A 213,014-nucleotide genomic window follows, 5' to 3' on the forward strand; every position below is an offset into this window, starting at 1 on the left:
TGCTCAACAGCGACATGAGCATCGTCGACATCGCCATGGAGGCGGGCTTTTCCAGTCAGTCCTATTTCACCCAGAGCTATCGCCGCCGTTTCGGCTGCACACCGAGCCGCTCGCGGCAGGGGAAGGACGAATGCCGGGCTAAAAATAACTGACGTTTTTTGAAAGCCCGGTAGCGGCTGCATGAGTAGAATCGGCCCAAATTGCAGGCTCTGACGAGCGCGCAATGTAGTGAGGAAGCCAAGGCAGAGAATGGAGCAGGAAGACGATAAGCAGTACTCCCGAGAAGCGGTGTTCGCTGGCAGGCGGGTATCCGTGGTGGGCTCGGACGCCCGCTCGCGGGGTCGGGTGCCGGGTTACGCATCGAGCAGTTTGTATCGTGAGTCCGGAATCATCAGTGCGCGGCAACTGGCGTTGCTGCAGCGGATGCTGCCGCGCCTGCGGCTGGAGCAACTGTTCCGCTGCGAGTGGTTGCAGCAGCGCCTGGCGCGCGGCCTGGCGCTGGGGCGCGAAGAGGTGCGGCAGATTCTCCTCTGCGCGGCGCAGGACGACGACGGCTGGTGCTCCGAACTGGGCGACCGGGTCAACCTCGCCGTGCCGCAGTCGATGATCGACTGGGTCCTGCTGCCGGTCTATGGCTGGTGGGAAAGCCTGCTCGACCAGGCGATCCCCGGCTGGCGCCTGTCGCTGGTGGAGCTGGAGACCCAGTCCCGGCAACTGCGAGTCAAGTCCGAATTCTGGTCCCGCGTGGCCGAGCTGGAGCCGGAGCAGGCCCGCGAGGAACTGGCCAGGGTCGCCAAGTGCCAGGCGCGCACCCAGGAACAGGTGGCCGAACTGGCCGGCAAGCTGGAGACGGCTTCGGCACTGGCGAAGAGCGCCTGGCCGAACTGGCAGCGGGGCATGGCGACGCTGCTCGCCAGCGGCGGGCTGGCCGGCTTCGAGCCGATCCCCGAGGTCCTCGAATGCCTCTGGCAACCTCTCTGCCGGCTGGACGACGACGTCGGCGCGGCGGACGCCGTCCAGGCCTGGCTGCACGAACGCAACCTGTGCCAGGCACAGGATCACTTCTACTGGCAGAGCTGAGCGGCCGGCGAAAGCCGGCCCTACCGAGGAATCATGGATCATCTGTTGAGCGGATTGGCCACTCGCCTGGGCCAAGGGCCCTTTGTTGCCGATCGGACGGGTTCGTACCACCTGCGCATCGACGGACAGAGCGTCCTGTTGCTGCGCCAGGGCGACGACCTGCTGCTGGAAAGCCCGCTGGAGCACGCCCCCCTGGACCCGCAGCGCGACCAGCTGGGGTTGCTGCGGGCGCTGTTGTCGCGGGTCGCCAGTTGGAGCCGGCGCTATCCCCAGGCCATCGTCCTGGACGCGGACGGGCGCCTGCTGTTGCAGGCGCGGCTGGGCCTCGACGGCCTCGATCCCGAGCGACTCGAACGGGCCCTGGCCGCCCAGGTGGGGCTGCTCGAGGCGCTGGCGCCGGAGCTGGAGCCGCTGCCCCGCGGGTTGCCGCCGCAGGCTCCGGTGTGGCGTCCCTGATGCGCCGCCTGCTGATCGGCGGACTGCTGGCGCTGCTGCCTGGCGCGGTCTTGCGCGCGCAGCCGCTGGACTGGCCCAGCCTGCCTTACGACTATGTGGCGCAGGGCGAAAGCCTGCGCGACGTGCTGGCCAACTTCGGCGCCAACTACGATGCCTCGGTGATCGTCAGCGACAAGGTCAACGACCAGGTCAGCGGTCGCTTCGACCTGGAAAGCCCGCAGGCCTTCCTGCAGTTGATGGCCTCCCTCTACAACCTCGGCTGGTACTACGACGGCACCGTGCTGTACGTATTCAAGACCACCGAGATGCAATCGCGGCTGGTGAGGCTGGAGCAGGTCGGCGAGGCCGAGCTGAAGCGCGCGCTGACCGCCGCCGGCATCTGGGAGCCGCGCTTCGGCTGGCGTGCCGACCCTTCCGGGCGGCTGGTGCACGTGTCCGGTCCGGGGCGCTATCTCGAACTGGTCGAGCAGACCGCCCAGGTGCTGGAGCAGCAATACACCCTGCGCAGCGAAAAGACCGGCGACCTCAGCGTGGAGATCTTCCCGCTGCGCTATGCGGTCGCCGAGGACCGCAAGATCGAGTACCGCGACGACGAGATCGAGGCGCCGGGCATCGCCAGCATCCTCTCGCGGGTGCTCAGCGATGCCAACGTGGTTGCGGTGGGCGACGAGCCGGGCAAGCTGCGCCCGGGACCGCAATCGAGCCATGCGGTGGTCCAGGCGGAACCGTCGCTGAACGCGGTGGTGGTGCGCGACCACAAGGACCGGTTGCCCATGTATCGCCGCCTGATCGAAGCCCTCGACCGGCCCTCGGCGCGGATCGAGGTCGGCTTGTCGATCATCGACATCAATGCCGAGAACCTCGCCCAGCTGGGCGTCGACTGGAGCGCCGGGATTCGCCTGGGCAACAACAAGTCGATCCAGATCCGCACCACCGGCCAGGATAGCGAGGAGGGCGGCGGCGCCGGTAACGGGGCGGTCGGCAGCCTGGTGGACAGTCGCGGGCTGGATTTCCTGCTGGCCAAGGTCACCCTGTTGCAGAGCCAGGGGCAGGCGCAGATCGGATCCCGGCCGACCCTGCTGACCCAGGAGAATACCCAGGCGGTGCTCGACCAGAGCGAAACCTACTATGTGCGGGTCACGGGCGAGCGGGTGGCCGAGCTGAAGGCGATCACCTACGGCACCATGCTGAAAATGACGCCGCGAGTGGTAACTCTCGGCGATACGCCGGAGATCAGCCTCAGCCTGCACATCGAGGACGGCAGCCAGAAACCCAACAGCGCCGGCCTGGACAAGATCCCCACGATCAACCGCACGGTGATCGATACCATCGCCCGCGTGGGCCATGGCCAGAGCCTGCTGATCGGCGGCATCTACCGCGACGAACTGAGCCAGAGCCAGCGCAAGGTACCCTGGCTCGGCGACATTCCCTATCTCGGCGCGCTGTTCCGCACTACCGCGGACACCGTGCGCCGCTCGGTGCGGCTGTTCCTCATCGAGCCTCGGCTGATCGACGATGGCGTCGGCCATTACCTGGCGCTGAACAACCGTCGCGACCTGCGCGGCGGCCTGCTTGAAATCGACGAGTTGTCGAACCAGAGCCTGTCGTTGCGCAAGCTGCTCGGTAGCGCCCGCTGCCAGGCGCTGGCGCCGGCCAGGGGCGAACAGGAGCGCTTGCGCCAGGCCGGCCAGGGTTCGTTCCTCACGCCCTGCCGGATGGGTGCGCAGGAGGGCTGGCGGGTGACCGACGGCGCCTGTCCCAAGGACGGCGCCTGGTGCGTCGGCGCGGAGCGCGGGAATTAGCATGGCCTGGAAGATCCGCTTCTACAGCGGGCTGAACCAGGGCGCCGAAGTCTCGCTCGGAGAGGGCCGGGTGGCGCTTGGCAGCGATCCGTTGCAGGCCGACCTGGTGTTGCTCGACGAGGGCATCGCGGCAGTCCACCTGGTGCTCGAGGTCGATGCCCAGGGCGTGCGCCTGCTGGAATGGGCGGAGGGCTGCGAGCCTCGCCAGGACGGCCAGGCGCAAGTCGCCGGAGCGATCCTGCAGGCGCTTGCCGGGCAGACCTGCGGCCCGCTGCGCTGGGCATTCTGCGACCCGCAGCGGAGTTTTCCCGAGCGTTTCCCCGAAGCCGAGGTGCAGACCGCGCCAGTGCGCCGCAAGTCGTCCGCCCGTGCCGGCGGGGCCTGGCTGCTCGGCGTCAGCCTGGCGCTGGCGGTGTGTCTGCTGGGCATGCTCGTCGAACCCTGGTCGGCCCGCCAGCACGGCATGGCCGGCGAGGAGCCCCTGGCGAAGGTGCGCGCCTACCTGCGCGAGCAGGGCATGAGCGAGGTGGATGTGCAGCGCCAGGGCGACAGTCTCCTGCTCGGCGGCTACCTGGAGGACAACGCCCGGCGCCTGGCGCTACAGCGCTACCTCGATGGCAGCGGCGTGGACTACCGACTGGAAGCACGGAGCATGGAAGACATTCGCCAGGGCGTGGATTTCATCCTGCAGAAATTCGGCTATCGGCAGATCCTCAGCAGCAACGCGGACAAGCCTGGCTGGGTCCGGCTCAACGGCGAACTGGCGGAACAGGACGAACGCTGGGCGCGGATCGACGCATTGCTGGAGTCCGAGGTGCCGGGCCTGCTCGGGGTGGAAAACCAGGTCCGGGTGGCCGGCTCGCACCTGCGCCGCCTCGAGCGCCTGCTGGCGGACGCCGGCCTCGACCGGCAACTGAGTTTCCGCGAGCGCGGCGAACGCATCGAGTTGAGCGGCACGCTCGACGAGGTCCAGCTCAGCGCCTTCTACCGCCTGCAGCGCGAGTTCCAGCAGGAATTCGGCAACCGCCCGAGCCTGGAGCTGCTCAGTCGCGGCAAGCGCGCCAGCGGCGACGAACTGGAGTTCACGATTCGCTCGGTGTCGCTGGGGCGGGTGCCCTATGTAGTGCTCGGCGACGGCCAGAAATACCCGGTGGGCGCCTCGACATCCCGCGGTGTGCGAATCCTCGCCATCGAGCCGGAGTCGATCCTGGTGGCCCGCGGCAAGCAGCGTTTCATCATCAATCTCAAAGGGGAGGTGCTCCATGATGACAGCCTTGGAAACGCGACTGTCGGTCGCTGACGGCACGCATGCCGCAGCGCTCCGGCAGCGTCTGCAGGCGGCGCTGGCGGAGTGTCGCCGGGAACTGGCCAGAGGCGCCGGCCCGGAGCGTTTCCAGTTCCTGCAACAGCAGGCCCGGGCCCTCGAAGGCGGTCTCGGCATTCTTTCGCAGCTCACAGAGGACTAAGCATGGCGCAGATATTCAACCCCAACCCGGGGAATACCCTCGATACCGTGGCCAATGCCCTGAAGGAGCAGGCCAACGCAGCGAACAAGGACGTCAACGACGCGATCAAGGCCTTGCAGGGGACCGACAATGCCGACAACCCGGCGCTGCTGGCCGAGCTGCAACACAAGATCAACAAGTGGTCGGTCATCTACAACATCAACTCGACGGTGACCCGTGCGCTGCGCGACCTGATGCAAGGCATCCTGCAGAAGATCTGAACATGGACACTTCACTGATACGCGAATTGGCGGAACTGGCGCTGGCCGGCAGCGGGCAGCACTGCCACGAAGAGGCGCTGTGCATCGCCGAGTGGCTGGAGCGCCTCGGACAGGACGAAGCGGCGCGGCTGATCCGGATTTCCAGCCTGGCCAACCAGGGGCGCTATCAGGAAGCCCTGGCCTTCGCCCATGGCAATCCCTGGCCGGCGCTGGAGCCCTGGTTCGCCTTGTGCGAGTGGCACCTGGGGCTGGGCGCCGCGCTGGACCGCAGGCTGGCCGGGCTGGGCGGCAGCAGCGATCCTGCCCTGGCCGACTTCGCCGCCGGCATGCGCGCCCAGGTGCGGACATGAGCCGCATCGACACGCCGCCGGGATTCGCCGTCTATCCGTCGGCCAGTCCAAAGGCGGCGAACCTCCCGGCTGTCGATCAGGTGCTGGCTTTCGAGCAGGCCCTCGGCGGCGAGCCGCCGGCGGCCGGACGCCGCCTGGCCGGGTTGGAGAACGGCGCTCTCAGCGAGCGCCTGCTGCAGCGCTTTGCCCAGCCGCTGCAAGGGTTGGAGGCGGACCGCCTGGAGCTGAAGGCGATGCTCCGTGCGGAACTGCCGCTGGGGCGCCAGCAGCAAACCTTTCTCCTCCAGTTGCTCGGTGCAGTCGAGCATGCGCCGGGCGGCGAATACCTGGCGCAACTGGCGCGTCGCGAATTGCAGGTGCTGATCCCGCTCAACGGCATGCTCGACAACCTCGTGCGCAACAGCCACAAACTCGACCTGGAGTCATGATGGATATCTCTCGGATGGGCGCCCAGGCGCAGATCACCAGTCTCGAAGAACTCTCCGGCGGCCCGGCCGGCGCGGCCCACGTCGCCGAGTTCGAACGGGCGATGGGCGGTGCCGGCAGCCTGGGCGGCGACCTGCTCAGCGAACTGGGGCAGATCAGGGAGCGTTTCAGCCAGGCCAAGCAGGAGTTGCAGGTGGAGCTGTCGACGCCCGGCGACGATCCCAACAGCCTGATGCAGATGCAGTGGTCGCTGATGCGCATCACCATGCAGGAAGAGCTGATCGCCAAGACCGTCGGGCGCATGAGCCAGAACGTCGAAACCCTGATGAAGACCCAATGAGGCGAACGGTGAAAGATCTGTCGCGCATGGCGCTCCTGGCGCTGGTCCTGGCGTTGGGCGGGTGCAAGGTCGAACTCTATACCGGGATCAGCCAGAAGGAAGGTAACGAGATGCTGGCGCTGTTGCGTTCGGAGGGCGTTTCCGCGGACAAGCAGGCGGACAAGGATGGCACCGTGCGCCTGCTGGTGGAGGAATCGGATATCGCCGAGGCGGTGGAGGTGCTCAAGCGCAAGGGCTATCCGCGGGAGAACTTCTCCACGCTGAAGGATGTGTTTCCCAAGGACGGGCTGATTTCCTCGCCCATCGAAGAGCGCGCGCGGCTCAACTACGCCAAGGCCCAGGAGATTTCCCATACCCTTTCCGAGATCGATGGCGTGCTGGTGGCTCGGGTCCATGTGGTGCTGCCAGAGGAGCGCGACGGACTGGGCAGGAAGTCCTCGCCGGCATCGGCCTCGGTGTTCATCAAGCACGCCGCCGACGTGCAACTGGATGCCTACGTGCCGCAGATCAAGCAACTGGTGAACAACGGCATCGAAGGACTCAGCTACGACCGCATCAGCGTGGTGCTGGTGCCGTCGGCCGGGGTCCGCCAGGTCCCGCTGGCGCCACGCTTCGAGAGTGTCTTCTCGATCCAGGTGGCGGAGCACTCGCGCGGACGCCTGCTCGGTCTGTTCGGCCTGCTGCTGGCGTTGCTGCTGGCGAGCAACCTGGCGCAGTTCTTCTGGCACCGGCAACGGGGCTGAGCGGCGCGATGCCATTGACGGCCTACCAGTTGCGCTTCTGCCCGGCCCGCTACATTCACGAGTCGCACCTGCCCGCGGTATTGCTGCGGTTGCTGCCGGCGCTGCCGGACTGGAGGCGACAGAGCGTTCTCAACGCCTGGCTGCTGGAGCAACTGGAATTGGACTGCGCGTTCCGCATGCCCGCGCAACTGGGCGGGCTGGCCCTTTACCCGCAGGCGGCGCTGGAACGGACCCTGGGCTGGCTCGGCGCGCTGCTGCACGGCCAGGCCTTGCGGCAGGTGCTGGACGGTGCGCGGGTTCGGCGCATCCGCGCGCAGATCGGCGAACAGGGCCAGCGTTTCTGCCTGGAACAGCTCGACCTGCTCATCGGTCGCTGGCCGCCCGGCTGGCAGCGGGCCTTGCCGGAAAACCCGGAAGAAGGCTATTTCCGGCGCTGCGGCCTGGCTTTCTGGCTGGCCGCCTGTAGCGATGCCGACTGCGGTTTCTCGCGGCGCCTGCGCCTGCGCCTGGAGGCCATGCCGGCCCCGGCGGACTGGACCTTCGACGAACAACGGCGATCCCTGGCGCGGACCCTGTGCCTGAAGGTCGCCCGACAAGCGAGCGATGAATGCTTCCATTTGTTGAACTAGACGCCAGTCGCGTACGGCTGGCCCCCGGGCAGGCCCTGTTGCGCGCCCGCGACTACCAGGACTACCTCAGCGCCAACCGCCTGGTGGAAGCGGCACGCGAGCGTGCCGCCGAAATCGAGCGCGAGGCCCACGAGGTTTACCAGGAGCAGAAGCGCCTGGGCTGGGAGGCCGGACTGGAGGAGGCGCGTCTGCGCCAGGCCGGGCTGATCCAGGAAACGCTACTGCGCTGCAATCGCTACTACCGGCAGGTCGATCGCCAGCTTGGCGAGGTGGTGCTGCAGGCGGTGCGCAAGGTGTTGCGCCACTACGACGCTGTCGAGCTGACCCTGGCGGCCACGCGCGAGGCACTGGCATTGGTGAGCAACCAGAAGCAGGTGATCCTGCACGTCCAGCCGGAACAACTGGCCGCGGTGCGCGAGCAGGTCGCCCGGGTGCTCAAGGATTTCCCCGAGGTGGGCTACCTGGAAGTGGTCGGCGATGCCCGGTTGGACCAGGGCGGTTGCATCCTGGAAACCGAGATCGGGATCATCGACGCTTCGCTCGACAGCCAGTTGGCGGCGTTGCAGGCCGCATTGACGGAGGGCGTGGCGCGGAGCGGCGAGGAGGAAGGGGACGCCGGTTGAGGGAACCAGGCGCCGCCCCCGGCCCGGGCGTTGGCTCCGGGCCGAGGGCTGAGGCGCTGCCGTTCGCCCGCGGCGGCGACGCTGGCGGTGCGGTCGGCGCCTTCAGAGCAGGGTGAAGCTGCGGCTTTCGGTTTGCGCCGAATCCAGGCCGACGAAGACCTTGAACTCGCCCGGCTCGGCCGTGTGCCTGAGCTGGCTGTCGTAGAACTTCAGGTCTGCCTCGCCGAGGCGGAAGACGATCTCCCGCGATTCGCCGGGCTCCAGCATCACCTTGCGGAACCCGCGCAGTTCCTTCACCGGACGGCTGAGGCTGGCGACCGGGTCCTGCAGATAAAGCTGGACCACCGTGGCGCCGGCGCGCTTGCCGCTGTTGCTGAGCGTGACCCGCGCTTCCAGGGTGTCGCCACGGGCCAGCCGTTCGCTGGACAGGCGCAGGGGCGAGAGACTGAACTCGGTGTAGCTGAGGCCGTAGCCGAACGGGTAGAGCGGGCCGTTGGCTTCGTCGAAATAGCGCGAGGTGTATTTGCCGGGGTTGTCGTGGTCCATCGGCCGGCCGGTGTTCAGGTGGTTGTAGTAGACCGGTACCTGGCCCACCGAGCGCGGGAAGGACATGGTCAGCTTGCCACTGGGGTTGTGCTCGCCGAACAGCACGTCGGCGATGGCATTGCCGCCTTCGGTGCCACTGAACCAGGTTTCCAGGATCGCGTCGGCGTTTTCCTGCTCCCAGCCCAGCGACAGCGGTCGGCCGTTCATCAGCACCAGCACCAGCGGCTTGCCGGTGGCCTTCAGTGCCTTCAGCAGCCGCCGCTGGCTGGCCGGGATGCGCAGGTCGGTGCGACTGGAGGCCTCGTGGGCCATGCCCTGCGATTCGCCGACCACGGCGACCACCAGGTCGGCGTCGCGCGCGGTGCGCAAGGCCTCCTCGAGCATCGCCTCGGCGGAGCGCGGATCGACCTCGACTTCCGGGTTGTAGCTGTTCAGGTAGTCGAGGATCGCCTGGTCGCCACTGACGTTGGCACCCTTGGCGTAGAGCAGGGTGGCACGCTCGCCGACGGCATTGGCCAGGCCCTGGTAGACGGTTACCGCCTGGCGTGGCACGCCGGCTGCCGACCAACTGCCGATGACGTCGCGCTGGCTCTTGGCCAGCGGGCCGATCACCGCGATCCGCCCCTGCTTCTTCAGCGGCAGCAGGCCGTCGCGGTTCTTCAGCAGGACCAGTCCTTCGCGAGCCACCTCGCGGGCGGCCTGGCGGTGCAGGCGGCTCTCGGCGTTGGTGTCGAACGGCGGGTCGTCCGGCTTGCCCAGGCGCCGGTAGGGATCGGCGAACAGGCCGAGGTCGTACTTCGCCGCCAGCACGTCGCGGCAGGCGCGATCGATGTCGGCCTGGTCGATCTCGCCGTCCGCCAGTAGCTTCGGCAGCCAGGTCGAGTAGAGATCGTCGTTCATGTTCATGTCGACACCGGCCTGGATCGCCAGGCGCGTGGCGTCCCGCTCGTTGCCGGCGAGGCCGTGCTTGATCAGTTCCTTCACCGCGCCATGGTCGCTGATGGTCAGCCCCTTGAAGCCCCACTGCTGGCGCAACAGGTCGGTCAGCAGCCAGCGGTTGGCGGTGGCGGGCACGCCGTTGATGGTGTTCAGCGAGACCATCACCGCGCCGGCGCCGGCGTCCACCGCGGCCTTGTAGGGCGGCAGGTAGTCCTGGAACATGCGCGGCAGGCTCATGTCCACGGTGTTGTAGTCGCGGCCGCCTTCGGCCGCGCCGTACAGGGCGAAGTGCTTGACCGCCGCCATGATGCTGTCCGGGGCGGCCAGGTTGGAGCCCTGGTAGGCACGGACCATCACGCCGGACAGCAGCGAGGTCAGGTAGGTATCTTCGCCGAAGCCTTCCGAGACCCGCCCCCAGCGCGCGTCGCGGGTGATGTCGACCATCGGCGAGAAGCTCATGTCGAGCCCGTCGGCGCTGGCTTCGAGGGCGGAGATCCGCGCGCTGCGGGCGACCACCTCGGGGTCCCAGCTGGCGGCGAGGCCGAGGCTGATGGGGAAGATGGTGCGGTGGCCGTGGGCCACATCGTAGGCATGGAACAGCGGGATCTTCAGGCGGCTATGGCGGACCTGATCCTGCATGGCGCGAATGTCCGGGCGGGTCACGGTATTGAAGATGGCGCCGACCTTGCCGGCGCGGATGTCCGCCATCAGCGCTTCCTTGGGATGGTCGGCGCCGACGCTGACCAGGCGTAGCTGGCCGATCTTTTCCGCGTTGCTCATGCGAGCCATCAGGCTGGCGATGAAACGCTCCTTGTCGGTAGCCGGTGGATTGCCGGATTCGCCCTGGCCAGCCGCCAGTGCCGGGCTCCCGCTCAGCCCGATGAGAAGCCCCAGTACACACAGCCTGTTCATGCATGTTTTCTCGTTATTGGATAGACGCTCGTCGTGGCGGCGTGACATGTCGCGGCATGCCGCCCGGCGGGCGCGACATAAGGTGTTCGCAGCGCGGGCGGAAGTCAACGAGACGGCGATGGGCGAATCTGCCGGTTCTGACAGGTCCCGTGGCGCGCCGCTGGCGGCGCTCAGGCGACGCTGGCGAGCAACTGCTCGGCCGGCATCGGCCTGCCGAGCAGGAAGCCTTGCAGCGAATTGCAGCCGAGGCGGGTCAGGAACTCCTGCTGGGCCTCGGTTTCCACGCCCTCGGCGACGATCTTCAGGTTCAGCGTGCGGCCGAGGGCGACGATCGCCGAGACGATCGCGGCGTCGTCGCTGTCGTGGGCCAGCTCGTTGATGAAGCCACGGTCGATCTTCAGTTCGCTCGCCGGCAGGCGCTTGAGATAGAGCAGGCTGGAGTAGCCGGTGCCGAAGTCGTCGATGGAGATGCCGACGCCCATCGCCGACAACTGCTCGAGGATCACCAGGCTGGCATCGGCATCGCGCATGGCGGTCGATTCGGTCACCTCGAGGATCAGGTGGCTGGGCTCCAGGCTGTGGCGCAGGAGTGCGTTGCGCACCGAGTCGACCAGGCCGGCATGGGCGAACTGCAGGGCCGAAAGGTTCACCGCGATGTTCCAGTCCGCATGTCCGCCGTCCAGCCAGAGGCGCATCTGCCGACAGGCTTCGTCGAGCACCCACTCGCCGATCTGCACGATCAGGCCGGTCTTTTCCGCCAGCGGCAGGAACTGGCCGGGGGTGATCAGCCCGTGTTGCGGATGCTCCCAGCGCAGCAGCGCTTCCACGCCGATCATCGGTCCGTTCGGCGCCAGTACCTTGGGCTGGTAGTGCAAGACCAGTTGCCGGCGCTCCAGGGCCTGGCGCAGGTCATGCAGTAGTTGCAACTGTTCCTGGGCGTTGGCGTTCATCGAACTCTCGAAGAAGCAATAGCCGTTCCGTCCCTGGTCCTTGGCGTGATACATCGCCGCGTCGGCATTGATCATCAGCTCGTGGCGGGTCTGCCCGTCGCCGGGGTAGAGCGCGATGCCGATGCTCGCCGAGATCCGCACCTCATGGCGGGATATCTGGTACGGCTGGCTGATCCGCTTCACCAGCTTCTCGGCCAGGGTCGCGGCGTCGGCGGGCTCTCGGGCCTCGATCAGCAGGACGAACTCGTCGCCGCCGAGGCGGGCGATGGTGTCCTGGGCGCGGACGTTGGCGCGGATACGCTCGGCGACTTCGATCAGCAACAGGTCGCCGAGGTGATGGCCGTAGGCATCGTTGACCGCCTTGAAGCCGTCCAGGTCCATGAACAGCACGGCGAACCGGCGATCGTCGCGGATCGCCTGCTGGATCGCCTGCTCCAGGCGGTCGTCGAGGAGCATGCGGTTGGGCAGCTTGGTCAGGTTGTCGTGCAGGGCCAACTGGATCAGCTCGCGGTTGGCTCGTGCGAGGGAGGTGGCGAGCACCGAGGTACGTGCCTCGAGGCGCGAGTCCAGCACCGAGACGATCAGGGCGATGGCGATCACCGCCAGGGTGATCACGATGACCAGCACCGCCAGCCAGCCGTTGTCGATGCCTCGGCCGGCGGCGCCGCAGAAGCTGCCCAGGGGGAACTGCGCGGCGGCCATCCCGGTGTAGTGCATGCCGACGATGGCGCAGCCCATCACCAGGGCGGCGCCGGCGCGGACCAGGACGATGCGCCGGCTGCCATGGCGCAGGCGGAAGGCGATCCACAGCGCGGCGCCGGAGGCGATCACCGCGATCAGGATGGAGAGGCCGAGCCACAGCGGGTCGTAGACGATCCCCGGCATCATCAGCAGGGCGGCCATCCCGGTGTAGTGCATGGCGGCGATGCCGCTGCCCATCAGCAGGGCGCCCAGCGCCAGGCGTTGCCAGGGGAGTTCCGCCTGGCACACCAGCCAGAGGGCGAAGGCCGAACTGCCGACGGCCAGCAGCAGCGACAGCAGGGTCAGGCCCAGGTCGTAGCCGAGCGGGATCGGCAGGCTGAAGGCGAGCATGCCGACGAAATGCATCGACCAGATGCCGAAGCCCATGGCGAAAGCGCCGCCGATCAGCCAGGAGAGCGCCTCGCGGCCTTTCGCCAGGGTCACCCGGCCGGCCATGTCGAGAGCGGTGTAGGACGCCAGGATGGCCACAATCAGGGAAAAGGCGACAAGAACCTGGTTGTAGCTGCTGATAAGCATGAAAGCGTCCGAACGGGATAGCGGGAGAGAAGTGGTTGATATCAACCTGATATTATTGCACGAGTCGCTTTCGCCAATGCCATCGGGCAGGACCAACGGTCGCCGGCGCAGGCGGAATCTTGCTCAACGGCCGGGCCTTTTGTACAGCGCTTTGTCTGCCGCCGGTCGCCGCCCGCCGGGGCAGGCGGCGGAAAGCTCGGCAGCGCTGGCAGGTTGACGCTACCCTGAAAGAAGCCATGGTCGTCCGATCTTCCTCTGGCTTGATCAAAAAACTCTCATGATCGCCGACGATGGCTTCAGCTGAATGGGGAATCGGTGAACTTTCTGAATGTCTCGACAGGAGGTGCGTCTCATGGAAAAGCCCTTCTCGGATGATGTCAGCGTGAATGTCCTGCGTCGCATGAAAGAAGGCGGCTTCGACTTCGCGCGCATCCATCCCATCGACTTCTTCGCCATCTTTCCCAGTGAGCGGGAGGCTCGCCAGGCAGCGGGCCAGTTTCGCGGCGAATCCCTCAGGGCCCAGGTCGTCGCTCGCGACGATGGCTCCTGGAACCTGCAGGTCAGCAAGGTGATGTATGCCACCCATGCCGCCATCGGTGCCTTCGAACACGACCTGGAGGAAGTCGTGGTGCCGCTGGGTGGCGTGCTGGACGGGTGGGGCGTGACCCAGGAGGTCACTTCGCTGCGTCCGTGACGGCGGCGGGACCCCGGCCGCGATCCCGGGCCGGGGCTCCTGCGTCGGGCTTTCCTTCCTCGAAGGCTTTCCTTCAGACTGGGGAAGGAGGTAAGCCATGAGCGATATTCTGATCCTGACCCATGCCGAGTTCTGTCCGCCAGGCCATCTGGGTGCCGTGCTGGCGGAGCGCGGCCTGGACTTCCGCGTGATCCGCGCCGATCTCGGCGAACTCGCCGGTCTCGACGCCGAACGCCCGCGAGCGGTGGCGATCATGGGTGGGCCGATGAGCGTCAACGACGACCTGCCCTGGTTGCGCGACGAACTGGCGCTGCTGCGTCGCTTCATCGAGCGGCGCATCCCGCTGATCGGCCATTGCCTCGGCGGCCAGTTGCTGGCCCGCGCCCTGGGCGCGACGGTGCGGCAACAGCCCTACACCGAAATGGGCTGGCAGCCCATGCAGCGGGAAAGCCGCGACAGTCCATGGCTGGCCGGGCTGCCGGAGCGCTTCTCGATCTTCCAGTGGCACGGCGATGCCTTCGACCTGCCGCAGGGCGCCGAGCGCCTGCTGTCCAGCCCCTGGTGCGAGAACCAGGGGTTTTCCTGGGGTGGTCACGTACTCGGCCTGCAAGGCCATCCGGAAATGACCGAGGAACTGGTGCGGCGCTGGATCGCCGGCTGGCCGCACCTGCTCGATCCCTCCCAGCCCAGCCAGCAATCCGCCGAGGACATGCTGGCCGGGTTGCCTGCCAGGATTGCCGGGCTGAATCGGGTGGCCGAGGGTTTCTACCGTCATTGGCTGTCGCTGATCGATTGACCTTCCCGGCCGCGGGCGCCCCCCTGGCACTACCGCCGGTCCGCTTTATCGCTCGTTCGAGCGAGGCGGCTGTCTGCATGGACGGGAGGGGAGAAGCCGTCTCCCTTCCGGGTCTGTTCTAGACTTATCGGTCCCACAGGTCGCTTCGCGATCGGCAGGTCGATGCCGGTCCGTGGCCGCGGGGCGCGCATGCCGTCGAACGGGGCGCCCTTCCTCTCCTTGTGGGCAGGATGCACCAGACTGGGGCGAACCCGCCGCGCCGACCCTGCGAATCGCCGACGAGCCGTGATCCGCGCGCTGGCACGGGCTTTGCGAGTTCCCCATCGTTCGTGACGACAAGGAGTCCGGCATGGCACGCATGTTTTACGACGAGATGCACGATGCTGGCGGCGAATGCCGCTCGCATTATCGGGAATTCGCTCGCTGGCTGGCCGACACCCCTGAAGAGCAACTGCTGCAACGCCGGCGCGAAGCCGACCTGCTGTTCCACCGCGCCGGCATCACCTTCACCCTGTACGGCGACGAGCAGGGCACCGAGCGCCTGATCCCCTTCGACACCATCCCGCGCAGCATTCCCGCGGCGGAGTGGGCGCACATCGAGGCCGGCTGCATCCAGCGCGTCCAGGCGCTGAACCTGTTCCTCGCCGACCTCTACCACGAACAGCGCATCCTCAAGGCCGGGGTGATTCCTGCCGAGCAGGTCCTGGCCAACGACCAGTACCAACTGGCGATGCAGGGACTGGACCTGCCGGGCAACGTCTACGCGCACATTGCCGGGGTCGACCTGGTCCGCGACGGCAGCGGCAACTACTACGTGCTGGAGGACAACCTGCGCACGCCCAGCGGTGTTTCCTACATGCTGGAAAACCGCAAGATGATGATGCGCCTGTTCCCCGAGCTGTTCGTCCGCCAGCGCGTGGCGCCGATCGACCACTACCCGGACCTGCTGCTCGACACCCTAAAGCGGGCCAGTGACGTCGAATCGCCGAGCGTGGTGGTATTGACGCCGGGACGTTTCAACAGCGCCTACTTCGAACACGCCTTCCTCGCCCGCGAGATGGGCGTGGAACTGGTCGAAGGCGCCGATCTGTTCGTCCGCGACGAGCGGGTCTACATGCGCACGACGGCCGGACCGCAACCGGTGGACGTGATCTACCGAAGGATCGACGACGCCTTCCTCGACCCGCTGGCGTTCAACCCGGATTCGCTGCTCGGCGTGCCCGGCCTGCTGGCCGCCTACCGGGCCGGCAACCTGGTGCTGGCCAACGCGATCGGTACCGGGGTGGCCGACGACAAGTCGATCTACCCCTACGTGCCGGACATGATCCGCTTCTACCTCGGCGAAGACCCGCTACTGCACAACGTGCCGACCTGGCAATGTCGCAAGCCGAAGGAACTGGCGCACGTCCTGGCGCACCTGCCGGAGCTGGTGGTGAAGGAGACCCAGGGTTCCGGCGGCTACGGCATGCTGGTCGGACCGGCGGCCAGCCGGGAGGAAATCGAGCTGTTCCGCGAGCGCCTGAAGGCTCGCCCGGAGGCCTATATCGCGCAACCGACGCTGTCCCTGTCGACCTGTCCGACCTTCGTCGAGAGCGGCGTCGCGCCGCGCCATATCGACCTGCGGCCGTTCGTCCTGTCGGCGCCGGATCGGGTTCGCCTGGTGCCTGGCGGGCTGACCCGGGTGGCGTTGCGCGAAGGCTCTCTGGTGGTCAACTCGTCCCAGGGCGGCGGCACCAAGGACACCTGGGTGGTGGAGGAATAAGCATGCTCAGCCGGACCGCTTCCGACCTGTACTGGATGTCGCGCTACCTGGAACGCGCGGAGAACCTCGCCCGCATGCTCGACGTCAGCTACTCGCTGTCGCTGTTGCCGCAGGACCGCAACGGCGGCGGCCTGGACGAACTGGCCATGCCGCTGCTGATCACCGGCACCCTCGACGCCTACCTGGAGCGCCACGGCGAACTGGCCGCCGAGCGCCTGCTGAGTTTCTTCGCCCTCGACCCGGACAACCCGGCGAGCATCTACAGCTGCCTGGCCGCAGCGCGCGCCAGTGCCCATGCGGTACGCGGGCGGATCACCCTGGACATGTGGGAGAACATCAACGCCACCTGGCTGGAAATGCGCGGCATCGCCGCCGAGGGCATCCTGCGCTATGGCATCAGTCGTTTCTGCGAATGGGTGAAGGACCGCTCGCACCTGTTCCGCGGCGCGACCTTCGCCACCAGCATGCGCAACGATGCGTTCCGCTTCATCCGTCTCGGAACCTTCATCGAACGCGCCGACAATACCTTGCGCCTGCTCGATGCGCGCTACCAGACCCAGGGCGAAGCGGCGCTCGCCGGGGCGGACGAGGGCACCGCGCGCGGCTACTACCAGTGGAGCGCGCTGCTGCGGGCGCTATCCGCCTTCGAGGGCTACACCGAGCTGTACCGCGCCTCGCCCAACGCGCGCAACATCGCCGAATTGCTGCTGTTGCGCGAGGACGTGCCACGTTCGCTGCTGTCCTGCATCGAGGAACTGAGCGAGATCCTTTCCGGCCTGCCCGGCGTCAACGGCCGGCCGGCGCAGCGCCTGGCCGCCGAGCTGGAGGCGCGGGTGCGCTACACCGGCATCGACGAGGTGCTGGAACAGGGCCTGCATACCTGGATCACCGACTACATCCTGCTGGTTCGCCAGTTGGCCAACGCCATTCACAGCTCCTACCTGGAGGCCGCATGAGACTCTCGATCACCCACGACACCACCTATCGCTACGAAGACCGGGTGCGCGCCAGCATCCAGTACCTGCGCCTGACCCCGCAGGACAGCGAGCGCCAGCACGTGGTCGATTGGCGCCTGGACCTGCCGCGCCCGGCGCGGCCGCTGCGCGATCCGTACGGCAACATCCTGCACGTCCTGACCCTGGACGAACCGCATGAGTCGGTCCTGATCGCCGCCCACGGCCTGGTCGAGATCGACGAGGAGCGCGAGGTGGAGCACGATCGCCAGTCGCCGTTGCCGTTCCTGCGCAGCACCCGCCTGACCGGCGCCGATGCCGAGATGCGCGCCTTCGCCGAACGCGCCATGGGCGGCCGCAAGGACCGCGGCGGCCTGCTCGACCTGATGCATGCGCTGCACGAGCATATCCTCTACCAGCCGGGGGCGACCCGCGTCGACAGCACCGCCATCGAGGCTTTCGGCGCACGCGCCGGGGTCTGCCAGGACCATGCGCATGCCTTCCTCGCCTGCGTCCGCAGCCAGGGCGTGCCGGGGCGCTACGTCTCCGGCTACCTCTACACCGAGGACGATACGCACCTGGCCAGCCATGCCTGGGCCGAGGCCTGGCTCGGCGACGGCTGGTACAGCTTCGACGTGACCAACCGGCTCGGCCGTCCGGAGCGCCATCTCAAGCTGGCCGTCGGCCTCGACTACCTGGATGCCTGCCCGGTGCGCGGCTTGCGCCGTGGCGGCGGTTGCGAGCAGATGCATGCGAGGGTGCTGGTCAGCGCGCCGCTGCTGCAGGTGCAGCAACAGTGACGATCCATTGCGCGCCTGGCGTTATCGGCGATTGCCTTTACGCTTGAGGGGCGGGGACGGACGGAATAAGGAAGATTCGAGATGACCTACTGTGTCGCGATGCACCTGGCCGATGGGTTGGTGTTCGCCTCCGATTCGCGGACCAACGCCGGGATCGACCATATCGCCACCTTCCGCAAGCTGTTCACCTTCGGCACGCCCGGCGAGCGCCTGCTGGTGGTGCAGACGGCCGGCAACCTGGCGACCTCGCAATCGGTGATCAACCTGCTGCAGCAGCGCATCCGCCGGGACGGCGCCAGCCTGCTCAACGTGCCCTCGGTCTACGACGCCACGGCGCTGATCGCCGAGACCACCCGCGAGGTGATGGCCCGCGACGGCGGCAATCTGGCCGGCAATACCGACCTGAGCTGTTCCTTCCTGGTCGGCGGGCAGATCGCCGGCGGACCGCCGGCGCTGTACAGCATCTACCCCCAGGGCAACTTCATCCAGGCCACGCCGGACACGCCTTTCCTGCAACTGGGCGAAAGCAAGTACGGCAAGCCGATCCTCGACCGCAACCTGACTTTCGACACGCCGCTGGAGCAGGCCCTGCGCTGCGCGCTGGTGTCGTTCGACTCGACCATCCGCAGCAACCTCTCGGTGGGCATGCCGCTGGACCTGCTGGTCTACCACCGCGACAGCCTGATCCTGCCGGAGGGCTACCGGGTCACCGAGGACGACGCCTATTTCAGCGCCATCCGCCGCCAGTGGAGCGCCGGCCTGCACGACTTGCTGGAGCGCCTGCCGTCGCCGCCCTCGGCGTACAACATCTGACGCCGCTTCAGCCGGCCGCGCCCGCTTTGCGGCCGGCCATGTGGCGCAGGTAGCCGATCAGCTGGCGCAACTCCTGGTCGTCGATCACCCGTTCCGGGAACGCCGGCATTTTCGCCTGTGGCCATTGCCGCAGCGCCTGCGGGTCGCGGATGTAGCGGGCGAGGAATTGCGGCTGGAAGTACTCGGTGGGGTTGTACGGCAGGTTCAGGTCCGGGCCGAACTGGGCGTCGCCGGCACCGTTGAGACGGTGGCAGGCCAGGCAGTTCTTCTGGAACACGGCGAAGCCGGCGCGCACTTCCGCGCTGGCGTCGGCGGCCGGCAGCAGAGCCGGGAAGCGTTCGGCCAGAGGGGACTGGTAGCGGATGCGGACGACCTGGAAGGGCCATTGCTCCGGACCGATGCGTTTTTCCTCGGGTTTGCTCCAGACCAGATAGAACGGCCCGGCGGACGGCTTGCCGGCGCCCAACGGCGGCCAGGGGCGCTGCGGATCCTCTATCGCCAGCCAGGCTTGCGAGCCCTGTTCGGCGAGCAGCGGGGCGGCCGGCAACTCGGCGGCGAAGCCATCGCTGGCCACGGCCTGCAAATGGTCTTCGGGATGCACGCCTTTCAACAAGGCCGCCAGTGGCACGGCGCGGTAGCGCATGTTCCGGCGGTAGGCGACGTCGGCCGGGATGTCCAGGTCGCGGGCCTGCGGATGCCTGAGCAGTTCTTCGCTGCTCCAGGTCTGCGTGCCCCCCGGCAGTTCCAGGCGGAGCTCGGCGGCCCAGGCGGCAGCCACAGGGAAGAGCAGGGCACCTAGCAACGCCAGGCGCGGGAGAGTGACAGGCATGCGGGTTCCTCGTGCATCCGCCGGTTATGACATGGAGCGAGAGATTGGCACGGAACGGGGGCCTCGCGGTAGCATGCGGGCCATTGCATAGCTGGCTAACCAAGGGGTTCCCGTGCTCGCCGAGTTGTTCGCCGTGATGGCGCCCGTGCTGTTCGGCGCCGGTGTCGGTTACGTCTGGGTCCGTCTCGGACACGCCTATCCGACCGAGTTCGTTTCGCGCATCGTGTTCAATATCGGTTCGCCATGCCTGATCCTCGCCACCCTGGCGCATACCCGGGTGGACCTGCACAGCTTCGGCCGGATGGCCCTGGCCAGCGCGCTGATCTGCGTCTGCATGGCTGCGCTGGGCTGGGCGGCGGCGCGCCTCGGGCGCCAGGAGTGGCAGGTGCTGGTGCCGGCCTACAGCTTCCCGAATGTCGGCAACATGGGCCTGCCGGTGTGCCTGTATGCGTTCGGCGAGGCGGGGATGACCCTGGCGGTGGCGTTCTACCTGATCATGTCGATCGGCAACTTCAGCCTCGGCGTGTTCTGGATGAGCGGCGAGCGCTCCTGGCGCTCGCTGCTGGGCAATCCGATCCTGCTCAGCGTGCTGCTGGCCTTGTTGTTGATGGGGCTCGACCTGCAACTGCCACGCTGGATGGCGAATACCGTCGACCTGATGGCCGGGCTGACCATTCCGCTGATGCTGATCACCCTCGGCGTGTCCCTGGCCAGCATCCGCCCGCGGCAACTGGGCAATGGCTTTTTCTATGGCGGCTTGCGTCTTCTGCTGGGGGCGCTGGTGGGCTGGTCGGTGGCGCTGGCGTTGCAATTGCCGCCGCTGGCGCAGGGGGTGCTGGTGGTGCAGTCGTCGATGCCGGTGGCGGTGTTCAACTATCTCTACGCCTTGCGCGGCAATCGTTCGCCGGATCAGGTCGCCAGCCTGGTGCTGTGTTCGACCCTGCTGTCGTTCGCCTTCATTCCGCTGCTGCTGACCTGGTGGCTGCCTGCGCTGCGCTGACCGCGAGGCGGTGCGCAGCGTGCAGGCAGCAGGTGCCCTAGCGGATCAGACTGTTAAGGTTGGGAAGGATCAGGATGACTGTGGTGGCGAAGACGATGAGGCTCGCTTGCCGCCATCTTTTTGGCTGCTCGTTCAACATGGCCTGTCTGCCTTTCTTGTTGTCGGGTGGCTGCCTGCTCCGCGCTACGGCCCGGCGGAACGGCTTGCCACGCAGTGGCGTACTCTTCGGTCGGCCCGGCATCCCCGGCGTCGACCTCCCTTTCGAACGCTTGCATGAATCAGTCTAAGCCCCGGCCTGCGCGGGCTTAGACCACTTGGATACAAGCTGCTGCGGTCTAGACATATTCCCTCTATATGACAGCGTGGTGACGGCTCTGGCGTGCGTCTCGACCGTTCGTCCGGTGTCCGGGTTTCCGGTCGAAAGATGGCACGGTGCTATCTTCCCGGCGTTGCAGGCTGAGCTGGGCGGTCAATCAGCCTGAGCGGTTCGGTCATTGTCCCGCCGGCGAGCCTGTTTAAGGTAGGCGGAGGCCCGCTCGGCCGGACGAGAACAGGATAAGAGAGACCGCCATGACCGACGCATTCATTTACGACGCCGTGCGTACTCCCCGCGGCAAGGGCAAGAAGGATGGCGCGCTGCACAGCGTCAAGCCGGTGAACCTGATGGCCGGGCTGTTGCGCGCGGTCCAGCGGCGCAACGACCTGGATACCGCCCAGGTCGACGATATCGTGCTCGGCTGCGTGACGCCGGTGGGCGACCAGGGCGCCGATATCGCCAAGACCGCGGCGCTGGTGGCCGACTGGGACGAACAGGTTGCCGGCGTGCAGATCAACCGTTTCTGCGCCTCCGGCCTGGAGGCGGTGAACCTGGGGGCGATGAAGGTACGCTCCGGCTTCGAGGACCTGGTCCTGGTCGGTGGCGTCGAGTCCATGTCACGCGTGCCGATGGGCTCCGACGGCGGCGCCTGGGCACTGGATCCGGAAACCAACCTGCACACCAGCTTCGTCCCGCAAGGGATCGGCGCCGACCTGATCGCCACCCTGGAAGGCTTCAGTCGCGCCGATGTCGATGCCTTCGCCCTGCGCTCCCAGCAGAAGGCCGCCAAGGCCCGCGCCGAAGGGCTGTTCGGCAAGTCGCTGGTGCCGGTCGCCGACCAGAATGGCATCGTCCTGCTCGACCACGATGAGTTCATTCGCGCCGACTCCACCCTGGAAGGGCTCGCCGCGCTCAAACCGAGTTTCGAGATGATGGGGCAGATGGGCTTCGACGCCACCGCGCTGCGCAAGTACAGCCAGGTCGAGCGCATCGAGCACGTGCATACGCCGGGCAACAGCTCGGGGATCGTCGACGGCGCCAGCGCCATGCTCATCGGCTCCGAGGCCAAGGGCCGCGAACTGGGCCTGAAGGCGCGGGCGCGGATCGTCGCTACCGCGGTGACCTCCACCGACCCCACCATCATGCTTACCGGCCCCGCGCCGGCGACCCGCAAGGCCCTGGCCAAGGCCGGCCTGAAGGTGGAAGACATCGACCTGTTCGAAGTCAACGAGGCGTTCGCTTCGGTGGTGATGAAGTTCATGAAGGACATGGGCGTGGCGGAAAGCAAGGTCAACGTCAACGGCGGCGCCATCGCCATGGGCCACCCGCTCGGCGCCACCGGCTGCATCATCCTCGGCACGCTGCTCGACGAACTGGAGCGGCGCAACCTGCGCTACGGCCTGGCCACCCTCTGCGTAGGCGGCGGCATGGGCATCGCCACCATCATCGAGCGCGTGTGAAGGGAGAACCGGAATGACTGACGCTATCCGTTACGAAAAAGGCCAGGACAACGTCGTCGTCCTGACCATGGACATGCCCGGGCAGAGCGCCAACACCATGAATGGTGTCTACCGCGAGGCGATGGCGAAGACCATCGCGCGGCTGGAGGCGGAGAAAGAGGGGATCGCCGGCGTGGTGCTGACCTCGGCGAAGAAGACCTTCTTCGCCGGCGGCGATCTCAACGAGCTGATCAAGGTCACCAAGGCCGACGCCCCGGCCTTCTACCAGGGCATCCTCGAACTCAAGGGCCAACTGCGGCGCCTGGAGACCCTCGGCAAGCCGGTGGTCGCCGCGATCAACGGCGCTGCGCTGGGCGGCGGCTGGGAGATCTGCCTGGCCTGCCACCACCGCATCGCCCTGGACAATCCCGGCGTGCAGCTCGGCCTGCCGGAGGTGACTCTCGGCCTGTTGCCGGGCGGCGGCGGGGTGGTACGTATGGTGCGCCTGCTTGGCCTGGAGAAAGCCCTGCCGTACCTCGCCGAAGGCAAGAAGGTGCGTCCGGCGGAAGCGCTCAAGGCCGGGCTGATCCACGAACTGGCCGACGGCCCCGAGGAAATGCTGGAGAAGGCCCGCGCCTGGATCCTCGCCAACCCGGCGGCGAAGCAGCCCTGGGACAGCGCCGGCTACAAGATTCCCGGCGGTACGCCTGCCAGTCCCAACGTGGCGCAGATGCTGGCCATCGCACCGTCGGTGCTGCGCGACAAGACCAAGGGTTGCTTCCCGGCGCCCGAGAAGATCATGTGCGCGGCGGTGGAGGGCGCCCAGGTCGATTTCGACACCGCGCAACTGATCGAGGCGCGCTATTTCACCGAGCTGACCACCGGCCAGGTGGCGAAGAACATGATCGGCACCTTCTGGTTCCAGCTCAACGAGATCAACGCCGGCAAGTCGCGGCCGCAGGGGTATCCGGTGCGGGCGACGAAAAAGGTCGGCGTGCTCGGCGCCGGGATGATGGGCGCGGGCATCGCCTACGTATCGGCGGCGGCCGGCATCGAGGTGGTGCTCAAGGATGTCTCGCTGGAAGCGGCGGAGAAGGGCAAGGCTTATTCGGCCAGGCTGCTGGACAAGAAGGTTGCGCGCGGGCACCTGTCCGCCGAGAAGCGCGACGTCTTCCTCGCGCGGATCGTGCCGAGCGTCAGCGAAGCCGACTTCGAAGGCTGCGACCTGATCATCGAGGCGGTCTTCGAGGACCGCGCGCTGAAAGGCAAGGTCACCGCCGAGGCCGAGAAACATGCCCTGGCCGATGCGGTGGTGGCGTCCAATACCTCGACCCTGCCGATCACCGGTCTGGCCCAGGCGGTGGCGCGGCCGGAGAAGTTCATCGGCCTGCACTTCTTCAGCCCGGTGGACAAGATGCCGCTGGTGGAGATCATCCGCGGCGAAAAGACCAGCGACGAAACCCTGGCACGCGGTTTCGACTACGTGCTGCAGATCAAGAAAACGCCGATCGTGGTCAACGACAGCCGCGGCTTCTTCACCTCGCGGGTATTCGGCACCTTCACCAACGAAGGCATCGCCATGCTCGGCGAAGGCGTGAGCGCCGCGATGATCGACAACCAGGCGCGCCAGGCCGGTATGCCGGTGGGGCCGCTGGCGATTTCCGACGAAGTCTCGCTGAGCCTGATGACCCACATCCGCAACCAGACCGCCCGCGACCTCGAGGCCGAGGGCAAGGCTCTGCCGACGCACCCCGCGTTCGCCGTGATCGACCTGATGGTCAATGAGTACAAGCGCCCGGGCAAGGCGGCCGGCGCCGGCTTCTACGACTACCCGGCGAACGGCAGGAAACATCTCTGGGCGGAACTCAAGAGCCGCTTCGAGAAGCCCGATGCGCAAATATCCGCCGAGGACGTACGCGACCGCCTGCTGTTCATCCAGGCCATCGAGACCGTGCGTTGCGTGGAGGAGGGGGTATTGCACTCCACCGCCGACGCGAACATCGGCTCGATCTTCGGTATCGGTTTCGCCGCCTGGAGCGGGGGCGCCTTGCAGTTCATCAACCAGTACGGCCTGAAGGACTTCATCGCCCGCGCCCAATACCTGGTCGAACAGTACGGCGAGCGCTTCGAGCCGCCGGCGCTGTTGCTGGAGAAGGCGGCGAAGGGCGAGCTGTTCTGAGTCCTGACGTCGCATGGAGAGCCGGCCTTCGGGCCGGCTTTCTCGTGGTCGCGTACCGCGGCGGATGACGCCACCCCGGTATCCCCTGGTTCTTGCCAGCCAGGCCGCCACGGGTAGGGCGAATAGCGCCATGGGCGCTATCCGCCGATATGCCGAGTTTGGCGGATAACCGCGATGCGGTTATCCGCCCTACGCCGTGCGTCGGTACGGGCCAGCCTCCAGGCTGCCACGGACGCTTCCGCCGATGTGCCTACGCGGGACCTGGGTGTTCCTCGCCGGGGTAGCGCAGCAGGTCGATCACGGCGCTCAACGCCGCCGGGTGGTTGCGGCGGTTCGGATAATAGAGATGGAAACCGGGAAAGGGGGCGCACCAATCCGCCAGGACCCGTTCCAGGCGGCCGGCGGCGAGGTGCTCGGCGACTTCCTCCTCGATGGCGAAGGCAATCCCGACATCGGCCAGCGCCGCCTGTAGCATCAGGCGCGGGTCGTCGAGGACCAGCGGTCCGCTCACGGCCACCGAAAGCGCTTTCGTGCCCTTGCTGAATTGCCATTTGTACAGCTCTCCGGAAGACACCTTGCGCCAGCCGATGCAACGGTGGCCGAGCAATTCCTCCGGGCTACCCGGCCTGCCTTGCCGTCGGAAGTAGGCCGGGGTCGCGACGATGGCCAAGCGCAGGTCCGGGCCGACCCGCACGGCGCGCATGCCGTGCTGGAGGTCTTCGCCGAGGCGGATGCCGGCGTCGAAACCGGCTTCGACGATATTGGCGAAACCCTCGTCCGCCACCACTTCCAGGGTGATGCCGGGATAGTCGCGGGCCAGTTCGCCGAAACGTGGTGCGAGGACGAGACCGATGGCGTTTCGCGGTGCGTTGATTCGTACCAGGCCGTGAGGCGTTTCGCGAAAGCGGTTAAGGCTGTCCAGCGCGGCGGCGATGTCTTCGAACGCCGGGTCCAGGTGTGCCAGCAGGTGCTCGCCGGCCTCGGTCGGCGAGACGTTGCGAGTGGTGCGGTTGAGCAGGCGGATGCCGAGCTGGGTTTCCAGTTCGCGCAGGGTGTGGCTGAGCGTCGGCGGGGTTACGCCGAGGGTGGCGGCGGCGCGGCGGAAACTGCGTTCGCGAGCGATGGCGACGAAGGCGGCGAGACCGGCGAGATCGGGCTTCTTCATTGGATTATTAAAATAACTCGATCAATGAAAGAGATTTTTCCAGGATAGTTAGCTATTCGGCAGCAATATAGCATCGTCGGGAAACCTGGCTCATGAACAGGGTGGGGCCGGGGAAACCGCTCTTTTCAGAGCCTTCCGACGAGGTCGTACGATGCAGCATGTCCGTCTTGGCAACAGCGGCCTGAAAGTCTCCCGACTCTGCCTGGGGTGCATGACCTATGGCGATCCGGCGTGGCGTCCATGGGTGCTGGACGAGGAACGGGCGCGTCCGTTCATTCGCGAGGCGCTGGAAGCCGGGATCGACTTCTTCGACAGTGCCGATATCTATTCCACCGGCGAGAGTGAGCGGATCCTCGGACGCGCGCTCAGGGACTTCGCGCAGCGCGAGGACCTGGTAATCGCCACCAAGGCGTTCTTTCCCATGAGCGACAGGCCCAACGCCTGCGGCTTGTCGCGCAAGCATCTGCTTGCCAGCGTGGATGCCTCGCTGCGGCGGTTGGGTACGGACTACCTGGATCTCTTCGTGATCCATCGCTTCGATCCGGAAACCCCGATCGAGGAAACCTGCGAAACCCTCGACAGCCTGGTGCGTGCCGGCAAGGTCCGTTACCTCGGCGCCTCGTCGATGCCGGCCTGGCGCTTCATGAAGATGCTCGCCTTCCAGCGCCACCACGGCCTGGCGCAATTCATCTCGATGCAGAGCCAGTACAACCTGATCGTTCGCGAGGACGAGGAGGACCTCGTGCCGCTGTGCCGGGAAGAGGGGATCGCGTTGACGCCCTGGTCGCCGCTGGCGCGTGGGCTGCTGGCCGGAGCGCGAAGCGCCGGCACGCTGCGGACCCGGACGGACGAACAGGCCCCGCGCTGGTACGGCGGCAGGGAGGAGGTCGAGTCGACCCTCGGCGCGTTGGAGAAACTCGCCGCTGCCCGCGGGCTTCCACCGGCGCAACTCGCCCTGGCCTGGCTGCTTGGCCGGAACGGTGTCGCCGCGCCGATCGTCGGCCTGTCCAGGCCGCATCACCTCGAGGATGCCCTCGCGGCGCTGACGCTGGACCTCGCCGAAGAGGAGTGCGCCACGCTGGAGGCGCCGCTCACGGTGCGCGCCCGGACCCCGCGCTGGTAGGGCGCACATCGACGGAGAAAGCATGATGAGACGACAGGCTTCCGTGTTGCTGCTGGTATCCATGGTATCGGCGACCGTCTTGCCGGTTTTCGCCCGTGCGCCGGGCGAGCGCGAGCCGTCCTGCGCCGCGACGAGCATCGTCCTGCCAGCGGGGGGCCGGTATCCCAACGGCATCGCCCATGCCGCCGATGGAACGCTGTACGTCGGCCTGGTCACCAGCGGGCGCATCCTGCGCAAGCCTCCCGGGGGCGAGTGGGAAACCTTCTTCGCCGGCAGCCCGGCGATCTTCGCTGCCACCGCGCTGCGGCTGGACGAGCCGCGTGGCCTGCTCTGGGGCAATTCGCCGGACTTCCTACCCGCTGGCCGGCGCCGGCCGCATGGGGTGTTCGCCCTGGATCTCGCGACCGGTGCCGTGCGCCGATATCTGACCCTGCCCGGCGACGGGATGGGCAACGATCTCGCGGTGGCGCCGGACGGAACGGTCTACCTGAGCGAAACCCGGGATGGCAGCCTGATGCGGCTGCGGCCCGGGGAACCGGCGTTCCAGGTGTTGCTGCGCGACAGCCGCCTGGCCGGCCCCGGCGGCCTGGGCGCGGCGGGCATCGTCCGGGTGGACGACGACACCCTGCTGGTCGGCAACTTCGGTAGCGGGGCGATCCATGTCGTCGAAGGGGTCGCCACGCGTCCGCGGCTGCGCGAGATGGAGCTGCCCCGAACGCTGGAGAATCCGGACGGCATGGCGCTGGCTCCGGACGGCTCGCTGATCGTGCTGGAGAACGCCATCCGCAGCGGCGCCGGCAAGGTGCTGCGGATCGCCGAGCCGCTCGCTCCAGGGCGGCGCGGCATCGAAGTGATACGCGAGGGCCTGGAGTCGCCGGTCAACCTGACCGTCACCGGACAGGGTTGCGCCTATGTCAGCGAGTCCCGCATTCGCCACCGCCTGTTGCCGGGGCGCGAGGGCGAGGTGCCGGCGCGTTTCCTGATCCACCGGCTGCCCCTGGACGCGGCCGGGGGCGGTTGATCGGCCGCTCAGGCGTTGGCGAAACGACCCTCCAGATAGGCGATGATCTCGCTGGATTCGTACATCCAGCGCACCTGGCCGTTTTCCTCGATGCGCAGGCACGGCACCTTGACCTTGCCGCCGCCTTCCAGCAAAGCCTGGCGGGCCTGCGGATCGTTCATGGCGTCCTTGAGTTGCATCGGCAGGTTCAGCCGGTGCATGGCGCGGCGTGTCTTCACGCAGAACGGACAGGCGCGGAACTGGTAGAGCGACAGGTTCCGCAGCGCCCGCTCGACCTCGGCCTGGGCCTCGGCGCTGCGCTGCAGCTTGCGGGGGCGGCTGACGAAGTCGGCGAGGATAATCGCCTGACCCAGTCCGTTACGTACTGCCTTGAGCAACATGGCGTGTGCCTCGCGGGAAAACCGCCAGTTTACGTGGCGGTTCCGGGCATGGGGAGTCCTTCCGTCTCCTGTGCAGATTTCTTTACGGCTGGGCGTCTCGGGAATCTTTCTGCCGGCTGCTTGTTTTTTGGCGAATCGTCCGGATATTCCTTTCGAGGCCAGGGCGACGGTTCCCTTGCCCGCGCTCCTGTGTTAATTAAATCAAACGAAAACGACAATAACCCCACTTCTTCAGAGAGTCTTTATGTCGCTCCGCATCTGTATCCTGGAAACCGATATCCTTCGTCCCGAGCTGATCGAGCGCTACGAAGGCTACGGCCGGATGTTCCAGCAACTGTTCGCCAAGCAACCGATCGCCGCCGAATTCGTCATCTACAACGTGGTGGAGGGGCGCTATCCGGCGGACGACGAGCGCTTCGACGCCTACCTGGTGACCGGCAGCAAGGCCGACTCCTTCGGTCCCGACCCGTGGATCCAGACCCTGAAGACCTTCCTCCTGGACCGCTACGAGCGCGGCGACAAGCTCCTCGGCGTGTGTTTCGGCCACCAGTTGCTGGCCCTGCTGCTCGGTGGCAAGGCCGAGCGCGCCAGCCAGGGCTGGGGCATGGGCATCCACCAGTACCAGTTGAACGAACGGGCCGACTGGATGAGCCCGGCGCTGCCGGACCTGACCCTGTTGATCAGCCACCAGGACCAGGTCACCCGGCTGCCGGAAAACGCGCGGGTGATCGCTTCCAGCGACTTCTGTCCCTATGCCGCCTACGCCATCGGCGACCAGGTGCTGTGCTTCCAGGGGCATCCCGAGTTCGTCCACGACTACTCCCGCGAACTGCTCGAACTGCGCCAGCAGCACCTGGGCGAGGAACTCTATCGCAAGGGGGTCGATAGCCTGGCGAGGGATCACCAGGGCACCGTCGTCGCCGAATGGATGATGCGTTTCGTCGCGCGCCAGCCGACCGGCGCCTGAGCCGGCCCCGCGCCATGCGAGCGCCGCCAGCCTCCCGGGGTTGGCGGCGTTTTCGTTTCAGGCCGGGCAGTCGAGGATGAAGCGCTCCGGGATCCAGCGCTGCGGGCGTGCCGGCGGGGTGCCGCTCTGCAGCTTCAGCGCCAGGTTGGCCGCCAGCGCGCGGACCATCGCCTGGTTGCATTCGATGGTGCGCGCCAGTGCGCCTGCCGAGCCTTGGGCGAGGCCGAGTAGCGAGTAGCCATTGGTCAATATCGCCAGGGCGGCGACGATCCAGAATTTCCGTGTTTGCCTTCTCATGCTGTTTCCCGGGAAAGAAGCCGGCGTTCAACCGGCGCGTCGACTGTTCAACCCCGAGAGCAGGCCTGGCAGGGCCTGGCCGATCTGGTTGGAGAAGGTCGTGGCGGTGTCGTTGTCCGGTGTGGCGTTCCTGGCGCTTTCGGCGCCGGCGACGAGGCTCAACACGACCAGCATGAGGATGGCGTACAGACCCAGGGTGGCCAGGGCGGTGTTGCGGGCGTAATGGCGTGGGCTGCGACGTTTCATGGCGGCTTCCGTGATCGATACCTCGGATGGGCATAGGATCGCGGAGAAGAATTCGATTGGATAACGAATTGTCGCGCTATTAACTATCGACAGAAATGATGCTTTGGCCGAACGACCGGTACGGGTTGCGGGGCCCGGGTTCGGGCCCGATGGATCAGGACGAAGTCGGCGCGAGCAGGCGATCGACCACCTGCCGGGCTCGCTCGAAGGAGGGGTAGCCGCTGCGCGCGACCGGCAGCTCGGCGTAGGCCTGGCGATAGGTCTCGGCCTTGGGAATATCGGCGCGCGGCAACAGGAAGGGCTCGGCGTAGATCTTGTAGAGCATTGCGTTGGCCAGCGGGTAGCGTCGCTCGGCGGAACGTTCGAGGAGGCGGGTGATGCGCTCGCAATCGCTGGCCTGGCCGTCGCGGCGAGCGATCAGCACGGCCTGGTAGAAGTCCGCCTCGCCGCTGCGGTCGTCGCGCGCCGCGCGCTCCAGCAGGGCCTGGGCCAGCGGCAGGCGATCGCGGTCGTTGGCGACGATGATCAGTTTCGCCTGCAGCATGTCGTTCTCGTACAGCAGTTTTTCCCTGTCGCTGTCCTGGCGGCAGGTGGCGCAGCTTGCCAACAGCGGGATCAGGCAAAGTGCAATCCATTTCGGCATGGCGGTTGTTTCCTTGTCATGGATGAGACGGCACGAGGCTGGAATCCAATGGAGAGGCGAGGCGCCTCCAAGGTTCCCTCGCATGCAGTCTAGTCGGCCCGTAGCGGATGGGACCGGCCGTCTTTGATACGCATCAACTGGCGCCGGCGGGCAAAGCGTACGGTGAAAGATGCAGGGCGGCGCACGAAGCGCCTGTCCCGAAGCCAAGAAGGAAACGCTCATGATTCGTGAAGTTGAAGGTGACATTCTGCTTTCCGGGGCCCAGGTGATCGCCCACGGCATCGCGCCCCAGGACCATTTCGACAGCGGCTTGGCCCTCGCCTTGCGCGAACGCTGGCCGTCGATGGTTCGCGACTACCGGCATGCCGCCCATGCCAGGGCGCCCGAGCCGGGCGGCATCTGGGTCTGGGCCGGGGTCGACGAGCAGGGCAAGACCCAGTGCATCGTCAACCTGATCACCCAGGGCATGCTGCACAGCGGTCGCAGCGCCAAGCCGGGCAAGGCGAGCCTGGAGGATGTCGGCCATGCCCTGCGCGAGCTGGCCCGCTATGTGCGCAGCGAAGGGGTGAGCAGCCTGGCTCTGCCCTGCGTGGCGACGGGAGTGGGCGGGCTGGACTGGTCCGAGGTCAAGCCGCTGGTGGTTCGCCACCTGGGCGACCTGGAGATCCCGGTGATTCTCTACGAGGTCTATCGCAAGGGCGTGGCGGCCGAGGAAAAGCTGGCCTGAACGAGAAGCCCGGCGTGAGCCGGGCTTTTCAGGGTTGCGGGGAAAAGAAAAACGTTCCTGGCAGGCGGCGTTCAACCCTGCGCATCGGTGTCGCTCGCGGTTGGCGCCGTGGCCTGTTGCTGCTGGGCCTGCTCGATGGCGTGCTGGTTCAGTTGGACCATGCGGTTTTCCATCAGGCTGGATTCGTCGGCGAAGCTGGCTTGCACTGCGAGGGTGGTAGCCATGCCGAGGAGAATGGCGGCGAAGACGTTGCGTTTCATGATGACCTCCGGTTTTCCTTGGGAATGTCACCAGGATAATCCGTAATAATTTTTTAAAAATAGCAGTTAGGGAGAGTTACCTTTGCGTAATAAGTAATTATTGGGCGCAAAAAAGCCCGGTACCAACCGGGCTTTCGCTGGCGCGGGCCTTAGCCCAGGTGCTTCTTGTCCAGCTCGATCGCCTGGTCGAGGGTTTCCAGCAGTGCCTTGCGCACCTTGAGCTTGGTATTGCGATGCGCGGTCATGTTGAGTTTCTTCAACTGCTGGGCCGCTGCACGCGCGCTTTCCTGCAACTGGTCGGCGCTGACCAGGGTGTCGAGGAAGCCGGCATCCACCGCAGCGGCCGGACTGAACATCTCGGCATTGATGACCGAGCGGGTGAACGCCGACTTGCGCAGGCGATCGCGGGCCAGTTCGATGCCGACATGGTGCATGGTCATGCCGATGGCGACTTCGTTCAGGCCGATCTGGAACGGCCCGTCGACGCCGATCCGGTAGTCGGCCGAGAGCAGCAGGAAGGCGCCCTTGGCTACCGCGTGCCCGGGGCAGGCGACGATCACCGGATAGGGATGGGAGAGCAGGCGGCGAGCCAGGGTCGAGCCGGCGGCGACCAGGTTGACGGCATTCTCCGGGCCGGAGGTCATGACCTTCAGGTCGTAGCCACCGGAGAGGATGCCCGGCTGGCCGGTGACGATGACCACGGCCTTGTCCTGCAGGGCCTGGTCGAGAGCCTGGTTGAAGGCGTCGATCACCGCCGGGGAAATGGCGTTCACCTTGCCGTTGTTGAGGGTCAGGGTGGCGATGCCGTCTTCGAACTGGTAGCTGATCAACTCGCTCATGGCAGGATTCCTTTTGGTGGAGTGGCGCAGACCTTACTGATGGGCGTCGTCGGCGTAAAGCGCTTTGGCTGACCCGCGGGTCATGCGCGATTGTGCTTGCGCGGGCCTCCCGAGCAGGGCTCCAGTGACGCCTGCGCGTTCCTGGCAGAAGAAACGGTTGAGTCTGGCCGGGGAAGACAGCAATATGGGCCCTATCGTTAGTCCGGCCTTGCATGCGGTGCAGGTCACCCGTTTCGAGGATGTCCGCCAGGCGCGCTCAGCCGCCGGGACGAGAACGGACGAAGTTATCCGGCGGCCTGCTGAAGGCCGGTACGCGGGGGCATCCTCGCGAGGAACCCTATCAATCAGGCGCGGGTCGGGTTACGAACCCGTTGAGGAGATCCAAAGTGAGCGAGTCCCTGTCCATCCATCATGACGTGGGCGGCCATCAGTTCGAGACGACGGTGGATGGCCATCGTGCCTATCTGGCGTATATGGACCTGGGCAAGCAGACGCTGGACATCTACCGGACCTTCGTACCGGATTCGCTGCGGGGTCGCGGTATCGCCGCCGCGCTGACCGAACACGCCCTGCAGTACGCCGACCGCATGGGCTACAGCGTGATCCCGTCCTGCTCCTACGTGGAGCGTTACATCGAGCGTCGCCAGCGTCAGGCCGATCCGGCCGCCTGAGCAGGTGCGCAATGAAAAACGCCGGGCATCAGCCCGGCGTTTTCGTTTCCGCCTCGCTCAGCCGCGCTGGCGTTTCGGCAGCACGTCCTTGAGCTTGGCGTGCATGCTGCGGATGCTCTTCTCGGTGGTCGCCCAGTCGATGCATGCATCGGTGATGGAGACGCCGTACTGAAGTTGGTCGAGATCCTTCGGAATCGGCTGGCTGCCCCAGCCCAGGTGGCTTTCCACCATCAGGCCGACGATCGAGTTGTTGCCTTCGACGATCTGGTTGCTGACGTTGTCCATCACCAGCGGTTGCAGGGCCGGGTCCTTGTTGGAGTTGGCGTGGCTGCAGTCGACCATGATGTTCAGCGGGATTTTCGCCTTGTTCAGGTCCTGCTCGCAGAGCGCGACGCTGACCGAATCGTAGTTCGGCTTGCCGTTGCCGCCGCGCAACACCACGTGACCATAGCGGTTGCCCTTGGTGGTGACGATGGATACGCCGCCCTGCTGGTTGATGCCGAGGAAGCGATGCGGGCTGGAGACTGACTGCAGGGCATTGATCGCCACGGTCAGGCTGCCATCGGTGCCGTTCTTGAAGCCGACCGCGGAAGACAGGCCGGAGGCCATCTCGCGGTGGGTCTGCGATTCGGTGGTACGGGCGCCGATCGCCGACCAGCTGATCAGGTCCTGCAGGTACTGCGGGGAAATCGGGTCGAGCGCTTCGGTGGCGGTGGGCAAGCCTTTCTCGGCGAGGTCGCGGAGCAGTTGGCGACCGATGTGCAGGCCATCCTGGATCTTGAACGAGTCGTCCAGGTACGGATCGTTGATCAGGCCTTTCCAGCCCACCGTGGTACGCGGCTTCTCGAAGTACACGCGCATCACCAGGAACAGCGTATCCGCCACTTCGGCCGCGAGCGCCTTGAGGCGGTCGGCGTATTCGTGGGCGGCCTTGATGTCGTGGATGGAGCAGGGGCCGATCACCACGAACAGACGGTGGTCCTTGCCATCCAGGATGTCGCGCACCACCTGGCGACCATGGGCCACGGTCTGCAGGGCCTTGTCGGTCAGGGGAATTTCACGCTTGAGCTGCTCCGGCGTGATCAGGGTCTCGTTGGAGGCAACGTTAAGGTCGTCGATCTGTAAATCAGCCATCGTGGTACTCAATCAGGTCACGGGCGCCGGCCGCCGGGAGGCCCCCTGCGAAAGGGCGCAGGCATGAAGTTCGCAAACGGGGAGACGAACCTTAACGTGTCGGGCCGGGCCTAGACAATGGGCGGGACGCGGTTCGCCGGTGTTTTCCCCGCTCTGCGCACGTTTTCTTCGTTGCTCCGGGCCAAGGCTGCCAGCGGAGTTGCAGGTGAGGCCGCCGCGGACGATATTGTGCAGGTGCTGCGGAGGGGCGCGCCTTGCGCGTATCCGCTGGCCGAGGAGGGCGCCAGCGCTATCGCAGGAGCCGAAGCATACGGATGATGGTCGGGCCCCATTTCTTCCTTTCTATCGAGGTCAGCAGCGTGCCGTCCCTGGAACTCACCGATCTGGACGCCGACCGGCAGTTGCTTGCCCTGGAAGGGGTTTCGCTGTTGGTATTCACCAGCGAAGGCTGCGCGTCGTGCCGCTGGGCCCGGCGCCATCTCCCCGCGATGGACCTGCCCATCGAGCGCCTGTGCTGGGTGGACGCCGGCCGCAATGGCGGCCTGGTGGAACGCTACGGCGTCTTTCACCTGCCGGCCCTGTTCATGGTCCGCGACGGCCGCTTCCATGGCGCACTGAACGTTCCGCTGCACCAGGAAGCCTTGCGGGGTGCGGTGCTGGCGGGGTCGACCGCTTTACCTGAGGAGTTGCCCTGATGGATTCAAAGCAGCAACGGATCGGCGTCATCGGTACGGGAGCCATCGGCGGCTTCTATGGATTGATGCTGGCGCATGCCGGTCACGACGTGCATTTTCTCCTGCGCAGCGAGTTCGAGGCGGTCAATCGCGCCGGACTCAGCCTGAATAGTGCGGTGCATGGCTTCCGGCGCCTGGCGCCGGTCCAGGCCTACCATTCGGCGCAGGACATGCCGCCCTGCGACTGGTTGCTGGTGGGCGCCAAGACCACCGGCAATGACGAACTGGCACCCCTGATCCGCGCAGCGGCGGCGCCGGGTGCCAAGGTTCTGCTGCTGCAGAACGGTCTGGGCGTGGAGGAGCGGCTGCGGCCGTTGCTGCCGGAAAGCCTGCATCTGCTGGGCGGCCTCTGCTTCATCTGTGTGCATCGCGGCGAACCGGGCGTGATCGAGCACCAGGCCTACGGCGGAGTGAATCTCGGCTATCATTCCGGACCGGCCGACGAGCGACGCCGGCGCGAGATCGTCGAGGAGGGTGCCGCGCTGTTCCGCGAGTCCGGGCTGGAGTCCACGGCGATGCCCGACCTGGAGCAGGCGCGCTGGCAGAAGCTGGTCTGGAACATCCCCTACAACGGGCTGTCGGTATTGCTGAAGAGCAGCACCGCGCCGCTGATGGCCAACGCGGACAGTCGGTCGCTGATCGAGGCGATCATGGAGGAAGTCATCGGTGCTGCCGGCGCCTGCGGCTTCATCCTGCCTGAGGGCTATGCGGACCAACTGTTGGCGGCGACCGAGCGGATGCCTGACTATCGGCCGAGCATGTACCACGACTTCGCCCATGGGCGGCCACTGGAGCTGGCGGCGATCTATGCCGCGCCCCTGGCCCGCGCTGCTGCTGCGGGCTACCGGATGCCCAGGGTCGAGGCGCTGCACCAGGCGTTGCGCTTCCTCGAAGCGCAACCGCGCTGAAGGGCCGAGCGCGGCGACCAGCCGGCGCCGCGCTCGCAGGGAGAAAAGGGATTTACCCCAACGGGCCGGAAAAAGCCCGAAACAGCAGGGAACGCTAGGAGAATGGATGCTTGCTGCTAATCTGCTAATGAGGCCCGCCGCGCAGGCTGTCGAGGAGGCCGCATGATTCGTTCGATTCTCTATGCCACCGATCTGGGGCTCTATGCTCCCTATGTCCTGCAACACGCCCTGTCGCTGACCCGCGCCTACAACGCCGAGCTCTATGTCGTCCATGTGGTGGAGCCCCTCGGGCTGTTCGCCGAGTCGGTCCTGCAGACCTACCTTGACACCGAGCGTCTCCAGGACCTGCGGGCGCAAGGGCTGGACAACGTCATGGAAAGCATCGAGAAGCGGGTCCTGGAAGGGTTTCGCGATGAACTCGGCGAGTTGCCCCAGGATGCGGCGCTGGTCAAGAGCGTGCGGGTGGTGCAGGGCGACCCGCCGCAGATGATCCTCGATGAGGCGGAAAAGCTGGCCGTGGACCTGATCGTCGCCGGCAGCCATAGCCACGGCACCCAGCTCGACACGCCGCTGGGCCGGACTGCCGCGCGTCTGGTGCAACTGGCGGAGGTACCGGTGTACCTGGTGCCGATGTTGCAGCACCGTAGTCGCGACCTGTAGGCCAGCGGTCGGCTGGTGAAAAAGCGTGCAAAATCAAAAAAAACGTCTAATTTTATTCCTCAAACCATTAATATGGTTATATACCTTCGGTTCTTGATCGCCGGTCGCGACAACCTTTTCGAGGAATCTCCATGAAGCTTCAGCAATTGCGCTATATCTGGGAGGTTGCGCACCACGACCTCAACGTCTCCGCCACGGCGCAGAGCCTCTATACTTCGCAGCCGGGCATCAGCAAGCAGATCCGCCTGCTGGAGGACGAACTGGGCGTCGAGGTGTTCGCTCGCAGCGGCAAGCACCTGACCCGTGTGACGCCGGCGGGGGAGCGGATCATCCATACCGCCGGCGAGATCCTGCGCAAGGTCGAGAGCATCAAGCAGATCGCCCAGGAATTCTCCAACGAGAAGAAGGGCACGCTGTCCATCGCCACTACCCACACCCAGGCGCGCTATGCGCTGCCCAACGTGATCAGCGGCTTCATCAAGCAGTACCCGGACGTCTCCCTGCACATGCACCAGGGCACGCCGATGCAGATCGCCGAAATGGCCGCCGACGGCACCGTCGACTTCGCCATCGCCACCGAGGCGCTGGAGTTGTTCGGCGACCTGATCATGATGCCCTGCTACCGCTGGAATCGCTGCGTCATCGTGCCCCACGGGCATCCGCTGACCAAGCTGCCGAAACTGACCCTGGAAGCCCTGGCCGAGCAGCCGATCGTCACCTACGTGTTCGGCTTCACCGGCCGCTCCAAGCTCGACGAAGCCTTCAGCCAGCGCGGCCTGGTGCCCAAGGTGGTATTCACCGCGGCCGATGCCGACGTGATCAAGACCTACGTGCGGTTGGGCCTGGGGGTCGGCATCGTGGCGCACATGGCGGTCGATCCGAAGCTCGACAACGACCTGGTGATCCTCGACGCCAGCCACCTGTTCGAGTCCAGCGTGACCAAGATCGGCTTCCGCCGCGGCACCTTCCTGCGCGGCTTCATGTGCGACTTCATCGAGAAATTCGCTCCGCACCTGACCCGCGAGCTGCTGGCCAAGGCCGTGCAATGCCACAACAAGGCCGAGCTGGACGAGTTGTTCGACGGCATCGAACTGCCGGTCTACTGATCGCCTCGGCCCATGAAAAAGCCCGGCCTGGTGCCGGGCTTTTTCATGGCTGGCCCTCAGAGCATGTCGAGATTGTCGCGACCGGCCAGCCTGGCCAGCGCTTCGCGATCAGCGTCCGCGGACTGCTCGGCTCGCGGTTCGAGGACTTCATGGAGGAAGCTCATGAACACGGTGTAGACCTGTTCGCGCCCGTCGTCGTGGCGAACCACGAAGAACGGCGCGGTCTCTACGCCATATTGGGCGGCGACCATCCAGCCTGCGCTGTTCGGGTCGCGTTCGTCGGCCACCAGGGTGCGATGGATGCGCGGCAGGTAGCCGCCTTGTTCCAGGCGTTGCCGGACTTCCTTGCACTTGCGGCAGTCCTCGCCGTTGGCGAGGACTTTCTTGACCATGGTGATGCGCATGCTGGGTCTCCGCTCGGGGTTCGACCTGCACTTTACCCCGATTGCATACGCTCTATCGACGGTTTCAGGCCTTGCTGATCAGGTTGCCGGCGTGCAGCCCGCACTCCTTGTGGGTGGCTTCCTCCCACCACCAGCGGCCCTCGCGCTCATGCTGGTTGGGCAGCACCGGACGGGTGCAGGGTTCGCAGCCGATGCTGATATAGCCGCGTTCGTGCAGGCTGTTGTAGGGCAGTTCAAGCATGCGGATATAGCCCCAGACCTCCTCGCTGGTCATGGACGACAGCGGGTTGAATTTGTACAGCGGCTTTTCCGGCGTGGAAAAGGCACCGTCGATTTCCAGCACCGCCACCTGGCTGCGCGTGCCGGGGCTCTGGTCGCGGCGTTGGCCGGTGGCCCAGGCGCGCACGCCGGCGAGCTTGCGCTTGAGCGGTTCGATCTTGCGGATGCCGCAGCACTCGCCGTGGCCGTCCCGGTAGAAGCTGAACAGGCCCTTTTCCTTCACCAGGGGTTCGAGCAGGCGCGGGTCGGGGGAAAGCACGTCGATGGCTATGCCGTAGTGTTCGCGGACCTGGTCGATGAAACGATAGGTTTCCGGGTGCAGGCGACCGGTGTCGAGACTGAACACCTTCACGTTGCGGTTGAGCTTCCAGGCCATGTCTACCAGGACGACGTCCTCGGCGCCGCTGAAGGAGATCCACAGCTCGTCGCCGAAGTGCTCGAAGGCGGCTTTCAGGATGTCCTGGGGGGATTTGTCGGCAAGGCTGGAGGCGAGGGCGGGAAGGTCGAAAGGCTGGCTCATCGGGCTGGGGTCCTGGTGCTGGGCGGCGCTGTTGCGCTCTGTGGCGGGAATGGTAGCAAAGGGCGGCATATGGCCCTAAATAACCATTTACCCCTGTAGACCTTGATTCCAGGAATAAGCCGGCGTTGCCTTGCCCTCGGCGAGGGGCTAGAGTGCCGCGTCCGTCGTCACCCCATCGTTCAGAAAATTTCGAGGAGAGTCCTGTGGAAATTGCCTGTCTTGACCTGGAAGGCGTGCTGGTTCCGGAAATCTGGATCGCGTTCGCGGAAAAAACCGGTATCGACGCCTTGAAGGCGACCACCCGGGACATTCCGGACTACGACGTGCTGATGAAGCAGCGCCTGCGCATCCTCGACGAACATGGCCTGAAGCTGGGCGACATCCAGGAGGTGATCGCCACCCTGAAGCCGCTGAAGGGGGCGGTGGAATTCGTCGACTGGCTGCGCGAGCGCTTCCAGGTGGTGATCCTCTCCGACACCTTCTACGAGTTCTCCCAGCCGCTGATGCGCCAGCTGGGCTTCCCGACCCTGTTGTGCCACAAGCTGGAGATCGACGACAGTGACCGGGTGGTCGGCTATCAATTGCGCCAGAAGGATCCCAAGCGGCAGTCGGTGATCGCCTTCAAGAGCCTCTACTACCGGGTGATCGCCGCCGGTGATTCCTACAACGACACCACCATGCTTTCCGAGGCCCACGCCGGCATCCTGTTCCATGCCCCGGAAAACGTGATCCGCGAGTTTCCCCAGTTCCCCGCGGTGCATACCTACGAAGACCTCAAGCGCGAGTTCCTCAAGGCTTCCAGCCGTTCGCTGAGTCTGTAGCCGCGCCGCCGATGAAAGAGCCCGCGGAACGCGGGCTCTTTTTCTATTCCGGGGACGCTGTCCCGGCCATCCCTTCCAGGGTTTCCAGCAGTACCCGGACCTTGTCCAGGGTTTCCTGGTACTCGTCCTCCCAGTGCGAGTCGGCGACGATGCCGCCGCCGCCCCAGCAACTGACCTGGCCGTTCCTGACCAGCAGGGTACGGATGGCGATCGAGCTGTCCATCTCGCCGCGCACGTCGAGGTAGAACAGGCTGCCGCAGTAGATGCCGCGTCGGCTCGGTTCCAGTTCGTCGATGATCTGCATGGCGCGAATCTTCGGCGCGCCGGTGATCGAGCCGCCGGGGAAGCTGCCTTCCAGCAGGTCGAGGGCGTCCTTGCCCGGCGCCAGTTCGCCGGTGACGCTGCTCACCAGGTGATGCACGTTGGGATAGCTTTCCAGGGCGAACAGCTCCGGTACCCGTACGCTGCCAGGTTGGCAACTGCGTCCGATGTCGTTGCGCAGCAGGTCGACGATCATCAGGTTTTCCGCGCGGTCCTTGGGGCTGGCCAGCAGCGACGCCGCCAGCGCCATGTCCTCCTCGGGGGTCTTGCCGCGCGGGCGGGTGCCCTTGATCGGCCGGGTTTCCACCTTGCCCTTGCCGAGCTTGAGGAAGCGCTCCGGCGACAGGCTGAGGATCGCGCCGTCGGCCAGTCGCAGGTAGCCGGAGAACGGCGTCGGGCAGGCCTCGCGCAGGGCGCGATAGGCCGGCCACGGCGAGCCGCTGCAAGCGGCCTGGAAGCGCTGGCTATAGTTCACCTGGTAGCAGTCGCCTGCCTGGATGTAGTCCTGGATGCGGCGGATCGCCTGCCGATAGTCGGATGCGCTGATGCTCCGTCGGAATTTTCCCAGAAGCTTGAAGTTGCCGGCCGCGCCTTGCGTTTCCTCGCTGAACAGGGCGATCAGGCGCTGGCGTTCGCGCTCGTCCAATCGCGGGTGGAATACCAGTTGGCTGGTGCCAGCCTGGTGGTCGCTGATCAGCGCCCAGGCATACAGGCCGACGGAGGCCAGCGGCAGGCCCAGGTCATCGCGGGCGTGTTCGCCGATGCGCTCGATGCGCCGACCCAGGTCGTAGGATAAATAGCCCAGCAGACCGCCGGCGAAGGGCAGTTCGTACGGCGCTGGCAGCTGCGCGGGGCCCAGGCTTCCGGCCGCTTCGCGTAGGCGGGCGAAGAAGCGGTTGGCCGATTCGTCGGGGAGCGGCGCCAGTTCTGCCAATGGCCAGGCGCTCATAAGGTCATAGCGTCCACGGGTAGCGATGGGGCGACCCGAATCGAGCATCACCGCACCGGGCGCCTCATGGATGATGGCAAAGAGACAGCTTGGGTCGCTATGGTAGGGCAGGGGGTGAACATGACAACTGGGCATGGAAAGTGGGGGTAGTGGGACAGTCAGGAATTCTAGTTCGCCGGAATCGTCGATCCTAGAGCCATTTCTTCAGTTTACGTAAGAAGGGTGATCTGCTAATTATGGAAATATCCCACGGAGATTTGGCTCCGTACCACAATGATAATGACACAGGGATACAGGCCGTGGATGCAGTACAGGATCCAGCAGCCGGCAGCCTTTCGCGCTCCAGAATAGTGCCGCCTCAGGTGCCAGCCGAATATTCTCTTCGCCCCGCGATCCGCAACCTGCTGGATCGCAATCCCCATTCACGCGTTCTGATGTTTTCCGCACCTGCCGGCTTCGGCAAGACCTGCGCGCTCGCCGCCCTGGCCAGGGAGCGCACTGTAGCAGACCAGGCGGTGGCCTGGCTGTCGCTGGCCGAAGAAGACGACGACCCCGCCCGTTTCTGCCGGCAGCTCATCGAGGCGCTGGGCGAAGCCGTGCCGCAGCTTGGCGACGACGCCCAGACCTACCTGCAGAACACCATGCGGGTCCCGGTGGTGGCGGTGATCGAAAGCCTGCTCGGCGATCTCGATCGCTATGCGCGGCCGTTGCTGCTGGTGCTCGACGACCTGCACCTGGTTAGCAACCCGGACATCTTCACCGGCCTCAACCGCCTGGTGCAGTACGCGCCGCCCGGGCTGGTCCTGGCCCTGGGCACGCGTTCGCAGCCGGCGCTGAGCCTGGCTACCTGGCGGGCCAAGGGGCTGTTGCTGGAAATCGGCCTCGAGGAGCTGCGCCTCGGCTTCGAGGAAACCCGCGAATACCTCGAGCGCAGCGGTCTCTATCTGGACGAGCCCTGCCTGAAGGCGCTCTATGGCCAGACCGAAGGCTGGGTGGTGGGCGTGCATCTCGTCAGCCTGTGGCTGCGCCAGCAACCGCAGGTGCAGGAAATGGCCCTGCTCGACGGCGACAAGCAGGCGGTCAGCGCCTATCTGCTGGCGGCGGTCTTCGAACGCTTGCCTGGCGACCTGCAGGAAGCGCTGCTGGCCCTTGGCGTTGCCAGCCAATTGAGCGGCGACCTGGCCAACGCCCTGACCGGGCGCCAGGACGGCCAGGCGCTGCTGGAGCGCCTGGAGTCCATGCAATTGTTCCTCCTGCCGCTGGATCGCGAACGCCAGTGGTATCGCTTCCACCTGCTGTTCGCCGACTTCCTCCGCAACCGCCTGCGCGACTCCGATCCGGACCGTTTCAAGCAACTGCATTTCAACGCCAGCCTGTGGTTCACCAACCACCACATGCCGACGTTCGCCATCGAGCATGCCTGTGCGGCGGAAGACCCGGAGATGATCGCCGCGCTGGTCGACGGATGCGGACTGGAGCTGATCAACCGCGGCCAGCTCAGCCTGATCTACCGTTGGCGCAAGCATGTGCCGGACGAAATCGCCGAGCGCTATCCGATCCTGGTCCTTACCGATGTCTGGTCGCGGGCCAGCGACCTCAGCCTGGGCGAGGCCAACCGGATCATCGACGAACTGCTGGCGCGCTGGGGGGAGAGCCGCGGCGACGGGCCGATGGGCGACCAGTACCTCTCCGCGCTGGCGGTGAAGGCGGTGGTGGCGTTGCAGAAGGACGATCTGGAACTGTGCATCGCCCTGGCTCGCCGGGTCGAAGTCCAGCTCGGGCAGAACGCTGCCTTCCTCGAAGTGGCGGTGTTGATCACTGCCGCGCTGGCCCAGGTGGTCCGTGGCCAGGGCGACCAGGCGCGGCGCCTGCTGGGACTGGCGCAGCAGCGCAATCATTTCCTCGAAGGGCGCTACCTGGACATGCAACTGGCCAACGTCGAGGTGATCCTCGCACTCGAGCAGGGCCAGGTGAAGCAGGCGCAACTGCTCATCGAGCGGCTCCGCCAGCGTGCCCGGCCGCTGTTCGAGAAGTCCAGGAGCGCGCTGGCGCTGCCGACCATCACCGAGGCCCTGACCGCCTACTACAGGATCGAGCTGGACGGGCTGGAAGAGCGCCTGGGCTGGGCGCTCGGGCATGTGGATGTGATCAATCCGATCGATTTCTATGCCCAGGGGCAGATCTGCCTGGCGCGCACCCAGCGCCTGCTGGGACGGCCGAAGGAGGCGCTGGCCAGCCTGGCGGCGATGCAGGCCCTGGCCTCGCGCAATCAGTCGTGGCGCTTCTTCGCCCAGGCCATGGCCGAAGAGATCAACCTGATCCTCCAGGACAGCGGCCCCGACCGCCTGAAGCGCGCCGAGCAGCGGTTGAAGAGCGTGGACTGGAACAAGATGGCGGCACACTACCGCAACATGGCCTTCAACCCGGTCAACTGGTCGCTGGGCGTGAGCCGCGTGCGCCTGTTGCAGGGGCGAGGACATTTCAGCGAGGCGCTGCACGAGATCACTCAGTTGCGCGGCACCTTGCAGCCCGGCTGGCACGGCCTGCAGCGCCTGCGCCTGGATATCCTGGCGGCGCTCAGCTATCAGCGCCTGGGCTACCAGGAACGGGCCAACAGCCTGCTCGGCGAATGCCTGATCAATGCCGAACGGGAAGGGGTGCGCAGCCTCTTCATCGAGGAAGGCGACGGCATTCGCCAGTTGCTCCAGCAACTCGAATCCACCGAGCGCCAGCCGGCGCTACAGACCTTCATTCGCGGCCTGCTCGGCATCTGGCCCGGGCAGGGCGTGCGCAAGCCCCAGGATGCGCTCGAGGAAGGCCTGACGGAGCGCGAGCGCGAAGTGGTCTGCCTGGCCGCACAGGGCCTATCCAACGAAGAAATCGGCCAGCGCCTGTCGCTGGCCCTGGGGACCGTCAAATGGCATCTGCACAACATCTACGAAAAGCTCAAGGTGCGCAATCGCACCCAGGCGATCCGGCGAGCCCGCGAGCTGAGCCTGCTCTGACCATGGGCCATCGCGACGGGGTTCCCGCCAGCACCATCCCGCTGTTGCAGACCAAGCTGTTCCCGCCAGGCGCCGGAGGGTTGCCGCTGCTTCCCCGCCAGGCGCTGATCGACCGCCTGTACGAGGCCCGCGGGCGACGCGCGATGGTGCTCAGCGCGCCGGCCGGCTTCGGCAAGAGCACCATCCTCTGCCAGTTGCGCCTGCGCCTGCTGGAGCAGGGCGCGGCGGTGGCATGGTTGTCCTGCGACGAGACCGACAGCGAACCGCAGCGTCTGATCCAGTACCTGCTGGCGAGCATCCAGCGAGTGGTCCCGGCATTCGGCGGCAATACCGCCAATCTGCTCGGCACCGACGTCGCGGTGCCGCTGGAGGGCATCCTGGATGCCTTCCTCGCCGACCTGCGTCGCCTGGAAGGCCCCTTGTACCTGTTCCTCGACGATTTCCACCGCATCCGCCACGCCGCCTTGCCGCATGGGGTTCGCTACCTGATCGAGAACCTGCCCGATCACGTGCGGGTGGTGGCCTCGACCCGCTTCCGCCCGCGCTTCCTGGTCGACGAACCGACCCTCAAGCCCTGGACCTTCTGCCTGAGCGCGGAAGACCTGCGACTTTCGCGCGAGGAGAGCGATGCGTTTCTCCTCGACCTCAAGGGGCTGGAGCTGGGCGAGCGCGAGCTGAAGCTGCTGTTCAAGCGCACCGAAGGCTGGATCACGGCGTTGCACCTGGCGGCCCTGGCCCTCAGTCGCAATACCGACCGGGAAGGTTTCCTCCGCGGGCTCTCCGGGACCGAACGGAACATCGCCGACTACCTGGCGGAAGACGTGCTGGCCAGCCTGCCCGCCGACCTGCAGCTGTTCCTCGACCAGACCTCGGTGCTCGATGAGTTCAATGCGGAACTGTGCAATGCGCTGACCGGGCGTCGCGACGGCCTGGACATGCTCATGCGCCTGCAGAACGAGCAGTTGTTCGTCATCGCCCTGGACGACCAGCGCGAATGGTTCCGCTACCACCATCTGTTCGCCGAGTTCCTCCAGGGGCGGCTGTCCCGGCATGCCGATCCGACCCCGTTGCTGCATGCGGCGGCGCGCTGGTGCGAGGGGCGCGACCTGGCCGACCGGGCGATCAAGTACGCCCTTCGCGCCCGCGACTACCTGTTCGCCGCCGAGTTGCTGGAGCGCCAGGGCGCGCGCCTGATCGCCGGTAACCGGGTGTACGGCATCCTCGGCATGCTCAACGGCATTCCCGCCGAGGTGATCCGCGAGCATCCGGTGTTCCAGATCTTCTACGCCTGGCAACTGGCGTTCGAGCAACGCTTCGCCGAGGCCGAGGCGTTGATCGAGGAGGTCAGCCACCGCCTCTTGCAGGGGCGCGGCAAGGTCATGCACTTCGGGCTCGGCGAGTTGCTCGCCGCCGCCCAGGTGCTCAAGGCCCTGGTGTTGCTCTACCAGGACAAGCTCGAAGCCTGCCTGAAGGTCGCCCGTCACTGGCTGTCCATGGTCCCGAGCAACCAGCCGGTGTTCCGCGCCAGCCTGCTCTGCGTGCAGGCTTCGGCGCATGCGCTGCTCGGCGACTACGCCGAGGCCGCCGGCGCCATCGGTTCCGCGCGGGAGGACCTGAAAGTCGCCGACAGCGAGTACCTGCAGGTGGTGACCAGCCTGATCGAATCCCTGATCTGCAAGGAGAGTGGTGACCTGGAGCGGGGCAGGGCGATCGCCGAGTCGGCGCGCAACCGGGTCGAGCAGGTATTCGGCCGGCGCAGCCGGGTCGGCGGACCCTTGTCGCTGGCCTATGCCGACCTGCTCTACGAGCAGGACCGGCATGCCGGCGTGCTCGCCGAACTACCGCTGGCGACGGTCTGGCGGGATGTCGCGACGCCGGTGGAACTGCTCAGTCGCGGCCAGTTGGTCATGGCCAAGGCGCGCTTCTTCTCCGGCGCCGCCGAGCAGGGGCTGGCGCAACTCGACGAATGGCTGAGCGGTCTGCTCTCGCCCGGCTACGAGCGTGTCTATGCTCACGCCATGAGCTGCAAGGTGCAGTTCCTGCTGTGGCTGCGCCGTCCGAACGAAGCCGAACGGGTCTGCCTGCAACTGGAGCGGCATCTTGCCGGGCTCTCCGGCGAGCGGCATGCCGACGCACAGACCGCCCTGGTCCTGGCGGAGGCTCGGCTGGCATTGTCCGAGCGTCACGCGGAACGCGCGCAGAGCAAGCTGGAAAGCTGTCTGGCCGGCTACTCTTCCGCTTACCAGAGGGATCGGCGGCTGCGTTTGTCCTTGTTACTTTCTGTGGCGTATTGGCAGAAAGGTAACAGCGAAAAAGCCATCGGCCTGTTCCTCGCCACGCTCGAGGAAGCCTGGAATCTCGGCTACCGCCGGCTGTTCCAGGACGACGCGTTGTGGCTGTTGCCGATGTGGGAAAGCTGGAGGGAAGCGGAACCCAAGCGTGCCGCGGCCTGGCAGGGGCTGGCCGACCTGCTCCGCGAGCAGTGCCGGAAGCTCTCCGTGGACCCGGAAAGTTTCGATGAAAATCAGGATGTTAGCCATCGCGAACGGGAAATCCTGCGGCTGGTGGCGGCGGGCTTGTCGAACCGCGATATCGCGCAGGCGGTGCACCTGTCGGAAGCTACCATCAAGTGGCACCTGCACAACCTGTTCGCCAAGCTGGGTGTGAAGAGCAGAACGCAGGCCGTACTAAAGGGTAAAAGCCTGGGACTGCTGAGCGAGGCGTGAGCGGCAGCCGCCATCGCTCCATCCCTTGGATGGGCTGGCGGCGGAAGGGGTGGCCCAGTAGCTTGGAATCCAGGACGAGAGAGCATGAGGCTCTACCGAATCCATGTCCGGGACACCTAGGGAAGCAGTACCGGACCTGGAGACCGGCGAGATGCCGGTCGATCTGCCGGGGACAGGATGCAAACGGCAGTGCCCTGGGGCAAACCACACCTGAACACTGGAGAAATAACAATGAAAAAGCACCTGTTCCTTGCAACTGCTGTTCTGGCTGCTCCCTTGCTGGCGCATGCCGACCTGAAAGCCATGGACGATGGCGCGCTGTCCGACGTGACCGGCCAGGCAGGCATCAGCATTTCCGGTACTTTCCAGGGCTCCGTCGGGGCCGTGACCTACACCGATACCGACACCAACGGCGGCTCCCTGCGGCTGGAGAACATCAGCCTGCCGGCGCTGACCATCGACGATACCAAGCCGCTGACCATCGACGTCGTCACCACCGATATCGGCGGCAAGTCGACCCAGCAACTGGCCATTGGCCTGCCGGCCATCACCGGCGACGTGACCGTTGGCGCCATCAAGGTGGGCGACACCAGCGCCGCCAGCATCGGCTCGCTGACCGTCTCCGGGCTGAACATGGCCGGTTCCACCATCAAGGTCTGGGGTCACTGATCCAGGAACCGAGTCGAGACGCGAAGACCTCGCCGAGGCATCGGCGGGGTCTTTCTCCGAAAGAGGTACGACGGGGCGATGTTCGAGATTTTGCTGGGAAGTCTGATCGGGCTGTTCGGGTTCACCCAGACGGTCGATACCAAGCCGCAACCGCAGGGCACGGTCAACCTCAGCCAGCCTCTGACCCCCAATGGACCCTACCGCGAATCGGTGCAGCTGGAGCCGATGAGCCAGTTGCAGTTCCGCAACGTCATCCGCCAGGCCTATGACTACAGCTGCGGCTCGGCGGCGCTTACCACGCTGCTGGACTACTACCTCGGGCGCAACCTCGAGGAACGCCAGGTCATGGAAGGGCTGCTGCGCTATGGCGAGGCCGATAAGATCGTGCAGCGCCGCGGTTTCTCGCTGCTCGACATGAAGCGCTACGCCGCTGCGCTGGGCTACAAGAGCGGTGGTTTTCGCGCCGAGTTCAGCGACCTGGACGCTCTCGAGCATCCGGCGCTGGTCCCCATCCACTATGCCGGCTTCAAGCATTTCGTGGTGGTGCGCGATGTCTACAACGATCACGTCTTCGTCGCCGATCCGGCCTTGGGCAACATCAGCTTCACCCGGACGCGCTTCGAGGAAATCTGGGACCAGAACGTCCTGTTCGTGATCTTCCCGAGTGGGCAGGAGCCCCGCAACGCGCTGGCGCTGAACGATCGCGACATGCGCCTGGTGGACGACCGCACCGTCAGCCTGCTGGCGTTCCGCGAGTTTCCGCAGATCAACAAGATCACTGAAAACCAGGTCCGTGAGCTGGGCACTGGTGGCGACGTCATACACCTGCGCACCAAGTAGCAGATACCCAAAAACAAGAACAATCTCTGGGGATAGCGCCATGAGAATCAGGGGGTACACATGCGCGGCGGCGCTGATGCTGTCTATCAGCGGTTTGTCCGTTGCCGAGGAAGCCTCGGTCGACCAGGCCCGTGACGCGCTGGCCAAGAAGAATGACGATGCCGACAGCGCCAAGGCGCTGGAGGAGGTCTTCCAGGCCGCCGAGAAGAGCTACACCTTGCTCAAGAAGGGCGAGCGGACCCTGACCTACGGTTTCGACTACGCGCTGGTGCGCGACCAGCGGCTGACCCTGGTGCCGCTGACCAAGACCAGCGGCGGCACGCAGATCTACGGCCTCGCCGGCCGGCAGAGCCAGTCCCAGCACACCTTCACCAACTCCTTCACCTTCGACTACGGGATCTGGGACAACCTCACCTTCAGTTTCCGCCTGCCGCTGGTAGCCAAGTACGACACCGAGATGGATACCCACGCCTACAGCCTCGGCGACGTTTCCGCGACCTTGCGCTGGCAGCCCTGGGCGGCGGTGCGCGGGCGGCCGGTCACCACGCTGTATACCACCATCGGCCTGCCGACCGGCGACAGTCCCTACAAGACCAACCTGGACAAGGACATCTCCACCGGCAACGGCTACTACAGCCTGGGCTTCGGCGCGAACATGTCCTATGTGATCGACCCGGTGGTCCTCTACGGCTCGCTCGGCTACACCTGGAACCTGCCGGTGGACGACGTGCACCAGACCCTGGCCGACAACTCCCAGCTGGAGAAGGTCTCGCCCGGCAACACGATCAACTTCAACATGGGCATGGCCTACGCGCTGTCCTACGACGTCTCGCTGGCGACCTCGTACCAGATGGCCTACACGCTGAAGAACCGCTACCACACCACTGCCGGTACGTTCGAGTCGTCCGAACAGACCAGTAGCATCATGAACTTCTCGCTCGGCTTGCGGACGTCACCGGACTACATCGTCAACGTCAACGCCGGTTTCGGCCTCACGGAAGACTCGCCGGATGTACTGCTGGGGTTATCCGTACCCCTCGATATCAAAGGGCTGAAGGCCCAGTAACCCGCGAGCGAGGCCTGTTATGAAGATGCGCATTGCGCCGCTCTGGCTGGCGCTGGCAGGGGTGTGCCTGGCCTGGATTCCGCCGGCCGGCGCGCAGATGGCCAACGACCTGACCATCGGCAACCCGAAAGCCATGGCCCTCGGCAACGCCGTGACCGCCGACGAGACCGGCATCGATTCGGTGCACTACAACCCGGCGGCGCTGACCAAGATGAAGGGCCGCCAGGCGACCGTGAAGCTGCTCACCGGGGTAATGGACATCCGCGCCGGCTTCAAGGCGCCGCCGAACTACGGCGAAGGCACCTTCGGCCTGCGCGACGACCCGGTCGCCAACAGCCACAGCCGGACCCTGACCCCGACCATGTACCTGCCCGGCCTCGGCGGCATGACCGACGTGCCGTTGCTGGTGGCGCCGCTGGCCGGGATCTCGATCAACCCGCCGGGCTCCAAGTTCACCTTCGCCACCAACGTCTACACCCCGCAAGCGCTGGGCTACAGCCGCGATTCCGATAGCGATCCGGCGCGCTACCAGGGACGCGAGGTGTCGTTGCAGCGGCTCACCTACTTCTCGCCGACCCTGGCCTACCAGGTCAACGACGAGCTGTCGGTCGGCCTGTCGGTGGGTTTCTCCCACCAGGCAGTAGCGTTGAACGAGGATTTCCGGGCGCCGAACCAGTTGCTCGGGCTGTTGCAGCAGACCAAGGAGATCGGTTGCCTGCCGGGAATGCAGGAGATCCTCGAGGTGTTCTTCAACGTCTGCGGCGGCAACATCGGTCCGTTCCAGAACCTGGCCAATATCGACCTGGACATGCAGCAGTCGCTGTCGCCCAGCTTCAACCTCGGCGTGCTCTGGGAGCCCACCGACTGGTTCGCCTGGGGCGCGACCTATCAGAGCGAGTCGCGGATGAGGCTCAAGGGCAAGTACCGGGTCGACTACGGCCAGGGCTGGCAGGGTTTCTGGACCGGGGTGCACAAGTCGCTCGGCGGTGCGATCCTCGGCCAGATGTTCCCTTACGGGAACGTCGATGAAGAGCATGGCAACGCCACGATGAACATGGTCTATCCGGATGCCTTCTCCACCGGCGTGAAGCTGCGCCCGTTCAAGAAGTGGCAATTCAACTTCGACCTGAAATGGAACGGCTACAGCGACTGGAACGAGTTCAAGATCGAGTTCGACCGCGAGCTTGACCTGCTGCGCATCGCCAAGTACCTCGACTCGAAGGACGCCACCAGCCACAGCATCACCCTCGACCGCGGCTACCGCGATACCTGGAGCTGGGCCATGGGCGTGCAGTACGACGTCAACGACCGTTTGCAGCTGCGCGCCGGCTACGAATACCGGCCTTCGGCGATCCCCAAGGGCCAGGCGGACATCCTGGTGCCGATCGGCGATGCCAATCTCTACGGCCTGGGGCTGGGCTACCAGTGGGACAAGGACACGGTGATCGATGTCGGTTTCAACTACTTCGTCACCAAGCAGAGCGTCAAGGCCGATACCAGCTGCAACCTGAACTGCACCGGGCTCGACAACCTGGTGTACAACCCCTACGCGGGACTGGACGTGGACACCACGGTGAAAGCCTATATTTTCGCCATGACCTACCGTACGACCTTCTGAGGGCTGGAGCATGATGCGCGCATCCATCGTACTTTGCGTCTTCTCCCTGGCGCTGCCGGCATCTTCGCCGGGCTGGGCCTCCGGCGGGCGCTACCTGACCTGGGTGGACGACAATGGCGGGGTGCACAACACCTTCGTCGACGGCCAGTTCGACCGCCAGCAGCGCCAGGCGCGACAGCGCATCGGCCAGAGCGACCAGGCGCGGGTGCTGAACAAGGCGGACAACGCCACGCAGTGGCCGGGGAACAGCAGCGGAGGGGAGAGCAAGCGTCGCTACTACACCTGGATCGATGCCAACGGCAACGTGCAGAACAGCTTCTATGCCGGCGCCCAGGTCGCCGGCCAGCGCGCCGACTACGTCCTGCCCAACGGCGAGCACTCCGCCGAATACATCGACGCCGAGGCCTTCGAGGGCAAGGGTTTCGTTCGCAGCGAGAACGGCAGTCCCTACTACACCTGGGTGGACGAGAAGGGCCGCATGCACAACTCGCAGATCCCGCCCGAGGAGCGCGCGGCGCGCTTCAAGCGGGAGGCCGCGCCTTCGTCGCAGATCGCCTTCACCGAGGGCCGGCAGATCGAGTTCAAGCAGCGTCCGGCGGCGTTGCCCGGCCTGGATGGCGCCGGCCAGCAGAGCGATGCGCTGAAGGCTTTGCTCAAGGGCACCGAGATGACCATCGACGATCTCTACCAGGACCTGCAACGGCGCTGCTGCGAGCAGATCGCCGAGAGCGACTTCACCGAACTGGATGCCGACGAACCGCGCTACGAGGAGTTGAACCGCTTCTCGCCGAGCTTCGACTTTCCCATGGGCAGGAGCTTCTACGCGGCGATCCGGCTGCCGCGCTCCCAGGGGGTCTACGGCCTGCGCATCCGCAGTTTCGCCAATCGCCAGGTGGTCTACCCGTCGCTGCTGTTCCTCGACGAGCACAAGCGGCCGACCCGGCTGGTCAGCGACGCGGTGTACAAGCTGAACCCGGAAACCTGGTATCGCTACGCTTTCATCGAGGGTACGGTGCCGGTGCGGGCCAATCGCGGCGAGCGCTACGTGCTGCTGCTGACCACCGACGAGGACCGCTCGCTGCAAACCCTCGACAACAAGCCGTTCAAGCGTCCGCTACAGGGCCTGGCGGTGAACGAGGCGGGTATGCAGGTGCATGAGCACGCCCGGCAGGGCGGCTTCGAGCTGGCCGTGGTGCGTTGAAATCCGAGACATGAAAAAGCCCGGCCGGAGCCGGGCTTCTTCATATCGGAAGCACGTCAGCCCTGTTGCTGCTGGACGTGGCCGAACAGTTGCTGGGAGAAGCGTACGCGCTCTTCCGCGGACTCTTCGATGCCTTTCGCCTTGAGTTCTTCCAGTCGCGCCTCGACGGCGTGGCAGCGGTGCACCAGGCCGCTGTCGTTGGCGATCTGGATGTTCAGGCCCGGGCGGGCGTTGAGTTCTAGGATCAGCGGGCCTTTCTCCTGGTCGAGAACCATGTCCACGCCGATGTAGCCGAGGCCCGACAACTCGTAGCAACCGGCCGCCAGCTTCATGAAGCCGTCCCAGTTCGGCAGTTGCACACCGTCCACCGCGTTGGTGGTGTCCGGGTGCTTGGCGATCTTGTTGTTCAGCCAGGTGCCGCGCAGGGTGACGCCGGTGGCCAGGTCGACGCCCACGCCGATGGCGCCCTGGTGCAGGTTGGCCTTGCCGCCCGACTGCCGGGTCGGCAGGCGCAGCATGGCCATCACCGGGTAGCCCATCAGCACGATGATGCGGATGTCCGGCACACCTTCGTAGCTGATGCTCTTGAAGATCTGGTCGGGGGTCACCCGGTACTCGATCAGTACGCGGTCGCGATGACCGCCGAGGGAGTAGAGGCCGGAGAGGATGCTCGAGATGTGGTGCTCGATCTCCTCGTGGCTGACGATCTTCCCCGACACGGTCTTGTAGCGGCCCTCGAAGCGGTCGGCGATCACCATGATGCCGTCGCCGCCGGCGCCCTGCGCCGGCTTGATGACGAAATCGTTGTGCTCGCCGATGATCTCGTTGAGCTTGTCGATGCCTTTCTCGGTCTCGATGATGCCGTACATCTCCGGCACGTGGATGCCGGCCTCGAGCGCGCGTTCCTTGGTGATGATCTTGTCGTCCACCACCGGATACAGGTGCCGCTTGTTGTACTTCAGGACGTAATCGGCATTGCGTCGGTTGATGCCCATCACGCCTTTTGTGGTCAGGTCTTTCCAGGTCTTCCAGATCGACATGGTTCAGTCCTTGAGCAGGGCCTTGAAGCGGAACAGCTCGGTCAGGCGGTAGCCGCGGTAGCGGCCCATGGCGAGCATGAAGGCGACCAGGATCAGCAGCACGGCCGGGAAGGTGAAGATGAAGTACACCAGTTCCGGGATGCGCATGAGGATGTGCGCCAGCGATGCCGCGAAAAGGGTGCCGATGGCCACCTTCATCGCATGGCCACCGCCGCGCTCTTCCCAGGTGATCGACAGGCGTTCGATGGTCATGGTCAGGATCACCATCGGGAACAGGGCGATCGACAGGCCGCTCTCGAAGCCGAGCTTGTGGCTGAACAGGCTGATCACCGCGATCATCACCACCACGAAGGTCAGCACCACCGAGAGGCGCGGCAGCATCTGCAGCTTCAGGTGCTCGAGATAGGAGCGCAGCGACAGGCCCAGGGCGGTGATCACGGTGAACAGGGCGATACCCCATTGCAGGCCGGTCTCGCGGAAGGCCAGGGCGATCAGCACCGGGGTGAAGGTGCCGAGGGTCTGCAGGCCGATCAGGTTGCGCAGGATCAGGATCACCAGCACGCCGATCGGGATCATGATCATGATCTGGAAGGTCTGCTGGGTGGACAGCGGCAGGCCGTACAGGGAGTACTCGAGGAAGGCCGCCTCGGTGTTCTCGTCGGACAGCTTGGCCAGGCGGATGGCGTTCATCTCGCTGCTGTTCAGGCTGAAGCTGACCTGGGCCTTCTTGCCGCCGTCGATGGTCATCAGCGGCTCATCGCCAAGCCACCAGATCAGGCGATCGGAGGGCAGGCCCTGTTCGCCGGTGACCACGTTGAAATACAGCCAGTTCTCGCCGTTGAAGCTGCGCAGCCACAGTTCCGGGCTCTGTTGCAGGTCGGCGACCAGGCGGATGGTATGGACCCGCTCCATCGGCACGTGGGCGATGGACAGCAGGGTTTCGACGATATGCGCTTTCTTTTCCAGGCTGGTGTCGCCGGCCATCAGCAGCTTGACGTTGTCGTCGTTGCCGTTGTTGGCGCGCTTGATGGCTTCGCTGACGAAGGTCTCGACGTCGGCCGAGTGCTGGCGAATGGGGGCCAGCAGGGCTTCTGCGGCGATCTTCTCCGGGCCTTCCAGGGGCAGGCTGTCGCGGAAGATCGGGCCTTTCTCCTTGGTCTTCTCGCCGGTGTAGCGCTTGGTCAGCACCAGGCGGTAGTACAGGGTCTGCTTGCCGTTGGCGCGGCGGGCGGACCAGGTCACCTTGCGATTGCCGTCGGCGCGATTGATGCTGACGCCGTAATTGTTGGAGACGAAGCTTTCGTTGAGGCTGACGTAGTCCTGGCTCAACGGCGGAACGAACATCTGCACCTTGACCGGGGTTTTCGGCGTGGCGACGAAGTCGACCTTGGCATCGATGTTCCAGAGGTCATCGGTTTCGGCTTCGGTAACGGGAATACCCTGGACGAAAATCTGATAGGCGGTGATCGCCACACCCAGGGTCAGCAGGATGGCGATCAGGACTTTCAGATGCAGGTTGAGAGAGCGCATGTCGTTTACTCAGCAGGTTTTGCATCAGGTTTGCAGCCGGGTTTCCCGGCCGAGTATTTCAAACTCGGATCGACCAGTGCGTCGAATTTCTTCAAGGCCTCCGAGCCGATCAAAAGCGGGTATTGGAATGCACTTCGGTCGGTCAGGTTCACTTCGATGGTGCGAATCGCCTTGCCCATGCAGACCTGCAGCTCGATCACCGGACGGGCGGTATAGGCCTTGCCCTCGTCGGGGTTGAAGTCGCCGTGGCGGCGCTTGATCTTGCTGATCCGCGCCAGGGGCTTCTCGATCGGGGTGTCGTCGGCGTTGTCGGTGGCCAGGTAGAAGCGCACCCAGGTTTCGCCGTCGCGCTTGAAACGCTTGATGTCGCGGGCGCTGAGGGAGGCGGTCTTGGCGCCGGTGTCGAGCTTGGCGGCCAGCTGGATGTCCGGGTCGTTGATGCGCGCGTATTCGTTCAGGCCGTAGACCGTCTTTTCGGCGGCTACGCTCAGGCCTGGTACGGCGATGAATAGGCAGAGCAGGGGAGCTAAGGGCTTGAGTTTCATAAGTCCTGGTTGGTGTCGCGTTCGGCGGGTCGATCTTGCGATCGCTGTCCAGTCCGTGACGGAAAACCCTGCGTCATCGACCTGCGCTCGGCAGGCCGGGCATGCCGGGCGCCCCGCCAGGCGCATGCGGGCCGCATTCTATCACGCGGTTTTTCGGCAGCGACAGCCGCTTATACCACTTGGTCGGGGTTTTGCCCCTGGGATGAAACGAAATTCCATCCTGGGGCTCGAAGCGTTACCGGAAGCGGGCAAGGGACCTTGGCGGTGCCGAGCCGCTGGCCCCGGAGCGGTTATTTGAAGCGCCGTTCCACGCCTTTTTCGACGAGGATCTTTGCGGAAATCTCCTCCACCGAGAAATGCGTGGAGTTGATGTAGGCGATGTTTTCGCGGCGGAACAGGCTTTCGACCTCGCGTACCTCGAATTCGCACTGGGCGAAGCTGGCGTAGCGACTGTTGGGCTTGCGCTCGTTGCGGATCGCGGTGAGGCGATCGGGGTCGATGGTCAGGCCGAACAGCTTGTGCTTGTACTGCTTGAGGGCGTTCGGCAGTTGCAGGCGCTCCATGTCCTCTTCCGTCAACGGGTAGTTGGCGGCGCGGATGCCATACTGCAGGGCCATGTACAGGCAGGTGGGCGTCTTGCCGCAGCGCGAGACGCCGACCAGGATCAGGTCGGCCTTGTCGTAGTAGTGGGTGCGGGCGCCGTCGTCGTTGTCGAGGGCGAAGTTCACCGCCTCGATGCGATCCATGTAGTGGGAGTTGTGGCCGATGGAGTGGGACTTGCCGACCGAATAGGACGAGTCGGCCGAAAGCTCCTGTTCCAGAGGCGAAAGAAAGGTGGCGAAGATATCGATCATGAAACCGTTGGATTGCGCCAGGACCGCCCGGATGTCGCGGTTCACGATGGTATCGAAGATGATCGGGCGGGCCCCGTCCGACTCGGCAGCATTATTGATTTGCTGTACCATGGCGCGCGCTTTTTCTTCGGTATCGATGTACGGTCTCGTCAGTTTGACGAAGCTGATGTTCTCGAACTGTGCCAGAAGGCTTTGGCCCAGGGTTTCGGCGGTGATACCGGTGCCGTCCGAGATGAAGAATGCGGTTCGTTTCATTTGCACCGAAAGCCTTAAGGTAGGAACGATTCTTGGCTATGATAGGCCGCGCGTTGTCAGAGGCCTTTCTGTCGCAGCATTGTCACTTATTTCTAAGGGCCAGGCCAGAATCCAGCGGAGCTGCTCCTGGCCCCGCTTGAGCTTTTCCAATTCAATAGTGGAGAGATCACCTTGGTAGAGTACGTAGTTTCCCTCGATAAGCTCGGCGTCCATGATGTAGAGCATGTGGGGGGCAAGAACGCATCCCTCGGCGAGATGATCAGCAACCTGGCCGGTGCCGGCGTTTCCGTACCCGGCGGATTTGCCACCACCGCCCAGGCCTACCGTGACTTCCTCGAGCAGAGTGGCCTCAACGACCGTATCCACGCGGCCCTGGACGCCCTGGACGTCGACGACGTCAACGCCCTGGCCAAGACCGGCGCGCAGATCCGCCAGTGGGTGATGGAAGCCGAGTTCCCGGCCCGTCTCGACAGCGAGATCCGCCAGGCCTTCGCCGCCCTGGCCAACGGCAACGACAACCTCGCCGTGGCAGTGCGTTCCTCCGCTACCGCCGAAGACCTTCCGGACGCCTCGTTCGCCGGCCAGCAGGAAACCTTCCTCAATATCCGCGGCGTGGACAATGTGATCCGCGCAGCAAAAGAGGTCTTCGCCTCCCTGTTCAACGACCGCGCCATCGCCTACCGCGTGCACCAGGGCTTCGATCACAAGCTGGTCGCCTTGTCCGCCGGCGTGCAGCGCATGGTCCGCTCGGAAACCGGCACCGCCGGGGTGATGTTCACCCTGGACACCGAATCCGGCTTCCGCGACGTGGTCTTCATCACCGGTGCCTACGGCCTGGGCGAGACCGTGGTTCAGGGCGCGGTGAACCCCGACGAGTTCTACGTCCACAAGCCGACCCTGGAAGCCGGGCGTCCGGCCATCCTGCGCCGCAACCTGGGTAGCAAGGCGATCAAGATGATCTACGGCGACGAAGCCAAGGCCGGTCGCTCGGTCAAGGTAGTGGACGTCGATCGCGCCGATCGCGCCCGCTTCGCCCTGAGCGACGCCGAGGTCACCGAGCTGGCCAAGCAGGCCATGATCATCGAGAAGCACTATGGCCGCCCGATGGACATCGAATGGGCCAAGGACGGTGACGACGGCAAGCTGTACATCGTCCAGGCACGCCCGGAAACCGTGAAGAGCCGCGCCAGCGCCACGGTCATGGAGCGCTACCTGCTGAAAGAGAAGGGGACCGTCCTGGTGGAAGGACGTGCCATCGGCCAGCGCATCGGTGCCGGTCCGGTCAAGGTGATCAACGACGTGTCGGAAATGGACAAGGTCCAACCGGGTGACGTCCTGGTCTCCGACATGACCGACCCGGACTGGGAGCCGGTGATGAAGCGCGCCAGCGCCATCGTCACCAACCGCGGCGGGCGTACCTGCCACGCGGCGATCATCGCTCGCGAACTGGGCATCCCGGCGGTGGTCGGTTGCGGCAACGCCACCCAGATCCTGCAGGATGGGCAGGGGGTGACCGTTTCCTGTGCCGAAGGCGATACCGGCTTCATCTTCGAAGGCGAACTCGGTTTCGATGTGCGCAAGAACTCGGTCGACGCCATGCCCGACCTTCCGTTCAAGATCATGATGAACGTCGGCAATCCCGATCGCGCTTTCGATTTCGCCCAGTTGCCGAACGAAGGCGTGGGCCTGGCCCGCCTCGAATTCATCATCAACCGCATGATCGGCGTGCACCCCAAGGCGTTGCTGAACTTCGCCGGCCTGCCGGCGGACATCAAGGAAAGCGTGGAGAAGCGCATCGCCGGCTATCCCGATCCGGTCGGCTTCTACGTCGAGAAGCTGGTGGAGGGCATCAGCACCCTGGCCGCGGCGTTCTGGCCGAAGAAGGTCATCGTGCGCCTGTCCGACTTCAAGTCCAATGAGTACGCCAACCTGATCGGCGGCAAGCTCTACGAGCCGGAAGAAGAGAATCCGATGCTCGGCTTCCGTGGTGCCTCGCGCTACATCAGCGAGTCGTTCCGCGACTGCTTCGAGCTGGAGTGCCGTGCGCTGAAGAAGGTCCGCAACGAAATGGGCCTGACCAACGTCGAGATCATGGTGCCCTTCGTGCGCACCCTGGGCGAGGCGAGCCAGGTGGTCGAGCTGCTGGCCGGGAACGGCCTGAAGCGCGGCGAGAACGGCCTTAAGGTCATCATGATGTGCGAACTGCCGTCGAACGCCCTGCTGGCCGACGAGTTCCTCGAGTTCTTCGATGGCTTCTCCATCGGTTCCAACGACCTGACCCAGCTGACCCTGGGCCTGGATCGCGATTCCGGCATCGTTGCCCACCTGTTCGACGAGCGCAATCCGGCGGTGAAGAAGCTGCTGGCCAACGCCATCGCTGCCTGCAACAAGGCCGGCAAGTACATCGGCATCTGCGGCCAGGGTCCGTCGGACCACCCGGACCTGGCCCGCTGGCTGATGGAGCAGGGCATCGAGAGCGTCTCGCTGAACCCCGACTCGGTGCTGGATACCTGGTTCTTCCTTGCCGAGGGGCAAGACCAGGCCTGATCGGTCCTCGCTGTATCCGGAAAGGGCGGGTAACACCGCCCTTTTTCGTGCCTCCTGTACAAGACAAGCATGCAAAGCAGTAGTCGCCTCTTTCCTGTCGCCCTGGTCAGCGCCGAGTTGCGCGCCGACCTTACCGAAGACATCTATCGCCTGAAGCCCGGCAACAGCCCCGATGCCAGCGTCGAGCTGGTCGTAACCCGGCTTGGACAGCAGGCCGCCGGCGAGCGGCGCGGACCGCCTGTGATCCTCCTGCACGGGAGTTTTTCCAACCGCCGCTTCTGGTACTCGCCGCGTGCGCTCGGACTAGGTCCTTACCTGGCGCGGGCGGGGTTCGATGTCTGGCTGCCGGAAATGCGCGGCCATGGCCTGTCGATTCGCAACGATGGTTACCGGGACAACCGGGTCGCCGACTACGCGCGCTACGACCTGCCGGCGCTGGCCTCCTTCATCCACGAGCAGTGCGGGCAGCCGGCGCACTGGATTGGCCACTCCCTCGGTGGGGTGGTGCTGGCGGCGGGACTGGGCGGGGGTTACCTGGATCAGGCGCGGATCGCTTCCGTGGCGTTGTTCGGTAGCCAGGTCAGCACCGCGCACTGGCTGTTCAGGTTGCCCATGGCAGGCATCCTCGCGCGCCTGCTGCTGCGCCGCGTCGATGCGCTGTCCGGAAGCCGTTGGCGGCAGGGGCCGGAAGACGAGCCGGTCGGCCTGGCGCTGGAGGTCCTGCGTTGGCATGGGCTGTTCGGCCGCTTCGGCGAGCCGGGCAACGACTGGTGGAAGGGGCTCGCCGCAGTCGACGTACCGCTATTGGCGGTCGCCGGGGCTGGGGACCGGCAGGACCCGTCCTGGGCCTGTCGCAAGTTGTTCGAGCAGTTCGCCTCGTCCGAGCGCGAATACCTGTTGCTCGGACGCGAGGCTGGCTACGCCGAGGACTACGGGCATATCGAGATGCTGATCGGCAAGGCGGCCCAGCTAGAGGTCTGGCCCTTGGTGGAGCGCTGGCTGCGCCAGCGATCGCCGGCGGGCGACGAATCCGCGTGGAGCGAGGCGCTAGACGTATCGGAAGCCGGAATCAGCGGCTAAGATGTGACGCAAATGGCGGCTCCGGTCACGCCGGCGCCGCCGGGGCGGGCGGCCGATGTTCCTCCGGAGCTGCCCGAGCCGATCCCTTCACCCACAGGAGCTTCCCATGCATTACGTCACTCCCGATCTGTGCGATGCCTATCCTGAGCTGGTCCAGGTCGTCGAACCCATGTTCAGCAACTTCGGCGGCCGCGACTCCTTCGGCGGCGAGATCGTCACCATCAAGTGCTTCGAAGACAACTCGTTGGTCAAGGAGCAGGTCGACAAGGACGGCAAGGGCAAGGTCCTGGTCGTCGATGGCGGTGGTTCGCTGCGCCGCGCCCTGCTGGGCGACATGCTGGCCGAGAAAGCGGCGAAGAACGGCTGGGAAGGGATCGTCGTATATGGCTGCATCCGTGACGTCGACGTGATCGCCCAGACCGACCTTGGCGTCCAGGCCCTGGCCAGTCATCCGCTGAAGACCGACAAGCGCGGCATCGGCGATCTGAACGTCGCCGTGACCTTCGGCGGCGTCACCTTCCGCCCCGGCGAGTTCGTGTATGCCGACAACAACGGCATCATCGTTTCTCCGCAGGCCTTGAAGATGCCCGAATAGGGCTTTTTAACAGCCGTTCCGGCCCCGGTGACGCAGGCAGCGTCCCGGGGCTTTTTGCTGGAATGAACCCAGGGTGCGCATACGGGTCTCAGGACTGGCTTTAAGGTTGTGCCGCAAGTCCATGAATTGACTGGTACCGGACTTGTGTTTTTACTGTCGAAATGGTCGTTTTACCAAGGGAAGCGCAATGCAAGCGTACGAGTCGGGTGACGAGCGCGGCCTGATCTATGGCTACGTCCTCAACGGGCGCGGCGGCGGACGCCGTGTCGGACGCAACCAGATAGCGGTGCTCGACCTGCTGCCGGAGGAAAGTCTTTGGCTGCACTGGGACCGCGGCGTACCGGAGGCACAGGCCTGGCTGCGGGATTCCGCGGGGCTCAGCGAGTTCGCCTGCGATCTGCTGCTGGAGGAGGCGACCCGCCCCCGTTTGCTCGATCTCGGGGCCGAAAGCCTGCTGGTGTTCCTCCGTGGAGTGAACCTGAATCCGGGCGCGGAGCCGGAAGACATGGTTTCGCTGCGGGTATTCGCCGACGCGCGCCGGGTGATCTCGCTGCGCCTGCGGCCGCTGAAGGCGGTGGCCGATCTGCTCGAGGACCTGGAGGCGGGGAAAGGGCCGAAGACAGCATCCGAGGTCGTGTACTACCTCGCGCACTACCTGACCGATCGCGTCGACACGCTGATCAGCGGGATAGCCGACCAGCTCGATGCTGTCGAGGAGCTGGTCGAGGCGGACGAGCGTGCCAGTCCCGACCAGCACCAGTTGCGTACCCTGCGCCGCCGGTCGGCGGGGTTGCGGCGCTACCTGGCGCCGCAGCGGGACATCTACTCGCAACTGGCGCGCTACAAGCTGTCCTGGTTCGTCGAGGACGACGCCGATTACTGGAACGAGCTGAACAACCGGCTGACGCGGAATCTCGAAGAACTCGAGTTGATACGGGAGCGCATCAGCGTCCTGCAGGAAGCCGAGTCGCGGCGAATCACCGAACGGATGAACCGCACCATGTATCTCCTTGGTATAATCACCGGCTTTTTCCTGCCGATGAGCTTCGTCACCGGCCTGCTGGGAATCAATGTCGGCGGCATTCCGGGGGCGGATGCACCGCATGGGTTCTGGCTGGCCTGCCTGCTGATCGGCGGGGTCGCCACCTTCCAGTGGTGGGTATTTCGTCGGCTGCGCTGGCTCTGACGTGACCTGGGGTGAGGAGAGGGCGTCACTCCCTCGTACAGACATGAGGTGTGCATGCACGATCCGTTCGAAGAGTCCCTGCGGGACCTGCTCAAGGCTTCGGCTCCCCAGCCGGACGACGACGCGCGTCTGGGACGGGTGCTGAAGACCGCCAATCGCCAGGTTGGCGCCGGTGACCTGTTCAGCCTCATGGGGCACTGGCTGCAGGCGCTGATGATCGGCATCAACAACGGTTCGCCGCATCTGGCGCCGGTTTCCCGTATTTCCGCGAAAAACGCATCTTCTGCTGACAAGGCTGAGTGAACATGCAATTCGATATCTGGACCCAGAGCTTGCTGACCGCGATGAACACCCTGTGGGGCAAGCTGGCAGGCTTCATTCCCAACCTGCTCGGCGCCCTGGTGGTCGTTCTGCTCGGCTTCGTCATCGCCAAGCTGCTCGATGCGCTGCTTTCCAAGCTGCTGGCCAAGCTGGGCCTGGACCGGCTGATGGGTGGCACCGGCCTGACCAAGCTGCTGGCCCGGGTCGGCATCCAGGTTCCGGTCTCGACGCTGGTCGGCAAGATCGTCTACTGGTTCGTGCTGCTCGTCTTCCTCGTATCCGCCGCCGAGTCGCTCGGCCTGCAGCGGGTATCCGCCACGCTGGACGTCCTCGCCCTGTACCTGCCCAAGGTGTTCGGCGCGGCCCTGGTGCTGATCGTCGGCGTGCTCCTGGCGCAACTGGTGAACAGCGTCGTGCGCGGCGCGGCGGACGGCGTCGGCCTCGAATACGCGAACGGCCTGGGGCGGATCGCCCAGTGGCTGGTCATCATCATCAGCATCTCGGTGGCGGTGGGGCAGCTCGAGGTCAAGACCGACCTGCTCAACTACATCATCGCCATCGTCCTGATCACCGTCGGCCTGGCCGCTGCGCTGGCCCTGGGCCTGGGCAGCCGCGAGGTCGCCGGGCAGATCATTGCAGGAATCTACGTCCGCGAGCTGTATCAGGTCGGACAACAGGTGAAAGTGGGTGACGTTGAAGGCACTATTGAAGAGATAGGTACGGTCAAGACCATCCTGCTGACGGAAGAGGGAGAGCTTGTGTCGCTGGCCAACCGTCTACTGCTCGATCAGCGAGTTACCAGCCGCTGATCCGGGAGAGATAATGGACGTGGCTGCTCTGCAGGGCGGCCCGGCTTACGATATGACTGGCCTGATCTCACTTGAATAAGCCTCACCCCCTGTCACAGCGGTATGACCCCCGCCAGCTTTCCGATGAAGAGCTGGTCGAGCGTGCGCACTCGGAGCTGTTCCACGTGACGCGCGCCTATGAAGAATTGATGCGGCGTTACCAGCGCACGCTGTTCAACGTCTGTGCCCGCTACCTGGGCAACGACCGCGACGCGGACGACGTGTGCCAGGAGGTGATGCTGAAAGTTTTGTACGGGTTGAAGAACTTTGAGGGCAAGTCGAAGTTCAAAACATGGCTATATAGCATCACGTACAACGAGTGCATCACGCAGTACCGCAAGGAGCGCCGCAAGCGCCGATTGATGGATGCGCTCAGCCTCGACCCGCTGGAGGAGGCTTCCGAGGAGAAGTCGCCGAAGGTTGAGGAGCGGGGCGGATTGGATCGTTGGCTCGTCCATGTCAATCCGATAGATCGGGAGATTCTGGTTCTTCGCTTCGTCGCGGAACTGGAGTTTCAGGAGATAGCGGATATCATGCACATGGGTCTGAGTGCGACGAAAATGCGCTACAAGCGGGCACTGGACCGCCTGCGCGAAAAGTTTTCAGATGCGACCGAAACATAGTTGGGTAAATATTGTCTCTCTATGCGGGAAGTTCTGATAAACTTGCCACCCAAGTTGTGCGGCTGATTGTTGGACAACTAACTGACCATCAAGATGGGGATTTAACGGATGAAACTGAAGAACACCTTAGGCGTTGTCATCGGCTCGCTGGTTGCCGCTTCGGCAATGAACGCCTTTGCCCAGGGCCAGAACTCGGTAGAGATCGAAGCCTTCGGCAAGCGCTACTTCACCGACAGCGTTCGCAACATGAAGAACGCGGACCTGTACGGCGGCTCGATCGGTTACTTCCTGACCGACGACGTCGAGCTGGCGCTGTCCTACGGTGAGTACCATGACGTTCGTGGCACCTACGAAACCGGCAACAAGAAGGTCCACGGCAACCTGACCTCTCTGGACGCCATCTACCACTTCGGTACCCCGGGCGTAGGTCTGCGTCCGTACGTGTCGGCTGGTCTGGCTCACCAGAACATCACCAACATCAACAGCGACAGCCAAGGCCGTCAGCAGATGACCATGGCCAACATCGGCGCTGGTCTGAAGTACTACTTCACCGAGAACTTCTTCGCCAAGGCCAGCCTCGACGGCCAGTATGGTCTGGAGAAGCGTGACAACGGTCACCAGGGCGAGTGGATGGCTGGCCTGGGCGTCGGCTTCAACTTCGGTGGTTCGAAAGCCGCTCCGGCTCCGGAACCGGTTGCCGACGTTTGCTCCGACTCCGACAACGACGGCGTTTGCGACAACGTCGACAAGTGCCCGGATACCCCGGCCAACGTCACCGTTGACGCCAACGGCTGCCCGGCTGTCGCCGAAGTCGTACGCGTACAGCTGGACGTGAAGTTCGACTTCGACAAGTCCAAGGTCAAAGAGAACAGCTACGCTGACATCAAGAACCTGGCTGACTTCATGAAGCAGTACCCGTCCACTTCCACCACCGTTGAAGGTCACACCGACTCCGTCGGCACCGACGCTTACAACCAGAAGCTGTCCGAGCGTCGTGCCAACGCCGTTCGTGACGTACTGGTCAACGAGTACGGTGTAGAAGGTGGTCGCGTGAACGCTGTTGGTTACGGCGAGTCCCGCCCGGTTGCCGACAACGCCACCGCTGAAGGCCGCGCTATCAACCGTCGCGTTGAAGCCGAAGTAGAAGCTGAAGCCAAGTAATCGGCTGAGCCTCTGAGGAAAAACCCGGCCCAGGCCGGGTTTTTCTTTGCCTGGAAAAAGACCGCTCGTCAGGCGCTCAGGGAAATCGGTTGCGACACGATGTCGCGGGTTACTTCGCCGATCACCAGGATCGCCGGGCTTTTCAAGGCGAAACGTCCGGCGTCCCGCAGTAGCTCGCCGAGGTTGCTGCGGCATTCGCGCTGGTTGCCCAGGGTGGCGTTCTCGATCATCGCCAGCGGCGTATCCTCGGCCATGCCTCCAGCCAGCAGCCCGGCCTGGATCTCCGCGAGTCGGGCGACGCCCATGTAGACCACCAGCGTGGTACCGCTGCGTGCCAGGGCTTCCCAGGCCAGCGGGCTGTCGTCCTGGGTATGCGCGGTCACCAGGGTCACGCCGCGGCTGATGCCGCGGTAGGTCAGCGGTATACCGCAGGCAGTGGCGCCAGCCAGCCCGGCGGTGATGCCGTTCACTATCTCGCTGTCTATCCCGTGCCGGGCCAGCCATTCGGCTTCTTCGCCGGCGCGGCCGAAGATGCATGGATCGCCGCCTTTCAGGCGCACCACGCTGCGTCCCTGGCGGGCATGCCGCAGCATCAGGCGCTGGATGAAGTCCTGCGGTGTGGAGCGGCAGCCGCCGCGTTTGCCGACCCGGACCAGCCGGGCGGACGGACAGTGCTCCAGTATGCTCGGGTTGACCAGATCGTCGACCATCACCACATCCGCGTCCTGCAGGGCGCGAACTGCCTTCAGGGTCAACAGTTCCGGATCGCCGGGACCCGCACCCACCAGCCAGACCTTACCGCTCATCGTCGTTCTCCTCAGGCATTCGCCGCCATGGGCCGGGGGGCCGCCAGCAGTCTCTTGATTTCCGGTACGCAGGAGCCGCAGCCGGTGCCGCAGCCGAACTCGCGCTTCAATCCGTCCAGGTCCAATCCGCGGGCGATGCCGCCGAGCACCGTGTGCTGGCTGACGTTCTGGCAACTGCACAGGGTCTTGCCGCCCGCACCCTGGCTGGGGCGTCCCGGTGCCGCGCCGAGTGGCGCGAGCAGCCAGCGGCGTAGCTCGCTATCGGCCCGGCCGGTAAGCCAGAGTTCTTTCAACCAGTCGCGGGCGAGGGTTTCGCCGGCGAGCCGGACGGCGACGATGCGCCCGTCTTCGAGGCGCACGCGCTTGCCGATGGCGCGCCGTGGGTCGTCGTAGGCGAGGATCGGTCCGTCGAGCAATTCGAGTTGGCGATCTATCCGCTCCAGCAGGTCTGCGCCAGGTGCCTCATGGTGTGCGGCGCTGACCAGCAGGGCGGGGCGCTCGCGTCCGGCGAGACTGAAGCTGGCGTGGTCGAAGACTTCGCACAGCGCACGGAGGGCCTCGAAACGCGCCTGGATATCGGTTTCCACCAGCGCGAACAGGCGCCAGGGCAGTTCGACGGATTCGACCTGAACCCCGGCGTGCTTGAGTTCGGGTTGTTTCGACAGGGGGTCGAACGCCGGCAGGGTCAGGACATTGCAGCCCAGGCCCTTGAGGAAGCGATCGCCCCAGTGCATCGGCAGGAAGGCCTGGCCGGGGCGCACCGAGTCGTCTGCACTCACTGGCAGGATCAGGGCGCCACGCCGGCTCTTCAGGCGCACGAGCTGCCCGTCCCGCAGTTGGCGGCGGCGCAGTTCCTCGGGATGCAGGTGCACCAGGGCCTCCTCTTCATGGCCGAACAGGCGTGCGCAGGTGCCGGTCCGGCTCATGCCGTGCCACTGGTCGCGCAAGCGTCCGGTATTGAGGGTCAGCGGGTAGCGCGCGTCACGTTTTTCCTGGGCGGCGCGGTAGGGTTCGGCGACCAGTTGCGCGCGTCCCGAGGCGGTAGGGAAGCGGCCGTCTGCATAGAGCCGTGCGGTGCCTTGCTCCGCGCCAGTGGGAAATGGCCATTGCTGCGGCCCCAGGCGGTCGAGCAGTGCGTAGCTGAGGCCGGAAAGATCAAGGTCGCGGCCGGCGGTAAGCAGCTTGTATTCGTCGAACAGGCTGCGGCTGTCGGCAAAGGCGAACAGGCCGGGTTTAGCGGGACGCAGGTGCCCTTCCAGGCGGCGCGCGAAGTCGCAGACGATGTTCCAGTCCTGGCGCGCTTCACCGGGGGGCGGAACGGCCCGACGGACATGACTGATCCGCCGTTCCGAATTGGTCACGGAGCCTTCCTTTTCTCCCCAGGATGCGGCTGGAAGCAAAAGGTCGGCGTATTGGCAGGTTTCCGTGCCGGCGAAGGCTTCCTGGACCACCACGAAGGGACAGCGGGCAAGGGCCTCGTGGATCTTGCGCTGGTCCGGCAGCGATTGCGCGGGGTTGGTACAGGCGATCCAGAGCGCCTTGATCCGGCCGTCGTGGACCGCATCGAACAGCTCGATGGCGCTGAGACCGGGGGACGTGGGCAACTGTTCCACACCCCAGTAGTGCGCCACTTCGGCGCGATGGCCGGGATCGGCGGCTTCGCGGTGGCCGGGCAGCAGATTGGCCAGGCTGCCGGTCTCGCGACCGCCCATGGCGTTCGGCTGGCCGGTGAGGGAAAACGGCCCGCATCCGGCGCGGCCGATCTTGCCGGTGGCCAGGTGCAGGTTGATCAGCGCGCTGTTCTTGGCGCTGCCGGCGCTGGACTGGTTGAGCCCCATGCACCAGAGCGAAAGGAAGCGCGGCGAACGGCCGATCCATTCGGCGCAGCGCTGCAGGTCGGCGCGGTCGATGCCGCAGATGTCGGCGACGGCGGCGGGGGTGTAGTCGCGCACCAGTTCCTTCAGGTCGGCGAAACCTTCGGTATGCTCGGCGATGAACGAACGGTCGATCCAGTCCTCCCAGAGCAGGATATGCAGGATGCCGTGGAACAGTGCGACGTCGGTGCCGGGCAGCAGCGCCAGGTGCAGGTCGGCCAGCTCGCAGGTGTCGGTGCACCGCGGGTCGATCACGACGATGCGCATCTCCGGCCGAGCGGCCTTGGCGGCCTCCAGGCGTCGGAACAGGACCGGGTGGGCGAAGGCCATGTTGCTGCCGGCGATCAGCACGCAGTCGGCGCAGTCGAGGTCTTCGTAGCTGCAGGGCGGTGCGTCGGCGCCCAGGCTGCGCTTGTAGCCGACTACCGCCGAGGACATGCACAGACGCGAATTGCTGTCGATGTTGTTGGTGCCGACCAGGGCCCGCGCCAGCTTGTTGAAGGCGTAGTAGTCCTCGGTCAGCAACTGGCCGGATATATAGAAGGCCACGCTGTCCGGCCCGTGTTCGCGAATGGTCTCGGCGAAACGCCCGGCGGCATGTTCCAGGGCACTCTCCCAGTCGCTGCGAGCCCGCGCCAGTTGCTTGCCTAGGCGCAGTTGGGGGTACAGCGCGCGGGCCTGGAGGTCGCCGGTCAGGTGCAGGCTGGCGCCTTTGCTGCAGAGTCTGCCGAAGTTGGCCGGGTGCCGCGGATCGCCTTGCACGCCGAGGATGCGTTCGCCGTCGTGTTCGATCAGGACGCCACAACCCACGCCGCAGTAGCAGCAGGTCGAAGCGGTGGTGCGCAGCGGGGAATCTGTCGACATGCTCGGCTCCTGTTATCGGCGAGAGATCAGGCGCACAGCGCCACGCTGTCCAGGCCGAGCAGCACCCGTCCGTTCTCCACCCGCACCGGGTGGCGATGGGCGCAGCCCTGGTCCGGGGCCACGGCTTCGCCGCTCTCCAGCTCGATCTGCCAGTTGTGCAACGGACAGGCCACTCGCTTGCCGTAGATCAGGCCCTGGGACAGCGGGCCGCCCTTGTGCGGGCAGCGGTCATCGAGGGCGAAGACCTGGTCGTCGGAGGCGCGGAAGATGGCGATGTCGCCTTTCGGGCCGGCGACCACGCGCGAGCCCAGCGGGTTGATTTCATCGAGGGCGCAGATATCCAGCCAGTTCATCGGTTCACTCCGGTAGGGGGAGGGCCGCCGTGGGACGGCCCGGACAAGGGATTCAGACGTTTTCCAGTTGCTTGAGCGGAATCCGTTCGAACTCCTTCTTCAATTGCGGCTGTTCGATGCGCTGCTTCCATGGGTCCTGCTCGAAGGACAGGGCGAATTGCAGGCGGTCGTTGAGCGCCTTGCGGTTTTCCGCGTCCTCGACCACCGCCTTGCGGATGTGCTCCATGCCGACCCGCTGCAGGTAATGCACCGTGCGCTCCAGGTAGAAGGCTTCCTCGCGGTAGAGCTGGAGGAAGGCGCCGTTGTATTCGCGCACTTCTTCGGCGGTCTTGAGCTTGACGAAGAACTCCGCGACCTCGGTCTTGATCCCGCCGTTGCCGCCGATGTACATCTCCCAGCCGGAGTCCACGCCGATGATGCCGACGTCCTTGATCCCGGCCTCGGCGCAGTTGCGCGGGCAGCCGGAGACCGCCAGCTTGACCTTGTGCGGCGACCACATGTTGAACAGGTCGTGTTCCAGATCGATGCCCAGCTGCGTCGAGTTCTGCGTGCCGAAGCGGCAGAATTCGCTGCCGACGCAGGTCTTCACGGTGCGGATGGATTTGCCGTAGGCATGTCCGGAGGGCATGTCGAGGTCTTTCCAGATGGCCGGCAGGTCGTCCTTCTTCACCCCCAGCAGGTCGATGCGCTGGCCGCCGGTGACCTTGACCATCGGCACCTGGTACTTGTCGGCGACGTCGGCGATGCGCCGCAACTCGGCGGCGTTGGTCACGCCGCCCCACATCCGCGGTACCACCGAGTAGGTGCCGTCCTTCTGGATGTTGGCGTGGGCGCGTTCGTTGATCAGGCGCGACTGCGGATCGTCCTTGGCTTCTCCCGGCCAGGTCGAGATCAGGTAGTAGTTCAGGGCCGGGCGGCAGGTGGCACAGCCGTTCGGGGTCTTCCAGTCCATGAAGCGCATGGCGGCGTCGAGACTGGTCAGCCGGTGTTCGCGAATGGCCTTGCGGATCTGCCCGTGGTTGAGGTCGCTGCAGCCGCAGATGGCCTTCTCGCTCTTCGGCTTGACGTCGGCGGCGCCGCCGACGGTGCTGATCAGGATCTGTTCCACCAATCCCGCGCAGGAGCCACAGGAGCTGGCGGCCTTGGTGTGTTTCTTGACTTCGTCGACGCTGAACAGGCCGTGTTCTTGTATGGCCTTGACGATGGTGCCCTTGCAGACGCCGTTGCAGCCGCATACTTCGGCTGTGTCGGGCATGCTCGCGGCGCTGTTCTGGCCCTGGTGGCCGACATCGCCGAGGGCGTTCTCGCCGAACATCAGGTGGTCGCGGATCTGCGCGACGTTGTGGTTCTCGCGGATCTGCCGGAAGTACCAGCCGCCGTCGGCGGTGTCGCCGTAGAGACAGGCGCCGACCAGTACATCGTCCTTGATCACCAGCTTCTTGTAGACGCCGCCGATGGGGTCGGAAAGGGTGATGGTCTCGCTGCCTTCGCCGCCGATGAAGTCGCCGGCGGAGAACAGGTCGATACCGGTCACCTTGAGCTTGGTCGAGGTCACCGAGCCCTGGTAGCGGGCGTAGCCGAGATGAGCCAGGTGGTTGGCGCAGACCTTGGCCTGCTCGAACAGCGGCGCAACCAGGCCGTAGGCGATGCCACGGTGGTTGGCGCATTCGCCGACCGCATAGATGCGTGGGTCGTAGGTCTGCAGGGTGTCGTTGACCAGGATGCCGCGGTTGCAGGGGATGCCCGCGCTTTCGGCCAGCTCGGTATTGGGGCGGATGCCGGCGGCCATTACCACCAGGTCGGCGGGAATCACGTCGCCGTCGTTGAACTGCACGGCACAGACCCGGCCGCTGCCGTTGTCCATCAGTTCCTGGGTCTGGGTGTTCAGGCGGAAGCGGATGCCGCGGGCTTCCAGCGCGCCTTGCAGGAGTTTGCCGGCGGTGCGGTCCAGTTGGCGTTCCAGCAGCCAGTCGGAGAGGTGCACGACGGTCACGTCCATGCCGCGTTGCTTGAGGCCGTTGGCCGCCTCCAGGCCGAGCAGGCCGCCGCCGATCACCACCGCGTGGCTGTGGGTCCGGGCGCAGTCGATCATGGCCTGGGTGTCGGCGATGTCGCGGTAGCCGATCACGCCCTGCAGGCGATTGCCGGGTATCGGTAGGATGAAGGGGACCGAGCCGGTGGCCAGCAGCAGGCGGTCGTACTCGGCCTCGCTGCCGTCCGCGGCGACCACCCTGCGGCGGACCCGGTCGATCTGCACCACCTTGCGGTCGAGGAGGAGCTTGATGCCGTTTTCCGCATACCAGTTGAGGTCGTTGAGGACGATTTCCTCGAAGGTCTGCTCGCCGGCCAGCACCGGGGACAGCAGGATGCGGTTGTAGTTGGGATGGGGCTCGGCGCCGAACACCGTGATGTCGTAGAAGTCCGAGTTGAGCTTGAGCAGTTCTTCCAGGGTACGGACCCCGGCCATGCCGTTGCCGACCATCACCAGCTTGATCTTCTTCATGCGGAGGAGCTCCTGCATAAGGTTGGCGCAAACAAAAAAGGCGTCCCGCTGTTGCCAGCAGGACGCCTTTGTCCAGGTCCCGTTCGGTCGGGAAACGCCGCCTCGTCGTTGAGGCAGGCGCTTTGTTGTCGATTGTCGGGAGAACCCAAGCAGGCGCCGTGCCAACTTGCGCTATTGCCTATCTCCATGGCCTTGCAGGGATAACGCGGGGCCTCACCGCGGTCTTTCTGCTCCGTGCCGGGGCGTATCGCACCGGGCTGGTGCCACTCAGCCCTTCAGCCAGACCAGGAGTAGCGCCAGGTTGGCGGCCAGGGACAGCAGGGCGATGGCGCGCCAGGTCTGCAGCGGTTCGCGCTCCAGCAATGGGCGGGTTGCCGCGGCCGGCAACGCTTCTCCCTGTTGCAGCGAGAGCAGCCATTCCTCGGCGGTCTCGAAGCGCTGTGCGGGGTCGCAGGCGACGGCGCGCAGCAGCAGGTCGTCGATCCAGGCCGGCAGGTCGGGGCGATAGCGGCTGGGCGGGACGGGGCGACCGAAGCGCGGGTGCTGGAAGGCTTCGATCTCGCCATAGGGATAGCGCCCGGTCAGCGCCTGGTAGAGGCAGACGCCGGTGGCGTAGAGATCCTGGCGCACCGAGGGCGAGGTGCCGGAGAAGCACTCCGGCGCCAGGTAGCTGGGCGTACCCGGTAGCAGATGGGGGTCTTCGCGCGACAATCCCGGACACCAGGCCAGACCGAAATCCAGCAGGCGCAGCTCGCCGTCGCGGCCGAGGTGGAGATTTTCCGGCTTGAGGTCGCGGTGCAGCAGGTTGCGTCTATGCAACTGGCCAAGCCCGCGCAGCAGCTGGTTGGCCAGCCCCAGCCACTCCGGCAGCGACAGCGGACCATGGTTGCGCAAGCGCTCGGCGAGAGTCTCTCCGGGGTGCTCGCGCATCAGGTAATACAGATGCTGGCGTTGCGCCAATCCGTGCAGCTCGGGGAAATGCCGGCCCTGGACGCGGCGCAGGAACCATTCCTCGAGCAGCAGGGCCTGGGTTGCCAGCGGATCGTCGGCACGTGCGGCGGGAAGGGTCTTCAGCAGCCAGGGTTGGCCCTGGCCATCCTCGACCCGGTAGAGCAGGGACTGGCGGGATTCGCCGAGCAACTGCCGGACCCGCCAGCCTTCGAAGAGCTGGTCGGGCTTCAGCGGTGGCGGCAGTGGCCAGTGGCCCAGTTGCGCGAGGGCGTCGCCGAGGCTGCCTGCGGGCACGGCTTCCACGCGCACCAGCAGGGCGCTGGCGTTGTCCTGGCTGCCTGCCAGGTGGGCGGCGCGAACCAGAGCCTCGGCGCTGCGCTGCGGCTCTTCGGCGTTGCGCAGGATGCTGCGGATGCCGCTGTCGCCCAGCGTCGCCCAGACGCCGTCGCTGACCAGTAGCCACTGGCTGCCGGGCTCCAGATCGCCTTCCAGATAGTCGACCACCAGATGCTGGTCCAGTCCCAGGGCGCGGGTCAGCACGTGTTGCATGTGCGGCTGTTCCCAGACGTGGTCGCTGGTCTGCCGGAGCAACTCGCCGTCGCGCCACAGGTAGGCCCGGCAATCGCCGACGTGGGCCAGGGTGTAGCGGGTGCCGCGCAGCACCAGGGCGGTGAGGGTGGTGAGCAGCGGCTGGCCGCCGCCGTTGGCCTGTAGCCAGCGGTTCTGCGCCAGCAGCAGGCGGTCCAGGGACTGCACGATGGCCCAGGTTTCCGGAGTCGCATAGTAATCCAGGGCCAGCGCTTGCAGGCTGCTGCGCGCCGCCAGGCCGCCATCGGCGCACTGGCTGACACCGTCGGCGATGGCCAGCAGGTGTCCCTTGCTGGCGGCCAGGGCCGGCGCCGGGGTGACCACCCGCAGCGCGTCCTGGTTTTCCGTGCGAGGCCCGCAGGCGCTGGCCTCGCCGATGCTCAGTCGCAGCCCCACGCTCAGACCCGCGCGGCGGTAACCGCGGCCGAGCCCCAGGTGGTGCGCCAGCGCCGCTTCACCCCGTGGAGGCCGAACCAGGCCAGCACGCCGAGACTGGCGAACAGCCACAGGCCGAGCTGGTAGTCGCCGGTGCTTTGCTTGATCGCGCCAAGGCCGGCAGTCAGGCAGAAGCCGCCGATGCCGCCGGCCATGCCGATCAGCCCGGTCATCACGCCGATTTCCTTGTGGAAGCGCTGCGGTACCAACTGGAACACCGCGCCATTGCCGGCACCGAGACTGAGCATGGCGACCACGAACAGGCCGAGGGCGGCCATCGCGCTGGACAAGTGGAAACCGACCGCGGCGATGCAGATGGCGGCCAGGGTGTACACCATCAGCAGGCTGCGGATGCCGCCGATGCGATCGGCGAGGGCGCCACCGAGCGGGCGCATCAGGCTGCCGGCGAAGACGCAGGCGGCGGTGTAGTAGCCGGCGGTCACCGGGTTCAGGCCGTACTGGTCGTGGAAATAGCCGGGCAGGGTGCTGGCCAGGCCGAGGAAGCCGCCGAAGGTGACGCTGTAGAAGAACATGAACCACCAGCTGTCGCGGTCGCCGAGGGCTTTCAGGTAATCGCCCATGGCCTTGGGCGCCGGCCGCTGCGGGGCGTTGCGCGCGACCATGGCGAACACCAGGAGGGTCAGGACGAGCGGCAGCAGGGCGAAGCCGAACACATTGTTCCAGCCGAACGCGGCGGCCAGGCCGGGGGCGAAGAGGGCGGCGAGCACGGTGCCGGAGTTGCCCGCGCCGGCGATGCCCATGGCCTTGCCCTGGTGTTGCGGCGGGTACCATTGCGATGCGAGCGGCAGGGCCACGGCGAAGGATGCCCCGGCGAAGCCGAGGAACAACCCCAGCAGCAGTGCCTGCGCATAGCTGTTCACGCCCAGCAGCCAGGCGGCTGCCAGGGCGGCGATGACGATGATCTGGGCGAGGATGCCGGCGCTCTTCGGCGACCAGCGATCGGCCAGCAGGCCGAGCAGGAAGCGCAGTACGGCGCCGGCGAGGATCGGCGTGGCGACCATCATCGCGCGCTGTTGGGTGCTCAGTTGCAGGTCGCCGGCAATCTGCACCCCCAGCGGGCCGAGCACGTACCAGACCATGAAGCTCAGGTCGAAATAGAGAAACGCCGCGAACAGGGTCGGCGCATGGCCGGCCTTCCAGAAGCTGTTGTTCATCGAACACCTCGTATCCAGCGGAATCGGGGCGGAACGGCCGCCCGGCGGAAGTTGCATCGCTACAAGGTGAGCGTCCGACAGCGGACCACCCACCCGCCCCGACGCTGGGGCGAAACGACGAAGACGCCACGGGCCTCTGCCGGGAAGGAGAGGCCGCGCGACGTCTTTGTCGGGGATGGGTAACCGCCGTTGGCTACCGTCAGGCAGGACGTAGCAAGCTCTTTGCCAAGTTGTCGAAAGCGCGGCGTAGAGCGGTTGCAGGGACAACCATGGCGTCGGGCGTGCACGCCGCGGTGGCAGGCGTCGGGGGCTTGCACAGGGCTGGGGCGGCGCGTCCGTGCGCCGTCGGCGGTTCAGCGATGGGCGGTGTTCAGGTGGTAGATGGTCACGCGGCTGCCTTCGCCGCTGTCGCCGGCGTTGTCGTTCACGTAGGCGCCGGCCTTGAAATAGAGCAACTGGTCGTTCCAGGCGCTGCCGAGGGTCTGGTAGTAAGCGTCCTCTTCGCCGTCCTGGCTGCGCGCGCGCACCGCCAACTCGCCGCTGGAGGTGACGCGCAGGCTGTAGTTGAAGCGCTCGCCCAGGCGTACCTGCTCGAGGATCGACACGTTGCGGCTATAGGAATCGTCCGGGTGGTTGCGTACCAGCGCCTCGACCCGGCCGAGGCCTTCCTCGGGCTTGTAGTAGTACTGCAGCTTCACCAGAGGTTCGCCGTCGTCGGTCTGTGGCGACTTGCTGTGGATCTGGCCGATGATCACCTTGTTCTTCGAGGGGACCTTCTCGACGCTCATGGTCACCCGCAGTTCGTTGTCGGCCTGCCAGTAGTACCAGTTGTCGAGGCTGCCGTCGGCCTGGGTTTCGCGCAGTTCGGTGCGAGGATAGGTGCTGTCCTCGGTGTGCGAGCCGTCGATGGGCACCCAGAAGACCAGGCCGCCATCGTTGCCTTGCTGGAAGTACCGGCTCTGGTAGCCGTTGTTGAGTTGCTGGGTGGTGATCACCTGCGGGGTGGGTTCGGTGGGAATGGTAAGGTTCCAGGTGCTGAGATCGATCATGCTGAGCATCTCCTGACCGCTGAGTCGGCGGTGCGGTTCGGGCGGACGCCTGCGGCTCCTAGCCCTGGGCGTCCACTGCGGGCCTCCCTGGTCATGCTAGTCGAGGGTGGCGAGGGGGTAGCTCCCAGAACGGATAGGGCCGTTCCGGGCGCACGAGCATAGCCGCGCCGCTCTGCGCCGGGGGCCAGCAGGGTGGCTGGCGATATGATCGCCAGCTGCCCAGCCGGATTCAGCCGCCGAGCATGTCGTGCATGGCGATGATCTGCTCGGCGACCTGGATCAGCTTCTGCTGGCGGCTCATGGCCTGGCGTCGCATCAGCGTGTAGGCTTCCTCCTCGCCGCAATGCTTCATCTTCATCAGCAGGCCCTTGGCCAGCTCGATGCGCTTGCGCTCGGCCAGCTGCGCCTCGCGCGCCTGCAGTTGAGCGCGCAGCGCCTGGTCGCTCTCGAAGCGCGCCATGGCCACGTCGAGGATCGGTTGCAGGCGGCTGGCCTGGATGCCTTCGACGATGTAGGCGCTGACCCCGGACTGGATGGCGCGGCGCATCACTCCCGGATCGTGCTCGTCGGTGAACATCACGATCGGGCGCGGCTGGTCGCGGCTGACCAGGCAGACCTGCTCCATCACGTCGCGGCCGGGAGACTCCGTGTCGATCAGGATCACGTCGGGACGCAGCGCTTCGACGCGAGCCGGCAGGTCGATGGTCAGCCCCGACTCGTCCACCACTTCGAAACCGCTCTCGAGCAGGGCGGCCCTGAGGCGTCCGACTTTCTTCGGCGTGTCGTCGATCAGCAGGATACGCAGCATGGCGGGCGCACCAGGGTCAGAGGTCGATGCCCTGGCCGGTTTCGGCCAGGGCGTGGATCGGGAAGCTGCGGGCGTAGCCGGCGGGGTCGCTGCCGTCCCAGGTGCGCCCGTCGATCAGCGTCGAGCGGCGCATGTCGGCGCCGTCCAGGCGCAGGCCAAGGGCCGTCGCGGCATCGCGGTACAGCGCGGTCTGCTGGACCCTGCGGGCGATGCCCAGGTAGTCCGGGTCTTCGCGCAGCAGGCCCCAGCGGCGGAACTGGGTCATGAACCACATGCCATCCGAGAGCCAGGGCCGGTTGACTTCGCCGTCGGCGTAGAAGCGCAGCGGATGCGGGTCCTGCCAGGCGTTGCCGAGGCCGTCCTGGTAGCGGCCGAAGAAGCGCGGCTGGATCGCGCCGAGCGGAGCGTCGACATAGTCGCGGCCGCTGATCAGTTGCGCGGTGCCCAGGCGGTTCTCGGCGTTCTGTTCGATGAAGCGGCTGGCGTCGAGGACCGCCATGACCAGCGCGCGGGCGGTGTTCGGGTAGGCGTCGACGAAGGCGCGGGTAGTGCCGAGGACCTTTTCCGGGTGGTCCGGCCAGATCGCCTGGCTGGTGGCGATGGTGAAGCCCTGGCCCTGGTCCACGGCCAGGGCGCCCCAGGGTCCGCCGGCGCAGAACCCGTCGATGCGCCCGGCCTGGAGATGGCCGACCATCTGCGCCGGTGGAACCACCACGCTGTGCACGTCGTGCAGCGGATGCAGACCGATGCTCGCCAGCCAGTAGTTCAGCCAGAGCGCGTGGGTACCGGTGGGAAAGGTCTGCGCCAGGGTCAGGCGTGCACCATTCTGGCGCCGATGCCGGAGCAGTGCCTCCGCACTGGTCACGCCAGCCTGCTTCAGCGGTTCGGAAAGATTGATCGCCTGGCCGTTCTGGCACAGTCCCATGAGCACCGCCATCTCGCTTGCCGCGCTGCCGCCGAGGCCGAGCTGGACGCCGTAGACCAGCCCGTACAGGCACTGCGCGGCATCCAGCTCGCCGCTGAGCAGCTTGTCGCGCAAGGTGGCCCAGGACGGTTGGCGCCTGAGATTGAGCGTGAGGCCGTAGGGCTGGGCGAAGCCCTGGGTGGCGGCCACGATCAGCGAGGCCGAATCGGTCAGCGCCATGAAACCGATGTCCAGGGCGCTCTTTTCCGGTGCGTCGGAACCGCCGGCCCAGGCCTGGCTGCGTATCGCTCTGTCTGTCATCACCACCTCGAGTGCGGGAGGGCGGCGCGGGCCGTCCCGTTTTCCAGTGCGCAGGCGCCGTCGTCGGCGCGCTTTTCCATAGCTGCCACAGCAAGCGCTATGCCAGGCGGCGCGGGGGGGTTCGCCGGGCAAGAAAAAGCCCCGCACGGGGCGGGGCTTGTTCGACGCGTCGCTGGATCAGGCCTGGACGACCGGGATCTTGGCGTTCGCAGCCGCTTCGCGGAACTCGGCGATCTGGTCGAAGCTCAGGTAGCGGTAGACGTCGGCAGCCATGCTGTCGATGTCCTTCGCGTAGGCCATGTACTCCTCCACGGTCGGCAGTTTGCCGAGGATCGAGGAGACCGCCGCCAGCTCGGCCGATGCCAGGAACACATCGGTGGCATCGCCCAGACGGTTCGGGAAGTTACGGGTCGAAGTGGAGACCACGGTGGAACCGGTCTGGACGCGAGCCTGGTTGCCCATGCACAGCGAGCAGCCCGGCATTTCCATGCGCGCGCCAGCCTTGCCGTAGATGCCGTAGTAGCCTTCCTCGGTCAGCTGGTGGGCGTCCATCTTGGTCGGCGGAGCCAGCCACAGACGGGTCGGGATGCCGCCCTTGACCTTGTCCAGCAGCTTGCCGGCGGCGCGGAAGTGACCGATGTTGGTCATGCAGGAGCCGATGAACACTTCATCGATCTTGCGGCCCTGTACGCTCGACAGCAGACGCGCGTCGTCCGGATCGTTCGGCGCGCAGAGCACCGGCTCCTTGACGTCGGCCAGGTCGATCTCGATCACCGCGGCGTACTCGGCGTCCTTGTCGGCTTCCAGCAGCTCCGGCTTGGCCAGCCAGGCTTCCATCGCCTGGGCGCGACGCTCCAGGGTGCGCGGGTCGCCGTAGCCTTCGCCGATCATCCAGCGCAGCAGGGTGATGTTGGACTTCAGGTACTCGGCGATCGCCTGTTCCGGCAGCTTGATGGTGCAGCCGGCGGCGGAACGCTCGGCCGAGGCGTCGGACAGCTCGAAGGCCTGCTCCACGGTCAGGTCGTTGAGGCCTTCGATCTCGAGGATGCGGCCGGAGAAGATGTTCTTCTTGCCCTTCTTCTCGACGGTCAGCAGGCCCTGCTGGATCGCGTAGTAAGGGATCGCATGGACCAGGTCACGCAGGGTGATGCCCGGTTGCAGCTTGCCCTTGAAGCGCACCAGCACCGACTCCGGCATGTCCAGCGGCATCACGCCGGTGGCGGCGGCGAAGGCCACCAGGCCGGAGCCGGCCGGGAACGAGATGCCGATCGGGAAGCGGGTGTGCGAGTCGCCGCCGGTACCAACGGTATCGGGCAGCAGCATGCGGTTCAGCCAGCTGTGGATGATGCCGTCGCCCGGACGCAGCGACACGCCGCCACGGGTCATGATGAAGTCGGGCAGGGTGTGGTGGGTCTTGACGTCGATCGGCTTCGGATAGGCCGCGGTGTGGCAGAAGGACTGCATCACCAGGTCGGCGGAGAAGCCGAGGCAGGCGAGGTCCTTCAGTTCGTCGCGGGTCATCGGGCCGGTGGTGTCCTGGGAACCGACGGTGGTCATCTTCGGTTCGCAGTAGGTGCCCGGGCGCACGCCCTGGCCTTCCGGCAGACCGCAGGCGCGGCCGACCATTTTCTGCGCCAGGGTGAAGCCCTTGCCGCTATCGGCCGGTGCTTCCGGCTTGCGGAACAGGTCGGAGGCGCCCAGGCCCAGCTCGGCGCGGGCCTTCTCGGTCAGGCCACGGCCGACGATCAGCGGGATACGGCCGCCGGCGCGGACTTCGTCGAGCAGGACCGGGGTCTTCAGCTCGAAGGTGGTGACCACTTCGCCGCTGTCGTGGCGAACGACCTTGCCTTCATAGGGGTATACGTCGATGACGTCGCCCATGGCCAGGTTGGTGCAGTCGAACTCGATCGGCAGGGCGCCGGCATCTTCCATGGTGTTGTAGAAGATCGGTGCGATCTTGGTGCCGAAGCAGAAGCCGCCGGCACGCTTGTTCGGCACGAACGGAATGTCGTCGCCGAAGAACCACAGCACCGAGTTGGTGGCGGATTTGCGCGAGGAACCGGTGCCGACCACGTCGCCGACGTAGGCGACCGGGAAGCCCTTGGCCTTGACCGCTTCGATCTGCTTCAGCGGACCGACCGAACCCGGCTGGACCGGCTCGATGCCGTCGCGGGCCATCTTCAGCATGGCCAGGGCGTGCAGCGGGATGTCCGGGCGCGACCAGGCGTCGGGGGCCGGGGAGAGGTCGTCGGTGTTGGTTTCGCCGGGGACCTTGAATACGGTGAGAGTCAGCTTTTCCGGGACTTCCGGCTTGGCCTTGAACCACTCGCCATCGGCCCAGGATTGCAGCACGGACTTGGCCGCGGCATTGCCCTTCTTGGCGCGCTCGGCGACGTCGTGGAAGGCGTCGAACATCAGCAGGGTGTGCTTCAGCTGTTCGGCGGCGGTGTTGGCCAGTTCGGCGTCGTCCAGCAGCTCGACCAGGGTGGCGATGTTGTAGCCGCCCTGCATGGTGCCCAGCAGCTCGGCGGCACGTTGCTTGTCGATAAGGGGGGAGGTGGCTTCGCCCTTGACGATGGCGGAAAGGAAACCGGCCTTGACGTAGGCGGCTTCGTCGACGCCCGGCGGTACGCGGTTGGTGATCAGGTCAAGGAGGAATTCTTCTTCGCCGGCCGGCGGGTTCTTCAGCAGCTCGACCAGGCCTGCGGTCTGTTCGGCGTTCAGCGGTTGGGGCACGACACCCTGGGCGGCACGCTCTTCTACGTGTTTGCGGTAGGCTTCAAGCACAGTATTTCCCTCATCAGTGGTCCCGGGGGACACGTATCCAGGAACCGACGCAGATCCGCTCGTCAGGCCCAGGTGGACGGTAATCCACCAACCTACGAGGGCATCGGCAGGTTCCAGACAGAAGCTGTTTTCAAAGTTTTACGCCGGCGGGCTGGGGTGGGGCTGGCGAGACGCTTGAGGGAGGCGCCGTCGCCAGCGTACCTGCCGGAAACTGTGCTCGTGACGCTTTGAAAACAGCTTCTAACGGACATTGGCGCCTAAAAAGGCGGGCCAATGTTACTGGAAACTCGACGCAAAGTTAAGTCGGAAACCCTAGGAACCACGGGGTGAACTTGATTAGACAAAGGGCTAAGATGCCGCTTTGTTTTCGTTGTCCCGGCCATGTCTTCGCAAAGAATCAAAACCCCCTGCGTAGGGCTTTGCTCCACGGTATACGGCGACCTGGTATGCCGTGGCTGCAAGCGTTTCCACCATGAGGTGGTCAACTGGAACCTCTACGACGCCGAGGAAAAGCGGGCTGTCTGGAGTCGCCTTGAGCAGTTGCTGGCCCAGGTGATGGCCGCCAAGCTGGAAGTCTTCGACGCCGCGCGCCTGCGCCTGCAACTGGAGCAGCGGCAGATCCGTTTCGTCCCCGAGCAGTCCCCCTATTGCTGGGCCTACCAGTTGATCGCCCGCGGTTCCCGGCTGATCAACCAGATCGAAGCCTACGGCGTGGCACTGCTGCCGGAATTCCGCGACTGGAGCCTGCCGGACCTGCGCGATGCCATCGACCGGGAATTCTTCCTGCTGTCGGAAGCGCATTACCAGCGCTACATCGCGCCCTCGTTCCTGCAGGCGATCGACAGATAGGCGGTGTCTCCAGCGAAAAAGCCGCCCTTGGGCGGCTTTTTCGTCCGACCAGCGGTCACTCCTTGCTGGCCAGCTCCTCCAGGTGGGCGATGATGTCGTCCGGCTTCAACACCAGCACGTCGCTTTCCAGGGTATCCAGCACCACTTCCGCGGTATTGCCGATCAGCGCGCCGGACAACCCTGTGCGCGCCACGGTGCCGATCACGGTGACCACCGCGTCGAGCTTCTGCGCGGTGCGCGGGATCAGCACGTCGGCCGGACCTTCCTCGATGTGCAATTGTTCGTCGCTGAAACCGTACTCGGCCTGGAAGGTGCGGCAGGCCTCGCGATAGCGGGCCTCGATGGTTTCGCTGAGCTGGAAGGTCGGGTCGGCAGAGGAGAGCATCGGCGAGGGGTGGGCGCTGATCACGTGCAGCGTGGCCTTGGCCAGGCCGGCGATGTCGTAGGCATGGCTGATGATCCCGGCGTGCAGGGAGCGGTGCTCGCCGTCGTTGTTGCCGACGTCGACCGCGGCGAGGATCTTTCCGCCCGTCCAGGGCCGGGCGGTCTTGGTCATCAGTACCGGACAGGGCGCGAAGCGCAGCAGCTTCCAGTCGTCCGGGGTGAGGATGGCCTTTTTCAGCGGGTTGTCGGGAAAGTGCTGCTTGATGATCAGCCCGCAGCCTTCGGCCTGTTGCTCGGCGATGATGGTCTGGTGCAGGGAGTCCTTCCAGGCCTGGTTGGTCGAGACGCTGTAGCCTTCCTCGCGCAGCTCCTGGGCCAGGTCGTTGAGAGCGGCGCTGTGGTCGCGGCGCTTCTCGCAGACCAGCAGGTGCAGGTGCGACTGGGTCACGCCGGCGATCAGTTGTGCCCGTTTCAGGGCGAGACCTTCCAGCTGGTCCGGTTCAATCACCACGAGGATGCTGCGAATGGCTTGCATGATCGTCTCCCTGAGTGCTTGTGGTTATCGCTGAAACAACTCTAGACGCAATCCAGCCGCTGCTCTTGATGCATATCAAACGGGTCGGCCTGCCCGACCGCCGCAGCTTCCGTATAATGCTCCGCCTTTCCTGCCCCGACCAGCGTCATGGCAGGCCCTTTCCAGAATGAGTGACCTGCACCATGTTGCCCGAGATCGACCAATTCCTTGCCTGTTCCACTCCCGCCGCCTGGGTCGAGGCGGCCCTGGAGCGCCAGGACGTCATGCTGCTGGACCACAAGGCCTGCGAGATGAAGGCCGCGGCGACGGCGATGCAACTGATCGGCAAGTACTCCGGCCGCCTGGACCTGGTGAACAAGATGAGCCGCCTGGCGCGCGAGGAGCTGCGCCACTTCGAGCAGGTGCTGGCGATCCTGAAGAAACGCGGTATCCCGGTGGTCAATGTCAGCGCCTCCCGCTACGCCTCGGCGCTGCGCGACCTGGTGCGCAAGCAGGAGCCGCAGCGGCTGACCGATACGCTGGTGGTCGGCGCCTTCATCGAGGCGCGTTCCTGCGAGCGCTTCGCCGCCCTGGTGCCGCACCTGGACGCGGAGCTGGCGAAATTCTACGGCGGTTTGCTGAAGTCCGAGTCGCGGCATTTCCAGGACTACCTGAAGCTGGCCTACCAGTACGGCGACGAGGCCGACGTGGAGCGGACGATCGAGGTGGTGCGGGCCAAGGAGGCCGAGCTGATCAGCAGTCCGGACAACGAATTCCGCTTCCACAGCGGCCTCCCGGTGGACCTGGTGGCCTGAGCCGGAAACAAGAAAGCGCCCCGCGGGGCGCTTTTTTTGCTGCCTGGATCAGTCCTTGACCTTGAGGTCGAGGGCCAGGTCGCGGGCGGCCTTGGTCGCCAGAACGCCCATCAGCTGGCCGATCTCGTCCTGGCGGCTCGCCGCGCCGTTGGCGCCGGCACCCATCATTACGCTGGGGACGGGGGCCTGGGCGGCGGCTTCGGCCCAGACCTTGTTGATCGCGATCAGCGCGTCGAGCTTCGGCTGCAACGCGCCGTCCGCCTTGATCACCGCTTCGCGGGCGTAAGCCTCGGCGTCGGCGGTGATCTTGGTGGCCTGGGCGGTCACCGTGGCCTTGTCGCGCAGCAGTTCGGCGGTCTGCTTCTCGATCTCGGCGCGCTGCTTCTCGCGCTCGGCGTTGATCACCGCCAATTGCTTGTCGGTTTCCGCCTGGGTGGTGCGTTCGATCTGGTCGCGCAGGGTTTCCTGGCGCTTGGCCTCGACTTCCTTCTCGCCGCGGGCGGTGACCAGCAGCTTTTCCTCTTCTTCCTTCAGGCGGTTCTGCCGCGCCACCGCCAGCTCGGCGAGCGCCTGCTGGACCTTGACCATGCGCTGCTTGTACTGCGGGTTGGGATCGACGTTGGTGATCCGCGCTTCCACCACCTCGACGCCGAACTTGCGGAACTGCTGTTGCTTGCGTACCGGGATGCCCTTGGCATCGGTGACCTTCTCGGTGACGAACTGGCTGGCGTTGTTGTCGCCGAACGCTCCCTGCTCGGTGCCGGCCTGGAGGATCGCGGTCTGGTGCGGAATGGCGCCGCGCGGCCCGCGGACTTCCTTGCGCTTGATCAGGTACAGGCCGTCGTTGAGCTGGTTCTCGAACTCGGCGGCGAATTCGCTGCGGGCTCCGGCGTAGTAGTCGTCGGCGCTCATCAGCGAAGCGGTGGCCTGGAGGGTTTCCTTGATCGCCGGCACCAGTGCGGTGCGGATGAAATTGTCCGGGTTGCGGTATTCCTGGGCCATCTTCAGGAACGGCTCGCCGCCGGGCAGGCGAAAGCGCGCGGAAGATTCGACCTTGGCGTCGACGTTGCCGAGGAACACGATCGGGAAAGCCTCGATGGTGGCGCCGAGGCCGTCGTTGTCCGGATTGGTGTCGTTATCGTCCATGACCAGCACGGACTGCACGCTGATGGCCTTCTTCCAGGTGGTGGCGCGACCGAACCACTTGGTCGCGTAGCCGACGTCATCGACGATCTTCTCGTCGCCGAAGATGGTCCTTACGTGGGTCATGAAGCCGGCTTCGTTATAGAAGAACACGCCGTTGAACAGGCCGAAGCCGAGGGCGAGCATGCCGAGGGGGGCGGCGACGAACTTGATCAGGTTTCCCTTCGAGATGATCACGATCATTCCTTGATGCGGGGTGGGGGAGCGCGATCCTGCTGAAAGGTGGCCCGCGACGTCAAGATGGACGGCGGAAAAAATGCGAATCGCATAATGCTTCGCTGAAAGGCCCGCATGGCGGGCCTGGGGTGGGTCAGAGCGGGAAGGGCGCCTGGCGATGGCCGTTGGCGTCGATCTCCAGGGCCCAGCCCTGGCGGTCCCAGTCGCCGAGCACGATGCGCCGGGCGGGCTGGCCGTCGATGTCCAGCGGGTGTTCGGCCGGCCGATGAGTGTGGCCGTGGATCAGGGTACGCACGCCATGCCCGCGCATGACCCGGGGCACTTCTTCGGGTGTGACATCGATGATGTCGACGGCTTTCATGCGGGTCTGCGCGCGGCTTTCCTTGCGCAGCTTGCGTGCCAGCTTGTGCCGGGTGGCCAGCGGCAGGTGGCGCAGTACCCAGAGCGTGAGCGGGTTGCGCAGCCAGCGGCGCAGGCGCATGTAGGCCTCGTCGCGGGTGCACAGGCTGTCCCCGTGCATCAGCAATACCGGCTCGCCGTACAGGTCGATCACGCTCGGGTCGGGCAGCAGCGTGCATCCGGCCTCGCGGCAGAACGCCTTGCCAATGAGGAAGTCGCGATTGCCGTGCATCAGGTAGATGCGCGTACCGCCGTCGGCCACCTGGCGCAGGGACTGGGCGATGGAGCGCTGGAAGGCGTCCATGCCGTCGTCGCCGATCCAGGCTTCGAAGAAGTCGCCGAGGATGTACAGGGCCTCGGCCCGACGGGCGCGCTCATCGAGGAAAGACAGAAACGCCCGGGTGATGTCCGGGCGTTCCGCTTCGAGATGCAGGTCCGAAATGAACAGGACGCTCATCGCTTCATTCTTCGACGATTTCGGCCTTCTCGATGATCACGTCCTCGGCCGGCACGTCCTGGTGGCCGCTGCGCATGGTGGTGGCCACGCCCTTGATCTTGTTGACCACGTCCATGCCCTCGACCACTTCGCCGAAGACGGCATAGCCCCAGCCCTGGGTGGTGGGGGCGGTATGGTTGAGGAAATCGTTGTCGGCGACGTTGATGAAGAACTGCGCGCTGGCCGAATGCGGGTCCATGGTACGAGCCATGGCGATGCTGCCGACCTTGTTGGTCAGGCCGTTGTTGGCTTCGTTCTTGATCGGTGCGCGAGTGGGCTTCTGCTTCATGCCCGGCTCGAAACCGCCGCCCTGGATCATGAAGTTGTTGATCACGCGGTGGAAGACGGTGTTGTCGTAGTGGCCGCTTTTCACGTACTCCTTGAAGTTCGCCGCGGTTTCCGGGGCTTTCTCTTCATCGAGCTTCAGGGTGATGACGCCATGGTTGGTATGCAGCTTGATCATGTGGGTAATCCGCTTTGTCGTGAAAATCGAAGGCCTGTCAGGGGGTTGACAGCTTCGGCTATGATAAGCGCTTTGATTTGCCCGGCCTACCCTGGTCGGGCGAGAGCATGACCAAGGATCCCATGAGCAAGCCAGAGACCACCGCCGCCCCGAACTTCCTGCGCCAGATCGTTCAAGCCGACCTGGATGCCGGCAAGCACGCGAAGATCGTCACCCGTTTCCCCCCGGAGCCCAACGGTTACCTGCACATCGGCCACGCCAAGTCGATCTGCCTGAACTTCGGCCTGGCCCAGGAATTCGCTGGCGATTGCCATCTGCGCTTCGATGACACCAACCCGGCCAAGGAAGACCAGGAGTACATCGATGCCATCGAGGCCGACATCAAGTGGCTGGGCTTCCAGTGGTCCGGCGAGGTCTGCTATGCCTCCAACTATTTCGACCAGTTGCATGCCTGGGCCATCGAGCTGATCAAGGCCGGCAAGGCGTTCGTCTGCGACCTCGGTCCCGAGGAAATGCGCGAATACCGCGGCACCCTCACCGAGCCGGGCCGCAACAGCCCTTACCGTGACCGTTCGGTGGAGGAGAACCTCGACCTGTTCGCCCGCATGAAGGCCGGTGAGTTCCCCGACGGCGCCCGTTCGCTGCGGGCGAAGATCGACATGGGTTCGCCGAACATGAACCTGCGCGATCCGATCCTGTACCGCATCCGCCATGCGCATCACCACCAGACCGGCGACAAGTGGTGCATCTACCCGAGCTACGACTTCACCCACGGTCAGTCGGACGCCATCGAGGGCATCACCCATTCGATCTGCACCCTGGAATTCGAAGACCATCGTCCGCTCTACGAGTGGTTCCTGGCCAACCTGCCGGTACCTGCGCAACCGCGCCAGTACGAATTCTCCCGGCTCAACCTGAACTACACCGTGACCAGCAAGCGCAAGCTCAAGCAATTGGTCGACGAAGGCCATGTCAGCGGCTGGGACGATCCGCGCATGTCGACCCTGTCCGGCTATCGCCGCCGTGGCTACACCCCGGAGTCGATCCGCAACTTCTGCGAGATGATCGGGGTGAACCGTGCCAGCGGCGTGGTCGACATCGGCATGCTCGAGTTCAGCATCCGCGACCACCTGGACGCCACCGCGCCGCGTGCCATGTGCGTGCTGAAACCGCTCAAGGTGGTGATCACCAACTACCCCGAAGGGCAGGTGGAGAACCTCGAGTTGCCGCGTCATCCGAAGGAAGACATGGGAGTGCGCGTACTGCCGTTCGGTCGCGAGCTGTTCATCGATGCCGGTGACTTCGAGGAAGTCCCGCCGGCCGGCTACAAGCGCCTGATCCCCGGTGGCGAGGTGCGTCTGCGCGGCAGCTACGTGATCCGTGCCGACGAAGCGATCAAGGATGCCGACGGCAATATCGTCGAACTGCGCTGCAGCTACGATCCGGACACCCTGGGCAAGAACCCGGAAGGCCGCAAGGTCAAGGGCGTGATCCACTGGGTGCCGGCCGAGGGCAGCGTCGAGTGCGAAGTGCGCCTGTACGATCGGCTGTTCCGCTCGGCCAATCCGGAGAAGGCGGAAGAGGGCGGCAGCTTCCTCGACAACATCAACGCCGACTCCCTGCAGGTACTGGCCGGCTGTCGCGCCGAGCCGTCGCTGGGCCAGGCGAACCCGGAGGATCGCTTCCAGTTCGAGCGCGAAGGCTATTTCGTCGCCGACCTGAAGGACTCCAGGCCGGGCAAGCCGGTGTTCAACCGTACCGTCACCCTGCGTGACTCCTGGGGACAGGGCTGAGGAAAGACCGTGCTGCAGATCTACAACACGCTGAGCAAGACCAAAGAAGTCTTCACGCCGCTGGTCGGCAACCAGGTACGCATGTACGTGTGCGGCATGACCGTGTACGACTACTGCCATCTGGGCCACGGCCGCAGCATGGTGGCGTTCGACGTGATCACCCGCTGGTTGCGCCACCGTGGCTACGACCTGACGTACGTGCGCAACATCACCGATATCGATGACAAGATCATCAATCGCGCCAACGAGAACGGCGAGCCGTTCGATGTGCTGACCGAGCGCATGATCGCGGCGATGCACGAGGACGAGGCCCGGCTGAACATCCTCAAGCCGGACCAGGAGCCACGCGCCACCGATCACATCGCCGGCATGCACGCGATGATCCAGATCCTGATCGACAAGGGCTATGCCTACGCGCCGGGCAACGGTGACGTGTACTACCGGGTCGGCAAGTTCGCTGGCTACGGCAAGTTGTCGCGGCGGCGGGTCGAGGACCTGCGCATCGGTGCGCGGATCGAGCCGGGCGAAGCGAAGGAGGATCCGCTCGATTTCGTGCTCTGGAAGGGCGCCAAGCCTGGCGAACCGAGCTGGTCGTCGCCCTGGGGCGAGGGGCGCCCGGGCTGGCACATCGAATGCTCGGTGATGTCCACCTGCTGCCTGGGCGATTCCTTCGACATCCATGGCGGTGGCAACGACCTGGAGTTCCCTCATCACGAGAACGAGATCGCCCAGAGCGAGGCCGCGACCGGCAAGCCCTACGCCAAGTCCTGGCTGCACTGCGGGATGATCACCATCAACGGCGAGAAGATGTCCAAGTCGCTGGGCAATTTCTTCACCATCCGCGAAGTGCTGGAGAAATATCACCCCGAAGTGGTGCGTTACCTGCTGATCGCCAGCCATTACCGCAGTCCGATCAACTACTCGGAGGAGAACCTGCGCGAGGCCAAGGCGGCCCTGGACCGTTTCTACAACGCGCTCAAGGGGCTGCCCGAGGCGGCGCCGGCGGAAGCGGCGGAGTATGTCGAGCGCTTCGCCGCGGCGATGGACGACGACTTCAATACCGCGGGTGCCTGCTCGGTGCTGTTCGAGCTGGCGCGGGAGGTCAATCGTCTGCGCGAAAGCGACCTGTCGGCGGCGGCCGCGCTGGCCGCGCGCCTGAAGCAGTTGGCTGGCCTGCTGGGGGTGCTGCAACTGGAGCCGGAAGCCTTCCTGCAGGCGGGCGCCGAGGGCAAGGTCGATGCGGCCGAGGTCGAGGCGCTGATCCAGGCGCGCCTGGAGGCGCGGGCGGCGAAGAACTGGGCGGAGTCCGACCGGATTCGCGATCGGCTCACCGCCATGGGCGTCGTGCTGGAGGATGGCAAGGGCGGCACTACCTGGCGCCTGGCCGACTGAACCCGCAGCGATAAATGAAAAGCCCCGCGAACGCGGGGCTTTTCATTACCGGCGACCTCAGTCGTGCAGGTGTTCGGCGGCGTGCAGGGTATTTTCCAGCAGGCAGGCGCGGGTCATCGGCCCGACGCCGCCCGGCACCGGGGTGATCCAGCTGGCGCGTTGCGCTGCCACTTCGTATTCCACGTCGCCGACCAGTCGGCCGTCGGCCTGGCGGTTGATGCCGACGTCGATGACGATGGCGCCTTCCTTGATCCACTCGCCCTTGACCAGTCCCGGCTTGCCGGCAGCGACCACCACCAGGTCGGCACGCGACACATGGTCGGCCAGGTCGCGGGTGAAGCGGTGGGTCACGGTGACGGTGCAGCCACCCAGCAGCAACTCCAGAGCCATGGGCCGGCCGACGATGTTCGAGGCGCCGACCACGACCGCATCCATGCCGTACAGGTCGGCGCCGGTGCTGGCGAGCAGGGTCATGATGCCTTTCGGGGTGCAGGGGCGCAGGAGGGGCATGCGCTGGGCCAGGCGGCCGATGTTGTAGGGATGGAAACCGTCCACGTCCTTGTCCGGGTGGATGCGCTCCAGCAGCAGGGAGGCGTCCAGGTGGGCGGGCAGGGGTAGCTGGACCAGGATGCCGTCGATGGCGGGATCGTCGTTCAGGCGGTCGATCAGGGCCAGCAGGTCGTCCTGGCTGGTTTCGGCGGGAAGATCGTAGGCCTGGGAGAGAAAGCCGACTTCCTCGCAGTCCTTGCGCTTGTGCGCCACATAGACCTGAGAGGCCGGATCGGTGCCGACCAGGATCACCGCCAGGCCGGGAACGCGCAGGCCTTGCTGGCGGCGCTCGGTCACGCGTTGGGCTATCTGCTGGCGAAGGTTGGCGGCGATCGCTTTGCCGTCGATCAGTTGTGCGGTCATGTCGGAAGGGTAACCATCGAATCGGGTGGAAAAAGGACGCGCATTTTCGCATGGACGCCGCCCGGGGCAAAGGAGGCGACCCGCGGATTTGCCGTAACTCCTTTATATAGCTGAATTTTTTTAAAAAACCCGTTGACGGCCTTTCGCCCCCTGTATAACATGCGCCCCGCTTGCCGAGCACAGCCGGACGCAGGGTAAGAGGTAAAGCAAGTCGGTTGCTGACTTTGTGATTGCCAGAGCTTAAAGTTTGCGCTCAGCATTGAATGCAGATGAATAAAGCGCCCGTAGCTCAGCTGGATAGAGCATCCGCCTTCTAAGCGGATGGTCGCAGGTTCGAGTCCTGCCGGGTGCGCCATTCGGCGAATCGGCAAGAAGCAGGCGATGTTTTACCGCAAGTCGTAATATGGTGGGCGTAGCTCAGTTGGTAGAGCACAGGATTGTGGCTCCTGGTGTCGTGGGTTCGATTCCCATCGTCCACCCCATATTCCGAAGCGCCAGGCCCGGGGCCTGGCGTTTTCATTTCCAAGCAGTGTCCCGCGGACGTGGTGGAATTGGTAGACACACTGGATTTAGGTTCCAGCGCCGCAAGGCGTGAGAGTTCGAGTCTCTCCGTCCGCACCACCTTCAGGCTCGGCTTGTCCGGCCGCTGCGGTTGAAGCCGGAACGTCCGGCACGATTCACGATATGGTGGGCGTAGCTCAGTTGGTAGAGCACAGGATTGTGGCTCCTGGTGTCGTGGGTTCGATTCCCATCGTCCACCCCATATTTCGAAGCGCCAGGCCTTGTGCCTGGCGTTTTCGTTTGCGCTTCACGATCTCTTCTCCGCTTGCCTTTCCGGTACCCAATCCGCCCTCATGGGCGCGACGGCAGGTTGAACTTGTTCCGGGTCCGGCGCTCTTAAGCGAGCCTGTCGTTCCTGGCGGGTCCGTATATGCAGTCTGGGTGAAGCGACATGTCGATGAAATGGACCGAGCAGCGCTTGCGCAAGGCTCTCAAGCAGATGGCGAACAATCATGAATCGGCTGCGGTCGAGGTCATGCGCGCCGTCGAGCGGGCGAACGATCCGAAGCTGGCGCAGCGCCTGCTCGAGGTGATCGAGCAGATGCACCAGGATGCCGATGCGCTGCGCTCCATCGACGACGAAATCGCCAGCGGCGTGATCCGTTGCCAATGAGGCCGTAGACGCTCCGCAGTTCAGGACTTCCCGGCGGAAGCCGGCGCATCCGGCCGGTTCGCCAGTTTCGGGCGCAAGGTCGCGCCCTGGGCTGTGTTCCGGCGAACGGTATAAGGTTGGCGGCCGCGGAAGGCGAAGGCGGTGAACATGTTCGTATTCTCTCTCGGTGCGTTTCAGAAACGGTATTCCACCAGGACGCCCAGGCCGATGCTGTCATGCCACTCTTCGGCGACAGCGGCGGAGCAGAGGCTGGCGAGCGTGCCGGCGAGGCACAGGGAGGGGTTTCTCATGGGGACTCCTTCCGTTGCAGCCAGGGACGTGCCTTGGTGTCTTGCTGGGCGAAGCGGTAGCCGAGCGCGTTCAGACCGTCGAAGTCGCGACTGAAGGTGTCTCCCAGGCCCTGGCCGCTGCCGGCCAGGACGGCGTGTGCGCTGTCGATGGGTTGCAGGATGAACTCGCCGGAGCGGGTTCCTCCGGCTTGCCCGCGCACCAGCAGGAAGCCGTCTTCGATCCTGATGCTCAGGCCGTTCAGGTAGCTGTGCCGGCTCGTGCTGGCGACGCGGTAGGTGCCGACGGCTTCGGTCCAGGCCTGGGGCAGGGGTGTCGGCTCGATGCGCTCGCCGAGGTAGGCGGCCTGGCCGTGGCGGCGGGACACCAGGATTCGGCGTTGGCCGTAGCTGACCACGTCCAGTTGCAACTGTCCGGCGCTGTCCACGCCGACGGGCCAGAATCCCAGCAGTCTTTTTCTCATCTGCAGCCAGCCCGAGGTGTCGCGCAACAGTTCCACGCGTTGTTCGCCGAAATCCGCGTACAGGCGACCCCGGCGCTCGTACAGGCGAACCTGGCCTTGGCGGGTTGCGTAGCGACCGTATAGCTGTCGCCGGTCCTCCGAGCTCGGCACCTTCAGTGCGGGGGCGCGCGCGGGGGTGGGCTGTACGGCGGGGCGACGAGCGCCCTGCCTGACCTGCAGCATGAGCGACGCCGCTTGCCGGGCCAGGGAGGCAGTGAGCGACCCGCTGTCATCGGCGTTGCTCATGACAATGGCGGCGAGGCGCTGTTCCGGCAGCAGAATCAGATGGGCGCTGAATCCTGGGGTGGCGCTGGCGTACTCATAGTGACGGATGCCCCCTTCCAGCGGCGCGGAGCCGCACGGGCTCAGGAACCAGGCCAGGCCCACCTGGCAGTCGAAGTCCAGGGCATTGCCGGCGTTCTGCTGGCGGAACATCTCCTCGACGGAGTGTTTCCGGAGAAGCTGGCGCTCCTTGTGGCGCCCGTTGGCGAACAGCATGCGGACGAAGCGGCTGAGGTCGACCGGGCTGCTCCACAGGTCGTTGACCGGGAGGTCGCTGGCGGCGGCGGAGCCGGGGCGACCGCCGCCGCCGTCGCTGTAGCCGTGGGCGCGTTGCGCCTGGGGCAGGGCGTTCCTGGCGAAGCTGGAGCGAGTCATCTGCAAAGGGTCCAGCAGGTGCTCCCGCATGTGCTGCTCGAAGTGCTTTCCGGTGTTGCGCTCGATAGCCGCGCCGACCAGCTCGTAGCCAAGGTTGGAATAGGCGACCTGGGTTCCCGGCGGATTGCTCAGCCAGACGCCGGATACTTTCGCCGGCAGTTGGCCGAGTGAGCTCGGGCGTTCGCCGAACAGGGGCGGCAGGTGTTCGCCAGGAAGGCCGGACTGGTGGCTGAGCAGCCGGCGGAAAGTGATCGCGCGATCCGCCTCGCTCTGGTCGGCATGGAAGCGTGAGCGTACGTAGAACTCGCGCAAGGTGTCCTGGAGCGGGGCGTCGAGAGAGAGTTGGCCGCGTTCGGCCAGTTGCAGGGTCGCGCTGGCGATCAGTAGCTTGGACAGGTCGCCGGCGTGGAATGCGGTGTGCTCGCTGGCGTTGATCCTGTGCTGTCGGTCGGCATAGCCGAAACCGCGGGCCCAGACCAGTTGCTGGTCGTCGACCAATGCCAGGGCCAGGCCGGGCACGTCCTGCCTTTCCATTTCCCGGCGGATGTGGCGTTGCAGATAGTCGATGACCTCGCCGTAGTTGCCCACGGCGGCGCTCGGCGCTGGCGGGGCGGGCGGCAGTCCGTGGCAGCCGCTGGTGCCGAGCAGGCAGCCGAGAAGGGAAAGATGCATTGCACGAAACATGGAACACCTGGCGGAAAGGCGAGGTGTCCCATGCTAGGGCGGGCCTGGCTGGCAGTCCTTACGGCTTTGTCAGCAATCTGTGAAAGATTGTTAAGCCTCCGCTGTCAACGGGGTCGCTCCCAGGTCAGGCGGAAGGAGGCGCCTCCCTGCGGCGTTTCCAGCGCTTCCGCATAGCCGCCGTGCCATTGCGCGACCCGGCGGACGATCGCCAGGCCCAGGCCGAAGCCGCCGGTGCTGCGATCGCGGCTGTCGTCCAGGCGCGAAAAGGGTTCGAAGATCTTCTGCCGGGCGTCCGCCGGTATCCCGGGGCCGTCGTCGTTGACCCGTATCTGACAGCTGTCGCCTTGATCGAGGAGGGCGATTTCGACGCGCGAGTGTGCGTGGCGAATGGCGTTGCGCAGCAGGTTGATCACTGCGCGCGCCATGAAGCGAGGCTCGATGCGGATCTGTTCGACCTGGCAGGCGCTGATCTCGCAGGTGACTCCGGCGGCTTCGGCTTCCAGGGCGACGTCGGCGACGACGCTATCCAGCCAGCTCGCGGCGTCGACGATTTCCCGGTGGCTCCCGACGTTGCCGTGCTCCAGGCGGGCGTAGGTCAGCAGTTCGGAGACCATTTCCTCCAGTTCGCCGAGATCGGCGCGCATGTCCTCTATCAGGTCGTGGCGTACTTCGGCGTCGACCTGCTTGTTCAATTGCTCGAGTTCGAAGGACAGGCGGGAGATCGGCGTGCGCAATTCGTGGGATACCGCGTTGGTCAGTTCACGCTGGTTGCTGATCAGGCTTTCGATGCGGTCGGCCATCTGGTTGAAGTGCTGGGCCAGGGTGCGGATGTCGGAGCGTCGGAAAATGCGCGTGCGCGATGACAGGTCGCCGTCGCCGAAGCGTTGCGCGGCCAGGCGCAGGGTCTCGAGGTCGCGCCAGTGCGGGCGGACCCATACCAGCAGGGCGATGCCGACCAGCACGCCGAGCAGGATGTAGGCCAGCACGGTGAATAGTGGGGTCAGCGAGGGTTCCGGCGGCAGCTTGATGTCGAGCAGTTGCGGGCCCGCGTCGATGCGGCTGATGAATTCCGTGAAGTCCTCGCGTACCACCAGCAGGTTCTTGTCGAGGAGGGCCTGCTCTTCCTGCGTCAGCTTCGCCTGCCTGGCATCCGTCAGGCTCAGCTCGAGCCCGTAGTGGGGACGCCAGTCTTCGAGCTGTCGCTGGCGTCCGGCCTGGTCCAGCGGGGCCAGCTTTTCCACCAGCGAATAGGCCTGGCCGCGAACGGCGTCGCGGTGATAGTTCTCGACGATGCTGTCGTAGAACGCGTCGATGACATGGTCGACCACGAAGATCGCGGCGGCGAACCCCAGGGCCAGCAGCAGGTAGAGGCGCAGGAACAGGCGCAGCATTCAGAGCTCCCAGCCCAGCGGGTTGAACAGGTAGCCCTTGCCCCAGACGGTCTTGATCCGGACCGGTTCGCGCGGATTGTCCTTCAGTTTATTGCGCAGCTTGCTGATGCAGACGTCGACGCTGCGGTTCAGGCCGTCGAAACCGATGCCGCGGATCTGGTTGAGGATCTCGTCGCGGGAAAGTATTTCCCCTGCCTGGCTGGCCAGCAGCCAGAGCAGCTCGAACTCCATCGTGGTCAGTTCGATGCCGAGGCCTTCGAGTTCCGCTTCGCGCCGCCGTCGGTCGATGTTCAGCTTGCCGAATGTCAGGCTTTCCGGGGAGGCGGGAAGGGGCGCGTGCCGACGCATCAGGGCGCGCAGGCGGGCGAGCAGCACCGGTGGCTCGATCGGCTTGATCACGTAGTCGTCGGCGCCGGACTCCAGGCCGAGGATGTGATCGAGATCGTCCTCCTGGGCGGTGAGTATGAGGATCGGCAGGTTCGCGACCCGGCGGATCTCCCGGCACACCTGCAGACCATTCTGTCCGGGGAGCATGAGGTCGAGAACCACCACTTGCGGCTTGAAGTCGAGGAAGGCGGCGAACGCGGCATCACCGCGATGCACCTGGCGCACTTCGAAACCATGCTGGGAAAGGAAACTGGCGATCAGGCGGGCGAGCTTCTGGTCGTCTTCGACGAGCAATACCTTGCTGAGGGTAGGGCAGTCCATAGGGTTTCATCGGTCGGAGCGGAATCGGCTGGCATTATATGCGCCCGCTTCCGGCGAAGCTCCAGCGACTCGTTCGAGATCGGGCTGCGATCGGCGGAAGCGGCCGGAAACACCCCGGGGATCCGCCTGCACCCTGGCGGGGTGACTTCTGCTTTTCCCTCTACTAGAATGCATGCCCTTGATTCTGGGAGCCGGAAGGACCGGCTTACGTCTGTGCAACGAGGAATATCCATGCAAGTTTCTGTTGAAAGCACTTCCGCTCTTGAGCGCCGCATGACCGTTGGTGTGCCTGCCGAGCGTATCGAGACCGAAGTCAACAAGCGTCTGCAGCAGACCGCCCGTCGTGCCAAGATTCCAGGTTTCCGCCCCGGCAAGGTGCCGATGAGTGTCATTCGTCAGCGCTACGAAGCTTCCGCGCGCCAGGAAGCCATGGGCGATCTGATCCAGGAAACCTTCTACGAAGCCGTGGTCGAGCAGAAGCTGAATCCGGCCGGTTCGCCGTCGGTAGAGCCCAAGTCCTTCGAGAAAGGCAAGGACCTGGAATACATCGCAACCTTCGAAGTCTTCCCGGAATTTACCGTTTCCGGCCTGGAAGACATCAAGGTCGAGCGCCTGCAGGCCGAAGTTTCCGATGCTGATGTCGACAACATGCTCGATGTCCTGCGCAAGCAGAACACCCGTTTCGAAATGGTCGAGCGTGCCGCCCAGAACGATGACCAGTTGAACATCGACTTCGTCGGCAAGATCGACGGCGAAGCCTTCGCCGGCGGTTCCGCCAAGGGCACCCTGCTGGTACTGGGCTCCGGTCGCATGATCGCCGGCTTCGAAGAAGGGCTGGTGGGGGCGAAGGCCGGTGAAGAGCGTGTGCTCAACCTGACCTTCCCCGAGGACTACCAGAACCTGGACCTGGCCAACAAGGCTGCCGAGTTCACCGTTACCGTCAATAGCGTAGCCGAGCCCAAGCTGCCGGAACTGAACGAAGAGTTCTTCGCTCTGTTCGGCGTGAAGGAAACCGGTCTCGATGGCTTCCGCGCCGAAGTGCAGAAGAACATGGAGCGCGAGCTGCGCCAGGCGATCAAGTCCAAGGTCAAGAACCAGGTCATGGAAGGTCTGCTGCAGGCCAACCCGATCGAAGTGCCCAAGGCCCTGATCGGCAACGAAGTGAACCGTCTGCGCGTGCAGGCCGTCCAGCAGTTCGGTGGCAACATCAAGCCTGACCAACTGCCGGCCGAGCTGTTCGAAGAGCAGGCCAAGCGCCGTGTGGTGCTGGGCCTGATCGTCGCCGAAGTGGTCAAGCAGCACGAGCTGAAGGCCGACGAAGGTCGCGTTCGCGAAATGATCGAGGAAATGGCCTCGGCCTACCAGGAGCCCGAGCAGGTCGTCGCCTGGTACTTCAAGAACGAGCCCCAGCTGAACGAAGTCCGTTCTGTTGTACTGGAAGAACAAGTCGTAGATACTGTCCTGCAAAAGGCCACTGTGACCGATAAGCAGGTATCCTACGAAGAAGCGGTCAAGCCGGCCGAAGCTCCGCAAGCGGCCTGATTCGTTCCTCTCGTTCGAATCCCACAAGCCAGCCTTAGTGCTGGCTTGTGCGTCTTTGAGGCTTCACTATCTGTTAGGGAGTGATCGCAAGACATGTCTCGCAACTCTTTTATTCCGCACGTTCCCGATATCCAGGCCGCCGGTGGCCTGGTGCCCATGGTGGTGGAGCAGTCCGCCCGCGGCGAGCGCGCCTACGACATCTATTCGCGCCTGCTGAAGGAGCGGATCATCTTCCTGGTCGGCCAGGTCGAGGACTACATGGCCAACCTGGTGGTTGCCCAGTTGCTGTTCCTGGAGGCTGAAAATCCCGAGAAGGACATTCATCTCTACATCAACTCGCCGGGTGGCTCGGTGACTGCCGGGATGTCCATCTACGACACCATGCAGTTCATCAAGCCCAACGTCTCGACCACCTGTATCGGTCAGGCGTGCAGCATGGGTGCCCTGCTGCTTGCGGGCGGTGCCGCCGGCAAGCGCTACTGCCTGCCGCATTCGCGGATGATGATCCACCAGCCGCTGGGCGGTTTCCAGGGCCAGGCCTCGGATATCGAGATCCATGCCAAGGAAATCCTCTTCATCAAGGAGCGTCTGAACCAGATCCTGGCGCACCACACCGGCCAGCCCCTGGACGTCATTGCCCGCGATACCGATCGTGACCGCTTCATGAGCGGTGACGAAGCCGTCAAGTATGGCCTGATCGACAAGGTCATGACCCAGCGCGACCTGGCCGTCTAAGGCTCCGCAATACTGGCGGTCGAGACATTCGGCCGCCTCGTGGGCTTGAAAATGCCCACAATTGCCTTCATCTTGTGTTTGAAGCTACCCATTGGATCGATCGAATGACTGATACCCGCAACGGCGAGGACAACGGCAAGCTGCTGTATTGCTCCTTCTGCGGCAAGAGCCAGCACGAAGTGCGCAAGTTGATTGCCGGCCCCTCGGTCTTTATCTGCGACGAGTGTGTCGACCTGTGCAATGACATCATCCGCGAGGAGGTGCAGGAAGCGCAGGCGGAAAGTAGTGGGCACAAACTTCCGGCGCCGAAAGAGATCCGCACCATCCTCGATCAGTACGTGATCGGGCAGGAGCGGGCCAAGAAGGTTCTGGCGGTAGCGGTATACAACCACTACAAGCGCCTCAACCAGCGTGACAAGAAGGACGATATCGAGCTCGGCAAGAGCAACATTCTGATGATCGGCCCAACCGGCTCGGGCAAGACCCTGCTGGCCGAGACCCTCGCACGTCTGCTGAACGTGCCGTTCACCATCGCCGATGCGACCACGCTGACGGAAGCGGGCTACGTGGGCGAGGATGTCGAGAACATCATCCAGAAACTCTTGCAGAAGTGCGATTACGATGTGGAGAAGGCCCAGATGGGCATCGTCTACATCGACGAGATCGACAAGATTTCCCGGAAATCGGACAACCCCTCCATCACTCGCGACGTTTCCGGCGAGGGTGTGCAGCAGGCCCTGCTGAAGCTCATCGAGGGCACCGTTGCCTCGGTACCGCCGCAGGGCGGTCGCAAGCATCCGCAGCAGGAGTTCCTGCAGGTCGATACGCGCAACATCCTGTTCATCTGCGGCGGCGCTTTCGCCGGTCTGGAGCGGGTCATCCAGAACCGTTCCGCGCGCGGCGGCATCGGTTTCAATGCCGAAGTGCGCAGTCAGGAGATGGGCAAGAAGGTCGGCGAGGCGTTCAAGGAAGTCGAACCGGAAGATCTCGTCAAGTTCGGTCTTATTCCCGAGTTTGTAGGGCGTTTGCCGGTGATCGCGACTCTTGATGAGCTCGACGAGGCTGCGCTCATGCAGATCCTGACCGAGCCGAAGAACGCTCTCACCAAGCAGTACGCCAAGCTGTTCGAAATGGAAGGCGTCGATCTCGAATTCCGTCCGGACGCACTCAAGGCGGTTGCCCGCAAGGCGCTCGAACGCAAGACCGGTGCACGTGGCTTGCGTTCAATTCTCGAAGGTATCCTTCTCGATACCATGTACGAGATTCCCTCCCAGCAGGATGTCAGCAAGGTGGTCATCGATGAGAGTGTCATCGATGGCTCGTCGCAACCCCTGATGATCTACGAGAACAGCGAAAAGCCAGCCAAGGCTGCGCCTGAGGCATGAAAGAGCAGGGGCCTTCGGGCCCCTTTTCTTTTCCGACTGGCACGCTTGTTTTTTCCCGGGCCTAACCCCATCTTAGGCTGAAAGGTCTTCCTATCTGTTTCGTGGCCAAGTGCCGCTGTAGAGCCGACATTATGAAAACACTCGTCGAATTGCCCTTGCTGCCGCTACGTGACGTGGTGGTGTACCCGCACATGGTCATCCCGTTGTTCGTCGGTCGGGAAAAGTCCATCGAGGCCCTGGAGGCAGCGATGACCGGCGACAAGCAAATCCTCCTGCTGGCGCAGAAAAACCCCGCGGACGATGATCCGGGCGAAGATGGCCTGTACCGCATGGGTACGGTCGCTACCGTGCTGCAGTTGCTCAAGCTGCCGGATGGCACCGTCAAGGTGCTGGTCGAAGGCGAGCAGCGCGGCCAGGTCGAGCGCTTCATCGAGGAAGAAGGGCACATTCGTGCCGCGGTCCAGGCCATCGACGACGCCAATGTCGGCGAGCGCGAGGCCGAGGTCTTCACTCGCAGCCTGCTGAGCCAGTTCGAGCAATACGTCCAGTTGGGCAAGAAAGTCCCCGCCGAGGTGCTTTCTTCGCTGAACAGCATCGACGAGCCGAGCAGGCTGGTCGATACCATGGCCGCGCACATGGCGCTGAAGATCGAGCAGAAGCAGGACATCCTGGAGATCACCGACCTGTCGTCGCGGGTTGAGCATGTCCTGGCGCTGCTGGATGCCGAGATCGACCTGCTGCAGGTGGAAAAGCGCATCCGCGGCCGGGTCAAGAAGCAGATGGAGCGCAGCCAGCGCGAGTACTACCTGAATGAGCAGATGAAGGCCATTCAGAAGGAACTCGGCGATATCGACGAAGGGCACAACGAAGTCGAGGAGCTGAAGAAGCGCATCGACGCCGCCGGCCTGACCAAGGAGGCGCACACCAAGGCCACTGCCGAGCTGAACAAGCTCAAGCAGATGTCGCCGATGTCGGCGGAAGCCACCGTGGTGCGTTCCTACATAGACTGGCTGCTGAACGTGCCGTGGAAGGCCGAGAGCAAGGTGCGCCATGATCTCGCCAAGGCGGAAGACATCCTCGATGCCGACCATTATGGCCTGGAAGAGGTCAAGGAGCGCATTCTCGAGTATCTCGCCGTGCAAAAGCGGGTGAAGAAGCTCAAGGGCCCGGTCCTTTGCCTGGTGGGACCGCCCGGCGTGGGCAAGACCTCCCTGGCCGAATCCATCGCTCGCGCCACCAATCGCAAGTTCGTGCGCATGGCGCTCGGCGGCGTGCGTGACGAGGCCGAGATCCGCGGTCACCGTCGTACCTATATCGGCTCCATGCCGGGCCGCCTGATCCAGAAGATGACCAAGGTCGGCGTGCGCAACCCGCTGTTCCTCCTCGACGAAATCGACAAGATGGGCAGCGACATGCGCGGGGATCCCGCCTCGGCGCTGCTCGAGGTGCTCGACCCGGAGCAGAACCACAACTTCAACGATCACTACTTGGAAGTCGACTACGACCTGTCCGACGTGATGTTCCTCTGCACCGCGAACTCGATGAACATCCCGGCGCCCCTGCTGGATCGGATGGAAGTCATCCGCCTGCCGGGCTACACCGAGGACGAGAAGGTCAATATCGCCGCCAAGTACCTGATTCCGAAGCAGGTCCAGGCCAACGGCCTGAAGAAGGGCGAGCTGACCTTCGAGGAAGGCGCCCTGCGCGACATCATTCGCTACTACACCCGCGAAGCCGGGGTGCGCAGCCTCGAGCGGCAGATCGCCAAGGTCTGCCGCAAGGCGGTGAAGGAGCATGCCAAGCTCAAGCGTATCCAGGCGGTGGTGTCCAGCGAGACGCTGGAGAACTACCTCGGCGTGCGCAAGTTCCGTTATGGCCTCGCCGAACAGCAGGACCAGATCGGCCAGGTGACCGGGCTGGCCTGGACCCAGGTCGGCGGCGAGCTGCTTACCATCGAGGCGGCCGTGGTACCCGGCAAGGGCCAGTTGACCAAGACCGGATCGCTGGGCGACGTGATGGCGGAATCGATCACCGCGGCGTTGACCGTGGTGCGCAGCCGCGCCCAGAGCCTAGGAATCGCGGCGGACTTCCACGAGAAGCGTGACATCCATATCCACGTTCCGGAAGGCGCTACGCCGAAGGATGGCCCGAGCGCAGGCATCGGCATGTGCACGGCGCTGGTTTCGGCGATCACGCAGATCCCGGTGCGCGCCGACGTGGCAATGACCGGGGAGATCACCCTGCGTGGGCAGGTGCTGGCGATCGGCGGGCTGAAAGAAAAACTTTTGGCGGCGCACCGCGGCGGGATCAAGACGGTGATCATTCCCGAGGAAAATGTTCGCGACCTGAAGGAAATTCCGGACAATATTAAGAGTGATCTGGTTATTAAACCGGTTAAATGGATTGACGAAGTCCTGCAAATTGCGCTGCAATACGCCCCGGAGCCCTTGCCCGATGCGGCTCCGGAGATGGTTGCAAAGGATGAAAAACGCGAGCCTGATTCCAAGGAGCGAATTAGCACGCATTAGTCGGTAGGTATTCTTGACACTGTTTTTGGGCCCTTGTTATAAAGCGGCACTTGCTGAGTCAGTTGGCCTACCAGCGCAGAATTTCCTTACACCTAACACATAGAAACATACTCAACAGAAATAAGGGGACTTAGAGTGAACAAGTCGGAACTGATCGATGCAATTGCCGCATCTGCTGATATCCCGAAAGCTGTTGCCGGTCGCGCACTGGACGCAGTGATCGAGTCCGTCACTGGCGCCCTGAAGGCTGGTGACTCCGTCGTGCTGGTTGGTTTCGGCACCTTCGCTGTCAAAGAGCGCGCTGCTCGCACCGGTCGCAACCCGCAAACTGGCAAGCCGATCAAGATCGCCGCTGCCAAGATCCCGGGCTTCAAAGCCGGTAAAGCCCTGAAGGATGCTGTCAACTAAGCGTCTTTTTGGACTCGATCTACCCAGGTCGGCCAAGGCTGGCCTGGCTGCGGAGCGGTAGTTCAGTCGGTTAGAATACCGGCCTGTCACGCCGGGGGTCGCGGGTTCGAGTCCCGTCCGCTCCGCCAGTTACGAGAAGGCGCATCCTCGGATGCGCCTTTCTTATATCCGCATCTCTTACCCACGCCGCGCCGCCCAAGACGGCTGGTCGTGGCAGTTTTTGGGGGCTGCATGCTGCAGAACATCAGGGATAATTCCCAGGGCTGGATCGCCAAGACCATCATTGGCGTGATCATCGTTCTCCTGTCGCTGACCGGCTTCGACGCGATCATCCGGGCCACCGACCACTCCAACGTGGCCGCCAAGGTCAACGGCGATGATATCAGTCTCAATGAAGTCCAACAGGCCGTGGACATGCAGCGTCGCCAGCTGCTGCAACGCCTGGGCAAGGATTTCGATCCATCCATGCTGGATGACAAGCTGCTCAAGGAAGCGGCCCTGAAGGGGCTGATCGAGCGTACCCTGCTGCTCCAGGCCGCCAAGGACGACAAGTTCGCCTTCTCCGACCAGGCGCTGGACCAGTTGATCCTGCAAACTCCCGAGTTCCAGGTCGACGGCAAGTTCAACGCGGATCGCTTCGACCAGGTCATCCGCCAGATGAACTACAGCCGCATGCAGTTCCGCCAGATGCTCGGCCAGGAAATGCTCATCGGCCAGCTTCGCGCCGGCCTGGCGGGCACCGGTTTCGTCACCGACAACGAATTGCAGTCCTTCGCTCGCCTCGAGAAGCAGACCCGCGACTTCGCCACCCTGGCGATCAAGGCCGACGCCTCCAAGAGCAGCGTGAGCGACGACGAGGTGAAGGCCTTCTACGAAGGCCACAAGAGCGAGTTCATGACTCCCGAGCAGGTGGTCGTCGAATACGTGGAGCTGAAGAAGTCCTCCTTCTTCGACCAGGTCAAGGTGAAGCAGGAAGACCTCGAGGCGCTGTACCAGAAGGAAATCGCCAACCTTTCCGAGCAGCGCGATGCCGCACACATCCTGATCGAGGTGAACGACAAGGTCGGCGACGAGCAGGCCAAGGCGAAGATCGACGAGATCAAGGCTCGCCTGGCCAAGGGCGAGGATTTCGCCGCGCTGGCCAAGGAGTTCTCCCAGGATATCGGCTCGGCCGCCACCGGCGGCGACCTGGGCTACGCCGGTCGCGGCGTGTACGACCCCGCGTTCGAGGAGGCGCTGTATGCGCTGAAGCAAGGTGAGGTATCCGCCCCGGTGAAGACTCCGTACGGCTACCACCTGATCAAGCTGCTGGGCGTGCAGGCGCCGGAAGTACCGAGCCTGGAAAGCCTCAAGCCGAAGCTCGAGGACGAACTGAAGAAACAGATGGTCGAGCAGCGCTTCGTCGAGGCTACCAAGGACCTGGAAAGCTCCGCCTACGAAGCCGCCGACCTGAGCCAGCCGGCGCAGGAAATGGGCCTGAAGGTCCAGACCAGCCAGCCGTTCGGACGTTCGGGGGGCGACGGCATCGCTGCCAACCGCCAGATCGTGCAGACCGCGTTCAGCGCCGAGGTGCTGGAAGAAGCGGCCAACAGTGGCGCCATCGAGCTGGATCCGGACACCGTGGTGGTGCTGCGGGTCAAGGAACACAACAAGCCGAAGGAGCAACCGCTGGAGCAGGTCGCGGCGAACATCCGCGAGCGCCTGGCCGCCGAAAAGGCCGCCGAGGAGGCGCAGAAGCGTGGCGAGGCCCTGATCGCAGAGCTGCGTGAAGGCCGTACCTCTTCCGCAGCGGGTGAGTCGTGGAAAGTGGTCGAGGCGGCCTCCCGCGGCCAGGAAGGCGTCGATCCGAAACTGCTCCAGGCGGTGTTCCGCATGCAGCGTCCGGAGGCCAAGGACAAACCTTCGTTCTCTGGCGTGACCCTGGCCAATGGCGATTACGTGGTGATCCGCCTGAATGGCGTCAGCGAGCCGGAGGAGGCTATCTCCGACGACGAGAAGGCCATGTACCGCCGCTTCCTGGCTTCGCGCAGCGGACAGGCAGACTTCGCCGCCTTCCGCCGTCAGTTGCAGGACAAGGCGGAAGTCGAGAAATACTGAGACCGAGATGCAGAGAAAAGGCCGCTTACGCGGCCTTTTCTTTATTCCTCCCATGAAAAATGGCCGCTCGAAGCGGCCATTTTTCATGGGCGGGGTGATCAGTCGTCGTCCAGCGGGCCCATGGCGGTAGTGTTGAAGCCGCCATCGACGTAGAGGATCTCGCCACTGATACCGCTGGCCAGGTCTGAACAGAGGAAGGCGCCGGCATTGCCGACTTCCTCGATGGTGACGTTGCGCCGCAGCGGCGTCTGCCGCTCGTTGGCGGCCAGCATCTTGCGGAAACTCTTGATCCCGGAGGCGGCGAGCGTTCGGATCGGCCCGGCGGAAACCGCATTGACCCGGGTGCCTTCCGCGCCCAGGCTGCCGGCCAGGTAGCGGACCCCGGCCTCCAGGCTGGCCTTGGCCATGCCCATTACGTTGTAGTTCGGCATGGTCCGTTCGGCGCCCAGGTAGGAGAGGGTCAGCAGGCTGCCGTTGCGGCCCTTCATCATTTCCCGTCCGGCCTTGGCCAGGGCGATGAAGCTGTAGGCGCTGATGTCGTGGGCGATGCGGAAGCCCTCGCGGGTGGTCACCGCGGTGAAGTCGCCGTCGAGCTGATCGCCTGGAGCGAATCCGACGGAGTGGACGATGATGTCCAGGCCGTCCCAGTGCTTGCCCAGGGCGGCGAACACCGCTTCGATCTGGCTGTCGTCGGCCACGTCACAGGGGAAGCACAGCTCCGGCCGCGAGCCCCAGCCACTGGCGAACTCCTCCACCCGGCCCCTGAGCTTGTCGTTCTGGTAGGTGAAGGCCAGTTCGGCGCCTTCCCGGTGCATGGCGGCGGCGATGCCGGAAGCGATGGAGAGCTTGCTGGCGACTCCGACGATCAGGGCGCGTTTTCCTGTGAGAAATCCCATGGTCCGTTCCTTGTCTGCTACTCAGTTTTCCGCGCTTGCCGGGGCCATGAAGGCAGCCTCCAGCAATTGCTGCGTATAGGGATGTTGCGGCGAGGCGAAAACCGCTTCGGCGCTGCCCTGTTCCACCACCTTGCCATGTCGAACCACCATCAGCTGGTGGCTGAGCGCCTTGACCACCGCTAGGTCGTGGCTGATGAACAGGTAGGTGAGGTTGTACTTGCCCTGCAGTTGCCGCAGCAATTCCACGACCTGGCGCTGCACGGTGCGGTCGAGCGCCGAGGTCGGTTCGTCGAGCAGGATCAGTGCCGGTTTCAGCACCAGTGCCCGGGCGATGGCGATGCGCTGGCGCTGGCCGCCGGAGAATTCGTGGGGGTAACGGTAGCGGGTCTGCGGATCGAGCCCGACCTCCACCAGCGCGTCGATGATCGCCTGCTCCTGTTCGGCCTCGCTGCCGATCCTATGGATGCGCAGGCCTTCGCCGACGATCTCGCCGACACACATGCGTGGGCTGAGGCTGCCATACGGGTCCTGGAACACCACCTGCATCTCGCGGCGCAGCGGGCGCACGTCATGTTGCGCGAGACCGTCCAGCCGGGTGCCTTCGAAGCGGATGCCGCCCTGGCTTTCCAGCAGCCGCAGGATCGCCAGGCCAAGGGTCGACTTGCCCGAGCCGCTTTCGCCAACGATGCCCAGCGTCTGCCCGCGGGGTAGTTCGAAATTGACCCCGTCGACCGCCTTGACGTGGTCCACGGTGCGGCGGAACACGCCTTTGCGGATCGGGAACCAGACCCGCAGGTCGTCCACCGCCAACAGGGTTTCACCGGGCGGGTTGCTTGCCGGCGCACCGCTGGGCTCGGCGTTGAGCAGCTCGCGGGTATAGGGGTGTCGCGGGGCTGCGAAGAGTTCCTGGCAGGAAGCCTGCTCGACGATCCGCCCTTGTTGCATGACGCAGACGCGGTGGGCGATGCGCCGGACCAGGTTGAGGTCGTGGGTGATCAGCAGCAGGGACATGCCCAGGCGTGCCTGCAGGTCCTTGAGCAGATCGAGGATCTTCAACTGGACGGTGACGTCGAGCGCGGTGGTCGGTTCGTCGGCGATCAGCAGTTGCGGCTCGCAGGCCAGGGCCATGGCGATCATCACCCGCTGCCGCTGGCCGCCGGAGAGTTCGTGTGGATAGGCTTTCAGGCGCTTGGCTGGCTCGGGGATGCCGACCAGCTCGAGCAGTTCGAGAATTCTCGCGCTGGCCTTGGCGCCACCCAGGCCCTTGTGCAGGGCGAGGACCTCGGCGAGCTGCTTCTCGATGGTATGCAGCGGATTGAGCGAGGTCATGGGTTCCTGGAAGACCATGGCGATGCGGTTGCCGCGGATCCCGCGCAGGCGCCGTTCCGGGAGCTTGAGCAGATCCTCGCCCTGGTAGTGGATGCTGCCTGCTGGGTGGCTGGCGACGGAGTAGGGCAGCAGGCGCAGGATCGAGTGGGCGGTCACCGACTTGCCCGAGCCGCTTTCGCCGACCAGGGCCAGGGTCTCGCCCTGGCGGATGTCGAAGCTGACGCCTTCGACCACCCGCTGGCGTTGCTCGCCGGAGAGGAATTCGACGGCGAGGTCGCGGATTTCCAGAATGTTCTCGCTCATCTCATTTCCTCGGGTCGAAAGCGTCGCGGGCGGCTTCGCCGATGAACACCAGCAGGCTCAGCATGACCGCCAGCACCACGAAGGCGGAAATGCCCAGCCAGGGCGCCTGGAGGTTGGACTTGCCCTGGGCGACCAGCTCGCCCAGCGACGGCGCGCCGGGCGGCAGGCCGAAGCCGAGGAAGTCCAGGGAGGTGAGGGTGCCGATGGCGCCGGTGAGGATGAACGGCATGAAGGTCAGGGTCGAGATCATCGCGTTCGGCAGGATGTGACGGAACATGATGGCGCTGTTGCGCATGCCGAGGGCCCGGGCGGCGCGGACGTATTCCAGGTTACGCCCGCGGAGGAACTCGGCGCGGACCACGTCCACCAGGCTCATCCAGGAAAACAGCAGCATGATGCCCAGCAGCCACCAGAAGTTCGGCTGGACGAAGCTGGCCAGGATGATCAGCAGGTAGAGCACCGGCAGCCCCGACCAGACTTCCAGGAAACGCTGGCCGAGCAGGTCGACCCAGCCGCCGTAGTAGCCTTGCAGGGCGCCGACGGTGACGCCGATCAGAGAACTGAGCACGGTCAGGGTCAGGGCGAAGAGGATCGACACGCGGAAGCCGTAGATCACCCGGGCGAGCACGTCGCGGGCCTGGTCGTCGGTGCCCAGCCAGTTTTCCGCCGACGGCGGGGCGGGGGCGGGAACCTTCAGCTCGTAGTTGATGGTGTCGTAGCTGTAGGGGATCGGCGGCCAAAGCACCCAGCCGTCCTTCTCGGCGATCAGTTGGCTGATGTAGGGGCTCTTGTAGTTGGCTTCCAGGGGGAATTCGCCGCCGAAGGTGGTTTCCGGGTAGCGTTTGAAGACCGGGAAATACCAGCCGCCGTCGTAATGCACGACCAGCGGTTTGTCGTTGGCGATCAGTTCGGCGCCGAGGCTGCCGACGAACAGGATGAGGAACAGCCAGAGCGACCACCAGCCACGCTTGTTGCTCTTGAAGCGGGCCCAGCGGCGCTGGTTGATGGGAGACAGGCGCATCGGATTACTCCCGGTTCTCGAAGTCGATGCGCGGATCGACCAGGGTGTAGACGATATCGCTGATCAGCTTCATGACCAGCCCGAACAGGGTGAAGATGAACAGCGTGCCGAAGACCACCGGGTAGTCGCGGTTCATCGCCGCTTCGAAGCTGAGCAGGCCGAGGCCGTCGAGGGAGAAGATCACCTCGATCAACAGCGAACCGGTGAAGAAGATCCCCAGCAGCGCAGCCGGCAGGCCGGCAATCACCAGCAGCATGGCGTTGCGGAATACGTGCCCGTAGAGCACGCTGCGTTCGGTCAGGCCCTTGGCGCGGGCGGTGACCACGTATTGCTTGCCGATCTCGTCGAGGAAGCTGTTCTTGGTCAGCAGCGTGATGGTGGCGAAGTTGCCGATCACCAGGGCGGTTACCGGCAAGGCCAGGTGCCAGAAATAGTCGAGTACCTTGCCGCCGAGGCTGAGCTGGTCGAAGTTGTTCGAGGTCAGGCCGCGCAGGGGGAACCAGTCCCAGTAGCTGCCGCCGGCGAACAGCACCACCAGCAGGATGGCGAAGAGGAAGGCGGGAATGGCGTAGCCGACGATGATCGCCGAGCTGGTCCAGATGTCGAAGACGCTGCCATGGCGGACCGCCTTGGCGATCCCCAGCGGGATCGACACCAGGTACATGATCAGCGTGCTCCAGAGTCCGAGCGAGATCGACACCGGCAATTTCTCGATGATCAGGTCGGTGACCTTGGCGTCGCGGAAGAAACTCTGCCCGAAGTCCAGGTGCAGGTAGTTCTTCAGCATGATCATGAAGCGCTCGGGGGCCGACTTGTCGAAGCCGTACATGCGCTCGATCTCTTTCACTAGCTCCGGGTCCAGGCCTTGCGCGCCGCGGTATTGCGAGCCGGCCACGGCGACTTCGCCGCCGCCGCCGGAGATGCGTCCGGTGGCGCCGCCGGAAGCGGCGTCGAAGCCTTCCAGCTTGGCGATCATCTGCTCCACCGGACCGCCGGGAGCGGCCTGGATGATGATGAAGTTGATCAGCAGGATGCCGAACAGGGTAGGGACGATCAGCAGCAGGCGCCGCAGGATATAGGAGAGCATGCGGCGTTACTCCCGTTCCGGCTCGGCGTCTTGCGCGGCTTCGGCTTGCGCCTTGCTCGGCAGCGCCTTGTCGCTGGTTTGCCACCAGGTCATCAGGCCCCAGTCGTAGAGTGGCGTCACCTTCGGCCGGCCGAAACGGTTCCAGTAGGCGACCCGCCAGGTATCGACGTAGTAGTTGGGAACCACGTAGTAGCCCCACGACAGTACGCGGTCGAGGGCGCGGGTATGGTCGATCAGGCTTTGCCGCGAGTCGGACTGGATCAGGCTCTCCACCAGGCTGTCGATGGCCGGGTCCTTGAGGCCGATGAAGTTGCGGCTGCCGGCCTTGTCGGCGCTGCTGGAATGCCAGAACTCTCGCTGTTCGTTGCCTGGCGAGTTGGATTGCGGCCAGGTCGCCGAGGTCATGTCGAAATCCCGCGAGCGCAGGCGGTTGACGAACTGCGAGACGTCGACGCGACGGATCTGCATGTCGATGCCAAGTTCGGCCAGGTTGCGCTTGAACGGCAGGATGACCCGTTCCATGTTGGCCTGGAACAGCATGAATTCGAAGCTCAGTGGTTGGCCGTCGGGACCTACCATGCGGTTGTTCTCGATCCTGTAGCCGGCCTCGGTGAGCAACTGGTAGGCCTTGCGCCGCTGCTCGCGGATCACCCCGCTGCCGTCATTGACCGGATTCTGGAAGACCTGGTCGAAGGCCTCGTCGGGAATCTTGCCGCGCAGCGGTTCGAGGATCTTCAGCTCGGCTTCGCTGGGCAACTGGTGGGCGGCCATCTCCGAGTTCTCGAAATAGCTGTTGGTGCGCTTGTAGGAGCTGAAGAACAGCTGCTTGTTCGACCATTCGAAGTCGAACAGCAGGCTGATCGCCTGGCGTACCCGGCGGTCCTGGAACACCGGGCGGCGGATATTGAAGGCGAAGCCCTGCATCCCCACCGGGTTGTGGTTGTGGATGCTGGCCTTGATGAAGCGCCCGTCGCGCAATGCCGGCGACTCGTAGCCGGTGGCCCAGTCCTTCGCCGAATATTCGAGGTTGACGTCGTACTGGCCGGCCTTGAAGGCTTCCAGGGCGACCGACATGTCGCGATAGGAGTCGATGGTGATGGTGTCGAAGTTATAGAGTCCGCGGGAGACCGGAAGGTCCTTGGCCCACCAGTCCTTGACTCGCTCGTAGCTGATGGAGCGTCCCGGATCGACCTTGGCGATGCGGTAGGGACCGCTGCCTACCGGGATTTCCATGCCGGTCTTGGAAAAGTCGCGGTCGGCCCACCAGTGTTTCGGCAGGATCGCGATCTGCCCGAGGATCAGCGGCAGTTCGCGGTTGCCGGCGTGCTTGAAGTCGAAGCGCACGCGAAGCTTGTCCTCGGCGACCACCTTGTCGACGTCCGCATAGTAGTTGCGGTACATCGGGTCGCCCTTGCTCACCAGCGTCTCGAAGGTGAACACCACGTCTTCGGCGGTGACCGGCGTGCCATCGCTGAAACGGGCCTGGGGGCGCAGGTAGAAGCGCACGTAGCTGTTGTCCGGTGCCTTCTCGATCTTCTCCGCGAGCAGGCCGTATTCGGTGAACGGCTCGTCCTGCGACTGGAAGGCCAGGGTGTCGTAGATCAGGCCCAGCGAAGGGGCCGAGACGCCCTTGCCGATGAACGGGTTGAGGCTGTCGAAGCCGCCGAAGTCGGCCTGGCGGAGGATGCCGCCTTTTGGCGCATCCGGATTCACGTAGTCGAAATGCTTGAAATCGGCGGGATACTTCGGAGGCTCATCGTAGAGCGTCAGTGCATGTTTCGGGGCGGCGAGGAGCGGGCCGCAGCAGCCGAGCAGCAGGGCTGCCAGCAGAGGGGTGAAGCGGGGACGGATCATCGGGACGTCTCCAGGTTTTTCTGCCACCACGCGCGCAGGCCCAGGGTGTAGGGCGGGGTGGCGACGAAGGCGAAGCGGTTGCGGTACGCCAGACGGTGCGAATTGAGGTACCAGTTGGGAATGCTGTAGTACTGCCAGAGCAAGGTCCGGTCCAGGGCGCGCGCGGCGGCGACCTGTTCGTCGCGGCTGTGGGCGCCTAGCAGGCGGTTGAGCATGGCGTCGACCACCGGGTTGGCGATGCCCGCGTAATTCTTGCTGCCCTTGACCTTCACCTGGCTGGAGTGGAAGTACTGCCACTGTTCCAGGCCGGGACTGAGGGTCTGCGGCAGGGTCATGAGGATCATGTCGTAGTCGAACTGGTCCAGGCGCTGCTTGTATTGGGCGCGGTCGACGGTGCGCAGGCGCGCGTCGATGCCGATGCTGGCGAGGTTTTCGCGATAGGGCTGGAGAATACGCTCCAGGCTCGGATTGACCAGCAGGATTTCGAAGCGCAGCGGTTCGCCCTTTTTATTCAGCAGTCGGTCGCCGGACAGCTTCCAGCCGGCATCGGCCAGTAGACCGAGCGCATGCCTGAGGGTTTCACGGGGAATGCCGCGCCCCTCGGTGGTCGGCAGGCTGAACGGCTGTTTGAACAACTGCGCCGGCAATTGCTTGCGGTACGGCGACAGGTACAGCCATTCCTGGCCCTCCGGGACGCCGCTGGCGGCGAATTCGCTGTTCGGGTAGTAGCTGCGCGAGCGCAGGTAGGAATTGCTGAAGAGGGCGCGATTGGTCCATTCGAAGTCGAACATCTCGCCCAGCGCCTGGCGTAGCGCGCGCTCCTTGAACACGGCGCGACGGGTGTTCATGAACAACGCCTGGGTCTGGCTGGGGATCTGGTGCGGGATTTCCGTGCGGATCACATCGCCGCGCAGAACCGCGGGGAAGCGATAGTTGTTCAGCCAGTTCTTCGCCTGGTGCTCGATGTAGAAGTCGAACTCGCCGGCCTTGAAGGCTTCGAAGGCGACGCCGTTGTCCCGGTAGAAGTCCACCACGACCCGGTCGAAATTGTATTTGCCGCGGTTCACCGGCAGTTTTTCGCCCCACCAGCCCTTCACGCGTTCGAACACCAGGCGGCGCCCGGGATCGACCTCGACGATGCGATAGGGACCGCTGCCCAGCGGCGCGGTGAAGGTGGTGGCGCGGAAGTCGCGATCCTTCCAGTAATGCTGCGGCAGCACCGGAAGCTCGCCCAGGCGCAGGATCAGCAGCGGGTTGCCGGAGCGCCGCAGGACGAAACGCACCCGGTGGGGGGTGAGGATATCGACCCGCTTCACCTCCTGCAGGTAGGTGCGGTACATCGGGTGCCCCTGCTTGACCAGGGTGCGATAGGAAAAGGCCACGTCGCTGGCGGTGATCGGCCTGCCGTCGTGGAAGCGCGCTTCCGGCCGCAGGTTGAATACCACCCAGCTGCGGTTTTCCGCGTATTCCACGCTCTTCGCGATCAGGCCATAGCTGGAGGCTGGTTCGTCGCCGGACGGGTCGTACAGGCCGGTGCCCACCATCAATGGTTCGTTCAGCTCGTTGACGCCGTACTGGAGGAAATCGCCGGTGCCGATCGGGCTGGTGCCTTTCAGGGTGTAGGGGTTGAGCGTGTCGAAGCTGCCCGAGGCCATCAGGCGCAAGGTGCCGCCTTTGGGGGCGTCGGGATTGGTCCAGTCGAAGTGCTGGAAATTGGCCGGATACTTGAGCGTGCCGAATTGGGCATAACCATGGCTCTGGGTAATCGCGGCGAAGCTGGGCAGGCTCACGGCCAGGCCGAGGATCAGGAAGGAGAGGCGACGCATCAGGCGTGTGTCCGGGTCCTTGGCTATTTTTGACAACGAATCGTCAGACAACAGTAACACCTTGCCCGCACAGGAAAAAAGAGGGAGCGCGGGCCTGTCCGGCCTAGGGTCCGGGGTTCTGGCCGCGCTTGCGAAAACGCCACGCCGGCAGGAGCGGGCGTGGCGTTTCGGGACGGCCTGCAATGGGCTGTCAGCGGCTCGCGGTGTCCAGGTACAGGGTCAGGGTCTGGCCGGGCTTGAGCGCCTGCTTGCTGCGCGGGTTCCAGCGCTGCAGGTGCTTCATTTCGACATTGAAGCGCTTGGCGATCAGGTACATCGAGTCGCCTTGCTTGACCTTGTAGTAGGTGGCGCTGTCGCGCTTGCCGGCGGCGTTTCCCTTGCGGGCCGCCAGGGCCTGGGTGCCGCCTTGCAGCTTGAGGGTCTGGCCGACCTTCAGGGCGTGCTTGTCCAGGCCGTTCCAGCGCTTCAGGTCGTTGACGTCGACGCCGTTGTTGCGGGCGATCTGCCACAGGCTGTCGCCGTTCTTGACCTTATAGGAGCGGGTCCTGGCCGGGGTGGAAGCCTGTCGGGCGAGTTGCTGGTAGACCGGCTTGACGGCGCCGCCGGCGATCTGCCCGGGGATGCTCAGTTGCTGGCCCTTGCGCAGGTGGTTGCTGGACAGGCGGTTGGCGCTCTTGAGCTCCGCTACGGTGATCCGATAGCGGTTGGCGATGCTGTGCAGGCTGTCGCCGCTACGCACCCGGTATTGCTGCCAGGCGGTGACTTCCTTCGGCTTGAGGGTGTCCAGCGAGGCGGTCAGGAACGCCGCTTTCTCCATCGGCACCAACAGTTGCTGGGGGCCGTCCATGGTCACGCGGCGCTTGTAGGCCGGGTTCAGCTGGTACAGCTCGTCCTCGTCCAGGTTCGCCAGCGCGGCGACGCTGGACAGGTCGATCCCGCGCTTGACCCGGACGGCCTGGAAGTAGGGCTCGTTGTTGATCGGGTTCAGGCTGATGCCGTAGGAATCCGGCGCCATGACGATCTGTGAGAGGGCGAGCAGCTTGGGTACGTAGTCCTGGGTTTCCTGCGGCAGCGGCAGGTTCCAGTAGTCGGTCGGCAGGCCCAGTTTCTCGTTGCGTTCGATGGCGCGGCTGACAGTGCCTTCGCCGGCGTTGTAGGCCGCCAGGGCGAGCATCCAGTCGCCGTTGAACATGTCGTGCAGGCGCTCGAGATAGGTCAGGGCGGCATTGGTCGAGGCGGTGATGTCGCGGCGACCGTCGTAGAAATTGGTCTGGCGCAGGTTGAAATGCTGGCCGGTGGCGGGAATGAACTGCCAGAGGCCGGCGGCGTTGCTGCGCGACAGGGCGAAGGGGTTATAGGCGCTTTCGATGACCGGCAGCAGCGCCAGTTCGAGCGGCATGTTGCGTTCTTCCAGGCGCTCGACCACGTAGTGCATGTAGAGGCTGCCGCGCGCGCTCGATTGTTCGAGGAACGACTGGTTGCTGAGGAACCAGAGGCGCTGGCGTTCGATGCGCGGGTTGGTGCTGATCGCATCCTGGAGCTGGAAACCGTCGCGCATGCGGTCCCAGATGTCGTTGTAGGCGGCGTTCTGGCCGGGCTGGGTATGCAGCCAGGAGGGGTTGAACTGGACGTCGACGGCTCGGGCGCCGGGACGTGCTGCTTTGGCCTGGGCCTCCCCCTTGATCTGGCCGCTGCCCTGGCAGCCGACGAGCGCACCGGCGATGAGCAGGATGGACACCCGAACGGCGCGAGCCAGGGCGTCTAGATCGGGGGTTTTACGTGTCTGTGGCGGCATCGGCTGAGTGCTGTTCCGGGCAAAAATTCAGCCGATTCTAGAAATGACCTCAAGAGTGGTCAAGATTTCGCCAACCTTCAGAACTGGTCCTTCCAGGCCCTCAGGACGGCGAAAACCTCCTCCGGGGTGCGGTTTTGCTGGCCGCTCCGCTGGTCGGCTTTTTTCTTAACAGATTTTTCCGAAACGCGAAGAAATGGATTGGTCGACAATTCCAGCGAGATTTCCGACGGCAGGGTGATGCGGTCCCGTTCGCGCAGCCGGGTCGCTTCCTCGAAGCGTTCCCGCAGCGCTGCGTTGTCGGGCTCCACCGCCAGCGCGAAGCGCAGGTTGCTCAGCGTGTACTCGTGGGTGCAGTAGACCCGGGTGTTGGCCGGCAGCGCGGCCAGTCGCGCCAGGGAATGATGCATCTGCGCCGGGGTGCCTTCGAAGAGACGGCCGCAGCCGGCGGCGAACAGGGTGTCGCCGCAGAACAGCAGCGGCGTCTCCGCCGGGTGGTAGTAGGCGATATGGCCGAGGGTATGGCCGGGCACGTGGAAGATCTCGAAGACCAGGCCGAGCACCTCGACCCGTTCGCCGTCTTCCAGCGCCAGGTCGCGGGCCGGGATCTTCTCGTTGGCCGGGCCGAGAACCCGCGCGCCGGTCAGTTCCTTCAGGGCCGCGACGCCGCCGACGTGGTCGTGATGGTGGTGGGTCACCAGGATATCGCTCAACCGCCAGTCGGGATGGGCGGCCAGCCAGGCTTCCACCGGCTTGGCATCGCCGGGGTCGACCACCGCGCAGCGACGGCTTGTCGCATCTTGCAACAGCCAGATGTAGTTGTCGTTGAAGGCGGACAGGGCGTCGATCTGTATCATGGGTCGATGTCGCTAAGCAGAAGTCATTGGCGCATAGTATTGCTTATTTTCCCGTCGTGCCGGCGTCCGTCGCCGCGAAGGGGAAGACGCTGGAGGTACGCATGAACGAACCGCAAGCCTTCGCCCAGACCGATGCCGAGTGGCTGGCATCGATCAACCGGGCGCGCGACTGGTTCCAGGGCCCGCTGGGCAGCCTGATGCTGGCCGAGGAGCGACGCCTGTTGTGCGACGAGCTGACCCGTTACTTCGGTGGCTACCTGGTGCACTACGGACCGCATGCCGAACTGCCGCCGAGCACCGGGCAGATTCAGCGCGGCGTGCGCCTGGGGCCGCCGCTGCCGGGCGTGGACATCGCCTGCGAAGAGGGCGCCTGGCCGCTCAGCGAACATGCCGCGGACGTGGTCCTGCTGCAACACGGCCTGGATTTCTGCCTGTCGCCTCACCGTCTCCTGCGCGAAGCCGCGCGTACCGTTCGTCCGGGCGGCCACCTGCTGCTGATCGGCATCAACCCATGGAGCCTGTGGGGCATCCGTCATTATTTCGCCGGGGATGCCTTGCGCCAGGCCCGCTGCATTCCTCCGTCGCGGGCCTGCGACTGGCTCAACCTGCTGGGCTTCGCGCTGGAGAAACGGCGCTTCGGGTGCTATCGTCCGCCGCTTGCGTCGGCAGCCTGGCAATCGCGCCTGGCTCGCCTGGAGCGCTGGGGCGACGCCTGGCAGTCTTCGGGCGCCGGCTTCTATCTATTGGTGGCACGCAAGCTGGTCGTGGGGTTGCGCCCGTTGCGCCAGAGCAAGCGCGAACCGCGCGGTCAGCTGGTGCCCATGCCGGTGGCGAAAGTCAGCCGGCGAGATTCCGAAATTTAGGCATGACAGATAAAGAACAGGTAGTGATCTATACCGACGGCGCCTGCAAGGGCAACCCTGGGCGCGGCGGCTGGGGGGCGTTGCTCCTCTACAAGGGCGCCGAGCGAGAGCTTTGGGGCGGCGAGCCGGACACCACCAACAACCGCATGGAACTGATGGCGGCGATCCAGGCGCTGGCGGCACTCAAGCGTTCCTGTCCGATCCGTCTGATCACCGACTCGGAATACGTGATGCGCGGCATCACCGAATGGTTGCCGAACTGGAAGAAGCGCGGCTGGAAGACCGCCAGCAAGCAGCCGGTCAAGAATGCCGACCTCTGGCAGGCCCTGGATGAGCAGGTCGCCCGGCACCAGGTGGAGTGGCAGTGGGTCCGCGGGCATACCGGCGATCCCGGCAACGAGCGGGCCGACCAGTTGGCCAACCGTGGCGTCGCCGAATTGCCGCGCTGAGCGGCCACACCGAAACAAGCGTTCAGCAGCCGCGGCTGCAGCGAAACAGAGAAAGGCTCTATAGATGCGTAGCGTCGTACTGGATACCGAAACCACCGGCATGCCGGTGACCGATGGTCACCGGATCATCGAGATCGGCTGTGTCGAGCTGGAGGGGCGCCGCCTGACCGGTCGCCACTTCCACGTCTACCTGCAACCCGATCGCGAGGTCGACGAAGGGGCGATCGCCGTCCACGGCATCACCAACGAATACCTGAAGGACAAGCCGCGCTTCCGCGAGGTCGCCAACGATTTCTTCGAATTCATCCGCGGCGCCCAGCTGATCATCCACAACGCGGCGTTCGATATCGGCTTCATCAACAACGAGTTCGCCCTGCTGGGCCAGCAGGACCGCTCGGACGTGACCGAGTACTGCTCGGTGCTGGATACCCTGCTGATGGCCCGCGAGCGCCATCCGGGCCAGCGCAACAACCTCGATGCGTTGTGCAAGCGCTACGGCGTGGACAACTCCGGCCGCGACCTGCACGGCGCGTTGCTCGACGCCGAGATCCTCGCCGACGTCTACCTGGCGATGACCGGCGGCCAGACCAGCCTGTCGCTGGCCGGCAGCGGCGCGGAAGGCGACGGCAGCGGCCGGCCGATGGTCAGCCCGATCCGTCGGCTCGATCCGGCGCGGGTCGCCACCCCGGTGCTGCGCGCCAACGCCGAAGAGCTGGCTGCGCATGCGGCGCGGCTGGCGGTGATCGAGAAGTCGGCAGGTGGTCCGTCGCTCTGGGCGCAACTGGAAGCGCCGGTCGGCGAATAGCCTGCCCATGCACCACGGGCGCCGCGTTCAGCGCGTCGCCCGCTCCACCAGCAAGGTGTCGCAGAACTGCTCGAAACGGCGGATCCTGCCGTCCTCCACCGTCCATACGTGTGCCACGCGCGCTTCGAACGACTTGCCGCTGCGACGGTGGGTCGCTGCATATCGACCGACGGCGACCACGCTGTCGCCGCCGTCGATCAGGCGCTCGATCTCGACCCTGAAGCCCTCCCAGTCCCGCTGCAAGGCCTGGAACACACCGGCGCCGATGGCGGCCGCGCCGACATAGGTGCCGGCCAGCGGGAAACCGGCCATTTCCGTCCATTCGGTGCGTTCGTCCATGTCCGCCAGCATTCCGGCGAGGTCCCCACGGCTAGAGGCCGCATAGTGATCGCTGACGATCCGATAAGCGCTGCGCATCGTTGTCGCTCCGTAGCAGGGCAGAGAGGTCCATGCTCCTCGCTGGCGGGAGAGGAGGCAAGCGCGGCGCGCCGACTTGTGTTGCCGCGACCTTTTCTTACAAGGGCAAGCCGCCGGGGGTTACGCGCGTGCCGGCAAGTCTCTACCCTGAGCCGACCGGCGGGGTTCGCCCGCCTGCTGCTCGGGATCAACAATGTATAAAGACCTCAAATTTCCCGTCCTCATCGTCCATCGCGACATCAAGGCCGACACCGTTGCCGGCGAACGCGTGCGGGGCATCGCCCACGAACTGGAGCAGGACGGCTTCAGCATTCTCTCCACCGCCAGCTCCGCCGAGGGGCGCATCGTCGCTTCCACCCACCACGGCCTGGCCTGCATTCTGGTCGCCGCCGAAGGTGCCGGGGAAAACCAGCGCCTGCTGCAGGATGTGGTCGAACTGATCCGCGTGGCCCGCGTGCGGGCGCCGCAATTGCCGATCTTCGCCCTCGGCGAGCAGGTGACCATCGAGAACGCGCCGGCCGAGTCCATGGCCGACCTGCACCAGTTGCGCGGCATCCTCTACCTGTTCGAAGACACCGTGCCGTTCCTCGCCCGCCAGGTCGCCCGGGCGGCGCGCAACTACCTGGCCGGGCTGCTGCCGCCATTCTTCCGTGCGCTGGTCGAGCACACCGCGCAGTCCAACTATTCCTGGCATACGCCGGGCCACGGCGGCGGTGTCGCCTATCGCAAGAGTCCGGTGGGACAGGCGTTCCACCAGTTCTTCGGGGAGAACACGCTGCGTTCCGACCTGTCGGTCTCGGTCCCCGAGCTGGGATCGCTGCTCGACCATACCGGCCCCCTGGCCGAGGCCGAGGACCGTGCCGCGCGCAATTTCGGCGCCGACCATACCTTCTTCGTGATCAATGGCACTTCCACCGCGAACAAGATCGTCTGGCACTCCATGGTCGGTCGCGAAGACCTGGTGCTGGTGGACCGCAACTGCCACAAGTCGATCCTCCACTCGATCATCATGACCGGGGCGATACCGCTCTACCTGACTCCGGAACGCAACGAACTGGGGATCATCGGGCCGATCCCTCTGAGCGAATTCAGCAAGGAGTCGATCGCCGCGAAGATCGCCGCCAGCCCACTGGCGCGCGGCCGCGAGCCGAAGGTGAAGCTGGCGGTGGTGACCAACTCCACCTACGACGGCCTGTGCTACAACGCCGAGCTGATCAAGCAGACCCTCGGCGACAGCGTCGAGGTGTTGCACTTCGACGAGGCTTGGTACGCCTATGCCGCGTTCCACGAGTTCTACGACGGACGCTATGGCATGGGCACCTCGCGCAGCGAGGAGGGACCCCTGGTGTTCGCCACCCACTCCACGCACAAGATGCTCGCCGCCTTCAGCCAGGCCTCGATGATCCACGTGCAGGATGGCGGGACCCGGAAGCTGGACGTGGCGCGCTTCAACGAAGCCTTCATGATGCACATCTCGACCTCGCCGCAGTACGGCATCATCGCTTCGCTGGACGTGGCTTCGGCGATGATGGAAGGGCCCGCCGGGCGTTCGCTGATCCAGGAGACCTTCGACGAGGCCCTCAGCTTCCGCCGGGCCCTGGCCAACGTACGGCAGAACCTGGACCGGAACGACTGGTGGTTCGGCGTCTGGCAGCCGGAGCAGGTGGAGGGCACCGATCAGGTCGGCACCCATGATTGGGTGCTGGAGCCGAGCGCCGACTGGCACGGCTTCGGCGATATCGCCGAAGACTACGTGCTGCTCGATCCGATCAAGGTCACCCTGACCACCCCGGGCTTGAGCGCCGGCGGCAAGCTCAGCGAGCAGGGGATTCCGGCTGCCATCGTCAGCCGCTTCCTCTGGGAGCGCGGGCTGGTGGTGGAGAAAACCGGTCTCTACTCCTTCCTGGTGCTGTTCTCGATGGGCATCACCAAGGGCAAGTGGAGCACCCTGGTCACCGAACTGCTCGAATTCAAGCGCTGTTACGACGCCAACCTGCCGCTGCTCGACGTCTTGCCCTCCGTGGCCCAGGCCGGCGGCAAGCGCTACAACGGAGTGGGCCTGCGCGACCTCAGCGACGCCATGCACGCCAGCTACCGCGACAACGCCACGGCGAAGGCCATGAAGCGCATGTACACGGTGCTGCCGGAGGTCGCGATGCGGCCGTCCGAGGCCTACGACAAGCTGGTGCGCGGCGAGGTCGAGGCGGTACCGATCGCTCGGTTGGAAGGGCGCATCGCGGCCGTCATGCTGGTACCCTATCCGCCGGGTATCCCGCTGATCATGCCGGGTGAGCGCTTCACCGAGGCGACCCGCTCGATCCTCGACTATCTCGAGTTCGCGCGGACCTTCGAGCGCGCCTTCCCTGGTTTCGACTCCGATGTGCATGGCCTGCAGCATCAGGACGGACCGTCCGGGCGCTGCTATACCGTTGAATGCATAAAGGAATGAAGCCGACAGGCTAAGGGGTGTCGATGGCGGGGGGAGAGAAGGCCGGCAAGCGCGGCATGGGGTTCTGGACCTGCAGCGCGCTGGTGATCGGCAACATGGTCGGTTCGGGAGTCTTCCTGCTTCCCTCCAGCCTGGCGGCGTTCGGCGGGCTCAGCCTGTTCGGCTGGCTGGTGTCGAGCACCGGCGCGGTGCTGCTGGCGCTGACCTTCGCCCGCCTGGCGCGGGTCAACCCCGGCGCCGGCGGCCCCTACGCCTATACCCGCGACGGTTTCGGCAGCTTCGCCGGCTACCTGTGCGCCTGGACCTACTGGAAAGCCGCCTGGATCGGCAACGCGGCGATCGCCGTGACCCTGGTCGGCTACCTGCGGGTATTCATCCCGGCGCTGGCGGATCCGCTGCTGATGGTCAGCGTGGCCATCGCCGCGATCTGGCTGTGCACCCTGATCAACCTGCGAGGCATCGGCACCTTCAGCGTGGTGCAGAACCTGCTGACCATCCTCAAGCTGCTGCCGTTGTTGCTGGTCGGTATCCTCGGCTGGTTCCACTTCAATCCCGAGCACCTGGCGATCCCGGCGCGCAGCGAGCTGCCGAACATGGGCTATGCCCAGGCGATCGCCACCACCGCGGCGCTGACCCTGTGGTCGTTCATCGGCCTGGAGTCGGCCACCGTGCCGGCCGACGACGTCGAGGATCCGCGCCGCACCATTCCCCGTGCGACCCTGTTCGGCACGCTGGCCGCGGCGGCCCTCTACATCCTCTCGATCACTGCGGTGCAGGGCCTGATGCCGCCGGAGGTGCTGGCCCGCTCCACCTCGCCGTTCGCCGACGCGGCGCGGATCCTGATGGGCGACTGGGGCTACTACCTGGTGGCTGCCGGGGCGGTCATCGCCTGCCTGGGCGCGCTCAATGGCTGGGTCCTGTTGCAGGGCCAGATCCCGGTGGCTCCGGCGCGCGACGGGCTGTTCCCGGAGTCGCTCGGCCAGCTCAACAAGAACGGCGCGCCGGCCCACGGCCTGCTGGCCTCGGGGCTGCTGGTGACGGCGCTGGTGATGGTCGACGGGCATGGCGACCTGGTCGATGTGTTCAACGTGATCATCCTGCTCGGCACCATGACCGGGGTGGTCCCCTACGCGTTCTGCACCGCCGCGCTGTTGCAACTGCTGGCGGTGCGACCGGACGAGTTCTCGCCGCGTTCACGCCGGCAATTGCTGGTGATCGGCTCGCTGGGCTTCGCCTACTCGCTATGGGCGCTGTATGGCACCGGCCAGCAGGCGATCTTCTGGGGCTTCCTGGTGCTGATGGCCGGTATCCCAATGTACACCTGGCGGCAATGGCGCAACCAGGTCAACGGAGTGCCGACGCTCAAAGCCAATGACTGACCGCCCACCAGCCCAGGCCGCCCATCACCAGGGTGTAGGGTAGCGCCATCCAGACCATGCGGCCGTACGACAGGCGCACCAGCGGGGCGATGGAGGAGGTCAGCAGGAAGAGGAACGCCGCCTGGCCGTTGGGCGTCGCTACGCTGGGCAGGTTGGTGCCGGTATTGATCGCCACCGCCAGGGTATCGAAATGCTCGCGGCTCATGTGGCCGGCATCCAGCGCCTGTTTCACCTCGGTGATGTAGATGGTGGCGACGAATACGTTGTCGCTGATCGCCGAGAGCAGGCCGTTGGCGATGAACAGCATGCCCGGCTGGCGTTCCGCCGGCAGCGCCAGCACCGCCTGGATGATCGGGGTGAACAGGTGCTGCTGGTGGATCACCGCGACCACCGCGAAGAACACCACCAGCAGCGCAGTGAACGGCAGGGCCTCCTGGAAGGCGCGGCCGATCTGGTGTTCGTCGGTGACGCCGGTGAAGGCAGTGATCAGCACGATCACCAACAGGCCGATCAGGCCGACCTCGGCGACATGCAGGGCCAGCCCGACGATCAGTACCAGCGCCGCCAGGGCCTGCACCAGCAGCGCGGCCTTCTGCTGCGCTCCGCGTTTGCGGCTTTCGCTGGCGGCGTACTCGGCGAGCACCTGGCGCACCGCCGCCGGCAACTGGGCGCCATAGCCGAAGCGGCGGCTCTTCTCCAGCAGCACGCAGGTCAGCAGGCCGGCCGCCAGTACCGGCATGGATACCGGCGCGACCTGGCGGAAGAACTCGACGAAATGCCAGCCGGCCTCGTGGCCGATCAGCAGGTTCTGCGGCTCTCCCACCAGGGTGCAGACGCCGCCCAGCGCGGTGCCGACCGCCGCGTGCATGAGCAGGCTGCGGAGGAAGGCGCGGAATTCCTCGAGATGGGCCCGGTGCAGCTCGGGGACCTGGCGGTCGGTGGCGGGATCGTAGTCCTCGCTGGCGCGCTGCCCCGAAGCGACCCGGTGATACACGGCGAAGAATGCCACCGCCACGCTGATCACCACGGCGGTCACGGTGAGGGCGTCGAGGAAGGCCGAGAGGAGGGCGGCCAGCAGGCAGAACAGGAGCGATAGCAGGGTCTTCGAGCGCACGCCGAGCAGCAGGCGGGAAAACAGCAGGAGCAGCAGGTCCTTCATGAAGTAGATGCCGGCGACCATGAACATCAGCAGCAGGAGCACCGGGAAGTTGTGCTGCAATTCCGCATAGAGCGCCTCGGGGGTAGCCAGGCCAAGCAGCAGCGCCTCCAGCACCAACAGGCCACCCGGCTGTAGCGGATAGCATTTCAGCGCCATGGCCAGGGTGAAGATGAACTCGCCGACCAGCACCCAGGCGCTTGTCACCGGCCCGGCCAGCCATAGCAGCAGGGGGTTGAGCAAGAGGAAGGCGAGCACCGTCAGCTTGTACCAGCGCGGCGAATGCCCGAGGAAGTTCTGTGCGAAAGCCTGGCTCAGGGGACTGCTCACGATGGACTCCACGGCAAGGAAAAGACTGAAAATGCCAGCAGGACTTTCGTTGGATCAAGCGTTTAGCGCAATCATCGAAGAGATTGCGGTATCAATGGGCGTGCCGTGCATCACATAGTGCAGCATCGACATTTGGCTCGCCCTTGTTATAGTTGCGGGATTTTCCGCACAACAAAAATCTCTGCGTTCTGACAGCGCAGTTGCTCTGCCGAGGACTATCGCCGTGACCGAGTACAACGCATTCCGTGTGGAGCTGGCAGACAAGATCGCCCACGTCCAGATCAACCGTCCGGACAAGATCAATGCCATGAACCAGGACTTCTGGCGCGAGATCATCGAGATCTTCCGCTGGGTCGACGATACCGACGAAGTGCGGGTGGTCGTGCTGTCCGGGGCGGGCAAGCATTTTTCCTCGGGGATCGACCTGATGCTGCTGGCCCAGGTCGGCAGCCAACTGGGCAAGGACGTCGGCCGCAACGCCGACGCCCTGCGTCGCAAGATTCTCGAGCTGCAGGCCTCGTTCAACGCGGTCGACAACTGCCGCAAGCCGGTGCTCGCGGCGATCCAGGGCTACTGCCTGGGCGGCGCCATCGACCTGGTCTCGGCCTGCGACATGCGCTACTCGACCGCCGACGCGCAGTTCTCGATCAAGGAGATCGACATCGGCATGGCCGCCGACGTCGGCACCCTGCAGCGCCTGCCGCGGATCATCGGCGATGGCATGATGCGCGAGCTGGCCTACACCGGGCGCATGGTCGACGGCGAAGAGGCACGGAGCATCGGCCTGGTCAATCGTACCTACGCGGACCAGGCCGCATTGATGGATGGGGTCTTCGAACTGGCGCGGCAGATCGCCGCGAAGTCGCCGATCGCCATCCGTGGTACCAAGGAAATGATCCGCTATATGCGCGACCACCGGGTCGACGACGGCCTCGAGTACGTCGCTACCTGGAACGCCGCCATGCTCCAGTCCGCCGACCTGCGGGTGGCGATGGCCGCGCATATGGCCAAGCAGAAGCCGGAATTCGCTGATTGATGCCGTTGTATATTCTTGCGCGGGAGGCGCACTAGACCGATGGTCACAGGAGCCACGTCCCTCAGTCTGGTGCGCGACGAGTTGTTCGCCACCATGGAACAGGCCGAACAGGGTCTTGAGCAGTTCATTGCCGAGCGGCAGAACGGCAGCCTGCTGCAGCACGCCGTCGAATGCCTGCAACAGATCCGCGGCACCCTCAACCTGATCGAGCTGGCCGGCGCCGAGCTGCTGGCCCAGGAAGCCCTGCAGCTGGCGACCGACATTCCCACCGGCGTCAGCGAGGAGCGCGACGGCCAGCTGGCAGCCCTGGGCAACGCCCTGTACGTGCTGCGCCGCTACCTGGAGAACGTCGAGGCCAATCGCCAGGAGATCCCCGAGCTGCTCTTGCCGGCGATCAACGAAGTGCGCTGTGCCGCAGGGCAGCCGGCGCTGCCGGAAAGCTTCTTCTTCAGCGCCCGCCTGGATATCCCGCGGCCGCCGAGCACTGCCATCGACCACCTGCCTTCCGAAGCCGAACTGGGCGAGGAAAGCCGGCGGATGCGCCACATGTACCAGATCGGCCTGCTCGGCCTGATCCGCGAACAGAACCTCTATCCCAGCCTCAAGCTGATGGGCCGCGCGCTGGCGCGCCTCGACAGCCTGCACGGCGGGGTGGCCCGTTCGCGGCTGTGCTGGATCGGCGCCGCGGCGATCGAGTCGATCGTCGATGGCCAACTGTTGCCGCGCAAGTCGCGCAAGCAACTGTTCTCGCGCATCGACCGCGAGCTCAAGCAATTGCTGATCGGCCCGGCCTACGAGGCGCCGCGCCATCTGCTCAAGGAACTGCTTTACCTGGTGGCGCTGTCCGACGGCCAGGGCCCGCGTTCGCGCGAGGTCCGCGAACTGCATGGGCTGGCGCCGCTGCCGTTCACCGACCACCTGCTGGAAGAGGAATCGCAGCGCCTGTCCGGCCCCGGCCAGTCGGTGATGCGTTCGCTGTCCACGGCGATCCGCGAGGAACTCGCCGGGGTCAAGGACATGCTCGACCTGATCGAGCGCGGCGTGGCCCAGCCGGATAGCCTGACCAACCTGCATGCGCAACTGGGCAAGCTGAGCAAGACCCTCGGCATGGTCGGCCTGAACTCGGCCGGCACCGCCCTGCAGACCCAGCTACCCACCGTGGCCGCCTGGGCTGCCAGCGGCGTCGCCGATTCGCCGCCGGCGTTGCTGCGCCTGGCCGATGCGGTGCTCTACGTGGAAAGCATGGTCGGCAACCTCGAGCGCGGCGAGCGCCGCATCATCCGGCCGACTCCGGCGGAGCCCGGGCAGGAAGCCGATGCGTTCGCCGTGCACCAGTTGGCCGAGGCGCGCATCGTGGTGATCGAGGAGGCCAAGGCCGGCCTGGCCCTGGCCAAGCGTGCGATCACCGCGTACCTGGAATCCAATGGCGACAAGCTCAACCTGGCCAACGTCCCGGCCAGCCTGCAGGCGGTCCGGGGCGGTCTCTGGTTCCTCGGTCAGGAGCGCGCCGCGCTGCTGGTCGGCGGCTGCGCCGACTACATCCAGCAGCGCATGATCGAGACCGCGCAGATGCCTTCGGAACAGATGCTGGAAACCCTCGCCGACGCCCTGACCAGTCTCGAATACTATCTCGAGGGCGGTGCCGTGCTGCGTCCGCAGGGCCAGCCGGACGTCCTCGACCTGGCCAGCGCCAGCGTCAAGGCGCTCGGACTGCCGGTGGCCGCCTGATGGCCGGCGAGTTCCGCTGGCAGGCAGGTCGGCCGGCTACCGCCCAGGTCGGCGGCTGGGTGCTCGCGCACTGTCAGCAGCGCTTCCTCCAGGACGACAACGGCCTGCTGTTCCCCCGCGAATGGCTGAAGCGCCAGGAACTCCCGCTGCTCGCCGAACATGGGGTCGGCCATTGGCAGGGCGAGCCGGTCTACGTGCTGGAACTGGACGAGCCGATCGAGCTGCCGGGCATGGCCTGGGCGCCGTTGCGGCAGTTCATGCTGCACGGCGATTTCGATCAGTTCTGCATGCTCGGCTATGCCAGCCAGATCGGCATCTGGGCACGTCACAACCGGTTCTGCGGCAATTGCGGCACACGCATGCAGGCGCAGGACCACGAGCGGGTGATGCAGTGTCCGCAGTGCGGGTTGCACCAGTACCCGCGCCTGTCGCCGAGCATGATCGTCCTGGTGACCCGGGGCGACGAGGTGTTGCTGGCGCGTTCGCCGCGCTTCGTGCCGGGGGTCTACAGTACCCTGGCCGGCTTCGTCGAGGCCGGCGAGTCGGTGGAGCAGTGCGTGGTCCGCGAGGTGCGCGAAGAGGTCGGGGTGGAGGTCGCCAATCTCGAATACATCGGCAGCCAGAACTGGCCGTTCCCGCATTCGCTGATGCTCGGTTTCCACGCCGAGTACGTGTCCGGCGAGATCGTCCCGCAGGAAGACGAGATCGAGGACGCCCAGTGGTTCTCCCTCGATGCCTTGCCGCCGCTACCGGCGCAGCGCTCGATCGCCCGGCACCTGATCGACCTGTACCTGGCGCGCCGCTCAGGCGCCGCTGAACCAGTGCTGCCAGGCTAGCCGCGCGGTCAGCGCCAGGACCACCAGGATGAACACCGGGCGAATGAACTTCGCCCCGCCGCCGATGGCGGTGCGCGCGCCGAAATAGGCGCCGACCATCAGCGACGCACCCATGCACAGGCCGAGCAACCAGATCACCTGGCCGGAGGCGACGAACACCGCCAGCGCCACTATGTTGCTGACGAAGTTCATGCTCCGCGCCACACCGCTGGCGCGGACCAGGTCCAGCGGGTACATGAGCAGCGAGCTGACGGTCCAGAACGCTCCGGTGCCCGGTCCCGCCACGCCGTCGTAGAAGCCCAGGGCGAGGCCCTGCGGCCACTGGCGCTTGCGTCCGACCGGCGCATCGGCGTCCAGCGGCGCTTTCGGCGTGCCGCCGAAGAGCATGTAGAGGCCGCAGGTGAATACCACCACCGGGAGCATCCGGTTCAGCCACTCGGCGGGCAGCAGGTGAGCCGCCCAGGCGCCTATGGCGGCGCCGATCGCGGTGGCGAGCAAACCGTTGCGCCACTTCCCGGGATGGAACAGCTTGCGCCGGTAGAAGGTGTAGCTGGCGGTCGCCGCACCGAAGGTCGAGCTCAGCTTGTTGGTACCCAGCGCCAGGTGCGGCGGGACCCCGGCGGTGAGCAGCGCAGGGATGGTCAACAGGCCGCCGCCGCCGGCGATGGCGTCGATGAAGCCGGCGAGAAAGGCCACCACGGCCAGGATGATCAGGGTGCTGGGGTCTATCGCGAGTTCGAAGGGCATGAAAAACCGGACCTGCTTCCAATCGGGAAACGGCCTCGCTGGCCGTCGGGAGGAGGGGTGCGCATAATGCCCGCAATTTCACGCAGAAGGAATCGCTTGCATGCAGTACGACGGTCTGGCCTGGGCATTCGCGTTACTGGCCTTGCTGGCCGCCCTGGTCGCGGGGCGCATCCTCTTCGAACGCACCTGGTTCCTCGGCTGGCTGCGCGGCACCTGCGGCTTGGCCTTCGTCGCCGTGGCGGCGCTGCTGCTGGTGCTCGCCTGGGACCTGCGCAGCTATTCGCTGCTCAAGCCCGAGCAGCCGATGGCCACCCTGAGCTTCCAGGCCGAAGGGCCGCAGCGCTACCGGGTGCTGATCCAGGAGGGCGCCAACGAGCGCAGCGTGGTGCTGGACGGCGAACTCTGGCAACTGGACGCGCGGATTTTCCGCTGGAAGGGGCTGGCCGCGTTGATCGGTCTGGCGCCGGGCTATCGCCTCGACGCGCTCAGCGGCCGCTTCCTGGCCCTCGAGCAGCAGTCCCGGGGCCGCCGCCTGGGCTTGTCGCAGAGTCCGCTGGGGGTCGATCTCTGGCGCTGGCTGCGGGCCGGCGAGCACGACCTGTTCCTGTTCGAGCCGCTGGCGGGGCGGGTGACTTTCCTGCCGATGGCGGACAAGGCGGTGTTCGCGGTGAACTACGGCGTCGCCGGGCTGCTTGCCGAGCCGATGAACCTGGCGGCCGAGGAGGCGCTCAGGGACTGGCGCTAGGCCATGCGAAAAGCCGGGGCGGCGGCGATCGCCTGGGCGGTTTCGCGAAAGCGTTCGATGAGTTCCGACGGCGTGCGGTAGGCCAGCGCCAGCCGATAGGGAATTCGCGCCCGCCGCCCTTGCAGGGGACGAAAGGTGACCCCCGGCGGGCGCAACGGTTGTAGCAGCGAAGGCACTAGCGCGACGCCGATGCCGCCGGCCACCAGCCCGGCGATGGTCTGCATCTGCCGCGCCTCCTGCACCACCTCCGGGACGAAGCTGGCTGCCGCGCAGGCGGCGACGATCAGGTCGTGCATGCCCGGCCCATAGTGCCGTGGAAACAGCAGCCAGGGTTCTCCGGCCAATTGTTCCAGGCGCAGGCGCGCATGGCGTGCCAGCCGATGCCCTTCGGGCAATGCCACGCGCATGTCGCCGTCCACCAGTAGATGTGTGTACAGGCCGGGCTGGCGGTCGACCGGCAGAACGATCAGGCCGGCATCGATGCGGTCTTCGCGCAACGCCTCCAGTTGCCCTGCGGTGGTGTCTTCCTGGAGCTGGAAGTCCAGCGCGCCATGCTGGTGGCGGAACGCCTGGAGTATGCGCGGTAGCAGAATATTGATGGTGCTGTCGACGAACGCCAGGCGCAACGTTCTGCGTCCGCTGGCGGCGCTGCGCGCGGCCGCCAGGGTGCGTTCGGCCTGGGCCAGGGTGCGCCGGGCTTCGTCGAGGAACGCGCGGCCCGCCGGCGTCAGGCGATGGATACGGTTGTCACGCTCCAGCAGGCTGGCGCCGACTTCTTCTTCCAGCCGCCGGATCGCGGTGGTCAGCGGTGGCTGGGCCATGTGCAGGCGCTCAGCGGCGCGGCGGAAGCTCAGCTCCTCGGCAACCGCGACGAACTGGCGGAACTGGCGCAAGTCGGCCATTGCGATATCTCCCGGATATGGTGAGTTAAGAAAGACAGTATTGGATATATCGCGGCGAATCCGTCGAGAATCCATCCGTACGCTCGCTCTGGCCAGACGAGGCGTTCCATCCATTACAGAGGAAGCCCGTCATGCACACTCATTCTCCAATCCCCCGTACCGCCCTGGTCACCGGCGGCTCGTCGGGCATCGGCCTGGCCATCGCCCGGCGCCTTCGGCAACAGGGTTATCGGATCGCCCTGGTGGCCCGTGATTCCCAGCGCCTGCAACGCGCTGCCGCCGAGTTGGGCGGTGTGCCCTGGATGGCCGCCGATCTTTCCCGCCGCGAAGCTGTCGAGGCGGTGGCCGCCTGGGTTGGCGACACCTTCCAGGGGCTCGACGTGCTGGTGAACAACGCCGGGTTCACCCGAAAGATCGCCGCCACCACTCCGCTGGCTGAGGCCGAGCGGGAATGGGATGCGCTGCTGGACGGCAACCTGAAAAGCGCGTTCCTCATGTCGCTGGCGGTGTTGCCGCATTTCGCGGAAGAGGGCGGGCGGATCATCCATATCGGATCGATCGCTGCGCAGACCGGTAGCGGCAGTCCCGGTGCGCTGGGCTATGCGGCAGCCAAGGCCGGCCTACATGGCTTCGGCGTGGCCCTGGCGCGGGAACTCGGTTCGCGCGGGATCACGGTGAACAGCGTGGCGCCGGGTTACATCGCCGACACCCGGTTCTTTCCCGGCGGCCTCGATCCGCAACGGGTCGCCGCCATCGTCGGCGAGACCCCGCTGGGCAGGACCGGCCGGGTCGAGGACATCGCCGCGGCGGTGGCCTGGCTGGCCTCGCCCGAGGCGGGGTTCGTCACCGGAACGGTGGTGTCGGTGAACGGTGGCTGGCGGGTCGGCAACTGAAGTGGAGGCGGCGGGTAACACCTATGGGGGTACTCGTCCGGCTACCCGAGAACGCAGGTGAATAGCCGTGGGGCGCCTGTCCCGCGCTGGTGCGAGGCATTGGCAATCCTGAAATGAAAAGAGGGAGCCCTGGCTCCCTCTTCGCGCGTTCGCCGTTCCGTCAGGAAAGGAAGCCGCCGTCGACGTTCAGCGCCACGCCGGTGGTGTAGCTGGACGCTTCGCTAGCCAGGTAGAGCACGGCGCCTGCCATTTCGCTCGGCTCGGCCACGCGCTTGAGCGGGATGCGCTGCAGGGCGAGGTTGCGGATCGCGTCGTTCTTCACCAGCGCCGAAGCGAACTTGGTGTCGGTCAACCCTGGCAGGAGGGCGTTGCAGCGGATGCCGAACTGCGCGCATTCCTTGGCGAAGACCTTGGTCATGCTGATCACGGCGGCCTTGGTCACCGAGTAGATGCCCTGGAACTCGCCGGGCGATACGCCGTTGATCGAGGCCACGTTGATGATGCTGCCGCCGCCGTGTTCCTTCATCAGCTTGCCGCCCTCGATGGACATGAAGTAGTAGCCGCGGATGTTGACGTCGACGGTCTTCTGGAAGGCGCCGAGGTCGGTTTCCAGTACGTTGCAGAACTGCGGGTTGGTGGCGGCGTTGTTGACCAGGATGTCGAGGCGGCCGAACTGCTCGCGGATCTGTGCGAAGACGTTCTGGATCTGCTCCATCTCGCCGATGTGGCAGGCGATCGCGGTGGCCTTGCCGCCCTCCGCGGTGATCGCGTCGGCGACCGCCTGGCAGCCATCGATCTTGCGGCTCGAGACGATCACGTGGGCGCCTTGCTGGGCCAGCAGCTTGGCTATCGCCTCGCCGATGCCGCGGCTGGCGCCGGAAACGAAGGCGATCTTGCCGTCGAGGTCGAACAGGTGGGTCTTGGACATGGGCTATCCCCTTGTAGTGGTCGGTTACAGGCGGGAGCGCTCGATGGCCTGCAGGCTCATCTGCTCCAGCAGCTTGTTCATCTGCACGAACTGGGCGAAACGCTTGTCCTGGGTCTGCCCGTGGTAGTAGCGGTAGTAGATCTGCTGGACGATGCCGGCAAGACGGAACAGGCCATAGGTGTAGTAGAAGTCCAGGTTGTCGATCGGTGGGATCCCGGCTCGCTCGGCGTAGTAGTCGGCGAACTCCCGGCGGGTCAGCATGCCCGGCAGGTGGCTGGGCTGGCGGCGGGTCAGCTGCACCGGAGCCGGGTCGCCGGCTTCCACCCAGTAGGCGAGGGTATTGCCGAGGTCCATCAGCGGATCGCCGAGGGTGGCCAGTTCCCAGTCCAGCACGCCGATGATCTGCATCGGGTTGTCCGGGTCGAGGATCACGTTGTCGAAGCGGTAGTCGTTGTGCACGATGCCCGGCTTGTGGTGATCGGCCGGCTGCTTGTCCTTGAGCCAGGCCTTGACCGGTTCCCAGAGCGGCGCGTCGGGGGTCAGGGCCTTCTCGTAGCGGTCGGTCCAGCCGGCGATCTGGCGCTGCACGTAGCCGTCCGGGCGGCCCAGGTCGGCCAGTCCGCAGGCGGCGTAGTCGACGTTGTGCAGTTCGACGAACTTGTCGATGAAGCTCTTGCACAGGCTGCGGGTCTGTTGTTCGTCGAGATTCAGCTCTGGCGGCAGTTCGGCGCGCAGGATGATGCCCTTGACCCGTTCCATGACGTAGAACTCGGCGCCGATCACCGACTCGTCGGTGCAGTAGAGGTAGGCTTTCGGGCAGTAGGGGAAGCCTGCGTTCAACTGGTTCAGGATGCGGTATTCGCGGCCCATGTCGTGGGCCGACTTGGCCTTGTGGCCGAATGGCGGGCGACGCAGGACGAACTCCTGGCGCGGATACTCGATCAGGTAGGTCAGGTTGGACGCGCCACCGGGGAACTGGCTGATCTTCGGGGTGCCTTCGAGGCCGGGGATATGGGCTTTCAGGTACGGGTCGATGACGGCGGCGTCGAGTTCTTCGCCGGCGCGGATGCGAGTGGATTGGTCGGTCAGCGACATGGGGTTCCCTTCTCGTGGTGCCACGGCGGAGCCGCGGGAGCCGGTGCGCGCATCAGGCTGCGCAATGATGGTGACCGGCGATAATTGGCTAATCTAATGCCCTGTCCCGGCCCTCACAAGCCGCCGCCGGGCGTTATGGGCAAGCGTGTTGCCGCTCCATCACGGTCCCTGATCGTCGGCCTGGAGGAATGCCGGACGAAAAAAAACCGGAGCCGCGAGGGACTCCGGTTTTCCTTCTGGCATGGCGCCGGAAACGGTCAGACCGGGAACAGTTCGCCCAGCTTCATCGCCAGCATCATGTCGCCTTCGGCGCGCAGCTTGCCGGCCATGAAGGCCTGCATGCCGTCGGTCTCGCCGCTGGTGATGCCCTTCAGGGTTTCGCTGTCCATGATCAGGGTGACGTTGGGGTTCTCGGCGTCGCCCTGTACCACTTCGCAGGTACCGTCCTTGACGACCAGGTAGTGGTTGTCGCCGTCTTCGATGTTGAACTGGAACACCAGATCCAGGCCGGCGGCCGCGCTGGCGTTGAACTTGCTTTTCATGGTGGAGACGATGTCAGCAACGGTGGTCATGGGTTCTATTCCTTTCTTCTAGGGTTTTTTCGGCGACCGGAACGGTCGCGGTAGGCCGGCTCATCGATAGGTGATGAGTTCCGGCGCCTTCAACAGTTCCAGGTGCACGTGACTGTTGAAGGAAGCCAGGGACACTTCCTCGCCGCGGAATTTCAGGCGAGTCAGCGAGGTATTGACGATCTGCCAGTTCAGCTCGAAGGCCTTGAGCGGCGGAACGCCGACGATCAGTTGGAGCAGGGCGGTAATGGTACCGCCGGAGGTGAACACGGCGACCCTGTCCTTGCCGCTGGCCTGCGCCAGCAGACGACGAAGACCGTCATGGACCTTATCGAGGAATTCCTGCCAGCTTTCCAGCCCATCTTTCTCATGGTTGCCGGAAACCCAGCGCGCGATGATGGTGGAGAACAGGCGCTGGAACTCGGCCCGATGCTCGGCCGCATGGCGAAGGATGTGCAAGGCTTCCGGCTGCTCATCGAGCAGGTCCGGCAGGTGCGCGCGGATCACCGCGTCGGCTTCGAATTCGTTGAACGCCGGATCGACTTCCAGCTCCGGCGTGGCCAGCCCGGAGGACTCCAGGCGTTCGAGGGCGGCGCGGGCGGTGTGCTGCTGGCGGCGCAAGCCGCCGCTGAGGACGCGGTCGAAACGGACGCCGAGGTTCCGCAGGTGGTCGCCGAGGATTTCCGCCTGGCGGATGCCGGTCGGCGACAGCACGTCGTAGTCGTCGGCACCGAACGACGCCTGGCCATGTCGAATCAGGTAGATGCTGCCCACGGGCGGACCTCGGCGGGTGAAAGTTCCGCGAGGGTATGAGGATCACCCAGGGCTGTCAACGAAAAAACATACGCTTGTTTGAATGTCATTCGCTGCCTTTATCGGCTGCTCCGGGCGCGCCCTGCAAAGGCTCTCCAGGCAGTGGCATCGCTGGCCGCCCGTCGGTGGCCTGGGTATGCTTGCGCAATCGTGTCGCCCGTAGACGGGTGCGTCAACAGTAGAGAGGGGGTTGTGTGGAGTTCATTGCCGAATATGCGGGCTTTCTGGCCAGGACCGTGACCGTGCTGGCGGCGATCATCGTGGTGCTGGTGGTGATCGTCGCCCTGCGCGGCCGCGGCCGGCGCGGCGCAGGCGGGCACCTCGACGTGCAGAAGCTCAACGATTTCTACAAGGACCTGCGCGAGCGGGTCCGCCACAGCGTCCTCGACAAGGCCAGCCTCAAGGCCTTGCGCAAGGAGGAGAGCAAGGCGGCGAAGCAGGCGAAGAAACATCCTGAACAGAAGTCGCGGGTCTACGTGCTCGATTTCGACGGCGACATCAAGGCCTCGGCTACCGAGCAACTGCGCCACGAAGTGACTGCGGTGCTGAGCATGGCGGGCAAGGACGACGAGGTGGTGCTGCGCCTGGAAAGCGGCGGTGGCATGGTCCATGGCTACGGCCTGGCGGCCTCGCAACTGGCGCGCATCCGCCAGGCCGGCGTGCCGCTGACCGTGTGCGTCGACAAGGTGGCGGCCAGCGGCGGCTACATGATGGCCTGCATCGGCGATCGGATCCTTTCCGCGCCCTTCGCCATCCTCGGCTCGATCGGCGTGGTGGCGCAGTTGCCCAACGTCCACCGGCTGTTGAAGAAGCACGATATTGACTTCGAGGTGCTTACCGCCGGCGAATACAAGCGTACGCTGACGGTATTCGGCGAGAACACCGAGAAGGGCCGGGAAAAGTTCCAGGAGGACCTGGAGGTGACCCACGAACTGTTCAAGAACTTCGTGGCCCACTACCGGCCGCAACTGAACATGGACGAGATCGCCACCGGCGAGGTCTGGCTGGGCCAGGCCGCACTGGGCAAGCTGCTGGTGGACGAACTCAAGACCAGCGACGAGTACCTGGCCGAGCAGGCCAGGGAGCGCGATGTCTACCAGGTGCAATTCGTCGAGCGCAAGAGCCTGCAGGAACGCGTCGGCCTGGCCGCCAGCGTGGTTATCGACCGCGTGCTGGTGACCTGGTGGGGGCGGCTCAACCAGCAGAAGTTCTGGCAATAGGCCGGCACCGACAGGGACGAACACGCTGTCTTCAGGGTTTTCACGAGAGGAGGTCGAAATGGCTGTATTCAAGGCGTTGTGGGTGACGGAAGCGCCCCACGGCGTTTACGAAACGCAGGTGGTCGAGCGCGATACCGGCGACCTGCCGGCGGGCGACGTACTGATCCGCGTGCAGTATTCCTCGCTGAACTACAAGGATGCGCTGTCCGCCAGCGGCAACCGCGGGGTGACCCGCAAGTACCCGCATACCCCCGGCATCGATGCCGCCGGTGTGGTCGCCGAGTCCTCGGTGGCCGAGTTCGCGGCCGGTGACGAGGTGATCGTCACCGGCTACGACCTGGGCATGAACACCGCCGGCGGTTTCGGCCAGTACATCCGCGTGCCCGCGGCCTGGGTGATCAAGCGCCCGCAAGGCCTGAGCCTGCGCGAGGCGATGATCCTCGGCACCGCCGGCCTGACCGCGGCGCTCTGCGTCGAAAAGCTGGAGCGCAGCGGCCTGCGCCCCGACCATGGCTCGGTGCTGGTCACCGGCGCCAGCGGCGGGGTCGGCAGTATCGCCGTGGAACTGCTGGCCAAGCTCGGCTACACCGTGGCGGCCGCCACCGGCAAGCTGGAGCAGGCCGAGTTCCTCAACCGCCTGGGGGCCAAGCAGATCCTCGATCGCGCCACCGTGGCCGATGGCGTCGACAAGCCGTTGCTCAAGGAACAGTGGGCCGGCGCGGTGGACACCGTCGGCGGCGACATCCTCTTCAACGTGGTCAAGTCGTTGCAGTACGGCGGCAGCGTCGCCTGCTGCGGCCTGACCGCCGGCGCCGGCTTCAAGGCCTCGGTGCTGCCGTTCATCCTGCGCGGGGTCAACCTGCTCGGGGTGGACTCGGTGGAGCTGCCGCTGGTGGTCAAGGCATCCATGTGGGACAAGCTGTCGCTGCAATGGAAGCTCGACAACCTCGAAGAGGTGGCGCGCGAGATCGCCCTCGAAGAGCTGCCGGGGGCGATCAACCAGATCCTCGCCGGCAAGCTGGTCGGCCGGGTGCTGGTCAACCTCGGCTGAGGGCGTTGCCGGAGCCCAGCTCCGGCAACAGGTAGCCCGCCCATAGCGATTCGGCGAACTGCGGCCGGAAGAAGCCGAAATGGCCGATGTGGCGGGCGCCGATTTCCTCGGGAGCGATGCGCCAGGCGGTTTTCGGCGCTTCGCGGTAGAAGCCCAGCAGCGACTCGATGCTGCGTCGGGACATCATTTCATCGTCGGTGAACGACAGCGACACGATGGGCGTGCGTACGGCGGAGAAGGCGCGGCGGATGGCCTCGCCATCCGCGAGGGCGTACTGCGGATGCAGGCACCAGCGTCGCCATTGTTCGATCACCCCGCGCGGCAGGTCGCCGACCATGCCCAGGCGGCGCCCGGGAAAATAGCCGAGCAGCGGCGTCAGCAGGGGCGCGACGAGGTACCAGAACAACCAGACCTTGTTGCGCAACCGCGGGCTGTTTTCCTTCCAGTAGCCACTGCCGCTGGCGATGCTGAAGACCCTATCGATACGCTCGCGCCCTTCGACGAAGGGCAGGATCTGGCCGCCCAGGCTATGGCCGATCCAGTACAGGGGCTTGCTCCCGCTCTCGGCGAGCGCGGCGGCGAGCATGGCGCTGCAGTCATGACGGGCCCAGCCCAGCACATCGACCTCGAGACCGCGCAGCGAGCCGTTGCGCGATTGCCCCATGCCCAGGTAGTCGAAGGTGATGGCCAGGTAGCCGCGCTCTGCCAGCCAGGCGGCGAAGGGCGCGTAGAAGCGCTGTTCCACGCCCATCGCCGGGACGATCAGGAGATAGCCGCGCGGCTCCCCGGCAGGCCGGTACCAATGGCTGGCCAGCGGATGGCCGTTGCCGTTATCGATGAGGCGTGGTTGCGGAGGGTTCATGCCGGTCTCCGTGGTCTGCTCATGGCTTCGAGAATAGAGCTGGCCGCCAGGGCGCCTCCAGCCGGCCGAAAGCACGGCCGGGGCGCCTTGGCGGTCAGGCCTGGCTGACGTACATGGTGATCTCGGCGCGGAATACCGGCTTGTCGTCGACATAGGCGACCACCGGCACCACCAGGTTGCCGGTGGCTTGCCAGTCGATCTGGCTGCCGTCGGCCACCGCGCGCACGTCGCCAGTGGCCTTGGCCAGGTACTCGACGGTCATGCCGCGCGGAATCCAGCGATGGCCGGCGGGAATCGAGGCGTCGGTCATGGTCCCGGCGGCCAGTTCGGCGGCATTGCACAGGGCGATGGCATGCACCGTGCCGATATGGTTCAGCACCTCGCGGCGCTTGGGGAAGGTGACTTCGGCATAGCCGGGACGCAGTTCGACGAACTGCGGGGCGATGCTGGCGAAATAGGGTGCGAACTGGCCGATCATGGCGCTGAACTGGGCCGGGCCGACCTGCTGGTACATCTGCATCGTCTGACTCATGGAAAACTCCGGGCGTTTCAGGATTGAAGATGTGTGCGCACCGGGGCAGTATACGAAGGTTAGAAATTTATTCTAGAAAAATATTCTAGTCAGCGTTTCGACGATTAACGACAAGGACCGACATGGGCCGTTCTTCCCGCAAAGACGAGATTCTCCAGGCCGCCCTGGCCTGCTTCAGCGAGCATGGCGTAGACGCCACCACCATCGAGATGATCCGCGACCGTTCCGGAGCGAGCATCGGTAGCCTCTACCACCATTTCGGCAACAAGGAACGCATCCATGGCGAACTGTACCTGGCCGGGATCGGCCAGTACGCGGCGTTGCTCGAAGCCGGCTTCGCCAGGGCGCGCAGCGCCGAGGAAACGGTCAGGTTGCTGGTCACCAGCTACATCGACTGGGTCGTGGCGAATCCCGACTGGGCACGCTTCATCCTGCACAGCCGCGGGCGGGTGGAGGCGGGGGAGCTGGGCGAGCGCCTGCGGGCCGACAACCAGGCGCACTTCGCACGGATCCATGCGGCGCTGGCGGGATATCGGGCCGAGGGCCTGTTCCGCGAGATGCCGGACGACTGCTTTGCTTCGGTGGTGATCGGCCCGGCCCACGACCTTGCCCGCCAGTGGCTGGCCGGGCGAACCCGGGTGGCGTTGGCCGACTGTCGCGAACTGCTGGCGCAGGTGGCCTGGGACAGCGTGCGGGCGGCCTGAGGCGTCCGTGACCTCGGGAGTGAAAAAGCCCCGCGGCTGCGGGGCTTTTCCGTCAGGGCGGGGGTCAGCCGCGGCGGCGGAACAGCGGTAGCGGCTGCTCCACCGAGGTCTGGTAGACCTCGCTGAAGTCGTCCAGGCTGGCCAGGGCGTCTTCCGGGCTGCGGTCGGCACGGATGGCATAGGCGTCGAAGCCGCAGCGGCGCATGAAGAACAACTGGTCGCGCAGCACGTCGCCGATCGCGCGGATCTCGCCCTTGTAGCCGTAGCGCTCGCGCAGCAGGCGCGCGCTGCTGAAGCCGCGGCCATCGGTAAAGGCGGGGAAGTTCACTGCGATCACCTGGAACCTGTCGAGGTCGCCGGCGATGCTTTCCGGCTCCTCGTCCGCGTCCAGCCAGACCCCCAGGCCGCCGTCGCGGCCGCGCAGGGCCGGGCCGTGCTCGAGCCACAGGGCCAGCGGGATGATCACGTCGTCGCTGTTGGGTACGCTTTCCAGGGTCGCGTCCTTGGGCAGCAAGTGCCAGCGGTCGTCGACCACCTGGCGGTCCTTAATGATTCGCTGCATATACGCGCTCCTTGAACGGGTCGATACCGATACGGCGGAAGGTGTCGATGAAGGGTTCTTCCTCGGTCCGGCGTTCCACGTAGACCTGGATGATCTTGTCGATCACGTCGGCCATCTGCTCCTGGGCGAAGGACGGGCCGAGGATCTGCCCGAGGCTGGCGTCGCGCGCCGAGCTGCCGCCGAGGGAGACCTGGTAGAACTCCGCGCCTTTCTTGTCGACCCCGAGGATGCCGATGTGGCCGACATGGTGATGGCCGCAGGCGTTCATGCAACCGGAGATGTTCAGGTCGATGTCGCCGATGTCGAATAGATAGTCGAGATTGTCGAAGCGGCGCTGGATGGCTTCGGCGATCGGGATCGACTTGGCGTTGGCCAGGGAGCAGAAGTCGCCGCCGGGGCAGCAGATGATGTCGGTCAGCAGGCCGACGTTGGGGGTGGCGAAGCCCAGTCCGCGCAGTTCGCCCCAGAGGGCGAAGAGTTCGCCCTGCTCGACGTCGGCGAGAATGATGTTCTGGTTATGGCTGTTGCGCACCTCGCCGAAGCTGTAGCGGTCGGCGAGATCGGCGATGGCCTCCAGCTGTTTGTCGGTGACGTCTCCCGGCGCGGTGCCGGTGGGCTTCAGCGAGAGCGTCACGGCGACGTAGCCGGGCTTCTTGTGGGCGAAGGTGTTGCGTGCGCGCCAGCGGGCGAAGCCGGGGTGCTCCGCGTCGAGCCGGGCTAGGGACTCGTCGAGGTCGTCGAGGGCCTTGTAGGCCGGATCGACGAAATGCGCGGCGACGCGCTGGACTTCCGCCTCGGTGAGGGTGCTCGGTCCGTCCTTGAGGTTGGCCCATTCGGCCTCGACGCGCTCGGCGAAGACTTCCGGGGTCAGCGCCTTGACCAGGATCTTGATCCGCGCCTTGTACTTGTTGTCGCGCCGGCCATAGCGGTTGTAGACGCGCAGGATGGCATCCAGGTAGCCGAGCAGGTGCTGCCAGGGCAGGAATTCATTGATGAAGCTGCCGACGATGGGGGTTCGGCCCAGGCCGCCGCCGACCGAGACGCGGAAGCCGAGCTCGCCGGCCTCGTTCTTCACCGCCTCCAGGCCGATGTCGTGCACTTCGATGGCGGCACGGTCGCTCACCGCGCCGTTCACCGCGATCTTGAACTTGCGCGGCAGGTGGGCGAACTCGGGGTGGAAGGTCGACCATTGGCGGATGATCTCGCACCAGGGGCGCGGGTCCACCAGCTCGTCGCGGGCGACGCCGGCGAACTGGTCGGTGGTGGTGTTGCGGATGCAGTTGCCGCTGGTCTGAATCGCGTGCATCTGCACGGTGGCCAGCTCGGCGAGGATTTCCGGCACGTCTTCCAGCTCCGGCCAGTTGAACTGCACGTTCTGCCGGGTGCTGATGTGGGCGTAGCCCTTGTCGTAGTCGCGGGCGATCTGCGCCAGCTTGCGCAGTTGGCGCGAGGAGAGCAGGCCATAGGGAACGGCGATGCGCAGCATCGGGGCATAGCGCTGGATATAGAGACCGTTCTGCAGGCGCAGCGGGCGGAACTCCTCACCGGTCAATTCACCCGCCAGGTAACGGCGGGTCTGGTCGCGGAACTGCTTGACGCGGTCCTCGACGATCCGTTGGTCGTACTCGTCGTATACGTACATGAATATTCCTGCTGTCAGGCTATGCGGCTTACTGCGTTAACCAGCGCGCACGGCTACGCGCTCCACGCGGAGTGGGCGCACGATACCAGTTCATATTTATGCGTAAAAGTGATGTTTGAGTATATGGTAAGAACCAAAAAGCCTAAGTCGCCAGGCAAGCATAACCGCTTCGCAACGGCGCCTTTCTTGAGCGATGGGCGGCGCTGGTCTTAACTGGAGAGTGCCTTTCGATGTCTTCGTCCCGATACCCACAAGAAACAGGGGGAGTCATGAGCGAGCCGAGCAAAACCCAGGAAAACCGCGACAGCGTGGTCGACGCCCGCGCGGCCTTCGTCCTGATCCTGCTGGTGGTGGCTACCGCGGTGTTCTGGGTCAGCCACCAGTGAAAGCCCGCCTCGGCGGCGCAGAGGTCACAGGCCGCTGAGGCTCAGCACCAGTTTCACGATCCCGGCCAGCAACAGCACGAACACCAGGGTGAAGAGCAGGCCCAGCATGATGAAGTGCACGGGCTTGCCGTGGGTGAAGTCGCGGGCGCGGTTTCGCCCGCTCTGTACGCCGAAGGCGGCAGCCATCACGCTATGCAGCATCTGCCAGAAGGTCGGCGGCTTCTGGTTCGGTTCTTCCGTCTCGATACCCATCGGTGGTCCTCCCTTTTCCATACCTGCCCTGAGAGTCTAGACCCTTGGCGGGAGGAGGGTGGCTTCAGGCCTGGCGGGCGGGGATGCGCCGTTCCACCGTGCCCTGCGTGGCCCTGGCGCGCAGTTGCCCGCAGCCGCCGTCGATGTCCTGGCCGGCCGAGTTGCGCACCTTGGTCAGCACGCCGCGGCTGTGCAGGTAGCGCACCAGCTCGACGATCCGCTCCCCGCTCGGGCGCCGGTAGGCGTCGCCGTCCATGCTGTTGTAGGGGATCAGGTTCATCACCGCGAAGCGGCCCTTGAGCAGGCGCAGGATGCCGTCCATTTCCTCCAGGCTGTCGTTGATCCCTTCGAGCAGGGTCCATTGGTACTGGATCGGATAGTCGACCCGGCGGGCGTAGGCCTCGCCGGCTTCCACCAGTTCTTCCGGGCTCAGCGGCGGCGCCTTGGGCAACAGTTGCCGGCGCAGTTCGGCGCGGGTGCTGTGCAGGGACAGGGCGAGGGCGGGCTTCACCCGTTGCCGGGGCAGGCGCTCGAACACGCGGGGATCGCCGACGGTGGAGAACACCAGGTTCTTGTGGCCGATGCCGCCATCGGTGCCGAGCAGGTCGATGGCTTCGAGGACGTTGTCGAGGTTGTGCGCCGGCTCGCCCATGCCCATGAACACCACTTTCTTCACCGCTCGCCGACGGCGCGCCAGGACCACCTGGGCGACCATCTCCAGGCTGCCGACCTGGCGCAGCAGGCCGCTGCGGCCGGTCATGCAGAACACGCAGCCGACCGCGCAGCCGACCTGGGTCGAGACGCACAGCCCACCGCGCGGCAGCAGCACGCTTTCCACCATCTGCCGGTCGGCCAGTTCCACCAGCAGGCGCGACGAGCCGTCGCTCGCCGGATGCTCGCTGTGCAGGCGGGCGATGCCTTCCAGTTCCGCTGCTACCTGGGGCAGACCATGGCGTACGCCCAGCGGCAGGAAGTCCTCGGCCCGCTGGCGGGCGGTGCAGGCATCGAGGGCGCGGCCCTGCAGCCAGGCGCGGACGATCCTCCCGCAATGCAGGGGCTTGGCGCCGAGATCGGCGAGGCGCTGGTGGAGGTCTTGGCTACGCATGGGGCGCGCATCCTACCATTGCCCGTCATGAGGCGGTATGGCCGGCGCCGACGTGCTATCGTTGCGCTCCGCTCCACCGCAGCAACGGAACCGTTCCATGAAATTCGTCCACCAGCGCGAACACCTCAACGAAGACGACATCGTGGTCATCGAGTGCTCGCAGCAATGCAATATCCGCCTGATGAACGACGCCAATTTCCGCAGTTTCAAGAATGGCGGGCGGCATAGCTACCATGGCGGCGCCTTCGACCGCTTCCCGGCGAAGATCAAGGTGCCCAGCACCGGGTTCTGGAACATCACCATCGATACCGTGACCCGGCGCCCGATCAGCGTGACGCGCAAGCCGAACTTCAAGTGGTCGATCAAGTTCGTGCGCCGTTCCGGTTCGCAGTTCACCTGAGGGCGCGCGTCCCATGAGTGCGAAAATGGACGAGCAGGCGCTTCTGGCGTTGCTCCGCGAGCTGGCCATCGACAGCCAGCGGGTCGAGCATCCCGCGATCGCCTCCATCGAGGAATATTACGCGCAGGGCATCGAATTGCCCGACCAGGGCATCAAGAACCTGTTCCTGCGCAACCGCAAGGGTACTCGCCACTACCTGGTGCTGCTCGACGAGCGCAAGGAGGCCGACCTGCCGGGCATCGCCGAACAGATCGGCGAAAGCCGCCTGTCGTTCGCCTCGGTCGAGCGCCTGCGCGAATACCTCGGCGTTGAACTGGGCTGCGTGACGCCTTTCGCGCTGGTCAACGATCCGCAGCACAGGGTCGAGGTGTTGCTCGACGATGCCATCCGCCAGGACCAGTTGCTCGGTTTCCACCCGTTGGTGAATACCGCCACCGAGTGCATCCGCTACGCAGACCTGCTGGCTTTCCTCGCCCACACGGGGCATGAACCGCGCCTGATCCGGGTGTAGGTCGCAGCTTCGCGCCTGCCGGCGCCAGGCCAGGTCATGCCGGCGCCGGTTTCACTCGAAGAAGTTGTGCCAGCAGTCGCTCAACGGGCCGACCTCGAAGGTCTTGCACCAGAGTTGGGCTTCCAGCCACAGGCGGGCGCTTTCCCGGTCCGCCTCGTCCAGGCTGCCGACCCGCGCCAGGCACAGGTAGCCGCTGATCTCCGCCTGTTCCGGCGAGCCGCCACCGCCGAACACCCAGCCCTGGGCCTCGACGAAGTCGATCAGATGGTCCAGCGCATCGTCGTGGGAGAGGGCGTTGCGGTCGTAGGTCAGTTCGAAGCTGAAGCCGAACTCCTGGAACTCGCCCAGGCGCAGTTTCTTGCGCAGGCGGCGCTTGCGCGGCTTTTCCATCTGCTCGGGAGTGAGGAATTTCATCGTCGCCTTCCTGGTCAGTCATCGTAGCCAAGGTTCGGCGCCAGCCAGCGCTCGCTGACGCTGGCTTCCTGGCCCTTGCGCTGGCTGTAACGTTCCACCTGGTCCTTGTCGATCTTGCCGACCGCGAAGTACTGCGCCTGCGGGTGGGCGAAATACCAACCGCTGACCGCCGCGGCCGGGAACATCGCGTAGTGCTCGGTCAGGCTGACGCCGGACAGGCCCTGCGGATCGAGCAGTTCGAACAGAGTGCCTTTCTCGGTATGGTCGGGGCAGGCCGGGTAGCCCGGTGCCGGGCGGATGCCGACGTATTGCTCCTTGATCAAGGCCTCGTTGTCGAGGTGCTCGTCGCGGGCGTAGCCCCAGTACTCCTTGCGCACCCGCTCGTGCAGCCACTCGGCGCAGGCTTCGGCGAGGCGGTCGGCGAGCGCCTTGACCATGATGCTGTTGTAGTCGTCGCCCTTGGCTTCGTACGCCTTGGCCACTTCCTCGGCGCCGATCCCGGCGGTGGTGATGAAGCCGCCGATGTAGTCGCGCACGCCGCTTTCCTTCGGCGCGACGAAATCGGCCAGCGACAGGTTCGGCTTGCCGTCCGGCTTGATCGTCTGCTGCCGCAGGTGGTGCAGGGTGGCGAGGGTCTCGCCATCGGCGCCGTAGACCTCCAGGTCGTCGTGCTCGACCTGGTTGGCCGGCCAGAAGCCGAACACCGCGCGGGCCTTGATCAGCTTCTCGTCGATCAGCTTCTTCAGCATCGCCTGGGCGTCGTTGAACAACGAGGTGGCGGCCTCGCCGACCACCTCGTCGGTGAGGATGCGCGGGTACTTGCCGGCCAGGTCCCAGGAAATGAAGAACGGCGTCCAGTCGATGTACTCGGCGAGCACCGCGAGGTCGATCTCGTCGAGCACCCTGACGCCGGTGAAGGAAGGCGTCGGCGCCTGGTAGCCGGCCCAGTCGAACGCCGGCTTGTTGGCGATCGCCTGTTCGTAGCTCAGCCGCTCGGTGCGGGCGCTGCGGTTGGCCGTGCGTTCGCGGACCACCGCGTAGTCGGCGCGGGTGCGGGCCACGTAGTCGGCCTTCAGCTCCTTGGACAGCAGGCTGGTGGCCACGCCTACCGCGCGCGAGGCGTCGGTGACGTAGACCACCGCGTCGTTGCTGTACTGCGGATCGATCTTCACCGCGGTATGCGCCTTCGAGGTAGTGGCGCCGCCGATCATCAGCGGCAACTGGAAATTCTGCCGCTGCATTTCCTTGGCGACGTGGACCATCTCGTCCAGCGACGGCGTGATCAGGCCAGACAGGCCGATGATGTCGCATTTCTCGGCGATGGCGGTCTGCAGGATCTTCTCCGCCGGCACCATCACGCCGAGGTCGACCACGTCATAGCCGTTGCAGCCGAGCACCACGCCGACGATGTTCTTGCCGATGTCGTGCACGTCGCCCTTCACCGTGGCCATCAGGATCTTGCCCTTGGCTTCCGGCTTGTCGCCTTTCTCCGCCTCGATGAAGGGAATCAGGTGGGCCACCGCCTGCTTCATCACTCGCGCGGACTTGACCACCTGCGGGAGGAACATCTTGCCGGCGCCGAACAGGTCGCCGACCACGTTCATCCCGGACATCAGCGGACCTTCGATGACCTCGATGGGACGCGCACACTGCTGGCGGCATTCCTCGGTGTCCTCGACGATCCAGGTGGTGATGCCCTTGACCAGCGCATGCTCGAGGCGCTTCTCGACGCTGTAGCTGCGCCATTCCTCGTCCTCGGCCTCCTTGACCGCGCCGCCGCCCTTGTAGTCGTCGGCGATCGCCAGCAGGGCCTCGGTGGCCTCGGGCGTGCGGTTGAGCACCACGTCCTCGACCCGGTCGCGCAGCGCTTTCGGAATCTCGTCGTAGATTTCCAGCTGGCCGGCGTTGACGATGCCCATGGTCAGGCCGTTGCGGATCGCGTAGTAGAGGAACACCGAGTGGATCGCCTCGCGTACCGGGTTGTTGCCGCGGAACGAGAAGGACACGTTGGACACCCCGCCCGAGCTCAGGGCGTAGGGGAGGTTGTCGCGGATGTAGGCGCAGGCGTTGATGAAATCGACCGCGTAGTTGTTGTGTTCCTCGATGCCGGTGGCGATGGCGAAGATGTTCGCATCGAAGATGATGTCTTCCGGTGGGAAGCCGACTTCGTCGACCAGGATGTCGTAGGAGCGCTTGCAGATTTCTTCCTTGCGCGCCTGGGTGTCGGCCTGGCCGTCCTCGTCGAAGGCCATCACCACCACCGCGGCGCCGTAGCGCTTGCACAGGCGGGCATGGTGCTTGAAGGCCTCGACGCCTTCCTTCATCGAGATCGAGTTGACGATGCCCTTGCCCTGGATGCACTTCAGGCCGGCCTCGATCACTTCCCACTTGGAGGAGTCGATCATGATCGGCACGCGCGAGATGTCGGGCTCGGAGGCGATCAGGTTGAGGAAGGTGACCATGGCCGCCTTCGAGTCCAGCATGCCTTCGTCCATGTTGATGTCGATCACCTGGGCGCCGGCTTCCACCTGCTGCTGGGCGACCTCGAGAGCTTCCGCGTAGTTTTCCTCGCGGATCAGCCGGGCGAACTTGGCCGAACCGGTGATGTTGGTGCGCTCGCCGACGTTGACGAACAGCGAGCTGCGGTCGATGGTGAACGGCTCCAGGCCGGACAGGCGACAGGCCCGGGGAATCTCCGGGATGGCCCGCGGCGGGTACTTGGCCACTGCCTTGGCGATCGCCTCGATGTGCGCCGGGGTGGTGCCGCAGCAGCCGCCGACGATATTGAGGAAGCCGGCGGCGGCGAATTCCTCGACCACCACGGCCATTTCCGCCGGCGATTCGTCGTATTCGCCGAAGGCGTTCGGCAGGCCGGCGTTGGGGTGGGCCGAGACATGAGTGTCGGCCTTGGTCGACAGTTCCTCGATGTACGGCCGCAATTCCTTGGCGCCGAGGGCGCAGTTCAGGCCTACCGAGATCGGCCGGGCATGCCGCACCGAGTTCCAGAAGGCCTCGGTGGTCTGGCCCGACAGGGTGCGGCCGGAGGCGTCGGTGATGGTTCCGGAGATCATGATCGGCAGCTCCACGCCGAGTTCCTCGAACACGCCCTGGACGGCGAAGATCGCCGCCTTGGCGTTGAGGGTGTCGAAGATGGTCTCGATCAGGATCAGGTCGGCGCCGCCTTCGATCAGGCCGCGGGTCGCCTCGACGTAGTTCTCCACCAGTTCGTCGAAGGTGACGTTGCGGTAGCCGGGGTTGTTCACGTCCGGGGAAATCGAGCAGGTGCGGCTGGTCGGGCCGAGCACACCGGCGACGAAACGCGGCTTGTCCGGGGTCTCGGCGGTCTTCGCGTCCGCCACCTGGCGGGCCAGGCGCGCCCCTTCGACGTTGAGTTCGTAGGCCAGCGACTGCATGCCGTAGTCGGCCTGGGACACCTGGGTGGCGTTGAAGGTGTTGGTCTCGAGGATGTCGGCGCCGGCGTCGAGGTAGGCCTTCTCGATGGCCTGGATCACGTCCGGGCGGCTCAGCAGCAAGAGGTCGTTGTTGCCTTTCACGTCGCTCGGCCAGTCGGCGAAGCGCTCGCCGCGGTAGTCGGCCTCTTCCAGCTTGTAGCTCTGGATCATGGTGCCCATGCCGCCATCGAGGATCAGGATACGTTCCCTGAGGGCGTGCTGGAGGGCTTGCAGGCGGGCGCTGCGATCGGTGAGCGGGCTGGACATGGATGGACCTGGCGTCAGTGGGCGGAAAGGTGAAAAGCATAACAAAGGCAGGGGCTTTCCGGCCGGGGGTGGTCGGATCATGAATTTCATTCAAGTTGAAGGATGTTCATTCGCGGGCCGGAAAAATCCCTGGCGCCGTTTTGTCGCAGTATACGGGCGGAATGCGGAGGTCGGAGTGCGCAGGCAGGCGGCGAAGGGACGGGCGAGTGGAGTCGGGATGCTCGTGGGGAATCGTGCTGCGAATGAGTCTGGCTCATTCGCAGCACGGCCTGAATCAACTGGCCCTGGGCAGGCTGCAACTGGCCAGGGAGTAGACGTAGTAGTTGAGGCGGTCGCGGTCGGTGCGATTCCACACCTGGCCGACCGACTTCAGGCCCTGGCTCTGGCCGACCGCGCCGGCGATGCTGCCGCACCAGCACATCGGGTACTTCTGCCGATACAGCGGACCGCTGATGACCACCGCGACGTGCCCGTAGGTGCGGCCCTTCAGGCCGGCGATCACCAGGAAGCCCTGGGCCGCCTTCTGCGCGGCCTCGGCGCCGGAGGCGAGCTTGGTCCAGCTCTGCTCCAGGCCGTCGACCATGGCGTTGGCGTTGCCGCGGGGCATCGGTACGCCCAGCTCGGCGGCCACCGACTGGACGAAGCCGGAACAGTTGTCCTTGTTCGGGGTGCCGGCCAGGTAGCTCTTGTCCCAGCTGTTCTTGCAGGCGTTGACGATGCATTGATCGAGACTGTCCATGTATCACCTATGCGTGTCGATAAGGGGCGCTCCGGCCCGGATCATTTCTTTGCGGTCTGGCAGAACGGCGCGAGGGAACGCGTCACGATCTTCGCGCAGCTGTCGACGGATTCGCCCGAGCATTTCTCTCCCAGGCGCAGCCCGTCCTTGTCCACCGCCCAGCGCTGGCCGGAGATGTCCTCGCGGTGCACCACCTTGCAGGTGGCGCTGTCGTAGGACACCAGCTCGGCGCTGGAGCCGCTGAATTCATGCATCAGCACGCGCCGGCCGTCCTGGCTCAGGAACACGCCGCCGCGCGACCAGATGCCGCCGTCCTCTATGCGGCAATCGTTGCCGCTGTCGCGGTCGGCCAGGTAGACCGGCGGTTCGGGAAAGGCATCGGGGTTGTCGTCGTTGGGATCCTCGTTGCTGAACATCACGCGGACGTGCTCGTCCTCGCCGCCGAACATGTTCGGCGAGCCGAACTGGGGCACGATTTCCAGCTGGGTGAAAGTACAGTCCGCCGCCTGGGCCGAAAGGCTCAGGAAGAGAGCGGCGAAGCTGCCGGCGAGCAGTTTCATGGGGCGGGTTCTCCGTTGGGCCGCCAGGGCGGCGAAAGGATGGACCAGGCCGCGCCGGGCGCGAACGGAAGCGCCGCCTGACGACAGCAGGCGGAAAGCGGCGAAGAGGGGACGTGGGGCGCACGCGAACCGGCGCGGATGGGGCGCGGCGAGTCGAAACATATCCCTGTTTCCTCGAAGTCATCGTCCTTGATCGCCAGGGCGGGCCTGGGAGCCCGGCTAGCATACGTGGCGGCCGAAGCCGGTGGAATGCTGGCGAAATGGCGGCTCATATCCGGGGCGCGTTCGCCCGCCGTTGTGAAAGTGCGGCGCAGAGAGGCGGGTTTGCTAGAATCGCCCGTCGCCGAGTGAGGAGTGGTTCATGTTGCCAAGACCGTTGGTTGGGTTGGCCTTCGTTTTGTCGTCTTTTATCCAGTCTGTTTCCGCTGCTGAAATTTCCTATAGCCGTGACGTCCAGCCGATCTTTACCGCCAAGTGCGTCGCCTGCCACGCCTGCTACGATTCGCCCTGCCAGCTCAACCTGAGCAGCGCCGAGGGCGCGCAGCGCGGCGCCAACCAACTGCCGGTCTACGACGGCACGCGGACCAAGGCGCAGGAAACCACCCGCCTGTACCTCGATGCGCACGGTGCCGACGCCTGGCGGCGCAAGGACTTCTGGTCGGTGCTCGAATCGCAGGACGGCCAGGCCGCACTGATGGCGCGGATGCTCGAGCTTGGCCACAGCCAGCCGTTGCAGCCGAATGCGAAGATCCCCGAAGGCCTGGACATTTCGATCAACCGCGCCAACCAGTGCCCGACGCCGGCCAGCATCGATGCGTTCATCCGCAAGAACCCAGGTTCCGGCATGCCTTTCGCGGTGGCCGGGCTGAGCGACGACGAATACGCCACCTTGCAGAAGTGGCTGGCCGCGGGCGCCCCGGTCGACCAGCAGCCGTTGCGGCCGACCGCCGCCGAGGCGCGCCAGGTGGCCAGCTGGGAGCGTTTCCTCAACCAGCCTGGGGCCAAGCAGAGCCTGGTCTCGCGCTGGCTCTACGAGCACCTGTTCCTGGCGCACCTGTATTTCCCGGAGCAGGGCGCGCCCGGCCACTTCTTCCAGCTGGTGCGTTCGCGCACGCCCAGCGGCCAGCCGATCGACCCGATCCCGACCCGGCGTCCCAACGACGATCCGGGCAACAGCTTCTATTACCGCCTCTGGCCGATCCAGGGCGTGATCGTACACAAGACGCACATCACCTATCCGCTGACGGCGAAGAAGCTGGAACGCGTCCAGGAGCTGTTCTTCGGCACCCAGTGGAACACCGACAAGGTTCCCGGCTACGGCGTGCAGAGCCGTGCCAACCCGTTCGCCACCTTCGCCGCGATCCCGCCACGGGCGCGCTACCAGTTCATGCTGGACAACGCCGAATACTTCACCCGTACCTTCATCCGCGGGCCGGTGTGCCGTGGACAGATCGCCACCGACGTGATCCGCGACAACTTCTGGGTGGTATTCCAGGACCCCGAGCAGGACCTGTTCGTCACCGACGCCAACTTCCGCGCGCAGAGCGAGCCGCTGCTGGCCTTGCCGGGGCAGATCGACGAGCTGAAGAACCTGCTCGGCCTGTGGAGCGCCTACCGGGACAAGCGCAACGAGTACGAAGACCTGCGCCAGGACGTCTACGCCGACGCGCCGCCGCCGACCTGGAACACGCTCTGGCACGGCAACGACAACGCCCTGCTGAGCATCTTCCGCCAGTTCGACAGCGCCTCGGTGCGCAAGGGCCTGCTTGGCGAGGTACCGCAGACCCTGTGGCTGATGGACTATCCGCTGTTCGAGCGAACCTACTACGGGCTGGTGGTGAACTTCGATGTCTTCGGCAACGTCTCGCACCAGGCGCAGACGCGGCTGTACTTCGACCTGATCCGCAACGGCGCCGAGCAGAACTTCCTCCGCCTGATGCCGGTCGACGCGCGCCAGCCGTTGCTCGACGACTGGTACCAGAACAGCGGCAAGCTGAAGATGTGGATGGACTACCAGGCCTTCGACGACGACACGCCGAGCGCGCTGGGATTGCCGGAGAAGCAGCCGAAGAAGGCCTTCGCCGAAGAACTGCTGCGTCGCTACGGCGACCTCAATGCGCGTCCCGACCCGATCAACCGCTGCCTGGACGGCAACTGCTATCGACCGGGCATCGACCGCGAACTGCAGGACGCCGAGCAGGCCTTCAGTCGCCTGGTGAGCCGGCCGGCGGCCGGCCTCAAGGTCATCGAGCGCTTCCCCGAGGCGACCATGCTGCGGATACGTACGTCCAGCGGCAAGCGCGAGGTCTATACCGTGCTGCGCAACCGCGCGCACAGCAATGTCGCCTTCATGCTCGGCGAGTCGCTGCGCTACCAGCCGGGCCTGGACACCCTGACGATCTACCCGGGCGTGCTGTCCAGCTACCCGAACTTCATGTTCGATCTGCCGGCGACGGATGCCGAGGCCTTCGTCGGCGCCCTGGAGGCGGCGAAGAGCGGCGAGGACTTCGACAAGGTGGTCGAACGCTGGGGCGTGCGCCGCAGCAATCCGCAGTTCTGGAGCTACTTCCACGATCTCGAGGCGTACATCCGCGAAACCGAGCCGGTCGAGGCGGGCGCACTGGACATGAACCGCTACGAGAACCTCTGAGTCTCGCGACCCGCTCCACAAGGGGCGGGTCGGTTATCGCGAATTATTCCTACTAATTTACTAGGGCTTTATCCGCAAGTACCGATTGGCGTAAACTGTCGGCATATTTGCGAGGAGTTGCCATGAGCGCCATCACCATTACCGAAGCTGCCCAAGCGTATCTGGCCGAGTTGCTGGAGAAGCAGAGCACCCCGGGTATCGGCATTCGTATCTTCATCACCCAGCCGGGTACCCAGTACGCGGAAACCTGCATCGCCTACTGCAAGCCGGGCGAGGAAAAGGTCGAGGACACCGCCATCGCCCTGAAGGACTTCACTGCCTGGATCGATGCGGTCAGCGAGCCCTTCCTCGAAGATGCGGTGGTGGACTACGCCACCGACCGCATGGGCGGCCAGTTGACCATCAAGGCGCCGAACGCCAAGGTGCCGATGGTCAACGAGGACAGCCCGATCACCGAACGCATCAACTACTACCTGCAGACCGAGATCAATCCCGGGCTGGCCAGCCACGGCGGACAGGTGAGCCTGGTCGACGTGGTCGAGGACAACATCGCCGTGTTGCGTTTCGGCGGCGGTTGCCAGGGCTGCGGGATGGTCGACATGACCCTCAAGGATGGCGTCGAGAAGACCCTGATCGAGCGTATTCCCGAACTGAAGGGCGTGCGTGACGTGACCGACCACAGCAACAAGGAGAACGCCTACTACTGAGGCGTTTCCGTAAAGCAGAAGAGGCGACCGCAAGGTCGCCTTTTTCGTTGCCGGCGTTTCAGCGCGACAGCGTCCGCGTTCGTCGTACCGGCCAGAGCAGTGCCAGCGCCACCAGCAGCGCCGGCCAGACCAGCAGGTTCACCGCGTTCCAGCCAAGGCTGGTGATCAGGGCGCCGGAGCCGAACGACATCAGCGCCGCCACCAGGCTGTTGCCTTGCTCCATCAATCCTTGCGCGGCGCCGCGCTCGCTTTCGGCGTGGCCCTCGCCGAGCAGGGTGGTGCCGGCGATGAGCATCAGGTTCCAGCCGCTGCCCAGGGCCAGCGAACTGAGCAGGAAATGCGTGACCGACTGCCCGTCCAGGGCGATGCCGGCACTTGCGGCGAGCAGGAACGCGCCGAGCAGGGCGACGCGACGGTTGCCGATGCGGTCGACCAGCGGTCCGGCGAAGAACGCCGGAAGGAACATTCCCAGCACGTGCCATTGGATGACCCGACTCGACTGTTCCAGCGGCAGGCCGCAGAAGCTCATGGCCAGCGGCGTGGCGTTCATGATCAGGATCATCAACCCGTGTCCGGCCGCGGTGCAGGCGATGGCCGCGCGGACCACCGGCCGCCGCAACAGGCCGCCTATGTCGCGCCAGGCGAGTCGTGCCGGGCGTGGCGCCTGGCCTTCGCGGAGCAGGGCCATCAGCAGCAGGCCGGCGAGGGCCAGCACGGCGATCAGCAGATAGGCGCCGACGAAGGGCTGGGCCAGCGCGTTGCGTGACCACAGCGCCAGGCTCGGCGCCAGCAGCGCGGCGAGTACTCCGCCGGCGAGCACGTAGGCGCTGGCGCGGCCTTTCCGCCCGGCATCCACCGCCTCCAGCGCGGCGAACCGGTAGTACATGGCCGAGGCCTGGTAGACCCCGATGCCCAGCGCGCCGAGACAGAACCAGAGGAAATCGCCAGTCCAGACACCGGCGGCGCAGACCAGGCCGCCGAGCACGCCGCCGCCGGCGCCGAGCATCAGCCCGGGACGTCGGCCGTGGCGCTGCATGAAGTGCGACAACGGCTGCACCGCCAGCAGGTTGCCCAGCACCAGCAGGGCCAGGGGCAGGGTGGCCAGGCTGTTCAACGGCGCCAGCTGGACGCCGACCAGGGCGGTCAGGGTTATGCCGATCAGCGAGCAGGACCAGTACAGGGCCTGGCCGCAGAACAGCAGGAGCAGGGTCGGGTTGCGTAGCAGCATGGCGTCACTCCGGACAACCGCCGGGCCTGACGACGCGTCGGCTGGAGGCGGGGTGACGGGCTAGCGCATCCCGCGGACGCCTTGGCCGGGCCAGCAGTTCGCCGCCGCAGTTCGGGCACTGGCCGCCCAGGCGGACCGTCGCGCAGTCGCGGCAGAAGGTGCACTCGAAGGTGCAGATCAGCGCGTCGCCGCTGTCGCCGGGCAGGTCGCGGTCGCAGCACTCGCAGTTGGGGCGCAGTTCCAGCATGGGAAGGTCCTCGGTGGGAGCGTCAGGCCAGCATGCCGAAGCGTTCGGCGTATTCCTGGGGGCTGACCGAAAGATGCTTGTGGAACGTCCGCCGGAGGTTTTCCGGATGGCCGAAGCCGCACAGCCGGGACACCGTGGCGATCGACGCCTGGGCGTCCTGCAGCAGGGCGCGCGCGGCCTCCAGGCGAACCCGCTCGACGTAGCGACCGGGCGCCACGCCCAGTTCCTGGAGAAATACCCGGGACAGCGTACGCGGGCTCATGCAGGCCTGGTCGGCGAGGGCTTCCAGGGACAGGTCGCCGGCGAGGTTGGCGGGAATCCACTCCAGCAGCGCGGCCAGACGCGGGGTGCGGCTCGGTTCCGGGGTCAGCCAGGCGCTGAACTGGGCCTGGCCGCCAGGACGCTTGAGGAACATCACCAGGCGTCGCGCGACGCTGAGCGCCAGGCTGCGGCCGAGGTCGGCCTCGACCAGCGCCAGGGCCAGGTCGATTCCCGCCGTGACGCCGGCCGAGGTGAAGATGTGGGCGTCGCCGTCGCGGCACCGCGGGTCGTAGGTGTGCAGGCGGTCGCCTTGCACATGGACGCCGGGAAACCCCTGGCGCAGCGTCGCCACGTCGGCCCAGTGGGTGGTCGCCGGGCGCCCGTCGAGAACCCCGGCGGCGGCCAGGATCAGCGCTCCCGAACACACCGAGCCGAGCCGCCGTATGCACGGTTCGGCGGCTTTCAGCCAGGCGAGCAGGTCGGCGTTGCGGGTCTGCGCCTCGACACCGAGGCCGCCGGGCACCAACAGGGTGTCCAGGCTTTCCGGCGGACAGTCGCGCCAGGCGAGGTCGGCGCAGATGCGGATGCCCGCGGAACTGGGCACCGCTTCGCTACGCTCGCCGAGCACCTGTATCCGGTAGAAAGGCGGCAGGCCCTGGCGCTGGCGTTCGACGTTGGCCGAGGCGAATACCTGCAGCGGTCCGGTCACGTCCAGGCTCATCACGTCGGGATAGATCAGGCAGGCAATCAGGCGCGGTTCGGGCATGGCACAACCTCATGGCGATGGCGGCAGTCTGGCGTCCTTCGGGCCTGGCCGCAATGCCAGTCGGCCCACGGATCTTGCCATTCGCTCGCCCGGGGCGTCCCGCTGCGCCGATGGTTGGTATCGCCTCGGCACGCCGCATGCCCTATTGTCTGGTAACGGGTGATGGCTTTTTGACTCATCGCTGCAGAGGCGCCAGGGTATTGTCGTCCAGGCCTGTTTCAGCGTTCGGTCCGAGGTAGGGGAGTCAGCATGCTTGCACGCGACAGCCTGGTACAGGCTGGTCTGCCGGATAATCCGTATGCGCGCCAGTTGCGCAACGGCTTTCGTTGGTTGCGGTTCGAAAAGGAGCTGGAAAACGAGTTTCGCGAGTTTCTCAGCTGGAACTCGCTGATGCAGCGGCGCGCTGCCATCGGGGTGGCGTTCCTGATCTGGGCACTGTTCATCGTGGCCGACTGGATGATGGTGGACATCCGCCTGCACCCCAGCCTGTTCGAGCAACTGCTGGGCGTGCGCCTGGGAATGATCGGCCTACTGCTGGTGGTCTGGCCGGCGGCCTTCCTGCCCAGCCTGCGCAAGGTCGGCGATGCCATCGCGCCCTACTGCCTGCTGCTGATCAACCTGGCGGTGCTGGCCTGCGACGTGCTGTTCGAGTGGCATGGGGTGCCGCGCTTCACCCAACTGGGCGCGACCCTGGGCATCCTCGCGGTGTTCTTCCCGCTCGGCCTGGCGTTCTGGGCCTGCGTGCGCCTGGCGTTGCTGTGCCTGGCCCTGAACCTGGCGGTATTCCTGCTTTTCGGCGGCGAAGAGAACCTGCGTACCAACCTGCTGAATACGCTCTACAACGGCCTGGTGGTCCTGATCTGTTCGTTCGCCCTGTACCTGCAGGACTACGCCCAGCGCGAGCAGTTCCTCGGCCGGCGGCTGCTGGGCATGATGGCCGAACAGGACAGCCTCACCGGCCTGGTCAACCGGCGCTACTACGAGCTGCTCGCCCAGCGGGCCCTGGAGCAGGGCGCCCGCGAAGAAAAGGGAGTGGCGCTGATCCTGGTGGATGTCGACGACTTCAAGGCCTACAACGACCACTACGGGCATCCGGCCGGCGATGCCGCCCTGCGCCAGCTTGGCGTCGTGCTCCGGCAGGGCGCGCGGCGGCCGCTGGATATCGCCGCGCGCCTGGGCGGGGAGGAGTTCGCCGTGTTGCTCTACGACAGCGAGGAGGGCAACACCCTGGCCATCGCCGAGCGCCTGCGGCAGGCGGTGGAGGCGCTGGGCATCGAGCACCTGGGCTCCAGCGCCGGCCCCTGCCTGACCATCAGCCTGGGGGTGGCCTATTCGACCTCCGGCATGGGCCTGGACGCGCTCTATCGCGAGGCCGACCGCGCGCTCTACGAGGCCAAGGATGCAGGGCGCAACGCGGTGCGCGTGGCGTTCCGGCAGCACGACCGCCTCGAATAGAGGAAACGAAAAAGGCGCCCATGGGCGCCTTTCGTCGTATGGAGCGGCTCAGCCTTGGCTGGGCATACTCCAGTCCTGCAGGTTGTAGCCGTTGTGGCTGAGTTCTTCGCGTGCCTGTTGCAGCAGGCCGGCAAGCTGCTCCGGATCGGAGTAGGCGGAGCTCGGAATGCGCGCACGGCCCAGCAGGCGGGTGCCGGTGCGATCGACTACGGACAGGCTCAGGCCGCCGTCACTGCCTAGCTCGGACCAGGCAACGCACTGGTATGGCTGGAAGGCGCGCCCGGTGATCAGCAAAGCCTCGTTGAAACGGAGCGTAGCGTTCATGGGAGTCGGTCTCTCTCGTTCATGTCTGTGTGGAACATGGGTGGCGCTTCCCGGCTCCACCGTGTTCGGTCACGCTAACTGATGCTTTCGAAAGCGAAAAAGTCACGGCGTGGCGCGTTTGTGCAACAGGTTGTCGCTTTTTCGAAGGGTTTTAGCGTGCCGAAGCGGCTAGGCGCGGTGTTTTGTCGCAGAACTCCAGGAGGGCGGCCAGGCCGCCTTGCGCTCGCCGCCCGCGCCTGCACAGCCTAGAATGGCGGCCCACCTGTGGCAGCGGACCGCTTCGCATGGATATCGACCTCGCCCGTACCTTCCTGGAGATCGCCCGCAGCGGTAGCTTCGTCGCTGCCGCGGAACGCCTGCACCTGACCCAGACCGCCGTCACCGCGCGCATCCAGAACCTCGAAGGGCAACTCGGCTGCCGGCTGTTCGTGCGCAACCGCGCGGGCGCGCGCCTGACCGCCGACGGCGAGCACTTCCTCGGCTACGCCAGCCAACTGGTGCAGACCTGGGATGCGGCGCGACGCGACCTGCCGCTGCCGGACGGCTTCCGCAACCTGCTCAACCTCGGCGGCGAGGTCAGCCTGTGCAATCCGCTGCTGCTGAACTGGATGCGGCGCCTGCGCGAGGCGATTCCCGGCCACGCCGTGCGGGTCGAGATCGGCCAGGGTGCCGACCTGCTCAAGCAACTGGAGCAGGGCGCGCTGGACGCCGCGCTGGTCTACCAGCCGGAATACTGGCCGGGGCTGCAGGTCGAGCAGTTGCTGGAGGAAAAGCTGGTGATGGTGCGTTCCGTGCTATCCGCGGAGCCTTATCTGTATGTCGACTGGGGCCCGGATTTCCGCAGCCAGCACGATGCCGCGCTGCCGGACCGGGCCAAGGCCGCGCTGGCCTGCAACCTCGGTCCGCTGGCCCTGCAGTACATCATGCAGAACGGCGGCAGCGGTTATTTCCGTACCCGGGTGGTGAGCAGTTACCTGGATGGCGGCACCCTGCAACGGGTCGAGCAGGCGCCGGAGTTCGCCTACCCGACCTACCTGGTGTACTCCCGCGAGCGCCTGTCGCCGACCCTGCGCCATGCGTTCCAGTTGCTGCGCGAAGTGGTCCGCGAGGACAGCGACTGGTCGCAGCGCTGGGACTACGTGATCTGATCGGCCTGGCCCAGGTGCTGCAGCCAGTTGCGGTAGAGCGCGGCGATCAGGTCGGTCTGGCTGACGATGCCGACCAGGTAGCCGGCCTCGTTGAGCACCGGCAGGCAGTGCAGGCCTTCGTCGGATAGCAGCGAGACCAGTTCGACGGCGTGGGTGTCGGCCTGTACGCAGACCACCGGGGTGGTCATGATCGTCTTCAGCTTGGTCCCGCGCAGGAAGCGCAGGCGCTTGAACGGGCTGCCGTCGGGGCGGAAGTGCTTGAGCAGGTCGCTCTGGGTGACGATGCCGGCCAGCCGCCGATGCTCGTCGAGCACCGGCAGGGCCTTCAGACGGTGTTCCTGCAACTGCTTCCAGGCGTCGTCGATGAAGGTCTCGGTGCTGGCGGTCTGCACGTCGCGGGACATGATCCGTGCCGCGGTCAGCTCGCCCATGCGCCGGCGCAAGGCGTAGCGCTCGGTATGGTGGATCAGTCGCTCGAGGTCGTCGCGGGTGATGTCGACGTATTCGCCGAAGTCTTGCAGCGCCTGGTCCAGGTCCCGGGCGGAGAAGTCCGTTCGCGCGCTCGGCGCCAGGTCGCGGGTGCCATGGAGATTGGCCCGCGGCGGCTGGTAGGGGCGCGGGTAGGGAGAGCGCATCAGGTTGTTGTAGAGCAGCGCGCAGCCGATCAGCACCAGGGTGGAGAGCAGGATCGGCCAGACCACGTCGATGCCGAGTTCGCTTAGGGACGGGTTGAGGGCCACGCTCAGGGCCAGCGCGCAACTCGGCGGATGCAGGCAGCGCAGGGCGAACATCAGCAGCATGCCGAGGGCCATGCCGACCAGGGCCGGGGCCAGATCGTGTCCGAACCAGTAGGCGCTGAGGCCGCCGGCCAGGGCGGCGACCAGGTTGCCGCCGAGCATCGACCAGGGTTGCGCCAGGGGGCTGGAGGCGAGGGCGAACAGTAGTACGGCGGATGCGCCGAGCGGCGCTGCCAGGCGCAGCGCCAGTTCGCTGCCGAACAACGCCTGGCAGGCTAATACCGCGGCGAGCGCGCCGATGCAGGCACCGAGTCCGGCGCGCAGGCAGTCGCGCGGTCGAGCGTTCAGGGTCAGGGGGCGGAAGCCTTTCAGCCAGGTGCGTACGGCGGTGCTGGGGGAGTCGTTCATGGAACTCTTCGAAGCGAAAGAAAGGGGCCGTTGCCGGCCCCGTAAGGCACTTTCGTGCTGGAGGCATCCATCCCTGGATGATGGAGTCGGTTCAGGCGAGGAACGGCGGGCCGGCGGCCTCGCGGGATTCCTTGAGGGGGCGGACCACCTGCCGGCAGATCTTGCCGGTATCCCGGGCGACCCGGCGGGCGGCCTCGGGATCGTCGGCGAACGGCAGCAGGGCGGCCTGTTCGCGTTCCTCGCGGGTACTGCCGGCGAGGCTGAGGGCGAGGCCGAGCGCCAGGGTGGAGAGGCACAGCAGGGACAACAGCATGTTCAGGCCCCCTGGCCGGCCGCCAGGACCGGCTGCCGCTGGTCCTGCGCGCTGCGCAGGGTCCGCCAGGTGTTGTAGGCCATCAGCAGCATGCCGCTGGCGAAGGTGGCGCCGCCGAGCAGGCGCACCACGTAGCCCGGATGGCTGGCCACCAGCGCCTCGACGAACGAGTAGGTGAGCGTGCCGTCCTCGTTGACCGCCCGCCACATCAGGCCCTGGGTGATGCCGTTGACCCACATCGAGGCGATGTACAGCACGGTGCCGATGGTGGCCAGCCAGAAGTGCGCGTTGATCAGGCCGACGCTGTGCATCCGCTCGCGGCCCCAGAGTTTCGGGATCATGTGGTAGAGCGTGCCGATGGAGATCATCGCCACCCAGCCGAGGGCGCCGGCGTGGACATGGCCGATGGTCCAGTCGGTGTAGTGGGACAGCGAGTTGACCGTCTTGATCGCCATCATCGGGCCTTCGAAGGTGGACATGCCGTAGAACGCCAGGGACACCACCAGGAAGCGCAGGATCGGGTCGTCGCGCAACTTATGCCAGGCCCCGGAGAGGGTCATCATGCCGTTGATCATGCCGCCCCAGCTCGGTGCCAGGAGGATCAGCGACATCACCATGCCGAGCGACTGCGCCCAGTCCGGTAGCGCGGTGTAGTGCAGGTGGTGCGGGCCGGCCCAGATGTAGATCGAGATGATCGCCCAGAAATGCACGATGGACAGGCGATAGGAGTAGATCGGTCGCCCAGCCTGCTTGGGCACGAAGTAGTACATCATGCCGAGGAAGCCGACCGAGAGGATGAAGCCGACCACGCTGTGCCCGTACCACCACTGGATCATCGCGTCGGTGGCGCCGGAATAGGCCGAGTAGGACTTGCCCAGGCTCACCGGCAGCAATGCGTGGTTCACCATATGGACCATCGCGGTGACGATGATGAAGGCGCCGTAGAACCAGTTGCCGACGTAGATGTGCTTCACCTTGCGACGGGCGATGGTGCCGAAGAACAGGTAGGCATAGACCACCCAGACGATCGCCATCCACAGCGCCAGCGGCCATTCCATCTCGGCGTATTCCTTGGAGGTGGTATAGCCCAGCGGGTAGCTGACGATCATCCCCACGATCGCCGCCTGCCAGCCCCAGAACACGAAGCGCGCCAGGGCATCGGAGATCAGCCGCACGCCGCTGGTGCGCTGCACCACGTAGAAGGAGGTGGCGAACAACGCGCTGCCGCCGAAGGCGAAGATCACCAGGCTGGTGTGGATCGGGCGGATGCGGCCGAAGCTGGTCCAGGGCAGGTCGAGGTTGAGCGCCGGCCAGACCAGTTGGGCGGCGATGAACACCCCGAGGCCCATGCCGAGGATGCCCCAGACCAGGGTCATCAGGGTGAACTGGCGGACGACGTCGTAGTTGTAGCCGTCCGGATCTTTTCTGCTATCCGTATCGTTCATGGTCGCTGGCACGCCGGGCCCCGGGGTCCGGCCGGCTGGCGAGCAGGCGCGACCCTCGGGTCCTCGTTGGGTTATCGGTATTTTTCTGGGTATCCCGTTGCCGGGTCGATGGAGTGCGGAGGTCGGATCTTCGTCTGGAAGGCTCGGAACAGACGGCTCATGGCACTGGTGGCCATTCTAGGAGGGGAGCTTTATTCGTCTCCAACGAATAATGTTGCTATTACAGTGCAAAATTATTGAATTGAAACGGAGGAGGACTTCCGGGGCAGGGCGCACAACCGCTTCGTGGGATGTGCGCCAGGGCGGCTATCCGCCCTCCGCGATGGCGCTGCCGGCGATGGCAGGCTCAGCCAGTCTTTTTCTTCTTCGGCAGCAGGCGCTTGACCAGCAGCACCCCCGCCAGGACCACCGCGCCGGCGACGATGCCGAACAGGAAGTTCAGCAGGGTCGGGGTGATCGCCGCCAGCAGCGGGCCCAGCGTGGCGATGCCGGCGACGCTCTGCGCGGCCTGTTCGATGGCGTGGTGGACCACCGGGATACCGTGGGTGAGGATGCCGCCGCCGACCATGAACATCGCCGCCATGCCGACCACCGACAGGCCTTTCATCAGGTATGGCGCGGTGCGCAGGATGGCGCCGCCGAGCCCTTGGGCAAAGCCGCTGTCGCGCCTGGACAGGTAGAGGCCGGCGTCGTCCAGCTTGACGATGCCGGCGACCAGGCCGTAGACGCCGATGGTCATCACCAGGGCGATGCCGACCAGCACCAGTACCTGGGTGGTGAAGCTGGACTCGGCGACGGTACCCAGGGTGATGGCGATGATTTCCGCGGAGAGGATGAAGTCGGTACGGATCGCGCCGCCGATCTTCTGCTTTTCCAGGGCGGCCATGTCGACATTGGCCGCCAGCGCTGCCTCGTCGGCGTGCTCGTCGTCATGGGGCAGGTATTTGTGGGCGATCTTCTCGAAGCCTTCGAAGCACAGGTAGGCGCCACCGAGCATCAGCAGCGGGATCACCGCCCAGGGCGCGAAGGCGCTGATCAACAGCGCGGCGGGGACGAGGATCGCCTTGTTCCGCAGCGAGCCCTTGGCTACCGCCCAGACCACCGGCAGTTCGCGGTCGGCGTTGACCCCGGTGACCTGCTGGGCGTTGAGGGCCAGGTCGTCGCCGAGGACACCGGCGGTCTTCTTCGCGGCGACCTTGGTCATCAGCGAGACGTCGTCGAGCACCGCGGCAATATCGTCGAGGAGGGTGAGGAGGCTGGCTCCGGCCATCTTGGGTTTCCTTACTGGGTGGTGGGCACCGCCATCTTGGCGGGGTGTGTATTTGACACCGGATCGCGGCGGCGGAACAGTGCCTCGCGTTGGAGCGCGGGAGCCGCCGCACAGTTCATTGCGCAGGCGTTCGAGCGAGGTTTGCCAGGGCCAGGCGGGCGATGGCCAGCTCGGCTTCGGTCTCCTCGCGGCTGCCGTCCTCGTCGAACCAGGCCGCCGAGAGTCCGGTCCAGGCCAGGATCCATTGCAGCAGGCGGCGGCGCTGCAGGCCGCTGGCGGCGATTACGATCTCCAGCTGGCGCTCGAAACGGCCGGGCGCCTGGGCGGTCTTCGCGTCGGGATTGGTGAACAGGTTGGCGTAGTCGTAGCCGCGCTCGCCGTAGAGCCGCTTGGGGTCGATGACTTGCCAGCCGCGCTCGCCGAAGTCGAGCACATTGCCGTGGTGGATGTCGCCATGCAGCGGGCGCTGTTCGCGAGCGGTCTCCAGCAGGTAGCGGGCGGCATTCGCGCAGTCGACGTAGAGCCCGCCGTAGCGGCGCTCGGCGGCATACAGCGAGTCGAACCAGCGCTCCAGCGGGGTCAGCTCTGGCAACGGATCCGGGCGCGGGGCATGGATGCGTTCGATGGCCTGGCAGAGGATACGCGTAGCCTCGTCGTCGTCGCCGCGCCTGACCATCTCCAGCAGCGAGCGCCCGCCGGTGGCACGCTCCATCAGCAGCGCCTGGTGGTCGTAGGCCAGCACCCTGGCCGCGCCCTGGCCGTCCCACCAGTTGAGCAGTACGTGGCCGAAACGCTCTTCTTCGGCACTGGATATCTTCAGCATCGCCGCTGCGCCGCGATGGCGCACCGGCAGCAGGCGGCTGCTGTGGGTGGCGAAGGGCTCGCCGTCGGGTTGCAACGCCCAGCGCTCGAGGTAGGGCGAGAAATCGAGGGATTCGTTCACGGTCGGTCTCAGGCGCCCAGGCGCTGCTGGATGAAGTCGAGGAAGCACTGGATGCGCAGCGCCAGTTGCGAGTTGCGATAGTAGACGGCGTGGATCGGTTGCCGGTATTCGCTCATCTGTTCGGCGAACAGCGGCACCAGGCGCCCATCCTGGATATCGCGGTCGGTCATGAAGCTGGCCAGGCAGGCGATGCCCTGGTGGCTCAGGGCCAGTTGGCGGAGCGTCTCGCCGCTGGAGGCAGAGATATCCGGCTGGATCTCCAGGCGATCGCCGTCGGCGTGCACCACCGGCCAGCGGTTGAGGTGCTCGGGCTGGGTGAAGCCGAGCAGGGTGTGCCCTCGCAGCCCCTCGATGCTCGCCGGCGTGCCGTGGCGGGCCAGGTACTCCGGGCTGGCGAGGATGTGCAGGCGGCTGGCGCCCAGCGGCCGCGCGTGCAGGGTGGAGTCGCTGAGCGCGCCGATGCGGATCGCCACGTCGGTGCGTTGCTCCAACAGGTCGATGATCAGGTCGTTGGTGTTGAGTTCGAGCTGGATGTCCGGGTACAGCCGGCGGAACTCGCCGATGTGCGGCACCACCGCGTGCAGCATGAAGGGCGAGGCGGCGTTGATCCGCAGGCGCCCGGCGGGGCTCTGCCGGCGCAGGGCCAGGCGTTCCTCGAGCGCCTCCATCTGCTGCAGGATCTGCCGTGCCTGGTCGAGGAAGTAGCGGCCTTCCTCGGTCAGCTCCATGCGCCGGGTGGTGCGGTTGAGCAGGGTGGTGCCGAGCTTGTGCTCGAGGCGCGAGAGGGTCCGGCTGACGGCCGAGGCGGTCAGTCCCATCTGTTCCGCGGCGGCGCTGATGGAACCGCTGTCGACTACACTGACGAAGCTTTGCAGTTCATCGGAGTTGGCTTTCATTCGTGACTCCAGGGCAATCATTGCCGAAGCATAGCGATGTTTTCGGCAAGGACTGAAGAGGCACGCGTGCCCGCAGGAGGTTTTCATGCCCGGCCACCGCATTACCCTCACCGGAGAAAAGCAGACGCTCCTGATCACTCTCTACGCCAAGGCGCTGGATAGCCGCCTGGACGATTCCATCCTCCATGACCGTTTCGCCGAGGAGGCGGTGCGGCAGATCGACTTCGACTTCTCCAGGGTCGCCCTCGGCAAGGGCAACGAACGGGCCCTGGCCATGCGCTCGCATTACTTCGACCAGGCCTGCCGCGAGTTCCTCGGCCGCCATCCCGAGGGGCAGGTGCTCAACCTCGGTTGCGGCCTGGACAGCCGTATCTACCGGGTCGACCCGCCGGCCGAGCTGCCTTGGTTCGACCTCGACTACCCGGAGGTCATGGACCTGCGCGAGCGACTCTACCCGCCGCGCGCCGGCGCCTATCGGGCGCTGCGCCACTCGGTGGACGACGACGGCTGGCTGCAAGAGGTGCCGCGCGAGCGGCCCGCCCTGGTCCTGGCCGAGGGGCTGATGCCTTACCTGCGGGAGTCCCAGGTGCGACGCCTGGTGGAACGCCTGGTCGACCACCTGGGTAGCGGCGAGCTGCTGTTCGACGGCTACGGCCGCCTCGGCATCATGCTGCTGCGCCTGTATCCGCCGCTGCGCGAGACCGGGGCGCAGGTGCATTGGAGCATCGACGACCCGCGCGAACTCGAGCGGTGGCATCCGGCCCTGCGCTTCATCGAGGAGGTCACCGACTATGACCCGCAGGACGTCGCCAAGCTGCCGCAGTCGTCGCGGCTGATGCTGCCGATCTACAACGGCTTCGCCTTCCTGCGGCGGATGGGCCGGCTGATCCGCTACCGTTGGCCCAGGGTCTAGGCGCCGCAGGCGAGGCCGGGGTCAGGCGAGCACCGCCACCGACTTGATCTGCGCCCACAACAGCTGGCCGGGTCGTAGTTGCAACTGGTCCCGCGAGTAGCGGGTGATCCGCGCCAGCAGCGGATTGCCGCCGGCATCCAGGCGCACCAGTACGTGGGCCGCGGTGTCGGTATCGACCAATTCCAGGACCCGTACCGGCAGGCGGTTGAGGATGCTGCTCTGGGCGTCGTCGCGCAGGTTCAGGCTGACGTCGCGCGCCTGTACCTTGAAGCGCAGGCGCTTGCCGGGGGCCAGCGGGGCGTGGGCGACGCGCATTTGCAGCGCGCTGCCGGGCAGGACCAGGGTCAGCAGGCCGTAGGCCGGGTCGTGGTCGCTGACCGTGCCCTCGATCACCACCCCGGCATCGTCGTCCAGCGCCAGCGGCAGGTCGACTCGCGCCAGGGTTTCGCCGATCGGCCCGCTGGCGCGGACCTTGCCGTTCTCCAGCAGCACCAGGTGATCGGCCAGGCGCGCCACTTCGTCTGGCGAGTGGCTGACATAGAGCACCGGGATGTCCAGTTCCTCGTGCAGGCGCTCGAGATAGGGCAGGATCTCGCCCTTGCGCTTCAGGTCGAGGGATGCCAGAGGCTCGTCCATCAGCAGCAGGCGCGGGCTGGTGAGGAGGGCCCGGGCGATGCCGACGCGTTGCTGCTCGCCGCCGGAGAGGCGTTCCGGCATGCGTTCCAGCAGGTGCTCGATGCCCAGCAGGGCGCAGGCCTGTTCCAGCTCGACGCGGCGTTCGGCGGCGGCGATGCGCTTGAGACCGAAGGCCAGGTTGCGCCGCACCGTCAGGTGGCGGAACAGGTTGGCATCCTGGAACACGTAGCCGAGGGCACGCCGGTGGGGCGCGACGAAGAGGTTGCGGCGGCTGTCCTGCCAGGTCTCGCCGTTGATCGTCACCTCGCCCTCGGCGGCCTTTTCCAGGCCGGCGATACAGCGCAGGCAAGTGCTCTTGCCGGAGCCTGAATGGCCGAACAGAGCGGTCACGCCACGACCGGGAAGAGCCAGGTCGATGTCCAGTTCGAAGCCGGGGTAGGCGCGGCGGAAGCGCAGGCGCAGGCCGTCCATCTCAGGCCCAGCCCGGCCGGCGGCGCCGGCCCGAATAGAGGGCGAGGAGGACGACGAAGGAGAACGCCACCATGCCGCCGGCCAGCCAGTGGGCCTGGGCGTATTCCATGGCTTCGACGTGATCGAATATCTGCACCGAGACCACGCGGGTTTTCTCCGGGATGTTGCCGCCGATCATCAGCACCACGCCGAACTCGCCGACGGTATGGGCGAAGCCGAGGATCGCGGCGGTGACGAAACCCGGCCGGGCCAGCGGCAGGACCACGCTGAAGAAACGGTCGACGGGGCTCGCGCGCAGGGTCGCGGCAGCCTCCAGCGGTTTCTCGCCGATCGCCTCGAAGGCGTTCTGCAACGGTTGCACGACGAAGGGCAGCGAGTAGAACACCGAGCCGACCACCAGACCGGCGAAGGTGAAGGGCAGGGTGCCGAGACCGAGGCTCTGGGTGAGCTGGCCGATGAAACCGTTGGGACCCATGCTGACCAGCAGGTAGAAGCCGATCACCGTCGGCGGCAGCACCAGCGGCAGGGCCACCACCGCGCCGATCGGCCCCTTCAGCCAGGAGCGGGTGCGCGCCAGCCACCAGGCGATGGGCGTGCCGATCAGCAGCAGGAGGAGGGTGGTGAGCGAAGCCAGCTCGATGGTCAGCCAGATGGCCGCCAGGTCCGTACTGTCGAGTGGCAACGCCATGCAGGTCCCGCCTTAGAGTTCGTAGCCGTAGGACTTGATCAGCGCGGCGGCCTTGGCGCCCTTCAGGTAGTCGACCAGGGCCTTGGCGGCGGCGTTGTCCTTGCCCTTGTTGAGGATGACCGCGTCCTGGCGGATCGGGTCGTGCAGCTCGGCGGGAACGATCCAGGCCGAGCCGGTTGCGACTTTACCATCCTTGTAGATCTGCGACAGGGCGACGAAGCCCAGTTCGGCGTTGCCGCTGGAAACGAACTGGTAGGCCTGGCTGATGTTCTGGCCTTCCACCAGCTTCGGCCCGAGCGTGGCGGCGAGGCCGAGCTTGTCCATCGCCTGGGTGGCGGCGAGGCCGTAGGGCGCGGTCTTCGGGTTGGCGATGGACAGGTGCCTGAAGCTGCCACTCTTCAGCACCTCACCCTTGGCGTCGACGTAGCCGGCCTTGGGCGACCAGAGTGCCAGGGTGCCGATGGCATAGGTGAAGCGCGAGCCGGGCACGATCTCGCCTTCCTGCTCCAGTTTCGCCGGAGTGCTGTCGTCGGCGGAGAGGAAAACCTGGAACGGCGCGCCGTTCTTGATCTGCGTATAGAACTGGCCGGTGGCGCCGTAGGCGGCGACCAGCCTGTGCCCGGTGTCTTTCTCGAATTCCTTGGCGATGGCCTGGATCGGCGCGGTGAAGTTGGCCGCGACGGCGACCTGCACCTCGTCGGCGCTGGCGGCCAGGGATACGGCGCTGGCGAGGAGGGCGAGCAATAGCTGGGGCAGGCGGGTGGTCATGGAGTGCTCCTGTGGGGGGCGAACGAAGTTGGCGGACGGGGCTGGCGCAAGCTTAGGGGTTCGCTATGGCTTTTGGAATATAGCGCTACGCGGAAATTGATCCGGCGCAAGTCGTTCAGCCGGCCAGCGCGCGGAAACGCCGACGCGGCGCGGCCTCGCCGGGGAGTGCCAGGCAGCCGGCGCAGACCAGGCGGACGATGTTTTCCGCCGCCTGCCGGTAGTCGCTTGCGTCCAGCCCGGCCTGGCCGGTGAGGCGCGCCAGTTGCCAGCCGCCAAGGGCATAGGACTCGGTCATCGCCCACAGGTTGAGCAGCAGGTGGTACGGATCCAGCGGCGCCAGCAGGCCTTCGTCGATCCACTGGCGGATGCGCTCGGCGTTGCGTTCCGCCTGGGCGTCGAGGCGTTCCAGCAGCGGCGCCGGCATGCGCGGCGCGCCGCGCATGATCTCGCAGGAGAAGACTCTGGCCGCGTGCGGCCGCTCGGCGCCGATGCGCATCTTGTTGTCGACGTAGGCGCGTAGCGCCTCGGCGGGCGGCTGGTCGCCGGCGAATGGCCGGGAGGCTTCCAGCAGGGGCTCGACGATGCTGTCCAGCACCGCCTCGTAGAGTTGCGCCTTGGAGCGGTAGTAATAGAGCACGTTGGCCTTCGCCACGCCGGCGCGCTCGGCGACGTCGCTGAGCCGGGCGGCGCTGAAGCCGCAGTCGGCGAAGACTTCGCAGGCGGCGTCGAGGATCAGTTGCAGGTTGCGTTGGCGGATCTTCTTCATCGGGACCGATACGGGGCAGGTTTCGTTGTTAATATTTTTATATAACGAACATCTTGTGCCTGGATAGTCGTCGTCAGGCCGGCGACGCTTGATCGGATGCGCATTGCCAAGCCGTGGGGGCGCTGGTATCTGTATGCATGAACAGTACCAGGCTCCGCTTCCCGTGAATTCCCCAGCGCTTCCCGAACCCTTCTACTACCTGCACAACTTCCGCGCGGTGCTCGCCTGGATCGGCGAACGCTATGCCGATCTGCTCGACGATCAGGAACGTGCCTTCATCGCCGCGTTCGCCGAGCTGCCCGAGGCCAGCCAGGCCCTGCTGGTGCGCATGGTGATGCGCAAGGGCACGCTGTTCCGCGAAGGCAAGCTGGCCTATGCCGAGATCGGCGACACGCGCGCCGCCGTGCAACCGCTGTTGGCATTGGGCTGGGTGGACGCGCAGCCGACCCTGGAACTGGCGCAACTGTTCGGCTTGCTGAAGAAGGACGAATTGTCGCAGCTGTTCAGGGACCATCTCGGGCGCGCGAACCTGCGCAAGGATGCGTTGCTGGAACGGCTCCAGCCGTTGTTCCCCGAGGCGCGGCGGCTCGCCGAGTGGCAGGCCGACTTCGCCGAACCGGTCTACGAGTTGCGCTGCATGGCGCTCTGCGACCGCTTGCGGTTGATGTATTTCGGCAACCTGTGGCAGGACTGGTCGGAGTTCGTCCTTGCCGACCTGGGTATCTATCGTTACGAAAGCGTCGAGTTTTCCGCCGACTCCCGCGGCTTTCGCCTGCGCGCCGACGTCGACGCCTATCTCCACCTGTTCGACTGCCGCCAGCGCTTCGACCTCGGCGAGCCGCTGGAGGAACTGCTCGCCGGCCTGCCGGGCGAACCCTACGCCAATCCCTGGCTGGAAGGGCGGCGGGTCAAGCTGCTGTTCCAGTTCGCCCAGCACTGCGAAAAGCAGCGGGATTTCGACCTGGCCCAGCGGCTCTATCGCCAATCCAGCCACCCCGGCGCGCGCCTGCGGGCGATTCGCAGCCTGGAACGCGGCGAGCGCTTCGCCGAAGCCCATGCATTGGCGCGGGAGGCCAGCTGTGCGCCGGAAAGCGACGCCGAACGCCAGGGCCTGGCCCGATTGCTGCCGCGCCTGCAAGGCAAGCTCGGCCTGCCGCGACAGGCGCGGGCGGCGGCTCCGGAAATCGACCGCCTGGACCTGTGCCTGGCGTACCCGAGCGAACCCTGTAGCGTCGAGTGGGCGGTCCGCGAGCACCTGGAAGAGCCCGATTGCGCGGTGCACTACGTCGAGAACGGCCTGATCAATTCGCTGTTCGGGCTGCTCTGCTGGGAGGCGATCTTCGCCGCCATTCCCGGGGCGTTCTTCCATCCCTTCCACAGCGCGCCGGCGGACCTGCACAGCGCCGACTTCCGCCAGCGCCGCGCCGCCCTGTTCGAGGCCTGCCTGGGACGGCTGGAGGACGGCAGCTACCGCGACGCGATCCGCTGTCGCTACCGCGACAAGTTCGGCCTGCAGTCGCCCTTCGTCTACTGGGAACTGCTTGGCGAGGAACTGCTCGAACAGGCGCTCGATTGCCTGCCGGCGGCCCACCTGCGCGCCTGGTTCGAACGCCTGCTGGAGGATATCCCGGGCAACCGCGCCGGCCTGCCGGACCTGATCCAGTTCTGGCCGGCGCAGCGGCGCTACCGGATGGTCGAGGTCAAGGGACCGGGCGACCGCCTGCAGGACAACCAGTTGCGCTGGCTGCAATTCTGCCGCGAGCGGGAGATGCCGGTGGCGGTCTGCTACGTGCGCTGGCATGTCGATGACTGAGCAGGGCGGCGAGGCGCTGTACCAGGTGGCGGTGCGCGCGCTTTGCGAGTTCAGCGCCAAGCGCGGCGACCTCGACCTGCGCTTCACCCCGTCGCCCAGCGCCCTGGAAGGCATCGCCGGACATACCCTGGTGACCTCCCGGCGCCCCGCTCACTACCAGCGCGAAGTGGCGCTGGACGGACGCTACCGTCACTTGCAGGTGCGCGGCCGGGCGGATGGCTACGATCCGCAGGCGAACTGCCTGGAGGAAATCAAGACCCACCGCGGCGACCTCGCCCTGCAACCGGCCAACCACCGGCACCTGCACTGGGCCCAGGCCAGGGTCTACGGCTGGCTGCTCTGCGCCGAACGGAAGCTGGAGGAAGTCGAACTGGCGCTGGTCTACCTGGAGGTCGGCAGCCAGAAGGAGACCCGCTTCGTCGAGCGGGTGCGGGCTGACGAGCTGCGGCTGTTCTTCGAGAGCCAGTGCCAGGCGTTTCTCGCCTGGGCCGAGCAGGAACTGGCGCACCGCCAACGGCGCGACCGCGAACTGGCCGCGTTACGCTTTCCCCACGCCGAATTCCGCCACGGCCAGCGGCAACTGGCGGAGGCGGTGTACAAGGCCGCCTCCGCCGGTTGTTGCCTGATGGCCCAGGCGCCGACCGGGATCGGCAAGACCATCGGCACGCTGTTCCCGCAACTCAAGGCGATGCCCGGGCAGCGCCTGGACCGGCTGTTCTTCCTGGCCGCCAAGACCCCGGGCCGGGCCCTAGCGCTGCATGCCCTGCGCAGCCTGGAAGGGGAGACCGGCGGACTGCCGGTGCGGGTGCTGGAACTGGTGGCGCGGGACAAGGCCTGCGAGCACCCGGACAAGGCCTGCCACGGCGAGTCCTGTCCCCTGGCCCAGGGCTTCTACGAACGCCTGCCGGCGGCCCGCGCCGCCGCCGTGGAGGCGCGCTGGCTGGACCAGGCGCGGTTGCGCGAGGTGGCGCTGGCGCACCGGGTCTGTCCCTACTACCTGGGCCAGGAACTGGCGCGCTGGTGCGACCTGGCGGTGGGCGACTACAACTACTACTTCGATCTCGGCGCCATGCTCCATGGCCTGGCCCAGGTCAACCAGTGGCGAGTGGCGGTACTGGTGGACGAGGCGCACAACCTGGTGGAGCGCGGCCGGCGGATGTATTCCGCCGAACTCGACCAGGGCGATTTCCTCGGTGTGCGCAAAACCGCCCCGGAGGCCCTGAGGAAACCGCTGGAGCGCATCCAGCGTGCCTGGAACGAACTGGCCAAGACCCAGGCGGACGACTACCAGGCCTACGACGAGCCTCCGCAGAAGCTGCTCCTGGCCTTGCAGAACGCGGTGGCGGCGATCAACGACCTGCTCGCCGAGCAACCGCAGGCGCTGGAGCCGGCGTTGCAGGAGTTCTACTTCGCGATCCTGCAGTTCGGCCGTCTCGCCGAGCTGTTCGGCGAGCATTCGCTGTTCGACATCGAGAAGCGCCCAGGCCGCAACGGCCGCAGCCTGGCCCGGCTGTGCCTGCGCAACGTGGTGCCGGCGGCGTTTCTCGGCGAGCGCTTCGCCGCCAGCCGCTCCACCGTGCTGTTCTCCGCTACCCTCGGGCCGCGCGACTATTACGCCGACCTGCTCGGCCTGCCGGCGGGCACGCCCTGGCTGGAAGTGGACTCGCCATTCAGCGCCAAGCAACTGGAGGTGCACATACAGCGTCGGGTTTCCACGCGCTATGCGCAGCGCCAGGCATCCCTGGCGCCCATCGCAGCGATTCTCGGCGAGCAGTTTCGCCAGCGGCCGGGCAACTACCTGGCCTTCTTCAGCAGCTTCGATTACTTGCAGCAGGCGCTGGACGTCTTCCGCCAGGCATACCCGTGGGTGCCATGCTGGAGCCAGACGCCACGGATGGACGAGGCGGAGCGCCGGGTCTTCCTCGAGCGCTTCGTCGCGGGCGGCGAGGGCATCGGCTTCGCCGTGCTCGGCGGTGCCTTCGGCGAAGGCATCGACCTGCCTGGCGAGCGCCTGATCGGCGCCTTCATCGCCACCCTCGGGTTGCCCCAGGTGAATCCGGTGAACGAGCAGATCCGCCTGCGCATGCAGCGCCTGTTCGGTGACGGCTACGACTACACCTACCTGTATCCGGGACTGCAGAAGGTGGTCCAGGCCGCCGGGAGGGTGATCCGCAGCCGCAGCGATCGCGGCGTGGTGCACCTGATCGACGACCGTTTCGCCCAGGCCAAGGTGCGCCGGTTGCTGCCGGGCTGGTGGCAACTGCGTTGACCCGTGGCATACGCCGGCAGGTGCTGCCGGACAGCCGGACAGCCATGTATAATCGCGTCCCCACGATTTCCCCCGATCCGGATACGCCATGGCTTCCGCTCCCGACGCTCTTCCCCAGGCCCTTTCCTCCGACGACGCTCCGGCCCAGGCCGCGCCGAGCGACGCCAGCGCGTTGCTGAAGGCCGCCCTGGCGAAGAAGAACCAGGCCCAGCTCTATCCGCAGCGGAAGATCCACGACAAGGGCCAGCGTCCCGGCATGGCGCCGCGCGGTACCCGTCGTTCGATGGGCAAGCGCTGAGGCCTTTCCCGCGCCTGGCGTTTTGTGGGCCAGTTCCCGCCACGAAGGATCAAAGCGGGCAGCCTTAACAGTTTTGCCCTTTCGCGGCCGTAGGCCGCAGCCCCATCCCTTATGCTCGCCGCCCCTGGGCGAGCCGCGTCGATGCAGCGCGCCCGTTTGCCGGAATCCGCCTGCTGCATGTCGCGTTACCTTCCATCGTCTTTCGTTTCCCTGCGCAGCCTGGCCGGGCATGCGCCCGCTGTGCTTTGCGTGCTGCTGCTGGCGTTGCTCAGCGCCAGCCTGGCCAGCCAGACGCGCTCGCTGCGCCGCGAGCTGGCGGAATTGCCCGCCGCAGCGGCCCCGGCGCCGCCAGCCAACCCTTCAGCGGCCCCGCGCGCGGCGCTAGCCGGCTTGTTCGGTGGCGCTCCGTCGCCGCGCGGCGCGACGGCGGGCGAGCGTCTGCAATTGCGCCTGCTGGCCTGCTTCCTGGCGCGTCGCGAGGACCGCTCGGCGGCGCTGATCGCGGTGGCCGGGCGCTCGCAGCGCTTCCTGCCGGGCGCCGAAGTGCGCCCCGGCACCGTGCTGCTGGCGGTTCATCGCGACCATGTGGTGCTGCGCGACCGGGGTTATGAAGAACGTCTGTATTTCCCCAAAGCCGAAGGGGCAGAAACCACCCATGCCACGTTGTAGTACCCGTTCCGCCCAGCGCCTGTCTCCGCTGTTCCTGGTCCTGTCGCTGGCCGTCCTCGGCCTGGCGCCGCCGGTCCATCCGGCACCTGCCGAGACTGCCGCCGCGCAAGAGGAAGAGCAGTGGACGATCAACATGAAGGATGCCGAGATCGGCGACTTCATCGAGCAGGTATCGAGCATCAGCGGCCAGACCTTCGTCGTCGATCCGCGGGTGAAGGGGCGGGTCACGGTGGTATCCCAGGCGCGGCTCAGCCTGGCGGAGGTCTACCAACTATTCCTTTCGGTGCTCGCCACCCACGGCTACGCGGTGCTGCCGCAGGGCGACCAGGCGCGTATCGTGCCGAACATGGAGGCACGCCAGGACGCCGCGCAGAAGACCGTCCGCGATGGGCCGGGCAGCCTGGAGACGCGGGTGGTCCAGGCGCAGCAGACCTCGGTGGCGGAACTGATCCCGATGATCCGGCCGCTGGTCCCGGCCCATGGCCATCTGGCCGCCGTACCGTCGGCCAACGCGCTGATCGTCAGCGACCGCCGCGCCAACATCGAGCGCATCGAGGCGATCGTGCGCAGCCTCGACCGGGCCGGCGAACATGACTACAGCATCTACGACATGCGCCATGCCTGGGTCGCGGAAATCGCCGAGGTGCTCGATCGCAGCGTCACCCCGGCCGCCGGGAAGAGCGCCGCCACCGTCCAGGTCCTTGCCGACAGCCGCAGCAACCGCCTGGTCCTGCTCGGTCCGCAGCAGGCGCGAGCGCGCTTGCTGCGGCTGGCGCAGTCGCTCGACGTCCCCTCGTCGCGGTCGGCGAACAGCCGGGTGATCCGCCTGCGCCATGGCGACGCCAAGACCCTTGCCGCCACCCTCGGGGAGATCGGCGAATCGCTGCGCGGCGAGCGGGGCCAGGATGGCCGGGGAAGCGGCAAGCGCGGCCTGCTGGTGCGCGCCGACGAATCGCTGAATGCCCTGGTGATCCTCGCCGACCCGGAGGATGTCGGTCTGCTCGAGGACATCGTCCGCCAGCTCGACGTGCCGCGTGCGCAACTGTTGGTGGAGGCGGCGATCGTCGAGCTGTCCGGCGAGATCGGCGACGCCCTCGGGGTGCAATGGGCGCTGCGTAGCGGGCATGTCGCCGGCGGCGCTGGCTTCGCCGACAGCGGGTTGTCCATCGGCACCCTGCTGGGCGCGTTGCAGGCCGGCAAGCCGCCGGCAGAGCTGCCCGACGGTGCGATAGTCGGCCTCGGCAGTCGCGATTTCGGCGCACTGGTCACCGCGCTGAGCCGCAATAGCCGCAGCAACCTGCTGTCGACGCCGAGCCTGCTGACCCTGGACAACCAGAAGGCGGAAATCCTGGTCGGCCAGAACGTGCCGTTCCAGACCGGCAGCTACACCACCAGCGCCAGCGGTTCGAGCAATCCGTTCACCACTGTCGAGCGCAAGGATATCGGGGTGACCCTCAAGGTCACGCCGCACATCGGCGAGGACCGCATGCTGCGCCTGGAGATCGAGCAGGAAATATCCTCCATCGCGCCAACCGCCACCCTGGCGGCGAAGGCGGTGGACCTGGTGACCAACAAGCGCTCGATCAAGAGCACCGTACTGGCCGACGACGGCCAGGTCATCGTCCTCGGCGGACTGATCCAGGACGACCTGCTGCGCAGCGATTCGCGGGTACCGCTGCTGGGCGACATCCCCGGCGTCGGCCGGCTGTTCCGCTCGTCCCGCGAGACCCGGGTGAAGCGCAACCTGATGGTCTTCCTGCGCCCGAGCATCGTCCGCGATGCCGCCGGTCTGGAGCGCATCAGCCATGGCCGTTACCGTTCCATCCAGTTGCTGCGCGGTGCCGCCGGCGAACCGGCGCGCCCGCTGTTCGAGGATGCCGGCGCCATCGACCTGCGTCCCGCCGCCCAGGTCGCACCGGCACCTATTGGCTCGCCGCGCAGCTATCCGGCTCCAGCCCCGGTGCTGATGGAGAAGCCGCGCCTGGCGGACCCGGCGTCCCTGGGCGACGGTCGCGGCGGCGAGGTACCGGAGGTTCGCCAGGGCACGCACGCGCCGCAGCCGCCGTCACCCCAGCGCTATGCCGTGCGATTGGTCGAGGGCAGCAGCGAAGCCTTCATGCGCGCGCTGATCGAGCGGCATCCGGGCCTGTCGTTGCGTTTGCGCCGCGAACTGCGCGATGGCCAGGAGCTGTTCGCGGTGGAACGGGGCGACTACCTCGACCCGGAGCAGGCACGCCGGGCCCTGGCGGAACTGCCCGAAAGCCTGCCGCGAGGGAAGGCGCGGGTGATTGCGCATACGCCGGGAAGCGCCCTGTGACGGACTTCGAATCCTCGCGTCGCGCTCCGTCCACCGGATTGTCCGGCGCGCTGCGGCGGCCGCGCTCCAGCGCAGCGCCACTGCCAGATCTGGCAGTTGTCGCTGGCGGGGACGGAGGCTTTAGTAGCCGCACTTTTTTCCAGGGCCGGGCAGTGGGACCGCAATGCATGGACGACATCGAGACCAGAGTGAGGAAACTGGTAGCCGCCCGGTTCGGCGTGGAGGAATGCGACATCCGGCTGGACAGCGACTTCCGTAACGACTTCGGTGCCGAGTCGCTCGAGGTGGTCGAACTGGTCATGGCCCTGGAAACGGAGTTCGGCGTCGAGATCGCCGATGACGATGCGGAACGGATCGAGATCGTGCGCCAGGCCATCGACTATCTCGAGGAAGCCGTGCCGACCTGACTCCCCCTGGACCACCGGCCGATGCCGTGGTCATTCCCTGCGAAACGCTGTGCGCCACCTCCCGCCCGTGCCGGCGGCAAGGTGCGCGACGTCCCGCGCTTCGATTACGCCGGATCGTCCAGCCCGCCCCGGGCCGATCCGGCTTTTTTTTGCCCGCCGCCGCGATTGCGAGGCGGCCGCCGTCGGTTGGATTTCCTGAATCTTCCCGCGCCTCGCCGGTCGACCGAACAAGGGCAGCGTGCCATTCCCGGCGCGTGCCCGCCATTCGTAACGGAGGTCGTCATGGCTACACGACGGAAAACAACACCCCAGGAAATCGATGATATCCAGGACCGCATGGGTTCGATGCGCGAGCTCGATTTCGACGAGCGCCGCCAGGCGCGCAAGGCGCGGATCGGCGACGAGCGGCCCGAGGCCGAGGTGGAGGCCGAGTTTTCCTCGCGGCGGGTACGTGAGGCGGGCCACGCTGGCGGGCAGCCGGACGAGGACGATGGTTACCAGGATAACGTCGGCATGGACGATCTGGCGCCGGAAACCCTGATCGACGAAAGCGGCGCCCGCTCGCCGGCCGAGCGCGGCGGCGAATCGCCCGCGGACAAGCGCCTGAGGGTCGTGCATGGCAACGAGATCGGAGCCGGCCACGGCCTCGACGAGGCCGAGCTGGCGCGTCGTGATCCGCTCGACGGTTCCTCCGACGAGGAACGCTGAGCGCGCAGACTGTATCGAAGTATTTCCGACGCCTGGCGTTCTGTGATCGATTCGGCTCGGTTGGAGTGCGCTGCCGCACGCTTTACAGCCGGACGGAGCGGGGCACCGGATCTACTGCAAAAGCTGATAGTTGTCTTCCCGGGTGACGGCGTTGCACGGTCCTGCGGCGTGCAACCCGGCCTGGGCGAAATACCGGCGGAGCGGACCAGGCTATCCCGTCGGAGGCGATGTCGCCGGGCTGCTGGCTTTCAAGGTTTCCCTTCGATGACCAGGAGCTACCCATGCAGCACAAAAGATCCCGCGCGATGGCGAGTCCGCGCTCGCCGTTCCTCTTCGTCTTGCTGGCGCTCGCCGTGGGCGGTACGGCCAATGCCCATGACGATGGCCTGCCGGCCTTCCGCTATTCGGCGGAGTTACTCGGCCAGTTGCAACTGCCCAGCGTGGCCCTGCCGCTGAATGACGACCTGTTCCTCTACGGTCGCGACGCCGAGGCGTTCGACCTCGAGGCCTACCTGGCGGTGAATGCGCCGGCGCTGCGCGACAAGAGCGAATACCTGGAGCACTGGAGCGGCTACTACAGCATCAACCCGAAAGTGTTGCTGACCCTGATGGTCATGCAATCCGGGCCGTTGGGGGCGCCGGACGAGCGCGCCTTGGCGGCGCCGCTGGGACGGCTGTCGGCGAAACGCGGCTTCGATGCCCAGGTCCGCGACGTGTTGCAGCAGTTGTCGCGGCGCTACTACGGTTTCGAGGAATACCAGTTGCGCCAGGCGGCTGCGCGCAAGGCCGTCGGCGAGGACGGCCTGAACGCGGCATCGGCCGCGCTGCTCGGTCTGTTGCGAGAGGGGGCGAAGGCCTCCGCCGTGCAAGGCGGCAATCCGCTCGGCGCCTACGCGCAGACCTTCCAGCGCCTGTTCGGCACCCCGGCCGCGGAACTCCTGCAGCCGCGCAACCGCGTGGCCCGGCAACTCCAGGCGAAGGCCGCGCTGGCGCCGCCATCCAACCTGATGCAATTGCCCTGGCGCCAGGGCTATTCCTGGCAGCCCAACGGAGCGCATTCGAACACCGGCTCGGGCTATCCGTACTCGTCCTTCGATGCGTCCTACGACTGGCCGCGCTGGGGCAGTGCGACCTACAGCGTGGTCGCCGCCCACGCCGGTACGGTACGGGTGCTGTCGCGCTGCCAGGTACGGGTGACCCACCCCAGCGGCTGGGCGACCAACTACTACCATATGGACCAGATCCAGGTGAGCAACGGCCAGCAGGTCAGCGCCGACACCAAGCTCGGCGTCTATGCCGGCAACATCAACACCGCGCTCTGCGAGGGTGGCAGCTCCACCGGACCGCACCTGCATTTCTCGCTGCTCTACAACGGCGCCTTCGTTTCCCTGCAGGGAGCCAGCTTCGGTCCGTACCGGATCAACGTCGGCACCAGCAACTACGACAACGACTGTCGCCGCTACTATTTCTACAACCAGAGCGCCGGCACCACCCATTGCGCTTTCCGTCCGTTGTACAACCCCGGCCTGGCGCTCTGAGTCGGCGCGGGGCCCGGCTCCAGCCGGGCTCCGCCGCGAGCGAAACGGCGCTGAACAGCTGGCGCGTCGCTGCCGCCGCGCCCGGCGCCAGGCTGACCGCGTGGGCCGGCATGCTCAGCCGCGCCGGGGCAGCAGGGCGTAGGCGTCGCGAACCACATCCTTGCCGTAGTGGCGTTCCAGGCGGCGGACGACGAAGTGACCGCGCGCCATGGCCTGGAAATGGTTCATGAACACCGTGTTGATCGCCGCGCCGCCGAGGGCGCCGACGATGGGCACGATCTGCGCCGCGAGCTTTTCCGAATACTGCACGCCCAGGCGCTCGGCGACCTTGCGCACCAGGGCCAGGAGCATGGGCGCGGCCTTCTTGCTGCCGGCGTCCTTGCCGAGGAAGTCGGCGGCCGCCTTGACCTGCTGGGCCAGCGCCGTACGCACCGCGTAGTAGCCGGACTCCGACGCGTCGTCCGAGGCGGATTTGCCGCCGAGGGCGAAGACTTCGATACAGGCCATCAGGGTGTCCATGTCCCTGATCGACTCGCCCTCGCTGCGCGCGATGTCGGCGATGGAACGGAAGATGATGCCGGTGGTGACCGGCACCTCGACCAGCATCGCCAGCGGCCCGAAGAAGCCGCCGACGCCACCGGAAACGGCGGCGCCGAGGGTATGCAGGCGGTTCGCCGGTTGACCGCTGGCGTTTTCCTGGAGAGTGGCGGTGGCCGAGCGGGCGACTTTCAGCAGCGCTCCCTCGATCACCGAACCGAGCTTCTCGTTGACCTTCCGTGGCAGCTTCTTCAGGCCGTATTCGATCGGCGTGCCCAGCAGGCTGGTGAGTTGCGCGGTGAGTCCAGGGTTCTCCAGCAGGTTCTTGGCGGCCTGGAGTTGCTTGAGATCGGCGGGGGAAAGGCTCATGGAAGGTCCGGCTGACGGTGGTCGGTCAACCTAACCACTGTCCGCCGGCGTTGTCCACGCTCAATAGTCGCCGCGCTTGCGGAAGGCCCAGCGGCCGGCGAGGAAGGTGAAGCTGGCGACCAGCACGAGCATGATCCAGAAGCCTTCAGGATCGTCGGCGAAGGGAATCCCGCCGACGTTCATGCCGAAGAAGCCGGCGACGATGTTGATCGGCAGGGCCAGCACCGTGACCATGGTCAGGGTGAAGAGGATGCGGTTGTTCTGTTCGTTGAGCTTGGCCGCGATCTCTTCCTGCAGCAGCTTGATCCGTTCGCCCAGGGCGGTCAGGTCGCTGATCACCAGGGAGAACTCCTCGGTGGCTTCGCGCAACTCACGCAGGTCGGCATCCTGTAGCCATTCCGGCGGTCGGTTGAGCAGGCGCAGCAGCGAACCGGGCTCCAGCGCCAGCAGGCGTTGCAGGCGTACCAGCACGCGCCGCATGGCGCCGAGGTCGGCGCGGTTGGCGGAGAGGCGCAGGGCCAGTAGCTGGTCCTCGATGCGGTCCACTGCGACGCTGGTTTCGCGGACGATCTGGGTCAGCACGTCGCCCTGGTCGCGCAACAGGTGGATCAGCAACTGCAGGGGCGAACGGAAAGGTTCGCCGTGCTTCACCGAAGAGCGCAGCTTGTCCACCGAGCGCAGCGGTTGCGCTCGTGCACTGACCAGCAGCCGGCCACGGGCGCAGACCCACAGGGTGGCGACGTCCGAAGAGACCAGGCCGAAGTTGAAGACCACGTCGTTGACCACTGCCAGCAGCGCCGAGTCGACGTGTTCGATGCGCGTCGAGCGCGACCCCTCGCGCAGGCTTTCGAAGAAATAATCCGGCAGTTCCAGATGCTTCTTCATCCAGCGCTCGCAGGCGGCATGGGCGAGGTTCAGGTGCAGCCAGAGGAACTCGTCCGGCGCCTCCTCGCGAGCCTGCCGCAGGCAGGCGAGGGCGGTAGCCGAGTCGATTTCCCGCCCCGCTTCGCCGGGGCGGAAACGGAAACCGTAGATCAGGCCGAACAGGTCGGCGTCCTGGGGTGGGGAGATACCGTGATGCATGGTCGCTCGCGGGAGAGGATCGGTTGGATAACTTGGCATCGTGACGATGACGCTTTGATTGCAGGACGATGAAGGCCGCTTCGCGGGATGCCCGGCGATGCTTTCTGTTGGAACTGTCGGGGGCGTCTTGCCGTCGCCTCGCGCCGACGAACTACGAGGTGCCGGGAAGTGCTATTTCATTTCTCCCGGTTTTTTATGAAATACGCATCGTAGAGTTCTGATATTTGCCCGCTGGGTTATTTAGTCGATTTGCCGTGCCAGGTGATGGGGGTTGTTTATAAAGTATTATAACTTTTTGATTATATATTGTTTATCAATTAGATAGGCGTGTGATGGCTAAATGGCTGCATGTTTTCCAGGGGTTATCTAAATTGAATTTTTCATGGGGGTTTTCTTAGTCGTTATATATAAAGTCAGACTCGCCTTTTATTTAAAAGCTGCTATTTCTGGATTACATGGTGCGGCCGTTCGGTCGCTGCTTGACAAGAGGAATGTCGGAAATGTCGATCCAGGCGAAAGTTACCCCTATCGATCAGAGTATTTCTTCTGCGGCTGCCGTCGAGGTTCCGGAAAACGGGATACTCAAACTCTCCCAGAGCAGTAATGTCGCGCTCGATGTCGCACCGGAGTCGGTGGCGGGATACTCGAAGAGCGGTTCGGACCTGATCGTCCAGCTGAAGACCGGGGAAAGCGTCCGCATCGCCAACTTCTATGCGGAAGGCCAGCCTTCCAGCCAACTGTTCCTGGCCGACAAGGACAAGCTGGTGGCGGTAGATCTGCCGCCGGTCGCTGCCGACGGGCCGCTGATGGCCGGCTACATCCCGCAGGAAAGCCTGGCCGGTTTCGAGTCGCTGACCGGCGCCGGTGTGCTCGGTGGCATGAGCGCAGGGACTGCGCTGCTGGTCGGTGCGGCGGCCATCGGCGCCGGGGTGGCGATTTCCAACAGCAGCGGCGGCGGTGGCGGCGGCGGTTCTTCGGTGCCCCCGGACACCACTCCGCCGAAGGCGGCCAGCGGCCTGAAGATAGCGCCTGACGGCAGCAGCATCAGCGGCCAGGCCGAGGCCGGCGCGAGCGTCGGCATCGATACCAATGGCGACGGCAAGCCGGACCTCACCGTGATCGCCGATGCCAACGGCAATTTCACCGCTCCGCTGAACCCGCCGCTGACCAATGGCCAGACGGTCACCGTGGTGGTCACCGACCCGGCTGGCAACGCCAGCCCGCCGGCCCAGGTCACCGCTCCGGACACTACCGCCCCGGCGCCGGCTACCGACGTGCAGGTGGCGCCGGACGGCAGCAGCGTCACCGGCAAGGCCGAACCCGGCTCGACGGTGGGCGTCGATACCGATGGCGACGGCCAGCCGGACACCACCGTGGTGGTCGGCCCCGGCGGCAGCTTCGAGGTTCCGCTGAACCCGCCGCTGACCAATGGCGAGACGGTGACGGTGATCGTTACCGACCCGGCCGGCAACAACAGCACCCCGGTGACCGTCGAGGCACCGGACACCACCGCCCCGGCGCCGGCCACCGACGTGCAGGTGGCGCCGGACGGCAGCAGCGTCACCGGCAACGCAGAGCCGGGCGCCACCGTCGGTGTCGACACCGATGGCGACGGCCAGCCGGACACCACCGTGGTGGTCGGTCCCGACGGCAACTTCGAGGTCCCGCTGAACCCGCCGCTGACCAATGGCGAGACGGTGACGGTGATCGTTACCGACCCGGCCGGCAACAGCAGCACCCCGGTCACCGCCGAAGCCCCCGACTTCCCCGACGCGCCCCAGGTCAATGCCAGCAACGGCAGCGTCCTCAGTGGTACGGCGGAAGCGGGTGTGACCATCGTGATCACCGACGGCAACGGCAATCCGATCGGCCAGACCAGCGCCGATGCCAACGGCAACTGGAGCTTCACCCCCGGTAGCCAACTGCCGGATGGCACCGTGGTCAATGTGGTGGCCAGGGACGCCGCCGGCAACAGCAGCCCGGCGACCTCCATCACCGTCGACGGCGTGGCGCCGAGCGCGCCGGTGGTCGAGCCGAGCAACGGCAGCGAACTCAGCGGGACTGCCGAACCGGGCAGCAGCGTGACCCTGACCGACGGCAATGGCAATCCGATCGGCCAGACCACCGCCGATGCCAACGGCAACTGGTCTTTCACGCCGTCCACCCCGTTGCCGGACGGTACCGTGGTCAACGTGGTGGCCAGGGATGCCGCCGGCAACAGCAGTCCGCCGGCCAGCGTTACCGTGGATGCCGTCGCGCCGGCCACGCCCACCGTCGATCCGAGCAACGGTACGACCCTCAGCGGCACCGCCGAGCCGGGCAGTAGCGTGACCCTGACCGACGGCAACGGTAACCCGATAGGGCAGGTCACCGCCGACGGCAGCGGCAACTGGACCTACACCCCGTCCACGCCGATCGCCAACGGCACCGTGGTCAACGTGGTGGCCCAGGACGCCGCCGGCAATAGCAGCCCGGGCGCCAGCGTCACCGTGGACTCGCAGGCCCCGGCGGCTCCGGTGGTCAACCCGAGCAACGGCACTACGCTCAGCGGCACCGCCGAGCCGGGCGCTACCGTGACCCTGACCGACGGCAACGGCAACCCGATTGGCCAGGTCACCGCCGACGGCAGCGGCAACTGGAGCTTCACACCGGGCACGCCGCTGGCCAACGGCACCGTGGTCAACGCCACGGCCAGCGACCCGACCGGCAATACCAGCGCTCCGGCCAGCACCACCGTGGACTCGGTGGCGCCGGCCGCGCCGGTGGTCAATCCGAGCAACGGCGCGGAGATCAGCGGCACCGCCGAACCGGGCGCCACGGTGACCCTGACCGATGGCAGCGGCAATCCCATCGGGCAGGTCACTGCCGACGGCAGCGGCAACTGGAGCTTCACCCCGTCCACGCCGCTGGCGGATGGAACCGTGGTCAACGCCACCGCTACCGACCCGGCCGGCAATACCGGCGGCCAGGGCAGCACCACCGTGGACGCCATCGCGCCGGCCACGCCGACCGTCAACCTGAGCAATGGCAGCAGCCTCAGCGGCACCGCCGAGCCGGGCAGCACGGTGATTCTCACCGACGGCAACGGCAATCCGATCGCCGAGGTCACCGCCGACGGCAGCGGCAACTGGACCTACACCCCGTCCACGCCGATCGCCAACGGTACTGTGGTCAACGTGGTGGCCCAGGACGCCGCCGGTAACAGCAGCCCGCCGGCGACGGTGACCGTCGATTCCAGCGCGCCGCCGGCGCCGGTGATCAACCCGAGCAACGGCGTCGTCATCAGCGGCACCGCCGAGGCCGGTGCCACCGTGACCCTCACCGATGCCGGCGGCAACCCGATAGGGCAGGTCACCGCCGACGGCAGCGGCAACTGGAGCTTCACGCCGGGCACGCCGCTGGCCAACGGCACGGTGATCGTCGCCACGGCCACCGACCCGACCGGCAATACCGGCCCGCAGGCCGCCACCACGGTGGACGCGGTGGCGCCGCCGGCGCCGGTGATCGATCCGAGCAACGGCACGACCATCAGCGGCACCGCGGAGGCCGGGGCCAAGGTGATCCTCACCGACGGCAACGGCAACCCGATCGGCGAAACCACCGCCGACGGCAGCGGCAACTGGACCTTCACGCCCGCCACGCCGCTGGCCAACGGCACGGTGGTCAACGCCGTGGCCCAGGACCCTGCGGGCAATACCGGCCCGCAGGGCAGCACTACCGTGGACGCGGTGGCGCCGAACACGCCTGTGGTCAATCCGAGCAACGGCAACCTGCTCAACGGTACCGCCGAGCCGGGCAGCACCGTGACCTTGACCGACGGCAACGGCAACCCGATCGGCCAGACCACCGCCGATGGCAGCGGCAACTGGAGCTTCACGCCCGGCTCGCAACTACCCAACGGCACCGTGGTCAACGTGACCGCGAGCGACGCCGCCGGCAATACCAGCGCTCCCGCTACCACGACGGTGGATTCCTCGCTGCCGTCGATCCCGCAGGTGGATCCGAGCAACGGTTCGGTGATCAGCGGCACCGCGGACGCCGGCAACACCATCATCATCACCGATGGCAACGGCAACCCGATTGGCCAGGTCACCGCCGACGGCAGCGGCAACTGGTCCTTCACTCCAGGCATCCCGCTGCCGGATGGCACGGTGGTCAACGTGGTGGCGCGCAGCCCAAGCAATGTCGACAGTGCGCCGGCGGTGATCACTGTGGATGGCGTGGCCCCGGCGGCGCCGGTGATCGATCCGAGCAACGGCACCGAGATAAGCGGTACCGCGGAAGCTGGCGCGACGGTGATCCTCACCGATGGCGGCGGCAACCCGATCGGCCAGGCCACCGCCGACGGCAGCGGCAACTGGACGTTCACCCCGAGCACCCCGCTGGCCAACGGCACCGTGATCAACGCCGTGGCCCAGGACCCGGCCGGCAATACCAGCGGTCCGGCCAGCGTCACCGTCGATGCCATCGCCCCGCCGGCGCCGGTGATCGATCCGAGCAACGGAGTCGTCATCAGCGGTACGGCGGAAGCCGGGGCCACGGTGATCCTCACCGACGGCAACGGCAACCCGATCGGGCAGGTCACCGCCGACGGCAGCGGCAACTGGAGCTTCACGCCCGGCACGCCGCTGGCCAACGGCTCGGTGATCAATGCGCTGGCCCAGGACGCCGCCGGCAACACCAGCGGCCCGGCCAGCACCACGGTGGACTCGGTAGCCCCGGCCACCCCGGTGCTCGATCCGAGCAACGGTACGGTGATCAGCGGTACCGCCGAAGCCGGGGCCACGGTGATCCTCACCGACGGCGGCGGCAACCCGATAGGGCAGGCCACCGCCGATGGCAGCGGCAACTGGAGCTTCACTCCGGGCACACCGCTGACCAACGGCACGGTGATCAATGCGGTGGCCCAGGACGCCGCCGGCAACACCAGCGGTCCGGTCAGCACCACGGTGGACGCGGTGGCCCCGGCCACCCCGGTGATCGACCCGAGCAATGGTGTCGAACTCAGCGGCACCGCCGAACCCGGCGTCCGGGTGATCCTCACCGATGGCAATGGCAACCCGATCGGCCAGACCCTCGCCGACGGTAGCGGCAACTGGACCTTCACACCGGGCACGCCGCTGGCCAACGGCACGGTGGTCAACGCCGTGGCCCAGGACCCGGCCGGCAATACCAGCGGTCCGGCCAGCACCACGGTGGATACGGTGGCGCCGGCCACGCCGGTGATCAATGCCAGCAACGGCAGCGTGATCACCGGCACCGCCGAGGTCGGCGCCAAAGTGATCCTCACCGACGGCAACGGCAACCCGATCGGCGAGACCACCGCCGACGGCAGTGGCAACTGGACCTTCACCCCCGGCACGCCGCTGGCCAACGGTACGGTGATCAACGCCGTCGCCGAAGACGCCGCGGGCAACGCCAGCGGTCCGGCCAGCACCACGGTGGACTCGGTGGCGCCGTCCGCTCCGCTGCTGAGCATCAGCGCCGACGGCGCGCTGCTGACCGGCACCGCCGAGCCGAACAGTCAGGTGCGTATCGTGGTCAACGGCGACACCGCCAACCCGATCACGGTCACCGTCGACGGCGCCGGCAACTTCAGCCTGCCGTTCGCGCCGCCGCTGATCACCGGCGAACTGATCGCCGGGGTTGCCGTGGACGCCGCCGGCAACGTCAGCGGGCCGGCCACCATCAACGCGCCGGACCTGGCGCCGCCGACCATCAGCGTGCCGGAAGCCGCCGATACCTGGATCAACGCCGCGGAGATCGGCGACGGCATCCAGGTCGATGTGACGGTCCGTCCGACCATGCAGGTCGGCCAGGTGGTCACGGTCAAGTTCGCCGGGCAGAACGGCTACGAGGCCGAGGTCAGCCATACCCTCACCGCCGGCGACATCGCCGCCGGCAACCTGACCCTGACCCTGACGCCTCCCGGCGGCATGGGCCCGTTCCCGGAGGGCGCCTCGACCGTCACCGCCGACATCAACGGCGGCACCGCGTCGACCCCGGTGCCGTTCACCATCGACACCATTCCGCCGGCGACCCCGGTGCTGTCCCTGGTCGGCAACATCCTGACCATCTCGGCGGAGCCAGGGACCGAGTTGACGGTGACCGTCGACGTCGGCGGGGTGACCGCCACCGCCACGGTGACCGCCGACAACAGCGGGCTGGCGTCGCTGAACCTGCTCACCGACCTGGACATCGACTTCAGTTGGGACCAGTTGCTCAATGCCCAGGTGTCGGTGGTCGGACGCGACCCGGCCGGCAACCCGAGCAACACGGCGAGCATCGGCGTCGGCACCAGCATCGAGCAACCGGTGACCATCGGCAACTTCGGCCTCGACGTCAGCCTCAACCCGCTGAACCCGCGTTTCGGTTTCAGCGGAACCACCGAGCCTGACTCCAGCGTGGTGATCCGGGTCATCACCCCGGCGTTGAACGTCGAATTGCTGCCGATCCAGGCGGATTCGTCCGGAAACTTCTCGCTGAACCTGCTGAGCCCGACCATCCTCACCCAGTTGGGGCTGAACATCACCGACATCCTCAACCTCGGCTCGCAGATCTCGTTCAACCTGGTGTCCACCGACTCCAATGGCAACGACAGCGCCGCCTACGGGATCACCCTGACCCCCAACGGACTGTCGCTCAATATCGGCCAGATCGATGTCAACGGTACTTCCGGCGACGACGTGCTGTCCGGCGCCAACGGCAGTTCGGAGCACATCAACGGCGGCGACGGCAGCGACCTGATCTTCAACGTGGGCACCGGCGATCACGTGGTGGCCGGCAACGGCAACGACACCATCCAGATCACCGCGACCGATTTCGTCAGCATCGATGGCGGCGCCGGGTTCGACACCCTGGTCCTGGCCAACGGCATCGACCTCGACTACAACGCCGTCGGCGTCGGCACGCTCAGCAACCTCGAGCGCATCGACCTCGGCAAGGGCGATTCGGGTAGCGTGCTGACCCTGACCGCGGCGGAGGTGGATGCCATCACCGATGCCAACAACACGTTGCAGATCACCGGCGAGAACAACGACACCCTGAACGTGGTGGGCGCGGTGAATACCGGTACCACGCAACTGATCAACGGCATTACCTACGACGTCTACACCTTCGGCAGTACCACCCTGCTGATCGAGGACAACACGGTACAGGTCGTGGTCTGATGCGCGGGCGCAGGCAGTACGCGCGCAAGGGACGGCGGCATGGGAAGGGAGCCATCTGGCTCCTTTCCCTGGGTCTGCCGATGTTCGCGTCGGCCATGCCCCTCGACCAGGCGGTCAGGGCAGGGCTGGCGATCCACCCGGAAGTACGATCCGCGATGGCCGAAGCGGACCGTGCAGGCACCGAGGTGGAGATGGCCAAAGGGGGGTACTACCCCTCCGTGACGATGTCCGGGGGGCCGCAGGAGTTCGACTTCGGCGAGATCGTCTACGATCTCACCGCGTCGCAGATGCTGTACGACTGGGGTCGGGTGACGAGCAAGGTCGACAGCGCCAGCGCGACCCAGCGCAAGCTGTCCGAGGCGGTGCTGGTGGCGCGCGACGATGCGGCGCTGGATATCGTCGAGACCTACCTCGACGTGCTTGCCTCGGAGCGCCGGGTGGAGGCGGTGCGCGAACACATCCAGCGCCTCGACGGCATCCGCGAGATGACCCAGGCGCGCGGCGGCGACGGCTACGCCGACCGCAGCGAGCTGGATCGCGCCAATCTGGAACTGTCGCGGGCCCAGGAGCAGTTGTCGCTGGAGAAGGGCAACCTGCAGGACGCGCGCAACCAGTACGCGATCCTGGTCGGCCAGGAGCCCGCCGACCTGGTGGAGCCCGAGCCGATGTCGCTGCAACGCTACCTGGCGGCCAGCGATATGGCGCGGGTGATCCGCGAATCGCCTTTGCAGCGCAAGGCCCTGGAGGACGCCAATGTCGCCGAGGCCGAGGTCCGCGAGGCCAAGGCGTCGCTGCTGCCGCAACTGAACCTGGAGGCCAGCGCGCTGCGCCGGGAGATCGGCGGGCATCCGGAAAGCGACTCGGTGGTATCCCTGCGCTTCCGCATGGACACCTTCCAGGGGCTTTCCAACTTCCGCCGGCCGACCGCCGCGCAGCAGCGCCTGGAGTCGGCGAAATGGAGCGCCGACGCGATGCAGCGCGACATCCGCCGGCAATTGCAGAACCTCTTCGACAACGGCGACACGCTGCGCTGGCGGGAACAGTCGCTGACCCAGCAGGTGACCGAGTCGGAGCAGGTCGGCGAGTTGTATCGCGAACAGTTCGAGGTTGGCCGGCGCGACGTGATCGACCTGCTCAACGTGCAGCGCGAGCGGTTCGAGGCAGAGCGGCAACTGATCAACCTGCGGATCGAACGCAAGCGCATCGAGTATCGGGCGGCCGCGCAAGTCGGCCTGTTGGGTCCGCTATTGGAGAACCGGCTGAATCATGGAAGCTGAGAAAACCCCGGATAACGTCGTGATCCTCAACCACGACCCCATCGTCGACCCGTTGCGCCAGGGCTTGTTGCTGCTCTGCCGGCAGCTTGGCCGACCGCTCGGCGACGCCGAACTGGTGGACGGCATGCCGCTGGAGCACGGTCGCCTGCCGTTGCACCTGGTGGCCCGCGCGTTGCGCCGCGCCGACATCACCGCCCAGGTCACCCGCCAGCCGTTGCGCCGGATCGATCGCTACCTGCTGCCGGCCCTGCTGCTGCTCGACGACGGCCGCGCCCTGGTGCTGGTGGGCAACGACGGCGAGCATGCCGAGGTGCTGGTACCGCAGAGCGACGGCGGAAGCCAGAGGATGCCGCTGGCCGAGCTGGAAGCGCTGTACAGCGGCACGGCGATCTTCGCCAAGTGCCGCTACCGCCCGGACGGGCGGGTCGGCGACTACGCCAGCGCCTTGCCCGAACACTGGTTCTTCGGCCCGCTCAAGCGGCTCTGGCGTTCCTACGCCGAGGTCGCCGCCGCAGCGTTGGTGGCCAACGTCCTGGCGGTCGCCTCGGCACTGTTCGCCATGCAGGTCTACGACCGCGTGGTGCCCAACGCGGCCTTCGACACCCTGTGGATCCTCGCCAGCGGCGTGGCCCTGGCGATCGTCCTCGACGGTGTCCTGCGGATCATGCGCGGCCACCTGCTCAACGTGCTCGGCAAGCGCCTCGACCTGCAACTCTCGACCCTGCTGTTCTCCCGCGTGCTGAGCACCCGGGTCGCCGCCAAGCCGGCGTCGATGGGCGCCTTCAGTACCCAGGTGCGGGAGTTCGAGTCGGTGCGCGAGTTCTTTACCTCGTCCAGCGCGGCGCTGATCAGCGACCTGCCGTTCGTGGCGATCTTCCTGCTGATCATCGCCGTGATCGGCGGCCATGTGGTCTGGGTGCCGCTGGTGGCCTGCGTGCTGATGATCCTGCCGGGGCTGCTGACCCAGCGCCTGCTCGGCCACCTGTCGCGGCAGAACCTGCGCGAAGGGGCGATGAAGAACGGCGTGCTGCTGGAAGCCTTCGAGCACCTGGAGACGGTCAAGGCGACCCGCGCCGAAGGCCGCTGCCTGCACCAGTGGGAAACCCTGACCGGCGAACTGGCCGGTACGGCGATGAAGACCCATACCCTGGCCTCGACCCTGAGCTACTCGGCGAGCATCGTCCAGCAGCTCTGCTACGTCGGCGTGGTGGTCTTCGGCGTCTATCGGATCAGCGAGGGCGCGATGACCGTCGGCGGCCTGGTGGCCTGCTCGATCCTCGCCTCGCGGGCCATCGCACCGCTGTCGCAGGCGGCCGGCATCCTCGGTCGCTGGCAGCACACCAAGGTGGCGATGGAAGGCCTCGACCAACTGATGAGCGCCGAGCAGGAGCGACCCCAGGGCAAGCGCTTCGTGCACAAGGAGCGCCTGCAGGGACATTACCGCCTGGAGGGCGTGCGCCTGGCCCACGGCGACAGCCCGCCGGTGGTCGACGTGCAGGCCCTGAACATCCGCGCCGGCGAGCGGGTGGCGCTGCTCGGCGGCAACGGCGCCGGCAAGTCGACCCTGCTGCGCCTGCTCAGCGGCCTGCTCGACGCGCAGGCGGGACGCCTGCTGCTGGACGACGTCAGCCTGACCCAGATCGACCCGGCCGACCGCCAGCGCGGTATCGGCTACCTGCCGCAGGACGTGGCGCTGTTCCATGGCAGCCTGCGCGACAACCTCAACCTGGAGAACGCCGCGCTGGGCGACGAGGAACTGCTGGAGACCCTCGACGGGGTCGGCCTGGGCGCCTTCGTCCGCGGCCACCCGCTGGGGCTGGACATGCCGATCCAGGGCAACGCCAGCCTGTCCGGCGGCCAGCGCCAGGCCGTCGGGCTGGCCCGGGTGCTGCTACAGGACCCTCCGATCCTGCTGCTCGACGAGCCGACCGCGGCCTTCGACCAGGGCAGCGAGAAACAGGTCATCGACTACCTGCAGCAATGGTTGGGCAAGCGCACCCTGGTCATCACCACCCACAAGAAAAGCATGCTCGCCCTGGTCGAGCGTGCGGTGGTCCTGCGCCAGGGCAGGGTGATCATGGACGGCCCGCTGGAGCAGGTGGTGCAGGGCAACCAGGTACAGGCACCGCAGGCCGCCGAAGGAGGCAACCATGGACTCTGACCGCGACGCCGCCGCCCTGCGCCGGCAACTGGCCGACCCGTTGCTGGCGGCTACCCACCCGGTCTACCGGCCGCTGCTCTGGACCCTGCTCGGTTGCGTGCTGCTGTTCATCGGCTGGGCGGCCTGGGCGCAACTGGACGAGGTGACCCGCGGCGACGGTCGGGTCGTGCCGTTCAGCCGCATCCAGAAGATCCAGAGCCTGGAGGGCGGCATCCTCGACCGCCTGCTGGTGAAGGAGGGCGACCTGGTGGAAGTCGGCCAGCCGCTGGTGCGCCTCGACGAGACGCGCTTCCTCACCAACTTCCAGGAGTCGGCGAACCAGGCCAGCGTGCTGCGCGCGGCCATTGCCCGGCTCGACGCCGAGGTGCTAGGCAAGAAGAGCATCGAGTTCCCGCCGGACGTCGATCCCGAGGGGCCGCTGGCGCGTTCCGAACGCGAGCTGTTCAAGTCGCGCCGCGACAAACTGGTGGAGGGCACCCAGGCGATCCAGCGGCAGATTCACCTGGCGCAGAGCCAGCTCGACCTGGTTCGCCCGCTGGTGGCCAAGCGTGCGGTGAGCCAGATGGAGGCGCTCAAGCTGAGCCAGGACATCGCCACCCTCAGCGGCAAGCTGACCGAGCTGAAAAGCACCTATTTCCAGGATGCCTATACCGAGCGCGCCCAGCGCAAGGCCGATCTCAGCGCCCTGGAACCGATCGTCCAGCAGCGCCAGGACCAGTTGCGCCGCACCGAGATCCTGTCGCCAGTGCGCGGGCGGGTGAACACCGTGCTGATCAACACCCGCGGCGGGGTGATCCAGCCCGGCGAGCCGATCATGGAAGTGATCCCGGTAGAGGAGCGTCTGCTGGTGGAGGCGAAGATCAAGCCGCGCGACGTGGCCTTCCTGGTTCCCGGCATGCCGGCCAAGGTGAAGATCACCGCCTACGACTACACCATCTACGGCGACCTCAAGGGCACCCTGGAGCAGATCAGTGCCGACACCATCGAGGAGGACACCCCGCATGGCAAGGAGTCCTACTACCAGGTGCTGATCAAGACCGATGGCAGCCAGTTGAAGCGCGGCGAGGAGGTATTGCCGATCATTCCGGGGATGGTCGCCGAGGTGGACATCCTCAGCGGCAAGCGCAGCGTGCTCAACTACCTGCTGCGGCCGCTGATCAAGGCGCGCCTTTACTGAGGCGTGCAGGACAGGCCCCGGTCGGTGGAAACGTGCCAGCCGCTTCCCTGTAGCCATGGCGAGCTACGTAGGCGGTGGCGCTGGTAACGCTGCCCGGGCGGGCGCACGCTAGGCGTCGCGCCGAGCTGCGAGGCACTGTCGGGTCCTGGCGTCGAGTAGCTCGCGCAGGGTCTTGAACAGCGGTGCGCGGTCGGTATAGCGACGGCCGTAGTCGAGGTTGAAGGCATAGTCGAAGTCCGCCGGATTGTCGCCCTGGGTGTGCTGGAGCAGGGTTTCCAGCTTGTCCAGGGCCTTCACTGCCAGGGCTTCGGCGGACTCGCCGCGCTCGTATTCGTCCCACAGGGCGAGCAGGCGGTCGCGCAGCGGCGCGTCGAGGTGACGGGTCAGCTGCAACAGGTCGGCGCGTTCCTGTTCGCCTTTGTCCGGGTGCGCGGCCTGCTCGACGGCGGGGATGTCGCCGTGGATCGCTTCGCCGAGGTCGTGGACCACGCACATGCGCAGGACCTTGCCGAGGTCCAGGCCGGCCAGTTGGTCCTCGAAGGCCAGTGCCATCAGGCACAGCCGCCAGCTATGTTCGGCGGTGCTTTCCGGGCGGCCGGAGGAGGTGTGCGCGGAGCGCAGGACGTCTTTCAGGCGTTCGGCTTCGCGGAGGAATTCGAGGCGGTTGCTCAGCAGTTCGAGGGACATGGCGCGGGCTCCGCTACCGGTGAAACGAGCCTGCAAGCCTAGGCGCGGCGGTGCTGAAGGTCCATGGATAAAATATCCGTGGCGACGTCAGAGGGTTTCCACCAGGCGCACCGCGCGTCCGTCCGAGAGGGTCATGCGGGTCCAGCGGCAACGGCTGCGCCGGATCGGCACGATGGCCGAGGCGTTCGCTCCGCTGGCGAACTCCAGCGCCGGCGGTGCCAGCAGTTCGCGCCAGCCGAGTTCCTCGAGGGTGGCTTCCTGGCGGAGGATTTCCTCGCTGCAATAGGGCCACAGCGAACGGTCGAGCAGTTCGCCGAGAGGCACGCCGAATTGCGCGGCGCGTGCCGGCGAACAGGCCAACAGGCGATGGGTGAGGTCGCAGATCAGGTGCACGGGTTGCGGGTTGGCCTCGACCAGGCGGGCCAGTGCCTGGTCGGCGGCGGCTTCCAGGCGGGCGCCGAGCAGACGCTCCAGGCGTGCCCGTTCCTCCACCAGCAGCGCCTGGGTACCGGACTCCCAGCGCGAGATGGTCGATTGCGCCACGCCGAGCAATTCGGCGGCATGCGTTTGCTTGACCCGGTGCAGCAGGCGCCAGCGACGCAGGGCGGGGCCCAGGGACGAAGAAGGGAGAGGCTCGGTCATGCTTGGCTACGCGGGCGAATGGACGCTGAAGTCTGCGCCCGACGCCGGGCGGAGGCAAATCGGCGCGACACCGGGGGGACCCGTATGGTCGGCGGCGATCCTCGGAGGGCCGCCCGCGCCGCGCCGGCAGCCGTGGAGCTGCCGGCGGGCGTCTCGCTCAGGCCTTGGCGAAGGAGGTGGGGAAGGGCAGGTTGTACAGGCGTTGCCCGGTGGCGGCGAAGATCGCATTGGCCAGCGCCGGGCCGATGGGCGCCACACCGGGTTCGCCGACCCCGGTGGGCGCTTCGCCGGAGGGCACGATGTGCACTTCGACCTTGGGCATCTCGGCGATCCGCAGCACCTGGTAGCCGTCGAAGTTGTTCTGCTCGACCTTGCCGTCCTTCAGGGTGATCGCGCTGTGCAGGATCGCGCCGAGGCCGAAGCCGATGCCGCCCTCCATCTGCGCGGCGATCACGTCCGGGTTGATCGGGATGCCACAGTCCACCGCACAGACCACCCGCTCGACCTTCAGCTTGCCGTCCTTGTCCACCGAGACCTCGACCACCTGGGCGACGAAGGTCTTGAATGCCTCGGTCACCGCGATCCCGCGCCCGCGCCCGGCGGGCAGCGGCCTGGACGGGTCCCAGCCGGCCTTTTCCGCAGCCAGTTCGAGCACGCCGCGCAGGCGCGGCTGCTCTGCCAGCAGGTCGCGGCGGAACAGGTAGGGGTCCTTGCCGGCGGCCTGCGCCGCCTCGTCGATGAACGCCTCCACCGCGTAGACCGTGTGCGAGCTGCCGACCACCCGCCACCACAGGACCGGCACGCCGACCTGGGTGGTGCTCAGCTCGACCGAGACATTGGGCACCGCATAGGGCAGGTTGGCGGCGCCTTCCACCGAGGTGGCGTCGACGCCGTCCTTGACCATCACCGCGGCGAACGGCGTGCCTTCCAGGATCGACTGGCCGACGATGCGATGTTGCCAGCCGACCAGCTTGCCGTCGGCGTCGAGCCCGGCTTCGAGCCGGTGGTAGTACATCGGCCGGTAGAAACCGCCGTGGATGTCGTCCTCGCGGGTCCATTGCAGCTTCACCGGCACGCCGTTGGCGCCCAGCGCCTTGGCGATCGATACCGCCTCGACGATATAGTCCGACCAGGCGTTGGCGCGCCGGCCGAAGCTGCCGCCGGCGTAGAGCGTATTGATCTTCACCTGCTCCGGCTTCAGCCCGGCGGTGCGCGCCGCGTTGCCCTGGTCGACGGTCTGGAACTGGTCGCCGGCCCAGATCTCGCAGCTGTCGGCGGTCAGCCTGACCACCGCGTCCAGCGGCTCCATCGGCGCATGGGCGAGGAACGGGAACTCGTAGCTGGCGGCGATCCTGCGGGTCGCCCCGGCCACCGCCTTGGCGGCGTCGCCGTCCCTGCGCGCGGGCTTGCCGGGTTGCTCGGCGAGCTTGCGGTACTCCGCCATCAGCGCCTCGGAACCACGCTTCTCGGCCTTGCTCTCGTCCCACTCGACCTTGAGCGCGTCGCGGCCTTGCTTCGCCGCCCAGAAGCCCTTGGCGACCACCGCCACGCCGTGCGGCACCTGGACCACCTCGACCACCCCCGGAATCGCCCTGGTCGCCGTGGCGTCGAACGATTTCACCGTGGCGCCGAACAGCGGCGGGCGCTGGAGCAGGGCGACCAGCATGCCGGGCAGGCTGACGTCGAGGGTGAATTGCGCACTGCCGTCGGTCTTGCCGGGAACGTCGACGCGCGGCGCCTGGTGACCGATCAGGCGGAAGTCCTTGGGATCCTTCAATTGCACTTTTTCCGGCACCGGCAGTTCCGCCGCCGCAGCGGCCAGCGAACCGTAGCTGGCCTTGCGCTGGCTGGCCGGATGTTCGACGAAGCCGTCGCGGGTGCGCAGTTCGGTGGCCGGCACTCGCCACTGGCGGGCGGCGGCCTCGACCAGCATCGCGCGCGCCTTGGCCCCGGCCTCGCGCAATTGCATCCAGGAGTTGGCCATCGCCGAACTGCCGCCGGTGCCCTGCATGGTGCCGAAGGCCAGGTTGGCGTAGCGCTTGGCGTCGGCGGGCGCGCTTTCCACGCGGACCTTGCTCCAGTCCGCGTCGAGTTCCTCGGCGACGATGGTGGCGATACCGGTATAGGCACCCTGGCCCATCTCCACGTGCTTGGCGATCACCGTGACACTGTCGTCCGGAGCGATCCGCAGGAAGGCGTTGGGCGCGAAGCCGGCGTCCGGCAGGGCCGCGGCGAGGGCACGCCGGGCTCCGCTCCACTGGAAGCCGATGGTCAGGCCGACCACCGCGGCGCCTTTGAGGAAGCCGCGGCGCGAGCCGGGCAGGGCGTTGCTCAGATCGATCTTGCTGTTCATGGCGTCAGGCCTTCAGGGTGTCGGCGGCTTCGTGGATGGCGGCGCGGATCCGCACATAGGCGGCGCAGCGGCAGATGTTGCCGTTCATCGCGGCATCGATGTCGGCGTCGCTGGGGCTGGCGTTCTGCTCCAGCAGCGCGGTGGCGGACATGATCTGGCCGGACTGGCAGTAGCCGCACTGCGGTACCTGGAGCTTGACCCAGGCGTCCTGCACGGCCTTGCCGGGCTTGCTCTGGATACCCTCGATGGTGGTGACGCGCTTGCCGGCGACCGCGGAGACCGGCAGCACGCAGGAACGTACCGCGGTGCCGTCCAGCTGCACGGTGCAGGCACCGCACTGGGCCATGCCGCAGCCGAACTTGGTGCCGTGCAGGCCGGCGCTTTCCCGGATGGCCCAGAGCAGGGGCATGTTGGGATCGACGTCGAGGGTGACGTTCTTGCCGTTCAGGACGAGCGAGGTGGGCATGCTGATTCTCCACGGAAAGGCCCGGGCAGGGCGTTATCTCTTATCAGGCAGGGATGCATCGGGCGAAGTGTGCGCGAAGGACGAAACGGACGCCTTGCACGATCCTGCGAAAGTCTAGATCAATCCTGCCGAGCGTCCCGGCGGGCACGGCGCGGAAACGCGGCGAAACAACTCCGTCGGCGCAGGCGTTCACCCGGCATCGGCAACGCGCTAGGATCGCTGCCGTCGGTGACTGACGCCCGCCCGGGCGGCACGCACTTTCAGCCGGAAGCGGGACGACCCGTTTTCCCTCTTTCATTGCGCGGGGACGACCCTGCAGAGAGGCTGAAAATGGCGTGGATCTATCTCTTGCTCGCCGGTGTCTTCGAAATCGTCTGGGCCACGGCCATGAAGGAGTCGGCCGGCTTCACCCGCCTGTGGCCAAGCCTGGTCACCCTGCTGTTCATGATCCTCAGCTTCGGCCTGCTGGCCGTTTCCATGAAAACCCTGCCCCTCGGCACGGCCTACACCATCTGGGTCGGCATCGGTGCGGTCGGCGCCTTCGCCCTGGGCATCCTGCTCTTCGGCGAAAGCCCGAGCCCGTTGCGGCTGCTGGCGGTGGGGCTGATCGTGGCCGGCATCGTCATTCTCAAGCTGGCGACCCGTCAGGGCTGAGGGGCGACCATCATGTACGCATCCTTCGCTCCCGCGACCTGGGCCTTGCTCGCCTACCTCTTCGGCGCGCTCGCCCTTTGCCTGCTCATGCTGGGGTTGGGCCGGGTGCTGGGCGGCCGATCGCATGGCCGGGCGAAGAACCTGCCGTTCGAGTCGGGGGTGGATTCCACCGGCTCGTCGCGCTTGCGCTTCTCGGTCAAGTACGCGTTGGTCGCCATGCTGTTCGTGATCTTCGGCATCGAGATGCCGTTCCTCTACCTCTGGGCGGTGTCGCTGCGGGAGAATGGCTGGGCGGGTTTCGTCGAGGCGACACTGTTCGTCTCCCTGCTGCTGGTCGGACTGTTCTACCTGCACCGGGTCGGCGCCCTCGACTGGTCGCCGGAGCGCCGGCGGAAAAAGCCGCACGACTAGTCGTGGAGGATCACCAGCAGGTAGCGGCAGGCTTGCCCGGCGGTGGCGAAGGTCACCGCGCGGTCGACGCCGAAGTCCAGGCGGTCGCCGCGTTGCAGGTGGAACGACTGCTCGCCGTAATCCACCCGCAGCGCACCCTCGACCAGCCACAGGCGCTGCCGGTAGGGCCGGCCGCCCCAGCGGGGATAGTCGAGGCGGGCGTTCGCCGGGATCTCCACTTCCACCATTTCGCAGCCGCTGCGCGGATCGCGAGCGCCGACCTGGCGGCGGCGGTAGCCGCTGGCCGGGTCTTCCCACACTTCCTGCTGCGCGCGCCGGCAGAGCGGTTCTGCCGGCGCCTGCGTGTCGCCGAGCAGCTCGGAGAGGGCGACCCCCAGGCCGCTGGCGAGACGGCCGAGGACGCTGGCGGTGGGGCTGCTTTGGTTGCGCTCGATGCGCGAGATCATCGCCTTGCTCACCGCGCAGCGTTCGGCCAGTTGGGCGAGGGTCAGCTCGCGCTCCTTGCGCAGGGCGGCTAGGCGTCGGGCAATCAGTTCGTCGATATCCATGAGTGGCCCTGGCGGATTTTTCTCGTCCATGATAGTCACTGTCCAATATATTGGAAATTCGACCTTGCATTGGAGCTTGCCCGCGATGACCGAACCGACGATTCGCCGCCTGGCTGGCGAGGAGATCCTGGCGCGCCTGGACGAACTGGCCGAGGTACTGCTGGACTGCGTGGAAGGCGGGGCTTCGGTCAGCTTCATGTGGCCGTTGCCGCGGGAGCGGGCGCTGGCCTTCTGGCGCGGCGTCGGCGAGAGCGTGGCGGGCGACGAACGCCTGCTGCTGGTGGCGGAAGCGGAGGGGCGGATCGTCGGTACCGTGCAACTGCTCCTCGACCAACCGCCGAACCAGCCGCACCGCGCCGACGTGGCGAAGATGCTGGTGCACCGGCGTGCGCGTCGGCGCGGCATCGGCGAGGCGCTGATGGGCGAGCTGGACCGGCTCGCCCGGGCCTGCGGCAAGTCCCTGCTGGTGCTGGACACGGTCAGCGGCAGCGCCGCCGAACGGCTGTACCTGAAGACCGGCTGGACACGGGTCGGGGAAATTCCGGACTACGCCCTGATGCCGGACGGCACGCCCTGTCCCACCACCTATTTCTACAAGCGCCTGGCTGCTGCCGGCTGACCGAAGATGCCAGCGTTCCCAAGGCAGGCCGGGTAGAATCGGCGGATGCGAGAGATTCGGGGTCGATGGTGGAGTTACTGCAAGGGTTCGTCCTGACCCGGCACTGGCGCGATACGCCGGCCGGCACGGAAGTCGCGTTCTGGCTGGCGACCGAGCAGGGCCCGCGGCAGGTGCGGCTGCCGCCGCAGCCGTCGGTGGCGTTCGTCCTCGCCGAGCAGCGCGGGCGCGTCGAGTCCCTGCTCGCCGGGGAGACTGGCGCCGAGCTGCGGCCGCTGGCGCTGCGCGACTTCCAGCAGCGGCCGGTGCTCGGCCTGTACTGCCAGCAGCATCGCCAACTGATGAATCTGGAGAAACGCTTGCGCCAGGCCGGCGTCGAGGTGTTCGAGGCCGATATCCGGCCGCCGGAGCGCTACCTGATGGAGCGCTTCATCACCGCGCCGGTCAGCCTGGAGGCGAGTGTCGAGGCTGACGGCAGCCTGCTCGCCCGGCGCCTGAAGCCGGCTCCGGACTATCGCCCGCGCCTGCGCCTGGTGTCGCTGGACATCGAGACCAACGCCCGCGGCGATCTCTACTCCATCGCCCTGGAAGGCTGCGGCCAGCGCCAGGTATACATGCTCGGCCCGGCCAACGGCGATGCCGCGGCCGTGGATTTCCGCCTCGACTATTGCGACAGCCGTGCCGGGCTGCTTGAACGCCTCAACCAGTGGCTGGCCGAGCACGATCCCGACGCCATCATCGGCTGGAACCTGGTGCAGTTCGACCTGCGCGTCCTGCATGAGCATGCCCAGCGCCTGAAGGTGCCGCTGCGCCTGGGGCGTGGCGGCGACGAAATGGGCTGGCGCGAGCACGGCAGCCGCAACAACCACTTTTTCGCCGCGGCGGCCGGCCGCCTGATCATCGATGGCATCGAGGCGCTGCGCTCGGCGACCTGGAGCTTCCCCTCGTTCAGCCTGGAGAACGTCGCCCGGACCCTGCTCGGCGAAGGCAAGGCGATCGACAATCCGTACCAGCGGATGGACGAGATCGATCGCATGTTCGCCGAGGACAAGCCGGCCCTCGCGCACTACAACCTGAAGGACTGCGAATTGGTGACGCGGATCTTCGCCCGTACCGAACTGCTCGACTTCCTCCTCGAACGGGCCACCGTCACCGGCCTGCCGGCGGACCGCAGCGGCGGCTCGGTGGCGGCCTTCACCCACCTGTACATGCCGTTGATGCACCGCGCCGGCTTCGTCGCCCCGAACCTCGGCGAGAAGCGTCCGGAAGCCAGTCCCGGCGGCTTCGTCATGGACTCGCGGCCGGGCCTCTACGAATCGGTGCTGGTGCTCGACTACAAGAGCCTGTATCCGTCGATCATCCGTACCTTCCTGATCGATCCGGTCGGCCTGGTGGAAGGCCTGCGCCAGCCGGACGACGAGCACTCGGTGGAAGGCTTTCGCGGCGCCCGCTTCTCGCGTACCCGGCATTGCCTGCCGGCCATCGTCGCACGGGTCTGGGAGGGCCGCGAGGCGGCCAAGCGCGAACGCAACCAGCCGCTCTCGCAGGCGTTGAAGATCATCATGAACGCCTTCTACGGGGTGCTGGGTTCCAGCGGCTGCCGCTTCTTCGACCCGCGCCTGGCCTCGTCCATCACCCTGCGCGGGCATCGGATCATGCGCCGTACCCGCGAGCTGATCGAGGCCGAGGGCTATACGGTGATCTATGGCGATACCGACTCCACCTTCGTCTGGCTCGGCAGCCCCCGCGCCGAGGAGGAGGCCGCGGCCATCGGCCGGGCGCTGGTGGCGCGGGTCAACGACTGGTGGCGCGAGCACCTGAAAGAAGAATTCGGCCTCGACAGCGCCCTCGAGCTGCAATTCGAGACCCATTACCGGCGTTTTCTCATGCCCACCGTGCGCGGCGCCGAGGAGGGCAGCAAGAAACGCTACGCCGGCCTGGTGCGCCGCGCCGACGGTGGCGAGGAGATGGTCTTCAAGGGCCTGGAGACCGTGCGCACCGACTGGTCGCCGCTGGCCCAGCGCTTCCAGCAGGAACTCTACCTGCGCATCTTCAATCGCCAGCCCTACCAGGACTACGTGCGCGATTACGTACGACGGACCCTGGCCGGCGAGCTGGACGACCTGCTGGTCTACCGCAAGCGCCTGCGCCGGCGCCTCGACGATTACCAGCGCAACGTGCCGCCGCATGTGCGCGCGGCGCGCATCGCCGACGACTACAACCTCGAGCGCGGGCGCCCGCGGCAGTACCAGAGCGGCGGCTGGATCAGCTACGTGATCAGCGTCGCCGGTCCCGAGCCGCTCGAGGCGCGGCGTTCGGCCATCGACTACGAGCACTACGTGGGCAAGCAGTTGCAGCCGGTGGCCGACGCCATCCTGCCGTTCGTCGGCGATGATTTCGCCACTTTGGTCGACCGGCAGATGGCACTATTCTGAGGCTCATTGGCGGATGAGCCGCTGGTCCAGCTGGCGCAGCCGTTCCCGGTCGAGGTTGCGCGGCAGGACGAGAGTGTCCGAGCCGTTGGTCAACGGCGATTCCACGGGCCTGTTGAGTGGGATGACGATACGCTCGGCGTCGTAACGGATTTCCTTGGCGTCGGTCAGGCCCTGCTTCTGTAGCTGATGGATGGCTTCGAGGCGGGCGTCGGCGTCGGCTGCGCTGGGCGCCGATTGCATGACCTTCAGGTAGATGTCCAGTGCCTCCCGGCCATTGAACGGACCTTGCCCCAGGTGCTTCACGAATACCCGGTAGACGCCTCCCACCGCGCGGCACAGGCGGCTGTTGCCGTTCTGTGCGGCGATGTCGGCCTGCAGCCTGGCGTCGCACTGCTGCTTGCTCATGTTGCGGGCTTCGGACTTTTCGCTTTGCGCGCAGTAGGCGCTGCCGTAGAGGTCGCCGTCCTTGTCGCAGCGGCCGTAGCAGATATCGTGCAGGCGGCAGGCCTCGCTGAGCGAGCAGCCCGCGACGTCGTCCGGAACCAGATACTGGGTGAAGCCGGAGCCGCAATAGGTGGCCTTGTCTTCGGCGGCGCTGGCGGCGGGCGCCATCCGCGGGGCGAGCAGAACGACGGCGAAGCCGATCAGGAGCAGGCTAGAGAGGGTTTTCATAGAGGACGTCCTGTTCGCTGCGGGTGCCGGGTTCCGAGAGTTGCCGTTGCAGCCGCCGGTGCATGGCCGTGGCTTTGAGGTAGTGGAAGTCGAAGCACTTGCCGAACGAGAAGTTCTTCCGCACCGGGTCGTGGCACTCCCGGTAGTAGGAGGCGCCAGCCGTGCGTTCGTAGATGGCCTTGCTGACGGCGGTGGCCATGAAGGCGATCACCTGGTCGTTGAAGATATCGTTGTGGTCGGCGATGAAGGACTGCGAGGTGTAGATGAAGTTGACCGGCTCGTTGCTGTAGCAGGGCATGCGCGGCAGCGCCGGATCGGCGTTGCCGCCGTCCGCGCTGCACAAGCTCCTGAAGCGCCATTTGCCGATATCGGTGTCGTCGATCACCCGTGGTTCGGGCGGTCTTGGCGCGCAGTTGTCGCTGCCATCCGGCAGCGGGCACTCGCGGTCGATCAGCAGGGCGGTCCGATACAGGCTGTAGTTGCCGAGGGCGGTGGTATCCAGGTCTTCTTCCCGGAGGCGATAGCGGGTTCCGTTGTAGGTCCTGTCCAGGTCCACCTGGCTCCAGGTGAGGTTGACGCCGACCCATTGGCCGAGCGGGAAGGCGAAGTGGGTGGCGCTGTCGCCGTGCGAACTGATGACGTACAGCAGCGGCGGCGGCCGGGCTCCCAGGGCGCCGACCTTGAGGCTGTTCTCCTTGAGCAACAGGCCCTGATTGGCCTCTATCGCCGGATTCAGCATGATTACCGCGTCGCCGAAGGCGCGTATCCGCTGACCGTCCTGGAGAGCCAGCAGGCGTTCGAGCAACGGGTCGTGAAGTGCGCCGAGGGTGATTGCGCCGCCGAAGCTGTGGCCGACGATCACCAGATAGTTCCTGTCCTTGCGATCGATCCGTTCCAACTGGGCGAGCAACTCGGCGACGCCACCCCGGCCGACTTCCTCGGCGACGGCCTTCCTGTCCCAGTAGGTCAGGTTCTCGCTATACAGGCCATGCATCGACTTGCCCCGCCAGCCAACATAGAGGCCGACCAGCCTGCGTTTGCCCAGCACCCCGGAGGAGGCGAGATTGGCGAGTGCCTTGTTGAAGCTGGCGACGTTGCCGTCGTCCCGTCCCGCGTTGTGCTTCCAACCGTGAATGAACACCACCATGGCGATGTCCCCCCGGGCGGAGTAGCGCTTTAGCTGGTCGATCAGGCGTTGCGTTCTGGCAGGCGCGAAGTCGTTGCCGCGCTCGCTGTATTCGACGAAGCCGATCTCGTAGTTCGGATGGCGTTCGTAGTAGCTGTCGCTGCAAGGCCGCATGTCGGCGCAGGTCGATTCGCTGTCATCGCGCAGCGGGGCGTTGGCGGCGCAGCCTGCCAGCAGGCAGGCTGCGAGAAGGGCGAGTATTTTCATGACGATTCCCGCGTGGAGATTCTTTTCCGGCGCGCCAGAACTCGACCGGTCGCTACCCGTTACGCAGGCCGGGTGCTGTCATGGGGGATGGGAGAGCGCAGGCGGAGAAGTCGTCCCGCGAAAGGCTGGGGAGGCGTGTGTCAGGGTCCCCTGGAAGCGGGCCTGGGATATCCCGGAAAGGCTCGTCGTGGGGCGAACTGTCGAAGACGTTGACATGCTGAACCACCACTTCCGTGTCTGTTCTGCAACTGTCTATAGACCGCCGGGGGATGGGTGTCAAAGTGCCACTTCGCAGCCTTCCCCATGGTGGATGGCTGCGAAGGAGAGTCGATCAGGCCAGTTGCGCCGGGTCGAGCATGTCGCTTTCGAAGGTCATCCAGCCACCGTTCTCGCTGGCCGCGCCGTCGAGGATCGGGCCGTAGTAGGTGAGGCCGATGGTCAGGCTGAAGCAGATGTGGGTAGCGTTCTCCGGGGCGTCCAGCTGGCCTTCGAAGTGCAGCTTGAGCACGCCCGGCTCGACGCTTTCCAGGCCGATGGCGACGTTCGGGTTGTCCACGGCCTCGCTTTCGCGGCCGCGTTGCTCGGCGCTGACGGTGAGGGTCACGGTGTCTCGGTACATGTCTTGCTCCAGTTGGCGTGGGGCCGGCGTCGCCAGCGCGGCGGACAGACTACTGGCAGACGCGCCGGCTGGCCAGTGTTGGCTGCGGTAGGCGCCGCGCGGGGCCTGGGAATCATTCGCCGGCGGCGCAGTCCAACTGCGCATCACCAACCAACCCCCGAGGGGATGATGAAGCTACCCGTGCTCGCTGTATTGGGCGCCGCGCTGCTGTTGAGCGCCTGCGCGAAGAAGGAGGCCGAGGCCTGTGCCTCGCCGGACGTGAAAGACCAACTGATGCGGATCTTCCTCCAGGGCGCGATCACCGAGCGCTCGCCGGAGTTCAAGGACAGCGCGCTGCGCGACGTGGCGATCCTCGAGAAGGATCCCGACAGCGGCGTGCTGTCCTGCGTCGGCACCCTCAGCGTGCCGGCCGGCCAGCAGGTGGTCGAGGGCGTCCTGCAATACCGCATCGCCCCGGTGGCCAAGTCCGACTACGACTACCTGCTGCTGGATACCGCCGGCGCCAACACCACCGCCCTGGCGCAGCGCCTGAACAAGGCGCTCGGCCAGTGATCGCGCGCCTCGCTCAGGGTACGCCGTTGCGGCCGTGGGCGAGGAAGCCGGGACGGGCGCCGAGGCGCTCGTAATAGGCGCGCACCGCTGGCAGCGACGGATGCTCGAACGGCGTCTCGTACCAGCGGTTGACCGACAGGCCGATGGCGATGTCGGCCAGGCTGAAGGTCTCGCCGGCGACATAGGCGCCGGTGCGTAGCAGTTGTCCCTCGAGGATTTCCATGAAGCCCGTCCAGCCGCGCAACGAAGCCTCCACCTGGGCCGCGTCGCGGTGCGCCGGCGACTGCCGGACCAGGCTCATGAAGGCATAGCTCCACGAGCGGTTGAGGTCGGAGGCCTGCCAGTCCAGCCACTGGTCGACCCGCGCGCGCGACGCCGCCTGCTGCGGATAGAGGCGTTCGCCGGCATAGCGGTTGGCCAGGTAGCGGATGATGCTGTTGGATTCCCAGAGCACCAGTTCGCCGTCCCGCAGCACCGGCACCATGGCGTTCGGGTTGAGGGCGAGGAATTCCGCCGCGTGGGTGTCGCGGAAGCCGCTGCCCCAGTCTTCGCGGCGGTAGGGCAGGTCCAGTTCGGCGCAGGTCCAGAGCACCTTGCGCACGTTGATCGAAGAGGCCTTTCCGAGAATCTCCAGCATGGCGATGGCGCGTCCTTGGGCGGATAGGAAGGCTCCGAGTATACGGGCCGATCCCGCCGACGGGGAGCGGCTCGAGCGGGGGCGCCGGCTAGGCGCCGCTGGCTTGCCGGCGGCCCGGGCGGCGGCGCGCCCAGAGGGCGAAGTAGAGCCAGCCGATGACGAACGATGGCGCCACGCTCGCCAATGGATGCGGCGTGCCCGAGAGCCAGTGCAGCGCGGCCATCGGCGCGGTCAGCAGGAGCACCACCAGCAGGGGCGCCTGGCGTTGCGCAAGGCCGTGGCGGCGGCCGAGACATTGCAACAGGTACAGGCCGAAGCGCGTCGCCAGGAGACTCGCGGCGCCCTGGAGCAGGGCGGCGACGCCCATCCCGGCCAGGCCGCCGTCCTGGTTGGCATAGGCCGCCCAGGCGCCGTAGAGCACCGCGGCCGGCAGCGCCGCCAGCCACGGGTCGTCGGAGCGCTGCGCGAGTCCGCTCACCGGATGATCCTCTGCTGCACGTAGGGTTCGGCACCGGGCGCGAGGCGGACCATGCAGAGGATCTGGTCGCTGCTGCCGATGTGGGCGACGAAGTGGTCGTTGGTCCTGGCGTGGCTGGACATCGCCATGCGCGGGAAGAAATCCGGGGCGACGCTGCGTTGCCCGCCGGGTATCAGGCCGGTTTCCGCATCCAGGCGCAGGTTGGCGGACAGCGTGCCGACCACGTCGCGGGCCAGGTCGACCATGTCCGGGCTCTGGCGCGGCGCTTCCAGGTCCGGGTACAGCGTCGCTCCCGGGATCCGCGCGCTGAGGGCGCGGAACATGTTGTAGACCACAGGGTTGTAGGTCTTCGCCACGATCAGTGGCGGCAGCCCGCCGTTGCGCTCGCTGACCTGGCGCAGGAAGAACTGGTTGATCCGCTTGAACAGGCTGGTGCGGTGGTAGCGGTCGACCACCATCGCTGTCCACAGGTAGAGGAAACGCGTCGCGCCGCGGACGAAGTCCTTCGCGCCCAGGATGCCGATGATCCGTTCGCCCTCCGGATCGGTCGCCAGTACCAGGTGGTCGTAGGTCTCGAAGATATCCGGCTGGTTGCCGAAGTATTGCAGCACGTCGAACTGCGGCATTCCCTCTTGCAGGTCGGCGACTATCTTGCGCTTGAAGCCCTCGGGGAACTGCCGTTCGCGGCTGGAGTAGTCGAGGTCGAAGGCGTTTTTCTGCGGATCGCTGGTCATGGTCGTGGCTCGCCGGAGGAAGAGGCTGAAGGGCGCAGGACCAACTGGCGGTCCGTCGCGTCGGGGGCGTCGTCGGCGATACGGATGTACGCGCCGCGGGCCCAGAGTTCGTTGAGGTCGGTGGCGCCGTCGAACGGCAGGCCGGAATTGCGGGTGGACAGCGCGTAGCGCGAGTTGTCGAAGTCCGCCAGGTCGATGACCATCCGCAGGGTCGCGGCGATCCGTGTGTTGAACGGGTTGGCCGGGTCGCTGTAGTCGAAGCGCCCGACGTTGACGCTGAAGTTGTCGCCGCCCTTGTTGTTCTTCAGGTCGAACAGCGCGCGCAGCGGGGTCTTGTGGAAGGGCACGTGCTCGGCGAGGGCGGCGTGCGCCTCGCCCCACTTCCAGCCGTCCGGCGCGCTTCCGTGGGCGGCTCGCAGTTCGTCGAGGGCGCGGCGCAGCGACTGGTTCAGCTTGAGGTCGCAGCCTTGTTCCTGGCCGCACCAGAAGCGCAGGTCGGCCTGGCCGTCGAGGATCAGCCGGAGGAATCCGTCGTAGTTGCGCTGGTTCCAGCCGCTGGCCAGCAACTGCGTGCCGATCCTCGGTTGCAGCAGCTCGCGGGTGAAGGCGCGTACCCAGTAGCCGGCGATCAGTGGCGCGGCCAGGTCGGCGGCGGCCTGGTGGTTCCAGCCCTGGAGCAGGGCGAAGGCCTCGCTGGCGCGCAGTTCGGGGTCGCTGACCTGCTCCAGCATCTTCGGCAACAGGCTCGCCATCACGCTGGAGAACTCGTCGTTCTGCAACTCCAGGCTGTCTTCCAGGGTGCGCTGGCCGGGGCCGCCGAGCCACTCGCGGATGCGTTCGTAGCGGTAGGGCAGGACCCAGTCGTGGCCGAAGTCGAAGGCATTGTCGGGCGGCACGATGCGCTGGTTCGCCGTGGCGATGAACCCTTCGCGGGGGTTGAGGCTGCGTGGCTTGGCGCTTTCCGGAACGTAGCCGACCCAGTCGTAGCGGCTCTCCCAGCCGGGCGAGGGGGCCAGGCCATGGAGGTCGTCGTCGGCGCCGCGGAGCGGTACGCGACCGGCGGAGACGTAGCCGATGTTGCCCTCGACGTCGGCATAGACCATGTTCTGCGGCGGTACGCCGAAGTCGGCGGCGGCGTCGAGGAACTGTTCCCAGCCTTCGGCCCGGTTGATCGCCAGCAGGCTCGGGAAGGTCTTGTCGTGACGGTCGAGGCCGGTCCAGGCGAGGGCGATCACCAGCCGGTCGCGCTGCGCCTGCGGCAGCCGCGCCGGTTCGTAGATGTCGCTGATCACCGGGCCGTGGCGGGTGCTGCGGACCTCCAGCGAGACCGTCTCGCCGTCGCGCACGGCGATGCGTTCCAAGCGCGTCTCGAAGGGCCGGTAGCCGTCCGGGGTCAGGTAGCGCCGCGGGTCCTGGGGATCGACGCGCTCCAGGTAGGCGTCCTGGATGTGCGAGCCGGTATTGGTGTAGCCCCAGGCGATGCGCTGGTTATGGCCGATGACGAACAGCGGGGCGCCGGCGAAGTTGGCGCCGGTGAGGCTCAGGCCGGGGATCTTCAGGCTGGCCAGGTAGAAGGCCGCCGGGTTGGTCAGGCGCAGGTGCGGATCGTTGGCCAGCAGCGGCTTGCCGGTGGCGCTGCGGCTGGCGGAGACCACCCAGTTGTTCGAACCGATGCCCTCGACGTTGGAACCGGGCAGTTGCCCCAGCAGCTTGCCGGCGTCCGGCGTGCCGTGCAGGGAGCGGTACAGGCTGGCGTAGTCGCGGGTGGCCGGCGGCCGCTCGCCCGGATAGGGGGCGAACACCTCGTTGATCCGCGCCAGGTCCAGGTGCTCGGCCAGCGCCAGGCGCTGCAACTGCATGCCCAGGTTGGCGCTCAGGGTCCAGGAATAGAGCAGGTGCAGGGACAGGCTGTCCACCGGCCCCCAGGGCCCCGGCCGTTCGTGGCGCACCAGGCTGAATTCCAGCGGCAGCGCCGCCGGGGCCAGCTCCAGATAGGCGTTGATCCCGTCGCTGTAGCGTTGCAGCAGGACGCGCGTGGGCGCGTCCAGGTTGGCGTAGATGCCCTCGGCGGTGCGCCGGAAGCCCAGGGTGCGGGCGAACCTGTCCATCGGCAGGGTCTTGACGCCGAACACTTCGGAGAGCGTCCCGCCGGCATAGCGGCGGGCGAACTCCATCTGCCACAGGCGATCCCTGGCGTGGCTGTAGCCGAGCAGGAAATAGCCGTCCTCCAGGCTCTGCGCGCGGATATGCGGGACGCCGGCGGCGTCCCAGGCGATCCGCCCCTCGTGTTCCAGGCCATGACCGACCTGGATCTCGCCGTACTTGAAGCCCAGCGGGACGGCCAGCAGGTAGACCGCGCAGGCCACTAGCCCCAGCAGCAGGCCGCCGAGGGACAGGCGCCAGGCGTAACGTGCGTTCTTCGACATCGCTTCGAGTCTCCACGCCGACGGGTCAATAGACCCGCCGGTTCCGGTCCGCATGGCGACTGACGAAGAACACCAGCGAGACGCGCTCGCCGGCGGTCACCCGCTGGACCTCGTGGGGATAGCTGCAATCGCTGATGATCACCGAGCGCGGCTCCGGCTTGATGTCGTTGCGCAGGTTGCCATCGCGGTCGTAGACCACGAACTGGCCGCCGGAGAAGTAGGTGCCGAGCTGCAGGACGATGGAGTACTGGTAGTCCGGGTTGCTGTCGGTATCCAGGTGCCGGCCGATGAACGAGCCGGCCTTCATCCGGTTCACCTGCATGCGCCGCACGTAGAAGGCGTCGTCGCCCATCAGCTTGCGGAACAGGCTCATCACGTTGTCGTTGCAGACGCGCGGGATGATCAGCTCCGACAGCGCATGGTTGACCACCGTGGGACGGTCGCGGTCGGTCATGAAACGGGCCACGTAGAGGTCGTTCTCCTCGTCGGCGTCGCCGATCAGGATCTTCTCCCACGGCAGGGTCGAGTTGGCCAGGACCTGGTTCATCAGTTCCCAGTCCTGCTCGTCGTAGAGCGCGTCGCTGGGGGTGATATAGGCGCAGCCGTTGGCTGCCAGGCTCTGGGTGATCTGGGCAATCTGAGTATTCATGGGGTTTCCTGTGTGATCAGGCGGTAGCCTGGGATGCGGGTTGGTTGGTGTGGGGCTGGTTGGCGGCATCGGTCTCCGGAGCGAGCCGGGCATGGTTCTCGCGGTACCAGTCGACGATTCCGAACGGGTCCGACTGGCCGCGGCAGAGGTGGTCGCGCAGGATCAGGAAGTTCTCCCACATGCCCCAGGTCTCGGTCATCGGGCCGAACTTCGAGGGGCGCGCCTCGTTGGCCGCGCGCTCCGGCGCGATGCGCCAGAAGTTCACTCCCGGCTTGCGATGGTGGAAGTCGTGGCTGGGCAGGTCCTGCATGAAGGAGAACACCCGCAGCGGGATGTCGATCAGCAGCACGCCCAGGCTCCAGCGAACGAACGCCAGGGCGAAGGCCAGGCCCTGCTTGTCGGCCGGGTAGGGGCGGCCGAGGAAGCGTCCCCAGCTCAGCGAGCCGTAGTGCAGGAAGCGCGGCAGGCCGTGCTCGTTGCGGGCGAACCAGAGGTGCTCGGAGACGTGCTGGATCCACGACGAGTACTGGGTGAGGATGAAGATCGGGAACAGGTAGAACAGCGCGAACGCCTCCAGGTAGCCGCTGGCGTACACCAGGCCGAGCAGCGCAGCCCAGTAGAGCGCCCGGCTGACGCGCTCGTGGCGCGGGGCGGAGACGAAGCTGACGTCGAAACGGAACTTCAGGTGCTCGAGGATCCGCGCCGGATGGAAGGGCGCGAGCACCAGGCGGGTCCAGAAGGCGCTCTCGGACATGCCCTTGTAGAAGCCGTGCTGTTTCATGAAGACCAGGTCGACGTCGTGCTCGGTATTGAAGGTGCGCACGCTGTGGTGTTCGTTCACGTGCAGCTTCACGTACTCGTCGCGCGGGGTGTGCAGGATCGGGATCGACAGGATCCACTTGCAGGTGAAGCGGGCCAGCGCCTTGTTCTCCAGGCTAGCGCCATGGGTGGTGTAGTGGAAGGTATGGAGGAAGCCACGCTGGCGGTTGACCACCAGGCACATGATCAGCGCGCCCAACAGGCACTTCAGCCACAGTGGCTGCTGCGAGGCGAGCAGTTGCTGGCCGTAGATCACCGCGAGGAAGAACACCGCGTAGCCCCAACTGATGTGCAGGTAGAGCTGCCAGGGCTTGAGCAGGGTGTCTTTCGGCCGTCGCGGCGGGCGGTCGTTCAGCGACTTGCCGGTGACCCAGGTCCAGAACGGCTGGCAGGGCAGGTCCTTGTAGGTACGGCGCACGTCGATGCCGTATCCGTACTTGGAGTATCGGGTCTTGAACAGTTCATCTTGCATGGCGCAGGCGCTCCCTCGTTACAGGTAGTCGGTTCGGATGTAGAGCGTCGGGACGGTCGCGAAGAACGAGTAGAACGGCTCCATCCGGTAGTGATCGACGGCCAGCACGACGAAGTTGTCGAAGCGCTCGCCGAAGAGTTTTCCCATCAATGCGTACTCGGCGGCCTGGGAGACGAAGCTGGCCCAGATCTGCTCGCGCGACTGGCTGGCGAACCATTTCTCGTAGAGCGGCAGGCGCGACAGGAAGATCGATTCCAGGGCCGGGTAGTCCAGCCCGGTCTGGCCGTAGTCGCCCTGTTCCAGGCGCTGGACGATCTCGCCGTGGGCCCGGTGCCAGCCGTCCTCGCCGCCGCACATCTCGAAGAACGAGCAGGTCGCGGCCGGGCAGGGCAGGGCCCCGGCGATCCGCTCGAGCTGGCGCTCGACCTTGCCGAGGAAACCCTCGCGGGTCTCGCCGGTGGCGGGGTTGCGGTTGAACGATAGGTACTCGAACTCGCCGCCGAGGATCGCGTGGCGGATTTCCACCTGGCGCGCCCTGGCCAGCTCCGCCACCGCCTGGCCGGCGCTGACCAGCTTGGCGCCGGCCAGGCCGGGCTGGTCGCCGACTCGCTCGAAGGTGTAGCGCGGCTTGCCCTCGGCATCGCTGGAGTGCGAGTAGTCCGGGCATACCGCGCTCACCAGGTGCAACGGACGGCCTTCGCCAGCGGCGCGCTCCAGCGCCTCAACCAGGCCGCGCAGGGCCCGCTCGCTGGGCGGCATGACGTTGCCGGCGGCCAGCCAGCGCTCGATGTCGCGAGCGTGGCGGTCGAGCTGCGGGATGTCCGGATGCTTGAGCTCCAGCTCGCTCTTGGCGTTGACCGCATCGGCCAGGAGCAGGGTGGTCAGGGACGGGATGCGTCCCTTGCTCTTGAATCGGTGGATGTTGGTGACCACCGAGTTGCCCTGGCGCAGCTTGAAGTCGAATTCCTGGTGGCGCGACTGGAGGATCAGGTAGAACAGGTAGTTGCTGAACGGCAGCTCGCGCGCGCCGTGGGAGATGCGCAGCTCCAGATACCTGCGTTTCAGTTCGCCGAGGCGCGTTTCCAGTTGCGCATAGGTATGGTCGGGGACCACTTCGGCGAGGGGGAGGCCATACGAGATGGATTTCAATATGTTCCGGCTGAGACGGGAATCGATGTCTGGAATCATGGCGTTCACCTGACGTCGGGCTTGACCAGGACGGGGGCGGGCTGGGTTTTTCCGGGGAGGCTGTGCACGTCGCGGAACAGCAGCATGTCGACGAACTGCTGCTCCTTGTCGCCGGCGAAGCCCTGCGGCTCGTCGATGCGGCGGGGGTTCTCGTAGGTGCCGAACAACATGTCCCAGATCGGGAAGTCGCTGTAGTTGCACTCGTGGCGGTCGCGCTGGTGGTGGATGCGGTGCATCTCCGGGCGCTGGAACAGGTAGCCGAGGACGTGCGGGGTGCGCAGGTTCGAGTGGTAGAACATCTCGCCGAGCGCGGCGAACATGATGTAGTAGGCGCCGGCCTCGATGCTGATGCCCATCACCACGTAGGCGACGAAGCTGCCCAGCAGCGAGTTGAAGACCATCTCGGTCGGATGCTTGTAGAAGGAGGTGAATACCTCGATGCGTTGCGGCGCGTGGTGCAACTGGTGGAACAGCCGCCAGAGCGTGTCGTTGGCGTGGCGCGCGCGATGCCACCAGTAGGTGACGAAGGTGTTGACGAAGTAGGCGGCGAAGCCGGCCAGCAGTGGTGGCAGGGCATCCGAGGTGTGCAGCAGGCTGTGCCCCATCATCCATTTGTTCCAGGTGATGCCGGCGAGCAGGGCGATCGACACCTGGACGATGTTGAGGAAGATCACCCGGGCCACCCAGGTGCTCACCTTGGGCAATTTCCAGCCGGGAACCAACTGTTCCAGCATGAAGATGAATAGCGCCACTCCGATCAAGTAATAAATCATATTTATCTCCTCTTCCTTAGGGGCGGACGCCATGCGGAACTTTCATCGATACGAAAGGCCAGCGTCCTGTTTATTGTCTGAAGCACTTCTCGGCAGGCTGCGGTTATCGCTTCGCTATATTCGGAAGGCGATCTCGGTCAGGCGTGGATAGCTTGTCCATGGTCGAATGGAGCGCTCTTTTTAATTGCCTCAGAATGCGCTTCGTGAAAATCGGCACGGACAATGAAATGCCTGGTCGAATTAAATTGTCACAGCCCGGCAGGGACAACCTGCCCTTCCGGGCAGGTATCTGCGGAGAGATAGGGGGGGAAGTATGTAGTTGCCATTTCTGGTCCCCGGGGAGCCTCGTCGACGAGGCCCGCCATGGGCCAAGGTTTGTTGTCGGGAGGCTCTCCCGACGACGATGGAGCGTGCGAGAAGAACAATGAGAAAGACCGCCGTGAGGCCCATCGGAGAGCCGTTCTACGGTTTCCGCAAAGATCCGGGGCGCCGTCCCCTCCAGCCCAGCGCAGTTCCTGCGCGGCGCCTCGTGTCCGTGCTCATCGAGAAGTTCTCTTCAGCCTCGTTTCGTCGTCGCCCGGCGGGCGGCGAATGGGCTCGACCTCGTCCGGAACACCCGCACAGGGCCGGTGGCGATATGTACTTCCAGGTCCGGCTTGATAAAGGGAATTGTCATGAGTGGATAAGACGGAAACAAAAAAGAATAAAAACGCTGAAGAACCGAATCCTGCCGGGATCGATTGTTGACTGGTGAAGCTGGCATGCATGATGAGAGAGAGGGATATCTCGAGATTTTGTCAAGAATAACAACCGAGGAAGAGTTCTTCTCCCTGGTTCTCGAGATATGCGGTAATTATGGATTCGAATTCTTTTCATTCGGTGCGCGGGCGCCTTTCCCGCTGACCGCGCCTAAATATCATTTCCTGTCCAATTACCCAGGGGAATGGAAAAGCAGATATATCTCCGAAGACTACACATCCATCGACCCGATCGTGCGCCATGGTCTCCTGGAATACACCCCGCTGATCTGGAATGGCGAAGACTTCCAGGAGAACCGTTTCTTCTGGGAGGAAGCGCTGCATCACGGCATCCGTCACGGCTGGTCGATCCCGGTCCGCGGCAAGTACGGGCTGATCAGCATGCTGTCCCTGGTGCGTTCCAGCGAGAGCATCGCCGCCACGGAAATCCTGGAGAAGGAATCCTTCCTGCTCTGGATCACCAGCATGCTGCAGGCTACCTTCGGCGACCTGCTGGCGCCGCGCATCGTCCCGGAAAGCAATGTGCGCCTGACCGCCAGGGAAACCGAGATGCTCAAGTGGACCGCGGTGGGCAAGACCTACGGCGAGATCGGCCTGATCCTGTCGATCGACCAGCGCACGGTGAAGTTCCATATCGTCAATGCGATGCGCAAGCTCAACTCCAGCAACAAGGCGGAGGCCACCATGAAGGCTTACGCCATCGGCCTGCTCAACTGAATCGACGCCTCGTCGCCTAGCGAGGCCGCCGCGCAAGCGTCCGGCCATTCACCGAATGGCCGGATAGCGTTTGCGCCGGTCGCCTGAGCGCAGCCTTCCCACCGGCAGCGTTTCCCCGCTGCCCCCTTCGCCATTGCGCCCGTCCTCCTGTTGTCCGGCACGCTAGTGCAACTTTCCGGGCGCTTGGCAAACCGGCCAAAGAATAGAACGGAATCGATGCCCCACACCTGTAATTTTTAAGGGGTTATGGCTATTGCAAAAAAGCGTTTATAAGTTTGTCCCCTGTCAAATCTGGTTACAACTGGGTTTCAGGCGAAACATTCGGTCATGGCAATTCGGCATTAGTTGAAACTTTGGAGACGCTCCGAAGCGGGCAACTTTTGCCCGGAAAAAGCTTCACGGCAATTTCTCCGGCCTGTCATCCCGATGTCTTCTTTCCGGTATGGATGCCAGTCGATTCGAACTGGCGGAGATTCGCACCATGCGAGAGTACCAACGGTTGAAAGGGTTTACCGACAACCTGGAATTGCGTCGGCGCAACCGTGCCACGGTCGAGCACTACATGCGCATGAAGGGGGCCGAACGGTTACAGCGGCACAGCCTGTTCGTCGAGGACGGCTGCGCCGGCAACTGGACCACGGAAAGCGGCGAACCCCTGGTTTTCCGGGGCCATGAGAGCCTCAGGCGGCTCGCCGAGTGGCTCGAGCGCTGCTTCCCCGACTGGGAGTGGCACAACGTGCGGATCTTCGAGACCGAGGATCCGAACCACTTCTGGGTCGAGTGCGACGGGCGCGGCAAGGCGCTGGTCCCGGGGTATCCGGAGGGCTATTGCGAGAACCACTACATCCATTCCTTCGAACTCGAGAACGGCCGGATAAAACGCAATCGCGAGTTCATGAACCCGATGCAGAAATTGCGTGCATTGGGAATAGCCGTTCCACAAATAAAACGTGACGGTATTCCCACCTGATTAATGTTTATTCCAATTCAAGAGGAGATATGACGATGCTCGATAATGCCATTCCCCAAGGTTTCGAAGACGCCGTGGAGTTGCGCAGGAAGAATCGCGAGACGGTGGTCAAGTATATGAACACCAAAGGCCAGGATCGCCTGCGCCGCCATGAACTTTTCGTCGAGGACGGCTGTGGCGGTTTATGGACCACCGATACCGGCTCGCCCATCGTCATTCGTGGCAAGGACAAGCTGGCCGAGCACGCGGTGTGGTCGCTGAAATGCTTCCCGGATTGGGAGTGGTACAACATCAAGGTCTTCGAGACCGACGATCCCAACCACTTCTGGGTCGAGTGCGACGGCCACGGCAAGATCCTCTTCCCCGGCTATCCCGAGGGCTACTACGAGAACCACTTCCTGCATTCCTTCGAGCTGGACGACGGCAAGATCAAGCGCAACCGCGAATTCATGAACGTCTTCCAGCAATTGCGCGCCCTGAGCATTCCGGTCCCGCAGATCAAACGCGAAGGCATTCCCACCTGAGGCCATCCTGGAAGGGGTGAACTATGGACGATCTATTGCAACGCG

192 protein-coding genes and 5 tRNA genes (1 of these 197 only partly in view) are annotated in these 213,014 nt (G+C 65.9%); 103 read left to right on the plus strand and 94 right to left on the minus strand.

Annotated features, from left to right (window positions below):
• The 13 genes from exsA to pscL all read left to right on the plus strand — a co-directional run.
• Window positions 1-152, plus strand: the end of a protein-coding gene (gene exsA, locus JHD77_RS11640) for a T3SS regulon transcriptional activator ExsA (protein ID WP_003120334.1). Its footprint begins 685 nt before the window's first position; the window shows 152 of its 837 coding nt (coding positions 686-837); the start codon falls outside the window, past its left edge; it ends in the stop codon at window positions 150-152.
• Window positions 153-249: 97 nt separating this feature from the next.
• Entirely contained in the window at window positions 250-1,080 is an 831-nt protein-coding gene (gene exsD, locus JHD77_RS11645; RefSeq protein WP_003100755.1) for a T3SS regulon anti-activator ExsD, read from the plus strand.
• Between the two features lie 33 nt (window positions 1,081-1,113).
• A complete protein-coding gene (pscB, locus tag JHD77_RS11650) occupies window positions 1,114-1,536 on the plus strand; it encodes a YscB family type III secretion system chaperone PscB (RefSeq protein ID WP_003100754.1) in 423 nt (140 codons plus the stop codon).
• Window positions 1,536-3,338: a SctC family type III secretion system outer membrane ring subunit PscC gene (gene pscC, locus JHD77_RS11655; protein WP_004366298.1), complete on the plus strand. Its 1,803-nt coding sequence runs from the start codon at window positions 1,536-1,538 to the stop codon at window positions 3,336-3,338. Before pscB ends, pscC begins: the two co-directional genes overlap by 1 nt.
• A 1-nt stretch (window position 3,339) precedes the next feature.
• Window positions 3,340-4,638, plus strand: a complete 1,299-nt coding sequence (gene pscD, locus JHD77_RS11660) for a SctD family type III secretion system inner membrane ring subunit PscD (protein WP_191519459.1) — start codon at window positions 3,340-3,342, stop codon at window positions 4,636-4,638.
• Window positions 4,601-4,804 (plus strand): YscE family type III secretion system co-chaperone PscE, encoded by a 204-nt coding sequence (pscE, locus tag JHD77_RS11665; RefSeq protein WP_003100751.1) that lies wholly within the window; start codon window positions 4,601-4,603, stop codon window positions 4,802-4,804. The genes pscD and pscE overlap by 38 nt, the downstream gene beginning before the upstream one ends.
• Window positions 4,805-4,806: 2 nt before the next feature.
• The gene (pscF, locus tag JHD77_RS11670) at window positions 4,807-5,064 is read left to right on the plus strand and encodes a type III secretion system needle filament protein PscF (RefSeq protein ID WP_003087729.1); all 258 of its coding nucleotides are present in this window, start codon (window positions 4,807-4,809) and stop codon (window positions 5,062-5,064) included.
• A 2-nt stretch (window positions 5,065-5,066) separates the two neighbouring features.
• Window positions 5,067-5,414 carry a YscG family type III secretion system chaperone PscG gene (pscG, locus tag JHD77_RS11675; protein WP_003100735.1) on the plus strand — a complete coding sequence of 116 codons (348 nt, stop codon included), beginning with the start codon at window positions 5,067-5,069 and terminating at the stop codon, window positions 5,412-5,414.
• The gene (gene pscH / locus JHD77_RS11680) at window positions 5,411-5,842 is read left to right on the plus strand and encodes a YopR family T3SS polymerization control protein PscH (protein ID WP_003122856.1); all 432 of its coding nucleotides are present in this window, start codon (window positions 5,411-5,413) and stop codon (window positions 5,840-5,842) included. The genes pscG and pscH overlap by 4 nt, the downstream gene beginning before the upstream one ends.
• Window positions 5,842-6,180, plus strand: coding sequence for a SctI family type III secretion system inner rod subunit PscI (pscI, locus tag JHD77_RS11685; RefSeq protein WP_003120330.1), 339 nt, complete (start codon window positions 5,842-5,844; stop codon window positions 6,178-6,180). The genes pscH and pscI overlap by 1 nt, the downstream gene beginning before the upstream one ends.
• The gene (gene pscJ / locus JHD77_RS11690) at window positions 6,177-6,923 is read left to right on the plus strand and encodes a SctJ family type III secretion inner membrane ring lipoprotein Psc (RefSeq protein ID WP_004342903.1); all 747 of its coding nucleotides are present in this window, start codon (window positions 6,177-6,179) and stop codon (window positions 6,921-6,923) included. Before pscI ends, pscJ begins: the two co-directional genes overlap by 4 nt.
• 8 nt (window positions 6,924-6,931) lie before the next feature.
• Window positions 6,932-7,552: a SctK family type III secretion system sorting platform protein PscK gene (pscK, locus tag JHD77_RS11695; RefSeq protein WP_003100720.1), complete on the plus strand. Its 621-nt coding sequence runs from the start codon at window positions 6,932-6,934 to the stop codon at window positions 7,550-7,552.
• Window positions 7,531-8,175 (plus strand): SctL family type III secretion system stator protein PscL, encoded by a 645-nt coding sequence (pscL, locus tag JHD77_RS11700; RefSeq protein WP_023088392.1) that lies wholly within the window; start codon window positions 7,531-7,533, stop codon window positions 8,173-8,175. The genes pscK and pscL overlap by 22 nt, the downstream gene beginning before the upstream one ends.
• A gap of 102 nt (window positions 8,176-8,277) precedes the next feature.
• Here pscL and bglX read toward each other — a convergent pair whose 3' ends face one another.
• Together bglX and JHD77_RS11710 are read right to left on the minus strand one after the other, a co-directional pair.
• Window positions 8,278-10,572: a beta-glucosidase BglX gene (gene bglX, locus JHD77_RS11705; protein WP_191519458.1), complete on the minus strand. Its 2,295-nt coding sequence runs from the start codon at window positions 10,570-10,572 to the stop codon at window positions 8,278-8,280.
• A 170-nt stretch (window positions 10,573-10,742) separates the two neighbouring features.
• Entirely contained in the window at window positions 10,743-12,800 is a 2,058-nt protein-coding gene (locus JHD77_RS11710) for a putative bifunctional diguanylate cyclase/phosphodiesterase (RefSeq protein ID WP_003113558.1), read from the minus strand.
• 352 nt (window positions 12,801-13,152) lie between these two features.
• Between JHD77_RS11710 and JHD77_RS11715 the strand changes: the two genes are divergently transcribed.
• The 6 genes from JHD77_RS11715 to JHD77_RS11740 all read left to right on the plus strand — a co-directional run bounded on the left by JHD77_RS11715 (window position 13,153) and on the right by JHD77_RS11740 (window position 18,618).
• Window positions 13,153-13,494: a ribonuclease E inhibitor RraB gene (locus tag JHD77_RS11715; RefSeq protein ID WP_003087738.1), complete on the plus strand. Its 342-nt coding sequence runs from the start codon at window positions 13,153-13,155 to the stop codon at window positions 13,492-13,494.
• Between the two features lie 97 nt (window positions 13,495-13,591).
• Window positions 13,592-14,290, plus strand: coding sequence for a type 1 glutamine amidotransferase (locus tag JHD77_RS11720; protein ID WP_003100718.1), 699 nt, complete (start codon window positions 13,592-13,594; stop codon window positions 14,288-14,290).
• A gap of 349 nt (window positions 14,291-14,639) precedes the next feature.
• Window positions 14,640-16,052, plus strand: a complete 1,413-nt coding sequence (locus JHD77_RS11725) for a circularly permuted type 2 ATP-grasp protein (protein WP_003087741.1) — start codon at window positions 14,640-14,642, stop codon at window positions 16,050-16,052.
• 2 nt (window positions 16,053-16,054) lie between these two features.
• Complete coding sequence (locus JHD77_RS11730) at window positions 16,055-17,008, plus strand: alpha-E domain-containing protein (protein ID WP_003087742.1); 954 nt, start codon at window positions 16,055-16,057, stop codon at window positions 17,006-17,008.
• A complete protein-coding gene (locus JHD77_RS11735; RefSeq protein WP_003100717.1) occupies window positions 17,005-17,805 on the plus strand; it encodes a transglutaminase family protein in 801 nt (266 codons plus the stop codon). The genes JHD77_RS11730 and JHD77_RS11735 overlap by 4 nt, the downstream gene beginning before the upstream one ends.
• Before the next feature lie 81 nt (window positions 17,806-17,886).
• Window positions 17,887-18,618 carry a peptidase gene (locus JHD77_RS11740; protein WP_003100716.1) on the plus strand — a complete coding sequence of 244 codons (732 nt, stop codon included), beginning with the start codon at window positions 17,887-17,889 and terminating at the stop codon, window positions 18,616-18,618.
• A gap of 7 nt (window positions 18,619-18,625) precedes the next feature.
• Here the strand turns inward: JHD77_RS11740 and JHD77_RS11745 are convergent, their stop codons facing one another.
• The gene (locus JHD77_RS11745; protein ID WP_003100707.1) at window positions 18,626-19,447 is read right to left on the minus strand and encodes a cytochrome c; all 822 of its coding nucleotides are present in this window, start codon (window positions 19,445-19,447) and stop codon (window positions 18,626-18,628) included.
• 112 nt (window positions 19,448-19,559) lie between these two features.
• Between JHD77_RS11745 and JHD77_RS11750 the strand changes: the two genes are divergently transcribed.
• The 3 genes from JHD77_RS11750 (at window position 19,560) to JHD77_RS11760 (ending at window position 24,381) form a co-directional block, all read left to right on the plus strand.
• Window positions 19,560-20,447, plus strand: a complete 888-nt coding sequence (locus tag JHD77_RS11750) for an AEC family transporter (RefSeq protein ID WP_003087746.1) — start codon at window positions 19,560-19,562, stop codon at window positions 20,445-20,447.
• A gap of 570 nt (window positions 20,448-21,017) precedes the next feature.
• Entirely contained in the window at window positions 21,018-22,223 is a 1,206-nt protein-coding gene (locus JHD77_RS11755) for an acetyl-CoA C-acetyltransferase (protein WP_003087747.1), read from the plus strand.
• Between the two features lie 13 nt (window positions 22,224-22,236).
• Complete coding sequence (locus JHD77_RS11760; protein WP_031756918.1) at window positions 22,237-24,381, plus strand: 3-hydroxyacyl-CoA dehydrogenase NAD-binding domain-containing protein; 2,145 nt, start codon at window positions 22,237-22,239, stop codon at window positions 24,379-24,381.
• Window positions 24,382-24,631: 250 nt separating this feature from the next.
• On the opposite strand, the gene JHD77_RS11765 is transcribed toward JHD77_RS11760, so the two are convergent.
• Entirely contained in the window at window positions 24,632-25,546 is a 915-nt protein-coding gene (locus JHD77_RS11765) for a LysR family transcriptional regulator (RefSeq protein WP_003087749.1), read from the minus strand.
• A gap of 151 nt (window positions 25,547-25,697) precedes the next feature.
• Here JHD77_RS11765 and JHD77_RS11770 point away from each other — a divergent pair, with 151 nt between their 5' ends.
• Window positions 25,698-26,669, plus strand: coding sequence for an aldo/keto reductase (locus JHD77_RS11770; protein ID WP_003117709.1), 972 nt, complete (start codon window positions 25,698-25,700; stop codon window positions 26,667-26,669).
• Window positions 26,670-26,691: 22 nt separating this feature from the next.
• Window positions 26,692-27,690: a Vgb family protein gene (locus tag JHD77_RS11775; protein ID WP_031756920.1), complete on the plus strand. Its 999-nt coding sequence runs from the start codon at window positions 26,692-26,694 to the stop codon at window positions 27,688-27,690.
• 8 nt (window positions 27,691-27,698) lie between these two features.
• Here JHD77_RS11775 and JHD77_RS11780 read toward each other — a convergent pair whose 3' ends face one another.
• Window positions 27,699-28,070, minus strand: coding sequence for a glutaredoxin family protein (locus JHD77_RS11780; protein ID WP_003087752.1), 372 nt, complete (start codon window positions 28,068-28,070; stop codon window positions 27,699-27,701).
• Window positions 28,071-28,314: 244 nt separating this feature from the next.
• Here JHD77_RS11780 and JHD77_RS11785 point away from each other — a divergent pair, with 244 nt between their 5' ends.
• Window positions 28,315-29,037 (plus strand): amidotransferase, encoded by a 723-nt coding sequence (locus JHD77_RS11785; protein ID WP_003087753.1) that lies wholly within the window; start codon window positions 28,315-28,317, stop codon window positions 29,035-29,037.
• A 57-nt stretch (window positions 29,038-29,094) separates the two neighbouring features.
• Here the strand turns inward: JHD77_RS11785 and JHD77_RS11790 are convergent, their stop codons facing one another.
• The 3 genes from JHD77_RS11790 to JHD77_RS11800 form a co-directional block, all read right to left on the minus strand.
• On the minus strand, window positions 29,095-29,334 hold the full coding sequence (locus JHD77_RS11790) for a hypothetical protein (protein WP_003087754.1): 240 nt from the start codon (window positions 29,332-29,334) through the stop codon (window positions 29,095-29,097).
• Window positions 29,335-29,361: 27 nt separating this feature from the next.
• A complete protein-coding gene (locus JHD77_RS11795) occupies window positions 29,362-29,580 on the minus strand; it encodes a hypothetical protein (RefSeq protein WP_003098091.1) in 219 nt (72 codons plus the stop codon).
• 154 nt (window positions 29,581-29,734) lie between these two features.
• Window positions 29,735-30,223 carry a hypothetical protein gene (locus JHD77_RS11800; RefSeq protein ID WP_003087756.1) on the minus strand — a complete coding sequence of 163 codons (489 nt, stop codon included), beginning with the start codon at window positions 30,221-30,223 and terminating at the stop codon, window positions 29,735-29,737.
• 220 nt (window positions 30,224-30,443) lie between these two features.
• Between JHD77_RS11800 and JHD77_RS11805 the strand changes: the two genes are divergently transcribed.
• Entirely contained in the window at window positions 30,444-30,950 is a 507-nt protein-coding gene (locus JHD77_RS11805) for a macro domain-containing protein (RefSeq protein WP_003087757.1), read from the plus strand.
• 71 nt (window positions 30,951-31,021) lie between these two features.
• On the opposite strand, the gene JHD77_RS11810 is transcribed toward JHD77_RS11805, so the two are convergent.
• Entirely contained in the window at window positions 31,022-31,210 is a 189-nt protein-coding gene (locus JHD77_RS11810) for a hypothetical protein (RefSeq protein ID WP_003087758.1), read from the minus strand.
• A 149-nt stretch (window positions 31,211-31,359) separates the two neighbouring features.
• Window positions 31,360-32,049 carry a crotonase/enoyl-CoA hydratase family protein gene (locus JHD77_RS11815; protein WP_003087759.1) on the minus strand — a complete coding sequence of 230 codons (690 nt, stop codon included), beginning with the start codon at window positions 32,047-32,049 and terminating at the stop codon, window positions 31,360-31,362.
• A 386-nt stretch (window positions 32,050-32,435) separates the two neighbouring features.
• Here JHD77_RS11815 and JHD77_RS11820 point away from each other — a divergent pair, with 386 nt between their 5' ends.
• Window positions 32,436-32,720, plus strand: coding sequence for a GNAT family N-acetyltransferase (locus JHD77_RS11820; protein WP_003087762.1), 285 nt, complete (start codon window positions 32,436-32,438; stop codon window positions 32,718-32,720).
• A gap of 57 nt (window positions 32,721-32,777) precedes the next feature.
• Here JHD77_RS11820 and JHD77_RS11825 read toward each other — a convergent pair whose 3' ends face one another.
• Window positions 32,778-33,854 (minus strand): 3-deoxy-7-phosphoheptulonate synthase, encoded by a 1,077-nt coding sequence (locus tag JHD77_RS11825; protein WP_003087765.1) that lies wholly within the window; start codon window positions 33,852-33,854, stop codon window positions 32,778-32,780.
• A 317-nt stretch (window positions 33,855-34,171) separates the two neighbouring features.
• On the opposite strand from JHD77_RS11825, the gene JHD77_RS11830 reads away from it, so the two are divergent.
• From JHD77_RS11830 to cysB, 4 genes are all read left to right on the plus strand, one after another.
• Window positions 34,172-34,549 (plus strand): thioredoxin family protein, encoded by a 378-nt coding sequence (locus JHD77_RS11830; protein ID WP_003120319.1) that lies wholly within the window; start codon window positions 34,172-34,174, stop codon window positions 34,547-34,549.
• Complete coding sequence (locus JHD77_RS11835) at window positions 34,549-35,496, plus strand: putative 2-dehydropantoate 2-reductase (RefSeq protein ID WP_003113573.1); 948 nt, start codon at window positions 34,549-34,551, stop codon at window positions 35,494-35,496. The genes JHD77_RS11830 and JHD77_RS11835 overlap by 1 nt, the downstream gene beginning before the upstream one ends.
• A 162-nt stretch (window positions 35,497-35,658) precedes the next feature.
• Entirely contained in the window at window positions 35,659-36,156 is a 498-nt protein-coding gene (locus JHD77_RS11840; RefSeq protein WP_003087770.1) for a universal stress protein, read from the plus strand.
• A 131-nt stretch (window positions 36,157-36,287) separates the two neighbouring features.
• Entirely contained in the window at window positions 36,288-37,262 is a 975-nt protein-coding gene (gene cysB / locus JHD77_RS11845; RefSeq protein WP_003087775.1) for an HTH-type transcriptional regulator CysB, read from the plus strand.
• A gap of 56 nt (window positions 37,263-37,318) precedes the next feature.
• Here the strand turns inward: cysB and JHD77_RS11850 are convergent, their stop codons facing one another.
• Complete coding sequence (locus JHD77_RS11850) at window positions 37,319-37,666, minus strand: hypothetical protein (RefSeq protein WP_003098081.1); 348 nt, start codon at window positions 37,664-37,666, stop codon at window positions 37,319-37,321.
• A 64-nt stretch (window positions 37,667-37,730) separates the two neighbouring features.
• Window positions 37,731-38,534: a phosphoadenylyl-sulfate reductase gene (locus JHD77_RS11855; protein ID WP_003120317.1), complete on the minus strand. Its 804-nt coding sequence runs from the start codon at window positions 38,532-38,534 to the stop codon at window positions 37,731-37,733.
• Window positions 38,535-38,668: 134 nt separating this feature from the next.
• Between JHD77_RS11855 and thrH the strand changes: the two genes are divergently transcribed.
• Complete coding sequence (gene thrH, locus JHD77_RS11860) at window positions 38,669-39,286, plus strand: bifunctional phosphoserine phosphatase/homoserine phosphotransferase ThrH (RefSeq protein WP_031634350.1); 618 nt, start codon at window positions 38,669-38,671, stop codon at window positions 39,284-39,286.
• 43 nt (window positions 39,287-39,329) lie between these two features.
• Here the strand turns inward: thrH and pabB are convergent, their stop codons facing one another.
• Entirely contained in the window at window positions 39,330-40,691 is a 1,362-nt protein-coding gene (pabB, locus tag JHD77_RS11865; RefSeq protein ID WP_004349129.1) for an aminodeoxychorismate synthase component I, read from the minus strand.
• A 164-nt stretch (window positions 40,692-40,855) separates the two neighbouring features.
• Between pabB and JHD77_RS11870 the strand changes: the two genes are divergently transcribed.
• The 7 genes from JHD77_RS11870 (at window position 40,856) to JHD77_RS11900 (ending at window position 51,681) form a co-directional block, all read left to right on the plus strand.
• Window positions 40,856-43,561 (plus strand): LuxR C-terminal-related transcriptional regulator, encoded by a 2,706-nt coding sequence (locus JHD77_RS11870; protein ID WP_003120314.1) that lies wholly within the window; start codon window positions 40,856-40,858, stop codon window positions 43,559-43,561.
• Between the two features lie 2 nt (window positions 43,562-43,563).
• Window positions 43,564-46,287, plus strand: a complete 2,724-nt coding sequence (locus JHD77_RS11875) for a LuxR C-terminal-related transcriptional regulator (protein ID WP_003087788.1) — start codon at window positions 43,564-43,566, stop codon at window positions 46,285-46,287.
• 231 nt (window positions 46,288-46,518) lie between these two features.
• Window positions 46,519-46,956, plus strand: coding sequence for a DUF6160 family protein (locus JHD77_RS11880; protein ID WP_003098074.1), 438 nt, complete (start codon window positions 46,519-46,521; stop codon window positions 46,954-46,956).
• A 78-nt stretch (window positions 46,957-47,034) separates the two neighbouring features.
• On the plus strand, window positions 47,035-47,796 hold the full coding sequence (locus JHD77_RS11885; protein ID WP_003098072.1) for a C39 family peptidase: 762 nt from the start codon (window positions 47,035-47,037) through the stop codon (window positions 47,794-47,796).
• 40 nt (window positions 47,797-47,836) lie between these two features.
• Window positions 47,837-48,862, plus strand: a complete 1,026-nt coding sequence (locus JHD77_RS11890; protein ID WP_003120313.1) for a transporter — start codon at window positions 47,837-47,839, stop codon at window positions 48,860-48,862.
• Window positions 48,863-48,881: 19 nt separating this feature from the next.
• Window positions 48,882-50,480 carry an outer membrane protein transport protein gene (locus JHD77_RS11895; RefSeq protein WP_003132834.1) on the plus strand — a complete coding sequence of 533 codons (1,599 nt, stop codon included), beginning with the start codon at window positions 48,882-48,884 and terminating at the stop codon, window positions 50,478-50,480.
• Window positions 50,481-50,493: 13 nt separating this feature from the next.
• Entirely contained in the window at window positions 50,494-51,681 is a 1,188-nt protein-coding gene (locus JHD77_RS11900) for a MalM family protein (RefSeq protein WP_003122846.1), read from the plus strand.
• 56 nt (window positions 51,682-51,737) lie between these two features.
• Here the strand turns inward: JHD77_RS11900 and JHD77_RS11905 are convergent, their stop codons facing one another.
• The 4 genes from JHD77_RS11905 to ppsR form a co-directional block, all read right to left on the minus strand.
• Window positions 51,738-52,721 (minus strand): alpha-L-glutamate ligase-like protein, encoded by a 984-nt coding sequence (locus tag JHD77_RS11905; RefSeq protein ID WP_023088387.1) that lies wholly within the window; start codon window positions 52,719-52,721, stop codon window positions 51,738-51,740.
• 3 nt (window positions 52,722-52,724) lie between these two features.
• The gene (rloB, locus tag JHD77_RS11910; RefSeq protein ID WP_003087809.1) at window positions 52,725-54,251 is read right to left on the minus strand and encodes an osmotic stress tolerance membrane protein RloB; all 1,527 of its coding nucleotides are present in this window, start codon (window positions 54,249-54,251) and stop codon (window positions 52,725-52,727) included.
• Window positions 54,252-54,256: 5 nt separating this feature from the next.
• Window positions 54,257-54,796 (minus strand): retropepsin-like aspartic peptidase RloA, encoded by a 540-nt coding sequence (gene rloA / locus JHD77_RS11915; RefSeq protein WP_003087811.1) that lies wholly within the window; start codon window positions 54,794-54,796, stop codon window positions 54,257-54,259.
• A gap of 290 nt (window positions 54,797-55,086) precedes the next feature.
• Complete coding sequence (gene ppsR, locus JHD77_RS11920; RefSeq protein ID WP_023120703.1) at window positions 55,087-55,905, minus strand: posphoenolpyruvate synthetase regulatory kinase/phosphorylase PpsR; 819 nt, start codon at window positions 55,903-55,905, stop codon at window positions 55,087-55,089.
• 171 nt (window positions 55,906-56,076) lie between these two features.
• Between ppsR and ppsA the strand changes: the two genes are divergently transcribed.
• The 8 genes from ppsA to oprF all read left to right on the plus strand — a co-directional run bounded on the left by ppsA (window position 56,077) and on the right by oprF (window position 64,266).
• Complete coding sequence (gene ppsA, locus JHD77_RS11925) at window positions 56,077-58,452, plus strand: phosphoenolpyruvate synthase (RefSeq protein ID WP_003098065.1); 2,376 nt, start codon at window positions 56,077-56,079, stop codon at window positions 58,450-58,452.
• A 69-nt stretch (window positions 58,453-58,521) separates the two neighbouring features.
• Window positions 58,522-59,532 carry an alpha/beta fold hydrolase gene (locus tag JHD77_RS11930; protein WP_003120309.1) on the plus strand — a complete coding sequence of 337 codons (1,011 nt, stop codon included), beginning with the start codon at window positions 58,522-58,524 and terminating at the stop codon, window positions 59,530-59,532.
• A 106-nt stretch (window positions 59,533-59,638) separates the two neighbouring features.
• A complete protein-coding gene (gene rraA, locus JHD77_RS11935) occupies window positions 59,639-60,127 on the plus strand; it encodes a ribonuclease E activity regulator RraA (protein ID WP_003087823.1) in 489 nt (162 codons plus the stop codon).
• Between the two features lie 187 nt (window positions 60,128-60,314).
• On the plus strand, window positions 60,315-61,313 hold the full coding sequence (locus tag JHD77_RS11940; RefSeq protein ID WP_003098062.1) for a zinc transporter ZntB: 999 nt from the start codon (window positions 60,315-60,317) through the stop codon (window positions 61,311-61,313).
• 48 nt (window positions 61,314-61,361) lie between these two features.
• Window positions 61,362-61,616, plus strand: coding sequence for a hypothetical protein (locus tag JHD77_RS11945; protein ID WP_003122844.1), 255 nt, complete (start codon window positions 61,362-61,364; stop codon window positions 61,614-61,616).
• Between the two features lie 2 nt (window positions 61,617-61,618).
• Window positions 61,619-62,443 carry a mechanosensitive ion channel family protein gene (locus tag JHD77_RS11950; protein WP_003087830.1) on the plus strand — a complete coding sequence of 275 codons (825 nt, stop codon included), beginning with the start codon at window positions 61,619-61,621 and terminating at the stop codon, window positions 62,441-62,443.
• A gap of 71 nt (window positions 62,444-62,514) precedes the next feature.
• Window positions 62,515-63,105 (plus strand): RNA polymerase sigma factor SigX, encoded by a 591-nt coding sequence (gene sigX / locus JHD77_RS11955; protein ID WP_003098059.1) that lies wholly within the window; start codon window positions 62,515-62,517, stop codon window positions 63,103-63,105.
• Between the two features lie 108 nt (window positions 63,106-63,213).
• Window positions 63,214-64,266: an outer membrane porin OprF gene (oprF, locus tag JHD77_RS11960; RefSeq protein WP_003087843.1), complete on the plus strand. Its 1,053-nt coding sequence runs from the start codon at window positions 63,214-63,216 to the stop codon at window positions 64,264-64,266.
• Between the two features lie 68 nt (window positions 64,267-64,334).
• Here oprF and cobA read toward each other — a convergent pair whose 3' ends face one another.
• The 10 genes from cobA to acnB form a co-directional block, all read right to left on the minus strand.
• Window positions 64,335-65,072, minus strand: coding sequence for a uroporphyrinogen-III C-methyltransferase (gene cobA / locus JHD77_RS11965; RefSeq protein WP_003087845.1), 738 nt, complete (start codon window positions 65,070-65,072; stop codon window positions 64,335-64,337).
• Window positions 65,073-65,083: 11 nt separating this feature from the next.
• Entirely contained in the window at window positions 65,084-67,810 is a 2,727-nt protein-coding gene (locus JHD77_RS11970) for a nitrate reductase (RefSeq protein ID WP_031756922.1), read from the minus strand.
• Window positions 67,811-67,836: 26 nt separating this feature from the next.
• Window positions 67,837-68,163, minus strand: coding sequence for a nitrite reductase small subunit NirD (nirD, locus tag JHD77_RS11975; RefSeq protein WP_003139953.1), 327 nt, complete (start codon window positions 68,161-68,163; stop codon window positions 67,837-67,839).
• A gap of 52 nt (window positions 68,164-68,215) precedes the next feature.
• On the minus strand, window positions 68,216-70,666 hold the full coding sequence (gene nirB, locus JHD77_RS11980; protein WP_003098052.1) for a nitrite reductase large subunit NirB: 2,451 nt from the start codon (window positions 70,664-70,666) through the stop codon (window positions 68,216-68,218).
• Between the two features lie 267 nt (window positions 70,667-70,933).
• Window positions 70,934-72,529 (minus strand): bifunctional protein-serine/threonine kinase/phosphatase, encoded by a 1,596-nt coding sequence (locus JHD77_RS11985; RefSeq protein WP_004342954.1) that lies wholly within the window; start codon window positions 72,527-72,529, stop codon window positions 70,934-70,936.
• Between the two features lie 74 nt (window positions 72,530-72,603).
• A complete protein-coding gene (locus tag JHD77_RS11990) occupies window positions 72,604-73,815 on the minus strand; it encodes an MFS transporter (protein WP_003144728.1) in 1,212 nt (403 codons plus the stop codon).
• A gap of 353 nt (window positions 73,816-74,168) precedes the next feature.
• The gene (locus tag JHD77_RS11995) at window positions 74,169-74,864 is read right to left on the minus strand and encodes a polysaccharide lyase family 7 protein (protein ID WP_003087865.1); all 696 of its coding nucleotides are present in this window, start codon (window positions 74,862-74,864) and stop codon (window positions 74,169-74,171) included.
• A gap of 229 nt (window positions 74,865-75,093) precedes the next feature.
• A complete protein-coding gene (locus JHD77_RS12000) occupies window positions 75,094-75,672 on the minus strand; it encodes an ANTAR domain-containing response regulator (RefSeq protein ID WP_003087868.1) in 579 nt (192 codons plus the stop codon).
• 16 nt (window positions 75,673-75,688) lie between these two features.
• Window positions 75,689-76,897 carry a CmpA/NrtA family ABC transporter substrate-binding protein gene (locus JHD77_RS12005; protein WP_003139948.1) on the minus strand — a complete coding sequence of 403 codons (1,209 nt, stop codon included), beginning with the start codon at window positions 76,895-76,897 and terminating at the stop codon, window positions 75,689-75,691.
• A 177-nt stretch (window positions 76,898-77,074) separates the two neighbouring features.
• Window positions 77,075-79,684 (minus strand): bifunctional aconitate hydratase 2/2-methylisocitrate dehydratase, encoded by a 2,610-nt coding sequence (acnB, locus tag JHD77_RS12010; RefSeq protein ID WP_003087875.1) that lies wholly within the window; start codon window positions 79,682-79,684, stop codon window positions 77,075-77,077.
• A gap of 381 nt (window positions 79,685-80,065) precedes the next feature.
• Here acnB and JHD77_RS12015 point away from each other — a divergent pair, with 381 nt between their 5' ends.
• Window positions 80,066-80,533, plus strand: coding sequence for a DUF1289 domain-containing protein (locus JHD77_RS12015; RefSeq protein WP_003098041.1), 468 nt, complete (start codon window positions 80,066-80,068; stop codon window positions 80,531-80,533).
• A gap of 55 nt (window positions 80,534-80,588) precedes the next feature.
• Here the strand turns inward: JHD77_RS12015 and JHD77_RS12020 are convergent, their stop codons facing one another.
• The gene (locus tag JHD77_RS12020; RefSeq protein WP_003087881.1) at window positions 80,589-81,452 is read right to left on the minus strand and encodes a universal stress protein; all 864 of its coding nucleotides are present in this window, start codon (window positions 81,450-81,452) and stop codon (window positions 80,589-80,591) included.
• 170 nt (window positions 81,453-81,622) lie between these two features.
• Between JHD77_RS12020 and JHD77_RS12025 the strand changes: the two genes are divergently transcribed.
• Window positions 81,623-82,246: a tRNA isopentenyl-2-thiomethyl-A-37 hydroxylase MiaE gene (locus tag JHD77_RS12025; protein WP_004342965.1), complete on the plus strand. Its 624-nt coding sequence runs from the start codon at window positions 81,623-81,625 to the stop codon at window positions 82,244-82,246.
• A gap of 48 nt (window positions 82,247-82,294) precedes the next feature.
• Here the strand turns inward: JHD77_RS12025 and JHD77_RS12030 are convergent, their stop codons facing one another.
• From JHD77_RS12030 to JHD77_RS12040, 3 genes are all read right to left on the minus strand, one after another.
• Window positions 82,295-83,626 (minus strand): SPFH domain-containing protein, encoded by a 1,332-nt coding sequence (locus JHD77_RS12030; RefSeq protein WP_003120298.1) that lies wholly within the window; start codon window positions 83,624-83,626, stop codon window positions 82,295-82,297.
• A gap of 133 nt (window positions 83,627-83,759) precedes the next feature.
• Window positions 83,760-84,482, minus strand: coding sequence for a UDP-2,3-diacylglucosamine diphosphatase (gene lpxH, locus JHD77_RS12035; protein WP_003113585.1), 723 nt, complete (start codon window positions 84,480-84,482; stop codon window positions 83,760-83,762).
• A 4-nt stretch (window positions 84,483-84,486) separates the two neighbouring features.
• Window positions 84,487-84,984 (minus strand): peptidylprolyl isomerase, encoded by a 498-nt coding sequence (locus JHD77_RS12040; protein ID WP_003087890.1) that lies wholly within the window; start codon window positions 84,982-84,984, stop codon window positions 84,487-84,489.
• A gap of 122 nt (window positions 84,985-85,106) precedes the next feature.
• On the opposite strand from JHD77_RS12040, the gene JHD77_RS12045 reads away from it, so the two are divergent.
• Both JHD77_RS12045 and cysS read left to right on the plus strand, forming a co-directional pair.
• Window positions 85,107-86,777, plus strand: a complete 1,671-nt coding sequence (locus JHD77_RS12045) for a glutamine--tRNA ligase/YqeY domain fusion protein (protein WP_003098032.1) — start codon at window positions 85,107-85,109, stop codon at window positions 86,775-86,777.
• Window positions 86,778-86,786: 9 nt separating this feature from the next.
• A complete protein-coding gene (gene cysS, locus JHD77_RS12050; protein ID WP_003098030.1) occupies window positions 86,787-88,169 on the plus strand; it encodes a cysteine--tRNA ligase in 1,383 nt (460 codons plus the stop codon).
• 57 nt (window positions 88,170-88,226) lie between these two features.
• Here the strand turns inward: cysS and folD are convergent, their stop codons facing one another.
• The gene (folD, locus tag JHD77_RS12055) at window positions 88,227-89,081 is read right to left on the minus strand and encodes a bifunctional methylenetetrahydrofolate dehydrogenase/methenyltetrahydrofolate cyclohydrolase FolD (RefSeq protein ID WP_003087898.1); all 855 of its coding nucleotides are present in this window, start codon (window positions 89,079-89,081) and stop codon (window positions 88,227-88,229) included.
• A gap of 278 nt (window positions 89,082-89,359) precedes the next feature.
• Between folD and JHD77_RS12060 the strand changes: the two genes are divergently transcribed.
• From JHD77_RS12060 to JHD77_RS12080, 5 genes are all read left to right on the plus strand, one after another.
• Window positions 89,360-89,436: transfer RNA gene (locus JHD77_RS12060), tRNA-Arg, on the plus strand.
• A gap of 51 nt (window positions 89,437-89,487) precedes the next feature.
• Window positions 89,488-89,563 (plus strand) — tRNA-His (locus tag JHD77_RS12065).
• A 54-nt stretch (window positions 89,564-89,617) separates the two neighbouring features.
• Window positions 89,618-89,702 (plus strand) — tRNA-Leu (locus JHD77_RS12070).
• Between the two features lie 66 nt (window positions 89,703-89,768).
• Window positions 89,769-89,844, plus strand: a tRNA-His gene (locus JHD77_RS12075).
• Between the two features lie 189 nt (window positions 89,845-90,033).
• Window positions 90,034-90,255 (plus strand): hypothetical protein, encoded by a 222-nt coding sequence (locus JHD77_RS12080; protein WP_003087901.1) that lies wholly within the window; start codon window positions 90,034-90,036, stop codon window positions 90,253-90,255.
• 286 nt (window positions 90,256-90,541) lie between these two features.
• Here JHD77_RS12080 and JHD77_RS12085 read toward each other — a convergent pair whose 3' ends face one another.
• The 3 genes from JHD77_RS12085 to parR form a co-directional block, all read right to left on the minus strand.
• Complete coding sequence (locus tag JHD77_RS12085) at window positions 90,542-92,386, minus strand: serine hydrolase domain-containing protein (RefSeq protein WP_031756925.1); 1,845 nt, start codon at window positions 92,384-92,386, stop codon at window positions 90,542-90,544.
• 104 nt (window positions 92,387-92,490) lie between these two features.
• Window positions 92,491-93,777, minus strand: coding sequence for a sensor histidine kinase ParS (parS, locus tag JHD77_RS12090; protein ID WP_003087912.1), 1,287 nt, complete (start codon window positions 93,775-93,777; stop codon window positions 92,491-92,493).
• Window positions 93,778-94,485 (minus strand): response regulator transcription factor ParR, encoded by a 708-nt coding sequence (gene parR / locus JHD77_RS12095; RefSeq protein ID WP_003098126.1) that lies wholly within the window; start codon window positions 94,483-94,485, stop codon window positions 93,778-93,780.
• A gap of 231 nt (window positions 94,486-94,716) precedes the next feature.
• Between parR and tig the strand changes: the two genes are divergently transcribed.
• The 7 genes from tig (at window position 94,717) to JHD77_RS12130 (ending at window position 103,180) form a co-directional block, all read left to right on the plus strand.
• Window positions 94,717-96,027, plus strand: a complete 1,311-nt coding sequence (tig, locus tag JHD77_RS12100) for a trigger factor (RefSeq protein WP_088002584.1) — start codon at window positions 94,717-94,719, stop codon at window positions 96,025-96,027.
• Between the two features lie 93 nt (window positions 96,028-96,120).
• On the plus strand, window positions 96,121-96,762 hold the full coding sequence (gene clpP / locus JHD77_RS12105; protein ID WP_003098129.1) for an ATP-dependent Clp endopeptidase proteolytic subunit ClpP: 642 nt from the start codon (window positions 96,121-96,123) through the stop codon (window positions 96,760-96,762).
• Between the two features lie 104 nt (window positions 96,763-96,866).
• Window positions 96,867-98,147: an ATP-dependent Clp protease ATP-binding subunit ClpX gene (clpX, locus tag JHD77_RS12110; protein WP_003087924.1), complete on the plus strand. Its 1,281-nt coding sequence runs from the start codon at window positions 96,867-96,869 to the stop codon at window positions 98,145-98,147.
• A gap of 131 nt (window positions 98,148-98,278) precedes the next feature.
• Entirely contained in the window at window positions 98,279-100,675 is a 2,397-nt protein-coding gene (gene lon / locus JHD77_RS12115) for an endopeptidase La (RefSeq protein ID WP_003087926.1), read from the plus strand.
• Between the two features lie 135 nt (window positions 100,676-100,810).
• Window positions 100,811-101,083 carry a nucleoid-associated protein HU-beta gene (gene hupB, locus JHD77_RS12120; protein WP_003087931.1) on the plus strand — a complete coding sequence of 91 codons (273 nt, stop codon included), beginning with the start codon at window positions 100,811-100,813 and terminating at the stop codon, window positions 101,081-101,083.
• A gap of 51 nt (window positions 101,084-101,134) precedes the next feature.
• Window positions 101,135-101,211, plus strand: a tRNA-Asp gene (locus JHD77_RS12125).
• Window positions 101,212-101,314: 103 nt separating this feature from the next.
• A complete protein-coding gene (locus JHD77_RS12130; RefSeq protein ID WP_031756927.1) occupies window positions 101,315-103,180 on the plus strand; it encodes a SurA N-terminal domain-containing protein in 1,866 nt (621 codons plus the stop codon).
• 98 nt (window positions 103,181-103,278) lie between these two features.
• Here JHD77_RS12130 and fabI read toward each other — a convergent pair whose 3' ends face one another.
• The 8 genes from fabI to gloB all read right to left on the minus strand — a co-directional run bounded on the left by fabI (window position 103,279) and on the right by gloB (window position 114,145).
• Window positions 103,279-104,076, minus strand: coding sequence for an enoyl-ACP reductase FabI (fabI, locus tag JHD77_RS12135; RefSeq protein ID WP_003087936.1), 798 nt, complete (start codon window positions 104,074-104,076; stop codon window positions 103,279-103,281).
• Between the two features lie 21 nt (window positions 104,077-104,097).
• Window positions 104,098-105,708: an ABC transporter ATP-binding protein gene (locus JHD77_RS12140; protein ID WP_003087940.1), complete on the minus strand. Its 1,611-nt coding sequence runs from the start codon at window positions 105,706-105,708 to the stop codon at window positions 104,098-104,100.
• Window position 105,709: 1 nt separating this feature from the next.
• Entirely contained in the window at window positions 105,710-106,729 is a 1,020-nt protein-coding gene (locus JHD77_RS12145; RefSeq protein WP_003087942.1) for an ABC transporter permease, read from the minus strand.
• A 4-nt stretch (window positions 106,730-106,733) separates the two neighbouring features.
• Entirely contained in the window at window positions 106,734-107,816 is a 1,083-nt protein-coding gene (locus tag JHD77_RS12150; protein ID WP_016851749.1) for a microcin C ABC transporter permease YejB, read from the minus strand.
• Between the two features lie 6 nt (window positions 107,817-107,822).
• On the minus strand, window positions 107,823-109,670 hold the full coding sequence (locus JHD77_RS12155) for an extracellular solute-binding protein (protein ID WP_003087944.1): 1,848 nt from the start codon (window positions 109,668-109,670) through the stop codon (window positions 107,823-107,825).
• Window positions 109,667-111,496 (minus strand): extracellular solute-binding protein, encoded by a 1,830-nt coding sequence (locus JHD77_RS12160; protein ID WP_003113590.1) that lies wholly within the window; start codon window positions 111,494-111,496, stop codon window positions 109,667-109,669. Before JHD77_RS12160 ends, JHD77_RS12155 begins: the two co-directional genes overlap by 4 nt.
• A 190-nt stretch (window positions 111,497-111,686) precedes the next feature.
• The gene (locus JHD77_RS12165) at window positions 111,687-113,291 is read right to left on the minus strand and encodes a lytic transglycosylase domain-containing protein (protein ID WP_016851748.1); all 1,605 of its coding nucleotides are present in this window, start codon (window positions 113,289-113,291) and stop codon (window positions 111,687-111,689) included.
• Between the two features lie 77 nt (window positions 113,292-113,368).
• The gene (gene gloB / locus JHD77_RS12170; RefSeq protein WP_003120243.1) at window positions 113,369-114,145 is read right to left on the minus strand and encodes a hydroxyacylglutathione hydrolase; all 777 of its coding nucleotides are present in this window, start codon (window positions 114,143-114,145) and stop codon (window positions 113,369-113,371) included.
• Between the two features lie 101 nt (window positions 114,146-114,246).
• On the opposite strand from gloB, the gene JHD77_RS12175 reads away from it, so the two are divergent.
• The 3 genes from JHD77_RS12175 (at window position 114,247) to dnaQ (ending at window position 116,262) form a co-directional block, all read left to right on the plus strand.
• Complete coding sequence (locus JHD77_RS12175; protein ID WP_003087952.1) at window positions 114,247-115,008, plus strand: methyltransferase domain-containing protein; 762 nt, start codon at window positions 114,247-114,249, stop codon at window positions 115,006-115,008.
• 2 nt (window positions 115,009-115,010) lie between these two features.
• Window positions 115,011-115,457 (plus strand): ribonuclease HI, encoded by a 447-nt coding sequence (gene rnhA / locus JHD77_RS12180; protein ID WP_003087954.1) that lies wholly within the window; start codon window positions 115,011-115,013, stop codon window positions 115,455-115,457.
• Between the two features lie 64 nt (window positions 115,458-115,521).
• Complete coding sequence (gene dnaQ / locus JHD77_RS12185; RefSeq protein WP_003087958.1) at window positions 115,522-116,262, plus strand: DNA polymerase III subunit epsilon; 741 nt, start codon at window positions 115,522-115,524, stop codon at window positions 116,260-116,262.
• 27 nt (window positions 116,263-116,289) lie between these two features.
• Here the strand turns inward: dnaQ and JHD77_RS12190 are convergent, their stop codons facing one another.
• Complete coding sequence (locus tag JHD77_RS12190) at window positions 116,290-116,679, minus strand: nuclear transport factor 2 family protein (protein WP_003132809.1); 390 nt, start codon at window positions 116,677-116,679, stop codon at window positions 116,290-116,292.
• 193 nt (window positions 116,680-116,872) lie between these two features.
• On the opposite strand from JHD77_RS12190, the gene ldcA reads away from it, so the two are divergent.
• Window positions 116,873-119,128, plus strand: a complete 2,256-nt coding sequence (gene ldcA / locus JHD77_RS12195) for a lysine-specific pyridoxal 5'-phosphate-dependent carboxylase LdcA (RefSeq protein ID WP_003087961.1) — start codon at window positions 116,873-116,875, stop codon at window positions 119,126-119,128.
• A 23-nt stretch (window positions 119,129-119,151) separates the two neighbouring features.
• The gene (locus JHD77_RS12200; protein ID WP_003117687.1) at window positions 119,152-120,507 is read left to right on the plus strand and encodes an amino acid permease; all 1,356 of its coding nucleotides are present in this window, start codon (window positions 119,152-119,154) and stop codon (window positions 120,505-120,507) included.
• Here JHD77_RS12200 and nhaB read toward each other — a convergent pair.
• Window positions 120,491-121,993: a sodium/proton antiporter NhaB gene (gene nhaB, locus JHD77_RS12205; protein WP_003113594.1), complete on the minus strand. Its 1,503-nt coding sequence runs from the start codon at window positions 121,991-121,993 to the stop codon at window positions 120,491-120,493. The genes JHD77_RS12200 and nhaB overlap by 17 nt on opposite strands.
• Window positions 121,994-122,216: 223 nt before the next feature.
• Between nhaB and JHD77_RS12210 the strand changes: the two genes are divergently transcribed.
• The 3 genes from JHD77_RS12210 to nudC are packed head-to-tail and all read left to right on the plus strand — an operon-like array spanning window position 122,217 to window position 125,593.
• The gene (locus JHD77_RS12210) at window positions 122,217-123,029 is read left to right on the plus strand and encodes a crotonase/enoyl-CoA hydratase family protein (protein ID WP_003087972.1); all 813 of its coding nucleotides are present in this window, start codon (window positions 122,217-122,219) and stop codon (window positions 123,027-123,029) included.
• A 39-nt stretch (window positions 123,030-123,068) separates the two neighbouring features.
• Window positions 123,069-124,757: a type IV pilus/biofilm regulator FimL gene (gene fimL / locus JHD77_RS12215; protein WP_003098159.1), complete on the plus strand. Its 1,689-nt coding sequence runs from the start codon at window positions 123,069-123,071 to the stop codon at window positions 124,755-124,757.
• Entirely contained in the window at window positions 124,757-125,593 is an 837-nt protein-coding gene (gene nudC / locus JHD77_RS12220; RefSeq protein WP_003113595.1) for an NAD(+) diphosphatase, read from the plus strand. The genes fimL and nudC overlap by 1 nt, the downstream gene beginning before the upstream one ends.
• Here the strand turns inward: nudC and JHD77_RS12225 are convergent.
• Complete coding sequence (locus JHD77_RS12225) at window positions 125,561-126,340, minus strand: TSUP family transporter (RefSeq protein ID WP_015503102.1); 780 nt, start codon at window positions 126,338-126,340, stop codon at window positions 125,561-125,563. The two genes, nudC and JHD77_RS12225, sit on opposite strands and share 33 nt — an antisense overlap.
• Before the next feature lie 100 nt (window positions 126,341-126,440).
• Here JHD77_RS12225 and JHD77_RS12230 point away from each other — a divergent pair, with 100 nt between their 5' ends.
• Window positions 126,441-127,085: a hypothetical protein gene (locus JHD77_RS12230; protein ID WP_003113597.1), complete on the plus strand. Its 645-nt coding sequence runs from the start codon at window positions 126,441-126,443 to the stop codon at window positions 127,083-127,085.
• Here the strand turns inward: JHD77_RS12230 and JHD77_RS12235 are convergent.
• Window positions 127,082-127,987, minus strand: coding sequence for a LysR family transcriptional regulator (locus JHD77_RS12235; RefSeq protein ID WP_031756929.1), 906 nt, complete (start codon window positions 127,985-127,987; stop codon window positions 127,082-127,084). The genes JHD77_RS12230 and JHD77_RS12235 overlap by 4 nt on opposite strands.
• A gap of 131 nt (window positions 127,988-128,118) precedes the next feature.
• On the opposite strand from JHD77_RS12235, the gene JHD77_RS12240 reads away from it, so the two are divergent.
• Complete coding sequence (locus JHD77_RS12240; RefSeq protein ID WP_003113599.1) at window positions 128,119-128,880, plus strand: SDR family NAD(P)-dependent oxidoreductase; 762 nt, start codon at window positions 128,119-128,121, stop codon at window positions 128,878-128,880.
• Between the two features lie 160 nt (window positions 128,881-129,040).
• Here the strand turns inward: JHD77_RS12240 and JHD77_RS12245 are convergent, their stop codons facing one another.
• The 4 genes from JHD77_RS12245 to JHD77_RS12260 form a co-directional block, all read right to left on the minus strand.
• Window positions 129,041-129,808 (minus strand): SDR family oxidoreductase, encoded by a 768-nt coding sequence (locus JHD77_RS12245; RefSeq protein WP_003087987.1) that lies wholly within the window; start codon window positions 129,806-129,808, stop codon window positions 129,041-129,043.
• A 24-nt stretch (window positions 129,809-129,832) separates the two neighbouring features.
• On the minus strand, window positions 129,833-130,903 hold the full coding sequence (locus JHD77_RS12250; RefSeq protein WP_003087989.1) for a phosphotransferase family protein: 1,071 nt from the start codon (window positions 130,901-130,903) through the stop codon (window positions 129,833-129,835).
• Window positions 130,904-131,160: 257 nt separating this feature from the next.
• A complete protein-coding gene (locus JHD77_RS12255; protein ID WP_003087993.1) occupies window positions 131,161-131,475 on the minus strand; it encodes an SCP2 sterol-binding domain-containing protein in 315 nt (104 codons plus the stop codon).
• A 60-nt stretch (window positions 131,476-131,535) separates the two neighbouring features.
• Window positions 131,536-132,246: a histidine phosphatase family protein gene (locus JHD77_RS12260; RefSeq protein WP_003122826.1), complete on the minus strand. Its 711-nt coding sequence runs from the start codon at window positions 132,244-132,246 to the stop codon at window positions 131,536-131,538.
• Between the two features lie 233 nt (window positions 132,247-132,479).
• Between JHD77_RS12260 and sohB the strand changes: the two genes are divergently transcribed.
• A complete protein-coding gene (gene sohB, locus JHD77_RS12265; RefSeq protein WP_003087997.1) occupies window positions 132,480-133,505 on the plus strand; it encodes a protease SohB in 1,026 nt (341 codons plus the stop codon).
• 58 nt (window positions 133,506-133,563) lie between these two features.
• On the plus strand, window positions 133,564-134,556 hold the full coding sequence (locus tag JHD77_RS12270) for a YhdH/YhfP family quinone oxidoreductase (protein ID WP_003087998.1): 993 nt from the start codon (window positions 133,564-133,566) through the stop codon (window positions 134,554-134,556).
• Here JHD77_RS12270 and JHD77_RS12275 read toward each other — a convergent pair.
• Both JHD77_RS12275 and JHD77_RS12280 read right to left on the minus strand, forming a co-directional pair.
• Window positions 134,543-135,418, minus strand: a complete 876-nt coding sequence (locus tag JHD77_RS12275) for an alpha/beta hydrolase family protein (RefSeq protein ID WP_003117684.1) — start codon at window positions 135,416-135,418, stop codon at window positions 134,543-134,545. The two genes, JHD77_RS12270 and JHD77_RS12275, sit on opposite strands and share 14 nt — an antisense overlap.
• Before the next feature lie 94 nt (window positions 135,419-135,512).
• Window positions 135,513-135,950, minus strand: a complete 438-nt coding sequence (locus JHD77_RS12280; protein ID WP_016561781.1) for a hotdog fold domain-containing protein — start codon at window positions 135,948-135,950, stop codon at window positions 135,513-135,515.
• 122 nt (window positions 135,951-136,072) lie between these two features.
• Between JHD77_RS12280 and JHD77_RS12285 the strand changes: the two genes are divergently transcribed.
• Complete coding sequence (locus tag JHD77_RS12285; RefSeq protein WP_003098179.1) at window positions 136,073-136,654, plus strand: TetR/AcrR family transcriptional regulator; 582 nt, start codon at window positions 136,073-136,075, stop codon at window positions 136,652-136,654.
• Between the two features lie 64 nt (window positions 136,655-136,718).
• On the opposite strand, the gene JHD77_RS12290 is transcribed toward JHD77_RS12285, so the two are convergent.
• The 4 genes from JHD77_RS12290 to JHD77_RS12305 form a co-directional block, all read right to left on the minus strand.
• On the minus strand, window positions 136,719-137,216 hold the full coding sequence (locus tag JHD77_RS12290; protein WP_003088003.1) for a DUF934 domain-containing protein: 498 nt from the start codon (window positions 137,214-137,216) through the stop codon (window positions 136,719-136,721).
• On the minus strand, window positions 137,200-138,858 hold the full coding sequence (locus tag JHD77_RS12295; protein WP_031756931.1) for a nitrite/sulfite reductase: 1,659 nt from the start codon (window positions 138,856-138,858) through the stop codon (window positions 137,200-137,202). Before JHD77_RS12295 ends, JHD77_RS12290 begins: the two co-directional genes overlap by 17 nt.
• Before the next feature lie 410 nt (window positions 138,859-139,268).
• Entirely contained in the window at window positions 139,269-139,496 is a 228-nt protein-coding gene (locus tag JHD77_RS12300; RefSeq protein ID WP_003098182.1) for a DUF2970 domain-containing protein, read from the minus strand.
• 64 nt (window positions 139,497-139,560) lie between these two features.
• Entirely contained in the window at window positions 139,561-140,601 is a 1,041-nt protein-coding gene (locus JHD77_RS12305) for an RNA methyltransferase (protein ID WP_003122825.1), read from the minus strand.
• A gap of 37 nt (window positions 140,602-140,638) precedes the next feature.
• Between JHD77_RS12305 and JHD77_RS12310 the strand changes: the two genes are divergently transcribed.
• Window positions 140,639-141,001, plus strand: coding sequence for a DUF1883 domain-containing protein (locus tag JHD77_RS12310; RefSeq protein WP_003122824.1), 363 nt, complete (start codon window positions 140,639-140,641; stop codon window positions 140,999-141,001).
• Window positions 141,002-141,014: 13 nt separating this feature from the next.
• Window positions 141,015-141,512: a prolyl-tRNA synthetase associated domain-containing protein gene (locus JHD77_RS12315; RefSeq protein WP_003122823.1), complete on the plus strand. Its 498-nt coding sequence runs from the start codon at window positions 141,015-141,017 to the stop codon at window positions 141,510-141,512.
• Between the two features lie 51 nt (window positions 141,513-141,563).
• On the opposite strand, the gene JHD77_RS12320 is transcribed toward JHD77_RS12315, so the two are convergent.
• The 4 genes from JHD77_RS12320 to tsi1 form a co-directional block, all read right to left on the minus strand.
• Window positions 141,564-141,926, minus strand: a complete 363-nt coding sequence (locus JHD77_RS12320; protein ID WP_017002533.1) for a YggL family protein — start codon at window positions 141,924-141,926, stop codon at window positions 141,564-141,566.
• Window positions 141,927-141,940: 14 nt separating this feature from the next.
• Window positions 141,941-145,645, minus strand: coding sequence for a methionine synthase (metH, locus tag JHD77_RS12325; RefSeq protein WP_003113602.1), 3,705 nt, complete (start codon window positions 145,643-145,645; stop codon window positions 141,941-141,943).
• 274 nt (window positions 145,646-145,919) lie between these two features.
• Window positions 145,920-146,384: a type VI secretion system effector peptidoglycanhydrolase Tse1 gene (gene tse1 / locus JHD77_RS12330; protein WP_003088027.1), complete on the minus strand. Its 465-nt coding sequence runs from the start codon at window positions 146,382-146,384 to the stop codon at window positions 145,920-145,922.
• 41 nt (window positions 146,385-146,425) lie between these two features.
• Window positions 146,426-146,944 (minus strand): type IV secretion system immunity protein Tsi1, encoded by a 519-nt coding sequence (tsi1, locus tag JHD77_RS12335; protein ID WP_017002534.1) that lies wholly within the window; start codon window positions 146,942-146,944, stop codon window positions 146,426-146,428.
• A 361-nt stretch (window positions 146,945-147,305) separates the two neighbouring features.
• Here tsi1 and JHD77_RS12340 point away from each other — a divergent pair, with 361 nt between their 5' ends.
• On the plus strand, window positions 147,306-149,594 hold the full coding sequence (locus tag JHD77_RS12340; RefSeq protein ID WP_003120231.1) for a fatty acid cis/trans isomerase: 2,289 nt from the start codon (window positions 147,306-147,308) through the stop codon (window positions 149,592-149,594).
• A gap of 122 nt (window positions 149,595-149,716) precedes the next feature.
• A complete protein-coding gene (gene nfuA / locus JHD77_RS12345) occupies window positions 149,717-150,301 on the plus strand; it encodes a Fe-S biogenesis protein NfuA (protein WP_003088034.1) in 585 nt (194 codons plus the stop codon).
• 58 nt (window positions 150,302-150,359) lie between these two features.
• Here nfuA and JHD77_RS12350 read toward each other — a convergent pair whose 3' ends face one another.
• From JHD77_RS12350 to JHD77_RS12360, 3 genes are read right to left on the minus strand one after another with little or no spacing between them, the layout of a single operon-like run.
• Window positions 150,360-151,529 carry an MFS transporter gene (locus tag JHD77_RS12350; protein WP_009876266.1) on the minus strand — a complete coding sequence of 390 codons (1,170 nt, stop codon included), beginning with the start codon at window positions 151,527-151,529 and terminating at the stop codon, window positions 150,360-150,362.
• A gap of 4 nt (window positions 151,530-151,533) precedes the next feature.
• Window positions 151,534-151,776, minus strand: coding sequence for a DUF1272 domain-containing protein (locus tag JHD77_RS12355; RefSeq protein ID WP_003113606.1), 243 nt, complete (start codon window positions 151,774-151,776; stop codon window positions 151,534-151,536).
• Window positions 151,777-151,798: 22 nt separating this feature from the next.
• Window positions 151,799-152,803 carry a GlxA family transcriptional regulator gene (locus JHD77_RS12360; protein WP_003113607.1) on the minus strand — a complete coding sequence of 335 codons (1,005 nt, stop codon included), beginning with the start codon at window positions 152,801-152,803 and terminating at the stop codon, window positions 151,799-151,801.
• Window positions 152,804-153,052: 249 nt separating this feature from the next.
• Here JHD77_RS12360 and JHD77_RS12365 point away from each other — a divergent pair, with 249 nt between their 5' ends.
• On the plus strand, window positions 153,053-154,258 hold the full coding sequence (locus JHD77_RS12365; protein ID WP_003098203.1) for a GGDEF domain-containing protein: 1,206 nt from the start codon (window positions 153,053-153,055) through the stop codon (window positions 154,256-154,258).
• Window positions 154,259-154,306: 48 nt separating this feature from the next.
• Here JHD77_RS12365 and JHD77_RS12370 read toward each other — a convergent pair whose 3' ends face one another.
• The gene (locus tag JHD77_RS12370; protein WP_003098204.1) at window positions 154,307-154,582 is read right to left on the minus strand and encodes a hypothetical protein; all 276 of its coding nucleotides are present in this window, start codon (window positions 154,580-154,582) and stop codon (window positions 154,307-154,309) included.
• 284 nt (window positions 154,583-154,866) lie between these two features.
• Here JHD77_RS12370 and JHD77_RS12375 point away from each other — a divergent pair, with 284 nt between their 5' ends.
• Window positions 154,867-155,730: a LysR family transcriptional regulator gene (locus tag JHD77_RS12375; RefSeq protein WP_003098205.1), complete on the plus strand. Its 864-nt coding sequence runs from the start codon at window positions 154,867-154,869 to the stop codon at window positions 155,728-155,730.
• Here JHD77_RS12375 and JHD77_RS12380 read toward each other — a convergent pair.
• From JHD77_RS12380 to JHD77_RS12405, 6 genes are all read right to left on the minus strand, one after another.
• Window positions 155,718-156,875 (minus strand): CBS domain-containing protein, encoded by a 1,158-nt coding sequence (locus JHD77_RS12380; RefSeq protein WP_034022196.1) that lies wholly within the window; start codon window positions 156,873-156,875, stop codon window positions 155,718-155,720. The genes JHD77_RS12375 and JHD77_RS12380 overlap by 13 nt on opposite strands.
• 91 nt (window positions 156,876-156,966) lie before the next feature.
• Window positions 156,967-157,188: a hypothetical protein gene (locus JHD77_RS12385; RefSeq protein ID WP_019726097.1), complete on the minus strand. Its 222-nt coding sequence runs from the start codon at window positions 157,186-157,188 to the stop codon at window positions 156,967-156,969.
• A 2-nt stretch (window positions 157,189-157,190) separates the two neighbouring features.
• Entirely contained in the window at window positions 157,191-158,633 is a 1,443-nt protein-coding gene (gene ccoN, locus JHD77_RS12390) for a cytochrome-c oxidase, cbb3-type subunit I (protein ID WP_003144684.1), read from the minus strand.
• 346 nt (window positions 158,634-158,979) lie between these two features.
• Window positions 158,980-159,903: a DUF808 domain-containing protein gene (locus JHD77_RS12395; protein WP_019726098.1), complete on the minus strand. Its 924-nt coding sequence runs from the start codon at window positions 159,901-159,903 to the stop codon at window positions 158,980-158,982.
• A gap of 115 nt (window positions 159,904-160,018) precedes the next feature.
• Window positions 160,019-160,846, minus strand: a complete 828-nt coding sequence (locus JHD77_RS12400; RefSeq protein WP_019726099.1) for an aminoglycoside phosphotransferase family protein — start codon at window positions 160,844-160,846, stop codon at window positions 160,019-160,021.
• 8 nt (window positions 160,847-160,854) lie between these two features.
• Window positions 160,855-161,742 (minus strand): LysR family transcriptional regulator, encoded by an 888-nt coding sequence (locus JHD77_RS12405; protein ID WP_003098210.1) that lies wholly within the window; start codon window positions 161,740-161,742, stop codon window positions 160,855-160,857.
• An 85-nt stretch (window positions 161,743-161,827) separates the two neighbouring features.
• Here JHD77_RS12405 and JHD77_RS12410 point away from each other — a divergent pair, with 85 nt between their 5' ends.
• Window positions 161,828-162,655, plus strand: coding sequence for a class I SAM-dependent methyltransferase (locus JHD77_RS12410; protein WP_016263586.1), 828 nt, complete (start codon window positions 161,828-161,830; stop codon window positions 162,653-162,655).
• Between the two features lie 21 nt (window positions 162,656-162,676).
• Here the strand turns inward: JHD77_RS12410 and modC are convergent, their stop codons facing one another.
• The 4 genes from modC to JHD77_RS12430 form a co-directional block, all read right to left on the minus strand.
• Complete coding sequence (gene modC, locus JHD77_RS12415) at window positions 162,677-163,762, minus strand: molybdenum ABC transporter ATP-binding protein (RefSeq protein WP_003098212.1); 1,086 nt, start codon at window positions 163,760-163,762, stop codon at window positions 162,677-162,679.
• 1 nt (window position 163,763) lies between these two features.
• Window positions 163,764-164,450 (minus strand): molybdate ABC transporter permease subunit, encoded by a 687-nt coding sequence (gene modB / locus JHD77_RS12420; protein WP_003088068.1) that lies wholly within the window; start codon window positions 164,448-164,450, stop codon window positions 163,764-163,766.
• A 12-nt stretch (window positions 164,451-164,462) separates the two neighbouring features.
• Window positions 164,463-165,218, minus strand: a complete 756-nt coding sequence (modA, locus tag JHD77_RS12425; RefSeq protein WP_003117674.1) for a molybdate ABC transporter substrate-binding protein — start codon at window positions 165,216-165,218, stop codon at window positions 164,463-164,465.
• A 115-nt stretch (window positions 165,219-165,333) separates the two neighbouring features.
• Window positions 165,334-165,984, minus strand: coding sequence for a TetR/AcrR family transcriptional regulator (locus JHD77_RS12430; RefSeq protein WP_003098214.1), 651 nt, complete (start codon window positions 165,982-165,984; stop codon window positions 165,334-165,336).
• A 133-nt stretch (window positions 165,985-166,117) separates the two neighbouring features.
• On the opposite strand from JHD77_RS12430, the gene fan1 reads away from it, so the two are divergent.
• The 8 genes from fan1 to lasA all read left to right on the plus strand — a co-directional run bounded on the left by fan1 (window position 166,118) and on the right by lasA (window position 176,003).
• Window positions 166,118-167,797 carry a nuclease Fan1 gene (fan1, locus tag JHD77_RS12435; protein ID WP_004349278.1) on the plus strand — a complete coding sequence of 560 codons (1,680 nt, stop codon included), beginning with the start codon at window positions 166,118-166,120 and terminating at the stop codon, window positions 167,795-167,797.
• Entirely contained in the window at window positions 167,790-170,066 is a 2,277-nt protein-coding gene (locus JHD77_RS12440) for an ATP-dependent DNA helicase (RefSeq protein WP_023119956.1), read from the plus strand. The genes fan1 and JHD77_RS12440 overlap by 8 nt, the downstream gene beginning before the upstream one ends.
• 88 nt (window positions 170,067-170,154) lie before the next feature.
• Complete coding sequence (locus tag JHD77_RS12445) at window positions 170,155-170,364, plus strand: hypothetical protein (protein WP_003088087.1); 210 nt, start codon at window positions 170,155-170,157, stop codon at window positions 170,362-170,364.
• Between the two features lie 141 nt (window positions 170,365-170,505).
• Window positions 170,506-171,033: a type II secretion system protein N gene (locus JHD77_RS12450; RefSeq protein ID WP_003144679.1), complete on the plus strand. Its 528-nt coding sequence runs from the start codon at window positions 170,506-170,508 to the stop codon at window positions 171,031-171,033.
• Window positions 171,020-173,350: a type II secretion system secretin GspD gene (gene gspD / locus JHD77_RS12455; protein WP_025271011.1), complete on the plus strand. Its 2,331-nt coding sequence runs from the start codon at window positions 171,020-171,022 to the stop codon at window positions 173,348-173,350. The genes JHD77_RS12450 and gspD overlap by 14 nt, the downstream gene beginning before the upstream one ends.
• A 167-nt stretch (window positions 173,351-173,517) precedes the next feature.
• Window positions 173,518-173,757 (plus strand): acyl carrier protein, encoded by a 240-nt coding sequence (gene acpP, locus JHD77_RS12460; protein ID WP_031755307.1) that lies wholly within the window; start codon window positions 173,518-173,520, stop codon window positions 173,755-173,757.
• Between the two features lie 282 nt (window positions 173,758-174,039).
• Window positions 174,040-174,465, plus strand: a complete 426-nt coding sequence (locus JHD77_RS12465; RefSeq protein ID WP_003120217.1) for a hypothetical protein — start codon at window positions 174,040-174,042, stop codon at window positions 174,463-174,465.
• A 281-nt stretch (window positions 174,466-174,746) separates the two neighbouring features.
• Window positions 174,747-176,003: an elastinolytic metalloprotease LasA gene (gene lasA / locus JHD77_RS12470; RefSeq protein ID WP_003120216.1), complete on the plus strand. Its 1,257-nt coding sequence runs from the start codon at window positions 174,747-174,749 to the stop codon at window positions 176,001-176,003.
• A gap of 114 nt (window positions 176,004-176,117) precedes the next feature.
• On the opposite strand, the gene JHD77_RS12475 is transcribed toward lasA, so the two are convergent.
• Window positions 176,118-176,909: an EcsC family protein gene (locus JHD77_RS12475; RefSeq protein WP_003106675.1), complete on the minus strand. Its 792-nt coding sequence runs from the start codon at window positions 176,907-176,909 to the stop codon at window positions 176,118-176,120.
• A gap of 60 nt (window positions 176,910-176,969) precedes the next feature.
• Entirely contained in the window at window positions 176,970-177,992 is a 1,023-nt protein-coding gene (locus tag JHD77_RS12480; RefSeq protein ID WP_003106674.1) for a transporter, read from the minus strand.
• A 500-nt stretch (window positions 177,993-178,492) separates the two neighbouring features.
• On the opposite strand from JHD77_RS12480, the gene JHD77_RS12485 reads away from it, so the two are divergent.
• From JHD77_RS12485 to JHD77_RS12500, 4 genes are read left to right on the plus strand one after another with little or no spacing between them, the layout of a single operon-like run.
• Window positions 178,493-185,161: an Ig-like domain-containing protein gene (locus JHD77_RS12485; RefSeq protein WP_034022194.1), complete on the plus strand. Its 6,669-nt coding sequence runs from the start codon at window positions 178,493-178,495 to the stop codon at window positions 185,159-185,161.
• Window positions 185,161-186,438 carry a TolC family protein gene (locus tag JHD77_RS12490; protein WP_003102743.1) on the plus strand — a complete coding sequence of 426 codons (1,278 nt, stop codon included), beginning with the start codon at window positions 185,161-185,163 and terminating at the stop codon, window positions 186,436-186,438. Before JHD77_RS12485 ends, JHD77_RS12490 begins: the two co-directional genes overlap by 1 nt.
• Window positions 186,428-188,599 carry a type I secretion system permease/ATPase gene (locus JHD77_RS12495; RefSeq protein ID WP_009876279.1) on the plus strand — a complete coding sequence of 724 codons (2,172 nt, stop codon included), beginning with the start codon at window positions 186,428-186,430 and terminating at the stop codon, window positions 188,597-188,599. Before JHD77_RS12490 ends, JHD77_RS12495 begins: the two co-directional genes overlap by 11 nt.
• On the plus strand, window positions 188,589-189,776 hold the full coding sequence (locus JHD77_RS12500; protein WP_003102741.1) for an HlyD family efflux transporter periplasmic adaptor subunit: 1,188 nt from the start codon (window positions 188,589-188,591) through the stop codon (window positions 189,774-189,776). The genes JHD77_RS12495 and JHD77_RS12500 overlap by 11 nt, the downstream gene beginning before the upstream one ends.
• A 108-nt stretch (window positions 189,777-189,884) precedes the next feature.
• Here JHD77_RS12500 and JHD77_RS12505 read toward each other — a convergent pair whose 3' ends face one another.
• From JHD77_RS12505 to JHD77_RS12520, 4 genes are all read right to left on the minus strand, one after another.
• Window positions 189,885-190,463 (minus strand): HD domain-containing protein, encoded by a 579-nt coding sequence (locus JHD77_RS12505; protein WP_003160088.1) that lies wholly within the window; start codon window positions 190,461-190,463, stop codon window positions 189,885-189,887.
• Between the two features lie 87 nt (window positions 190,464-190,550).
• Window positions 190,551-191,105, minus strand: coding sequence for a helix-turn-helix domain-containing protein (locus JHD77_RS12510; protein WP_003088112.1), 555 nt, complete (start codon window positions 191,103-191,105; stop codon window positions 190,551-190,553).
• A 157-nt stretch (window positions 191,106-191,262) separates the two neighbouring features.
• Window positions 191,263-193,458 (minus strand): xanthine dehydrogenase family protein molybdopterin-binding subunit, encoded by a 2,196-nt coding sequence (locus tag JHD77_RS12515; RefSeq protein WP_003122807.1) that lies wholly within the window; start codon window positions 193,456-193,458, stop codon window positions 191,263-191,265.
• Window positions 193,459-193,462: 4 nt separating this feature from the next.
• On the minus strand, window positions 193,463-193,924 hold the full coding sequence (locus JHD77_RS12520) for a (2Fe-2S)-binding protein (RefSeq protein WP_003102736.1): 462 nt from the start codon (window positions 193,922-193,924) through the stop codon (window positions 193,463-193,465).
• A 330-nt stretch (window positions 193,925-194,254) separates the two neighbouring features.
• On the opposite strand from JHD77_RS12520, the gene JHD77_RS12525 reads away from it, so the two are divergent.
• A complete protein-coding gene (locus JHD77_RS12525) occupies window positions 194,255-194,578 on the plus strand; it encodes a DMT family transporter (protein WP_003102734.1) in 324 nt (107 codons plus the stop codon).
• Window positions 194,579-194,590: 12 nt separating this feature from the next.
• Window positions 194,591-194,989 carry an NADH-quinone oxidoreductase subunit A gene (gene ndhC, locus JHD77_RS12530; protein ID WP_003088123.1) on the plus strand — a complete coding sequence of 133 codons (399 nt, stop codon included), beginning with the start codon at window positions 194,591-194,593 and terminating at the stop codon, window positions 194,987-194,989.
• On the opposite strand, the gene JHD77_RS12535 is transcribed toward ndhC, so the two are convergent.
• Window positions 194,986-195,537, minus strand: coding sequence for a helix-turn-helix domain-containing protein (locus tag JHD77_RS12535; protein ID WP_003132721.1), 552 nt, complete (start codon window positions 195,535-195,537; stop codon window positions 194,986-194,988). The genes ndhC and JHD77_RS12535 overlap by 4 nt on opposite strands.
• A gap of 85 nt (window positions 195,538-195,622) precedes the next feature.
• Here JHD77_RS12535 and JHD77_RS12540 point away from each other — a divergent pair, with 85 nt between their 5' ends.
• On the plus strand, window positions 195,623-196,156 hold the full coding sequence (locus tag JHD77_RS12540) for a GNAT family N-acetyltransferase (protein ID WP_003102722.1): 534 nt from the start codon (window positions 195,623-195,625) through the stop codon (window positions 196,154-196,156).
• A 68-nt stretch (window positions 196,157-196,224) separates the two neighbouring features.
• Window positions 196,225-198,588: a DNA polymerase II gene (locus JHD77_RS12545; RefSeq protein WP_003122806.1), complete on the plus strand. Its 2,364-nt coding sequence runs from the start codon at window positions 196,225-196,227 to the stop codon at window positions 198,586-198,588.
• 3 nt (window positions 198,589-198,591) lie between these two features.
• On the opposite strand, the gene JHD77_RS12550 is transcribed toward JHD77_RS12545, so the two are convergent.
• The 3 genes from JHD77_RS12550 to JHD77_RS32850 all read right to left on the minus strand — a co-directional run bounded on the left by JHD77_RS12550 (window position 198,592) and on the right by JHD77_RS32850 (window position 201,272).
• Window positions 198,592-199,260 carry a hypothetical protein gene (locus JHD77_RS12550; protein WP_003102715.1) on the minus strand — a complete coding sequence of 223 codons (669 nt, stop codon included), beginning with the start codon at window positions 199,258-199,260 and terminating at the stop codon, window positions 198,592-198,594.
• Window positions 199,244-200,653, minus strand: coding sequence for an alpha/beta fold hydrolase (locus JHD77_RS12555; protein WP_023116468.1), 1,410 nt, complete (start codon window positions 200,651-200,653; stop codon window positions 199,244-199,246). The genes JHD77_RS12550 and JHD77_RS12555 overlap by 17 nt, the downstream gene beginning before the upstream one ends.
• A 331-nt stretch (window positions 200,654-200,984) precedes the next feature.
• A complete protein-coding gene (locus JHD77_RS32850; protein ID WP_003088136.1) occupies window positions 200,985-201,272 on the minus strand; it encodes a hypothetical protein in 288 nt (95 codons plus the stop codon).
• A 165-nt stretch (window positions 201,273-201,437) separates the two neighbouring features.
• Here JHD77_RS32850 and JHD77_RS32855 point away from each other — a divergent pair, with 165 nt between their 5' ends.
• Window positions 201,438-201,824, plus strand: a complete 387-nt coding sequence (locus JHD77_RS32855) for a hypothetical protein (RefSeq protein ID WP_003115740.1) — start codon at window positions 201,438-201,440, stop codon at window positions 201,822-201,824.
• 13 nt (window positions 201,825-201,837) lie between these two features.
• Here JHD77_RS32855 and JHD77_RS12565 read toward each other — a convergent pair whose 3' ends face one another.
• The 8 genes from JHD77_RS12565 to JHD77_RS12600 all read right to left on the minus strand — a co-directional run bounded on the left by JHD77_RS12565 (window position 201,838) and on the right by JHD77_RS12600 (window position 210,000).
• Window positions 201,838-202,461 carry a glutathione S-transferase family protein gene (locus JHD77_RS12565; RefSeq protein WP_014603031.1) on the minus strand — a complete coding sequence of 208 codons (624 nt, stop codon included), beginning with the start codon at window positions 202,459-202,461 and terminating at the stop codon, window positions 201,838-201,840.
• Window positions 202,462-202,549: 88 nt separating this feature from the next.
• Entirely contained in the window at window positions 202,550-202,939 is a 390-nt protein-coding gene (locus tag JHD77_RS12570) for a hypothetical protein (RefSeq protein WP_003088144.1), read from the minus strand.
• Window positions 202,936-203,673 carry a hypothetical protein gene (locus tag JHD77_RS12575; protein ID WP_199506529.1) on the minus strand — a complete coding sequence of 246 codons (738 nt, stop codon included), beginning with the start codon at window positions 203,671-203,673 and terminating at the stop codon, window positions 202,936-202,938. Before JHD77_RS12575 ends, JHD77_RS12570 begins: the two co-directional genes overlap by 4 nt.
• Window positions 203,670-206,099, minus strand: a complete 2,430-nt coding sequence (locus JHD77_RS12580; RefSeq protein ID WP_191519457.1) for a penicillin acylase family protein — start codon at window positions 206,097-206,099, stop codon at window positions 203,670-203,672. Before JHD77_RS12580 ends, JHD77_RS12575 begins: the two co-directional genes overlap by 4 nt.
• A 25-nt stretch (window positions 206,100-206,124) precedes the next feature.
• Complete coding sequence (locus JHD77_RS12585) at window positions 206,125-206,748, minus strand: 2OG-Fe(II) oxygenase (protein ID WP_003088147.1); 624 nt, start codon at window positions 206,746-206,748, stop codon at window positions 206,125-206,127.
• 16 nt (window positions 206,749-206,764) lie between these two features.
• Window positions 206,765-208,039: a fatty acid desaturase gene (locus tag JHD77_RS12590; protein ID WP_003102695.1), complete on the minus strand. Its 1,275-nt coding sequence runs from the start codon at window positions 208,037-208,039 to the stop codon at window positions 206,765-206,767.
• A gap of 18 nt (window positions 208,040-208,057) precedes the next feature.
• Window positions 208,058-209,227, minus strand: a complete 1,170-nt coding sequence (locus tag JHD77_RS12595; protein WP_003088150.1) for a hypothetical protein — start codon at window positions 209,225-209,227, stop codon at window positions 208,058-208,060.
• A 5-nt stretch (window positions 209,228-209,232) separates the two neighbouring features.
• Window positions 209,233-210,000, minus strand: a complete 768-nt coding sequence (locus JHD77_RS12600) for a sterol desaturase family protein (protein ID WP_003102692.1) — start codon at window positions 209,998-210,000, stop codon at window positions 209,233-209,235.
• Window positions 210,001-210,761: 761 nt separating this feature from the next.
• Here JHD77_RS12600 and qscR point away from each other — a divergent pair.
• The 3 genes from qscR to phzB all read left to right on the plus strand — a co-directional run bounded on the left by qscR (window position 210,762) and on the right by phzB (window position 212,969).
• Complete coding sequence (qscR, locus tag JHD77_RS12605; protein WP_003118960.1) at window positions 210,762-211,475, plus strand: quorum-sensing transcriptional repressor QscR; 714 nt, start codon at window positions 210,762-210,764, stop codon at window positions 211,473-211,475.
• A gap of 481 nt (window positions 211,476-211,956) precedes the next feature.
• Window positions 211,957-212,445 (plus strand): phenazine biosynthesis protein PhzA, encoded by a 489-nt coding sequence (gene phzA / locus JHD77_RS12610; protein ID WP_003450170.1) that lies wholly within the window; start codon window positions 211,957-211,959, stop codon window positions 212,443-212,445.
• A 35-nt stretch (window positions 212,446-212,480) separates the two neighbouring features.
• The gene (gene phzB, locus JHD77_RS12615) at window positions 212,481-212,969 is read left to right on the plus strand and encodes a phenazine biosynthesis protein PhzB (RefSeq protein ID WP_003115119.1); all 489 of its coding nucleotides are present in this window, start codon (window positions 212,481-212,483) and stop codon (window positions 212,967-212,969) included.
• The last annotated feature ends 45 nt before the right edge of the window (window positions 212,970-213,014 follow it).

Source organism: Pseudomonas sp. P20 (assembly GCF_016463925.1).
Lineage (GTDB): Bacteria > Pseudomonadota > Gammaproteobacteria > Pseudomonadales > Pseudomonadaceae > Pseudomonas > Pseudomonas aeruginosa.

What these genes read in the sequence shown, in the direction of transcription:
- exsD (WP_003100755.1), top strand. Translation starts at nt 250, where the DNA reads ATGGAGCAGGAAGACGATAAGCAGTACTCCCGAGAAGCGGTGTTCGCT.
- pscB (WP_003100754.1), top strand. Translation starts at nt 1,114, where the DNA reads ATGGATCATCTGTTGAGCGGATTGGCCACTCGCCTGGGCCAAGGGCCC.
- pscC (WP_004366298.1), top strand. Translation starts at nt 1,536, where the DNA reads ATGCGCCGCCTGCTGATCGGCGGACTGCTGGCGCTGCTGCCTGGCGCG.
- pscD (WP_191519459.1), top strand. Translation starts at nt 3,340, where the DNA reads ATGGCCTGGAAGATCCGCTTCTACAGCGGGCTGAACCAGGGCGCCGAA.
- pscE (WP_003100751.1), top strand. Translation starts at nt 4,601, where the DNA reads ATGATGACAGCCTTGGAAACGCGACTGTCGGTCGCTGACGGCACGCAT.
- pscF (WP_003087729.1), top strand. Translation starts at nt 4,807, where the DNA reads ATGGCGCAGATATTCAACCCCAACCCGGGGAATACCCTCGATACCGTG.
- pscG (WP_003100735.1), top strand. Translation starts at nt 5,067, where the DNA reads ATGGACACTTCACTGATACGCGAATTGGCGGAACTGGCGCTGGCCGGC.
- pscH (WP_003122856.1), top strand. Translation starts at nt 5,411, where the DNA reads ATGAGCCGCATCGACACGCCGCCGGGATTCGCCGTCTATCCGTCGGCC.
- pscI (WP_003120330.1), top strand. Translation starts at nt 5,842, where the DNA reads ATGGATATCTCTCGGATGGGCGCCCAGGCGCAGATCACCAGTCTCGAA.
- pscJ (WP_004342903.1), top strand. Translation starts at nt 6,177, where the DNA reads ATGAGGCGAACGGTGAAAGATCTGTCGCGCATGGCGCTCCTGGCGCTG.
- pscK (WP_003100720.1), top strand. Translation starts at nt 6,932, where the DNA reads ATGCCATTGACGGCCTACCAGTTGCGCTTCTGCCCGGCCCGCTACATT.
- pscL (WP_023088392.1), top strand. Translation starts at nt 7,531, where the DNA reads ATGCTTCCATTTGTTGAACTAGACGCCAGTCGCGTACGGCTGGCCCCC.
- bglX (WP_191519458.1), bottom strand. Translation starts at nt 10,572, where the DNA reads ATGAACAGGCTGTGTGTACTGGGGCTTCTCATCGGGCTGAGCGGGAGC.
- JHD77_RS11710 (WP_003113558.1), bottom strand. Translation starts at nt 12,800, where the DNA reads ATGCTTATCAGCAGCTACAACCAGGTTCTTGTCGCCTTTTCCCTGATT.
- JHD77_RS11715 (WP_003087738.1), top strand. Translation starts at nt 13,153, where the DNA reads ATGGAAAAGCCCTTCTCGGATGATGTCAGCGTGAATGTCCTGCGTCGC.
- JHD77_RS11720 (WP_003100718.1), top strand. Translation starts at nt 13,592, where the DNA reads ATGAGCGATATTCTGATCCTGACCCATGCCGAGTTCTGTCCGCCAGGC.
- JHD77_RS11725 (WP_003087741.1), top strand. Translation starts at nt 14,640, where the DNA reads ATGGCACGCATGTTTTACGACGAGATGCACGATGCTGGCGGCGAATGC.
- JHD77_RS11730 (WP_003087742.1), top strand. Translation starts at nt 16,055, where the DNA reads ATGCTCAGCCGGACCGCTTCCGACCTGTACTGGATGTCGCGCTACCTG.
- JHD77_RS11735 (WP_003100717.1), top strand. Translation starts at nt 17,005, where the DNA reads ATGAGACTCTCGATCACCCACGACACCACCTATCGCTACGAAGACCGG.
- JHD77_RS11740 (WP_003100716.1), top strand. Translation starts at nt 17,887, where the DNA reads ATGACCTACTGTGTCGCGATGCACCTGGCCGATGGGTTGGTGTTCGCC.
- JHD77_RS11745 (WP_003100707.1), bottom strand. Translation starts at nt 19,447, where the DNA reads ATGCCTGTCACTCTCCCGCGCCTGGCGTTGCTAGGTGCCCTGCTCTTC.
- JHD77_RS11755 (WP_003087747.1), top strand. Translation starts at nt 21,018, where the DNA reads ATGACCGACGCATTCATTTACGACGCCGTGCGTACTCCCCGCGGCAAG.
- JHD77_RS11760 (WP_031756918.1), top strand. Translation starts at nt 22,237, where the DNA reads ATGACTGACGCTATCCGTTACGAAAAAGGCCAGGACAACGTCGTCGTC.
- JHD77_RS11765 (WP_003087749.1), bottom strand. Translation starts at nt 25,546, where the DNA reads ATGAAGAAGCCCGATCTCGCCGGTCTCGCCGCCTTCGTCGCCATCGCT.
- JHD77_RS11770 (WP_003117709.1), top strand. Translation starts at nt 25,698, where the DNA reads ATGCAGCATGTCCGTCTTGGCAACAGCGGCCTGAAAGTCTCCCGACTC.
- JHD77_RS11775 (WP_031756920.1), top strand. Translation starts at nt 26,692, where the DNA reads ATGATGAGACGACAGGCTTCCGTGTTGCTGCTGGTATCCATGGTATCG.
- JHD77_RS11780 (WP_003087752.1), bottom strand. Translation starts at nt 28,070, where the DNA reads ATGTTGCTCAAGGCAGTACGTAACGGACTGGGTCAGGCGATTATCCTC.
- JHD77_RS11785 (WP_003087753.1), top strand. Translation starts at nt 28,315, where the DNA reads ATGTCGCTCCGCATCTGTATCCTGGAAACCGATATCCTTCGTCCCGAG.
- JHD77_RS11790 (WP_003087754.1), bottom strand. Translation starts at nt 29,334, where the DNA reads ATGAGAAGGCAAACACGGAAATTCTGGATCGTCGCCGCCCTGGCGATA.
- JHD77_RS11795 (WP_003098091.1), bottom strand. Translation starts at nt 29,580, where the DNA reads ATGAAACGTCGCAGCCCACGCCATTACGCCCGCAACACCGCCCTGGCC.
- JHD77_RS11800 (WP_003087756.1), bottom strand. Translation starts at nt 30,223, where the DNA reads ATGCCGAAATGGATTGCACTTTGCCTGATCCCGCTGTTGGCAAGCTGC.
- JHD77_RS11805 (WP_003087757.1), top strand. Translation starts at nt 30,444, where the DNA reads ATGATTCGTGAAGTTGAAGGTGACATTCTGCTTTCCGGGGCCCAGGTG.
- JHD77_RS11810 (WP_003087758.1), bottom strand. Translation starts at nt 31,210, where the DNA reads ATGAAACGCAACGTCTTCGCCGCCATTCTCCTCGGCATGGCTACCACC.
- JHD77_RS11815 (WP_003087759.1), bottom strand. Translation starts at nt 32,049, where the DNA reads ATGAGCGAGTTGATCAGCTACCAGTTCGAAGACGGCATCGCCACCCTG.
- JHD77_RS11825 (WP_003087765.1), bottom strand. Translation starts at nt 33,854, where the DNA reads ATGGCTGATTTACAGATCGACGACCTTAACGTTGCCTCCAACGAGACC.
- JHD77_RS11830 (WP_003120319.1), top strand. Translation starts at nt 34,172, where the DNA reads ATGGTCGGGCCCCATTTCTTCCTTTCTATCGAGGTCAGCAGCGTGCCG.
- JHD77_RS11835 (WP_003113573.1), top strand. Translation starts at nt 34,549, where the DNA reads ATGGATTCAAAGCAGCAACGGATCGGCGTCATCGGTACGGGAGCCATC.
- JHD77_RS11840 (WP_003087770.1), top strand. Translation starts at nt 35,659, where the DNA reads ATGATTCGTTCGATTCTCTATGCCACCGATCTGGGGCTCTATGCTCCC.
- cysB (WP_003087775.1), top strand. Translation starts at nt 36,288, where the DNA reads ATGAAGCTTCAGCAATTGCGCTATATCTGGGAGGTTGCGCACCACGAC.
- JHD77_RS11850 (WP_003098081.1), bottom strand. Translation starts at nt 37,666, where the DNA reads ATGCGCATCACCATGGTCAAGAAAGTCCTCGCCAACGGCGAGGACTGC.
- JHD77_RS11855 (WP_003120317.1), bottom strand. Translation starts at nt 38,534, where the DNA reads ATGCCGCCCTTTGCTACCATTCCCGCCACAGAGCGCAACAGCGCCGCC.
- pabB (WP_004349129.1), bottom strand. Translation starts at nt 40,691, where the DNA reads ATGCCCAGTTGTCATGTTCACCCCCTGCCCTACCATAGCGACCCAAGC.
- JHD77_RS11875 (WP_003087788.1), top strand. Translation starts at nt 43,564, where the DNA reads ATGGGCCATCGCGACGGGGTTCCCGCCAGCACCATCCCGCTGTTGCAG.
- JHD77_RS11880 (WP_003098074.1), top strand. Translation starts at nt 46,519, where the DNA reads ATGAAAAAGCACCTGTTCCTTGCAACTGCTGTTCTGGCTGCTCCCTTG.
- JHD77_RS11885 (WP_003098072.1), top strand. Translation starts at nt 47,035, where the DNA reads ATGTTCGAGATTTTGCTGGGAAGTCTGATCGGGCTGTTCGGGTTCACC.
- JHD77_RS11890 (WP_003120313.1), top strand. Translation starts at nt 47,837, where the DNA reads ATGAGAATCAGGGGGTACACATGCGCGGCGGCGCTGATGCTGTCTATC.
- JHD77_RS11895 (WP_003132834.1), top strand. Translation starts at nt 48,882, where the DNA reads ATGAAGATGCGCATTGCGCCGCTCTGGCTGGCGCTGGCAGGGGTGTGC.
- JHD77_RS11900 (WP_003122846.1), top strand. Translation starts at nt 50,494, where the DNA reads ATGCGCGCATCCATCGTACTTTGCGTCTTCTCCCTGGCGCTGCCGGCA.
- JHD77_RS11905 (WP_023088387.1), bottom strand. Translation starts at nt 52,721, where the DNA reads ATGTCGATCTGGAAGACCTGGAAAGACCTGACCACAAAAGGCGTGATG.
- rloB (WP_003087809.1), bottom strand. Translation starts at nt 54,251, where the DNA reads ATGCGCTCTCTCAACCTGCATCTGAAAGTCCTGATCGCCATCCTGCTG.
- rloA (WP_003087811.1), bottom strand. Translation starts at nt 54,796, where the DNA reads ATGAAACTCAAGCCCTTAGCTCCCCTGCTCTGCCTATTCATCGCCGTA.
- ppsR (WP_023120703.1), bottom strand. Translation starts at nt 55,905, where the DNA reads ATGAAACGAACCGCATTCTTCATCTCGGACGGCACCGGTATCACCGCC.
- JHD77_RS11930 (WP_003120309.1), top strand. Translation starts at nt 58,522, where the DNA reads ATGCAAAGCAGTAGTCGCCTCTTTCCTGTCGCCCTGGTCAGCGCCGAG.
- rraA (WP_003087823.1), top strand. Translation starts at nt 59,639, where the DNA reads ATGCATTACGTCACTCCCGATCTGTGCGATGCCTATCCTGAGCTGGTC.
- JHD77_RS11940 (WP_003098062.1), top strand. Translation starts at nt 60,315, where the DNA reads ATGCAAGCGTACGAGTCGGGTGACGAGCGCGGCCTGATCTATGGCTAC.
- JHD77_RS11950 (WP_003087830.1), top strand. Translation starts at nt 61,619, where the DNA reads ATGCAATTCGATATCTGGACCCAGAGCTTGCTGACCGCGATGAACACC.
- oprF (WP_003087843.1), top strand. Translation starts at nt 63,214, where the DNA reads ATGAAACTGAAGAACACCTTAGGCGTTGTCATCGGCTCGCTGGTTGCC.
- cobA (WP_003087845.1), bottom strand. Translation starts at nt 65,072, where the DNA reads ATGAGCGGTAAGGTCTGGCTGGTGGGTGCGGGTCCCGGCGATCCGGAA.
- JHD77_RS11970 (WP_031756922.1), bottom strand. Translation starts at nt 67,810, where the DNA reads ATGTCGACAGATTCCCCGCTGCGCACCACCGCTTCGACCTGCTGCTAC.
- nirD (WP_003139953.1), bottom strand. Translation starts at nt 68,163, where the DNA reads ATGAACTGGCTGGATATCTGCGCCCTCGATGAAATCAACCCGCTGGGC.
- nirB (WP_003098052.1), bottom strand. Translation starts at nt 70,666, where the DNA reads ATGAAGAAGATCAAGCTGGTGATGGTCGGCAACGGCATGGCCGGGGTC.
- JHD77_RS11990 (WP_003144728.1), bottom strand. Translation starts at nt 73,815, where the DNA reads ATGAACAACAGCTTCTGGAAGGCCGGCCATGCGCCGACCCTGTTCGCG.
- JHD77_RS11995 (WP_003087865.1), bottom strand. Translation starts at nt 74,864, where the DNA reads ATGATCGATCTCAGCACCTGGAACCTTACCATTCCCACCGAACCCACC.
- JHD77_RS12000 (WP_003087868.1), bottom strand. Translation starts at nt 75,672, where the DNA reads ATGCTGCGTATCCTGCTGATCGACGACACGCCGAAGAAAGTCGGACGC.
- JHD77_RS12005 (WP_003139948.1), bottom strand. Translation starts at nt 76,897, where the DNA reads ATGACAGACAGAGCGATACGCAGCCAGGCCTGGGCCGGCGGTTCCGAC.
- JHD77_RS12015 (WP_003098041.1), top strand. Translation starts at nt 80,066, where the DNA reads ATGTCTTCGCAAAGAATCAAAACCCCCTGCGTAGGGCTTTGCTCCACG.
- JHD77_RS12020 (WP_003087881.1), bottom strand. Translation starts at nt 81,452, where the DNA reads ATGCAAGCCATTCGCAGCATCCTCGTGGTGATTGAACCGGACCAGCTG.
- lpxH (WP_003113585.1), bottom strand. Translation starts at nt 84,482, where the DNA reads ATGAGCGTCCTGTTCATTTCGGACCTGCATCTCGAAGCGGAACGCCCG.
- JHD77_RS12040 (WP_003087890.1), bottom strand. Translation starts at nt 84,984, where the DNA reads ATGATCAAGCTGCATACCAACCATGGCGTCATCACCCTGAAGCTCGAT.
- JHD77_RS12045 (WP_003098032.1), top strand. Translation starts at nt 85,107, where the DNA reads ATGAGCAAGCCAGAGACCACCGCCGCCCCGAACTTCCTGCGCCAGATC.
- folD (WP_003087898.1), bottom strand. Translation starts at nt 89,081, where the DNA reads ATGACCGCACAACTGATCGACGGCAAAGCGATCGCCGCCAACCTTCGC.
- JHD77_RS12080 (WP_003087901.1), top strand. Translation starts at nt 90,034, where the DNA reads ATGTCGATGAAATGGACCGAGCAGCGCTTGCGCAAGGCTCTCAAGCAG.
- JHD77_RS12085 (WP_031756925.1), bottom strand. Translation starts at nt 92,386, where the DNA reads ATGTTTCGTGCAATGCATCTTTCCCTTCTCGGCTGCCTGCTCGGCACC.
- parS (WP_003087912.1), bottom strand. Translation starts at nt 93,777, where the DNA reads ATGCTGCGCCTGTTCCTGCGCCTCTACCTGCTGCTGGCCCTGGGGTTC.
- parR (WP_003098126.1), bottom strand. Translation starts at nt 94,485, where the DNA reads ATGGACTGCCCTACCCTCAGCAAGGTATTGCTCGTCGAAGACGACCAG.
- tig (WP_088002584.1), top strand. Translation starts at nt 94,717, where the DNA reads ATGCAAGTTTCTGTTGAAAGCACTTCCGCTCTTGAGCGCCGCATGACC.
- clpP (WP_003098129.1), top strand. Translation starts at nt 96,121, where the DNA reads ATGTCTCGCAACTCTTTTATTCCGCACGTTCCCGATATCCAGGCCGCC.
- clpX (WP_003087924.1), top strand. Translation starts at nt 96,867, where the DNA reads ATGACTGATACCCGCAACGGCGAGGACAACGGCAAGCTGCTGTATTGC.
- lon (WP_003087926.1), top strand. Translation starts at nt 98,279, where the DNA reads ATGAAAACACTCGTCGAATTGCCCTTGCTGCCGCTACGTGACGTGGTG.
- JHD77_RS12130 (WP_031756927.1), top strand. Translation starts at nt 101,315, where the DNA reads ATGCTGCAGAACATCAGGGATAATTCCCAGGGCTGGATCGCCAAGACC.
- fabI (WP_003087936.1), bottom strand. Translation starts at nt 104,076, where the DNA reads ATGGGATTTCTCACAGGAAAACGCGCCCTGATCGTCGGAGTCGCCAGC.
- JHD77_RS12140 (WP_003087940.1), bottom strand. Translation starts at nt 105,708, where the DNA reads ATGAGCGAGAACATTCTGGAAATCCGCGACCTCGCCGTCGAATTCCTC.
- JHD77_RS12145 (WP_003087942.1), bottom strand. Translation starts at nt 106,729, where the DNA reads ATGCGCCTGTCTCCCATCAACCAGCGCCGCTGGGCCCGCTTCAAGAGC.
- JHD77_RS12150 (WP_016851749.1), bottom strand. Translation starts at nt 107,816, where the DNA reads ATGCTCTCCTATATCCTGCGGCGCCTGCTGCTGATCGTCCCTACCCTG.
- JHD77_RS12155 (WP_003087944.1), bottom strand. Translation starts at nt 109,670, where the DNA reads ATGATCCGTCCCCGCTTCACCCCTCTGCTGGCAGCCCTGCTGCTCGGC.
- JHD77_RS12160 (WP_003113590.1), bottom strand. Translation starts at nt 111,496, where the DNA reads ATGCGTCGCCTCTCCTTCCTGATCCTCGGCCTGGCCGTGAGCCTGCCC.
- JHD77_RS12165 (WP_016851748.1), bottom strand. Translation starts at nt 113,291, where the DNA reads ATGCCGCCACAGACACGTAAAACCCCCGATCTAGACGCCCTGGCTCGC.
- gloB (WP_003120243.1), bottom strand. Translation starts at nt 114,145, where the DNA reads ATGATACAGATCGACGCCCTGTCCGCCTTCAACGACAACTACATCTGG.
- JHD77_RS12175 (WP_003087952.1), top strand. Translation starts at nt 114,247, where the DNA reads ATGAACGAACCGCAAGCCTTCGCCCAGACCGATGCCGAGTGGCTGGCA.
- rnhA (WP_003087954.1), top strand. Translation starts at nt 115,011, where the DNA reads ATGACAGATAAAGAACAGGTAGTGATCTATACCGACGGCGCCTGCAAG.
- dnaQ (WP_003087958.1), top strand. Translation starts at nt 115,522, where the DNA reads ATGCGTAGCGTCGTACTGGATACCGAAACCACCGGCATGCCGGTGACC.
- JHD77_RS12190 (WP_003132809.1), bottom strand. Translation starts at nt 116,679, where the DNA reads ATGCGCAGCGCTTATCGGATCGTCAGCGATCACTATGCGGCCTCTAGC.
- ldcA (WP_003087961.1), top strand. Translation starts at nt 116,873, where the DNA reads ATGTATAAAGACCTCAAATTTCCCGTCCTCATCGTCCATCGCGACATC.
- JHD77_RS12200 (WP_003117687.1), top strand. Translation starts at nt 119,152, where the DNA reads ATGGCGGGGGGAGAGAAGGCCGGCAAGCGCGGCATGGGGTTCTGGACC.
- fimL (WP_003098159.1), top strand. Translation starts at nt 123,069, where the DNA reads ATGGTCACAGGAGCCACGTCCCTCAGTCTGGTGCGCGACGAGTTGTTC.
- nudC (WP_003113595.1), top strand. Translation starts at nt 124,757, where the DNA reads ATGGCCGGCGAGTTCCGCTGGCAGGCAGGTCGGCCGGCTACCGCCCAG.
- JHD77_RS12225 (WP_015503102.1), bottom strand. Translation starts at nt 126,340, where the DNA reads ATGCCCTTCGAACTCGCGATAGACCCCAGCACCCTGATCATCCTGGCC.
- JHD77_RS12230 (WP_003113597.1), top strand. Translation starts at nt 126,441, where the DNA reads ATGCAGTACGACGGTCTGGCCTGGGCATTCGCGTTACTGGCCTTGCTG.
- JHD77_RS12235 (WP_031756929.1), bottom strand. Translation starts at nt 127,987, where the DNA reads ATGGCCGACTTGCGCCAGTTCCGCCAGTTCGTCGCGGTTGCCGAGGAG.
- JHD77_RS12240 (WP_003113599.1), top strand. Translation starts at nt 128,119, where the DNA reads ATGCACACTCATTCTCCAATCCCCCGTACCGCCCTGGTCACCGGCGGC.
- JHD77_RS12245 (WP_003087987.1), bottom strand. Translation starts at nt 129,808, where the DNA reads ATGTCCAAGACCCACCTGTTCGACCTCGACGGCAAGATCGCCTTCGTT.
- JHD77_RS12250 (WP_003087989.1), bottom strand. Translation starts at nt 130,903, where the DNA reads ATGTCGCTGACCGACCAATCCACTCGCATCCGCGCCGGCGAAGAACTC.
- JHD77_RS12255 (WP_003087993.1), bottom strand. Translation starts at nt 131,475, where the DNA reads ATGACCACCGTTGCTGACATCGTCTCCACCATGAAAAGCAAGTTCAAC.
- JHD77_RS12270 (WP_003087998.1), top strand. Translation starts at nt 133,564, where the DNA reads ATGGCTGTATTCAAGGCGTTGTGGGTGACGGAAGCGCCCCACGGCGTT.
- JHD77_RS12275 (WP_003117684.1), bottom strand. Translation starts at nt 135,418, where the DNA reads ATGAACCCTCCGCAACCACGCCTCATCGATAACGGCAACGGCCATCCG.
- JHD77_RS12280 (WP_016561781.1), bottom strand. Translation starts at nt 135,950, where the DNA reads ATGAGTCAGACGATGCAGATGTACCAGCAGGTCGGCCCGGCCCAGTTC.
- JHD77_RS12285 (WP_003098179.1), top strand. Translation starts at nt 136,073, where the DNA reads ATGGGCCGTTCTTCCCGCAAAGACGAGATTCTCCAGGCCGCCCTGGCC.
- JHD77_RS12290 (WP_003088003.1), bottom strand. Translation starts at nt 137,216, where the DNA reads ATGCAGCGAATCATTAAGGACCGCCAGGTGGTCGACGACCGCTGGCAC.
- JHD77_RS12295 (WP_031756931.1), bottom strand. Translation starts at nt 138,858, where the DNA reads ATGTACGTATACGACGAGTACGACCAACGGATCGTCGAGGACCGCGTC.
- JHD77_RS12300 (WP_003098182.1), bottom strand. Translation starts at nt 139,496, where the DNA reads ATGGGTATCGAGACGGAAGAACCGAACCAGAAGCCGCCGACCTTCTGG.
- JHD77_RS12305 (WP_003122825.1), bottom strand. Translation starts at nt 140,601, where the DNA reads ATGCGTAGCCAAGACCTCCACCAGCGCCTCGCCGATCTCGGCGCCAAG.
- JHD77_RS12310 (WP_003122824.1), top strand. Translation starts at nt 140,639, where the DNA reads ATGGCCGGCGCCGACGTGCTATCGTTGCGCTCCGCTCCACCGCAGCAA.
- JHD77_RS12315 (WP_003122823.1), top strand. Translation starts at nt 141,015, where the DNA reads ATGAGTGCGAAAATGGACGAGCAGGCGCTTCTGGCGTTGCTCCGCGAG.
- JHD77_RS12320 (WP_017002533.1), bottom strand. Translation starts at nt 141,926, where the DNA reads ATGAAATTCCTCACTCCCGAGCAGATGGAAAAGCCGCGCAAGCGCCGC.
- metH (WP_003113602.1), bottom strand. Translation starts at nt 145,645, where the DNA reads ATGTCCAGCCCGCTCACCGATCGCAGCGCCCGCCTGCAAGCCCTCCAG.
- tse1 (WP_003088027.1), bottom strand. Translation starts at nt 146,384, where the DNA reads ATGGACAGTCTCGATCAATGCATCGTCAACGCCTGCAAGAACAGCTGG.
- tsi1 (WP_017002534.1), bottom strand. Translation starts at nt 146,944, where the DNA reads ATGAAACTGCTCGCCGGCAGCTTCGCCGCTCTCTTCCTGAGCCTTTCG.
- JHD77_RS12340 (WP_003120231.1), top strand. Translation starts at nt 147,306, where the DNA reads ATGTTGCCAAGACCGTTGGTTGGGTTGGCCTTCGTTTTGTCGTCTTTT.
- nfuA (WP_003088034.1), top strand. Translation starts at nt 149,717, where the DNA reads ATGAGCGCCATCACCATTACCGAAGCTGCCCAAGCGTATCTGGCCGAG.
- JHD77_RS12350 (WP_009876266.1), bottom strand. Translation starts at nt 151,529, where the DNA reads ATGCTGCTACGCAACCCGACCCTGCTCCTGCTGTTCTGCGGCCAGGCC.
- JHD77_RS12355 (WP_003113606.1), bottom strand. Translation starts at nt 151,776, where the DNA reads ATGCTGGAACTGCGCCCCAACTGCGAGTGCTGCGACCGCGACCTGCCC.
- JHD77_RS12360 (WP_003113607.1), bottom strand. Translation starts at nt 152,803, where the DNA reads ATGCCCGAACCGCGCCTGATTGCCTGCCTGATCTATCCCGACGTGATG.
- JHD77_RS12365 (WP_003098203.1), top strand. Translation starts at nt 153,053, where the DNA reads ATGCTTGCACGCGACAGCCTGGTACAGGCTGGTCTGCCGGATAATCCG.
- JHD77_RS12370 (WP_003098204.1), bottom strand. Translation starts at nt 154,582, where the DNA reads ATGAACGCTACGCTCCGTTTCAACGAGGCTTTGCTGATCACCGGGCGC.
- JHD77_RS12375 (WP_003098205.1), top strand. Translation starts at nt 154,867, where the DNA reads ATGGATATCGACCTCGCCCGTACCTTCCTGGAGATCGCCCGCAGCGGT.
- JHD77_RS12380 (WP_034022196.1), bottom strand. Translation starts at nt 156,875, where the DNA reads ATGAACGACTCCCCCAGCACCGCCGTACGCACCTGGCTGAAAGGCTTC.
- JHD77_RS12385 (WP_019726097.1), bottom strand. Translation starts at nt 157,188, where the DNA reads ATGCTGTTGTCCCTGCTGTGCCTCTCCACCCTGGCGCTCGGCCTCGCC.
- ccoN (WP_003144684.1), bottom strand. Translation starts at nt 158,633, where the DNA reads ATGAACGATACGGATAGCAGAAAAGATCCGGACGGCTACAACTACGAC.
- JHD77_RS12395 (WP_019726098.1), bottom strand. Translation starts at nt 159,903, where the DNA reads ATGGCCGGAGCCAGCCTCCTCACCCTCCTCGACGATATTGCCGCGGTG.
- JHD77_RS12405 (WP_003098210.1), bottom strand. Translation starts at nt 161,742, where the DNA reads ATGAAAGCCAACTCCGATGAACTGCAAAGCTTCGTCAGTGTAGTCGAC.
- JHD77_RS12410 (WP_016263586.1), top strand. Translation starts at nt 161,828, where the DNA reads ATGCCCGGCCACCGCATTACCCTCACCGGAGAAAAGCAGACGCTCCTG.
- modC (WP_003098212.1), bottom strand. Translation starts at nt 163,762, where the DNA reads ATGGACGGCCTGCGCCTGCGCTTCCGCCGCGCCTACCCCGGCTTCGAA.
- modB (WP_003088068.1), bottom strand. Translation starts at nt 164,450, where the DNA reads ATGGCGTTGCCACTCGACAGTACGGACCTGGCGGCCATCTGGCTGACC.
- modA (WP_003117674.1), bottom strand. Translation starts at nt 165,218, where the DNA reads ATGACCACCCGCCTGCCCCAGCTATTGCTCGCCCTCCTCGCCAGCGCC.
- JHD77_RS12430 (WP_003098214.1), bottom strand. Translation starts at nt 165,984, where the DNA reads ATGAAGAAGATCCGCCAACGCAACCTGCAACTGATCCTCGACGCCGCC.
- fan1 (WP_004349278.1), top strand. Translation starts at nt 166,118, where the DNA reads ATGCATGAACAGTACCAGGCTCCGCTTCCCGTGAATTCCCCAGCGCTT.
- JHD77_RS12440 (WP_023119956.1), top strand. Translation starts at nt 167,790, where the DNA reads ATGACTGAGCAGGGCGGCGAGGCGCTGTACCAGGTGGCGGTGCGCGCG.
- JHD77_RS12445 (WP_003088087.1), top strand. Translation starts at nt 170,155, where the DNA reads ATGGCTTCCGCTCCCGACGCTCTTCCCCAGGCCCTTTCCTCCGACGAC.
- JHD77_RS12450 (WP_003144679.1), top strand. Translation starts at nt 170,506, where the DNA reads ATGCAGCGCGCCCGTTTGCCGGAATCCGCCTGCTGCATGTCGCGTTAC.
- gspD (WP_025271011.1), top strand. Translation starts at nt 171,020, where the DNA reads ATGCCACGTTGTAGTACCCGTTCCGCCCAGCGCCTGTCTCCGCTGTTC.
- acpP (WP_031755307.1), top strand. Translation starts at nt 173,518, where the DNA reads ATGGACGACATCGAGACCAGAGTGAGGAAACTGGTAGCCGCCCGGTTC.
- JHD77_RS12465 (WP_003120217.1), top strand. Translation starts at nt 174,040, where the DNA reads ATGGCTACACGACGGAAAACAACACCCCAGGAAATCGATGATATCCAG.
- lasA (WP_003120216.1), top strand. Translation starts at nt 174,747, where the DNA reads ATGCAGCACAAAAGATCCCGCGCGATGGCGAGTCCGCGCTCGCCGTTC.
- JHD77_RS12475 (WP_003106675.1), bottom strand. Translation starts at nt 176,909, where the DNA reads ATGAGCCTTTCCCCCGCCGATCTCAAGCAACTCCAGGCCGCCAAGAAC.
- JHD77_RS12480 (WP_003106674.1), bottom strand. Translation starts at nt 177,992, where the DNA reads ATGCATCACGGTATCTCCCCACCCCAGGACGCCGACCTGTTCGGCCTG.
- JHD77_RS12485 (WP_034022194.1), top strand. Translation starts at nt 178,493, where the DNA reads ATGTCGATCCAGGCGAAAGTTACCCCTATCGATCAGAGTATTTCTTCT.
- JHD77_RS12490 (WP_003102743.1), top strand. Translation starts at nt 185,161, where the DNA reads ATGCGCGGGCGCAGGCAGTACGCGCGCAAGGGACGGCGGCATGGGAAG.
- JHD77_RS12495 (WP_009876279.1), top strand. Translation starts at nt 186,428, where the DNA reads ATGGAAGCTGAGAAAACCCCGGATAACGTCGTGATCCTCAACCACGAC.
- JHD77_RS12500 (WP_003102741.1), top strand. Translation starts at nt 188,589, where the DNA reads ATGGACTCTGACCGCGACGCCGCCGCCCTGCGCCGGCAACTGGCCGAC.
- JHD77_RS12505 (WP_003160088.1), bottom strand. Translation starts at nt 190,463, where the DNA reads ATGTCCCTCGAACTGCTGAGCAACCGCCTCGAATTCCTCCGCGAAGCC.
- JHD77_RS12510 (WP_003088112.1), bottom strand. Translation starts at nt 191,105, where the DNA reads ATGACCGAGCCTCTCCCTTCTTCGTCCCTGGGCCCCGCCCTGCGTCGC.
- JHD77_RS12515 (WP_003122807.1), bottom strand. Translation starts at nt 193,458, where the DNA reads ATGAACAGCAAGATCGATCTGAGCAACGCCCTGCCCGGCTCGCGCCGC.
- JHD77_RS12520 (WP_003102736.1), bottom strand. Translation starts at nt 193,924, where the DNA reads ATGCCCACCTCGCTCGTCCTGAACGGCAAGAACGTCACCCTCGACGTC.
- JHD77_RS12525 (WP_003102734.1), top strand. Translation starts at nt 194,255, where the DNA reads ATGGCGTGGATCTATCTCTTGCTCGCCGGTGTCTTCGAAATCGTCTGG.
- ndhC (WP_003088123.1), top strand. Translation starts at nt 194,591, where the DNA reads ATGTACGCATCCTTCGCTCCCGCGACCTGGGCCTTGCTCGCCTACCTC.
- JHD77_RS12535 (WP_003132721.1), bottom strand. Translation starts at nt 195,537, where the DNA reads ATGGATATCGACGAACTGATTGCCCGACGCCTAGCCGCCCTGCGCAAG.
- JHD77_RS12540 (WP_003102722.1), top strand. Translation starts at nt 195,623, where the DNA reads ATGACCGAACCGACGATTCGCCGCCTGGCTGGCGAGGAGATCCTGGCG.
- JHD77_RS12550 (WP_003102715.1), bottom strand. Translation starts at nt 199,260, where the DNA reads ATGAAAACCCTCTCTAGCCTGCTCCTGATCGGCTTCGCCGTCGTTCTG.
- JHD77_RS12555 (WP_023116468.1), bottom strand. Translation starts at nt 200,653, where the DNA reads ATGAAAATACTCGCCCTTCTCGCAGCCTGCCTGCTGGCAGGCTGCGCC.
- JHD77_RS32850 (WP_003088136.1), bottom strand. Translation starts at nt 201,272, where the DNA reads ATGTACCGAGACACCGTGACCCTCACCGTCAGCGCCGAGCAACGCGGC.
- JHD77_RS32855 (WP_003115740.1), top strand. Translation starts at nt 201,438, where the DNA reads ATGATGAAGCTACCCGTGCTCGCTGTATTGGGCGCCGCGCTGCTGTTG.
- JHD77_RS12565 (WP_014603031.1), bottom strand. Translation starts at nt 202,461, where the DNA reads ATGCTGGAGATTCTCGGAAAGGCCTCTTCGATCAACGTGCGCAAGGTG.
- JHD77_RS12575 (WP_199506529.1), bottom strand. Translation starts at nt 203,673, where the DNA reads ATGACCAGCGATCCGCAGAAAAACGCCTTCGACCTCGACTACTCCAGC.
- JHD77_RS12580 (WP_191519457.1), bottom strand. Translation starts at nt 206,099, where the DNA reads ATGTCGAAGAACGCACGTTACGCCTGGCGCCTGTCCCTCGGCGGCCTG.
- JHD77_RS12585 (WP_003088147.1), bottom strand. Translation starts at nt 206,748, where the DNA reads ATGAATACTCAGATTGCCCAGATCACCCAGAGCCTGGCAGCCAACGGC.
- JHD77_RS12590 (WP_003102695.1), bottom strand. Translation starts at nt 208,039, where the DNA reads ATGCAAGATGAACTGTTCAAGACCCGATACTCCAAGTACGGATACGGC.
- JHD77_RS12595 (WP_003088150.1), bottom strand. Translation starts at nt 209,227, where the DNA reads ATGATTCCAGACATCGATTCCCGTCTCAGCCGGAACATATTGAAATCC.
- JHD77_RS12600 (WP_003102692.1), bottom strand. Translation starts at nt 210,000, where the DNA reads ATGATTTATTACTTGATCGGAGTGGCGCTATTCATCTTCATGCTGGAA.
- qscR (WP_003118960.1), top strand. Translation starts at nt 210,762, where the DNA reads ATGCATGATGAGAGAGAGGGATATCTCGAGATTTTGTCAAGAATAACA.
- phzA (WP_003450170.1), top strand. Translation starts at nt 211,957, where the DNA reads ATGCGAGAGTACCAACGGTTGAAAGGGTTTACCGACAACCTGGAATTG.
- phzB (WP_003115119.1), top strand. Translation starts at nt 212,481, where the DNA reads ATGCTCGATAATGCCATTCCCCAAGGTTTCGAAGACGCCGTGGAGTTG.